At 63.8% G+C, this 223,623-nt stretch carries 224 protein-coding genes, 3 tRNA genes and 3 pseudogenes (2 of these 230 only partly in view); 107 read left to right on the top strand and 123 right to left on the bottom strand.

Annotated elements, in window-relative coordinates:
- Window positions 1-515, bottom strand: partial view of a hydroxypyruvate isomerase gene (gene hyi / locus EJ068_RS31020; protein ID WP_127252508.1) — the 5' portion only. The gene continues 283 nt to the left of window position 1, outside the view; the window shows 515 of its 798 coding nt (coding positions 1-515); its start codon is at window positions 513-515; its stop codon lies off the left edge, out of view.
- Window positions 516-541: 26 nt separating this feature from the next.
- Window positions 542-2,323, bottom strand: coding sequence for a glyoxylate carboligase (gcl, locus tag EJ068_RS31015; RefSeq protein WP_127252507.1), 1,782 nt, complete (start codon window positions 2,321-2,323; stop codon window positions 542-544).
- Between the two features lie 202 nt (window positions 2,324-2,525).
- Here gcl and bhcR point away from each other — a divergent pair, with 202 nt between their 5' ends.
- Complete coding sequence (gene bhcR, locus EJ068_RS31010) at window positions 2,526-3,347, top strand: HTH-type transcriptional regulator BhcR (protein ID WP_127386159.1); 822 nt, start codon at window positions 2,526-2,528, stop codon at window positions 3,345-3,347.
- Here the strand turns inward: bhcR and EJ068_RS31005 are convergent.
- Window positions 3,344-3,703 carry a hypothetical protein gene (locus EJ068_RS31005; RefSeq protein ID WP_127252505.1) on the bottom strand — a complete coding sequence of 120 codons (360 nt, stop codon included), beginning with the start codon at window positions 3,701-3,703 and terminating at the stop codon, window positions 3,344-3,346. The two genes, bhcR and EJ068_RS31005, sit on opposite strands and share 4 nt — an antisense overlap.
- Window positions 3,704-3,860: 157 nt before the next feature.
- Here EJ068_RS31005 and EJ068_RS31000 point away from each other — a divergent pair, with 157 nt between their 5' ends.
- Window positions 3,861-4,280 carry a hypothetical protein gene (locus tag EJ068_RS31000; protein ID WP_127252504.1) on the top strand — a complete coding sequence of 140 codons (420 nt, stop codon included), beginning with the start codon at window positions 3,861-3,863 and terminating at the stop codon, window positions 4,278-4,280.
- A gap of 114 nt (window positions 4,281-4,394) precedes the next feature.
- Here EJ068_RS31000 and EJ068_RS30995 read toward each other — a convergent pair whose 3' ends face one another.
- Window positions 4,395-4,712 carry a BA14K family protein gene (locus EJ068_RS30995; RefSeq protein ID WP_126082823.1) on the bottom strand — a complete coding sequence of 106 codons (318 nt, stop codon included), beginning with the start codon at window positions 4,710-4,712 and terminating at the stop codon, window positions 4,395-4,397.
- A gap of 186 nt (window positions 4,713-4,898) precedes the next feature.
- Window positions 4,899-5,066 (bottom strand): hypothetical protein, encoded by a 168-nt coding sequence (locus EJ068_RS30990; protein ID WP_095767587.1) that lies wholly within the window; start codon window positions 5,064-5,066, stop codon window positions 4,899-4,901.
- Window positions 5,067-5,215: 149 nt separating this feature from the next.
- Between EJ068_RS30990 and EJ068_RS30985 the strand changes: the two genes are divergently transcribed.
- Window positions 5,216-5,291: transfer RNA gene (locus EJ068_RS30985), tRNA-Thr, on the top strand.
- Window positions 5,292-5,333: 42 nt separating this feature from the next.
- Here the strand turns inward: EJ068_RS30985 and EJ068_RS30980 are convergent.
- The gene (locus tag EJ068_RS30980; protein WP_127252503.1) at window positions 5,334-5,534 is read right to left on the bottom strand and encodes a hypothetical protein; all 201 of its coding nucleotides are present in this window, start codon (window positions 5,532-5,534) and stop codon (window positions 5,334-5,336) included.
- Between the two features lie 120 nt (window positions 5,535-5,654).
- Between EJ068_RS30980 and EJ068_RS30975 the strand changes: the two genes are divergently transcribed.
- The gene (locus tag EJ068_RS30975; protein WP_127386160.1) at window positions 5,655-7,571 is read left to right on the top strand and encodes a BTAD domain-containing putative transcriptional regulator; all 1,917 of its coding nucleotides are present in this window, start codon (window positions 5,655-5,657) and stop codon (window positions 7,569-7,571) included.
- A 135-nt stretch (window positions 7,572-7,706) separates the two neighbouring features.
- On the opposite strand, the gene EJ068_RS30970 is transcribed toward EJ068_RS30975, so the two are convergent.
- A complete protein-coding gene (locus tag EJ068_RS30970; protein WP_127252500.1) occupies window positions 7,707-8,324 on the bottom strand; it encodes a TetR/AcrR family transcriptional regulator in 618 nt (205 codons plus the stop codon).
- A gap of 91 nt (window positions 8,325-8,415) precedes the next feature.
- On the opposite strand from EJ068_RS30970, the gene EJ068_RS30965 reads away from it, so the two are divergent.
- From EJ068_RS30965 to EJ068_RS30930, 7 genes are all read left to right on the top strand, one after another.
- Window positions 8,416-9,498 carry a spermidine/putrescine ABC transporter substrate-binding protein gene (locus tag EJ068_RS30965; RefSeq protein WP_127252499.1) on the top strand — a complete coding sequence of 361 codons (1,083 nt, stop codon included), beginning with the start codon at window positions 8,416-8,418 and terminating at the stop codon, window positions 9,496-9,498.
- 8 nt (window positions 9,499-9,506) lie between these two features.
- Window positions 9,507-10,352, top strand: a complete 846-nt coding sequence (locus tag EJ068_RS30960) for an ABC transporter permease (protein ID WP_127252498.1) — start codon at window positions 9,507-9,509, stop codon at window positions 10,350-10,352.
- 2 nt (window positions 10,353-10,354) lie between these two features.
- A complete protein-coding gene (locus EJ068_RS30955; protein ID WP_128298236.1) occupies window positions 10,355-11,137 on the top strand; it encodes an ABC transporter permease in 783 nt (260 codons plus the stop codon).
- Window positions 11,134-12,198, top strand: a complete 1,065-nt coding sequence (locus EJ068_RS30950; protein WP_127250806.1) for an ABC transporter ATP-binding protein — start codon at window positions 11,134-11,136, stop codon at window positions 12,196-12,198. The genes EJ068_RS30955 and EJ068_RS30950 overlap by 4 nt, the downstream gene beginning before the upstream one ends.
- 3 nt (window positions 12,199-12,201) lie before the next feature.
- Window positions 12,202-12,960, top strand: a complete 759-nt coding sequence (locus EJ068_RS30945; RefSeq protein ID WP_127250807.1) for an MBL fold metallo-hydrolase — start codon at window positions 12,202-12,204, stop codon at window positions 12,958-12,960.
- A gap of 424 nt (window positions 12,961-13,384) precedes the next feature.
- Window positions 13,385-14,158: an NAD kinase gene (locus EJ068_RS30935; RefSeq protein WP_128314834.1), complete on the top strand. Its 774-nt coding sequence runs from the start codon at window positions 13,385-13,387 to the stop codon at window positions 14,156-14,158.
- Window positions 14,159-14,348: 190 nt separating this feature from the next.
- Window positions 14,349-15,887, top strand: a complete 1,539-nt coding sequence (locus EJ068_RS30930; protein WP_189341986.1) for a DEAD/DEAH box helicase — start codon at window positions 14,349-14,351, stop codon at window positions 15,885-15,887.
- A 79-nt stretch (window positions 15,888-15,966) separates the two neighbouring features.
- Here the strand turns inward: EJ068_RS30930 and EJ068_RS30925 are convergent, their stop codons facing one another.
- The 9 genes from EJ068_RS30925 to EJ068_RS32895 all read right to left on the bottom strand — a co-directional run bounded on the left by EJ068_RS30925 (window position 15,967) and on the right by EJ068_RS32895 (window position 25,144).
- Complete coding sequence (locus tag EJ068_RS30925) at window positions 15,967-16,575, bottom strand: hypothetical protein (protein ID WP_127250810.1); 609 nt, start codon at window positions 16,573-16,575, stop codon at window positions 15,967-15,969.
- A gap of 249 nt (window positions 16,576-16,824) precedes the next feature.
- Window positions 16,825-17,475, bottom strand: coding sequence for an OmpA family protein (locus EJ068_RS30920; RefSeq protein WP_126082833.1), 651 nt, complete (start codon window positions 17,473-17,475; stop codon window positions 16,825-16,827).
- Window positions 17,476-17,611: 136 nt separating this feature from the next.
- A complete protein-coding gene (locus EJ068_RS30915; RefSeq protein ID WP_071036034.1) occupies window positions 17,612-17,980 on the bottom strand; it encodes a GFA family protein in 369 nt (122 codons plus the stop codon).
- 162 nt (window positions 17,981-18,142) lie between these two features.
- Window positions 18,143-18,520, bottom strand: a complete 378-nt coding sequence (locus EJ068_RS30910; RefSeq protein WP_127250829.1) for a hypothetical protein — start codon at window positions 18,518-18,520, stop codon at window positions 18,143-18,145.
- Window positions 18,521-18,816: 296 nt separating this feature from the next.
- The gene (locus EJ068_RS30905; RefSeq protein ID WP_127250811.1) at window positions 18,817-19,221 is read right to left on the bottom strand and encodes a GFA family protein; all 405 of its coding nucleotides are present in this window, start codon (window positions 19,219-19,221) and stop codon (window positions 18,817-18,819) included.
- A gap of 168 nt (window positions 19,222-19,389) precedes the next feature.
- A protein-coding gene (gene prfB / locus EJ068_RS30900) for a peptide chain release factor 2 (RefSeq protein ID WP_129554971.1) occupies window positions 19,390-20,521 on the bottom strand; the annotation gives its coding sequence in 2 pieces (ribosomal slippage) (window positions 19,390-20,454 and window positions 20,456-20,521; 1,131 coding nt in all).
- A 126-nt stretch (window positions 20,522-20,647) separates the two neighbouring features.
- Complete coding sequence (locus EJ068_RS30895) at window positions 20,648-23,104, bottom strand: penicillin-binding protein 1A (RefSeq protein WP_127250812.1); 2,457 nt, start codon at window positions 23,102-23,104, stop codon at window positions 20,648-20,650.
- A 229-nt stretch (window positions 23,105-23,333) separates the two neighbouring features.
- Window positions 23,334-24,590: an N-acetylmuramoyl-L-alanine amidase gene (locus tag EJ068_RS30890; RefSeq protein ID WP_129554970.1), complete on the bottom strand. Its 1,257-nt coding sequence runs from the start codon at window positions 24,588-24,590 to the stop codon at window positions 23,334-23,336.
- A 416-nt stretch (window positions 24,591-25,006) separates the two neighbouring features.
- Window positions 25,007-25,144, bottom strand: coding sequence for a hypothetical protein (locus tag EJ068_RS32895; RefSeq protein WP_189342244.1), 138 nt, complete (start codon window positions 25,142-25,144; stop codon window positions 25,007-25,009).
- A 92-nt stretch (window positions 25,145-25,236) separates the two neighbouring features.
- Between EJ068_RS32895 and EJ068_RS30885 the strand changes: the two genes are divergently transcribed.
- Window positions 25,237-28,197: a ribonuclease E/G gene (locus tag EJ068_RS30885; protein ID WP_127250814.1), complete on the top strand. Its 2,961-nt coding sequence runs from the start codon at window positions 25,237-25,239 to the stop codon at window positions 28,195-28,197.
- Between the two features lie 130 nt (window positions 28,198-28,327).
- Here EJ068_RS30885 and EJ068_RS30880 read toward each other — a convergent pair whose 3' ends face one another.
- Entirely contained in the window at window positions 28,328-29,257 is a 930-nt protein-coding gene (locus tag EJ068_RS30880; RefSeq protein WP_189342195.1) for a glutaminase, read from the bottom strand.
- A gap of 5 nt (window positions 29,258-29,262) precedes the next feature.
- Entirely contained in the window at window positions 29,263-30,411 is a 1,149-nt protein-coding gene (locus tag EJ068_RS30875) for an aminotransferase class I/II-fold pyridoxal phosphate-dependent enzyme (protein WP_127250816.1), read from the bottom strand.
- Window positions 30,412-30,596: 185 nt separating this feature from the next.
- Here EJ068_RS30875 and EJ068_RS30870 point away from each other — a divergent pair, with 185 nt between their 5' ends.
- The 6 genes from EJ068_RS30870 to aat all read left to right on the top strand — a co-directional run bounded on the left by EJ068_RS30870 (window position 30,597) and on the right by aat (window position 35,943).
- A complete protein-coding gene (locus EJ068_RS30870) occupies window positions 30,597-32,009 on the top strand; it encodes a M48 family metalloprotease (RefSeq protein WP_127250817.1) in 1,413 nt (470 codons plus the stop codon).
- A 58-nt stretch (window positions 32,010-32,067) separates the two neighbouring features.
- Window positions 32,068-32,895 (top strand): DsbA family protein, encoded by an 828-nt coding sequence (locus tag EJ068_RS30865; RefSeq protein ID WP_127250818.1) that lies wholly within the window; start codon window positions 32,068-32,070, stop codon window positions 32,893-32,895.
- Between the two features lie 132 nt (window positions 32,896-33,027).
- Window positions 33,028-33,462, top strand: a complete 435-nt coding sequence (gene aroQ / locus EJ068_RS30860; protein WP_042643880.1) for a type II 3-dehydroquinate dehydratase — start codon at window positions 33,028-33,030, stop codon at window positions 33,460-33,462.
- A gap of 26 nt (window positions 33,463-33,488) precedes the next feature.
- On the top strand, window positions 33,489-33,956 hold the full coding sequence (gene accB, locus EJ068_RS30855; RefSeq protein WP_126082841.1) for an acetyl-CoA carboxylase biotin carboxyl carrier protein: 468 nt from the start codon (window positions 33,489-33,491) through the stop codon (window positions 33,954-33,956).
- Window positions 33,957-33,969: 13 nt separating this feature from the next.
- Complete coding sequence (gene accC, locus EJ068_RS30850) at window positions 33,970-35,313, top strand: acetyl-CoA carboxylase biotin carboxylase subunit (RefSeq protein ID WP_126082842.1); 1,344 nt, start codon at window positions 33,970-33,972, stop codon at window positions 35,311-35,313.
- Window positions 35,314-35,325: 12 nt separating this feature from the next.
- The gene (gene aat / locus EJ068_RS30845; protein ID WP_127250819.1) at window positions 35,326-35,943 is read left to right on the top strand and encodes a leucyl/phenylalanyl-tRNA--protein transferase; all 618 of its coding nucleotides are present in this window, start codon (window positions 35,326-35,328) and stop codon (window positions 35,941-35,943) included.
- Window positions 35,944-35,945: 2 nt separating this feature from the next.
- On the opposite strand, the gene EJ068_RS30840 is transcribed toward aat, so the two are convergent.
- The 3 genes from EJ068_RS30840 to EJ068_RS30830 all read right to left on the bottom strand — a co-directional run bounded on the left by EJ068_RS30840 (window position 35,946) and on the right by EJ068_RS30830 (window position 37,552).
- Entirely contained in the window at window positions 35,946-36,329 is a 384-nt protein-coding gene (locus EJ068_RS30840) for a hypothetical protein (protein WP_127250820.1), read from the bottom strand.
- Window positions 36,330-36,388: 59 nt separating this feature from the next.
- Entirely contained in the window at window positions 36,389-37,018 is a 630-nt protein-coding gene (locus EJ068_RS30835; RefSeq protein WP_245463294.1) for a DUF2155 domain-containing protein, read from the bottom strand.
- Window positions 37,019-37,153: 135 nt separating this feature from the next.
- On the bottom strand, window positions 37,154-37,552 hold the full coding sequence (locus tag EJ068_RS30830; protein ID WP_042643890.1) for an NADH:ubiquinone oxidoreductase subunit NDUFA12: 399 nt from the start codon (window positions 37,550-37,552) through the stop codon (window positions 37,154-37,156).
- A gap of 212 nt (window positions 37,553-37,764) precedes the next feature.
- Here EJ068_RS30830 and panB point away from each other — a divergent pair, with 212 nt between their 5' ends.
- Both panB and panC read left to right on the top strand, forming a co-directional pair.
- Window positions 37,765-38,604, top strand: a complete 840-nt coding sequence (gene panB, locus EJ068_RS30825; protein ID WP_127250821.1) for a 3-methyl-2-oxobutanoate hydroxymethyltransferase — start codon at window positions 37,765-37,767, stop codon at window positions 38,602-38,604.
- On the top strand, window positions 38,601-39,452 hold the full coding sequence (gene panC, locus EJ068_RS30820; protein ID WP_127250822.1) for a pantoate--beta-alanine ligase: 852 nt from the start codon (window positions 38,601-38,603) through the stop codon (window positions 39,450-39,452). Before panB ends, panC begins: the two co-directional genes overlap by 4 nt.
- Before the next feature lie 103 nt (window positions 39,453-39,555).
- On the opposite strand, the gene EJ068_RS30815 is transcribed toward panC, so the two are convergent.
- Complete coding sequence (locus tag EJ068_RS30815) at window positions 39,556-40,044, bottom strand: GNAT family N-acetyltransferase (protein WP_127250823.1); 489 nt, start codon at window positions 40,042-40,044, stop codon at window positions 39,556-39,558.
- 4 nt (window positions 40,045-40,048) lie between these two features.
- Window positions 40,049-41,548, bottom strand: a complete 1,500-nt coding sequence (gene gatB, locus EJ068_RS30810) for an Asp-tRNA(Asn)/Glu-tRNA(Gln) amidotransferase subunit GatB (protein WP_127250824.1) — start codon at window positions 41,546-41,548, stop codon at window positions 40,049-40,051.
- A 372-nt stretch (window positions 41,549-41,920) separates the two neighbouring features.
- Between gatB and EJ068_RS30800 the strand changes: the two are divergent.
- Window positions 41,921-42,189 (top strand): annotated as a pseudogene (locus EJ068_RS30800) (YjhX family toxin).
- A gap of 43 nt (window positions 42,190-42,232) precedes the next feature.
- Here the strand turns inward: EJ068_RS30800 and EJ068_RS30795 are convergent.
- Both EJ068_RS30795 and EJ068_RS30790 read right to left on the bottom strand, forming a co-directional pair.
- Window positions 42,233-42,664, bottom strand: a complete 432-nt coding sequence (locus EJ068_RS30795; RefSeq protein WP_127250825.1) for a CBS domain-containing protein — start codon at window positions 42,662-42,664, stop codon at window positions 42,233-42,235.
- A 126-nt stretch (window positions 42,665-42,790) separates the two neighbouring features.
- Window positions 42,791-43,534 carry a rhomboid family intramembrane serine protease gene (locus EJ068_RS30790; protein ID WP_127386006.1) on the bottom strand — a complete coding sequence of 248 codons (744 nt, stop codon included), beginning with the start codon at window positions 43,532-43,534 and terminating at the stop codon, window positions 42,791-42,793.
- A gap of 427 nt (window positions 43,535-43,961) precedes the next feature.
- Here EJ068_RS30790 and EJ068_RS30785 point away from each other — a divergent pair, with 427 nt between their 5' ends.
- From EJ068_RS30785 to EJ068_RS30765, 4 genes are all read left to right on the top strand, one after another.
- Complete coding sequence (locus EJ068_RS30785) at window positions 43,962-44,600, top strand: PAS domain-containing protein (protein WP_127250827.1); 639 nt, start codon at window positions 43,962-43,964, stop codon at window positions 44,598-44,600.
- A gap of 174 nt (window positions 44,601-44,774) precedes the next feature.
- Window positions 44,775-45,392: a PilZ domain-containing protein gene (locus EJ068_RS30780; protein WP_126061083.1), complete on the top strand. Its 618-nt coding sequence runs from the start codon at window positions 44,775-44,777 to the stop codon at window positions 45,390-45,392.
- A gap of 240 nt (window positions 45,393-45,632) precedes the next feature.
- Entirely contained in the window at window positions 45,633-46,238 is a 606-nt protein-coding gene (locus EJ068_RS30775) for a transglutaminase-like cysteine peptidase (protein WP_127250828.1), read from the top strand.
- Window positions 46,239-47,079: 841 nt separating this feature from the next.
- Window positions 47,080-47,631 carry an ankyrin repeat domain-containing protein gene (locus tag EJ068_RS30765; RefSeq protein WP_128315792.1) on the top strand — a complete coding sequence of 184 codons (552 nt, stop codon included), beginning with the start codon at window positions 47,080-47,082 and terminating at the stop codon, window positions 47,629-47,631.
- A gap of 20 nt (window positions 47,632-47,651) precedes the next feature.
- On the opposite strand, the gene EJ068_RS30760 is transcribed toward EJ068_RS30765, so the two are convergent.
- On the bottom strand, window positions 47,652-48,179 hold the full coding sequence (locus EJ068_RS30760) for a gamma carbonic anhydrase family protein (RefSeq protein WP_127250760.1): 528 nt from the start codon (window positions 48,177-48,179) through the stop codon (window positions 47,652-47,654).
- A 19-nt stretch (window positions 48,180-48,198) separates the two neighbouring features.
- Complete coding sequence (locus EJ068_RS30755) at window positions 48,199-48,543, bottom strand: hypothetical protein (RefSeq protein ID WP_128298467.1); 345 nt, start codon at window positions 48,541-48,543, stop codon at window positions 48,199-48,201.
- Between the two features lie 116 nt (window positions 48,544-48,659).
- Here EJ068_RS30755 and EJ068_RS30750 point away from each other — a divergent pair, with 116 nt between their 5' ends.
- The 3 genes from EJ068_RS30750 to EJ068_RS30740 all read left to right on the top strand — a co-directional run bounded on the left by EJ068_RS30750 (window position 48,660) and on the right by EJ068_RS30740 (window position 51,470).
- Entirely contained in the window at window positions 48,660-49,388 is a 729-nt protein-coding gene (locus EJ068_RS30750) for a hypothetical protein (RefSeq protein WP_127250761.1), read from the top strand.
- A gap of 80 nt (window positions 49,389-49,468) precedes the next feature.
- A complete protein-coding gene (locus tag EJ068_RS30745) occupies window positions 49,469-50,707 on the top strand; it encodes a cytochrome P450 (RefSeq protein WP_127250762.1) in 1,239 nt (412 codons plus the stop codon).
- A gap of 55 nt (window positions 50,708-50,762) precedes the next feature.
- The gene (locus EJ068_RS30740) at window positions 50,763-51,470 is read left to right on the top strand and encodes a transporter substrate-binding domain-containing protein (RefSeq protein WP_127250763.1); all 708 of its coding nucleotides are present in this window, start codon (window positions 50,763-50,765) and stop codon (window positions 51,468-51,470) included.
- A gap of 14 nt (window positions 51,471-51,484) precedes the next feature.
- On the opposite strand, the gene EJ068_RS30735 is transcribed toward EJ068_RS30740, so the two are convergent.
- From EJ068_RS30735 to EJ068_RS30715, 5 genes are all read right to left on the bottom strand, one after another.
- Window positions 51,485-51,829 carry a cupin domain-containing protein gene (locus tag EJ068_RS30735; RefSeq protein ID WP_127250764.1) on the bottom strand — a complete coding sequence of 115 codons (345 nt, stop codon included), beginning with the start codon at window positions 51,827-51,829 and terminating at the stop codon, window positions 51,485-51,487.
- Window position 51,830: 1 nt separating this feature from the next.
- Window positions 51,831-53,111, bottom strand: coding sequence for an O-acetylhomoserine aminocarboxypropyltransferase (locus tag EJ068_RS30730; protein WP_129554969.1), 1,281 nt, complete (start codon window positions 53,109-53,111; stop codon window positions 51,831-51,833).
- 160 nt (window positions 53,112-53,271) lie between these two features.
- Window positions 53,272-53,793, bottom strand: a complete 522-nt coding sequence (locus tag EJ068_RS30725; protein WP_127250766.1) for a CoA-binding protein — start codon at window positions 53,791-53,793, stop codon at window positions 53,272-53,274.
- Window positions 53,790-54,572, bottom strand: a complete 783-nt coding sequence (locus tag EJ068_RS30720) for an AAA family ATPase (RefSeq protein WP_127250767.1) — start codon at window positions 54,570-54,572, stop codon at window positions 53,790-53,792. Before EJ068_RS30720 ends, EJ068_RS30725 begins: the two co-directional genes overlap by 4 nt.
- Window positions 54,573-54,616: 44 nt before the next feature.
- Window positions 54,617-55,438, bottom strand: coding sequence for an enoyl-CoA hydratase (locus EJ068_RS30715; protein ID WP_127250768.1), 822 nt, complete (start codon window positions 55,436-55,438; stop codon window positions 54,617-54,619).
- A gap of 152 nt (window positions 55,439-55,590) precedes the next feature.
- On the opposite strand from EJ068_RS30715, the gene EJ068_RS30710 reads away from it, so the two are divergent.
- From EJ068_RS30710 to rpsI, 5 genes are all read left to right on the top strand, one after another.
- Window positions 55,591-56,046: a PaaI family thioesterase gene (locus EJ068_RS30710; RefSeq protein WP_127250769.1), complete on the top strand. Its 456-nt coding sequence runs from the start codon at window positions 55,591-55,593 to the stop codon at window positions 56,044-56,046.
- 44 nt (window positions 56,047-56,090) lie between these two features.
- Entirely contained in the window at window positions 56,091-56,276 is a 186-nt protein-coding gene (locus EJ068_RS30705) for a type II toxin-antitoxin system HicA family toxin (protein ID WP_126083820.1), read from the top strand.
- Between the two features lie 28 nt (window positions 56,277-56,304).
- Complete coding sequence (locus EJ068_RS30700) at window positions 56,305-56,703, top strand: type II toxin-antitoxin system HicB family antitoxin (protein WP_126082863.1); 399 nt, start codon at window positions 56,305-56,307, stop codon at window positions 56,701-56,703.
- Between the two features lie 269 nt (window positions 56,704-56,972).
- Complete coding sequence (gene rplM, locus EJ068_RS30695; protein WP_040983169.1) at window positions 56,973-57,437, top strand: 50S ribosomal protein L13; 465 nt, start codon at window positions 56,973-56,975, stop codon at window positions 57,435-57,437.
- Window positions 57,437-57,907 carry a 30S ribosomal protein S9 gene (rpsI, locus tag EJ068_RS30690; protein WP_040999876.1) on the top strand — a complete coding sequence of 157 codons (471 nt, stop codon included), beginning with the start codon at window positions 57,437-57,439 and terminating at the stop codon, window positions 57,905-57,907. Before rplM ends, rpsI begins: the two co-directional genes overlap by 1 nt.
- Before the next feature lie 57 nt (window positions 57,908-57,964).
- On the opposite strand, the gene EJ068_RS30685 is transcribed toward rpsI, so the two are convergent.
- The gene (locus EJ068_RS30685) at window positions 57,965-58,870 is read right to left on the bottom strand and encodes a LysR family transcriptional regulator (protein ID WP_127250770.1); all 906 of its coding nucleotides are present in this window, start codon (window positions 58,868-58,870) and stop codon (window positions 57,965-57,967) included.
- Between the two features lie 95 nt (window positions 58,871-58,965).
- On the opposite strand from EJ068_RS30685, the gene EJ068_RS30680 reads away from it, so the two are divergent.
- Window positions 58,966-59,838, top strand: coding sequence for an aldo/keto reductase family oxidoreductase (locus EJ068_RS30680; RefSeq protein WP_127250771.1), 873 nt, complete (start codon window positions 58,966-58,968; stop codon window positions 59,836-59,838).
- 206 nt (window positions 59,839-60,044) lie between these two features.
- Here EJ068_RS30680 and EJ068_RS30675 read toward each other — a convergent pair whose 3' ends face one another.
- Together EJ068_RS30675 and EJ068_RS30670 are read right to left on the bottom strand one after the other, a co-directional pair.
- Window positions 60,045-61,103 carry a glycerophosphodiester phosphodiesterase family protein gene (locus EJ068_RS30675; RefSeq protein ID WP_128314819.1) on the bottom strand — a complete coding sequence of 353 codons (1,059 nt, stop codon included), beginning with the start codon at window positions 61,101-61,103 and terminating at the stop codon, window positions 60,045-60,047.
- A gap of 94 nt (window positions 61,104-61,197) precedes the next feature.
- Window positions 61,198-62,412 (bottom strand): acyltransferase, encoded by a 1,215-nt coding sequence (locus tag EJ068_RS30670; protein ID WP_127250772.1) that lies wholly within the window; start codon window positions 62,410-62,412, stop codon window positions 61,198-61,200.
- 125 nt (window positions 62,413-62,537) lie between these two features.
- Between EJ068_RS30670 and speB the strand changes: the two genes are divergently transcribed.
- The 3 genes and pseudogenes from speB (at window position 62,538) to EJ068_RS30655 (ending at window position 65,339) form a co-directional block, all read left to right on the top strand.
- Entirely contained in the window at window positions 62,538-63,539 is a 1,002-nt protein-coding gene (gene speB / locus EJ068_RS30665) for an agmatinase (RefSeq protein WP_127250773.1), read from the top strand.
- Between the two features lie 29 nt (window positions 63,540-63,568).
- Entirely contained in the window at window positions 63,569-64,501 is a 933-nt protein-coding gene (gene argC / locus EJ068_RS30660) for an N-acetyl-gamma-glutamyl-phosphate reductase (protein WP_127250774.1), read from the top strand.
- A gap of 6 nt (window positions 64,502-64,507) precedes the next feature.
- Window positions 64,508-65,339, top strand: a pseudogene (locus EJ068_RS30655) (aminoglycoside phosphotransferase family protein).
- 10 nt (window positions 65,340-65,349) lie between these two features.
- Here the strand turns inward: EJ068_RS30655 and EJ068_RS30650 are convergent.
- Window positions 65,350-66,441 carry a COX15/CtaA family protein gene (locus tag EJ068_RS30650; protein WP_127250775.1) on the bottom strand — a complete coding sequence of 364 codons (1,092 nt, stop codon included), beginning with the start codon at window positions 66,439-66,441 and terminating at the stop codon, window positions 65,350-65,352.
- A 151-nt stretch (window positions 66,442-66,592) separates the two neighbouring features.
- Between EJ068_RS30650 and EJ068_RS30645 the strand changes: the two genes are divergently transcribed.
- The gene (locus EJ068_RS30645) at window positions 66,593-66,808 is read left to right on the top strand and encodes a DUF2842 domain-containing protein (protein ID WP_042643947.1); all 216 of its coding nucleotides are present in this window, start codon (window positions 66,593-66,595) and stop codon (window positions 66,806-66,808) included.
- A gap of 30 nt (window positions 66,809-66,838) precedes the next feature.
- Here EJ068_RS30645 and EJ068_RS30640 read toward each other — a convergent pair whose 3' ends face one another.
- Entirely contained in the window at window positions 66,839-67,897 is a 1,059-nt protein-coding gene (locus EJ068_RS30640; protein ID WP_127250776.1) for a polysaccharide deacetylase family protein, read from the bottom strand.
- Window positions 67,898-67,988: 91 nt separating this feature from the next.
- Between EJ068_RS30640 and EJ068_RS30635 the strand changes: the two genes are divergently transcribed.
- Window positions 67,989-69,218, top strand: a complete 1,230-nt coding sequence (locus EJ068_RS30635; protein ID WP_128315614.1) for a GNAT family N-acetyltransferase — start codon at window positions 67,989-67,991, stop codon at window positions 69,216-69,218.
- 19 nt (window positions 69,219-69,237) lie between these two features.
- Here the strand turns inward: EJ068_RS30635 and EJ068_RS30630 are convergent, their stop codons facing one another.
- The gene (locus EJ068_RS30630) at window positions 69,238-69,672 is read right to left on the bottom strand and encodes a peptidylprolyl isomerase (RefSeq protein WP_127250778.1); all 435 of its coding nucleotides are present in this window, start codon (window positions 69,670-69,672) and stop codon (window positions 69,238-69,240) included.
- A 181-nt stretch (window positions 69,673-69,853) separates the two neighbouring features.
- The gene (locus EJ068_RS30625) at window positions 69,854-72,103 is read right to left on the bottom strand and encodes an exopolysaccharide transport family protein (protein ID WP_127250779.1); all 2,250 of its coding nucleotides are present in this window, start codon (window positions 72,101-72,103) and stop codon (window positions 69,854-69,856) included.
- A gap of 263 nt (window positions 72,104-72,366) precedes the next feature.
- Here EJ068_RS30625 and EJ068_RS30620 point away from each other — a divergent pair, with 263 nt between their 5' ends.
- The 4 genes from EJ068_RS30620 (at window position 72,367) to EJ068_RS30605 (ending at window position 77,000) form a co-directional block, all read left to right on the top strand.
- The gene (locus tag EJ068_RS30620; RefSeq protein ID WP_127250780.1) at window positions 72,367-72,930 is read left to right on the top strand and encodes a polysaccharide biosynthesis/export family protein; all 564 of its coding nucleotides are present in this window, start codon (window positions 72,367-72,369) and stop codon (window positions 72,928-72,930) included.
- A 10-nt stretch (window positions 72,931-72,940) separates the two neighbouring features.
- Window positions 72,941-74,071, top strand: coding sequence for a glycosyltransferase (locus tag EJ068_RS30615; protein WP_127250781.1), 1,131 nt, complete (start codon window positions 72,941-72,943; stop codon window positions 74,069-74,071).
- Window positions 74,072-74,169: 98 nt separating this feature from the next.
- Complete coding sequence (locus EJ068_RS30610; RefSeq protein WP_127250782.1) at window positions 74,170-75,705, top strand: undecaprenyl-phosphate glucose phosphotransferase; 1,536 nt, start codon at window positions 74,170-74,172, stop codon at window positions 75,703-75,705.
- Entirely contained in the window at window positions 75,702-77,000 is a 1,299-nt protein-coding gene (locus EJ068_RS30605; RefSeq protein ID WP_127250783.1) for an O-antigen ligase family protein, read from the top strand. The genes EJ068_RS30610 and EJ068_RS30605 overlap by 4 nt, the downstream gene beginning before the upstream one ends.
- A gap of 30 nt (window positions 77,001-77,030) precedes the next feature.
- On the opposite strand, the gene EJ068_RS30600 is transcribed toward EJ068_RS30605, so the two are convergent.
- The 4 genes from EJ068_RS30600 to EJ068_RS30585 form a co-directional block, all read right to left on the bottom strand.
- A tRNA-Pro gene (locus tag EJ068_RS30600) sits at window positions 77,031-77,107 on the bottom strand.
- 180 nt (window positions 77,108-77,287) lie between these two features.
- Window positions 77,288-77,539, bottom strand: a complete 252-nt coding sequence (locus EJ068_RS30595) for a toxin-antitoxin system HicB family antitoxin (RefSeq protein WP_127250784.1) — start codon at window positions 77,537-77,539, stop codon at window positions 77,288-77,290.
- Entirely contained in the window at window positions 77,536-77,964 is a 429-nt protein-coding gene (locus EJ068_RS30590) for a putative toxin-antitoxin system toxin component, PIN family (protein WP_127250785.1), read from the bottom strand. Before EJ068_RS30590 ends, EJ068_RS30595 begins: the two co-directional genes overlap by 4 nt.
- A 65-nt stretch (window positions 77,965-78,029) precedes the next feature.
- The gene (locus EJ068_RS30585; protein ID WP_126082911.1) at window positions 78,030-79,049 is read right to left on the bottom strand and encodes a sugar-binding transcriptional regulator; all 1,020 of its coding nucleotides are present in this window, start codon (window positions 79,047-79,049) and stop codon (window positions 78,030-78,032) included.
- A 142-nt stretch (window positions 79,050-79,191) separates the two neighbouring features.
- Between EJ068_RS30585 and EJ068_RS30580 the strand changes: the two genes are divergently transcribed.
- Entirely contained in the window at window positions 79,192-79,962 is a 771-nt protein-coding gene (locus EJ068_RS30580) for a hypothetical protein (RefSeq protein WP_129554968.1), read from the top strand.
- A 17-nt stretch (window positions 79,963-79,979) separates the two neighbouring features.
- Here EJ068_RS30580 and ptsP read toward each other — a convergent pair whose 3' ends face one another.
- Genes ptsP through EJ068_RS30555 form a run of 5 tightly spaced genes read right to left on the bottom strand, consistent with a single transcriptional unit; the run spans window position 79,980 to window position 84,701 of the window.
- The gene (gene ptsP / locus EJ068_RS30575) at window positions 79,980-81,965 is read right to left on the bottom strand and encodes a phosphoenolpyruvate--protein phosphotransferase (RefSeq protein ID WP_127386234.1); all 1,986 of its coding nucleotides are present in this window, start codon (window positions 81,963-81,965) and stop codon (window positions 79,980-79,982) included.
- A gap of 48 nt (window positions 81,966-82,013) precedes the next feature.
- Window positions 82,014-82,394 (bottom strand): PTS glucitol/sorbitol transporter subunit IIA, encoded by a 381-nt coding sequence (locus EJ068_RS30570; RefSeq protein ID WP_126061115.1) that lies wholly within the window; start codon window positions 82,392-82,394, stop codon window positions 82,014-82,016.
- Between the two features lie 29 nt (window positions 82,395-82,423).
- Window positions 82,424-83,428: a PTS glucitol/sorbitol transporter subunit IIB gene (locus tag EJ068_RS30565; protein ID WP_127386233.1), complete on the bottom strand. Its 1,005-nt coding sequence runs from the start codon at window positions 83,426-83,428 to the stop codon at window positions 82,424-82,426.
- Between the two features lie 15 nt (window positions 83,429-83,443).
- Window positions 83,444-84,211: a PTS glucitol/sorbitol transporter subunit IIC gene (locus EJ068_RS30560; RefSeq protein ID WP_041008501.1), complete on the bottom strand. Its 768-nt coding sequence runs from the start codon at window positions 84,209-84,211 to the stop codon at window positions 83,444-83,446.
- 52 nt (window positions 84,212-84,263) lie between these two features.
- The gene (locus EJ068_RS30555) at window positions 84,264-84,701 is read right to left on the bottom strand and encodes a transcriptional regulator GutM (protein ID WP_127253697.1); all 438 of its coding nucleotides are present in this window, start codon (window positions 84,699-84,701) and stop codon (window positions 84,264-84,266) included.
- A 188-nt stretch (window positions 84,702-84,889) separates the two neighbouring features.
- On the opposite strand from EJ068_RS30555, the gene EJ068_RS30550 reads away from it, so the two are divergent.
- Complete coding sequence (locus tag EJ068_RS30550) at window positions 84,890-85,531, top strand: hypothetical protein (RefSeq protein WP_127253696.1); 642 nt, start codon at window positions 84,890-84,892, stop codon at window positions 85,529-85,531.
- Window positions 85,532-85,619: 88 nt separating this feature from the next.
- The gene (locus EJ068_RS30545; RefSeq protein ID WP_127253695.1) at window positions 85,620-86,294 is read left to right on the top strand and encodes an HAD family phosphatase; all 675 of its coding nucleotides are present in this window, start codon (window positions 85,620-85,622) and stop codon (window positions 86,292-86,294) included.
- 1 nt (window position 86,295) lies between these two features.
- Here EJ068_RS30545 and EJ068_RS30540 read toward each other — a convergent pair whose 3' ends face one another.
- The 7 genes from EJ068_RS30540 to EJ068_RS30510 all read right to left on the bottom strand — a co-directional run bounded on the left by EJ068_RS30540 (window position 86,296) and on the right by EJ068_RS30510 (window position 93,464).
- Window positions 86,296-87,474 (bottom strand): DUF930 domain-containing protein, encoded by a 1,179-nt coding sequence (locus EJ068_RS30540; RefSeq protein ID WP_127253694.1) that lies wholly within the window; start codon window positions 87,472-87,474, stop codon window positions 86,296-86,298.
- Window positions 87,475-87,610: 136 nt separating this feature from the next.
- Window positions 87,611-88,984: a pyruvate dehydrogenase complex dihydrolipoamide acetyltransferase gene (locus EJ068_RS30535; RefSeq protein ID WP_129554967.1), complete on the bottom strand. Its 1,374-nt coding sequence runs from the start codon at window positions 88,982-88,984 to the stop codon at window positions 87,611-87,613.
- 3 nt (window positions 88,985-88,987) lie between these two features.
- Window positions 88,988-89,986, bottom strand: coding sequence for an alpha-ketoacid dehydrogenase subunit beta (locus tag EJ068_RS30530; RefSeq protein WP_127251778.1), 999 nt, complete (start codon window positions 89,984-89,986; stop codon window positions 88,988-88,990).
- A complete protein-coding gene (locus EJ068_RS30525) occupies window positions 89,986-91,014 on the bottom strand; it encodes a thiamine pyrophosphate-dependent dehydrogenase E1 component subunit alpha (RefSeq protein WP_127251777.1) in 1,029 nt (342 codons plus the stop codon). Before EJ068_RS30525 ends, EJ068_RS30530 begins: the two co-directional genes overlap by 1 nt.
- Before the next feature lie 2 nt (window positions 91,015-91,016).
- A complete protein-coding gene (locus EJ068_RS30520; RefSeq protein WP_127251776.1) occupies window positions 91,017-92,345 on the bottom strand; it encodes an NAD(P)H-dependent oxidoreductase in 1,329 nt (442 codons plus the stop codon).
- A gap of 241 nt (window positions 92,346-92,586) precedes the next feature.
- A complete protein-coding gene (locus EJ068_RS30515; RefSeq protein WP_127251775.1) occupies window positions 92,587-93,045 on the bottom strand; it encodes a YbaK/EbsC family protein in 459 nt (152 codons plus the stop codon).
- Window positions 93,046-93,197: 152 nt separating this feature from the next.
- Window positions 93,198-93,464, bottom strand: a complete 267-nt coding sequence (locus EJ068_RS30510; protein WP_042640159.1) for a helix-turn-helix transcriptional regulator — start codon at window positions 93,462-93,464, stop codon at window positions 93,198-93,200.
- A 293-nt stretch (window positions 93,465-93,757) separates the two neighbouring features.
- Between EJ068_RS30510 and EJ068_RS30505 the strand changes: the two genes are divergently transcribed.
- Both EJ068_RS30505 and EJ068_RS30500 read left to right on the top strand, forming a co-directional pair.
- Window positions 93,758-94,363 (top strand): hypothetical protein, encoded by a 606-nt coding sequence (locus EJ068_RS30505; RefSeq protein WP_189342234.1) that lies wholly within the window; start codon window positions 93,758-93,760, stop codon window positions 94,361-94,363.
- 338 nt (window positions 94,364-94,701) lie between these two features.
- Window positions 94,702-94,962, top strand: a complete 261-nt coding sequence (locus EJ068_RS30500) for a hypothetical protein (RefSeq protein WP_127251774.1) — start codon at window positions 94,702-94,704, stop codon at window positions 94,960-94,962.
- A gap of 76 nt (window positions 94,963-95,038) precedes the next feature.
- On the opposite strand, the gene EJ068_RS30495 is transcribed toward EJ068_RS30500, so the two are convergent.
- The 7 genes from EJ068_RS30495 to EJ068_RS30465 all read right to left on the bottom strand — a co-directional run bounded on the left by EJ068_RS30495 (window position 95,039) and on the right by EJ068_RS30465 (window position 99,820).
- Window positions 95,039-95,341, bottom strand: a complete 303-nt coding sequence (locus EJ068_RS30495) for a DUF883 family protein (RefSeq protein WP_127251773.1) — start codon at window positions 95,339-95,341, stop codon at window positions 95,039-95,041.
- Between the two features lie 92 nt (window positions 95,342-95,433).
- Window positions 95,434-95,973, bottom strand: coding sequence for a MerR family transcriptional regulator (locus tag EJ068_RS30490; protein ID WP_042640150.1), 540 nt, complete (start codon window positions 95,971-95,973; stop codon window positions 95,434-95,436).
- A 133-nt stretch (window positions 95,974-96,106) separates the two neighbouring features.
- The gene (locus EJ068_RS30485; RefSeq protein WP_023815657.1) at window positions 96,107-96,430 is read right to left on the bottom strand and encodes an integration host factor subunit alpha; all 324 of its coding nucleotides are present in this window, start codon (window positions 96,428-96,430) and stop codon (window positions 96,107-96,109) included.
- A gap of 105 nt (window positions 96,431-96,535) precedes the next feature.
- Window positions 96,536-97,507 (bottom strand): beta-ketoacyl-ACP synthase III, encoded by a 972-nt coding sequence (locus EJ068_RS30480; protein ID WP_127251772.1) that lies wholly within the window; start codon window positions 97,505-97,507, stop codon window positions 96,536-96,538.
- 9 nt (window positions 97,508-97,516) lie between these two features.
- Window positions 97,517-98,587: a phosphate acyltransferase PlsX gene (gene plsX / locus EJ068_RS30475; protein ID WP_042640146.1), complete on the bottom strand. Its 1,071-nt coding sequence runs from the start codon at window positions 98,585-98,587 to the stop codon at window positions 97,517-97,519.
- Between the two features lie 130 nt (window positions 98,588-98,717).
- Window positions 98,718-99,266 carry a DUF177 domain-containing protein gene (locus EJ068_RS30470; RefSeq protein WP_126082926.1) on the bottom strand — a complete coding sequence of 183 codons (549 nt, stop codon included), beginning with the start codon at window positions 99,264-99,266 and terminating at the stop codon, window positions 98,718-98,720.
- 11 nt (window positions 99,267-99,277) lie between these two features.
- The gene (locus EJ068_RS30465; protein ID WP_127251771.1) at window positions 99,278-99,820 is read right to left on the bottom strand and encodes a ubiquinol-cytochrome C chaperone family protein; all 543 of its coding nucleotides are present in this window, start codon (window positions 99,818-99,820) and stop codon (window positions 99,278-99,280) included.
- Between the two features lie 117 nt (window positions 99,821-99,937).
- On the opposite strand from EJ068_RS30465, the gene EJ068_RS30460 reads away from it, so the two are divergent.
- From EJ068_RS30460 to EJ068_RS30450, 3 genes are all read left to right on the top strand, one after another.
- Window positions 99,938-100,459, top strand: a complete 522-nt coding sequence (locus tag EJ068_RS30460) for an outer membrane protein assembly factor BamE (protein ID WP_126082928.1) — start codon at window positions 99,938-99,940, stop codon at window positions 100,457-100,459.
- Window positions 100,460-100,587: 128 nt separating this feature from the next.
- Window positions 100,588-101,133 (top strand): dTDP-4-dehydrorhamnose 3,5-epimerase family protein, encoded by a 546-nt coding sequence (locus EJ068_RS30455; RefSeq protein ID WP_245463293.1) that lies wholly within the window; start codon window positions 100,588-100,590, stop codon window positions 101,131-101,133.
- 1 nt (window position 101,134) lies between these two features.
- Window positions 101,135-102,124, top strand: coding sequence for a glycosyltransferase family 2 protein (locus tag EJ068_RS30450; protein WP_127251770.1), 990 nt, complete (start codon window positions 101,135-101,137; stop codon window positions 102,122-102,124).
- Window positions 102,125-102,215: 91 nt separating this feature from the next.
- On the opposite strand, the gene EJ068_RS30445 is transcribed toward EJ068_RS30450, so the two are convergent.
- Window positions 102,216-104,357: a sodium-translocating pyrophosphatase gene (locus EJ068_RS30445; RefSeq protein ID WP_127251769.1), complete on the bottom strand. Its 2,142-nt coding sequence runs from the start codon at window positions 104,355-104,357 to the stop codon at window positions 102,216-102,218.
- A gap of 329 nt (window positions 104,358-104,686) precedes the next feature.
- Between EJ068_RS30445 and EJ068_RS30440 the strand changes: the two genes are divergently transcribed.
- Window positions 104,687-104,890: a type II toxin-antitoxin system HicB family antitoxin gene (locus EJ068_RS30440; RefSeq protein ID WP_127251768.1), complete on the top strand. Its 204-nt coding sequence runs from the start codon at window positions 104,687-104,689 to the stop codon at window positions 104,888-104,890.
- 209 nt (window positions 104,891-105,099) lie between these two features.
- On the opposite strand, the gene EJ068_RS30430 is transcribed toward EJ068_RS30440, so the two are convergent.
- From EJ068_RS30430 to EJ068_RS30415, 4 genes are read right to left on the bottom strand one after another with little or no spacing between them, the layout of a single operon-like run.
- A complete protein-coding gene (locus EJ068_RS30430; RefSeq protein WP_127251767.1) occupies window positions 105,100-105,849 on the bottom strand; it encodes an ABC transporter permease in 750 nt (249 codons plus the stop codon).
- A complete protein-coding gene (locus EJ068_RS30425; RefSeq protein WP_127251766.1) occupies window positions 105,846-106,784 on the bottom strand; it encodes an ABC transporter ATP-binding protein in 939 nt (312 codons plus the stop codon). The genes EJ068_RS30430 and EJ068_RS30425 overlap by 4 nt, the downstream gene beginning before the upstream one ends.
- A complete protein-coding gene (locus EJ068_RS30420; RefSeq protein WP_128315557.1) occupies window positions 106,781-107,947 on the bottom strand; it encodes an ABC transporter permease in 1,167 nt (388 codons plus the stop codon). Before EJ068_RS30420 ends, EJ068_RS30425 begins: the two co-directional genes overlap by 4 nt.
- A gap of 50 nt (window positions 107,948-107,997) precedes the next feature.
- On the bottom strand, window positions 107,998-108,876 hold the full coding sequence (locus EJ068_RS30415; RefSeq protein WP_348639318.1) for an ABC transporter substrate-binding protein: 879 nt from the start codon (window positions 108,874-108,876) through the stop codon (window positions 107,998-108,000).
- Window positions 108,877-109,149: 273 nt separating this feature from the next.
- On the opposite strand from EJ068_RS30415, the gene EJ068_RS30410 reads away from it, so the two are divergent.
- On the top strand, window positions 109,150-109,722 hold the full coding sequence (locus EJ068_RS30410; protein WP_126082936.1) for an NADPH-dependent FMN reductase: 573 nt from the start codon (window positions 109,150-109,152) through the stop codon (window positions 109,720-109,722).
- 46 nt (window positions 109,723-109,768) lie between these two features.
- Here the strand turns inward: EJ068_RS30410 and EJ068_RS30405 are convergent, their stop codons facing one another.
- The 8 genes from EJ068_RS30405 to glyA form a co-directional block, all read right to left on the bottom strand.
- Entirely contained in the window at window positions 109,769-110,989 is a 1,221-nt protein-coding gene (locus EJ068_RS30405) for an MFS transporter (protein ID WP_126082937.1), read from the bottom strand.
- Complete coding sequence (gene nusB, locus EJ068_RS30400; RefSeq protein ID WP_040999924.1) at window positions 110,986-111,480, bottom strand: transcription antitermination factor NusB; 495 nt, start codon at window positions 111,478-111,480, stop codon at window positions 110,986-110,988. The genes EJ068_RS30405 and nusB overlap by 4 nt, the downstream gene beginning before the upstream one ends.
- Window positions 111,477-111,971 carry a 6,7-dimethyl-8-ribityllumazine synthase gene (gene ribH, locus EJ068_RS30395; protein ID WP_127386258.1) on the bottom strand — a complete coding sequence of 165 codons (495 nt, stop codon included), beginning with the start codon at window positions 111,969-111,971 and terminating at the stop codon, window positions 111,477-111,479. The genes nusB and ribH overlap by 4 nt, the downstream gene beginning before the upstream one ends.
- Before the next feature lie 246 nt (window positions 111,972-112,217).
- Window positions 112,218-112,835, bottom strand: coding sequence for a riboflavin synthase (locus EJ068_RS30390; protein WP_127252406.1), 618 nt, complete (start codon window positions 112,833-112,835; stop codon window positions 112,218-112,220).
- Window positions 112,836-112,896: 61 nt separating this feature from the next.
- Window positions 112,897-114,024 (bottom strand): bifunctional diaminohydroxyphosphoribosylaminopyrimidine deaminase/5-amino-6-(5-phosphoribosylamino)uracil reductase RibD, encoded by a 1,128-nt coding sequence (gene ribD / locus EJ068_RS30385; protein WP_189342305.1) that lies wholly within the window; start codon window positions 114,022-114,024, stop codon window positions 112,897-112,899.
- A 2-nt stretch (window positions 114,025-114,026) separates the two neighbouring features.
- On the bottom strand, window positions 114,027-114,506 hold the full coding sequence (nrdR, locus tag EJ068_RS30380; RefSeq protein WP_126082941.1) for a transcriptional regulator NrdR: 480 nt from the start codon (window positions 114,504-114,506) through the stop codon (window positions 114,027-114,029).
- Window positions 114,507-114,618: 112 nt separating this feature from the next.
- On the bottom strand, window positions 114,619-115,212 hold the full coding sequence (locus EJ068_RS30375) for a hypothetical protein (protein ID WP_245463292.1): 594 nt from the start codon (window positions 115,210-115,212) through the stop codon (window positions 114,619-114,621).
- Between the two features lie 107 nt (window positions 115,213-115,319).
- Window positions 115,320-116,633 carry a serine hydroxymethyltransferase gene (gene glyA, locus EJ068_RS30370; RefSeq protein ID WP_128315260.1) on the bottom strand — a complete coding sequence of 438 codons (1,314 nt, stop codon included), beginning with the start codon at window positions 116,631-116,633 and terminating at the stop codon, window positions 115,320-115,322.
- Window positions 116,634-117,397: 764 nt separating this feature from the next.
- Here glyA and EJ068_RS33575 point away from each other — a divergent pair.
- Together EJ068_RS33575 and EJ068_RS33570 are read left to right on the top strand one after the other, a co-directional pair.
- Window positions 117,398-117,886, top strand: a complete 489-nt coding sequence (locus EJ068_RS33575) for a hypothetical protein (protein ID WP_245463291.1) — start codon at window positions 117,398-117,400, stop codon at window positions 117,884-117,886.
- 11 nt (window positions 117,887-117,897) lie between these two features.
- Window positions 117,898-118,122, top strand: a complete 225-nt coding sequence (locus tag EJ068_RS33570; protein ID WP_281059007.1) for a helix-turn-helix transcriptional regulator — start codon at window positions 117,898-117,900, stop codon at window positions 118,120-118,122.
- Window positions 118,123-118,593: 471 nt separating this feature from the next.
- Here EJ068_RS33570 and EJ068_RS30360 read toward each other — a convergent pair whose 3' ends face one another.
- From EJ068_RS30360 to EJ068_RS30345, 4 genes are all read right to left on the bottom strand, one after another.
- Window positions 118,594-119,847, bottom strand: coding sequence for a L,D-transpeptidase family protein (locus tag EJ068_RS30360; RefSeq protein WP_129554965.1), 1,254 nt, complete (start codon window positions 119,845-119,847; stop codon window positions 118,594-118,596).
- Between the two features lie 475 nt (window positions 119,848-120,322).
- Window positions 120,323-120,838 carry a MarR family winged helix-turn-helix transcriptional regulator gene (locus EJ068_RS30355; protein ID WP_040983294.1) on the bottom strand — a complete coding sequence of 172 codons (516 nt, stop codon included), beginning with the start codon at window positions 120,836-120,838 and terminating at the stop codon, window positions 120,323-120,325.
- Between the two features lie 239 nt (window positions 120,839-121,077).
- Window positions 121,078-121,500: a DUF6163 family protein gene (locus EJ068_RS30350; RefSeq protein ID WP_127252413.1), complete on the bottom strand. Its 423-nt coding sequence runs from the start codon at window positions 121,498-121,500 to the stop codon at window positions 121,078-121,080.
- Window positions 121,497-122,540 (bottom strand): enoyl-CoA hydratase/isomerase family protein, encoded by a 1,044-nt coding sequence (locus EJ068_RS30345; RefSeq protein ID WP_127386259.1) that lies wholly within the window; start codon window positions 122,538-122,540, stop codon window positions 121,497-121,499. The genes EJ068_RS30350 and EJ068_RS30345 overlap by 4 nt, the downstream gene beginning before the upstream one ends.
- Before the next feature lie 173 nt (window positions 122,541-122,713).
- Between EJ068_RS30345 and EJ068_RS30340 the strand changes: the two genes are divergently transcribed.
- Window positions 122,714-123,526 carry a DUF2066 domain-containing protein gene (locus EJ068_RS30340; RefSeq protein WP_127252415.1) on the top strand — a complete coding sequence of 271 codons (813 nt, stop codon included), beginning with the start codon at window positions 122,714-122,716 and terminating at the stop codon, window positions 123,524-123,526.
- Window positions 123,527-123,749: 223 nt separating this feature from the next.
- Complete coding sequence (gene hemB, locus EJ068_RS30335; protein ID WP_127252417.1) at window positions 123,750-124,781, top strand: porphobilinogen synthase; 1,032 nt, start codon at window positions 123,750-123,752, stop codon at window positions 124,779-124,781.
- Between the two features lie 39 nt (window positions 124,782-124,820).
- Here the strand turns inward: hemB and EJ068_RS30330 are convergent, their stop codons facing one another.
- On the bottom strand, window positions 124,821-125,519 hold the full coding sequence (locus tag EJ068_RS30330; RefSeq protein WP_127252419.1) for a glutathione S-transferase: 699 nt from the start codon (window positions 125,517-125,519) through the stop codon (window positions 124,821-124,823).
- 108 nt (window positions 125,520-125,627) lie between these two features.
- Here EJ068_RS30330 and phaZ point away from each other — a divergent pair, with 108 nt between their 5' ends.
- Both phaZ and EJ068_RS30320 read left to right on the top strand, forming a co-directional pair.
- Entirely contained in the window at window positions 125,628-126,836 is a 1,209-nt protein-coding gene (phaZ, locus tag EJ068_RS30325) for a polyhydroxyalkanoate depolymerase (protein ID WP_127252421.1), read from the top strand.
- 169 nt (window positions 126,837-127,005) lie between these two features.
- A complete protein-coding gene (locus tag EJ068_RS30320; RefSeq protein ID WP_129554964.1) occupies window positions 127,006-127,641 on the top strand; it encodes a dihydrofolate reductase family protein in 636 nt (211 codons plus the stop codon).
- A gap of 66 nt (window positions 127,642-127,707) precedes the next feature.
- On the opposite strand, the gene EJ068_RS30315 is transcribed toward EJ068_RS30320, so the two are convergent.
- Window positions 127,708-128,823, bottom strand: a complete 1,116-nt coding sequence (locus EJ068_RS30315; protein WP_245463290.1) for an integrase core domain-containing protein — start codon at window positions 128,821-128,823, stop codon at window positions 127,708-127,710.
- Window positions 128,824-129,182: 359 nt separating this feature from the next.
- A complete protein-coding gene (gene ppk2 / locus EJ068_RS30310; RefSeq protein WP_210212051.1) occupies window positions 129,183-130,130 on the bottom strand; it encodes a polyphosphate kinase 2 in 948 nt (315 codons plus the stop codon).
- A gap of 238 nt (window positions 130,131-130,368) precedes the next feature.
- Here ppk2 and EJ068_RS30305 point away from each other — a divergent pair, with 238 nt between their 5' ends.
- On the top strand, window positions 130,369-131,412 hold the full coding sequence (locus EJ068_RS30305) for an aldo/keto reductase (RefSeq protein ID WP_127253727.1): 1,044 nt from the start codon (window positions 130,369-130,371) through the stop codon (window positions 131,410-131,412).
- A gap of 5 nt (window positions 131,413-131,417) precedes the next feature.
- Here EJ068_RS30305 and EJ068_RS30300 read toward each other — a convergent pair whose 3' ends face one another.
- Window positions 131,418-132,389: a glycosyl transferase family 90 gene (locus EJ068_RS30300; RefSeq protein ID WP_127253728.1), complete on the bottom strand. Its 972-nt coding sequence runs from the start codon at window positions 132,387-132,389 to the stop codon at window positions 131,418-131,420.
- A 115-nt stretch (window positions 132,390-132,504) separates the two neighbouring features.
- Window positions 132,505-133,170, bottom strand: coding sequence for a GntR family transcriptional regulator (locus tag EJ068_RS30295; protein ID WP_127253730.1), 666 nt, complete (start codon window positions 133,168-133,170; stop codon window positions 132,505-132,507).
- A 115-nt stretch (window positions 133,171-133,285) separates the two neighbouring features.
- On the opposite strand from EJ068_RS30295, the gene EJ068_RS30290 reads away from it, so the two are divergent.
- A complete protein-coding gene (locus EJ068_RS30290; RefSeq protein ID WP_128315818.1) occupies window positions 133,286-134,533 on the top strand; it encodes an MFS transporter in 1,248 nt (415 codons plus the stop codon).
- Window positions 134,534-134,568: 35 nt separating this feature from the next.
- On the top strand, window positions 134,569-134,943 hold the full coding sequence (locus tag EJ068_RS30285; protein WP_127253480.1) for a DUF423 domain-containing protein: 375 nt from the start codon (window positions 134,569-134,571) through the stop codon (window positions 134,941-134,943).
- Between the two features lie 15 nt (window positions 134,944-134,958).
- Here EJ068_RS30285 and EJ068_RS32890 read toward each other — a convergent pair whose 3' ends face one another.
- Together EJ068_RS32890 and EJ068_RS32885 are read right to left on the bottom strand one after the other, a co-directional pair.
- On the bottom strand, window positions 134,959-135,096 hold the full coding sequence (locus EJ068_RS32890) for a hypothetical protein (RefSeq protein ID WP_189342146.1): 138 nt from the start codon (window positions 135,094-135,096) through the stop codon (window positions 134,959-134,961).
- 58 nt (window positions 135,097-135,154) lie between these two features.
- Window positions 135,155-135,298: a hypothetical protein gene (locus EJ068_RS32885; RefSeq protein WP_189342147.1), complete on the bottom strand. Its 144-nt coding sequence runs from the start codon at window positions 135,296-135,298 to the stop codon at window positions 135,155-135,157.
- A gap of 177 nt (window positions 135,299-135,475) precedes the next feature.
- Between EJ068_RS32885 and EJ068_RS30280 the strand changes: the two genes are divergently transcribed.
- Window positions 135,476-136,555 (top strand): LacI family DNA-binding transcriptional regulator, encoded by a 1,080-nt coding sequence (locus EJ068_RS30280; protein WP_127253479.1) that lies wholly within the window; start codon window positions 135,476-135,478, stop codon window positions 136,553-136,555.
- A gap of 63 nt (window positions 136,556-136,618) precedes the next feature.
- On the opposite strand, the gene opgC is transcribed toward EJ068_RS30280, so the two are convergent.
- Complete coding sequence (gene opgC, locus EJ068_RS30275; RefSeq protein ID WP_129554963.1) at window positions 136,619-137,815, bottom strand: OpgC domain-containing protein; 1,197 nt, start codon at window positions 137,813-137,815, stop codon at window positions 136,619-136,621.
- A gap of 204 nt (window positions 137,816-138,019) precedes the next feature.
- On the opposite strand from opgC, the gene EJ068_RS30270 reads away from it, so the two are divergent.
- Window positions 138,020-138,679 carry an alpha/beta hydrolase gene (locus EJ068_RS30270; protein ID WP_245463289.1) on the top strand — a complete coding sequence of 220 codons (660 nt, stop codon included), beginning with the start codon at window positions 138,020-138,022 and terminating at the stop codon, window positions 138,677-138,679.
- A gap of 66 nt (window positions 138,680-138,745) precedes the next feature.
- Here the strand turns inward: EJ068_RS30270 and sthA are convergent, their stop codons facing one another.
- On the bottom strand, window positions 138,746-140,134 hold the full coding sequence (gene sthA, locus EJ068_RS30265; protein WP_127253476.1) for a Si-specific NAD(P)(+) transhydrogenase: 1,389 nt from the start codon (window positions 140,132-140,134) through the stop codon (window positions 138,746-138,748).
- 192 nt (window positions 140,135-140,326) lie between these two features.
- Between sthA and EJ068_RS30260 the strand changes: the two genes are divergently transcribed.
- The 4 genes from EJ068_RS30260 (at window position 140,327) to EJ068_RS30245 (ending at window position 143,381) form a co-directional block, all read left to right on the top strand.
- On the top strand, window positions 140,327-140,929 hold the full coding sequence (locus EJ068_RS30260) for a hypothetical protein (protein ID WP_245463288.1): 603 nt from the start codon (window positions 140,327-140,329) through the stop codon (window positions 140,927-140,929).
- Window positions 140,930-140,976: 47 nt separating this feature from the next.
- Window positions 140,977-141,447 carry an RDD family protein gene (locus EJ068_RS30255; RefSeq protein ID WP_127253475.1) on the top strand — a complete coding sequence of 157 codons (471 nt, stop codon included), beginning with the start codon at window positions 140,977-140,979 and terminating at the stop codon, window positions 141,445-141,447.
- A 148-nt stretch (window positions 141,448-141,595) separates the two neighbouring features.
- Window positions 141,596-142,360, top strand: coding sequence for an arginyltransferase (locus tag EJ068_RS30250; protein ID WP_042640082.1), 765 nt, complete (start codon window positions 141,596-141,598; stop codon window positions 142,358-142,360).
- A gap of 124 nt (window positions 142,361-142,484) precedes the next feature.
- The gene (locus EJ068_RS30245) at window positions 142,485-143,381 is read left to right on the top strand and encodes a DMT family transporter (protein ID WP_127252979.1); all 897 of its coding nucleotides are present in this window, start codon (window positions 142,485-142,487) and stop codon (window positions 143,379-143,381) included.
- On the opposite strand, the gene EJ068_RS30240 is transcribed toward EJ068_RS30245, so the two are convergent.
- Together EJ068_RS30240 and parC are read right to left on the bottom strand one after the other, a co-directional pair.
- The gene (locus EJ068_RS30240; RefSeq protein WP_127252978.1) at window positions 143,369-144,568 is read right to left on the bottom strand and encodes an AI-2E family transporter; all 1,200 of its coding nucleotides are present in this window, start codon (window positions 144,566-144,568) and stop codon (window positions 143,369-143,371) included. The genes EJ068_RS30245 and EJ068_RS30240 overlap by 13 nt on opposite strands.
- 296 nt (window positions 144,569-144,864) lie before the next feature.
- Window positions 144,865-147,120 carry a DNA topoisomerase IV subunit A gene (parC, locus tag EJ068_RS30235; RefSeq protein WP_127252977.1) on the bottom strand — a complete coding sequence of 752 codons (2,256 nt, stop codon included), beginning with the start codon at window positions 147,118-147,120 and terminating at the stop codon, window positions 144,865-144,867.
- A gap of 417 nt (window positions 147,121-147,537) precedes the next feature.
- Here parC and EJ068_RS30230 point away from each other — a divergent pair, with 417 nt between their 5' ends.
- A complete protein-coding gene (locus EJ068_RS30230; RefSeq protein ID WP_127252976.1) occupies window positions 147,538-148,728 on the top strand; it encodes a hypothetical protein in 1,191 nt (396 codons plus the stop codon).
- Window positions 148,729-148,823: 95 nt separating this feature from the next.
- Here the strand turns inward: EJ068_RS30230 and aspS are convergent, their stop codons facing one another.
- Both aspS and EJ068_RS30220 read right to left on the bottom strand, forming a co-directional pair.
- Window positions 148,824-150,620, bottom strand: coding sequence for an aspartate--tRNA ligase (gene aspS, locus EJ068_RS30225; protein WP_126082967.1), 1,797 nt, complete (start codon window positions 150,618-150,620; stop codon window positions 148,824-148,826).
- A 105-nt stretch (window positions 150,621-150,725) separates the two neighbouring features.
- A complete protein-coding gene (locus tag EJ068_RS30220; protein WP_126061166.1) occupies window positions 150,726-151,484 on the bottom strand; it encodes a DeoR/GlpR family DNA-binding transcription regulator in 759 nt (252 codons plus the stop codon).
- Window positions 151,485-151,602: 118 nt separating this feature from the next.
- Between EJ068_RS30220 and EJ068_RS30215 the strand changes: the two genes are divergently transcribed.
- Both EJ068_RS30215 and rnd read left to right on the top strand, forming a co-directional pair.
- Window positions 151,603-152,829, top strand: a complete 1,227-nt coding sequence (locus EJ068_RS30215; RefSeq protein WP_128298505.1) for an MFS transporter — start codon at window positions 151,603-151,605, stop codon at window positions 152,827-152,829.
- 181 nt (window positions 152,830-153,010) lie between these two features.
- Entirely contained in the window at window positions 153,011-154,162 is a 1,152-nt protein-coding gene (gene rnd, locus EJ068_RS30210; protein ID WP_127253579.1) for a ribonuclease D, read from the top strand.
- Window position 154,163: 1 nt separating this feature from the next.
- Here the strand turns inward: rnd and EJ068_RS30205 are convergent, their stop codons facing one another.
- The 4 genes from EJ068_RS30205 to EJ068_RS30185 form a co-directional block, all read right to left on the bottom strand.
- The gene (locus tag EJ068_RS30205; RefSeq protein WP_126082970.1) at window positions 154,164-154,583 is read right to left on the bottom strand and encodes an MAPEG family protein; all 420 of its coding nucleotides are present in this window, start codon (window positions 154,581-154,583) and stop codon (window positions 154,164-154,166) included.
- 67 nt (window positions 154,584-154,650) lie between these two features.
- A complete protein-coding gene (locus EJ068_RS30200) occupies window positions 154,651-155,322 on the bottom strand; it encodes a hypothetical protein (protein ID WP_245463287.1) in 672 nt (223 codons plus the stop codon).
- On the bottom strand, window positions 155,246-156,748 hold the full coding sequence (gene guaB, locus EJ068_RS30195) for an IMP dehydrogenase (RefSeq protein WP_126082971.1): 1,503 nt from the start codon (window positions 156,746-156,748) through the stop codon (window positions 155,246-155,248). Before guaB ends, EJ068_RS30200 begins: the two co-directional genes overlap by 77 nt.
- Before the next feature lie 440 nt (window positions 156,749-157,188).
- Window positions 157,189-157,461, bottom strand: a complete 273-nt coding sequence (locus EJ068_RS30185) for a hypothetical protein (protein ID WP_126082972.1) — start codon at window positions 157,459-157,461, stop codon at window positions 157,189-157,191.
- 280 nt (window positions 157,462-157,741) lie between these two features.
- On the opposite strand from EJ068_RS30185, the gene EJ068_RS30180 reads away from it, so the two are divergent.
- Both EJ068_RS30180 and EJ068_RS30175 read left to right on the top strand, forming a co-directional pair.
- Window positions 157,742-159,163 carry an MFS transporter gene (locus tag EJ068_RS30180; RefSeq protein WP_127253578.1) on the top strand — a complete coding sequence of 474 codons (1,422 nt, stop codon included), beginning with the start codon at window positions 157,742-157,744 and terminating at the stop codon, window positions 159,161-159,163.
- A gap of 247 nt (window positions 159,164-159,410) precedes the next feature.
- Window positions 159,411-160,337 (top strand): IS110 family transposase, encoded by a 927-nt coding sequence (locus EJ068_RS30175; RefSeq protein WP_129554534.1) that lies wholly within the window; start codon window positions 159,411-159,413, stop codon window positions 160,335-160,337.
- A gap of 160 nt (window positions 160,338-160,497) precedes the next feature.
- On the opposite strand, the gene EJ068_RS30170 is transcribed toward EJ068_RS30175, so the two are convergent.
- Together EJ068_RS30170 and EJ068_RS30165 are read right to left on the bottom strand one after the other, a co-directional pair.
- Window positions 160,498-161,211, bottom strand: a complete 714-nt coding sequence (locus tag EJ068_RS30170) for an RlmE family RNA methyltransferase (protein WP_126082974.1) — start codon at window positions 161,209-161,211, stop codon at window positions 160,498-160,500.
- The gene (locus EJ068_RS30165) at window positions 161,208-162,605 is read right to left on the bottom strand and encodes a Ppx/GppA phosphatase family protein (RefSeq protein ID WP_129554962.1); all 1,398 of its coding nucleotides are present in this window, start codon (window positions 162,603-162,605) and stop codon (window positions 161,208-161,210) included. The genes EJ068_RS30170 and EJ068_RS30165 overlap by 4 nt, the downstream gene beginning before the upstream one ends.
- 250 nt (window positions 162,606-162,855) lie before the next feature.
- Between EJ068_RS30165 and EJ068_RS30160 the strand changes: the two genes are divergently transcribed.
- The 5 genes from EJ068_RS30160 to EJ068_RS30140 all read left to right on the top strand — a co-directional run bounded on the left by EJ068_RS30160 (window position 162,856) and on the right by EJ068_RS30140 (window position 165,235).
- On the top strand, window positions 162,856-163,788 hold the full coding sequence (locus EJ068_RS30160; protein ID WP_127253219.1) for a YbhN family protein: 933 nt from the start codon (window positions 162,856-162,858) through the stop codon (window positions 163,786-163,788).
- 145 nt (window positions 163,789-163,933) lie between these two features.
- Window positions 163,934-164,007 (top strand) — tRNA-Gln (locus EJ068_RS30155).
- A 207-nt stretch (window positions 164,008-164,214) separates the two neighbouring features.
- Window positions 164,215-164,448: a hypothetical protein gene (locus EJ068_RS30150; RefSeq protein ID WP_126061207.1), complete on the top strand. Its 234-nt coding sequence runs from the start codon at window positions 164,215-164,217 to the stop codon at window positions 164,446-164,448.
- A 30-nt stretch (window positions 164,449-164,478) separates the two neighbouring features.
- Window positions 164,479-164,874, top strand: coding sequence for a hypothetical protein (locus tag EJ068_RS30145; RefSeq protein ID WP_127253217.1), 396 nt, complete (start codon window positions 164,479-164,481; stop codon window positions 164,872-164,874).
- 181 nt (window positions 164,875-165,055) lie between these two features.
- Window positions 165,056-165,235 carry a hypothetical protein gene (locus tag EJ068_RS30140; protein ID WP_126083057.1) on the top strand — a complete coding sequence of 60 codons (180 nt, stop codon included), beginning with the start codon at window positions 165,056-165,058 and terminating at the stop codon, window positions 165,233-165,235.
- 121 nt (window positions 165,236-165,356) lie between these two features.
- On the opposite strand, the gene EJ068_RS30135 is transcribed toward EJ068_RS30140, so the two are convergent.
- From EJ068_RS30135 to EJ068_RS30125, 3 genes are all read right to left on the bottom strand, one after another.
- Entirely contained in the window at window positions 165,357-166,790 is a 1,434-nt protein-coding gene (locus EJ068_RS30135; protein ID WP_127253216.1) for an aldehyde dehydrogenase family protein, read from the bottom strand.
- A gap of 159 nt (window positions 166,791-166,949) precedes the next feature.
- Entirely contained in the window at window positions 166,950-167,327 is a 378-nt protein-coding gene (locus tag EJ068_RS30130) for an ACT domain-containing protein (RefSeq protein ID WP_127253214.1), read from the bottom strand.
- 20 nt (window positions 167,328-167,347) lie between these two features.
- Window positions 167,348-167,815 (bottom strand): GNAT family N-acetyltransferase, encoded by a 468-nt coding sequence (locus tag EJ068_RS30125; RefSeq protein ID WP_127253212.1) that lies wholly within the window; start codon window positions 167,813-167,815, stop codon window positions 167,348-167,350.
- A gap of 15 nt (window positions 167,816-167,830) precedes the next feature.
- Between EJ068_RS30125 and EJ068_RS30120 the strand changes: the two genes are divergently transcribed.
- Window positions 167,831-168,100 (top strand): hypothetical protein, encoded by a 270-nt coding sequence (locus EJ068_RS30120; RefSeq protein ID WP_127253210.1) that lies wholly within the window; start codon window positions 167,831-167,833, stop codon window positions 168,098-168,100.
- A gap of 86 nt (window positions 168,101-168,186) precedes the next feature.
- Entirely contained in the window at window positions 168,187-169,200 is a 1,014-nt protein-coding gene (locus EJ068_RS30115; RefSeq protein ID WP_245463502.1) for a YeiH family protein, read from the top strand.
- A gap of 1 nt (window position 169,201) precedes the next feature.
- Here the strand turns inward: EJ068_RS30115 and EJ068_RS30110 are convergent, their stop codons facing one another.
- A complete protein-coding gene (locus EJ068_RS30110; protein ID WP_127253222.1) occupies window positions 169,202-169,891 on the bottom strand; it encodes a TetR family transcriptional regulator in 690 nt (229 codons plus the stop codon).
- An 84-nt stretch (window positions 169,892-169,975) separates the two neighbouring features.
- On the opposite strand from EJ068_RS30110, the gene EJ068_RS30105 reads away from it, so the two are divergent.
- On the top strand, window positions 169,976-171,106 hold the full coding sequence (locus EJ068_RS30105) for an NAD(P)/FAD-dependent oxidoreductase (protein WP_129554961.1): 1,131 nt from the start codon (window positions 169,976-169,978) through the stop codon (window positions 171,104-171,106).
- Between the two features lie 45 nt (window positions 171,107-171,151).
- Here the strand turns inward: EJ068_RS30105 and EJ068_RS30100 are convergent, their stop codons facing one another.
- From EJ068_RS30100 to EJ068_RS30090, 3 genes are read right to left on the bottom strand one after another with little or no spacing between them, the layout of a single operon-like run.
- A complete protein-coding gene (locus EJ068_RS30100) occupies window positions 171,152-171,649 on the bottom strand; it encodes a GAF domain-containing protein (protein ID WP_126083061.1) in 498 nt (165 codons plus the stop codon).
- Between the two features lie 52 nt (window positions 171,650-171,701).
- Window positions 171,702-172,241, bottom strand: coding sequence for a GNAT family N-acetyltransferase (locus EJ068_RS30095; RefSeq protein WP_126083062.1), 540 nt, complete (start codon window positions 172,239-172,241; stop codon window positions 171,702-171,704).
- Window positions 172,238-172,546 (bottom strand): DUF1778 domain-containing protein, encoded by a 309-nt coding sequence (locus EJ068_RS30090; protein WP_126083063.1) that lies wholly within the window; start codon window positions 172,544-172,546, stop codon window positions 172,238-172,240. The genes EJ068_RS30095 and EJ068_RS30090 overlap by 4 nt, the downstream gene beginning before the upstream one ends.
- Before the next feature lie 183 nt (window positions 172,547-172,729).
- On the opposite strand from EJ068_RS30090, the gene EJ068_RS30085 reads away from it, so the two are divergent.
- The 7 genes and pseudogenes from EJ068_RS30085 (at window position 172,730) to EJ068_RS30055 (ending at window position 181,230) form a co-directional block, all read left to right on the top strand.
- Window positions 172,730-173,158: an NUDIX domain-containing protein gene (locus EJ068_RS30085; protein WP_126083064.1), complete on the top strand. Its 429-nt coding sequence runs from the start codon at window positions 172,730-172,732 to the stop codon at window positions 173,156-173,158.
- Window positions 173,155-174,133 (top strand): annotated as a pseudogene (locus tag EJ068_RS30080) (GlxA family transcriptional regulator). Before EJ068_RS30085 ends, EJ068_RS30080 begins: the two are co-directional and overlap by 4 nt.
- A gap of 296 nt (window positions 174,134-174,429) precedes the next feature.
- Complete coding sequence (locus EJ068_RS30075; RefSeq protein ID WP_127249957.1) at window positions 174,430-175,728, top strand: Xaa-Pro peptidase family protein; 1,299 nt, start codon at window positions 174,430-174,432, stop codon at window positions 175,726-175,728.
- A gap of 25 nt (window positions 175,729-175,753) precedes the next feature.
- Window positions 175,754-176,431: an isochorismatase family protein gene (locus tag EJ068_RS30070; RefSeq protein WP_127249958.1), complete on the top strand. Its 678-nt coding sequence runs from the start codon at window positions 175,754-175,756 to the stop codon at window positions 176,429-176,431.
- Between the two features lie 5 nt (window positions 176,432-176,436).
- Complete coding sequence (locus tag EJ068_RS30065) at window positions 176,437-177,405, top strand: alpha/beta hydrolase (protein WP_127249959.1); 969 nt, start codon at window positions 176,437-176,439, stop codon at window positions 177,403-177,405.
- A 361-nt stretch (window positions 177,406-177,766) separates the two neighbouring features.
- Complete coding sequence (locus EJ068_RS30060; protein WP_129554960.1) at window positions 177,767-179,407, top strand: ABC transporter substrate-binding protein; 1,641 nt, start codon at window positions 177,767-177,769, stop codon at window positions 179,405-179,407.
- Window positions 179,408-179,544: 137 nt separating this feature from the next.
- Complete coding sequence (locus EJ068_RS30055; protein ID WP_129554959.1) at window positions 179,545-181,230, top strand: hypothetical protein; 1,686 nt, start codon at window positions 179,545-179,547, stop codon at window positions 181,228-181,230.
- A 30-nt stretch (window positions 181,231-181,260) separates the two neighbouring features.
- Here the strand turns inward: EJ068_RS30055 and EJ068_RS30050 are convergent, their stop codons facing one another.
- Window positions 181,261-182,127, bottom strand: coding sequence for a hypothetical protein (locus EJ068_RS30050; RefSeq protein WP_245463286.1), 867 nt, complete (start codon window positions 182,125-182,127; stop codon window positions 181,261-181,263).
- A gap of 25 nt (window positions 182,128-182,152) precedes the next feature.
- On the opposite strand from EJ068_RS30050, the gene EJ068_RS30045 reads away from it, so the two are divergent.
- Genes EJ068_RS30045 through EJ068_RS30020 form a run of 6 tightly spaced genes read left to right on the top strand, consistent with a single transcriptional unit; the run spans window position 182,153 to window position 188,151 of the window.
- Window positions 182,153-182,818, top strand: a complete 666-nt coding sequence (locus EJ068_RS30045) for a DUF4129 domain-containing protein (RefSeq protein ID WP_245463285.1) — start codon at window positions 182,153-182,155, stop codon at window positions 182,816-182,818.
- Window positions 182,815-184,029 carry a DUF4350 domain-containing protein gene (locus tag EJ068_RS30040; protein ID WP_127249962.1) on the top strand — a complete coding sequence of 405 codons (1,215 nt, stop codon included), beginning with the start codon at window positions 182,815-182,817 and terminating at the stop codon, window positions 184,027-184,029. The genes EJ068_RS30045 and EJ068_RS30040 overlap by 4 nt, the downstream gene beginning before the upstream one ends.
- Complete coding sequence (locus EJ068_RS30035; RefSeq protein ID WP_127249963.1) at window positions 184,016-184,972, top strand: MoxR family ATPase; 957 nt, start codon at window positions 184,016-184,018, stop codon at window positions 184,970-184,972. The genes EJ068_RS30040 and EJ068_RS30035 overlap by 14 nt, the downstream gene beginning before the upstream one ends.
- Complete coding sequence (locus tag EJ068_RS30030) at window positions 184,969-186,273, top strand: DUF58 domain-containing protein (RefSeq protein ID WP_127249964.1); 1,305 nt, start codon at window positions 184,969-184,971, stop codon at window positions 186,271-186,273. Before EJ068_RS30035 ends, EJ068_RS30030 begins: the two co-directional genes overlap by 4 nt.
- Window positions 186,270-187,286: a stage II sporulation protein M gene (locus tag EJ068_RS30025; protein ID WP_127249965.1), complete on the top strand. Its 1,017-nt coding sequence runs from the start codon at window positions 186,270-186,272 to the stop codon at window positions 187,284-187,286. The genes EJ068_RS30030 and EJ068_RS30025 overlap by 4 nt, the downstream gene beginning before the upstream one ends.
- Window positions 187,273-188,151, top strand: coding sequence for an RDD family protein (locus EJ068_RS30020; protein WP_128315299.1), 879 nt, complete (start codon window positions 187,273-187,275; stop codon window positions 188,149-188,151). Before EJ068_RS30025 ends, EJ068_RS30020 begins: the two co-directional genes overlap by 14 nt.
- 15 nt (window positions 188,152-188,166) lie before the next feature.
- Here EJ068_RS30020 and EJ068_RS30015 read toward each other — a convergent pair whose 3' ends face one another.
- Window positions 188,167-188,853, bottom strand: coding sequence for a D-lyxose/D-mannose family sugar isomerase (locus EJ068_RS30015; protein WP_127249967.1), 687 nt, complete (start codon window positions 188,851-188,853; stop codon window positions 188,167-188,169).
- A gap of 210 nt (window positions 188,854-189,063) precedes the next feature.
- Between EJ068_RS30015 and EJ068_RS30010 the strand changes: the two genes are divergently transcribed.
- Entirely contained in the window at window positions 189,064-190,122 is a 1,059-nt protein-coding gene (locus EJ068_RS30010) for a D-TA family PLP-dependent enzyme (protein ID WP_127249968.1), read from the top strand.
- A gap of 113 nt (window positions 190,123-190,235) precedes the next feature.
- On the opposite strand, the gene EJ068_RS30005 is transcribed toward EJ068_RS30010, so the two are convergent.
- The 8 genes from EJ068_RS30005 to hutI all read right to left on the bottom strand — a co-directional run bounded on the left by EJ068_RS30005 (window position 190,236) and on the right by hutI (window position 208,149).
- Entirely contained in the window at window positions 190,236-191,030 is a 795-nt protein-coding gene (locus EJ068_RS30005; RefSeq protein ID WP_127249969.1) for a heme ABC transporter permease, read from the bottom strand.
- A gap of 219 nt (window positions 191,031-191,249) precedes the next feature.
- Window positions 191,250-193,019 (bottom strand): glucan ABC transporter ATP-binding protein/ permease, encoded by a 1,770-nt coding sequence (locus EJ068_RS30000; RefSeq protein ID WP_126061235.1) that lies wholly within the window; start codon window positions 193,017-193,019, stop codon window positions 191,250-191,252.
- A gap of 373 nt (window positions 193,020-193,392) precedes the next feature.
- Window positions 193,393-201,972, bottom strand: a complete 8,580-nt coding sequence (locus EJ068_RS29995; RefSeq protein WP_129554958.1) for a glucoamylase family protein — start codon at window positions 201,970-201,972, stop codon at window positions 193,393-193,395.
- Window positions 201,973-202,242: 270 nt separating this feature from the next.
- A complete protein-coding gene (locus EJ068_RS29990) occupies window positions 202,243-202,830 on the bottom strand; it encodes a HutD family protein (RefSeq protein ID WP_127249971.1) in 588 nt (195 codons plus the stop codon).
- A gap of 4 nt (window positions 202,831-202,834) precedes the next feature.
- Entirely contained in the window at window positions 202,835-204,505 is a 1,671-nt protein-coding gene (hutU, locus tag EJ068_RS29985; RefSeq protein ID WP_127249994.1) for a urocanate hydratase, read from the bottom strand.
- A gap of 28 nt (window positions 204,506-204,533) precedes the next feature.
- Window positions 204,534-205,352 carry an N-formylglutamate deformylase gene (gene hutG, locus EJ068_RS29980; RefSeq protein WP_127249972.1) on the bottom strand — a complete coding sequence of 273 codons (819 nt, stop codon included), beginning with the start codon at window positions 205,350-205,352 and terminating at the stop codon, window positions 204,534-204,536.
- A 35-nt stretch (window positions 205,353-205,387) separates the two neighbouring features.
- Window positions 205,388-206,923 (bottom strand): histidine ammonia-lyase, encoded by a 1,536-nt coding sequence (hutH, locus tag EJ068_RS29975; protein ID WP_127249973.1) that lies wholly within the window; start codon window positions 206,921-206,923, stop codon window positions 205,388-205,390.
- Window positions 206,920-208,149 carry an imidazolonepropionase gene (gene hutI, locus EJ068_RS29970; RefSeq protein ID WP_189342281.1) on the bottom strand — a complete coding sequence of 410 codons (1,230 nt, stop codon included), beginning with the start codon at window positions 208,147-208,149 and terminating at the stop codon, window positions 206,920-206,922. Before hutI ends, hutH begins: the two co-directional genes overlap by 4 nt.
- A 97-nt stretch (window positions 208,150-208,246) precedes the next feature.
- On the opposite strand from hutI, the gene EJ068_RS29965 reads away from it, so the two are divergent.
- On the top strand, window positions 208,247-209,602 hold the full coding sequence (locus tag EJ068_RS29965; protein ID WP_127249975.1) for a formimidoylglutamate deiminase: 1,356 nt from the start codon (window positions 208,247-208,249) through the stop codon (window positions 209,600-209,602).
- Window positions 209,603-209,615: 13 nt separating this feature from the next.
- Window positions 209,616-210,362: a histidine utilization repressor gene (gene hutC / locus EJ068_RS29960; RefSeq protein ID WP_127249976.1), complete on the top strand. Its 747-nt coding sequence runs from the start codon at window positions 209,616-209,618 to the stop codon at window positions 210,360-210,362.
- Between the two features lie 168 nt (window positions 210,363-210,530).
- Here the strand turns inward: hutC and EJ068_RS29955 are convergent, their stop codons facing one another.
- Window positions 210,531-210,875 (bottom strand): RidA family protein, encoded by a 345-nt coding sequence (locus EJ068_RS29955; protein ID WP_127249977.1) that lies wholly within the window; start codon window positions 210,873-210,875, stop codon window positions 210,531-210,533.
- Window positions 210,876-211,094: 219 nt separating this feature from the next.
- On the opposite strand from EJ068_RS29955, the gene aztA reads away from it, so the two are divergent.
- The 6 genes from aztA (at window position 211,095) to EJ068_RS29925 (ending at window position 215,177) form a co-directional block, all read left to right on the top strand.
- Window positions 211,095-211,913 carry a zinc ABC transporter ATP-binding protein AztA gene (aztA, locus tag EJ068_RS29950; protein ID WP_127249978.1) on the top strand — a complete coding sequence of 273 codons (819 nt, stop codon included), beginning with the start codon at window positions 211,095-211,097 and terminating at the stop codon, window positions 211,911-211,913.
- Window positions 211,913-212,788 (top strand): zinc ABC transporter permease AztB, encoded by an 876-nt coding sequence (gene aztB / locus EJ068_RS29945; RefSeq protein WP_127249979.1) that lies wholly within the window; start codon window positions 211,913-211,915, stop codon window positions 212,786-212,788. Before aztA ends, aztB begins: the two co-directional genes overlap by 1 nt.
- A 29-nt stretch (window positions 212,789-212,817) precedes the next feature.
- On the top strand, window positions 212,818-213,759 hold the full coding sequence (aztC, locus tag EJ068_RS29940) for a zinc ABC transporter substrate-binding protein AztC (protein ID WP_127386280.1): 942 nt from the start codon (window positions 212,818-212,820) through the stop codon (window positions 213,757-213,759).
- Between the two features lie 123 nt (window positions 213,760-213,882).
- Entirely contained in the window at window positions 213,883-214,305 is a 423-nt protein-coding gene (locus tag EJ068_RS29935; RefSeq protein WP_127386279.1) for a YeeE/YedE thiosulfate transporter family protein, read from the top strand.
- 3 nt (window positions 214,306-214,308) lie between these two features.
- The gene (locus tag EJ068_RS29930) at window positions 214,309-214,746 is read left to right on the top strand and encodes a DUF6691 family protein (RefSeq protein WP_127249982.1); all 438 of its coding nucleotides are present in this window, start codon (window positions 214,309-214,311) and stop codon (window positions 214,744-214,746) included.
- 92 nt (window positions 214,747-214,838) lie between these two features.
- Window positions 214,839-215,177: a TIGR01244 family sulfur transferase gene (locus tag EJ068_RS29925; RefSeq protein ID WP_127249983.1), complete on the top strand. Its 339-nt coding sequence runs from the start codon at window positions 214,839-214,841 to the stop codon at window positions 215,175-215,177.
- Here EJ068_RS29925 and EJ068_RS29920 read toward each other — a convergent pair.
- Window positions 215,174-215,641 (bottom strand): Lrp/AsnC family transcriptional regulator, encoded by a 468-nt coding sequence (locus tag EJ068_RS29920; RefSeq protein WP_042646286.1) that lies wholly within the window; start codon window positions 215,639-215,641, stop codon window positions 215,174-215,176. The two genes, EJ068_RS29925 and EJ068_RS29920, sit on opposite strands and share 4 nt — an antisense overlap.
- Window positions 215,642-215,779: 138 nt before the next feature.
- On the opposite strand from EJ068_RS29920, the gene hppD reads away from it, so the two are divergent.
- The 3 genes from hppD to EJ068_RS29905 all read left to right on the top strand — a co-directional run bounded on the left by hppD (window position 215,780) and on the right by EJ068_RS29905 (window position 217,564).
- On the top strand, window positions 215,780-216,895 hold the full coding sequence (hppD, locus tag EJ068_RS29915) for a 4-hydroxyphenylpyruvate dioxygenase (protein ID WP_127249984.1): 1,116 nt from the start codon (window positions 215,780-215,782) through the stop codon (window positions 216,893-216,895).
- A gap of 70 nt (window positions 216,896-216,965) precedes the next feature.
- Window positions 216,966-217,190: a type II toxin-antitoxin system prevent-host-death family antitoxin gene (locus EJ068_RS29910; RefSeq protein WP_126061250.1), complete on the top strand. Its 225-nt coding sequence runs from the start codon at window positions 216,966-216,968 to the stop codon at window positions 217,188-217,190.
- A complete protein-coding gene (locus EJ068_RS29905; protein ID WP_127249985.1) occupies window positions 217,187-217,564 on the top strand; it encodes a type II toxin-antitoxin system VapC family toxin in 378 nt (125 codons plus the stop codon). Before EJ068_RS29910 ends, EJ068_RS29905 begins: the two co-directional genes overlap by 4 nt.
- Here EJ068_RS29905 and EJ068_RS29900 read toward each other — a convergent pair.
- Genes EJ068_RS29900 through hmgA form a run of 4 tightly spaced genes read right to left on the bottom strand, consistent with a single transcriptional unit; the run spans window position 217,561 to window position 221,327 of the window.
- A complete protein-coding gene (locus EJ068_RS29900; protein WP_127249986.1) occupies window positions 217,561-218,103 on the bottom strand; it encodes a DinB family protein in 543 nt (180 codons plus the stop codon). The two genes, EJ068_RS29905 and EJ068_RS29900, sit on opposite strands and share 4 nt — an antisense overlap.
- A 2-nt stretch (window positions 218,104-218,105) precedes the next feature.
- Window positions 218,106-219,119 (bottom strand): fumarylacetoacetate hydrolase family protein, encoded by a 1,014-nt coding sequence (locus EJ068_RS29895; protein WP_127249987.1) that lies wholly within the window; start codon window positions 219,117-219,119, stop codon window positions 218,106-218,108.
- Window positions 219,116-220,003 (bottom strand): MBL fold metallo-hydrolase, encoded by an 888-nt coding sequence (locus EJ068_RS29890; RefSeq protein ID WP_127249988.1) that lies wholly within the window; start codon window positions 220,001-220,003, stop codon window positions 219,116-219,118. The genes EJ068_RS29895 and EJ068_RS29890 overlap by 4 nt, the downstream gene beginning before the upstream one ends.
- A 10-nt stretch (window positions 220,004-220,013) precedes the next feature.
- Window positions 220,014-221,327 (bottom strand): homogentisate 1,2-dioxygenase, encoded by a 1,314-nt coding sequence (hmgA, locus tag EJ068_RS29885; RefSeq protein WP_127249989.1) that lies wholly within the window; start codon window positions 221,325-221,327, stop codon window positions 220,014-220,016.
- 131 nt (window positions 221,328-221,458) lie between these two features.
- Here hmgA and EJ068_RS29880 point away from each other — a divergent pair, with 131 nt between their 5' ends.
- A complete protein-coding gene (locus EJ068_RS29880) occupies window positions 221,459-221,905 on the top strand; it encodes a MarR family transcriptional regulator (RefSeq protein ID WP_127249990.1) in 447 nt (148 codons plus the stop codon).
- Between the two features lie 202 nt (window positions 221,906-222,107).
- Here the strand turns inward: EJ068_RS29880 and tdh are convergent, their stop codons facing one another.
- Entirely contained in the window at window positions 222,108-223,142 is a 1,035-nt protein-coding gene (gene tdh, locus EJ068_RS29875; RefSeq protein ID WP_127386445.1) for an L-threonine 3-dehydrogenase, read from the bottom strand.
- Between the two features lie 52 nt (window positions 223,143-223,194).
- Window positions 223,195-223,623 carry the end of a glycine C-acetyltransferase gene (locus EJ068_RS29870; protein WP_127386444.1) on the bottom strand. Its footprint extends 759 nt past the window's final position, so the window shows 429 of its 1,188 coding nt (coding positions 760-1,188); its start codon lies beyond the right edge, outside the window; the stop codon is at window positions 223,195-223,197.

Raw genomic sequence — 223,623 nt, 5'->3', positions numbered from 1 at the left:
TTCTTCGAGCCGATGCGGTCGATCAGCGCCAAGGCCTGGTCGGAGTAATTCAGGAAGAAGCCCGGAATGTCGCGGGTGTTGATCGGCTCGATCAGCAGCCTGATGCCGGCTTGTTCCAGCTTCTCGGCCGCGAAGGCCAGGTTGTCGGCAAAGACGTTTTCCAGCACAGCGCGATCGACGCCCTGGGGCGCGATGCCGGCGAGGCAGTTGACTTGCTCGCAGCCCAGCGCATGCGCATAGGTAATCGCCTTGGCGACGCCCTGGCGGAATTCCGGCACCCGGTCCGGCAGCACGGCAATGCCGCGCTCGCCCTTGCCCCAGTCGCCGGCCGGCAGGTTGAAAAGAACCTGGCTCAGGCCGTTCTTCTTCAGGCGCGCCGCGACGACGTCCGGCGCGTGATCATAGGGGCCGATATATTCGACGCCCTTGAAGCCCGCGCGGGCGGCGGCATCAAAGCGATCGAGGAATTCATGCTCGCCGAAGAGCATGGACAGGTTGGCTGAAAAACGCGGCATTCTTTTCTCCTTCGTTCCGCCTGAACTCAATCCAACATGACGATGGCCGTCGGCGCATCCTCATGGCTCTCGGCAAGTTCCTCAAATTCCGTGATCTTGTCGATTTCGGTGCCCATCGAAATGTTGGTGACGCGCTCGAGGATGAATTCCAGCACCACCGGGACCTGATGCTCCTTCATCAGCCGCTGCGCTTCCTTGAAGGCGCCGGCGAATTCCTCGGGCGTCTTCACGCGGACCGCCTTACAGCCCATGGCTTCGGCGACGGCGACATGGTCGACGCCGTAGCCCGCCTCCGGATCGCCTGCGCGGTTGACGTTCTCGAACGCCAAGCTCACCTCGTAATCCATCGAAAAACCGCGCTGCGCCTGGCGGATGAGGCCGAGATAGGCGTTGTTCACGACGACATGGATGTAAGGCAGCTTGTGCTGGGCGCCGACCGCCAGTTCCTCGATCATGAACTGGAAGTCGTAGTCGCCCGAGAGCGCGACGATGGCGCGATCCGGATCGGCGGCGCGCACGCCGAGGGCTGCCGGCAGCGTCCAGCCGAGCGGTCCGGCCTGGCCGCAATTGATCCAGTTGCGCGGCTTGTAGACATGCAGGAACTGCGCGCCGGCGATCTGCGACAGGCCGATGGTGGTGACATAGGTCGTGTCGCGGCCAAAGGCCTTGTTCATCTCCTCATAGACGCGCTGCGGCTTCAGCGGCACCTGCTCGAAATGCGTCTTGCGCTTCATCGTCTTCTTGCGCTGCTGGCATTCCTTGGCCCAGCCCGACCAGTCGCGCAGCCTGCCTGCCGTGCGCCATTCGGTGGCGACGTCGAGCAAGATCTTCAGCGCGGCGCCCGCATCCGAGACGAGGCCGAGATCCGGCGCGAAGACGCGGCCGATCTGCGTCGGCTCGATGTCGACATGGATGAACTTTTTGCCCTTGGTGTAGACGTCGACCGAGCCGGTGTGGCGGTTGGCCCAGCGGTTGCCGATACCGAAGACGAAGTCTGACGCCAGCATCGTCGCATTGCCATAGCGATGCGAGGTCTGCAGGCCGCACATGCCGGCCATCAACCGATGGTCGTCGGGAATCGCGCCCCAGCCCATCAGCGTCGGGATGACCGGCACGCCGGTGACTTCGGCGAACTCGATCAGAAGATCGGAAGCGTCGGCGTTGATGATGCCGCCGCCAGCGACGATCAGCGGCTTTTCCGCTTCGTTGAGCATCAAAAGCGCCTTCTCGGCCTGGGCGCGCGTCATGGCCGGCTTGAAGGGCGCGAGCGGCTCATAGGCGTCGATGTCGAACTCGATCTCGGCAAGCTGGACGTCGAGCGGCAGGTCGACCAGCACCGGTCCCGGACGCGAGGAGCGCATCAGGTGAAACGCCTTCTGCAGCGCCATCGGCACCAGATAAGGTTCCATGACGGTGACCGCCCATTTGGCGACGGGCGCGGCGATCGAAGCGATGTCGACAGCCTGGAAGTCCTCCTTGTTCAGCCGGGCGCGCGGCGCCTGGCCGGTGATGCAGAGGATCGGGATGGAGTCCGCGGACGCCGAATAGAGGCCGGTGATCATGTCGGTGCCGGCCGGACCGGACGTGCCGATGCAGAGGCCGATATTGCCGGGCTTGGCGCGCGTATAGCCTTCGGCCATATGCGAGGCGCCCTCGACATGGCGGGCAAGCACATGGCGGATGGTGCCGCGCGCCTTCAGCGCCGAATAGAGCGGGTTGATCGCCGCGCCCGGCACGCCGAAGGCATTGGTGATGCCTTCCTTTTCGAGAACGAGAACCGCCGCGTCGACAGCGCGCATCCTGGCCATTGCAAGCCTCCATTTCGTTGGTTGGCTTGATAGTGACAGCGCGCATTCGATTTTTCAATTTTTTCAGAATATTTTTCCAATTTTAGCAAACGGCGCTTACCCGTTGAATTTACGTCATTTTCGGTTTTCCAGAAATTCACCCTGCCAAAACCTGAAAAACTTTTTCATTGCACCTCGCGCGAATTCAGCGAGAATGCCGCCTATGGAAACGACGGAAAAACGCCAGCGCGGCCGGCCGCGCGCCTTCAATGGTCCATCCGAAGCGGCGTCGGTGCAGTCGCTCGACCGGGCGCTGCGCATCCTCGCGATCGTCGCCGAGGCCAGCGGCCTGTCGCTCAGCGAAATTGCCGCGCAAAGCGGCATTGCCGCCTCCACAGCCTATAGAATGCTGACGACACTGGAAAACCACGGCATGGTCGAGTTCGATACGACCGACCAGCTCTGGTCGGTCGGCGTCGAGACCTATCGCATGGGCGCCGCCTTCCTGCGCCGCCGCAAGCTGGTCGACCGCGCCCGTATCGTCATGCAGGAGCTGATGGAGAAGACCGGCGAGACCGCCAATCTGGGGGTCGCCGAGGACGATTGCGTCGTCTTCGTCAGCCAGGTCGAGACGCATCAGGCGATCCGCGCCTTCTTCCGGCCGGGCACGCGCAGCCCCTTCCATGCTTCCGGCATAGGCAAGGCGGTGCTGGCGCATCTGGAGCCGGAGCGGGTCGCGGCGATCCTGCGCAAAGCGGGCCTGCAGCGCTACACCGACAAGACGCTGTCCGACATCTCGGCGTTGGCCCATGATCTCGCGACCATCAAGCATCGCGGATGGTCGGTGGACGATGAGGAGCGCCATCCCGGCATGCGCTGCGTGGCCGCGGCCATCTTCAACGAATATGGCGAGCCGATCGGCGGCGTTTCGGTGTCCGGCCCGACGGTGCGGGTCACGCCCGAGCGGCTGGCCGAAATCGGCCCGCTGGTGCACGACGCCGCGGTCGAGGTGACGAAGATGATCGGGGGCGTGAAAGCGTATTAGGATGCGCCGGGCAACGCGCTCTTGGCCGATATCTCTAGGAAATCGAGCAGAATGGCCAGTCCGACGCCGCAGGCCGCCAGGATGAGCCCCGCGAGGAATATCCGACTGGCGCGGTCATGAACGCTTCGCTGCAGGGATTTGATATCGAGCAGGATGGCGAGCGCTCGGATCTGCAGCGCAATGCCGACCAGGATCGGCAGGACGGCGACCAGGTGGTAGGTCTGCCATGGGATCGGGTTGGCCGCCCAATGCGTGATGAAGCCTAGCGAAAACGCAAGCAGGATGCCGACGATGGTGATGGTGCCGTTGCGGAAAACCGGCTCGACCCGTTCTTCCTTGGGATCCTGCTGGTCCATGCCACCCTCCCCTCGTTTGGTGCCGAAGCCAGACTAAACGCTTGCAAAATCGCTGTACATCGCTGGTTGCCTGGCAGGATCCGACCGGGCATAGGCAGGCCGGACCACCGGCTTGACCATCTTGCCGGGGCGTCGGGATGCGTGCGAAAGGGCACGGATGCGGAAAACAGTCGTCCTTCTATCCGCCGCTTCGCTTTGCGGATGCGTGGCGGCGGCACCGGCGCCGGTCGAACCCATCGGCAATCCCAGCGGCAACCCGCTGGTCGATCCTGTTCCGATCTCGCTGGCGATGGAGGAGATCGTCACCGCCGGCGTCCGCCAGCACCTGAAGAACCCGCTCGCCGCCAAGTTCGGAACGATGCTCGCCGGAGAACGCAGTTTGAACGGCCGCCACGAAATCGTGGTGTGCGGCTATGTCGACGACAAGGGTTCTTCGGGCGGCAACGAGCCTTTCATCGGCAAGATCTATCCCGATGCCGGAAACAGTTTCGAACTCGTCGCGATAAATGACGCCTCAGTCAGCGGCGCCTGCAAGGCGGCCGGACTGGCGATGCCGGAGCTGAAGCCCAATTCCTAAGTCGGCGAGGCCGGAAAGCTGTTCGCTTCAAATCCAGCCAATCAGGCGAATGTCTAACGCTCGAACGCAAGAAAAGGGGCTGCGCGCAGCCCCTCTTTCCTCGCCCGCCTTTTCTTACAGATGGCAATAGTGCGGGTAACCGTCGTAGCCGATATAGGTGTTCGTATCCGGGTCATAGCTGCCGTAGCGGGCCATGCAGCGGCGAACATGCCAGGAACCTTCGTAGCCGCCTTCCTCGACATAGACGGTGCGGGGCTGCTGCTGGGCGAGCAGGCTGCCGAGCACGAAGCCGCCGACGCCGGCGGCGATGCCGATGCCGAGCTCGCGGCGGTGATGATGGCCGTGGGCGGCCGAAGGCTGGACGGTGCCGACGAGCGAGCCGGCGGCGACGGTGGTGGCGATGAGGCCGGAAACGATGGTGCGCTTGAACATGACGATCTCCTGTTTCATTGGAGAGGCGACCATCCGCCTCTTGATCGTCTGTCGTCGCGGCCTCGAGAAAGGTTCGAAATTTTTCCGAGATTTTTTGAGCGACTATGAAAGTCGAGTGAGTAGTGAGTAGTCGGGGCGCCGAGCGTGCCACCCTACCCACTACTGACTGTTCCCTACTCACTCCCTTCACCCCATCCCCGTGACATGCCTCAGCCAGAAGGCCAGCACGATGAAGCCGACGAAGGTGGCGACGCCGGTCCAGTCGATATTGGCCTTCTTCAGATCGCTGACGACCTTCACCAGGAGAAGCCAGGTCACGACTATGAGCGGCAGGATGATGACGAATCTGATCATGCGGCACCCGTTCGATGCGATTACCTGGACAGGATGTAGGAAGCCGCGCGCCACTTTTCAGCATGCCGGCCAAGCGGCACCGTCCATCAGCAACCCAAAACGGAGTTTTGTCTTTACTGGCGCACGAAATATGCTACCGGAGCGCCCATGCCCTTGTAGCTCAGCTGGTAGAGCAGCGGTTTTGTAAACCGAAGGTCGCGGGTTCGATCCCTGCCGGGGGCACCAGCCAGATATATTGCGCGTGTTTCTTTTGTCGTCTGTCAAGGATCAAAGCTCGCCAACGTCCTCGCCGAAGCGACAGGTGTTTGAGCTGAAACCAATCGCAACGCTGTAGGCCGCCCAGATAGCGGTGGCGTAAGCCATTGGCAGCTTGCAGAAATATCGACGGAAATCGGTTCCCGGCAGTCTCGCGCAATCGGCTATGCGAATCTCGTTTGCCTTTTTCAAAGCCTCCGGTGCTACGGACATTGGAGTTTCCCCTCAGATGTTGTTTAGTCATCGAAGGGCAACGTGGAACGAAGGGCGTGAGGTGGCTGTGAAAAGCCGCGTGAAAATCGCGCAAGAAATCGAAATTCAGAGCAAATCGCGATGAGCTTGGCGCGGCTCGATCTGCTGGGCGGGTTTCGCCTGACGTCTCGGGAGGGAACGAGGCTAGAGGTGCCCGCCAGGAAGAACCGAGCGCTTCTGGGCGTACTCGCCTTGGCGCCGAACCATGAGGCGACCCGCCAGAAGCTCGCCGGGCTCTTGTGGGGGGATCGAGGCGAGGAGCAGGCCAGAAATAGCCTGCGGCAGGCCCTGGCTTCCATGCGCAAGGATTTTGCCGATCAGGAAGCCGATACTCTAATTCTCATCGGAGATCGTGTCGCGCTCAGTCCAAGACGCATATCGGTCGACGTGACGGAGTTCATCGCCGCCTCCGCAAGCCGCGATGCCGCTGGGCTCCGGCAAGCGGCGGATCTCTATGCCGGGCCTTTCCTTGACGGCCTGAGTTCGACGGACGGCGTCTTCGAAGACTGGCTGCGCGACGTCCGCGCCGACTTGTTGGCCCGAGCCATTCGTGTGCTCGAGTCCCTGGCAGCATCGGTGAGCGGTAGCGAGCGTGTCGCGGTGGCTGAGCGGCTGGTGGCCCTCGAACCCCTACGCGAACAGTCACACATTGCCTTGGTTCAGGCCCATGTCTCCATGGGCCAGACGGCTCTTGCCATCAAGCAGTACGAGGCATGCAAGCTGCTGCTAAAGCGCGAGTTGAACGTGGATCCCGGCGACCAACTTCAGCAATTGCGCCGTGTGCTGGACGAGACGTCGGTCACGCGATCTGGCAAGGGTCCATCTAGCCACAGCCCGGTGATAGCGGTTCTTCCCTTCGAGAACATGAGCGGCGATTCCGATCAGGACTATTTCAGCGACGGAATTACAGAGGATATCATTACCGACCTGGGCAGATTTGGTGAACTTCACGTCATTGCCCGCAATTCATCCTTCACCTTCAAGGGCAGAGTTGCCGACACCTCCACCGTCGCGAAGCAGTTGTCTGCCGACTACCTTGTTCAAGGAAGCGTCCGCCGTGCCGGCAACCGGGTGCGGATTTCGTCCCAACTCATAGATATACGGTCCGGCAATCAAATATGGGCAGATCGATTTGATCGAGAACTCGTCGACATTTTCGATCTTCAGGACGAGATCGCCAGAAGCGTGGCCACGATCGTTGCGGGAACGATCCGGATTTCAAGCGTAGAGAAAATACGGCGTGTTCCTATTACTCAACTTGATGCCTATGAACTTTACCTGCAGGCCCGCGTTCGCTTCGTTCGCTATGACACTATCCTGGAAGCGGAGCCTTACCTCGTCAGGGCGATCGAACTGGACCCGAACGTCGCGTCGATCCATGCCATGATGGCGATCGTACTTTCGACAAGATGGCTGCTCGAGGCGAATCCGCACAATCGAGAACTACTCGAGACGGCTTTGGCTCATGGTCGCCGAGCCCTCAAACTCGGACCGCAACAGGCGTGGTCCCATAAGGCGATGGCTCACCCGCTCATGTTCCTGGGGCAACTCGATGAGGCTCTTGCCCACCTGGACCAGGGCGTGAGCCTCAATCCCAATGACATCTGGGTTCGAGCAATCCGCGGTTTGTGCCGCAGCTATATCGGTCAGCACGCGGAAGGGTTGTCCGATATTGACGCATGTGTCGCGCGTGATCCGCTGACTTACGATTGGTTCTGGGACGTGCGGGGGCAGATTCTTTTGGCTCTCGGACGGCATTCGGAGGCAATAAAGTCCTACCGCAATCTCAACTCCTACTCATTTTGGTCATACGCGTTTCTTGCAGTTTGCCATTTGCGGGAGGGCGACGTCGCTCTCGCTGCCGACGCAGTCAGGCAATGCCTGGCCGCCAAACCCGGCCTAACCGTCAGCGCCGTTCTAATAGACCCATATCGGGACCCAAAAATCCTTGAGGGCCTTCGGAACGACCTTCTTGCTCTCGGCATACCCGATGGATGAAAGTCGCAATGCTCGACCGGTTCTCCGCCCGCAAACCGCCATGCCTCAATCGACGAAAGCTCAGAATGTGAAAGGAATGGCTCCCTGCGCGGAGGGGCACGTCAGTGAGGAATAGCGTTGCTGTTTGTGACGCGCTCACACCCCGGATATCGCCGCCACCAGCACCCGGTTCTGCCTTCGTATCGCCGCCCTCAGCTCCGGTATCCTCGCCTCGTCGCGTTTCACGAACTCGATGAACATCATGTTCATGTTGTTGAAGATCAGCTCGCCCACCGCCGAGCCGTCGATGTCGGCGCGCACAAGGCCGATCTGCTGCAGGCGGGCGATCAGCGCGCTGATCTGCCGGGTCAGTTCCCGGTCGAGCGCGGTGTAGGTCTGGCCGAAGAGGCTGTCGGGCAGTTGCGTCGAAATCGCCATCGCCTGGCGCCACATTTCCTTGCTGAGGTAATTCAGCGAGTGCTCGATATAGATGCCGATCAGCGTGTCGAGCGCGTCGCCGACATTGGCGGGCGGGCTGGCGACCACGCCTCGCCCGGCATTCAGCACCTCGTTGACCTCCATGGAAACGATGGCGCCTAGGATGTCCCCCTTGTTCTGGTAGTAATTGTAGATCGTGCCGATCGAGACCTCGGCTTGCGCGGCGATCGCCTCGATCTTGGCGCCTTCGTAGCCGGCCTCGCGAAACAGCGCGGTGGCCGCATCGATGATGCGGCGGTGCCTGTCCGCCTTCTGCCGTTCGCGCAATCCGCTCATATCGGCCTCTTTGCCAAAATCATAATTGACTCAATTTTAGAATCGGTTCAACTTTTCTTCCAACAAGCCAGCAAGGCAGGGAGAACACTCGATGACCGTCAACGCCCGCAATCCGCTTTCCACCCTCAAGTCCCATCTCGCAGCCGCTTGCGCGGTCGCCGCGCTGCTTCTTGCAGCCGGTGGCGCTGAGGCCGCCGATCTCAATGCGCTGATCTGGTGCGACCACTCCGATCCGGCGCTGCTCGAGCCATTCGAGAAGGCCAACGACGTCAAGGTCAACGTCAAGGAATTCGAGGGCACCGGCGCGGGGCTGGCCATCGTCGACCAGTCGCAGCCCGGCGACTGGGACGTGATGGTGATCGATTCCATCGACGTGCCGCGCGGTGTCGAGAAAGGCCTGTTCGAGCCGCTGCCCGAGGACAAATTGCCCTTCGCCGACCTCTTCCCGGAAGTGAAGATGGACAAGTCGACCATCGTCGACGGCAAGCGCTACGGCATCACCGAAAAGTTCGGCTACAACACGATCGGCTTCAACAAGACCAAGGTCGACCCGGCCGACATGCAGTCGCTGGCCTCGCTCACCAGCGACAAATACAAGGGCAAGCTCGCGATCTACGATTACTACCTGCCGGTGATCGGCATGGCGGCTCTGGCGATCGGCAAGAAGACCGCCGACCTCACCGAGGCCGACCTGCCGGCACTCAAGGCCGAGCTCCTCAAGATGAAGGCCAACGCCAAGCTGGTCGGCGAGGTCACCGCCAGCCAGACCGCATTGGCCACCGGCGAGGTGGACGTTCTTGTCGGCGGCGGCGAATGGGTCACGGCGGGCCTTGCCAAGGAAAATCCGGCGCTCGACTTCTCGATCCCGAAAGAAGGCGCGGTGCTGTGGTCGCAGTCGCTCGCCATGTTCAAGGATTCCAAGAACAAGGACATGGCGCTGAAATTCATCCAGTACATCATGAGCCCTGAGGGCCAGGCGCGGCTTGCCACCTCGTCCTGCTACTGGGGCATGCCGGCGAACACCAAGGCGGCGCTGACCGACGAGCAGAAGAAGATCCTGCGCTTCGACGAGCAGCCCGGCTTCCTCGCCCGCGCCCAGGCCTATCCGGCGCCGAACGCCGACCTCGACAAGAAGATGCAGGACATGTGGACCGAAATGCTGCAGGCGCAGTAAATCGGCCGATGAGCGTTTCTGGAAGCAACTCGCGTGCCCTGCCTTGGGCGCTGGTCACGCCGGCGCTGGCGTGGACGCTGCTGTTCTTCGTGCTGCCCCTCATCGCCATGGGGTTTTCCAGCCTCACGGCGCATGAAGGCGGCGGTTTCACCTTGGCCAATTACAGCCAGTTCTTCACCGATCCGTCCTATTGGCGGGCGATGGTGAACTCGCTGGAGGTCACGGCTATCGTCACCGTGATCTCGATCCTGCTCGCCTATCCCTTCGCCTGGATCCTCGCGGAAATGGTCCCGGAGCGCTGGCAGCGGCTGGCGCTTATGCTGGCCGTGCTGCCGTTCTGGACCTCCTATGTCGTGCGCTCCTATTCCTGGCTGCTGGTGCTGGCGCAGAACGGCGTCATCAACCGGGCGCTGACCGGCGTCGGCCTCATCGCCGAGCCGCTGCAGCTCGCCAACACGCGTTTCGCCACCGTCACCGGCTTCGTGCATTTCTTCGTCATGCTGTTGACGCTGACGATCTTCGCCAATCTGAAGCAGCTCAGCCCGAGCTACCGCAAGGCTGCCGCCGATCTCGGCGCCGGGCCGGTGCGGACTTTCCTGCATGTCGTGCTGCCGCTGACCCTGCCCGGCATCATGGTCGGCGCCTTCCTTACCTTCGTGCTCTGCATCGGCGACTACATCACGCCGCAGATTCTTGGCGGCAACAACGAGCTGGTCATGCCGCAGCTGGTTATGATGCAGATCGGCCGGCGCGGCGATTTCTCGCTGGCCTCCGCGCTGTCGATCATCCTGATGGCTGTCGTCACCATCGCCTATCTCGCCTGCGCGCGCTGGCTGAAGATCGAGCGGGCCTGACGATGCGCGCCGCCGTCCGCTTCGCCGCCTGGCTCTACGCCGTCGCCGTCTATGGCTTCATCTTCCTGCCGGTGGTGGTGCTGGTGCTGTTCTCGCTGCAGGCAACCTCCTTCCCTATACCGCCTTTCACCGGCCCGTCGCTGCGCTGGTACCAGGCGGTGCTTTCAGACGCGAGGCTCACCTCAGCGCTGGTCAATTCACTGCTGGTGGCGGTGCTGTCCTCGCTCGCATCGGTCACGCTCGGATTTCTGTCCGCCTGGGGTTTCGCGCGCTTCGTCCTGCCGGGCTCGGCCTTGCTGCGCGGGCTGATCACGCTGCCGCTCACCGTCAGCTATCTGATCATCGGCATGGGGCTGCTGGTGCTGTTCAACTGGGCCGGCGTGCCGAAATCGCTGCTTGCGGCAGGCATCGGCCATGTCGTGATCAACCTGCCGCTCTGCTTCGCCATCATCTACAGCCAGATGGGCGACCACCAGATCAACATCGAGCGCGCCGCGCGCGACCTCGGCGCCGCCGAGTGGAAGGTGCTGCTCATGATCACGGTGCCGGTGATGGCGCCGGCGATCTTCGCCGGCTTCTTCCTGTCGATGACATTTTCCTGGGACGAGTTCGTCATCTCCTTCCTGCTCACCCGCTTCGAGACGACGCTGCCGGTGGAGATCTGGAATCTCCTGCGCTCCGGCCTCAACCCCAAGACCAATGCCGTCGGCTCACTGGTCTTTGCCGTCTCTATTGTCCTAGTTGTGTTTTTCGAACTGACGCTGCTGCGGAGAAAGCCGGCATGAGCGCGCCCCTCGTCGACATCCGCAACGTCTCGCATCGCTTCGGCCAGTTCCCGGTGCTGAAGAATGTTTCGCTGGCGATCGACCCCGGCAGCTACACGATCCTGCTTGGGCCGTCGGGTTCCGGCAAGACGACGCTGCTTTCGATCCTTGGCGGCTTCGTCACGCCCAGCGAAGGCAAGGTGTTCATCCGGGGCGCGGACTGCACCGCCGTGCCGCCGGCCAAGCGCCCGACGACCACCGTGTTCCAGGATTATGCGCTGTTTCCGCATATGAGCGTCGGCGGCAATGTCGGTTTCGGCTTGCGCATGCAGGGCGTCGACGGCGCGACCCGGGCGGCGAAGGCGCGCGATGCGCTTGCCCTCGTCGGGCTGGCGGCCGCCTTCGACAAGAAGCCGCATCAGCTCTCCGGCGGCCAGCGCCAGCGCGTGGCGCTGGCCCGTGCGCTCGTCATCGAACCGGCGGTGCTTTTGCTCGACGAGCCGCTCGGCGCGCTCGATCTCAAGCTGCGGCGGCAGATGCAGGACGAGCTGAAAGCGATCCAGAAGCGTGTCGGCACCGCCTTCGTCCATGTCACGCATGACCAGGAAGAAGCGATGGCGCTGGCCGATCATTGCGTGGTGATGAATGACGGCCGCATCGAGGACGAAGGCCCGCCCGAGCGCGTTTATGCGCGGCCCAAGACGCGCTTCTCGGCGACCTTCATGGGCGAAAGCACCATTCTTGCCGGCACCGTGACCGAAGCGGAGAACGGGATCGTCACCGTCTCGACGGCGGTCGGGCCGGTCTCGCTGCCCGGCGCATCGACTGCCGGCGCCACGGTCGCGCTCGCCATCCGGCCCGAGCACCTGGTTCTCGGCGAAGCGAAAGGCAATGTCGCGCTCGGCGACGCCAAGGTCGGCGATGTCGTCTTCCAGGGCAGTTTCAAGCGCGTGCTGGCTGCCTCGATGCTCGATGCCGCACTGCAGTTCATCGCCAAGGCTTCCGCTTCCGCCACCGTTCAGGCGGGCGACACGATAGCGATTTCGTGCAACGCTCAAGACATCATCCTGCTGGCGGACTGATCCATGAGCACGCTTCCGGTCATCGAGGCTCCGGACTGGTACGAAACCATCCGCATGGGCGACGACATCACGCTCATCCATGAGCCATGGATCAAGCCGTTCTTCCGCTGCAACATCTGGCATGTGCGCGGGCGCGACCGCGACCTGTTGTTCGACACCGGCCTTGGCCATTTCAGCCTGAGAAGCCACGTGCCGCTTGTCAGCGAGCGCAAGCTCACCTGCGTGGCCAGCCACACGCATTTCGACCATATCGGCTGCCACCACGAGTTCCCGGACCGCTGCGTGCATTCGGCCGAGGCGGCAATCCTCGCCGATCCGCGCAACGAATGGACGGTCGCCGATCGCTACGCCAATGAGGAGATGTTCGACGGCGCACCGGAAGGCTGGGATACGGCGCGCTATCGCATCCTGCCCGCGCCGGCCGGCCGGTTGCTTGAACACGGCGACATCGTCGATCTCGGCGACCGCGCCTTCGAGGTCATACACACGCCGGGTCACTCACCGGGCGGCATCGCGCTCTACGAGAAGAAGACCGGCATCCTCTTGTCCGGCGACATCGTCTATGACGGGCCGCTGATTGACGACGTCTACCACTCAGTCATTGATGATTATGTCGGGACGCTGCTGGCCATACGCGACCTGGACGTGTCGGTCGTGCATGGCGGCCATTTCCCAAGCTTCGGCAAGGTGCGCTACCGCCAGCTCATCGACGAATATGTCGCGGGCAAACGCAAGGCGGGCTGCCACCTGCAGGGCGGTTGAGCGAGCGGAAAAGCGAAGCCTACAGCGCCCGTTGCGGACAAGGGGTCCCGGTGGCATCGCCGCAACGGGAAGCTGTCGGCTGCGGCCGCTGGCTCGTCTCTTCCGAATGACGCACGAGTTCGGCGAACATAAGCGCGAAACTTCCCATCATCAGGAAGACTATGATCAGACGCGTTACCGGCAATAGACAGGTCTCTCGACTGGCCAGCCCCCGCCAACCCATCCACTGTCGGCTAACATGATCGATCCGCCTTTACGAGTGTTTAAGCCTCCTCTTAACCATTGCGGCCATCACATTCATCTCGCGCCTGTCACGAAGCGCGACTGGTGACCCGCCAGCCGGCACGCCGCCCTTCACAGATATGGGCGGCGCATGCTACGCCGTCGCCGGCGCGGCCCCGCAGACGGTCGCCCTCCGGGAGCCATGAGCAAAGCCGCCAGCCGTTTCGCCTTCGTCTCTTCCGACACCGACGACGCCCTCGCCGCGAGGGAAAGCCTGTCGGCGCGCTATGGGCAGGTGCCTGTCGCTGAGGCGGAGATCATCATCGCGCTCGGCGGCGACGGTTTTCTACTGCAGACGCTGCGCGAGACGATGAGCACGGGCAAGAAGGTCTACGGCATGAACCGGGGCACCATCGGCTTCCTGATGAATGAATATCGCGCCGGCGGTCTCGAGGAGCGCATCGCCAACGCCGTTGCCGAGACGATCCGGCCGTTGGAAATGGTCGCCGTGACGCATGACGGCGAATCCATTTCGGCGCCGGCCATCAACGAGGTGGCGCTGTGGCGCCAGTCCTACCAAACCGCGAAGATCCGCATCACTGTCGACGGCCAGGTGCGGTTGGAGGAGTTGAACTGCGACGGCGTCATGATCGCCACCCCCGCCGGCTCGACGGCCTACAATCTGTCGGCGCACGGGCCGATTTTGCCGCTCGATGCGCCGCTCCTGGCATTGACGCCGGTCAGCCCTTTCCGGCCGCGCCGCTGGCGCGGGGCGCTGCTGTCCAACAAGGCGACCGTGCGCTTCGACATTCTCGAAGCCGAAAAGCGTCCTGTGAATGCCGCCGCGGACCACACCGAGGTTAAGGCCGTGGCTTCCGTCACCGTGCGGGAATCGCCGACCGCGACGGCAACTTTGCTGTTCGATCCGAACCATTCCTGGAACGAACGCATCCTTGCCGAGCAGTTCCGCTACTGAGCCGGCGCAACGATACCTGTTCGATTAAGCATCGCGATTAAGGTTACGTCTTCACAATCACCGGGATTTCCGGCTGTTTGTGTTGACAAATCGCGGACTTGCGCCTAACTGCAACCGCGATCTTGCAGGCGCGCGGCGCCTGCCGCAACACGCGTTGCGATTTCCCGAACCAGCCAAAGACAACAAACACTTGTCCTCAGACACCCAGACCGTTCAAGAAGCGTTGACATTTTCAGACCTTGGCCTTTCGCCCAAGGTCCTCTCCGCAGTCTCAGATGCCGGCTACACCAAGCCGACTCCGATCCAGGCCGGCGCCATCCCGCATGCGCTGCTCGGCAAGGATGTGTTGGGCATTGCCCAGACCGGCACCGGCAAGACCGCTTCCTTCGTGCTGCCGATGCTGACGCGATTGGAAAAGGGTCGCGCCCGCGCGCGCATGCCACGCACGCTGATCCTCGAACCCACGCGTGAGCTCGCCGCGCAGGTCGAGGAAAACTTCATCAAATACGGCAAGAACCACAAGCTCAACATCGCGCTTCTGATCGGCGGCGTCTCCTTCGACGAGCAGGACAAGAAGCTCGAGCGCGGCGCCGACGTGCTGATCGCGACACCGGGCCGCCTGCTCGACCATCGCGAGCGCGGCAAGCTCCTGCTCAACGGCGTCGAGATCCTCGTCATCGACGAGGCCGACCGCATGCTCGACATGGGCTTCATTCCCGACATCGAGCGCATCTGCGAGATGATCCCGTTCACGCGCCAAACGCTGTTCTTCTCGGCGACGATGCCGCCGGAAATCACCAAGCTCACCGAGAAGTTCCTGCACGCGCCGGTGCGCGTCGAGGTCTCCAAGGCCGCCTCCACCGCGACCAGCATCACGCAGCGGCTGGTGAAGTCCGGCAACAAGCCTTGGGAGAAGCGCGAGACGCTGCGCAATCTGATCAAGGCCGAAGACGCCGACCTGAAGAACGCCATCATCTTCTGCAACCGCAAGGTCGAAGTGTCGGAGCTGTTCCGGTCGCTTTTGAAGCATGATTTCGATGCCGGCGCGCTGCATGGCGACATGGACCAGCGCGCCCGCATGCAGATGCTCAACAATTTCCGCGACGGCAAGCTGCGCTATCTCGTTGCCTCGGACGTCGCCGCGCGCGGCCTCGACATTCCCGATGTCAGCCATGTCTTCAACTACGACGTGCCGATCCATGCCGAGGACTATGTCCACAGGATCGGCCGCACCGGCCGCGCCGGGCGCGCCGGCAAGTCCTTCACCATCGCCACCCGCTCCGACACCAAATATGTCGACGCGATCGAGAGGCTGATCGGCACCAAGATCGAATGGCATGACGGTGACCTGTCGACCGTGACCGAAAGCGAAGGCGAGGAGCAGCCGCGCCGCGGCCGCGGTGCCCCGCGTCGCGCCGGCCGCAAGGACGACGACCGCAAGGATCGCGGCGATCGCAAGAAGGACCGCCACGCCAAGCGCGACGAGGCTCCCGAAGCCGTGCGCGAAGAGCAGCCGGTCGCCGAAGTTGCCGATATCGCCGAACGCCGCGCCCGCAAGGACGCGATCCGTTCCGAGAACGAGCGCAAGGGTTCGGGCAACCGTCACGAGCACCGCGGCGACGCCCGCCCACAGCGCGACCGCCCCGGCCGCCATCGCGAGGAAGACGACGCGACCGTCGGTTTCGGCGACGACGTGCCGGCCTTCATGCGGATTGTCGCGAAAGTCTGAAGCTCCACCTGTAGAAGCAGACATGAAAACGGCCCGGTTTGGGCCGTTTCCTTTTTTGCGCTGGCTGGCACGCCCTGCCCTACATCGGTCCAGGCATCATCTTGGTCGGTTTTTCCAGCATCGGGAACTCGGCCTTGGTGCATTTCACGTTCGGGTTCGTCGGGGTGAACATGCCGTTCGGGTTGTCCCTGAACAGCCAGGCATGCAGGTCGTAGTGGACGAACTCCCGCGGGATGAGCGGGTAGTGCCCTTCCATCGGTCCCATGAACTTCTGGCCGAACAGTGTCGGAACCTCCTTCACGTCCGGCGTCAATGGGACCAGCCATTCCACGGCGACCAACTTCAAACCCTTCTTCGTCGGCTCGTAGATCAGGACGTTGGGCTTCATCGGGTCGAGCGGCTTGCCGATGCTCGGGACATTGACGAAATGGACGCCCATGGCGCCCTTAGGATAGTACATCGCGCCGTCAATCTTCTCGCCGCCATAGTAGACGCAGCCTTCGGTCGACAGATAGAGGTCGCGGATGGCGGCGGTGTAATCTTCATATTTGGCCAGCGATTTCTTCAGGGCTTCGATATCGGCCTTGCTGGCATCCTCTGCCCGGGCTGTGGCGGCTCCGAGCCATGCGCCCAAAAGGCCAGTCAAAACGAGGACGCCGCAGCGCCCGAGGCGAGCTGTTCTTGTCATGCATTCCTCCCAGATTCCCTTGATCTGGCCGTGCAAGACCGGGGCGGCAGATGTGATTGCGCGGCCGGTTAACCGCCCCATCCCCTCTGGAACAGCGGAATGGTAGTCCTTTCCCTGGATTTGAAAAGTATCAATTAGAACAAGCTAATGTCCTACGACCTTTGACCCATCCTTGGACATCCCAACAAAAAACGGCCCCTTACGGGACCGTTTTGCTTCGATGGCGCTGCGCAGTTGGGCGCGGCTCTTTCAGGTGAGCGGCGACAGCTGGATTTCGACGCGCCGGTTCTGCTCGCGGCCGGCGGCCGTGGCATTGGACGCGATCGGGCGCGTCTTGCCGAAGCCGGTGACGGCGAAGCGGCGCTGATCGACGCCCTGGCCGGCGAGATAATTGGCGACGGCGAGCGCGCGGCGCTGCGACAGGTCGAAATTATGTTCGTCGCCGCCGGTCGAATCGGTGTGGCCGAACACGTCCACCGTGGTCTGGCGGAACTTCTTCAGCACCAGCGCGACCGAATTCAGCACCGGATAGAAGCCCGGCTTCACCGCGTCCTGGTCGACGTTGAAGGTGATGTCGGACGGCATGTTGAGGATGATCTGGTCGCCGCTGCGGGTGACGCTGACGCCGGTGCCCTGCAACTGACGGCGAAGCTCGGCCTCGTTCTGGTCCATGGTCGCGCCGATCGCGCCGCCGGCGAGCGCCCCGATGCCGGCGCCGATCAACGCATTGCGGCGGTCATTGCCGCCCGCAAGCAGACCAAGGCTGGCGCCTGCCAGCGCGCCAAGGCCGGCGCCGGCCGCCGTGTTGGAAATCTTCTGGTCGCCGGTATACGGATCGGTGGTGGTGCAGGCGCTCACCAGCACAGCCGTCGCCACGACGACGAGCACGGTTTTCTTCATGAGATTGGTCCCTCTCCAATTCGCGGCCCTTGCAGCCGAGCCAAATCAGCCCTTCCGCAGCCTTGTAGCATGAAATGCGGCGAAAAACGGAACGGGAATGCGGCCGCAAAACCCGCTAGCCGTTCCCGCTTCGCCTCTACCACAGATTCTTGCCGTCGATGACCACCACCTCGACCTTGTCCAGGTCGAAATCGTCGAACAGGCGCGAATTGACGCTGATCTTCGGGTTGTCGAAATCCGGCTTCCCGGTCGACCAGTCAGGCGTCTCGGTGAAGGTGCCGCAACCGCAAATGGCGCAGAAACCATGCTTCACGGTCTTCGAGCCCCAGCGATAGAAGGAGACGTTCTCAGGCGGGCTCGTGAGCTTGAATTGCGACGGGACATAGTAGGCCCACAGCGACCCGCGCTTCGAGCAGAACGAGCATGTGCATTGCGTCACCGTCTGCGGCGCCTCGGCAACCTCGAAGGTTGTCGCCTTGCAGTGGCAGCTGCCTTTGATGGTCATGAACTCACCTCTCCATTGTCCGCCGCCCGCATTGCACGCAATTCCGAACGGAAAACCGCTTCGCACTTTTCCTGGAATTGCTTCGTGGCAAGGCAACATAAAGAAGCCGTCCTGACAACCGTCTGGCAGCAGCTTCAGCAGAGATGCTGGCGTGCTCGAAGGCTAGTAAGAGGGCGGCGGGACGAACAGGCAGATGGTCTTGCCGGCGTCGAGCCCAGCCTGATGCGCGCACCAGTGATATTCGCCGTCGGGCGAATTCTTGATCCGCTTGTCGCTGTAGGCCACCACCTCGCCCGTGCCTTTTATGACATAGCCTTCGGGCCGCTCGCTGATCGATGACTGCGGCACTTCCTTGCAATCGAAGTTGGCGCAGCAGGCAAAGGGATATTTCCAGCCTTGTGGCACGGCCCCCGTAGGCTGGGCGTCGTGCGCGATGGCCGGCGGCGTCAGCACCGAGACAGCTCCAACAGCGAAGAGGGAGAACAACAGTCGGCCAGCCGGTCGAGCGGCTTGGGCCGATCTTGATGTGGCAGCAGACATCGAAACGTTCCTTTCGAGCATCAAGCGTTTCAGCTTGCCCGTTCCCGGAACGTGTCTTCCCAGTGGCCGGATCGTCGGTCGCAGTTTATGCCGCGTCCGGCCATAAATGCTTCTATCCCACAGCTCGGATGCTGAGCTGATTCCACAGCCAGCGCAAGAAGTGGGCGCGCCATGGCGACGCGCCGGTTTCAAGCTTCGGCGACGGAAAGGATGCGCAGACCTGGGTGGCAACTCCAGACAACGGCCTGCGCCCAGGGTGCCTAAGAACGAAGTTCCTCCAAAGGAAGTTCCGACCTTCAGCCGTCGGCGTGTTCACGATATTGCGGCAGATCGTCTGTAATCGTGAACCACGGCGCCTTTGAACCGACGAAGATATGTGGGCTCGGGCGAATGCCTGGATCGTCCATCAGCGTCCCCATGGCGACATGGACATAGGCGCCTTCGCGGACCAATGAATAGACGAGCGAGCCGCAGCGGCCGCAATGCGCGTCATGGCCGCTCTCGTCGCCGAAAATCAGCAGCCTGTCGTCGCCCGCGGTGAGACGGAACTTGCCGCGCTCGATGCCGGCGAAGGGCTTGAACGCCGCCCCCGTCGTGCGCCGGCAGTTGGAGCAGTGACAGTTCGCGGCATAGACGAATTCGTCCGCCACTTCATAGTGGACGGTGCCGCAGAAGCATTTTCCGGTAAGTTTGCGCGTCACCGGCTTTTCTTCCTTTGCGCAACGGCAGCATATGCCCAGATTCAGGTTAGGCTGAGCCGAGAATAGCGGTTTTCAAGAATCGGAGCGGAGCGTACTTAAGGTACGTGAGCACCGGAAGCGCAGGAAATCGCCGTTCGCAGGCCGGCCTCACCTGAATATGGGCATATCCTAATCCAGGTCCGCCACCGCTTCGCCTGCACCACCCTCGATGCGATGCGAGAGCGAAGCTTCCATGAACTCGTCGAGGTCGCCGTCGAGCACGCTCGACGGCGAGGTGCTTTCGACGCCGGTGCGCAGATCCTTCACGAGCTGATAGGGCTGCAGCACGTAAGAGCGGATCTGGTGGCCCCAGCCGATGTCGCTCTTCGACGCCTCCGTGGCGTTGGCGACCGCCTCGCGCTTCTTCAGCTCTTCCTCGTAGAGGCGCGAGCGCAGCATTTCCCAGGCCTTGGCGCGGTTCTTGTGCTGCGAGCGCTCGGCCTGGCAGGCGACCGCTATGCCGGTCGCGAGATGGGTGATGCGGACCGCCGAGTCGGTGGTGTTGACGTGCTGGCCGCCCGAGCCCGAGGAACGATAGGTGTCGATGCGCACGTCGGATTCGGAAACATTGATCTCGATCGAGTCGTCGATGACCGGATAAACCCAGACGCTGGCGAAGGAGGTGTGGCGCCGCGCATTGCTGTCGTACGGCGAGATGCGCACCAGGCGGTGGACGCCGGATTCCGTTTTCAGCCAGCCATAGGCGTTGTGGCCCTTGATCAGCACGGTGGCGGACTTGATGCCCGCCTCCTCGCCGTCATGGACTTCCAGCACCTCGACCTTGAAGCGGCGGCGCTCGGCCCAGCGCGTGTACATGCGCAGAAGCATCGAGGCCCAGTCCTGGCTTTCGGTGCCGCCCGCGCCGGCATGGATTTCGAGATAGGTGTCGTTGGCGTCGGCTTCGCCGGAGAGCAGCGTCTCGACCTGCCGAGCCTTCGCCTCGCCCTGCATCGAGCGCAGCGCAGCCTCCGCTTCCGCGATGATGCCGTCGTCGCCCTCTTCCTCGCCGAGCTTGATCAGGCCGATATTGTCTTCCAGCGCCTGGGTCAGCCCCTTGACGGCGGCGATACCGTCCTCGAGCTCCTGGCGCTCCCGCATCAGCTTCTGCGCTTCGATCGGATCATTCCAGAGGCTGGAATCCTCGGCGCGCGAATTCAGGTACTCAAGCCGCTTTACAGCCTGATCCCAGTCAAAGATGCCTCCTCAGCAGGGTTATCGCCTGCCTGATTTCGTCGACAATGTTGAGCGTTTCCGCGCGCATGGCTCTTCGTTCGGTCCTGTCTTTTCGGTCTTTTCGGAATAGGCGCGATACATAGGCACGGCATCGCCGCCTGTAAAGCGAAATGGGCCGACGGTTTCGCGCCGGCCCATTCCGGATTGCAGGAGATCAGTAGAGCCCGCCGCCGCCGTCCTGGATGGCCTGGTTGGCCTGCGGCGACAGCGCGCCGCCCGAGCCGTTGGAGCCATCCGCGCCCATGCCGATCACCCAGTAGCTGTCGGCCGGACCGGTGCCGGGCTTGAACGCCTCGACGATGGTGTTGGGATCGCCTTCGGCGGCGCGCATGCCGGTCTTGCGGTTGATGGCAATGAGCTTCATGCCGTCCGGAACCTGGAAGTCGGTGTTCGGCTTGCCGTCCAGCGCCACACGCATGAAATCCTTGAAGATCGGCGCGGCGAGACCGCCGCCCGTGGCGCCCTTGCCGAGGCCGCGCGGCGTGTCGTAGCCCATGTAGAGACCGACGACGAGGTTCGGCGTGAAGCCGATGAACCAGGCGTCCTTCTCGTCATTGGTGGTGCCGGTCTTGCCGGCGATGTGGCGGCCGAGCTCGCCGATGGTGGCGCCGGTGCCGCGCTGGACCACGCCTTCCATCATCGAGGTGATCTGGTAGGCCGTCATCGGGTCGAGCACCTGCTCGGAATTGTCGACCAGCTCCGGCTCGGGTTGGTTCTTCCATTCGGCGGCGTTGCAGCCTTCGCAGCCGCGCTCATCCTGCTTGAACACCGTCTTGCCGTAGCGGTCCTGGATGCGGTCGATCAGCGAGGGTTTGATCGATTTGCCGCCGTTGGCCATGATCGAATAGGCCGAGACCATGCGCATGACGGTCGTCTCGCCGGAGCCCAGCGCCATCGGCAGATAGGGCGCCAGATGATCGTAGACACCGAAGCGCTCGGCATATTCCACGACCAGCTTCATGCCCATGTCGTTGGCGAGCCGCACCGTCATCAGGTTGCGCGACTTCTCGATGCCGGAGCGCAACGTGGCCGGGCCAGCGACCGTGCCGTCATAGTTCTTCGGGGTCCAGGTGGTGTTGCCGCTCTGGATGGTGATCGGGCCGTCCATGATCACCGAGGCCGGCGTATAGCCATTGTCGAGCGCGGCCGAATAGACAATCGGCTTGAACGAGGAGCCGGGCTGGCGCATCGCCTGGGTCGCGCGGTTGAACTCGGACTGCGCGTAGGAGAATCCGCCGACCATGGCGAGCACGCGGCCGGTATGCGGATCCATGGCGACGAGACCGCCCTCAACCTCGGGCACCTGGCGCAGCATATAGGTGTTGTCGGAACCTTCGTTCTTCTGCACGAAGACGACGTCGCCGGGCTCCAGCACTTCCGCCGGAGACTTCGCCCTGACGGACTTGCCGTTGACGAAATGGCGCATGGCAAAGCCCATGTCGTCCTTGCTGACGGTGCCCTGGACGCGGTCCTTGACCAGTTCGCCGGAGACCTGGCGCGTCGGCTGGATGCCGATGGTCAGGCCGTCCGCCGAACTATCGAGCACAACGGCAAGCTTCCATTCCGGCACGTCCTCTAGGCCCTTCGCGTTACCGAGCGGCACGCCCCAGTCGCCGGAAATGTCGATATGCGTGACCGGACCGCGGTAACCGCGCAGCATGTCGTATTTGAGCAGGCCGTTCTGCAGCGACTTGCGGGCGATAAGCTGGATGTTCGGATCGAGCGTGGTGCGCACCGACAGGCCGCCCTCATAGAGCGCGTTCTCGCCGTAGCGGGCGATGATCTGGCGGCGGACTTCCTCGGTGAAATACTCGCCGGCAAACAGATAGGAGCCATTGCGGCGCGGCGTCACGCCAAGCGGCTCGGCCTTGGCCTTGGCGCCCTCCTCGCGGGTGACGTAGCCATTCTCGACCATCTGGTCGATGACCCAGTTGCGGCGCTCGATCGCGCGGTCAGCATGCTTGAAGGGGTGATAATTGTTCGGGCCCTTGGGCAGCGAGGCGAGATAGGCGGCTTCCGCGACCGTCAGCTCGTTGACCGACTTGTCGAAATAGGTGAGCGCGGCACCCGCGACGCCATAAGCGCCGAAGCCGAAGAAGATTTCGTTGAGGTAGAGTTCGAGGATGCGGTCCTTGGAATAGGCCTGCTCGATGCGGAAGGCCAGGATCATCTCCTTGATCTTGCGCTCGTAGGTCTGGTCCGAGGTGAGCAGGAAGTTCTTCGCCACCTGCTGGGTGATGGTCGAAGCGCCGACCTGGCGCCGGCCCGAGCCGAGATTCTGCAGGTTGACGATGATGGCGCGGCCGAGGCCGGTTACGTCAATGCCGGGGTGGTTGTAGAAGTTCTTGTCCTCGGCCGACATGAAAGCGGCCTTGACGCGGTCCGGGATGGCCTGGATCGGCAGATAGAGGCGCCGCTCGCGCGCATATTCCGCCATCAGCGAGCCGTCGGAGGCATGAATGCGCGTCGTCACCGGCGGTTCGTATTTGGCCAGAACCTCGTAGTCGGGCAGGTCCTTCGCGACATGGCTGATATAGATGGCAAGGCCGGCCGCCACCAGCAACGCCAGCGTCGTGCCGATGCCAAAGAAATAGCCGATGAGACGAATCATGCCCGCTCCAGTCCGAGGTTCGGGAATTTCCTAAACGAAGCCGGCAGTCGCGCAAGCTTCCCGGGGCGGTCCCAATCCGCAATCAAAAGACCCATGTCGCGACCATGTGGACAAAATACGGCAGCGCGAGATTTGAGGACTCGGTCGCCGAATAATAACGCCGGGTGTTGTCGTCATGCAACGCCGCTTATGGTTGCAGACCCCAAGCGGTTGTGGGGGCGTGGGCGGATCAACCGCCCGTCGCCGTTCCGGCCTTGGCAGCGGCAAACAGGGCGACCGCGTTGGTTATGCTTTGCGCGGCCTTGGCGCGCCAGTCGGCGCTGAGCAATTGCGCCTCGTCCTTGCTGTTGGAGAGGTAGCCAAGCTCGACCAGAACGGACGGCACGTCCGGAGCCTTGAGCACCTTGAAGCCGGCCGAGCGTTGCGGATTGTTGATGAGGCCGACGCTGGTCGACAATTGGCCGACCAGCGTGTGGGCGAAGCTCATCGAGAAGCCATGCGTTTCCCGGCGGATCAGGTCGATGAGGATGTCGGTGACTTCCTTGTTGTCGTCCTCGATCTTCATTCCCGCAAACTGGTCGGACAGGTTCTCGCGATCGGCGAGCGCCTGGGCTTCCGGGTCGGAGGCCTTGTCCGAAAGTGTGTAGACCGTGGCGCCGCGAAGACCTTTGACCGCGATCGTATCGGCATGGATCGAGATCAGGAGATCGGCCTCGTGCTGGCGCGCGATGCGCACGCGCTCGTCAAGCGCCAGGTAGACGTCGTCATCGCGGGTCATGAAGACATCGTATTTGCCGACCGCGGCCAGCTTGTCGCGCAATTCCTTAGCAAAAGCGAGTGTGACGTCCTTCTCGACCGTGCCGGCTGAGCTTTCGGCGCCGCCATCGACGCCGCCATGGCCAGGATCGATCACCACGGTGAAGCGATGACCGGGCGCCGAGACCGGCCCGGTGCCGACCCTCTCGCCTTTCTCGGTGGAGACCGTCGAACCGGTGGTCAGCGACTGGTTGGCCAGCGCCTCGTCGAACTCCCGTTCGGAGGCGGCCGATATGTCGATGGCGATGCGATAGCCGATGCCGTCGTCATTCTTGAGCACGTCGAGCTTGTCGACGGCGAAAGGACCCTTGCCGGTGAGGATCAGTCGCGAGCCATGCCCCTGATCGCCATAACGGACGGCCCGCACAAGGCCACGCGGCTTCACATCCTTGGTCTCAAGGGCGAATCGCGTGCGCGGGAGGTCGACGACCAGGCGATTGGGGCCGCGCAACAAGAACCATTTGACGCCCGGCTCGCTGTCGAAATTCACGACGATGCGCATCTTGGTGGCGTCGCCGGCCATCTTGTAGCCGGTCGCGCCAAGCAGGCCGTCGGCGCGCGCGGCGGCCGCGAAACAAAGCAGCAGCGCCAGCAGCAAAGCGGCCCAGGCCACGCGCGTGGCATGCGCCGCGGCCCCGCCCCTCTTGTCCGCGCTGCCCGCCAATCCCATCTCTTGTCCGTCGCTCCCGGTTTGACGCATTGCGCCCGGTCTTCTCGCCGAGGCCCGTCAGGCCGCCAATTCGATTAACGATTGGTATTCAGAGAAGGTTAACCAAGCCTTTCATGAGGTGGGACAAATGGCATCTTCCCCAACGGAAGCGCTTTTTGCCGGCATCCGAAATCGGGGTTGCCTTCCATCCCGCCAAATCATAAAAGCGACATTGGATCACTGCAATCCTGGAACCGCTCGCCTCAGCAGTTTCCTGCCAAAGGTCGGATGCAAAGGCGGCTCCTTTATCCTTCCAGGCTCATGTGGTCGCGACGATTTTCGCAGGCGTGCTCCCGTGGCGGGGGAATCGCTTGCGTGAGGAAAACGGCCGGGTTCGCCCCGCGCCGGCTCTTCGTGAGCAAACAAGCTGGTCCGGCTCAGCCCGGGCTTTGGTTCAAAAGGTTCTGCTGGGTGCCGATGGCTTCAAGCGCAATCATGGAAAGGTCCGCATCAAACCGCGCCATACTGGCTGCGGGCGGCACCGCCATCGCGCTCAAGCGGCGGCTAGCGGACATTCAATTATCCGGCATGCACACAGATACAGGCGCACAGCGGCGGGAATTGCCACGCCAGCTGCGGCCGTCGGCTGCCGGCAGGAAACAAGATAATGCCCAACAAGATGCTGATAGACGCCTCCCACCCGGAGGAAACACGCGTTGTCGTCGTTCGCGGTAACCGCATCGAAGAATTCGACTTTGAATCCCAGGACAAGAAGCAGCTCAAAGGAAACATCTACCTCGCCCGCGTAACCCGCGTCGAACCTTCCCTCCAGGCAGCCTTTGTCGAGTATGGCGGCAACCGTCACGGTTTTCTCGCCTTCAGTGAAATCCATCCCGACTATTATCAGATCCCGGTCGCCGACCGTCAGGCTCTGCTGCGCGCCGAAGCGCAGGAGGCCGAGGACGAAGACGACGAGGAAGCGGAGAACGGCGAAGAGCAGGCGCGCGATCGCGGCGGCCGGCGCAACCGCAGGCGCGGCGGCAAGAACCGTGACCGCGGCGAGCACAGACACGCTTCCTCGGAAAACGAGGAAAGCCCGGCTGAGCCCGCAGCCCTCGAAGAGCCCGCGGCAGAGGCTGCCGGGAGCGAGGAAGCCGGCGGCGTGACCGCCGATGCCTGGCCAGAAGACGCATCGGACGTATCGGATGCCTCCATCGTCGCCGAAGCCGTCGAAGTCGAAACCGACCAGGAAACGGCTGAAGAGTCCGCCGCCGAGACCGGCGGCGGCGACGCAGCGGACAACGAGGACGGCAAGCCGTCCGAAGGTGGCCCCACCTCGATCGCAGCGAGCGTCGAAGCCGATGTGATTTCCGAGGCGGTGCCGCAGGCGGATCAGCCCGAGCAGACCGCCGAAGCCGCCAGCGACAATGATCGCGGCATGCTGGAGGACGTCTCGGCCTCGCATTCGGACGAGCACGAGGTCGAATCGGTCGGCGCCGAGGACGCGCTCGAGGAAATCCGCAGCCGCCGCAAGCCGGTCCGCCGCCAGTACAAAATTCAGGAAGTCATCAAGCGCCGCCAGATCCTTCTGGTGCAGGTGGTCAAGGAAGAACGCGGCAACAAGGGCGCCGCGCTCACCACCTATCTTTCGCTTGCCGGCCGCTATTCGGTGCTGATGCCGAACACAGCGCGCGGCGGCGGCATCTCGCGCAAGATCACCAACGCCCAGGACCGCAAGCGGCTGAAGGAGGTCGTGACCGACCTCGACGTGCCGCAGGGCATGGGTGTCATCCTGCGCACCGCCGGCGAAAGCCGCACCAAGGCCGAGATCAAGCGCGACTACGAGTATCTGATGCGGCTGTGGGAGAACGTCCGCAGCCTCACGCTGCAATCCACGGCCCCTGCCCTCGTCTATGAGGAAGGCAGCCTGATCAAGCGCTCGGTGCGAGACCTCTACAACAAGGATATCGACGAGATCCTCGTTTCCGGCGAGGACGGTTATCGCGAGGCCAAGGACTTCATGCGCATGCTGATGCCGAGCCACGCCAAGGTGGTTCAGCCCTATCGCGACACGACGCCGATCTTCGTGCGCAACGGCATCGAGGCGCAGCTCGACCGCATGCTGCAGCCACAGGTGACGCTGAAAAGCGGCGGCTACATCATCATCAACCAGACCGAGGCGCTGGTCTCGATCGACGTCAACTCCGGCCGCTCCACCAAGGAGCATTCGATCGAGGAGACCGCGCTCCACACCAATCTAGAGGCGGCCGAGGAAGTCGCGCGGCAGCTCAGACTGCGCGACCTTGCCGGCCTCATCGTCATCGACTTCATCGACATGGAGGAGAACCGCAACAACCGCGCTGTCGAGAAGCGGCTGAAGGATCACCTCAAGAACGACCGCGCCCGCATCCAGGTCGGCCGCATCTCGCATTTCGGCCTGATGGAAATGTCGCGTCAGCGCATCCGCGCCAGCGTGCTGGAATCGACCATGAAGCCCTGCCCGCATTGCGGCGGCACCGGCCATGTGCGTTCCGATTCCTCCGTGGCGCTGATGGTGGTGCGGGCGATCGAGGAATTCCTGCTCAAGGATTCGCGCAGCCACATCATCGTGCGCACGCCGGCCGCGACGGCGCTTTACGTGCTGAACCACAAGCGCGCCAACCTTGTGGAGCTCGAAGCCCGTTTCGGCCTGACGATCACGATCGAGGCTGACGAGACTCTCGGCACCCAGCATTACGCGATCTTCCGCGGCGCCATAGCCGAGAAGCCGGAAGGTTTTGTCGAGGTGCGCAGCCTGCCGGCCTATGTCGAGCCGGACGAGCCCGAGGACGAGATCGTCATCGAGGAGGAAGAAGAGGCCGCGGTGCAGGCCGAACAGCCGCGCCAGCCGCAGCAGCAGGGCCAGCACCAGCAGCGGTCCGAGGACGGCGAAGGCCGCGACCGCAAGCGTCGCAAGCGCCGGCGGCGGCGTGGCGGCAGGGACCGCGACCGCGAGCACAATGGGGATGTCGCGGCGGCGCCGGCGGAAGCTGGCGAAACCAGCGACGATGCCGCGGATGCGCCGGAAGAAGCAGCCCAGGAGGCGACCGCTGGCGGCGAAGCCGAGGCAACCGCTACCGATGATGCTTCCGGCAAGAAGCGCCGGCGCGGCAAGCGCGGCGGCAAGCGCAACCGCCGCGACGACGAGGCTTCAGAGGCCGCCGCCGGCGACGGCGAGGACGAAGCAGCGGAAGATGAGGACGCCGCAGGCGAGCCGGCGGTGGCAGCCGCGCCTGAGCAGCCTGCTGCCCCCGCGGCCGCCAATGACGACGCCGAGGCGATCGAAAAGCCGAAGAAGCCCCGCCGTTCGCGCGCCAAGAAGGCCGCCGAGGAAGCCGTGGCAGAGACGGTGTCCGAATCTGTGGCGGAAGCCCAGGTCGCGCCCGTGGCGGTCGAGCCGGAGCCGGCACCTGCCGCTCCCGCGGCGGCCGAGGCCGAGCCCGCCGCCAATGCTCACCCGACGCGGCGCAAGCCGCAGTCGATCGATGCGCCGGTTGTTCCCGTCGTCTCCTCGAACGTCTCCGAAGAGGCCAAGACCGAGGACAAGCCGAAGCGCGCCGGCTGGTGGCAGCGCAAAGGTTTCTTCTAAGCTTTTCAAATTGTTGGACTGATTTCTTTTCAAAAATCCCGCGCCGCCTGGCGCGGGATTTTTTTGTTTGCCGAAGCGCAAGGCAAATCGAGATTCAGGTCAGGCCGGCCTCACCTGAATATCGACTTGCCTATGGCGCGAAGATCGACCAGTTCATCATCCGTGCGAGCTTCTCCAGGGCGATGGAGCCGAGCTTGGAGTTGCCGTTCTCGTTGAGGCCGGGCGACCAAACAGCCAGCGAAGCCACGCCGGGCACGATGCCCAAAATGCCGCCGCCGACACCGCTTTTGCCGGGGATGCCGACGTGGAAGGCAAAATCGCCGGAGCCGTCATAGTGGCCGCAGGTCAGCATCAGCGCGCCGATACGGCGTGCCCGCTCGGCCGACACGACCGAATGCCCGGTCGCCGGATTCCTTCCGCTATTGGCGAGGAACCGGCCCGCCATGGCAAGCTGCCGGCAACTCATGGCGATGGCGCAGTGATGGAAATATACGCCCAGTGCCAGCTCCGGCTCATGATGAAGATTGCCGAAGGATTTCATGTAGTTGGCCAAGGCGAAGTTGCGGTAGCCGGTGGCCCGCTCGGACGCCGCCACTTCGCGGTCGATGATGATCGTCTCGTCATCGGCGAGGAACTGGATGAAGCGCAGGATCTCGCCGATCGCCTCGCGCGGCTGATGCCCGGCGAGCAGCACGTCGGAGACGACTATGGCGCCGGCATTGATGAACGGATTGCGCGGGATGCCGTTCTCATGTTCGAGCTGGACGATCGAGTTGAACGGATTGCCGGACGGCTCGCGGCCGACGCGCTGCCAGAGCGCATCGCCGACCTTTCCCAGCGCCAGCGTGAGGGTGAAGACCTTCGAGACGCTTTGGATGGAAAAGGGCTGATCGGCATCGCCGGCAAGGATGACGCGGCCATCATTGGTCACGGCGGCGATGCCGAATTTCTTCGGATCGACCTTGCCGAGCTGCGGGATATAGGTCGCTACCTTGCCGCGATCGGTGCGTTCAGCCATTTCGGCGGCGACTTCCGCCAATGCTTGCTCGAGTTCCGGCATGGCTTCTATTTCAGCCAGTGTTCGATGCGCGCCAGCGCCTCGACCATGTCTTCATGGCTGCCGGCATAGGAAAAGCGCATGGTGCGATGCCCCTGCTGCGGATCGAAATCGCGGCCTGGCGTCGCCGCGACATGCGCCTGGGCCAGCATTTTTCGCGCAAAGGCCATGCTGTCGTTGGTGTGGCGGGTGACATCGCAGAAGGCATAGAAGGCGCCGTCCATGGGTGCTGCCAGCGCAAATCCGAGCTCGGGCAGACGCTTCATCAGAAGGTCGCGATTCAGGGCATAGCGCGCCTTCACCTTTTCGAGCTCCAACGTGGCCTTGAAGGCCTCGATCGCGGCAATCTGCGACAATTCCGGCGGCGAGATATAGAGGCTCTGGGCGATGCGCTCGACCGGCCGCACCAATTCCTCGGGCAGCACCATCCAGCCGATGCGCCAGCCGGTCATGCAATAGTATTTCGAGAAGGAATTGATCACGGTCACCCCGGCGCCATGCGCCAGCGCGGTCACATCGGGCGCCGCATAAGCCAGCCGGTGGTAGATTTCATCGGAGATGACGCCGATGCCGAGTTCCTCCGCCGTCTTCACCAGGGCCGCAAGTTCGTCCGCCGGGATCACCGCACCCGTCGGATTGGCGGGGCTGGCAAACAGCACACCCTTCAGCGGCTTATCGCGATGCGCGCTCTTCAGATGCTCGGCATGCAGATAGGCGTCCGCGCCGAGCTCGATCTCGACGATCTCGATGCCGAGCGCGGCCATGATGTTGCGATAGGCCGGATAGCCGGGCGCGGCGATGGCCACGCGGTCGCCCGGATCGAACATGGCCAGGAAAGCGAGGTTGAAGGCGGCCGACGACCCCGTGGTGACGGCAATGCGCGACGGCGCGACGTCGATCCCGTAATGCTCGCCATAGTGCTCGGCGATCGCCTTGCGCAGATCGGCCAAGCCCAAGGCATCGGTGTAGCCGATGCGGCCGTGCCTGAGGGCCGCGGCCGCCGCTTCGCGTACGCCTGCCGGCGCGGAATCCGACGGCTGGCCGACGGCCATCGACACCACAGGCACGCCGGTGGCCTTCAGCCGGTTGGCTTCGGCCAGGATGTCCATGGCGTGGAAGGGCTCGACTTCCCCCCGGCGCGAAAGCGAAACGACCATTTGACCTCTTCCAACTGCCCTATTTCGGCGAATTCCGGACGCAAGCAGCGCAGACTTGTCCTTGAACTGCCCTAGTTAAAGGAACAGCGCCGCACAAATGCCCGATTGATGTGGGGATCACAAGCGCGCAGGAAGTTGCCGGCGCCGACTTTTCATCTTTCGCCCGCTCGTCTACCAGTGGACCTATGTTGAGCCGACCCCGACCATCGATTGGCAGATCGACCTCTCTCAGCCGAACCGCGCGCGGCTTCGCGACGCTTATGCTTGCCGCCGCCGTTGCCGTGTCGAGCTCGGTCAGCGCCTTCGCGCAAGGCGTGCCGGTGGTGCGCGACGCCGAGATCGAGGCGCTGGTGCGCGACTATGCCCGCCCGATCTTCAAGGCCGCGGGGCTTGCCAATGACGGCATCGACATTGTTCTGGTCAATGATCCGAGTTTCAACGCTTTCGTCACCGGGCGGCGCCTGTTCGTCAACACCGGCGCGCTGGTGACCGCCGAAACGCCGAACGAGATCATCGGCGTCATCGCGCACGAGGCCGGCCATATTGCCGGCGGTCATCAGCAGAAATTGCGCGACCAGCTCGACCGCGCCAAGACAATGGCCATCATCGCCACGCTGCTCGGCGCCGGTGCCATGGTGGCCGGCGCGACCACCAACAGCAAGGGCCTGGCGGGCGCCGGCATGGGTGTTGCCGCCGGCGGCGGCGAGATGGCGCAGCGCTCGATCCTTGCCTATCAGCGCACCGAAGAGATCACCGCCGACCGTTCGGCGATCACCTATCTCAACGCCACCGGCCAGTCCGGCATGGGCATGCTGAAGACCTTCGGCCGCTTCCAGAGCGCGCTGTCGCTCGCCGGCACCCAGGTGGATCCCTACCGGATCAGCCATCCGATGCCGCAGGAGCGCATCGCCAACCTTGAAGTGCTGGTCAAGCAGAGCCCCTTCGTCAATGTTGTCGACCCCCCGGCGCTGCAGCAGCGGCACGACATGATGCGCATCAAGATCGCCGCCTATATGCAGGGCCAGGCGGCTGTCGCGCGGCTGATGCGCAAGAATCCGACCAGCCTCGCCTCGCGCTATGGCGACGCGCAGCAGACCTATCTTTACGGCAATCCAGGCGCCGCGCTGACCAAGACGGCGGCGCTGATCAAGGAACAGCCGAAGAACCCCTATTTCCAGGAGCTGCGCGGCGATATCCTGATGAAGGCCAACAAGCCGAAGGACGCGGCGGACGCCTATGCCAAGGCGGTGAGCCTCGATCCCGCGCATTCCGGACTGCTGCTGGTCTCGCTCGGCCAGGCGCTGATGGCGGTGGGCACGCCTGATTCGCTGAAAAAGGCCGTGGTCCAGCTCAACAACGGCGTCGGGCGGGACAAGGAGAATGCCGAAGCCTATCGCTTCCTGGCGCAGGCCTATGGAGAACAGGGCGACATTCCGGCCGCCGATCTTGCCACCGCAGAGGGCCATTACTATGCGGGCGACTACAAGAATGCGAAGATCTTCGCCATGCGCGCTCAACAGAAATTGAAGCGCGGCGAACCCCGCTGGGTGCGCGCTCAGGATATTATAAACTACACACCGTCTAACAAACTCAAATGAACCTCCCGGACGTCGGCGACGACGAAGGCGGACCGGAACAGGAAAAAGGACGACGATAATGAACAAGGCAATCCTGCTTGGCAGTGCCGGCGGCCTGGCGGTGGCGCTCGGCATGCTGGCCTTCGGTTTCGTGGCGGGAAATCCGCAGGCCGCGAAGGCCGACACCGTGCAGGTCGCCCAGGTCACGTCCTCCGCCGACACCCAGGCGGCCGCCGATACCAAGATCGATCGCAAGGAGGTCGAGGGCATCATCCGCGACTACCTCTTGAAGAACCCGGAAGTGCTGCTCGAGGTGCAGGACGCGCTCGAGGCCAAGCAGAAGGAAGAGCAGCGGCTTGCGGCACTCGGCGTCATCAAGAATTCCAAGGACGAGATCTTCAACTCGACGTTCGACGGCGTCGTCGGCAACCCCAAGGGCAAGGTCACGATCGTCGAGTTCTACGACTACAATTGCGGTTTTTGCAAACGCGCCATCGAGGACATGCAGGCTTTGACCAAGTCCGATCCGGACCTGCGCTTCGTCCTCAAGGAGTTCCCGATCCTGAGCCCCGATTCGCAGAAGGCCAGCGTCGTCTCCATGGCGTTCCACCTGATGCATCCGGAGAAATACGGCGAATTCCACACCGCGCTGCTCGGCGGCCAGGGCCGCGCCACCGAAGCGACCGCTATCAAGGTGGCGCTTTCGCTCGGCGCCGATGAGGCGACGCTGCGCGAGAAGATGAAGGATCCGCGCATCGCCGAGACGCTTTCGCGCACCTATGACCTTGCGACGAAACTGTCGATCACTGGCACGCCGTCCTATGTGGTCGGCAACGAGGTGATCTTCGGAGCGCTCGGCCAGCAGGTTCTGGCGGAAAAGATCGAAGAGGCCAAGAGCGCACTGTAGGCGCTTGCGGATACAAAAGCCGGCCGCTGTGGACAGCGTAAGAACGCACTTGCGCTCTTTTCGCGGGCGGCTATGCCCATTATAGAGGCCCAGTGCGCCGGCTTGGGGTCGGCGTGAAACAAGGTCGGCATATTGAAAACGATTTTCGTCCTCAACGGTCCCAATCTCAATGCGCTCGGCAAACGCGAGCCGGGAATTTATGGCGGCAAGACGCTTGCGGCCATCGAAGAGGATTGCAAGGCGGCGGGCGCCGCGCTCGGGCTCGGGATCGATTTTCGCCAGTCCAATCATGAGGGCGATCTGGTCGACTGGATCCAGGAAGCCGGCGAGAAGGCTGCAGGAATCGTCATCAATCCCGGCGCCTACAGCCACACCTCGATCGCCATCCACGACGCCATCCGCTCTGTTGCGCCGCTGCCCGTCGCGGAGGTCCATCTTTCCAACATCCACGCGCGGGAGCCCTTCCGCCACGTCTCCATGGTCGCGCCGGTCGCTGTCGGCATGATCTGCGGGTTCGGGCCGCTCGGCTACACGCTCGCGCTGCAGGCACTGGCGGCACGCCTGTGACCGGCCCCCAAACAGAAGGCTCGAAAATGTCGATAAAAAAGAACGGTGTTGACCAGCAACTGATCCGCGACCTGGCGGGCATCCTGAACGACACCAATCTGACGGAGATCGAGGTCGAGCTCGGCGACCTCAAGGTGCGCGTGTCGCGCCAGTCGCAGGCTGTCCATGCGGTTGCCGCGCCCCTGCCCGCGATTGCCGCTCCCGTCGCCGCCGCGGCTCAGCCGGCAGCGGCCGTCGCCGCGGCGCCTGCCGATCCGTCCAAGAATGCCGTGCCTTCGCCGATGGTCGGCACCGCCTATCTGGCGCCCTCGCCCGACGCCAAGCCGTTCGTCGAGATCGGCCAGAAGGTGAAGGAAGGCCAGACGCTTCTCATCATCGAGGCGATGAAGACGATGAACCAGATTCCTTCGCCGCGCGCCGGCACGGTGACGGCGATCCTCATCGAGGACGCCCAGCCGGTCGAGTACGGAATGCCGCTGGTGGTCCTCGAGTAGGAACAGCCAAGAGATGTTCCAGAAGATCCTCATCGCCAACCGCGGCGAAATCGCGCTCCGGGTGCTGCGCGCCTGCAAGGAGCTCGGCATCCAGACGGTGGTGGTCCACTCGACCGCGGATTCCGACGCCATGCATGTGCGGCTCGCCGACGAGAGCGTCTGCATCGGCCCGCCGCCGTCGCGCGAAAGCTACCTCAACATCCACCAGATCGTCGCCGCCTGCGAGATCACCGGCGCCGACGCCGTGCATCCGGGCTACGGCTTTCTGTCCGAAAACGCCAAATTCGCCGATATCCTCGCCGCCCACAACATCACCTTCATCGGCCCCTCCGGCGACCATATCCGCATCATGGGTGACAAGATCGAGGCCAAGCGCACGGCAAAGCGTCTCGGCATTCCCGTGGTGCCCGGCTCCGACGGCGCGATCAGCGACGAGAAGGAAGCCAAGCGCGTTGCGGCCGAGATCGGCTATCCGGTGATCATCAAGGCCTCCGCCGGCGGCGGCGGCCGCGGCATGAAGGTGGCGCACACCGAAGCGGACCTCGAAGTCGCGTTGCAGACGGCAAAGTCGGAAGCCGGCGCGGCCTTTGGCGACGACGCAGTGTATATCGAGAAATATCTGGAAAAGCCGCGCCATATCGAGGTGCAGGTGTTCGGCGACGGCGCCGGCCGCGGCGTGCATTTCGGCGAACGCGACTGCTCGCTGCAGCGGCGCCACCAGAAGGTGTGGGAGGAGGCCAATTCGCCCGCGCTCAACGCCGAGGAACGTTCGCGCATCGGCGGCATCTGCGCCAAAGCCATCGCCGATCTCGGCTATTCAGGCGCAGGCACGATTGAGTTCCTCTATGAGAATGGCGAGTTCTATTTCATCGAGATGAACACGCGACTGCAGGTCGAGCATCCGGTGACCGAAGCGATCACCGGCATCGACCTCGTGCATGAGCAGATCCGCGTCGCTTCCGGCGGCGGGCTGTCGGTCAGGCAGGAGGACATCAAGTTCACCGGCCACGCCATCGAGTGCCGCATCAACGCCGAGGACCCGCGGACCTTCACGCCTTCGCCCGGCACGATCACGCATTTCCATACGCCGGGCGGCCTCGGCGTCCGCGTCGATTCCGGTGTCTATTCCGGCTACAAGATCCCGCCTTATTACGACAGCCTGATCGGCAAGCTGATCGTGCATGGCCGCAACCGCGTCGAATGCATGATGCGGCTGCGCCGCGCGCTTGATGAATTCGTCGTCGACGGCATCAAGACGACACTGCCGCTGTTTCGCGACCTTGTCGGCAATCCCGACATCGCCAATGGCGATTACGATATCCACTGGCTGGAAAAATACCTGGCCAAGGGTGAATAGCACGGGGATGCGATGACCCGCCCCTACGCGCCAGGCTATCGCATCCCGACCGACCTGCTGCTCAGGGCTTACGCATCGGGCGTATTCCCGATGGCCGAGAGCGCCGACGACCCGGAAGTGTTCTGGGTGCGGCCGGAGACGCGCGGCATCATTCCGCTGGACGGGTTCCACACGCCGCGCAGCCTCAAGAAAACGATCCGCAAGCACCCGTTCGAGATCCGCTACGATTTCGATTTCGAGGCGACGATCGACGGCTGCGCCGAGAAGCGCGAGGAGCGCCGCTCGACCTGGATCAATGCGCCGATCCGCGAAGCCTATGTCGAGCTCCATCGCCTCGGCCACTGCCATTCGGTCGAAGCCTGGCGCGAGGACCGTCTGGTCGGCGGCCTTTACGGCGTTTCGCTCGGGCGCGTGTTCTTCGGCGAGAGCATGTTCGCCAGGGAGACCGATGCCTCTAAGACCTGCCTCTATTATCTGGTCGAGCGGCTGAAGGCGCGCGGCTTCGCGCTGCTCGACACGCAGTTCACCACCGAGCATTTGAAGCGCTTCGGCGCCATCGACGTGCCGCGCGGCCAGTATGAGAAGCTGCTGGCCGAGGCGCTGAAGGGCGAGGCCGTCTTCTATCCCTGAGGTCAGTCCCGCGCCGTATCCATCGGCGTCTGCGCGTGAAACATCATCTTCCAGCCGTCGGCGCGGTGAACATAGCCGGTGCTGACCAGCGCGGCATAGGATTCGCCGTTCTCACGCGTCGCGCGCGCTTCGTAAGTCAGCATGATGATATCGCTGCCCGGCTCGACCATGCCCTTCAGCTTGATGTCGAGGTCGCGCCAACGGTTGGGTTTGCTGGCTGTCGCCGCCAGGTCGGAGTTGGTCATCGCCTTGGCCATTTGCGGAAACGCCACCAGGCATTCCACATCGGCATTGGCTTCATAATAGGCGGAATCGCCGGTCCAGAAGCCCTTCTCGATGTCGAGAAGCTCTTGCTTGTTGGCCATGATCGGCTTCGTGGCGGTCATCGCGGAATCCTCCTCGCCTTGCCGAGTTGGAACGGCTGAAAGGCGGGCAGGTTCCGGGATCAGTTGGTGCTGGAGGGATCGTCGTCGGTCGGCTCGGGGGCAGCGCCAGCCGGCTCGGTCGCCGGCTCCGCCGCTGCCTTGGGCTTGGCGGCCTGGGTCTTCGGCTTGCCCGTCTCGGCCTTTGCTGCGGTCGGTGGCGGCACGTCCGACTTCTGCTTGCAGCCCTTGAGCCAGACGTCATAGACGGCGTGCTCGACGGCGTTGAGGCCAGGGCTTTCGGCAAACATCCAGCCGGTGAAGATGCGACGGATCTTGCGATCGAGCGTGATCTCGTCGACCTCGACGAAGGAATCGGTCTTCGGCTGCTCCGTGTCCGGCCGCGAATAGCAGACGCGGGGCGTGACCTGCAAAGCGCCGAACTGCACGGTCTCGTCGACATAGACGTCGAAGGTGATGATGCGGCCGGTGATCTTGTCTATGCCGGCGAATTCGGCCACTGGGTTGGTGATACGCTCGGAGGCAGCCGGCGCAGGGGCCGGCGCCTGCGCGGCGGCGAAAGCGGCTGTCGAGGCAAGCAGAAGGGACGTCCCAGCGATCAGCGCCTTAGAGATTTGGGCTGGAATCCTGAGCCGCAATTCCGAACGGAAAACCGCTGCGCACTTTTCCTGGAATTGCTCTGGATCGCTCATGCAAAACACCGGTGGTTGTGCCCGGGTGATTCTTCAATGCCCAAGGCTAATCATGGCTGCGCAGTCAGCAAGCAGCTAAACGCCAATTGTGGCGATAAAGGATCGAAGCGACGCCTTGAATTGCGATCCGGGTGATTACGATCCCGGCGTCCAGGCATCGTAGTCGCCGGTCACTTGCGGACGATGCTGGTTAGTCAAGATCGAACCTTGCGGCCGATAGGCGCCGGGCGTTCCCGTGAGGTTCGCCCGATGCGGCTTCTGCCACTCGCGCGCCTTGTAGCTCTCGCCCGAAGGGGGCGTGTCGACGCGGTGATGGATCCATCCATGCCAGCCGGGCGGGATCTTCGAGGCTTCCGAATAGTCGCGGTAGATCACCCAACGGCGGGTGCGGCCTTCCGAATCGACACCGCCTTCATAATAGACGTTGCCTGCTTCGTCCTCGCCGACCTTCTTGCCGAAGCGCCAGGTGTGGAAGCGGGTGCCAAGCGTCTGGCTGTTCCACCAGGTGAAAAACTGCAGCAGGAAAGTTTTCATCCAGATCCTCGCGGCGGCAGCGGCTGCGCCTCTCCCCTGCTTATGGCGTCACGCCACCGCGAAGGCAAGGGTTTTGCCGCTCCCGGAATGTAATGCTTCGTGCGCTAAATCGATGCAGCCGCTCCGCTGGCGGCAGGGCGGCTTGCAAAGCCTTGCCTGTCTTTCTAAAGCTCGACCCGCCCCGGTTCGGGGCGCCTTCAGGGAGGTGACGATTGACCCGGAAACCGTCCGCCGACAGCCGGATCAACGCCGAAGATATTCGCCGCCGCAAGGGCGGCGTGCCGATCGTGTGCCTCACCGCCTATACCTACCCTGTCGCCCGCCTGCTCGATCCGCATGTCGACCTGCTGCTGGTCGGCGACAGCGTCGCCATGGTTCTGCATGGCCACGCCACCACGCTTGGCGCCTCGCTGGAGATGATGATCGCCCACGGCCAGGCCGTGATGCGCGGCTCGGCCAAGGCCTGCGTCGTGGTCGACATGCCCGCCGGCAGCTATGAGACCTCGCCGGCGCAGGCCGCGACGTCCGCGAGGCGCATTGTCGAGGAAACGGGCTGCCAGGCCGTGAAGCTCGAAGGCGGCGTCGACATGGCCGCCCAGATCGCGGCCATCGTCGCCGAAGGCATACCGGTGATGGGTCATATCGGGCTGCAGCCACAGTCGGTGGAAAGGGACGGCGGCTACAGGATCAAGGGCCGGACGGAGGAGAACATCGCAGCGCTCTTCCGCGACGCCGAGGCGGTGGAGAAGGCCGGCGCTTTCTCGGTCGTCATAGAGGGGACGATGGAGGCCGTGGCCGCGAAGTTGACCCGTCATATTTCCATACCGACCATCGGTATCGGCGCCAGCGCCGACTGCGACGGCCAGATCCTGGTGATCGACGACATGGTCGGCATGACCGTCGACCGCGTGCCCAAATTCGTGAAGGAATACGCGGATTTGCGCAGCGTGATCGCCGATGCGGCGGCGCGCTACGCCGCCGAGGTGCGCAGCCGCGCCTTTCCCGGCCCAGACCACGTCTTCACGACAGCATCCGGCAAGGACGAGACATGAGCACTCCAATCGTCGTCGACAGCGTCGCCGCCCTTCGCGCCCAGGTGCGCGAGTGGCGCCAGGCCGGCCTCAGGGTCGCCATGGTACCGACCATGGGCGCGTTGCATGACGGCCATATCTCGCTGGTCAGGATCGCGCTCGAATGCGCCGACCGCTGCGTCGTCTCGATCTTCGTCAACCCGACGCAGTTCGCGCCGACGGAGGACCTCGACAAATATCCGCGCCAGCTGGCGCGCGATCTCGACCGGTTGCGGGAGGCAGGCGCGCATCTCGCCTTCACGCCGAGCGTAAGCGAAATGTACCCCGCCGGCTTCGCCACCAAGATCTCGGTGGGCGGCCCCTCGTCGGGTCTCGAAACAGACTTCAGGCCGAGCTTCTTCGACGGCGTCGCGATCGTGGTGGCCAAGCTCTTCCTGCAGGCGGCGCCCGACTGCGCCGTGTTCGGCGAAAAGGACTACCAGCAGCTTTGCGTCGTCAGGCAGCTCTGCCGCGATCTCGACCTGCCGGTCGAGATCATCGGCGCGCCGACGGTGCGCGACGCGCACGGCCTCGCCATGTCGTCGCGCAATGCCTATCTGGGCGAAGCCGAGCTCGACATCGCGCGCCAGCTCAACGCGATCCTGCGCCGCACGGCAGCGGCGCTTTCGACCGGTGCGGATGAAGCCGGCGCCACCGAAGATGCTGCAAAGGCGCTTGTCTCCGCAGGCTTCCGGAAGATCGACTATGTCGCCGCCCGCGCGAGCGTCACGCTCGAACCCTGGCGACGGGACCGCGACGGCCGCCTGCTCGCGGCAGCATGGCTCGGCACGACGAGGCTGATCGACAATGTGGAGATTCCCTCCGCGTGACCGCTCGCGGTCCGATCGGCTGCCGATCGGCGGGCTGTCGCCGCCGTTGACGCCTATTCTTCCGACGGCATATGCAGATACATCGACTGGAGGCGTCGCCGATCTAGCCGAGCCGCTTTTCCATGACGAGCGCGGGCAATCCCGAACTGCCGCCGCAATCGGCGGTCCTGCCCGCCTGGCGGAACCCGTTCGCCTGGTAGAAGGCGATCGCCACGGCATTTGCTTCCTCGACTTCGAGGCGCAGCGTATCCATCTCCGGAAAACTGGCCTCGACTTCGTCGAGCAGCGACTGGCCGATCCCCTGCCGCTGGCAGGCCGGATGCACGTAGAGCTGGTTCAGAAGGACGATCTTCGGGTCGGTGGTTGCGGCGGCGAACGCCATGCCGCCGAGCCGCTTGCCGTCGTCAGCAACCAGGAACTCGGAATTCGGACGCGTCAGCCGCGTCTTGAGCGAGGTGATCGAATGCCAGTCGTCGGTGATCGCCGTAACCCGCTCGGCGCCATAGATGGCATCATAGGTCGCATGCCAGGTCTCGACCAGCAGCGCGCGGACCGCAACAAGATCGCGCTCGCTGGCGGTGCGGACGAACATCGCTCTATTCGATGCCCAGCTTGGCCTTGACGAGGTCGTTGACCGCCTGCGGGTTGGCCTTGCCGCCGGTCGCCTTCATGACCTGGCCAACGAACCAGCCGGCCATGGTCGGCTTGGCGCGCGCCTGCTCGGCCTTGTCCGGATTGGCGGCGATCACCTCGTCGACGGCCTTCTCGATGGCGCCGGTGTCGGTGACCTGCTTCATGCCGCGGCTCTCGACCAGCTGGCGCGGATCGCCACCCTCGTTCCAGACGATCTCGAACAGGTCCTTGGCGATCTTGCCTGAAATGGTGCCTTCCTTGATCAGGTCGAGCACGGCGCCCAGCTGCTCAGGCGAAACCGGAGCATTTTCAATGTCTTTGTCGGCCTTGTTCAGCTGCCCAAGGAGATCGTTGATGACCCAGTTGGCGGCGAGCTTGCCGTCGCGCCCGGCGGCAACCTTCTCGAAATAGTCGGCGATCGGCTTTTCCGAAACCAGCACCGAGGCGTCATAGGCGGACAGTCCAAGCACATCGACCAGCCGAGCCTTTTTGTCGTCGGGCAGTTCCGGCAGGTCCTTGGCGAGCGCATCGACATAGGCCTGGTCGAACTCCAACGGCAAAAGGTCGGGATCTGGGAAATAGCGATAGTCGTGCGCTTCTTCCTTGGAGCGCATCGAGCGCGTCTCGCCCTTGTTCGGATCGAACAGGCGCGTCTCCTGGTCGATCTTGCCGCCGTCCTCGAGAATGGCGATCTGCCGGCGCGCCTCATATTCGATGGCCTGGCCGATGAAGCGGATCGAATTCATGTTCTTGATCTCGCAACGCGTGCCGAACGCGCCGCCCGGACGGCGCACCGAGACGTTGACGTCGGCGCGCAGCGAGCCCTCGTCCATGTTGCCGTCGCATGTGCCGAGATAGCGCATGATCGAGCGCAGCTTGGTGACATAGGCCTTGGCCTCGTCGGCCGAGCGGATGTCAGGCTTGGAGACGATTTCCATCAGCGCGACGCCGGAGCGGTTGAGGTCGACATAGGACATGGTCGGGTGCTGGTCGTGCATCGACTTGCCGGCATCCTGTTCCAGGTGCAGGCGCTCGATGCCGACCTCGATATCCTCGAACTCGCCCTGGCGGTCGGGGCCGACGGAGACGATCACCTTGCCCTCGCCGACGATCGGCTGCTTGAACTGCGAGATCTGATAGCCCTGCGGCAGGTCCGGATAGAAATAGTTCTTCCGGTCGAAGACCGACTTGTGGTTGATCGCGGCCTTGAGGCCGAGCCCGGTACGGATCGCCTGCTTGACGCATTCCTCGTTGATGACCGGCAGCATGCCCGGCATCGCCGCGTCGACCAGGCTGACATTGGCGTTGGGCGCGGCGCCGAACGATGTCGAGGCGCCCGAGAAGAGTTTTGCTTCCGAGATCACTTGCGCATGCACTTCGAGCCCGATGATGACTTCCCAGTCGCCGGTGGCGCCGGGGATAAGCCGTTTTGCGTCGGGGGTGCGGGTGTCGATGATGCTCATGGAGGCCTGCGTATCTTAGAATTCGCGATATGCAAAACGCATATTTCGGTGCGCAACTTCGCTAGTGCAAACCGCCCTGCGAGACAAGCGTAAAGCCCACACGCTGGCCTTTTCCGCTACGTTCGCCTATGGGACACTCCTCCCAATGGAGAGTGGATGTCCACTTACGCTCAGTCCCGGTGAAGCCCTGACCTCGTAGCGAGGCAGGGCAGAAAAACCTGAAACCCCGTGCCGCGATGTCTCGCGGCGGCGGCTTTTGTTGTTTTTCCCGGGACTTTATCCAATGGACATTTCGCGCAGCGCATGACCCCGAAAATCGGAACCGATTTTCGGAAAGGATCATGCGCCAACCAAGAGTGCCACAGCGTCCTTTTGCGCGTCCGAGACGCGCGGCGCTGTGGGGAACAGCGCATACTGCATCTGCTCGCGCAGGGCGGGCGTATCGAAATCGAAAAAACGAGAGTAAAAAGATCGCCTCCGTCCAGTGCCTGACCCGCGACGGCTGGCGCTATCCTGGCTTCGACCTGGAGCTCTTTCGAAAATTGAGGCGCAAGAAAGCGGTTTCTTCGACGGAAGCCGGCCCCTACCGCATCACCCGGCGCGGGCTGCAGCTCGTCCGCGCCGAGCTCGACAACCGCTAATGCCCAATGCCGCCGGCCGAAAACCGGCGGCATCTTTCGCACTCTAGGCGGTGGCGATGTAGGCCCTGATCTCCTCGGCTTCGCGCTCGACGTCCTCGATGCGGCGCTTGACCACGTCGCCGATGGAGACGATGCCGTCGAGCAGGCCGTTTTTCTCCACCGGCAGATGGCGGAAGCGGCCCCTCGTCATGATCTCCATGACCTCGTTGACCGTGTGGTTTTCGTTGCAGATCTTCACCTTCGGTGTCATCGCCGAGCGCACGGCGATGTCGAGCGCGGCGGCGCCCTCCCTGGCCAGGACCTTGACGATGTCGCGCTCCGAGAGGATGCCGACAATCTTGCGGTCGCCATTGGTGATGACGAGCGCGCCGATCCTGTGCTCGGCCAGCATGCGAATGGCCTCGCTGAGTTTCTCATTGGGCCCGAGCGTGAACACGTCATGGCCCTTGCTTTCGAGAATTGCCTTAACCGTCATGGCGTCCTCCACTGCCTTTGACGCCGGCTCCCCGCCCCGACCGGCTTTTCAGCCCCTGCGCCCCTAGGAAGACACCGGGTGCTTAGCAAACATGGTGCGCCGTGATTGGTTGCTTTTCAAGTGCGCCTAAGAAGTAGGCGGCAGCCGGCGGCGGTCGAAGAAACGCAATCCGAAGAAGCCGGCGATGAAGCCGCCAATATGGGCTTCCCAGGCGATCTGGCCATCGACGCCCGGCGCGAAGCCGAGCAGGCCGGTGGCTAGATTGATCACCATCCAGACGCCAAGAAACGTCATGACGCCGCGCAAGCGCAACACGGCCGCAATCGGCAGCGGCTCGCCGGCGAAGGCCGCCCTGCCGGATGACCGGTCGATGCGGAAGCCATAGCGCGCGGCCGCGCCCATCATGCCGGAAATCGCCCCCGACGCGCCGACGAGCGGCACCTCGCTGTAGGGATGCAGCGCCCAGAACAGAACAACCGAAGCCAGCCCGGTCACCGCGTAGAATATGGCGAAACGCAGCGCGCCGAGACGATTGGCGAGCGGCGAGCCGAAGGCCGCCAGCCAGATCATGTTGATGGCGATGTGGGCAATGCCACCGTGCATGAACGCATAGGTGAATGGACGCGTGAACAAGAACCAGTCGAAGCCATACTTGCCGGTGTAGAGCACCGGAATGAAGGCTCCGTCGTAGAGCAGTACCATGTTCTGCGCATCGTCCAGGACATATTGCTGCAACAGAAAGACAGCCGCGCAAATGCCGATCGCGGCCAACACCACTGGCGGCAGGTTGAACACCGGTTCGCGGCGCCTTGGCTCTGGAGCCTCGTCCGGCGGCGGTTCGTTCTCAGTGGGGCTTACAGGCTCGCTCATGCACCCTTGCGGTCCGGGAGTCAGGGATTTCGACGAGCATGTAGATCACGCTTTTTCGAATCACAAATGGCTATTCGCCACAGGACGCGTGCGGAAGAAGGCGCGAATCAGAACGGGAACGAATCAAAAAGAAGGCCGTCCAGGTGTCCCCCTGAACGGCCGGTCGAGTCCCCTGCTCCCCGTAAACTCGTGACTGAAGTGCTGCCGATCGCTGCTGAAACGACCGTTTTGGAGTGGCTTTTGTGTGCCACGGGCCTCGGCAGCGCGCAATGTAAACCATTCGTTAACCTTAACGACCCCGAGACGTGAACAAACGTTAACGATACTGGCACGCATCCTGCTCCGCACTGCATGAAGCTCATCGGAGGGCGCCCTGTCTGTTCGCCGATGGGACATCAAAAGACAGATTGTGCGGAGCGGAATGGAAATGAAAGAAAAAGGATCGATCGCGCTGTTCCAATATTGGAACCAGTTGCGTGATGGCCGCCTCGCCCCCAAGCGATCGGAAGTGGAGCCGGCCGACATCAAGGCGCTTCTGGCCGACACCTTCATCCTCGAGCGCGACACGCGCGGCGAAGCGGTGTTCCGGCTAGCCGGCACGAGGCTCTGCGCCTATTACGGACGCGAGCTCAAGGGCTTCTCTTTTCCTTCGCTGTGGCGCGAGAAGGACCAGCGTCTGGTGTCGAGGCTGATGCAGGGCGTCTTCGATCAGAAATCGGTGCTGTTCATGACTTACGAGGGATTCAGCCGCAACGGCCGCTCCAACAAATTCGAGCTCCTGGCGCTGCCGTTGGACGGGGGGCACGAGAATCCGCGCTGCCTCGGCATTATCAGCACCGCCGAAAAGCCGTTCTGGCTTGGCGCCGACCCGCTCGCCGACGCGCTCATCGAAACGATCCGGGTGATAGATCCCGACAAAGAACCGATGTTCCTGAAGAACCGGCCGGCGATCGAGGTTCCCTCACTCGTTCCGTCCGAATTCGATCCCCCGGAAACCATTTCGGCGCTCGGCCGTGTGCGCCGCATCCGCCACCTCGTCGTCCTCGACGGCGGACGTCACGAATGAGCCCGGCCGCGCGGGATTTTCCCCTCGCGCGCGGTTAATTTTTCCGCGTCGCGCGCGTCTCCTGGCCCTGGCTTTCGCGGCCGACTTTTCCCGTTTGTTAACCTGCTTCGCTGTAGTTTTTCGGGCGAAATTCCACGCATCGTCGCGCGGAATGCCAATGGGGTGTAGGCAGTCATGAGGTCAGCGGCGGTAGAATTTGCACCGTCACGAGCTGAGCGGCGCAATTTTCAGCGTGTCCGGGTAAAGATTTACGGCCGCTTCATGCTGGAAGACCGCACCGAGCATCCATGCCAGGTGATCGATATGTCACCAGGCAATGTCGCGCTGCGCACCGACCGCATCGGCATGCCGGGCGAGAAGGTCATCGCCTATATCGACCATATCGGCCGCGTCGAGGGCATCGTGACGCGCACGTCGCCGGACGGTTTCGCCATGACCGTCATCGCCTCCGATCGCAAGAAGGATAAGCTTGCCGCGCAGCTCACCTGGCTTGCCAACAAGCACGAGCTGGACCTGCCCGAGGATCGTCGCCACGAGCGCGTGGCACCGCGCAATCCGATGAGCGTCCTGCAACTCACCGACGGGCGCCAGTACCAGTGCCGCATCATCGACCTGTCGCTCTCGGGCGCCGCGATCGAGATCGACGTCAAGCCGGCGATCGGCATCCAGGTCATGCTTGGAACCATGCGCGGCCAGGTGGTGCGCCATTTCGAGGACGGCGTCGCCATCGAGTTCGCGGTCATCCAGCGGCCGGAAACGCTCGACCAGGAATTCAACGCGCCGCGGTCCTGACGCAAGCCACCGCAAAGCCAAACGAACCGGCCCTCGGCGGCCGGTTTTTTGTGGCCCGGTTTTCACCCGAAATAGGCCACCCGGCACCTACCAAATCTTCACAAATCTGAACAATCCAGGCCCACGATAGTTTAAATTTTATGCTTATTCTACTGGCGTTTTACTCAATGTCTACTTCGGGTTTTTGCGTCAAATAAATCCCAACGTGGCACAGTCTCCTCAAACGGGGAGACTACAAGAATGAAAATGACGAGGGGCAAGCTGTTGCTCTTGGCAATGGCGATGCAGCTTTCCGCCTGGGGCACGGCAAGCGCGGGACCGGTTTTCATGCATACGGGTGGCCGCACCACCCAGCCGGTCGGTCACTATGATTTCTGTCAGCGCATTCCGGTCGAATGCAACGAGCGGACGCCGAAGGGACCGCCGGTCGAACTGACGCGCAAGCTGTGGGCGACGATCATCGACATCAACAATTCGGTCAACGCCCGGGTCAAGCCGCGCACCGACATGGAAATCTACGGTGTCGAGGAATACTGGGCCTATCCCGACAATGGCGTTGGCGATTGCGAGGACTACGCGCTGGAGAAGCGCCGCGAGTTGATGGCCGCGGGTGTCCCGGCCGGCAATCTGTTGATGACGGTGGTGCGCCAGCCCAATGGCGACGGCCATGCCGTGCTCACCGTGCGCACCGGCCTCGGCGAGTTCATCCTCGACAATCTCGAGCCGAAAGTGCTCGCCTGGAACGATACGGTCTACACCTATCTCAAGCGCCAATCGACGGAGAATTCCGGCGTTTGGGTGACGATCAACGACGGCCGCGAGGATGCGGTCGCCAGCGTCCGCTAAGGCGCCGAAGCGATCGGGCACGTCGCGGTGACGCGGCGGCGTGCCCAGGAAGAAAGCCCGGTCGAGTCCCCACCCTCCCCGTCCCCAACGACCGGGTTTTAGGAGCCGGCCCCTGTCCCCGGGGCCGGCTCCGCTGTTTCTTGCAAGCCGCGCAAATTTGAATTATTAGAAAAATTGCGGAGACGAGCTTAAGCCGCCTGCGACAACGGATGGGGATGTCGATCAAATGATCTGCATCTACTGTTGATACTGCGGAGTGGCACTCATGTGAGTGCTGTCTCGTGCGAGGGATATCCTTCCGAAAGAGGGGCAAGAGCTCAAGCCTTGCTGCACATCCGCTTCACGTTGATGAAGCAAAGGATGTGCGAAATGTATAACAAGTTAGCAAAAGTCAGGAACTTGCGAGCCGAGCAGCAAGATTGGCTATGCTTCTACTGTCGATTTACTATGTGGGAACGCGATGTAGATGCTTTCTCGAAGCGCTATGGTATCGGAAAGAGATTGGCCAACCGCTTTCAGTGCACCGCGGAACACCTGACGCCCGTACAAAATGGCGGCTCGAATAATTTGGAAAACATTGTTGCGGCGTGCAAATTCTGCAATCAAACACGGCACAAAATGCGCAAGGGCCCTCGGCGGAGAAGTACCGGCAGCATGTCCGAAAGCGGGTAAGGGCTGGGAAATGGCATCCGCGTGAGTTGTACCAGATGGCGACATCAGAAAACACCGTCGCAGTGACATCGCAGCGAACGTGCATGCGTCCCACATTAACCTGCGCCTTTTCACAGGTAGGGGATCGAGGCACTGTCAGCCGTCAAATTCCGTATTTTGGATCAGCAGGATGCTGGAAATCCCCGAAGATCGCGGCGAGCGGCGCAAACTGTTCCAGGCCATAGACCAGGCTTTCAAGGCCGGAGATTTCGCCACCCTGGCGGCAGCTCTCGGCGGCTCTGCGCGCTGGTTCGACGAGCGGATGCCGTTCGAGCTCGGCCTTGGCCATCCGCTGGAATATGCGATCTACTGGAGCCCGGCCGCCTTCATCACCGCCTTGCTCGATGCCGGCTCGAACCCGAACTATGACAATCCTGCCGGGTTCCCTTCGATCATAGCGGCGTTGTCGACGGAACGGCCGGACCGGCTGGACGTCATCCATATCCTGCTCGAGCTTGGCGCCGACCCGAACATGCGCGGCGTGAACGACTGGACGCCCCTGCACTATGCGGTGTCCCGGCGTGACGCCGAAGCGATCCGTCTCCTGCTGCTGGCGGGCGCCGACCCGTCGCTAAGAACCCGCATCGACGACTACGAGACACCATTGGAAGGCGCCGAAGAGGCCGGCTTCGAGGCCGGCGCCTTGCTGCTGCGTGAAGCGATGAACAGCCGCCACGGATGACGCGCGGCGCGCGGCCGCCGTTATACCACCGTCAGCCTGGCCTTGAAGCGTTTGGCATTGGCCACGTAGTGGGCGGCCGAGACGCGCAGGCGCTCGATCGCCGCTTCATCCAGCGTCCTGATCACCTTGGCCGGCGAGCCGACGATTAGCGAATTGTCGGGAAAAACCTTGTTTTCCGTCACCAGCGCGCCGGCGCCGACGAGCGAGTTGTTGCCGATCCTGGCGCCGTTCAGCACGATGGCGCCCATGCCGATCAGGCTGTTGTCGCCGATCGTGCAGCCATGCAGCAGGGCTCTATGACCGATCGTGCAGCCTTCGCCGATGGTCACTGGAAAGCCCGGATCGGTGTGCATGATCGTGTGTTCCTGCACATTGGTGTCTGCGCCGATCGTGATGCGCTCGCCATCGCCGCGGATGGCGACGCCGAACCAGAAGCCGACATTGCGGCCGATCCGGATATTGCCGATAAGCGTGGCATCGGGCGCGATCCAGTTCGTATCGGCGTCCTCGAACTCGGGCGCCTTCCCATCGATCGCATAGACCGGCATTTTTCGTCTCCGATTCGTCTCAACCAGCGAATTCGAAAGACCCTAAATTGGCGGTCGCCCAGGATGCAATGGCGATGAGCACGACGCCAAGCGCCAGAGCCCAGGCGATGGCCGTGCAGCCGCAGGACAACAGCGCCATCGTGCCGATGCGGCCCTCGCGCCGGGCGGCCAAGGCTTCGTTGGTAAGCATGAACGGTCCGGCGCAGGCCGTTGCCGCGAGCGAGCGCAGGATATGGACCGGCGAAACATAGGGCTCGGCGAAGGCCAGGCGTCGTCCGGAGAAAAGCTCCATGGCCGATCCGGCCAATCCGCAAGCCGTGATACCAACCGCAAACGCGTAAAGAACAAGCACAACGGGCTCCATGTTTACCAACCGTTTACCATGAAAACGCACAGTCGTGCCAACGCGCTGCAAGAGCCATGCCGCGCAGGCTGTGCCGCCGAAGGACAGGTGGGCGGATCGGGAAAGAGCGATGAGAGATGAAAGACGCAACGGCTGCCGAGAGCCCGGACTTCGAGGTCGTCAATTCGACCCTGATGAAGCGGGTCTTCTATATTTTCGCGGCTCTGGCGCTGCTTTCGGTGGCGATCAGCGTCGGCGGCAAATGGCTCGGACGGTCGATCGCCATGGCGGGCTATTCGGATGACACCACGGTGCGCCAGATCGTCATGGGCAACAATCTGATCAGCGTGCCGGCAAACTTCATCCGCTTCGACCAGGCCAGGCGCGACGGCATCGCCTCGCGGCTCGATCTCTATCTGCGCTATCCCGAGATGGACGGCTACAGCGCGGCCGCGCGCGACGACTTCAACCACACCACGACCAGGAAGATCATATTCCTGTCGTTCGAACCGCGCATGATGTCGCGCGACATGAGCGGCCGTTTCGCGCCGATCTACAGCGCCCTGGTCGAAAAGCCCGGCACGCCGGGGCCGGGCGGCACGACGGTTTACGCTTTCAGCGAAAAATCAGGCTATCTCAGCGAGGTGCTGGCCGTCGCCGAGCGCCCCGGCAAGGATCCGTTCGTCGCCCGCTGCCTCAGCGGGCCGAGCGCGGAGGAATCGCTGGCGCCTTGCGAGCGCGACGTCCAGGTCGGCGACGATCTCAGCCTCACCTACCGCTTTCCGCGCGAGCTGCTGGCGAACTGGCCGGCGCTGGACGCGGCGATTGCCGCCAAGGTGGCGAGCATCCTGAAAACGGGACACTGACGGCTGGTTCAACGCTTCTCCCTCTCGGGCGCCAAGACATTGTCTGGCATCGCGCTGACAAGGCGCGCTAAAGATCGACCATGATGCCAGCCTATCTCGACTTTGACACATCGAATCGCCGCCTGCGTCTCGACCCGCACGAACCGGCCTTCGTGCAGCACCCATACGAGGCCTATGCCTTCCTGCATAGCACTGCCAACGCGTTCTTCTGGGAAGACTACGGCTTCTGGTGTTTCGGCGGCTTCGACGACGTCAACCGCTTGCTGCGCGACCGCCGTTTCGGCCGCCAGAACCCGGCGGGGATTCCCGACAGCCGCGGCGTTGGCGAAGACCGCTCGCACCTCGTGGCCTTTGATGCGATCGAGGCCAACTCCATGCTGGAACTCGAGCCGCCGGTGCACACGCGGCTCAGAACGCTGGTAAACCGCGCCTTCGTCTCGCGCCAGGTCGAACGGCTCAGGCCACGAATCGAGGCCTTGGCCAACGAGTTGGTCGACCGCTTCGAGCCAGACGGCGTCGACCTTTTGCCGGCCTACGCCTCGCCTTTGCCGATCACCATCATCGCCGAGATGCTCGGCGTGCCGGTCGAGATGGGGCCGCAACTGCTCGACTGGTCGCACCAGATGGTGGCCATGTACATGCACGGCCGCACACGCGAAACCGAGGACACAGCCAACCGCGCCGCACGCGATTTTGCCGCGTTCCTGCGCGGCTACGTCGCCGAGCGGCGCAAGAAGCCGGGCGACGATCTGCTTTCCCTCCTGATCGAGGCCCAGGACAACGGCCAGAGGCTGTCGGAAGACGAGCTGGTGTCCTCGGCCATCCTGCTTCTTAACGCCGGTCATGAGGCGACGGTGCACCAGACCGGCAATGCGGTGCGCTCGATCCTGGCGCAAGGTGGCGATCCGCGCCGCTTCTTCGCGACACCCGAGGCGAATGCCGCGACAGTTGAGGAATGCCTGCGCTACGACGCGCCGCTGCACATGTTCCTGCGCTATGCCTATGAGGAGATCGAAGTGTCACCAGGCATCGTGGTCAAGCCCGGCGAGATGGTCGCGCTTCTGCTCGGCATGGCCAATCACGATCCCCAGGCTTTTGCCGAGCCCGACACCTTCAATCCGGCCCGCGCGGACCAGAAGAATGTCTCCTTCGGCGCCGGCATCCATTTCTGCATCGGCGCGCCGCTGGCGCGGCTTGAGTTGCAGGTCTCGCTGAAGACGCTGTTCGACCGGCTGCCGGAACTACGCCTGGCGGAGACGCCGCGCTTCCGCGACACTTATCATTTCCACGGGCTGGAGCGGGTTGCCGTGACTTTTTGATAGGCGAACCGACCCTGCCTAGAGCAGCCAAAATTGTCGTTCGGGAACCTAGAACATGAAATTCGCCTACCTGCAGGAACCACCCTTCTGCTTCGCCGACGCATCGGGCTCGGTCGTCGGCTGCGACGTGGAACTCGCCAAGCGGATATGCCAGATGCTCGGGCTGGGCGAGTTTTCGCCCGTCGAAGCCGAGTTCGCTGAACTGCTTCCCGGGCTGGTGGACAACCGATGGGACATGACGACGGGCCTGTTCATCTCGGACGAGCGCAAAAGGCTCGTTGAGTTTACGCGCCCGATCTGGTCGCTGCCTGACGGACTGATGGTGGCGAAGAACAATCCGTTGGGGCTGGAGGGCTACCGCTCGCTTGCCCTGCACCCTTCAGCGGTACTTGCAGTGATATCGGACCAGGTTCAGCATCAAACCGCGTTGCAGAATGGCGTTCCGCCCAATCGGGTCAGGATATTTGCGACGCAGGCTCAGGCGGCGGAGGCCGTGGCGAAGGGTATGGCGCAGGCATATGCCAGCGTCGCCATGGCGCATCGCGGCTACATTGCCCAGCGCCCCGACGAGCGGCTCGATGTCGTCGAGGTTCCCGCATCGGAGAAGCGGCCGGCCGCCGGCGCGTTCGCATTGGCCAAGGGCAATGCCGCGTTGCGCGAGCGGATCGATCGGTGCCTGAGCGATCTGCTCGGAAGTCCGTGGCACCGGAACATGATGAGCGAATGTGGTTTTTCCGACGACGATGTCGACCGACTGTTGTGAGCCGGCCGAAACCGTCAAAGCTTGATCACATATTCCTTGCGCGTCGTCTCGAGCACTTCCCAGGTGCCCTTGAAGCCTGGCCTCAGCACGAAACTGTCACCGGCTCGCACGGTGCGCGGCTCGCCGCCGTCCTCGGCGATCACCGAGACGCCGGACAGTATGTGGCAGAATTCCCATTCGTCGTAAGAGATGCGCCATTTGCCTGGCGTCGCTTCCCAGATCCCGGCATAGAGGCCGCCGTCGCGCTCCTCGACATTCCAGGTGCGGAATTTCGGATCGCCCGAGATCACTCGGTCCGAGGCCGGCGCACCGGCCTCCGGCTCGACGGCTTCGATATCGACCGCAAGAAAGGCAGACATATCAGACCTTGCTCAGCGCCTGCTCGAGATCGGCGACGATGTCGTTGACGTCCTCGATGCCGATCGACAGCCGCACCGTATCCGGCCCGGCGCCGGCCTTGACCTTCTGCTCATCGGAGAGCTGGCGATGCGTCGTCGAGGCCGGATGGATGACCAGCGACTTGGTGTCGCCGACATTGGCGAGGTGCGAGAACAATTCCAGCGCCTCGACGAATTTGACGCCGGCCTCGTAACCGCCCTTGAGGCCGAATGTGAAGACCGCGCCCGCGCCCTGCGGCGAATATTTCTTCTGCAGCGCGTTGTTCTTGTCGCTCGGCAGTCCGGGATAGTTCACCCAGGCGACCTTCGGATGGTTGGAGAGCCAGCCGGCGACGCTCGCGGCGTTGTCGCAGTGGCGCTGCATCCTGAGCGGCAGCGTCTCCAGGCCGGTCAGGATCAGGAAAGCGTTGAAGGGCGAGATCGCCGGGCCGAGGTCGCGCAGGCCAAGAACGCGCGCGGCGATGGCGAAGGCGAAATTGCCAAAAGTCTCGTGCAGGACGAGCCCGCCATATTCGGGGCGCGGCTCCGACAGCATCGGGTATTTGCCCGACTTCGACCAGTCGAACGTGCCGCCGTCGACGATGACGCCGCCGATCGAATTGCCGTGGCCGCCGATGAATTTTGTCAGCGAATGGACGACGATGTCGGCACCGTGTTCGATCGGCCGCACCAGATAGGGCGAAGCCAGCGTGCTGTCGACGATCAATGGCAGGCCATGCTTGCGGGCGATGTCGCCGATCTTCTCGATGTCGACGAAAACGCCGCCAGGATTGGCGAGGCTTTCGATGAAGATCGCCTTGGTTCTGTCGTCGATCTGGTTCTCGAAGGTCGAGAGGTCGTTGACGTCGGCCCAGCGCACTTCCCAGCCATAATTCTTGAAGGCGTGGCCGAACTGGTTGATCGAACCGCCATAGAGCTTGTTGGCGGCGATGAAATTGTCGCCCGGCTGCATCAGGTTGTGAAAGACGATTACCTGCGCGGCATGGCCGGAGGCGACGGCAAGTGCGGCGGTGCCGCCTTCCAGCGCGGCGACGCGCTCCTCGAGCACCGCCTGCGTCGGGTTCATGATGCGGGTGTAGATATTGCCGAAGGCCTTCAGCCCAAACAGCGAAGCGGCATGGTCGGCATCGTCGAAGACAAAGGAGGTGGTTTGATAGATCGGCGTGGCCCTGGCGCCGGTCGCCGGATCGGGCTTGGCGCCGGCATGAACGGCCAAGGTGTTGAAACCGGGCGTACGGGTCATCTAAATCTTCCTCTCCTGATCTTCGAAAAAACGCCGGGCATTCTTGGCGAAGCCCGGGTTGGAATGCAAAGAAGAAAATACCTTTCAGGGCGCGATCTGCGACCAACGCCCGAGAAAATCCGTTTCTTCCCGGAATAATTTTGCGCGCGCCGCTAGGCGCCTACTTCTGGCGCACGCCGAAGCTCTGAAACCCCTGGCGCATCAAGGGTTTCTTCGACGACAGAACGCCGGAGTTGACGCCGGTCCAGCCGATCTCGCCGGACAGCTTGCCGTATTCGATCTTCGGGCAGCGGTTCATCACCACCTTGATGCCGGCCGCCTCGGCGCGGGCGGCGGCCTCCTCATGACGCACGCCAAGCTGCATCCAGACGACCTTGGGCAACGGGTCGAGCTTCAGCACCTGGTCGATGATGCCGGGCACTGCCGAGGAAGCGCGAAAAATGTCGATCATGTCGACCGGCTGTGGCAGGTCGGCCAGGCTGGCATAGACAGTGCGGCCCAGGATCTCCTTGCCGGCATGGCCGGGGTTGATCGGGAACACCGAAAAGCCTTTAGCCAATAGATATTTCAACACGAAGTAGCTCGGCCGCACGTCGTTGGGCGACGCGCCGATCATGGCGATCGTCTTCACCGAGTTCAAAATGCCGGCGATGTAGGCGTTGTCGTAAGTGTCGTGATTCATGGTTCGTCCTCATACAGCGCTTCGGCGAGAAAGGCAGCCGGGTCGCTGCAGAAGTCGCGCATCATGCGAAAATGGTCGGTGTCCTGAAAATCGATCGGGTCGAGGCCGAAGCGGCTGATGCGGAAGAGCCGCGCATTCGGACAGGCCATCAGCAGCGGCGAGTGCGTCGCCATGATCACCTGCGCCGTGCCGGATTGCTCCATGCGTTGAAGCAATTTGAGCAACTCGATCTGGCGCGTCGGCGACAGCGCGCTTTCGGGCTCGTCGAGGATGTAGATGCCTTGCCGGCGGCAGCGCTCCTCGAAGAAGCGGATGAAGCCTTCGCCATGCGACCAGGACAGAAAGTCGGGTGGCGGTGGCCTGAACGGATCTTCGAGCGCTACCTTATCGAGATAGCGCGCGACCGAGTAGAACGATTCAGCGCGGAAGAACCAGCCGGCCGTGACCTTCGGCAGCCAATGGCCGCGCAGCGTGTCCGCAAGCGCCGCGCCGCTTTTGTCGATGGCGATGGAATGATCTACCGGACGATACCCCTTGCCGCCGCCCGCCTCGTCATAGCCTGCCAATGCTCCGATCGCTTCCAGCAGCGTCGATTTGCCGGTGCCGTTCTCTCCGACGATGATGGTGATGGCCGAGGCGAATTCGAACTCGAATTCGCGGTCGCGAAAAATCGGCAGGTTCCAGGGATATTGGTCCCAGTCGGCAACCCGCGACGGCTCAAGCAGGATGCGCTTGAGATAGGGTGCCTTCAGCCGCGTCAGTTGCTTGCGGGCAGCCACGTCGAACCTTCAGCGATGGGATGGTGCGGCTCCATGCAAACCGGCTACTCGTCGGACCATTGCGGCTTGCGCTTGCCGATGAAGGCGCCGATGCCTTCCTCGGCGTCGCGCGCCAGCATGTTTTCGACCATCACGCGGCCGGTATAGGCATAGGCGTCGGCCAGCCCCATTTCGGCCTGGGCGTAGAAGGCTTCCTTGCCGGTCTTGACCACCAAAGATGACTTGGAAGCAATGGTTTGGGCGTATTTGTCGACAACCTGGTTGAGATATTCACGCGGCACGATGCGATTGATCAGGCCGAATTCCTTGGCGGTCGCCGCGTCGATCGTCTCGCCGGTGAGCAGCATTTCCATCGCCTGCTTGCGCGAGACATTGTGCGACAGCGCCACCATGGGCGTCGAGCAGAACAGCCCGATATTGACGCCCGGCGTGCAGAAGGTGGCCTCGTGCGAGGCGATGGCGAGGTCGCAGCTCGCGACCAGTTGCAGACCGGCGGCGGTGGCGAGACCGTCGACCTCGGCGATGACCGGCTTCGGGTGGCGAACGATGGTCTGCATCAACTTCGCGCAGGCAGCGAAGGTTCTTTCGAAGAAGGCTTTGCCGCGGTCCGGCTCGGCGCGGTGCGCCGTCATTTCCTTGAGGTCATGACCTGCGCAGAACACTTTTCCCGACGCAGCCAGGATGATGACGCGCACGGATTTGTCGGCCTTCACGCGATCGAGTTCGGCCTGCAGCGCTGCCATCGTCGCCAGCGAGAGCGCATTGGCCGGCGGGCTGGCGAGCGTGAGGCGCAGGATGCCCTTGTCCTGGCTGACAAGAATGGGGCCGTCGGCGACGGCGGGCTTGATGGCAACAACTTCAGCCATGTCCAACCTTTCGGGTCAGCGCTCGCGGCGCATGGAGCAACAGAACTAGCACGCTGCTGGTTGCAGAACAGCCGCGAGGCGTGTTTTCTCCGTCGCACCGTTTGGTCCAGGCATATCGCCCGGAGCTTGTCACCACATATAGGACGTTGCCCATGCCCGCCCAAAGCGATCTGAAGCCAATGCTCGATGCGGCCGAAGTCAATGCGCTGATGGCAAGCGTCTATCCGCAGCTCAACGACAGCTTCACCTCCTATGAGGCGATCGACGTATTTCCCGGCGGCTGCACGGTTCGGCTCAACGCCGACGAACGGCATCTGCGTCCCGGCGGCACGGTGTCCGGTCCGTCGCTGTTCACGCTGGCCGACATCGGCGGCTATGTCTGCGTGCTCAGCCACGCCGGACAGGACGCGCTGTCGGTGACCATCAATCTCGACATCAACTTCATGCGCAAGGCCGAAGCCGGTCCAATCGACGGCCATTGCCGGATCCTGAAGCTCGGCAAGAGCCTGATGGTGTTCGACATCGACATCGTGGCGGGCCCGGATGGGCACACTGTGGCCCATGCCACGGGGACCTATTCGATCCCTCGTAAGTCTTCTCAAACTTGATACCGCAGTGAGATGTGTATATATATGCGCATAGGTGACATTTGATCGAGCGTGACAGCCGCCGCATCATAAAGCGGCTGAGAGACGACGGCTTCGAATTGGTCTCAGTTCGGGGCTCGCATCACAAATTCCGAAAAGGCGCCATCGTGCTTGTCGTTCCGCACCCGGAAAAAGATCTGCCAGTCGGCACTGCTCGCGCGATCGCCAAACAGGCAGGCTGGATTCGCTAGACCTGAAGTATACAATCAGGAGACTGTAATGAAGAACTACTTCGCGCTGGTTGAGAAGGATGCCGACAGCGCATTCGGTATTCGCTTCCCCGACATTCCGGGCTGTTTTTCAGCGGCCGATGTACCCGAGGATATCGTGCCGAATGCAATCGAGGCCCTGCAACTTTGGGCCGAGGATATGTCCGTGCCTGAACCATCCAGCCATGAGGCGATTGTATCGCTTGCCGATATCCGTACCGCGCTATCTGAAGGAGCTTATCTGGTCTCCGTGCCGCTGATCGACAATGACAGTGCCGTGGTCAGGGCGAACGTGACATTCGAACGCGGTGTCCTGCGCGCAATCGATGCCGCCGCGCGCGAGCGCGGCATCACTAGGTCCGCGTTTCTCTCAAGCGCCGCCCGCAGGGAAATTGAGGCAAAGCACTAGCGCGAGGGCGACTGGCATCGATCACCTTTGTGGTAAAATAATACCGTTCGGCCAAGCCATTGTTTTTTCTTTATTTTATTCGCTAAACGCATTTTCCGCTGCCTTGACGCATAAGGCCCCCTCGCCTATAAGCCCTCGCGAAGCAGCGGCCCGCAACGGCCGCCGTTTTGTTATTGGCGGGTGGCTTCGGTTTTCCCGTCAATCCAAGCAACAAGAAACGCCTTCTCTTGTCCCTCGTGGACGGGAAAGGTCAAACTGAGAGCAAAACCATGGCTACCTTTTCGCAGAAGCCTGCGGATGTGGTGAAGAAGTGGGTGCTGATCGACGCCGAAGGTCTCGTCGTCGGTCGTCTGGCCACTGTCATCGCCAACCATCTGCGCGGCAAGCACAAGCCCACCTTCACCCCGCATGTCGATGATGGCGACAACGTCATCGTCATCAATGCCGACAAGGTGGTGTTCACTGGCAAGAAATACACCGACAAGGTTTATTACTGGCACACCGGCCATCCCGGCGGCATCAAGGAGCGCACCGCGCGCCAGCTGCTCGAGGGCCGTTTCCCCGAGCGCGTCGTCGAGAAGGCCGTCGAGCGCATGATCCCGCGCGGCCCGCTTGGCCGCCGCCAGATGAAGAATCTCCGCGTCTATGCCGGCGCCGAGCATCCGCACACCGCCCAGCAGCCCGTCACGCTCGACGTGGCCAAGCTGAACTCCAAGAACAAGAGGGCTTCGTAATGGCTGAGCTTTCCTCGCTCGCAGAACTCGGCACCGTCGCCGCGCAGCCGGCCGCGCCCGTGCATGTCCAGAAGCTCGACAAGTCGGGCCGCGCCTATGCCACCGGCAAGCGCAAGAACGCCATCGCGCGCGTCTGGGTGAAGCCGGGCTCCGGCAAGATCACTGTCAACGACAAGGAATTCGCGACCTATTTCGCGCGTCCGGTGCTGCAGATGATCCTCAACCAGCCGATCGTGGCGGCCAACCGCGCCGGCCAGTACGACATCGTCGCCACCGTCATCGGCGGCGGCCTCTCCGGCCAGGCCGGTGCGGTCCGTCACGGCATCTCCAAGGCGCTGACCTACTATGAGCCGGGCCTGCGCTCGGTGCTCAAGAAGGGCGGCTTCCTGACCCGCGACAGCCGCGTGGTCGAGCGCAAGAAGTACGGCAAGGCCAAGGCCCGTCGCAGCTTCCAGTTCTCGAAGCGCTAAGCGCCGGGAATCCAAGCTTTCGAAAAGGCCGCCTCCGGGCGGCCTTTTTGTTTTCCGCTACCAGTGCCCGGCCGGCGTCTTGATGTAGTCGATGAAGGCACGCAGCGGCGCCGGCACCAAGCGGCGCCCGGGATAGTAGAGAAACGGCCCCGAAAAGTTTTGCCACCACGGCTCCAGCACGGGCTCCAGCACGCCGCTCTCGAAATGCGGGCGTACCCAGTCTTCGAAGAGCCAGAGAATGCCGACGCCGGCGATCGCCGCGTCGATGGCAAGATCGACGCCTCCGCCGATGCTGACGAGCAATGGTCCCGTGGTATCGACCCGCACCACCTCACCATCCCGCTCGAACTCCCAGGGCGTCATGACCCCGCTCGGGAAGCGGCCGCGTATGCAGGCATGGCCAAGCAGGTCACGCGGATGCTGCGGCCGGCCGTGCCGGTCAAGATAGGCCGGCGCTGCGGAGGTGGTGAAGCGCTGCGTGCGCGGTCCGATCGGCACGGCGATCATGTCCTGCTCCAGCCGCTCGTCATAGCGGATGCCGGCATCGCAGCCGGCCACCAGCAGATCGATGAAATTCTCCTCGGCGATCACCTCCAGGCGAATGGCAGGATAGGCCGCCAGAAATCCCGGAACGATTCTTGGCAGCACCAGCCGCGAGGCGCTTATCGGCACGTTGAGCCGCAGGGTTCCGGCAGGCCGGTCACGAAAGCCGTTCACCACATCGAGCGCGGCTTCCACTTCGCCCAATGCGGGGCCGAGCCGCGCCAGCAGGCCGGCGCCGGCCTCGGTCAAAGCGACACTGCGCGTTGTACGGTTGAAGAGCCTGACACCGAGCTGGGTTTCCAGACGGCGGATGGCTTCACTGAGCGCGGAGGCGCTGCCCGCCGTGGCGCGGGCGCCTTCGCGAAAGCCGCCGGCGCGCGCCACAGCCATGAATGCCTGGAGATCGTTGAGGTCAGCCACTGTTCTGCAATCCGTACAAGTTGTTTCGATTATACCCGGTTATCTGGACAACGGCCATGCCCTATCTCCCTCGTCGACAGCGAAGGAGAACCACGATGTCCAGCGTAAACAAATCCGGCACCTATAAACTCGGCGACCGTTCGGTCCGCCGCCTCGGCTACGGCGCCATGCAGCTCGCAGGCAAAGGCGTGTTCGGTCCGCCGAAAGACCATGACGCGGCCATCGCCGTGCTGCGCGAAGCGGTAGAGCAAGGCGTGAACCATATCGACACCAGCGATTATTACGGGCCCTATGTCACCAACAGGCTGATCCGCGAGGCGCTTGCGCCCTACCCCGACGACCTCACCATCGTCACCAAGATCGGCGCCCGCCGTGGCGAAGACGCCTCCTGGCTGCCGGCCTTCACAGCCGACGAGCTCGAGCAGGCCGTGCACGACAATCTCCGCAATCTCGGTCTTGAGGTGATGGACGTCGTCAATCTGCGCATCATGTTCGGGGTGCATGGTCCGGCCGAAGGTTCCATCGAGGCGCAGGTCACCAAGCTTGCCGAGCTGCAGCGCAAAGGCCTGGTGCGCCATATCGGCTTGAGCAACGTCACCCGCGCGCAGATCGCGGAAGGCCGCAAGATCTGCGACATCGTCTGCGTGCAGAACCAGTACAATCTGGCGCACCGCGACGATGACGCGCTGATCGATGAGCTGGCTCGCGACTGCATCGCCTATGTGCCGTTCTTCCCGCTCGGTGGGTTCAGCCCGTTGCAATCGTCGACGCTGTCCGACGTGGCCGACCGGCTCGGCGCGACGCCGATGCAGGTGGCGCTGGCGTGGCTGCTGCAGCGTTCGCCCAATATCCTTTTGATACCGGGCACCTCTTCGGTCGCGCATCTGCGGGAGAATCTGGCAGCCGCGGAGTTGGAGCTGTCGGCTGATGTGTTGAACGAGCTGGATGGCGTGGCGAAAGCTGCGTAGGTCGGCGCAGCACCCCGCCCGCGCCTGCGGCGCGACCTCCCCATCGAGGGGAGGTAGGGCGCCGCGCTTTATGCTTGAACGCCAGTTTAGCATTCAGGATTACCGCACCGCAGGCATGCAGCGACGGCAGTTTGGCACGACGTTCTACCTCCCCTCGATGGGGAGGTCGGCGCGAAGCGCCGGGCGGGGTGAAGCGCCGACGCCAGCTAATTAATGCTCGCCGTATGCGCCGGCTCGGCCTGCCTGATGTCCGTCGTATAAGGCACCCGATAGCCATTCGCCGCCAGCCACTCGATCGCCGCTTTCGGCTCGTCGGTCTGGATGATCGTTGCGCCGCGGTCGACCCAGAAACCCCAGGCCTCGCGTGGCAGGCCGGCGGCGACGGCGAGTTCGTCGCCACGGCCGCCGGCAAGGAAGCCGCCCGGCTTGTGCACGATGGCGTAGGTGTCGGCCCAAAGGTGCCAATCGCCGCCGGCCGCTTCCGCCCGCATATGGTTGCTGAACAGCGGCCCGCCAGAGGCGGTCAGCGTCTCGGCGCCGTTGCGCCAGTTGATCAACTCGATGGCGCGCGGCGCGAACACCTTGTCGACCTCATCGGCGAAGGCGGCATCATGCACGGCGTCGTCGGCGAGGATCGGCATGAACTGGAAGCCGCCGCCTGCGCTTGTAAGCGCGGCACTGGCGGCATCGATGCGCTGCCGGTTCCAGAGGTTCTCCTTGACGATCACCTGGTCGGCCATGCCGAGGTCGCGCGCCTCCGCGACCATGCCCGGCAGGTCGGTCACCTCCAGCTTGTTGTCGAGGTTGATCAGGATCCTGTCCCTGGTCGTCAGCAGCATCTCGCGCAGCGTCGACACCGTCTCGTTGGTGACGGCGCCCGTGCCCTCGATGACCAGCCGGCAGTTCTTCAGCTCGGCCAGCGTGTAGTTCACGACCTCCCCCTTGCAGGTGGTGGTGCGGTCGAGCCAGCTGTCATGCATGATGACGAACTCGCCGTCCTTCGCGCGCCGGACATCGACCTCGACGATCTCGGCGCCGATCGCGATCGACCCTTCGACCGCGGCCAACGAGTTCTCGGCATAAAGCGTCTTGCCGGCCTGCATGCTGCCGGCGCGGTGCGCGGCGATCATCACATGATCGCGCCATTGGTTGGCGTGCTCGAAGCGATCGAGGATTTGGGTGGCGCGCGTCTCGCCGGCTAGACTTTGGTTAGGAATTGCACCAAGCGCGGCGGACAGAAAAAGCCTCAGCCAGAGTGTTCGCATCGGGGAATCGCTCCGTTCCGGTCGCGACCCGGTTAGGCGATGCCCATGACAGGGCGGTGAACGAAGCCGGCTAGCTGTTTCGTATCGAAGTCCGTCAAATACGCTTGGAAAGGCGCCGGAACCAGGCGAGCGCCGGCATTTCGACGAAGCGCCAGGTGAACCACGACGCGACGACGACGGCGATCAACATCGCGATCAAAGCCGCAAAACCGATCAAGGGCGAGCCGGCGCCGAAGCCGGTCGCATGCTCACCTCGCAGCATCAGGTCGCCAACGATGCCGAGCCCGAGCTTGCGCTCGAGAAGGCCGCCGGCATTGATCATGCGCGCCTGGACGAAGATGTGGACCATATAGATCGAATAGGAGAGCGAACCGAGCAGCAGCATCGGCCGGCTGCGCAAAGCCACGCTGACCCACCCACCCTCATGCGCAAAAAGGTAAAGCGCCAGCGCGAAGACGACGGGCGCCGCGATGCCGATGTCGTTGGTGCCGGCGATGGAGACGAACAGCGCGATCCCCGCGATCATCACCAGCTCCGCAATCGTCCAGGCGATGCGCCCTGCCCCGCCGCTAAGCGCCTGTCGCGCCTCTGCAATGGAATCGTGTTGAAACCAGGCGAGCAGCGCGCCGAGCGAGAAGCCGTAAAGGCAACGGATGAAGCCGAAGTCGAAGGACACGTCCATATGACGCGTCGAGACCGCCACCAGGAAAAGCGGCGCCGTCACCGCGGCGGCGACGAACCATATCCAGGCGCGCTGTCCAGCAGTGAAGAAGACGGCGGCAAACAGCAGATAGGTGAAGAACTCGGCCGAAATGCTCCAGCTCGGCGCGTTCCAGCTCAGATGATCCTCGACGCCCATGCCTTGCAAAAGGAAGAGGTTGGCGATCAAGCTTTTCAGGTCGAAACCGGCGGTGAAGGGCGCCGGACCCGTTCCGTGCAGCGCCGGCAGGACGAGCCGCAGCGCCTCGAAGCCAGCGAAAGCGGCAAGCATCATAAGATGCAGCGGATAGATGCGGCCGAAGCGCACGAGCGCGAAACGGGCAAGATCGTCCGGCTCGTTCAGGCGGCTGCCATAGGCGCTGGCGATGACGAAGCCGGAGAGCACGAAGAAGAAATCGACGAACAGATAGGAGCCGCCGACAAACGCGCCTTGCGAAATCATCGAGGTCGTCGGGAAGTGGAACAGCGCCACCAGCAGCGCGCAGATGCCGCGCCAGGAATCCAGCACCAGAAAGCGCTCGCCGGCCGCCGTGCCGACACGGGTCGCCGCTGGTGCGGGCGCAAGGTTGAGCAGAGCCGTCTCAGCCATAATGATACAGATCCTGTGTTGCCGTGGCACTCGCCGAGCGCCGCGCCGTTTCCGCAAGCTGTGACTGGCATGTTGCGTGCCGGTTCTGTAGTTGTGGCTGCCCCGATGCAAACCGAGGACCCGTAATGGCGAACCTAGAGATCGACCACGCGTTCACCGCCCGCTCCAAGACGGGCGCGTCGTTCGAGCCGACCTATGCCGGCGCGCTGTCGTTCATGCGGCGCAAATATACGAAGGACGTGAAGGGCGCGGACGCCGTCGTATGGGGCATTCCTTTCGATGCCGCTGTCACCAACCGGCCGGGCGCCCGCTTTGGGCCGCAAGCGATCCGCCGCGCCTCGGCGATCCTCGACAACGATCCGCAATACCCGTTCTCGCGCGATCTCTTCGAGCATCTTTCGGTGGTCGACTACGGCGATTGCCTGCTGGACAGCGGCAATCACCAGAAAACGCCGGGCACGATCGAGCGCGAGGCGGCCAAGATCCTGAAATCAGGCGCGTTCCTTTTGACGCTCGGCGGCGACCATTTCGTCACCTGGCCGCTGCTCAAGGCGCATGCCGCGATCCACGGGCCGCTGGCGATGGTGCAGTTCGACGCGCATCAGGACACCTGGCCGGATGACGGCAAGCGCATTGACCACGGCTCCTTCGTCGCCCGCGCGGTGAATGAAGGCATCATCGACCCCGACCGCTCGATCCAGGTCGGCATCCGCACCCATGCGCCGGATACGTTCGGCATAAAAATCCTCTACGGTCATGAGGTCGAGGAAATGCGCGCCTCCGATATCGCCTATGCGATCGTCGACCGCACCGGCGGCAAGAAGACCTATCTCACTTTCGACATCGATTGCCTCGATCCGGCCTTCGCGCCCGGCACTGGGACGCCGGTGGCAGGTGGCCCGTCATCGGCCAAGATGCTGTCGACGCTGCGCCAACTCGGCCAGGTCGATGTCGTCGGCGCCGACATAGTCGAGGTTGCGCCGGCCTATGATCATGCCGATATAACGGCGATCGCCGGATCGATCATCGCCATGCACTATCTCGGCCTGTTGGCGGAACGAAAGGCACGGGCGGAAGAGTTGAACAACGGCAATCATGCCGCGCTAAATCATGCTCACGGCATATGATATTGGAATCGCAGGGAATTTGGTAAGCAATGAAACCGAAAATTTTCATTGACGGCGAACACGGAACGACGGGCCTGCAGATCAGGGCGCTGCTCGCCGACCGCGGCGACCTGGAGATCATCTCCATCCCGACCGAGCGCCGCAAGGAGACCGCCGCCCGCGCCGAATTCCTCAACGCGGCCGATGTCGCGATCCTTTGCCTGCCGGATGCGGCGGCGAAGGAAAGCGTGTCGCTGATCACCAACGACACGACCAAGGTGATCGACGCCTCGACGGCGCATCGCGTGGCCGATGGCTGGGAATACGGCTTTGCCGAAATGGACAAGGACCAGGCGAAGAAGATCGCCAGCGCAAAGCGTATCGCCAATCCGGGCTGCTGGCCGCAAGGGCCGATCGCGACGCTGCGGCCGCTGGTCTCCGCCGGCCTGTTGCCGGCCGATTTCCCGGTCACCGTCAACGGCATCTCCGGTTATTCCGGCGGCGGCCGGCCGATGATCGAGGACTATATCGGCAAGGGCGAGGACGCGCCCGAGTTCCTGCCCTACGGGCTGACGCTGCAGCACAAGCATGTGCCGGAACTGCGCACCTATGCGAAGCTGTCGCACGACCCGATAATGCAGCCGGCGGTGGGCAATTTCGCGCAGGGCATGATCACGATGGTGCCGCTGCAGCTCGGCGGTCTCGACCGCGTGCCGACCGGCGCCGAACTCCACGCGGCGATCGCCGACCATTATGCGTCGATCGACGGCGGCGTGGTCGAGGTCGCGCCCTACACTCATATGGAGCGGATCCCGGAGATCGATCCGGAGATCTATAACGGCACCAACCGGATGAAGGTCTATGTGTTCGCCAATGACGAGCGGGCGCAGGCGCTGCTGATGGCCGTCTACGACAATCTCGGCAAGGGCGCTTCGGGCGCCGCGGTGCAGAATCTCGATCTGATGCTCGGCATCAAGCATTGAGCGGCAGTGCAGGCGTTTCCCGAGCGCTGGAAAGTCAGCGCTCCGAACTCATTGCCGAGACGTTTTCCAGCCGGATCTGGAAGGTCGCACAGGACGACGGCTCGGTTGCCGTCGTCAAGGACCTGAAACCCTTCGACGACGTCGCGGACGAGCTGCGCGGCGAGCATTACCTGCTTGGCGGCGCGGCGAAGGCGCGGTGCGGCTGCTCGGCCGTGACGGCAATGGCATGCTGCTCGAATATGCCGGCGACAGGCTGCTCTCGCAGCATCTCGCCGAGCATGGCGACGACGCGGCCACCGCGATCGCGACCGATGTGATGGCAAGATTGCTGTCGCCGTCCAAGCACACGCCTCCGCCCCACCTACAGCCGTTGCGGGAGCGGTATGTCGCGCTATTTCGGGTGGCCAGGGCCGACCGGGCTGCCGGACGAGCCAGCCTCTATGTCCACGCCGCAGACATCGCCGAGCGGTTGCTTGCCGATCCGTACGAGATCAGGCCGCTGCATGGCGACCTGCATCACGACAACATCCTCTTCGGCCCGCGCGGCTGGCTTGCGATCGACCCCAAGGGGGTCATCGGCGACCCCGGCTTCGATGCGGCCAACATGTTCTACAATCCGCTCGACCGCGATGATCTCTGCCTCGATCCGCGCCGGATCGCGCATATGGCCGACATGTTCGGCAAAACGCTCGGGCAGTCGCCGCACGCCATCCTCGACCATGCGATCGCCTATGGCTGCCTGTCGGCCGCGTGGCATCGCGAGGACAAGAACGCGGTTGACGAGAACCGGGAATTGACCATCGCCGAGGCTGTTCGGAGGGTTCGGCTACAATTTTGATCGCCGGCCGTCAGCTTCTGACGTTTATCTCGGTCGGCAGCGGATAGGCGCCCTTGGTGCCGCGCCAATGCGCGGTGGCAAAGCCGAGCAGGACCAGCGCGATCGCCTGATGCGCCAATGCCATGTGCAGCGGCACCTGCATCAGCAGTGTGCCGATACCGATCGAGGCCTGGACGACCACCAGCGCGAAGAGAAGCGTGGCGCGACGGGTATGGGTGGTGCCGGGCTGGCGCCGCCACGTGGCGATCATATGCCAGAGCGCCACGAGAAAGACCATATAGGCGCCCAGCCGGTGGACGAACTGCACCGTCTTCGGATTTTCAAAGAAATTCACCCAGGCAGGCTTCAGGAGAAGCAGATCGGACGGGATCAAATTTCCGTCCATCAGCGGCCAGGTGTTGTAGGAAAGACCGGCGTGAAGGCCGGCGACCAATCCGCCGAGATAGATCTGGATCAGTGTCAGGAACACGATGAAGCCGGCGAGTCGCTGCGTCGAGCGGTCGGCGGCAGGCTCCGAATGCGGCGCGAGACCTCGCGCGACCGCCATGGTGGCGGTGAAGATCAGCGCGGCAAGCGTCAGGTGCGTAGCCAGCCGGTACTGGCTGACCGAAACGCGGTCGACAAGGCCGGAAGCCACCATCCACCAGCCGATGGCGCCTTGCAGCCCGCCGAGCGCCAGGATGCCGATGAGCTTTAATCCAAGGCCTCGTTCGATGCGTCGCGTCGCCCAGAAGAACAGCAGCGGCAGGGCAAAGACCACGCCGACGCTGCGCGCCAGGATGCGGTGCGCCCACTCCCACCAGAAGATCGACTTGAAGTCTTGAAGGCTCATGCCCTTGTTGATCTCGGTATATTGCGGGATCTGCTGGTAGCGCTGGAACTCTTCCTGCCATTCGGCGTCGTTGAGCGGCGGGATGACGCCATGGATCGGCTGCCACTCGGTGATCGACAGTCCCGAGCCGGTGAGACGCGTGGAACCACCGACCAGCACCAGCGCGAACAGCACGAGCACCACGACGTAGAGCCAGCCGCGCACCAAAGCGCGGTTACGCAGGTCTCGGTCGCGTGCGGCATAGGGGGCCGTGGCGGTGATGGCAGCCATGGACGTTTTCCGGCAATTGAAACGCTGGAGTGGTGGACCAAGGCTCGCGCCGTGGCAAGGCTGGACAGCGCGGCACGCCGTCGCGCCGGGCCGCGGTGGTTGCGCGCGCACGCCATTCAGCCTAAGCGAGACGGGTCAACGAGACCGCGACATGCCCATTCGCCTGAAAAAGCTGATCGGAACCATCCTGCTTGTGGCGCTGGTCATCATCTATGCGCTGATCGCCTCCGCGGTCGCGGTCACCAGGCTCGCCGAATACGGGCCCACGGCGCATCTCCTGTTCTTCCTGCTCAGCGGGTTTCTCTGGGTTCTGCCGGCCATGGCCATCATCAAATGGCTGATCATCGAGCCGCGGCCCAAGGGCTGATCCTCGCTGACGCCGGCGGCGCCGGCTAGTCTAGATGGTCACCACCATCTTGCCGGCATTGGCGAGCGGCGTCGTGATGCCGGACAGCATCGTTTGGATATGCGCCACGCTCTGGTAGCGGCCGTTGACGGAGATGCGCGGCAGCGCGTGCAGGAAGCCGGCATGCTCGGCCCTTAGCACGCCGTGCCGCGTGGTCACCGCCGAGACGTAGCCCGCGTCGCGGGCGAAGCCCACTTCGCGGCAGCCGACAGCGCTGGCATAGCCGTAAGGGTAAGCGAAATGACGCGGCTCCTCGCCGAGCCTTTCCGCTAGGATGCGGCGGACGTCGCCGATCTCATGGCGCGCATCGGTTTCGGACAGCCGCTTCAAGTTTCGATGATTGACCGTGTGCGCGCCAATGGTCACCAGCGGGTGGGCGGCCATGGCTCGGAGCTCATCCCAATTCATCAAGGGGCATGGGCGGCCTGTGCCGAATTCATAGCCGTTCGATCGGGCAAGCTCGCGCAATGCCGCACCCTGCTCCTCCTCGGGCACTTTCACGGTCAGCCAGGCGTTCAGCCGCGCGACGGCCAGGATCTTCCTGCCCCGTGTCGAGCAATCGATCACCCTCTGCTTGCCCGCCATCGTCAGCGTCAGGCGCGAGCTGGTGTCGACGATATCCTCGATGACGTCCCACCAGAGATCGACGGCGCCGTCGATCAGGCCGGGGGCGACGTAGATGGTGATTGGCGCGCCGTGCTTTTCCAACACCGGAAGCGCCTCGGTCATGTTGTCGCGATAGGCGTCGTCGGCGGTGATGGTGGCGAACTGACCGCCTTTCCCACCCATCTTGATGCGCTCGATCGCTTCATCGAGCGAAACAAAGGCATAACCCCTTCCCTTCATGTCGGCGATGAGCCTGTCGAGGAAGGCGGGAGCGATGTTCAGATGGCGGTTGACGCTGTTCGGCTTCTCCGGCGTCGCGGTGACGCGGTGCAGCATCAGGATGGCGCCGATGCCGCCGACAAACGGCCGCGCCAGGGGCGCCAGACCGGAGTAGCGGGCAAGGTTCAACGCCAGTTTCCGGATTGCCTCGCCCCCGTCGATCATTCCTTCACCTTTTGCGCCTAGGCTCATCCAAGCACGACATTCGCCTATGCGAACCCCCAAGTCGGAACGAATACTTCTTAAGGATTGAGGGATGGTTGACGCCGCCGCGTCATTTGACGGCAACCGGGTCGCGGCCAACGAGATTTCCGCACGCTCCATGCGAGCCGATCAGGGTCGATGGACCGTTGCCGCAAGCGACGGCGCCGGCCTTGCCGATTACATCGAATTCTGCGCCTCGGCGGTGTTTGCGCCGGCGCAAAGCGCATCCTGGGTGAACAACTGGGCAGCCGCGACAGGCACCGACATGGTTGTCGCGACGCTTGTCTGCGACGGCCGCCCGGCGCTTTCGCTAGCGCTGGAAGTCGTGCGACGCGGCCCGTTCAAAATTGCCCGTTTCGCGGGCGGGCGTCACGCCAACGGCAATTTCGCCGCCGCCGATCCACGTTTCCTATCCACCATCGACGGCCCGGCGATCCGCTCGATGTTTAAGGCGATCGCGAGGGTGCGCCCGGACATCGACCTGATCTCGCTGGAAAGGCTGCTGCCCAACCTCGATGGCGTCGCCAACCCGCTCGCAACGCTGCCCGGCTTCCCCAGTCCGAACCTTGCGCTCGCTGTCGATCTCGACGGCGGGTTCGACGCGCTGCTGTCGCGCGCGAGCGGCAAGCGCAAGCGCAAGAAGCACCGCTCGCAGACGCGTAAGTTTGAGGCAGTCGGAACCTTCCGCCGCATCGAGGCCGGCAGCCGCGAGGAGGTGGACAGGCTGCTCGACGCCTTCCTCGAGATGAAGGAAGCGCGTTTCGCCAAGATGGGCATCGCCAATGTCTTCGGCGACAAGCAAGTGCGCGACTTCTTCCGGGCGCTGTTTACCGATGCGCTGGCTGAGGAAAAGCCCCCTTTCCTGCTGCACGGCCTGGAGGTGACGGGAAAGCTGCGCGCGGTGACCGGCTCCAGCCGGTCCGGCAAGCGGCTGATCTGCGAGTTCGGCGCCATTGCCGAGGATGATCTCGCCTTCACCAGCCCCGGCGACTTCCTGTTCTTCGACAACGTCCAGGAAGCCTGCGAGCAGGGTTTCGATGTCTACGACTTCTCCGTCGGCGACGAGCCTTACAAGCGGCTCTGGTGCGATATCGAGGTTCAGCATTTCGAGGTGCTCGCGCCGCTGACGCTGAAGGGCCGCGCGCTGGCGACGGGGCTGCGGCAAGGCGCGCGGGCGAAGGCCTTCATCAAGAACAATCCGACGATCTGGAGGCTGACCAAGATGCTGCGCCGCAAGGCTGCCGGACAGGCAGCGCCTGCCGCAGCCGAGGACGACAGCTAGGCCAGGTGAGAGTCGCTAGCTACGCCGCCTGAACGATCTCGACCAGTTCAACGTCGAATACCAGGTCCTTTCCGGCCAACGGATGATTGCCGTCGAGCTTGACGCTGGCATCGTCGACGCCGATGACCGTCACTCGCATGGGGCGTCCCTCGCGGGTGCGAGCCTGCAATCGGGTGCCAACATCGATGTTGATGTTTGCCGGGACGGCGGCGCGGTCGATGGTTACGACCGCCTCGGGGCGATGGGGACCATAAGCGGCGTCAGCGGGAACTGTGACGGTGCTTTTCGTGCCGACCTCCATGCCCTCGACATGGGTTTCGAGACCAGGAATTACCTGTCCTTCACCGAGTGTAAACTGCAGCGGTTCATTGCCGGAAGAATCGAATTGGGTGCCGTCCACCAGACGCCCAGTGTAGTTGATGCGTACGGTGTCGCCGTTCTTGGCCTGTGTCATAGCAGCCATCCTTTGGGAGTTTTGGGGGCACGCCTAGGAATCTCGGTCCCGCTCTCGATCATCCACGCATCAGAATGCGCAGCGCGAAACATCGAAACTAGGAGCCTTGCCGCCAATGTAAAGTGCGGGAGCCGCCGAGAAATGAAGCGGCAACGCGGGACAGCCTTGTCGGCCTCCGGCCTTATGCAGCCGACCGGCGCCCGGGCAATGGATCTCCCGGCTCATGACCGACCGGCGTGACCAGCGTGACGTCGGGATAGCCGTTCTCGATCAGCTTCACCGCAGCCTGGGTCACCTGGTCGTCGGCTTCCAGCATCGACAGGAAGACTTCGGTGCCATCGCCGACCAGGCGGCTGATGCCTTGCGCATCGGCCGGGCCGCATTCGACAACGACGAGATCGTAGGCCGTGGTCAGCGACTGCATGATGATGGGCAGCCGGTCGGCGGCGCGCATGGCGCGGACCGGGTCGGCGGTGCCGACCGGAATGACATGCGCATCCGAATAGAGATCGGGATGGATGACGTCGCTGAACTGCGCCTCGGAGGCTAGAAGATTGGTGATGCCGGGGAAGAGGCTCGAGTCCAGCATCGGCCGCGATGCCGCGCCCGACGCGGTGAGATCGAGCAGCAGCACACGCAGGCCGGCATCCGATACTTCGCGCGCCACCAGCACGGCGGACGCGGCCGCCTCATCGCCTTCGGGCGACACGAAGATCGCGCGCGCCGCGCCCGAAGCGATCAGCTTCTCCGCCGCCTTGTCGACATCGATCTCGCCGAGCCGGGATTGGCGCGGCTCGAGCGCCGATTTGCCGGGTTGAGAAGGCCCGTCAACGGAGTCAGCGGGTCCGGCAGCGGGGGCATGAACCTCCACCGGCTCGCTCTCGGCCCGCCTCGGGAGTTCCGCTTCGGCGATCGAATGCCCGGGCGCCGCTTCCTCGTAAGGAGCGAAAGCACGACGCTGGTCATCGATCGCCGGTTCCGTGCGCGCGACAGGCATCGCCACCTGCTCTATGCTCTCAAACCGAGCACCGGGGGCAGGACGCATGGCGCGGCCGGAGAACAACTCGCCAAGCAGTGTGCCGATCGCCATCAGCAGCAGAGAAGCGGCGGCGGCGGCCCCGGTAATCGGTCCGATCTTCGGGAAATAAGGCTGCGACGGCACCTGCGCCTGCGCGATCAGGCTCGCCGCGACGGGGGAGTATTTGCGGTCCTTGCGCGAGGCCGCCGCATTGTAACTTGCCATATAGGATTCAAGCTGTTGGCGCTGAACGTTCGCGTCGCGCTGCAAGGCATCCAACTGCACCTGCTGTTCGCCGGCGCGTGCCGAGGCGGCTTTCAGCGTGTTCACGTCCGCGACCAGCTGATCCTCGCGGGCCTTGGCCGTTTGAACCTGCGCCGACAGGCCGCGAATGATCTTTTGCGCCTCGTTGCGAATCTGGCCGTCGAGGTCGGCAAGCTGCGACTTCAGCGCCCGGATGCGCGGATGATTGTCCAGCAGGGTCGTGGAAAGGTCGGCAATGTTGGCCCGGAGTTCGACCTGCCGCTCGCGCAGGCGCTGAATCAGCTCGGAGGACAGCACTTCCGGCACGCTGTCCAGCGAACCGCCATTCTGCAGCGCCCGGCGCACGCTCTCGGCACTCGCCTCGGCGGCGGCGCGGCTGGCGCGCACGCGCGACAACTCGCTGGACAGCTCGGCGAGCTGCTGAGTCGGCAGCACCGCATTGTTGCCGCCCATAAGAAGGTCTGACTGGGCGCGGAAGGCCGCGACCTTGGCCTCGGCGTCTCTCACCCGATTTTGCAGGTCGGCGATTTCCGGCGCCAGGAAGTCGGTGGCGGCGGCGTTCGATTCGAGCTTGGCGTCACTCTTCGAGGCGATATAGGCAATGGCAATGCCGTTGGCGACATCGGCGGCAAGCTGGGGATCTTTCGACGCGAACTCGATCGCGATCGCGCGTGTCTTTTCGACAGCGTAGACATTGAGCTTGTCGTGCATGGCATTCAGCACGCGCTCTTCCGGCGGGATATCGAAGGGATCACTTTTCAAGCCGACGAGAACGAGGATGCGCCCGAGCGCCGACATCTTCAGTGTTTCATCGAACTCCGGTAGCTTGTCCAGATTGAGCTTGGTCGCGACCTGCTTGAGGATATCGGGCGAGGAAATGATCTGGACCTGAGTCGCCACGCCCTGTTCGTCGAGAATCGGCTTGTCGTCATCGTTGGTGCCCGGCGGCCGGGTGTATTCCGATTCGCGCGAGCCGATCTCCAGCTTGGCTGTCGCCTTGTAATAAGGCGTCGCGAGCCAGGCCAAAGCAAAGGCGAGCCCGGTGACCACAAGCGTGACAAGAACAATGCGCAGCCAGTTCCTCGCTAGGCTGGCGAACAGCTGTCTCAGGTCGACATCGACATCTGCGGCCGCGGACTGAACGGACATGCATCCTGCTCCGAACTTTGAGTCGAGGATGGACCGTAAACAACTATGGTAACTCACCCGTTAAGATCGAAACGAACACTTATTAGACAATCCTCAAAGAACATCCGGCGAAAGCAATAGAACAATTGGGCTTTTTACCGATCAGCACGCTGCCCGATCGCACTCCTTTACCGCCCATTAACCCTAACAGGATGATAACGGTCGCACTTTCCTGGGGTTGTGCCGCGGCTTGCGGCAAGAGCGATGAAGGTTCCTGGCCGGTCATGAAAAGCACTGCTTCCCTCTTTCGCGCTTTGCTTGCCCTGTCGCTGCTGACCGGCTGCTCGAGCTATCGCCCGACGCCGGCCGCCTTCCATGAAGTGCTCGACCAGCCATACCGGCTCGGCGCGGGCGACCGGGTCCGTGTCACGGTGTTCGAGCAGGACGGGTTGACCAACACCTACAGCGTCGACCAGTCCGGCTACCTCTCCTTCCCGCTGGTCGGTGCCGTGCCGGCGCGCGGCCACACCGCGCAGCAGCTGGAAAAGGAGATCGCCGACAAATTGCGCCAGGGCTATCTGCGCGATCCCGACGTTTCGGTAGAGATCGACCGTTACCGGCCGATCTTCGTGATGGGCGAAGTGGGCGCTGCCGGCCAGTATTCCTATGTGCCGGGGCTCACCGTGCAAAAGGCGGTCGCCATTGCTGGCGGCTTCACCTCGCGCGCCAATCAGGAGAGCGTCGACATCACCCGCGACATCAACGGCAAGGTGATGACCGGACGGGTGCTTACATCCGATCCGCTGCTGCCCGGCGACACCGTCTACGTCCGCGAACGCCTGTTCTGAAAAATCCGGCGTGGCGGTGAATCTCAGGATAGTCCACTGCTTCCGCTCACCTGTCGGGGGAATCTTCCGGCATGTGCGCGACCTGACCGAGGCGCAGGTCGCCGCCGGCCATGCGGTGGGCATCGTCTGCGACTCGACGACCGGCGGCGACTTCGAGGAGCGGCTGTTCGAGGCGATGAAGGACAGCCTCGCGCTCGGCATCCATCGCACGCCGATGCAGCGTCATGTCGGGCCGGGCGACCTCGCCTCGGCCTGGCGCACCTATCGAATCATCCAGGAATTGCGGCCGGACGTACTGCATGGGCATGGCGCCAAGGGTGGCGCCTATGCCCGGCTGTTCGGCTCACTGTTGCGGGTTTCAAGGTCTCGCGTGGCCCGCCTTTATTCGCCGCATGGCGGCTCTCTCCACTATGACGAAACGACGGCGACGGGAAAGCTGTTCTTCGGCCTGGAGCGCTTCATGGCGCGCTTCACCGATTGCCTGCTGTTCGTTTCCGACTATGAGCGGAAAACGTATCGGCGCAAGGTCGGCGAGCCGCCCATACCCAACCGGCTCGTCTATAACGGCCTGCGCGCCGCGGAATTCGAATCGGTGACGACGGCGATCAATGCCGCCGATTTCCTGTACATCGGCATGATGCGCGACCTGAAAGGTCCGGATATCTTCATCGATGCGCTGGCTTTGGCCGGCAGCGAGCTTGAACGCCCCTTGAGCGCCGTGATGGTTGGCGATGGCGACGACCTGCCGCGCTACCACGCTCAGGTCGAGCGGCTCGGCCTCGAGAACCGGGTTCGCTTCCTGCCTCCGATGCCGGCGAGGGAAGCTTTCGCCCTGGCTGAGCTGGTAGTGGTTCCGTCGCGCGCGGAGGCGATGCCCTATATCGTGCTCGAGGCCTTGGCCGCCGGCATGCCGATGATCGCGACCGCGGTCGGCGGCATTCCGGAAATCTTCGGCGATGGCTCCCCTGCCTTGATCCGGCCGGATCCCGTCGAGCTTGCCAGCAAAATCGGCATGGCGGTCAAAGACATGGATGCGTACCGCAAGGCGATGCCACAGGCCGACGAGCTGAAGGCGCATTTCGGCTCTGACGTGATGGCAGCCGAGATCGAGAAGGCCTATTTCGCGGCGCTGAGCAAGTAGGTCCGCAACCGCACAACAGCTTCAAAACCACGGGTTGTTTCAAGCCTTTCTTAGCTCTCTTTTGCTAAGCAATTGCGCGAAGCTCGCGGACAGTTCCCATGAATGAGATCGACCCCGCACGCCGCTTTTCGATGGATGCGGTGCGCAACTACGACGCTCCCGCCGAAAGCGAAAAGCCCGGCGGCATCAACGATGTGGCGCGCCAGGTCGCGTCGCAATACCGGCGCGATACCATGTCGCCGATCATGGTCAGCGGCGTGCTGCGCATGGTCGAGTTCGCTCTGCTGTTCCTGTCGGGGCTCGGCGTCTATTTCTACTATGTCGGCTTCTTCAATTATCTGGCCTGGCAATACCCGCTGGCGATCGCGGCGACATCGTTCCTGGCCGTGGTGCTGCTCGACGTCACCGACTGCTACCAGATCGCGGCGCTGATGCGCCCCCTCGCCAATTTCAGCCGGGTGCTGCTTGTCTGGGCCGGCAGCTTCGCGCTGATGGCGCTGACCGCCTTTGCCATCAAGGCCTCGGAAGACTATTCGCGCCTGCTGTTCGGCACCTGGTTCGTGGTCGGCTTTGTGCTGATCTTCGGCCTGAGGCTGGTGATGTCCAGCCTCATCCGGCGCTGGGCGCGCGATGGCCGCATGGAACGCCGCGCCCTCATCGTCGGTGGCGGCAAGGCCGCCGAACAGCTGATCCGCTCGGTCGAGAAGCAGCCCTACAACGACATCCGCATCTGCGGCATCTTCGACGACCGCAACGACAAGCGTTCGCCGCCGATCGTCGCCGGCTATCCGAAGCTCGGCACGATCTCCGAGCTCATTGAATTCGCCCGCATCGCGCGCATCGACATGCTGATCGTGTCGCTGCCGCTGACAGCCGAATCGCGCGTCTTGCAGTTGCTCAAGAAACTCTGGGTGCTGCCGGTCGATATCCGGCTCTCGGCGCATTCCAACGCGCTGCAGTTCAGGCCCCGCGCCTACTCCTACATCGGCTCCGTGCCGATGCTCGACATCTTCGACAAGCCGATCAACGACTGGGACTCGGTCGCCAAGCGCGCCTTCGATATCGTCTTCTCGCTTGTCGGCATCATCCTCTTCTCGCCGGTGATGCTCGCCACGGCGATCGCCATCAAGCTCGACAGCAAGGGGCCGGTGCTGTTCAAGCAGAAGCGGCATGGCTTCAACAACGAGATCATCGAAGTCTACAAGTTTCGCTCGATGTTCACCGACAGGTCCGACCCGACCGCCAAGCAGACGGTGACCAAGAACGATCCGCGCGTCACCCGTGTCGGACGCTTCATACGCAAGACCTCGATCGATGAACTGCCGCAGTTCTTCAACTCGCTCTTCGGCTCGCTGTCGCTGGTCGGGCCGCGCCCGCATGCCATCGCCGCCCAGTCGCACAACCTGCTCTACAACGAGGTGGTGGACGGCTATTTCGCCCGCCACAAGGTGAAGCCCGGCGTCACCGGCTGGGCGCAGATCAATGGCTGGCGCGGCGAGATGGACACCAACGAAAAGATCCGCATGCGCACGGAATACGACCTCTATTACATCGAGAACTGGTCGATGCTGTTCGATCTGCGCATCCTGTTCCTGACGCCGATCCGCCTGCTCAACACGGAAAACGCCTATTGAGCGCCGTCGCCCATGAGTTGCAGCCGTGGGCATTGCCGGCGTCGGCGGTCAATGCGAAGCTGATCTCGCTGATCGCGTCGGCCGCGATCGCCATCGGTATCCTGCTCTCCGGCTTCGTCATCAGCGAGCCCGCGCCCTACGAAATCTACATGGCCGGGCTGATCGCGGTCTGGGCGCTGTTCGGCCTTCGAATCTCGCGCGCGATCGTTCCCTTGCTGGTGCTTCTGGTGGCGATGAACATCGGCGGCATGATCGCCATGACGCAGATGACGGATCTCGCCAACACGCCGCTCTATCTCGCCGTCTCGCTGTTCCTGGCCTTCAGCGCGGTGTTCTTCGCCTCGGTGACCTCGGTCCAGCCTAGCCTCTACCGGCTGATCTTCATCGCCTATGTCATATCGGCGGTGGCGACGTCGCTGCTCGGCATCGCGGGCTATTTCCATGCCTTTCCCGGCGCGGAGATGTTCACCAAATACGACCGCGCCGCCGGCGCGTTCCAGGACCCGAACGTGTTCGGGCCGTTCCTGGTGCTGCCCGGCACCTACTTGCTCTATCTGCTGCTCACCGGCCCGGTGTCGCGCATGCCGCTGCTTGCGATGCCGCTGCTCATCATCACCGCCGGCATCTTCTTCTCCTTCTCGCGCGGCGCCTGGGGCATGTTCGCGGTGTCGGCGGTGCTGCTCACGGCATGCCTGTTCCTGCAGAGCGCCAGCGGCAAGTTCCGGCTGCGGGTCGTGGTGATGACGATCGCGGCCGTGGCGCTGCTGGTCATCGCCTTCCTCATCATTCTGCAACTGCCCGGCGTGTCGGACATGTTCACCCAGCGCGCGCAGCTCGAGCAGAGCTACGATTCGGCAAGGCTCGGCCGCTTCGCCCGCTACGCGATCGGCTTCCAGCTGGCTATCGAGCATCCGTTCGGCATCGGCCCGCTGGTCTTCGGCACGATCTATGGCGAGGACACGCACGACATCTGGCTGAAGGCGCTGATGGATTATGGCTGGCTGGGTTTTGTGTCGTTCCTGACGCTGACCTTATGGACGATCGGCGCCGGCTTCCGCATCCTTCTGCGCGACCGGCCGTGGCAGCCCTATCTGCTCTGCGCCTATGTCGCCTATCTCGGCAATATCGGGCTCGGCACCTTGATCGACATCGACCACTGGCGCCATCTTTATCTGCTGCTCGGCCTAGTCTGGGGCGCGATCGCGCTGGAGTACCGGCACCAGCGGAAATTGCGGCTGGGAGCTCCGCCAAGCAGCCGAACGAACCGACACGAAGCGGTCGCTCCCGGTCGATGAAAGCCTTGGGGCCAAGTCTCAGGTTAAAAATGGTCGGAGTGGCCGGATTCGAACCGACGACCCCTTGACCCCCAGTCAAGTGCGCTACCGGGCTGCGCTACACTCCGGACCGCGCAAAGCCCTATAGTCTCAAAGGTTCAGAAGCAAGAGGCCAATAGGACAAAATCACGCCGGGCCTTCCATCTGTTTTCCATGTTATTCTATTTTTTCGAGCGATTACGGCAGCGAAGCACAGCAGCGTATAACGCGAGGCAAGCCGTGCTCACTCCAAGCCAGCCGAAATTCGGCTACTTTGCCAATTCGTCACCTTTGACAGGCGGCTTACCCTTGCCGGCGTGCTTGAGAATATCGAGCGCTGCGGGAATGTCGGCGCGCGCCGCGCGCTCCTGGAAATAGCTTTCGACCCTGAGCGCCGATAGCTTCTCGGCCACAGCCACGTTGATGAACTGGTTAAGCGCCACACCCTCGTCTTCCGCTACCTTACGTGCTTCGTCCAGGAGCGAGGGCTGAAGCCGCAGCGCAAAATTGCTTTTCCTCATTTATGTTTCTCCATTCGTTTCCAAGCCTGACCGGGCACCAGGACATCTATTCCAAAGCGGACCGCTGCTTCGCTAAAGTCGCGGGTGTTGAAGATCACGATAGCGTCAGCTTGTCCGTTGACCGCAGCCTCGAGCACCATATCGTCGTCCTGATCGCGAGCCACTGGTCGCCATAAAAAGGCAAGCCTCACCGGCTCGGCAACAGCCGCCACTGCGTCCAGCAGGACATTAACATCGTCGATCGGCAAGCCGGATGCCTTCAAATGCTCCGGCCGCGTCATCACCGCCTGGTACTCTATAACAAGTGGTACGGAGGCAAGCAGCGTGAACCGCCTTTCAAGCGCCGCCACCAACAAGCGACGAGACGCGCCGGCATCGCTGCGGACGGCCGCCACCATAACCGCTGTGTCGAGAACCAGCCTCATGCGACTATATCGAGTTGCAGAAGTGATATTGCAAGCAATATTGCATCAATTGAAATTTGCGGCAACTACCTCGACGCGCCATGCGCGGCCAGCATGCGGCGCGCGCTTTCCTCGTCGGTGATGAGCACGGTCGGCGCGACCAGGTTCATGGCACCGAGCAGCGCCTCGGTCTTCTCTTCGCCGCCGGAGGTCAGGATTCGGATCGGAGCCTTGCGCAGCCGATCGACATCCACCGACATCACATGGCTGTTGACGGGATGGTCGACCAGGTCGCCCTTGCGGTCGTAGAAATGGAACAGAAGGTCGCCGACGGCGCCACGCGCAAGCAGGGCCTCCCGGTCCGCTTCCTTGAGAAAGCCGCCGCGCGAGAAGGTGGTGGCCGACGCGATGCCGCCGACGCTGAGCAGCACAGCATCGAGCGCATCGGCCATCTCGAAGATTTCCTGCAGGCCGCAGCGCTCGACCAGCGCGATCTTGGTCTCGACGCTGTCGACGACGGCCGGCGTCGGCATCAAATAGCCGTCGCCCTGAAAAATCTGCGCGAAGCGCCAGGCGAACTCGGCCGGGTTGACCCGGCGCGCGACGCCGACGCCGCCGAGCAGCGAGATCACGCTGAAGTCGGTCAGCGACTTGGCGCTGATGAAAGGCAAGGTGTGGAACAGTGTGACGCCCCAGCCGACGCCGACCCGCATGCCGGATTTCATCGCGTCGGACAGGAACATGCCGGTCTTGGCGGCGATCGCCGGGATCGGATCGGCGTTGGGGTCGGAGAGCGGCGCCACCAGCGCCTGCCGCAGGCCGAAGGTCTTTTCCAGCGCGCGCTCCAGGCGCACGATCTCCAGGAGCTCGCTTTCGATGGTGATCTTGACCTCGTTGCGCGCCCTCGCTTCCGCCAGCATGCGCACGATGGTGACCCGGCCGACGCCGAGCACGTCGGCGATCTCGTTCTGTGTCATCTGCTCGACGAAATACATCCAGGCGGCGCGGATCCTGAGCCGGTCGGTCCGGTTTTCATTGACGACCTGGTCGGCCGCCTCCGCTGTCGCCTTGCCGTTTTCAGCTTCGCCCTGCCGTCGCCTGCCCAAGTTCCCCTCCGCGATGCCGTCGCCGATTCTGCGTGCTGGTTAAATATCGTCTATTGATCTACCAATCGACACGAACAATCTAGAGAGGGGCGACTGGCGCCCCCGAGCCGTTAGCGACTTCAGCATTTCGAGGCAATTGGCGATGCTGCGACAAATCTCCGAGGACGTCCGCGCCAACCTGAAGGACCGGCTTCGGGAACTGCGCGACGCCATTCGCCGGAGCCGCCACGACAGCGCCGGCGAGATGTCTCATGATATAGTCGGCAATTTGCCTCCCTTTCCGGGCCGCAGCCTGCTCGGCCACGCCGCGACCGCTGTCGACGACGCGCTGACGATCGCCGAATCCTTCGTTCCCCATTCCCGGCCGCTCAAGGTCGACGGAACGACCGTGAAAAGCCTGCGCTCCTATTTCCCGGACGGCGATGAAGACCGGCAGATCGGCGGCGAACGTCAATTCAGGCGCGACATGTATTATCTGACCCGCGCGGTTCTGGCCGGTTACGGCGTCGACAATCCCCGCGTGCACGAGGCGAGTTTTTCCGCCGTGCACGCCGCGATGCGCAAGCGCCATGCCGATCTTCTGGCCGGGGCGACGGCGGATGCGGCGTCCACCGACCAGGTCGCTGCGGCGTGCGCGGCTCTGCTGGTCGAATGCCTCAACCACCGTCCGGTTCAGCCTGGCGAGGCGGCAACGGCCGACCGGTCGCTCGACATAAGATGCCTTGCGCCCGTGGTGCTTGCCTGCGGACTGGCGACCAAGGCGGACGGCGGCACGCCGGAGCCCGACATTCTCGAGATCGCGGTGCTGGCGGCCGAAGTGCGGGAGGATCGCATCCGGCAGGCTTGCGCCCAGGCCAATGCCGTCCAGGAACTGACACCGGTTCTCGCCACTCTGCTCGCGCATCTGACGTAACCGCCGCGAGGAATCCGCTATCGTTCGGGCGCCATCGCCGCGATGGTCTTCTTGGCGCGCTGGATCGAGGCCGGGCTCATGCTGAGCTCGGTCAGGCCCATCCCGATGAAGGCCGGGATCAGGTCCGGACGGCCGGCGGCCTCGCCGCACATGCCCACCATGATGCCGGCGGCGACACCCGCCTTGGCCGTCAGCTCGATCGCCGACATCACCGCCGGATTGGTGACGTCGTTAAGCTTGGCGACCGTCGGGTTGAGGCGGTCGGCGGCCATGATGTACTGGGTGAGGTCGTTGGTGCCGATCGAGAAGAACGCCACTTCCTTCGCCAGCGCCGACGCGATCAGCACGGCGGCTGGCGTCTCGATCATCACGCCGAGGTCGAAGCTTGCATGCGGCACGCCTTCGGCCTTCAACTCGGTCGCGCATTCATCGACCAGCGCGCGGGTCCGCGTCACCTCGGCGATTTCCGAGACCATCGGCAGCATCACCTTGATGTTGCCGTGAACCGCGGCCCTGAGCAGTGCCCGCAACTGCCTCTTGAAGATGTCGGGACGATCCAGGCACATGCGGATGCCGCGCCAGCCGAGGAAGGGATTCTCCTCGTCGGGGAATTCGATGCCGGCGATCGGCTTGTCGCCGCCGATGTCGAGCGTGCGCACGATGACCGAATGCGGCGCGAACGCCTTGGCCAGGGCGCTGTAGGTCTCGGCCTGCATGTCTTCCGAAGGCAGATGCATGTGGCGCATGAAGAGCAGCTCGGTGCGGAACAGGCCGACGCCCATGGCGCCGGCTTCCTGCGCCGCCTCGATCTCTTCCAGCGAGCCGATATTGGCCGCGACCTCGATCACCGTGCCATCCGCGCGGGTCGGCGTCACGCTCTTGAACACTTTCAGCCCGGCGCGCTCCTGCGCCGCGGCTTCAACGCGCTTGTTGAAATCGGAGCGCGTCGCCTCATCCGGATCGACGATCACATGCCCGGCATTGCCGTCGATGGCGACCTCCTTGGCCGCACGCAACTCGTTGATCTTGTCTCCCAGACCCAGCACGGCCGGAATGCCGTGCGAGCGGGCGATGATGGCGATGTGCGAGGTGGCGCCGCCATGGCCGCAGACCACGCCACCGATGCGCTTCAGCGGCGCGCGCGCCAGATCCCAGGCGCCGATGTCGTCGGCAATCAGGATCGCGCCTTGAGGGATGGTCTCCAAGCTGACCTCGTCCTGGCCGAGCAGCACCAGGCAGATCTGCCGGCCGACGGCATGGACGTCGTCGGCCCGGGCATTGAGATAATGGTCGTCGACCGCGCTGAAATCGGCGGCGATGGTGGCCGCGGCCGCGATGACCGCGGAGACCGCATCGTCACCGCCCTTGATCAGTCTTTCGACCTCGCCGGTCAGGCTGTCGTCGGCGGCGATGTCGCGCAAAGCCGCGACGATGCCGCGGTCGCCGGCGGCGAGATTGTTCTCGGCAAGCGTGCGGTCCATGCGCGCCTGGACGCTGGCGACGGCGCCGCGGAAGCGCTCGAGCTCGCTTTCGATCTCGCCGGCCTGCAGGTGCCTGCCCGGCCCCTCGATCTCCGGCGGGAAATGGGCGAAGGCCGGCCCGATCGCCACGCCCTCACTGGCGGCTACGCCCTGCAGTTTCGGCGTTCCATCCGCCGATGCTGCAGCCGGTGCTACGGGCTCCGACGCAGGTGCGACGGCTGCGGTTTCAGAGCCGCCCTCACCCGCTTCGCTCTCGTCGTCGAGACCGGCGCGCGGATTCTCCAGATAGCCGATCAGCGCCTCGATCGCCTCGATGGCGTCGGCGCCGTTGGCGCGCACGGTGACTTCCTGGTTTTCCTTGACCGCCAGCAGCATCAGCTTGACCGAGCTCTTGGCGCTGACCGCCTTGCCGTCCTTGACCAGCTCGACATCGGATTCGAAACCCTTGGCGAGTTTTACGAACCGCGTGGCGGGACGGGCGTGCAAACCTTCGTGCACTCTGACGATGGTCGAGCGTTCCATGGCAATTCTCTAGGTTTGGGCGCTTATCGACAGACAGCGCGGATATTATCAGGCGGCGATGGTGATGACAGCGCCCGGTGTAAGGGCGGCCACGAGCGCTCCGGTATCGACCTCGGACGCGCAAACCTCACCCGGCCTTTCGGCCTCGGATGCTCCGTTGAAAGAGATCACGACATGACCCATCTCGCGGACCTTGCTCCAGGCCGTGGAGCCGACCGCCGTTATCGTCGCCGAGACCGGCCCGAGTGTGATGGAGGCGCCTGTTGCTGGCGCATCGTCGCTCGGGCCTTCCTCCGTCTTGTGCAGCACGGAGACCTCGGCCAGTTCGGGAGGCGAGCCATCCGCGAACAGGATGAGCACGCCGCCCTCGGCGAGGTCCGCCACTTCGGGTCCTATTGCCGTGACCCGTGTCTTGAGAAGAACCGACATATGACGAACCTCGTTTTACTACTGCTATTTTAGAACACGATCAGGGACACGACCCAGGCGATCAGCACGGAGACAGGGCCCATGATCTGGCGGCTGATGAGCACCGCCGGCACGCCGATTTCGATCGTCTTCGGCTTGGCCTCACCGAGCGCCAGACCGACGGGAACGAAGTCGCAGCCCACCTGGGTGTTGTAGGCAAACAGCGCCGGCAGCGCCATTGCGGGCGAGATGGTGCCGTTGGCGATCTGCGGGCCGATGATGGCGACGCCGATGACCTGGGCGATGACCGCGCCCGGTCCCAGGATGGGCGACAGGAACGGCAGGCCGCAGATGGCCGAGATGACCAGCAGGCCGACGATGTTGTTGGCCAGCGGACCCATCGGCTGCGCCAGCACATCGCCGATGCCGGTATAGAGGATCAGGCCGATCAGCATGGTCACGAAGGCCATGAAGGGCAGCACGTTGCGGACGACCTGATCGATGGTGCGGCGGCCGGAGTTGAAGAAGATGCCGACCACGCGGCCCATGACGCGGCCGATCGAGCTGATCAGGCCGATAAGCCCGCCTTCGCTCGGCAGCGGCTCGGCCGCCCTGGCAGTGGTGTTGTTGCTTGAACTCATCGATGCTGCTCCCCCCGCAGTGGTGACCGCTTCGGATCCGTCCGCCACTGCGACATTGGCCGGCTTCACGCCCGAAACGTAGATGTCTTCCGTGATGAACTGGGCGAGCGGACCCGCCTGGCCGACCGGCGTCAGATTGACGGTCGGGATACGCTTGCGCGGGTAGACGCCGCAGCGCGCGGTGCCGCCGCAGTCGACGACGACGACCGCCATCTCGCTTTCGATCGGCGGCGACTTGAAGCCGTCGACAGCCTGGGCGCCGGTCATGTCGGCAATGAGCTGCGCCACCGGATGGATGCCGCCACCGGTTACCGACACGACCTTGTTGCGCTGCTCGGTCGGCTCGATGACCAGGGGGCCGCCCCAACCGGTCGACCCCTTCGATATCTTTACTGCCTTGTATGTCTTGGCCATGGTGTCCTCCCGCCCTTAGAGCTCGACGCCCTGGCGGCGTGCCATGATGGCCGTGATGCGCTCGGTCAGGATGCCCTTCAGCAGGATGACGACGAGGCCGACGATCGCGTACCAGATGGCCACCTTGACGTGATAGCCGTTGGCGATGACGCCGCGCTTCTCGAGGTCGAGCAGCGCCACCAGCATGCCGCCCCAGACGAAATATTCACCGGGGTTGATATGCGGGAAGAGGCCGAGCGGCGGATGCACATAGGACACTGCCGCGTCATAGAAGGCAGGCTTGTGCTTTTCTTCCAGGAAGGAACCGAAGGTATAGGCCATCGGGTTGGTAAGGAAGAACACCGAGAGCACAGGCAGCACCGTGTAGCGGGTGAGCGCGATGCGGCCGGCGCCACGTGCCAGGCCGTGGACGCGCTCCTCGCCGACCAGTTCGGTGACGGCGTAGAAGGCCGTCATCAGCACGACCAGGGTCGGGATGATGCCGGTGACGAAGCCGGCGAACACTTCGCCGCCCTTCTGGAAGATGCCGATGAAGTATTTGCCGATCGCGGTGAGCCAGCCGAGCTGCTCTTCCTGCTGCACATTCTTCAGCTGTTCCTTGAGCTGATCGGCGGTGACCGGCGCGTTGTCGGTCGTCGCCTGCGCCAGGACCACAAGATGATCGGTGGCATGCTCGACGCCGAGCTTGCCGTGCCAGGCAGCATCCGAGACCATGGTGCCTGCGACATGCAGGTTGTGCACCGCGAGGTCTGCATGCTGTGCCAATAGTGTAATTACAGACATTTCTCCTCCTTATGACCCCTGCCGGTCATTCCCAGCCGGCTGCCGGCGTCGTTTAAGCCCTTGCTATGTTCAAGCCGGCCAGGCCCGGCTTCTTCCCCGGCTCCGACCGTGCGCGATCGATCTGCTCGATCGCCCGTTTCACGGCCTCGGCCACACCGGGTTCCCCCTCCCCCATGATCGCAGGGTTGGACCGGAGTCGATCGAGGGGGATGCCCTCGAATTTTTCATGTCGCTTGAACTTGGTCAGCACCGAACGGCCGCTCATGACCATCATGCGGCGCACGATGAGATCCGGCGTTACGACGATGAGCGCGATGGTGCCCTTTGCGAGGCGTCCGCGGAAATTGCCCGCGCCGACGAAACCGTCCTTGTACTGGCTGGTGACGCCTTTGAAGACATCCGAATAATGCCGCATCTGCAGCCAGACGCCCAACGATTGCAGCGCCCAGACAACAAACAGCAGAAGCAGTGCCCACTGCCAGATTGCCATTTCGGTCTCCTCCCGAGTCTCTTCCTCCGGCACATATTGAACGGAGGCGAGACGACCCGAAAGTGAGAACATTTGTTTCCTCGAATGTCAACATGTATTATATTAGCAGCCATAACGCTCCACAGCCGACCGGCCGATTTCGGCGTCGGCGGCGCTGTGGTAGCCTGTCGTCAAACGGGATGTGAGACATGGACCTGCCCTTCAGGCACGAACTGGCGCTTATGCCGGACCTTCGCCACCGGCTGCGGCAGCTGCGCTGGTTCCGCGCCACCTTCCGCAGCAGTGCGAAGGTGGTGTCGGAAACGTTCGGCGTGCGCTTCGAGATCGACGAGGCCAAGCTGACGCACGCCTTCCTCGACTGGATCGAGGTCATGGAAGCGCAGAAGCAATTCGCGGCGGTCGACCGCGCGGACTTCATCGTCTTCGCCGCCGGACTGGTGCTGCGTGAGCTGATCCGGCAGGCGCCGGCGCGGGAGGTCTCAGGTCTGAAGGAAATGATCGAGACCGAGGCAAATGCTGGCACGGCGGAAATCGTGCGCTTCTGGCCGGAAGGTTTCCTATATACCAACTACTGCGTGTCGGCGATCCTCGCCGTCCACGAGCAGGAATTCGGCAACGCGCCCAGCATCGATAAATGCGCCGACGATCTGCGCACCTGGTGGTCCTACCGCGAGAACGCAACGGAAATGCCCGCCTATGCCGTGGCGTTCCTCGACCGCTTCCTCGGCGCCGAGCCCAACTGGATCACACCCGACCGCGCCCAGTCACGCCAGGCCATGCAGCGCGCGCTCGGATCTTCGCCGGTCAGCGAAGCGTTGCGCCAGCTTTGAGCCGCTGGAGACGTAATCACCCGCTATTGAACATCTGACTTTTTATCGATAGCGATGTGCGCATTGGCACAGAGGCCGGGAGAAGCGCGTGGCGCAAACCAGACTGATGATTTTCGATTGCGACGGCGTTCTCGTTGACAGCGAACCGTTGGCCGCCAAGGCTTACGAGCGCGTCTATGAGAAGCACGGCATGCCGGGCGTGCATGGCGGCATCATCGCGCAATGCATCGGCATGAAGCAGGCCGACATCATCGTGAAGATCAAGGAACTGACCGGCCACCAGTTCCCCCCGGCGGCCGATGGCGACATCTGGGCCGAGACCAAGCTGCTCTTCTCCGAGGAGTTGAAGCCGACGCCGGGGATCGCGCCGTTCCTCAACACGCTTGCCGGAAACCGTTGCGTCGCCTCGTCGTCCTCGGTCGAGCGCATCAACCACAGCTTGTCGGTGACGGGATTGTCGCGCTTCTTCGGCGAGGCGATCTTTTCCTCCTCGATGGTGAAGAACGGTAAGCCGGCGCCGGACATCTTCCTCTGCGCCGCCGAGAAGATGGGTGCGAAGCCGACCGACTGTATCGTGGTCGAGGATTCGCCCTTCGGCGTTCAGGGCGCGGTGGCTGCCGGCATGATCGCGATCGGCTATACCGGCGGCGGTCACACCTATCCCGAGCACGGCGCGCGGCTGAAAGCCGCCGGCGCCGATTTTGTCTGCGCCGACTGGCACGAGGTTGCCCGGCAGTTGGCGGAGCTTGGTGTCCCGGCCTAATCTAGCGGAGACTGGGGAAGCGACGCCGGGTCCAGTCCCCCGGCGGGACCAATCCCCCTACACGGAAGTTGAAGGACAGGACCCGCGTGGCGTCGACGTCGACCTCGCAGCGGAAGCTCAGATCGTACCATTGGGTTGTCGTGCTGAAGGCGGCCTGCGGAGGGTTGAGAACATTGCCCTGCTTCAGGGGGATGGTCGGCAGCCATTTCGGCGCGTAGTCGGCGCTTTGCAGTTCCTGGTTCAGGACGTTGGCGCAAAGATTGGCTATGCGCTGATCGCGCGGCACGTTCTCCATCGAGCTCGTAGCCTGCATATTGCCGGTCGCACCCGGCGAGTAAAGTTTCCTGACGCCCGGCAGGCCGGAATAGATCGGCGCTCCCGCAGCCGCGCTGTCGGCGGAGTTCGACCTTGCCGGGTTCCCGCTTGGCGCTCTCAAGGCTCTTGCGGATTTGAACTTCATCGCCCTGGAAGGCTTAGGCTTTGCCTTTTCGGCCGAGGATGGAGGCGCGGGCTTGTCGCCTGACTCGGCCGTCAATGGCTTTAACGGCACGGCCGCTTGCTGCTCGGTGGTTTGCGGCGGCGTCTCTTGTTTGTCGGGCTGCTGCTTGTCGGCATCCTCAGTGGCTTGTTTCTCCTCGCTTTGCGCGGGTTTTTCGTCCGACGCTGCGGTTGCCGGCTTCTCTTGAGCCTTGTTGGAATCCGGCTGCTGCTGCTCGGGCGTTGCAGGCGAAGCGGGCTGGCCGGGCGCGGGCTTCGGCGCGACCGGCGGCTTCGCAGGCTGATCCTGGGCCGGCGACGGGGCGTTGGCCGGAGCGCTGCCCCCGTTCAGAGATTTCTCCGGGCCGGTATCCTTCTCGCCATACTGGAAAACGCGCTTCAGAACCGGGATGTCCTGCGGCTTCGGCGGCTGCGGAGGCGGTGGCTTCGGAGCCGGCTGCTCGGGCGGCTTTTCGACCTTCTGTTCAGGTTTCGGCTCCGGCGGCTTCGGAGCGGGCTTCGGCTTTGGCTGTTCCGGCGGCGGCACGATCGCGACGTTGACCGGCTGTTCCTGCTGGTCCGGCTGTTGCTCGGGCCTCGGCAGGCCAAAGAACAGGAACGCTGCAATCAGGACATGCAGGAACAGCGATGCGGCCAGGGCCCATCGCCAATTCCGAAACCATTCCCGCATCTTGCCGTTCATTGCGCCCGATGTGGAACGAAATGGCGGCGGCTTCAAGCACCGGCCGGGATTCCTGCGAGCTGCCGGCCTGACAAGTCGGTGATCGCAGGGCCTGTAGCGTAAGAGCAAGCCGGATCAAGGACCTGCAGGAATTGGCTTACACCAGCATGCTCATCGGGTTTTCGATCATGCGCTTGAAGGCGCCGAGCAGTTCCGCGCCGAGCGCGCCGTCGACCGCGCGGTGGTCGGTCGAAAGCGTCACTGACATCACCGTGGCAATCTTGATCTCGCCCTTCTTCACCACCGCCCGCTCCTCGCCCGCGCCGACGGCCAGGATCGTCGCATGCGGCGGGTTGATGACGGCGGCAAAGTCCTTGATGCCGAACATGCCGAGATTGGATACCGCCGTCGTGCCGCCCTGATATTCTTCGGGCTTCAGCTTGCGGCTCCTGGCGCGGCTCGCCAGATCCTTCATCTCGTTGGAGATGACCGACAGCGTCTTTTCATCCGCATGCCGGATGATCGGCGTGATCAGGCCGCCGGGAATCGACACGGCGACGCCGACATCGGCGTGCTTGTGCTTGACCATGGCGTTCTCGGTCCAGGAGGCGTTCGCATCCGGCACCGCCATCAGCGCCATGGCCATCGCCTTGATCACCATATCGTTGACGGAGAGCTTGTAGGCCGGAACCTCGCCCTTGTCGGTCTTCCTCATCGGGGCGGCGGCATTGAGCTGCGTGCGCAACGCAAGCAGCGCATCGAGCTCGCAATCCAGCGTCAGATAGAAATGCGGGATGGTGGACTTCGCCTCAACCAGGCGGCGCGCGATGGTCTTGCGCATGTTGTCATGCGGCACGAGCTCGTAGGAGCCTTCGGCGAACAGCTTCAGCACCTGGTCGTCCGACATCGGCTTGGGCGCGGGCGCCGGGGCGAACGGGACTTCGGCCGGAATCTCGGCGGCCGGCTTAGCGAGGGTGGCCGTGCCTTTCGCTGCGACCGCGGCCTCGACGTCGGCGCGCACGACACGGCCGCGCGGGCCGCTGCCTGCTATGGCCGAGAGGTCCAGATTTGCCTCACGGGCCAAGCGTCGAGCCAAAGGCGTGGCTCGGGCGGGCCCCTGCGATTGGCTGATCTCCCCCCTTGTGGGGGAGACGGCCGGCAGGCCTGAGGGGGGCCCGACGGAATGAGAGGTTGGCGGGACAACGCCCGCACCTGTCGGCTGCGCCGACATCTCGCCCACGAGGGGGGAGATTGGCGCCTTGTTCTGCGGCGTCTCAGCCGAATACACTTCATCGTCGGCATAGATCCAGGCGACGGGCTCACCGACGGGAATGTCGACGCGCTCCTTGCCAGTGACGTTGCGAAGCGTGCCGCTGGCCGGCGCGTCGATCTCCATCGCCGCCTTGTCGGTCTCGATCTCGAAGAGCACGTCACCCTTCTTGACGCGAGCGCCCTCCTCGGCGAACCAGCGCGAGATCTGGCCGGTCGCCATGTCCATGTCGACCTTGGGAAGAATGACTTCTGTCGGCATCGCTCAGCGGACCCCTTTCACGAGGTCGCGCGCTGCGGCGATGATGTCGGGAACCTGCGGCACGGTGGCCTTTTCCAGGTCCGGATTGTAAGGGATCGGCGTCTCGGCGCCGCCCAGGCGCACGATCGGCGCATCGAGATAATCGAAGGCCTCGCTTTCGGCGACGAGCGCGCTCACTTCCGCGCCGATGCCGAGCGTCTTCACCGCTTCGTAGACGCAAAGCAGGCGCGAGGTTTTCTTCACGCTGTCGATGATGGTCTGCCGGTCGATCGGGCGGATGGTGCGCAGATCGACGACTTCGATGTCGATGCCCTCGCCTTCCAGCGCCGCGGCGGCGTCGAGCGCCTTCTGCACCATGATCGATGTGGCGACGATGGTGAGGTCGCGGCCCTCGCGGCGGATTTCGGCCTTGCCGATCGGAACGGTATAGTGGCCTTCCGGCACATGGCCCTTCATCTTGTAGAGCAGCTTGTGCTCGAAGATCATCACCGGATCCGGATCGGCAACGGCGGCCAGCAGCATGCCCTTGGCATCGTGCGGCGTCGCCGGCTGGATCACCTTCAGGCCAGGCACATGGCCGAGCCAGGCTTCCAGGCTCTGGCTGTGTTGGGCGGCTGCACCCGTGCCGGAGCCGGCAGGGAAACGCATCACAACCGGCACCGAGACCTCGCCGCCCAGCATGAAGCGCATCTTGGCCGCCTGGTTGACGATCTGCTCCATGCCGAGCGTGGCGAAATCCGAGAACTGGAATTCGAAGATCGGCCGCATGCCGGTGACGGCCGCGCCCACTGCCACGCCAGCGCCGCCCAGTTCGGAGATCGGCGTGTCGATCACCCGGTCGGTGCCGTACCGTTCGACGAGGTCGCCGGTCACCTGGAAGGCGCCGCCATAAACGCCGATATCCTCCCCCATCAGGAAGACGCGCTCGTCCATGTCCATGGCGATGGCCATGGCTTCCTGGATCGCCTGGGCGTAGCTCAGTTCACGCACCACGGCGTCCATCACGCATGCTCCGTGTAAACATAGTCCTCAAGGGTGGCGATCTCCGGCGCCGGGCTCGCCTTGGCGAATTCGATGCCGTCGGCAATCTCCTTGGCGACCGCGTCGCGGATCGCCTCAATGCCCTGGTCGTCGATGAAGCCGAAATCGCGCAGCTCCGTCTCGAACAGCGTGATCGGATCGCGGTTCGCCATCCAGTCCTCGATCTCTTCCTTGGTGCGGTAGCGGTTGCGGTCGCTCTTGGAATGGCCGCGATGACGGTAGGTCTTGGACTCGATCAGCGTCGGCCCCTCGCCGGCGCGCGCCCGCTCGACCGCTTTGAAGGACGCCTCGGCGACCTCGGAGAAGATGTTGCCGTTGACGATGACGCCCGGCATCGAATAGGCGGACGCCCGCTCGGCGATGTTCTTCACCGCGGTCGAGCGCGCCGTCGACGTCGACATGCCGTAGCCATTGTTCTCGCACACGAAGATCACCGGCAGCTTCCAGATCGCCGCCATGTTCAACGCCTCGTGGAAGGCGCCTTCATTGTTAGCGCCGTCGCCGAAGAAGGAGACCACGACCTTGCCGGTCTTCATCCTCTTGGATGAAAGTGCTGCGCCCACGGCAATCGGAATGCCGCCGGCAACGATCCCATTGGCGCCGAGATTGCCCTTGGCGACATCGGCGATGTGCATGGAGCCGCCCCTGCCCTTGCAATAGCCGGTGGTCTTGCCGAAGAACTCGGCGAACATGCGGCTGACCTCCGCGCCCTTGGCGATGCAATGGCCGTGGCCGCGATGCGTCGAGGTGATCTGGTCATCCTCGGCGAGCGGCATGCAGATGCCCATGGCGCTCGCTTCCTGCCCGATCGACAGGTGCATGGTGCCGTGGATGAGGCCGCGCATGTAGCACTCTTCCGCGCCCTCTTCGAAGCGGCGGATGAGGTACATCTTGTGAAGCACCTGTCTCAGTTGCTCTGGACGGTACTGGCGATAGACGAAAGGCAGGTTGGCCCGGCTATCCACGACGGCTTTGCTGGCTCCGGCCATGATCACGCCTCCACGGTTCCGTAGACGAGCTTGTCCTGGCGGGCGCGCAGCTCGGCGATCTTCGAGCCCGGCGCGGGCGCGGCATTGGCATAGGTGATGAGCTCGCCCTTCTTGATGGGCGCCGTCACGGAGCCGCCCTGCAGCAGGCCGCAGGGGATCGCGCGCGCCGCATGGGCTTCCGGCGCCGTCATGATCCAGGCGCGGTAGCAATATTCGCCGATGGCATCGAGCTTGTCGCCGGGCTTCAGGTCCTTCTTGGCGACCGCGCAGACCTCGGCCACGGGCTTTGCCAGCGGCACCATGTCGGCCTTGCCGTAGAGCACGACGCGGGCGCAGGTCAGCGGCACTTCCAGCGAGGTCAGGTGATAGGGGCGATGGAAGGTGAAATACGGGCCCTTGCCCATCTTCAGGTCTTCCATGCGCTCCGAGATGCGCGGATGCGACATGTCGGCCACGACGAAGACGCCCGGCGCGACGCCCTTGCCGATCGAATAGTCGACGACGCCGACCTTCGACAGCACGCCGCCGTCCTTCTCAGGCACCAGCACCTTCGACAATTCGCCGAGCGTGGCCGCCGGGCCGTGCATCCCGGGCTTGTCGGGAACCAGCCCAGTCGCGTTGGCGATCGCCGCCATCTCGACCATTGTCTTCGAACCGTCGACGAATTCGACCAGCATGCGCACATTCATGTGCCGGCGCTTCGCCTCCTCCTCATAGTCCGGAGGCGTGGCGTCGATGTTGAGCGGGTTGTTCTTGCCCTTGCCCGCGGCAACGATCGGGTGGCCCATGGCGGAGACGAACTCGATCAGTTCCATGCACGAAGACGGCTCGTCGCCGGCGCCCAGCGAATAGGTGACGCCAAGCCGGTCGGCCTCGCTCTTGAGATAGGTGCCGATGGTGACGTCCGCCTCGACATTCATCATCACCAGGTGCTTGCCATGCTCCATGGCGCGCAGGCCAATCTCGGCGCCGACGGCCGGAACGCCGGTCGCGTCGATGACGACGTCGATGAGGTCATTGCCGATGACAAGGCTGGAATCGTTGGTGACGGCGATCTTGCCCGCCTCCATGGCAGCGGTCATGGCCGACGCGTTCGACACTTCCCGCGCGTGTCCGGTTTCCTGGAAAGCGATATCGACGGCCTTGCTGGCCGCCGGCAGGTTGAGTTCGGAAATGGCGCCGATCTCGATGCCGGACATATGGGCGACGCGGGTGACGATGTCGGTTCCCATTTCGCCTGAGCCGATGAGGCCGATGCGGATGGGCTTGCCGGACTTGCCACGTTCCTCGAGATCCCGGGCAAGGCCCGTCAACGAAATATTGGAAGCCATGCCGCTTATTCCTCCCATATTGCATGCTGTCTGATGCTTGACGGGTATTGAACATATGTATTTCTGTCAAGACTAATGTCCAAATCTTTGGCCGTTAGTCGACGCTTTCGGATTGATCGAGGCGCAGCCGCGAAAGGCATGGACCATGAGCGCCGCCATCAACCCAATGCGAGCGTGCGCCTGCGGCCGAATGCCGGCGAAGGCGCTCGCGGACCGCAAGGAGATATCTAGGCGGTAATTGTTACTGGCAAACGTCGACCCATATGGCGCCGACCAGATCGGCCATGCGCTGCGGCGTGATGCGCACAGCGGCGTTGGTGGCGCCGGCAGCGGGGACGACCTCGTCGAGGGCCTTGAGCGACAGATCGCAATAAACGGGAAGCGGCGCCGGCAGGCCAAACGGACAGACGCCGCCCGGCGGATGGCTGGTGACGGCCAGCACCTCCTCGCCGCCCAACATGCGCGGCTTGCCGCCCATCCTGTACTTGAACTTGCGGTTGTCGAGCCTGGCGACGCCGCTGGTGACGACCAGCATGGTCTCGTCGCCGACGCGCAGGCAGATCGTCTTGGCGATCTGCGCGGGCATCACGCCGTGGGCTTCCGCCGCCAGCGCCACGGTGGCCGAACTGGCCTCGGTGACGATGACTTCGATGTCGGGCGCATGCCGCGCAAAGAAAGCGCGAACCGATTCCAAGCTCATGGTGGGCCCCTCGTCAGGTCTGTCGGATAGCAGCGGTCGGCGAATCGCACGGCTAAACCATTGTTGGCAAGAGCCAGCGCTTTCCGCCTTCAGGCATTAAAAAGCCCGCCGGGCGAAACCTCAGCGGGCTCGAATGGACGCTTTTCGCGCCTCTACTGATGCGTGGGCCGATTCTCGGCGGCCGGCACTTTGATCAATTCCTCTTCCGGCATCTGCAGCGCGGAAGCGATGCGCCGGAGCTTGGCGGGATCGGCGTCCTTGCCGTCCTCGATGTCGACGATCTCGCCCACGGCCAGGCCGCAGGTCAAAGACAGTTCCTCGATCGTATATCCCCTCGTTTCGCGAGCGGCCTTCAGCGGATTGAGGCCGGACGCGGCAATGATGTCGTTGGAAACGGCGTTCCGTGCGGTGTTGGGCATGGCAACTCCTTTGGATGAAACAGGTCGGATGAAATGTGGCGTTGCCTGAGACTGGCGGGAGAATGCTCGTTAACAAATGATTTGCCAAGAGCTTAGGCCGTCACGCCATCGTGAAGCGGCATTCCGGCCGGTATCGCAGGCGTCCCACATGTAAGATCGCGCGGCGCCCAATCAAGTTCTTTTGAAGCGCCGCGACCGGTTTCGCCGGCATTTTCGACGCCTCGATTCGTTAGCTGGCCGTCACCGGCAGCCAAAACCCGGGCGACGGGCGTTTCACGGAAGGACCGAATGCCATGGATTTGAAATCATTCGCAATTGTGCTCGGCACAGTCTCAAGTGTCATCTGCGGGGAAGCGTGGGCGACGGATGCCGCACGTGTTCGAGGCACTGTCGTCGGTATAACCGGATCGACGCTGACGGTGAAGGACCGCGACGGCAAGACCGATGCGATCACGCTTGCCGACGGCTGGAAGATTTCGGGTGTCGCCAAGGCATCGGCGGCCGACATCAAGCAGGGCGACTTTCTCGGCATCGCCTCGCTTTCCAAGGCCGATGGCGCCAGCGGGGCGCTGGAAGTCGTCATCTTTCCCGCGGCGCTGACGGGCACGGGAGAAGGCGACCGCGACTGGGATCTGCAGCCCAACAGCCGCATGACAAACGGCACCGTGGCCGACGTCACCGAAATCCAGGGCCGCACGGTCACGCTTACCTATGACAACGGCCAGAAAAAACAGATCGCGATCCCCCAGACGACGCCGATCGTGACATTCGCCGCTGCCACGCCTTCGGATCTGACGCCGGGCGCCGCGGTCTTCGTCAACGCCAAGCGAGGTGGCGATGGCAAGCTCACCGCGAATCGAGTCGTGGTCGGGAATCACGGCATCGCGCCGCCCATGTGAAGCCGCGCAGGCCCCCAAGCGACCTGGTAACCTTTCCAAACCCGAACAAGTCGGTGACCGTAACTTGCAATCCGACAGCGCCGCAGGGAACGCCATCCGTTTCGCTTCGGGCATCGGGACAATCGCTCATATGCTGTCGTTAGGACGGATTTGCCAAATGGCAACACGCAGGTGAGAGTTCTACTCGCGACTTCCTCTCTGCCCCGCATTTTTTGCATCGCATATGAACCTTTCCGTTGGAGACAGCACTAACCGGTTATGGGCGCCGCGAAGGTGCTCCTCAACCCAACGGGACGCCAGAATGCCGATCCCAACAACCAATGGAAGGAAATGCTCAAATGACCAACTTCAAGCGTATCACCCTCGCCGCGGCTCTCGTCGTCTCGGCTTTCGGCTCGGTCTCGGCTCCGGCTTTCGCGGGCACACATCCGACCGGCGACGGCGGCGCCGTCTGTAAGGGTTCGGGCTCCTGCCTGGTGCTGCAGCTCGATTGTAAGGGCACCTACACCGACGCCACCGACAAGAACGGCACCGTCTACGGCAAGTGCAGCCAGGTCATGAAGGTCGACCCGAAGACGCGGCTCAAGCTGGCGAACTGATCGCCTGCAGCCGACGGCATGGAAATGGCGGCCGTCGAGGACGGCCGCCGTTTCTGTTTCAGATTCGGTCGATTGATCAGCGGCGGCTGATAAGAAGGCCGGCAAGCAGTCCGACCACGACAAGTCCGACGGCGGCGGTCGTCGCCGGATGGTCGCGCGCCGTCCGCTCGATCACCCTGCCCCTGCGCCTTATTGCCGGCAGCGCCTCGTGAAGGCGGTCGGCAAGTTGCGAGTAATAGTCGGACGCCGCCTCGCGGCCATCCTCATAATAGGCGTCACCGCGCCTGGCCAAAACCTTCTTGAGGTCGTTCAATTGCCGCGAAAGCGCCGCGACCTGCTTGTCGATGTCGAGGTCGGAGAGGGTCGAAAACGATGCCATGCTGATTGTCCTTCTCTTCGAGAAGGCCTAACGCATGGACGACGGGCCAGTTCCGGCGGCCCGACCGCGCGGCATCACGTGGAATGATGCCTTCAACGAACCTGGTCGAGCAGGCGTTTGCATTCCAGCAAGTCGAACAGCGCCTCCTGCAGCAAGGCGCGATTGTCACGCGACAACTTTGAGGCGTCCGGTTGCACCGGACCTTCGTCGTCACTCTTGCCGAGACCGAAGAAACGCCGGCTGGGCTTCACCTTCGGCTGGCCGACGAGCGCATCCTCATCGCCGCGCGGCTGCGCGGCCGCCGTCAGCGGCACCTGCTCGGCTTGACGGCGCTGGGCGATCGCCTCCACCGCGGCCATGTCGCCATTGCCGATGGCGACCAGAAAATGGTTGCCGTTCTCGCGCAACAGCTTCTGCACGCCTTTGATCGTATAGCCTTGATCGTAGAGCATGTGCCGGATGCCCTTGATCAGCTCGACGTCCTGCGGCCGATAATAGCGACGGCCGCCGCCGCGCTTCATGGGCTTGATCTGGGTGAAGCGCGTCTCCCAGAAACGCAGCACGTGCTGCGGCAGGTCGAGATCTTCCGCGACTTCGCTGATGGTTCGGAAAGCATCGGGGCTCTTGTCCATGGGCCAATCCTCCACACTGGACCACGATCCGGCGCATGATGCCGAATCGCCCCTTATTTCAGCGATTTATGAAGCGATATTCAAGCCCAGCGTCAAAACCGCGGGCGGTTTTTCAACCGCATTCGCCAGCAAACTACTTGCCGCCTTTGCCCTTGCTGTTCTGGTGCGAGCGCAGAATCCGGCTCTTGAGCACGTTCGACGATTTGAACGTCATCACCCGGCGCGGCAGGATCGGCACTTCCTCACCGGTCTTGGGATTGCGGCCGATGCGCTCGTTCTTGGAGCGGACGTGGAAGGTGGCAAAAGACGAAAGCTTGACCGTCTCGCCCCGAACGATGGCTTCGCAGATTTCGTCCAGCACGGCTTCGACGAGTTCCGCCGATTCAGTCCGCGACAGGCCAACCTTCCGATAAACGGCTTCAGCAAGGTCGGCACGCGTCAGTGTCTTTCCCCCCATGCGACCGTCCCATCTGCTCGCAGAAAATGTAAATCGATACAGCCAAAGGCAGAGCCTAAGTAATTGATCCGGCAAGGTCAAGGACCGAACCGGCGCGTTCGGCACTTACCAGCGGAGCAACACCGCGCCCCAGGTGAAGCCTCCACCCATCGCCTCGAGAAGCACCAGATCGCCCTTCTTGATGCGGCCGTCGGCGACGGCCACCGCGAGAGCCAGCGGCACCGAGGCAGCCGAGGTGTTACCGTGTAAATCGACGGTGACCACAACTTTCTCCTCGGCTATCCCGAGCTTCCTGGCGGAAGCGTCAATAATCCGTTTATTGGCCTGATGCGGCACGAACCAGTCGAGGTCCTGCGCCGTTATGCCGGCCTCGCCGAAGGTCGCCTCGATGACATCGGTGATCATGCCGACGGCATGCTTGAACACCTCACGGCCTTCCATCCTGAGATGACCGACGGTTCCCGTCGTCGAAGGCCCGCCATCGACGAAGAGCTTGTCCTTATGCGCGCCATCGGAGCGCAGGCTCGCCGCCAGCACGCCGCGGTCGGTGATCGCGCCGGCGCCGTCTTGGGCTTCGAGAACGAGCGCCCCGGCGCCATCGCCAAACAGCACGCAGGTCGAGCGGTCGTTCCAGTCGAGGATACGCGAGAACGTCTCCGAGCCGATCACCAGGACACGCTTGGCCAGGCCGCCACGGATATAAAGGTCGGCGGTGGCGACGGCATAGACGAAGCCAGAGCAGACGGCCTGCATATCGAAGGCAAAGCCGTGATGCATGCCGAGCCTGTTCTGGATCTCGACGGCGGTCGCCGGGAACGTGTTGTTGGGCGTCGACGTCGCCAGGATGATGAGGTCGATATCGGCGGGCGTCATGCCCGCGCTGTCCAGCGCGGCGCGCGCCGCCGCCTCGCCCAGAGAGGCCGTCGTCTCGTCATCGGCCGCGACATGGCGCTGGCGGATGCCGGTACGCTGGACGATCCACTCGTCGGAGGTCTCGACCATGCCTTCGAAGTCGGCATTCTTCATAATGCGGCGGGGCAGCGCGGCACCATTGCCGCGCACGACTGATCTGATCAAGGTCCGTTCCTATTCCTCGGCGTCGGCGGAGACGCCGGATTTCCTGTTTGCCTGGGCATTCGGATTGCGCGCATGGAACAGATCGAGGTCGGCCTCGATCCGGTCAAGCAGATTATTGCGCACCATGTCGTAGCCGAGCTCGATCGCCGCAGCGAAGCCATCCGAATCGGCGCCACCATGGCTCTTCACCACGATGCCGTTCAAGCCCAGGAAGACGCCGCCATTGGAGCGGCCGACATCCATCTTCTCACGCAGCCGGTCAAAGGCGCCCTTGGCGAAGACATAGCCGATCTTGGCCATGAGCGTGCGGCTCATGGCGGCGCGAAGATAACCGGCGATCTGCCTTGCCGTGCCCTCGGCGGTCTTAAGCGCGATATTGCCGGCAAAGCCCTCGGTGACCACCACGTCGACCGTGCCCTTGCCGATGTCGTCGCCTTCGACGAAGCCGCGGTAATTCATCGAGGCCATGTTGGCCTCGCGCAGCATGCGGCCAGCCTCCTTGACCTCTTCCTGGCCCTTGATCTCCTCGACGCCGACATTGAGCAGGCCGACGCTCGGCCGCTCGATGCCGAACACCGAGCGCGCCATGCCGGTGCCCAGAATGGCGAAATCGATCAGCTGATGCGCGTCGGCACCGATGGTGGCGCCGACATCGAGCACGACGCTTTCGCCGCGCGTCGTCGGCCAGAGCGCCGCGATCGCGGGGCGATCGATGGTGGCCATGGTGCGCAGGCAGAATTTCGACATCGCCATCAGCGCGCCGGTGTTGCCGGCCGAGATGCAGGCCTGCGCGGCGCCGCTCTTCACCGCCTCCACGGCCTTCCACATCGACGACTTCCAGCGGCCGTGGCGCAGAGCCTGGCTCGGCTTGTCGTCCATGCGCACGGCGATCTCGCAATGGACGAACTCGCTCACTTCGGCGAGTTTCGGGAACTTGGCGAGCTCGGGACGCACCACGTCCTCGCGGCCATAGATGACGAAGCGGATGTCAGGGCGGCGGATGACGACCGTCATCAGCGCCGGGATGACCACGCTTGGTCCGTGATCGCCGCCCATGGCATCGATGGAAATCCTGATCACTCGGTGTTTTTCTCACGGTTTGCCTGGCTAGCGGCGGACGCCTGCCAAGGTAAGGGGGCTCGCGAAGGTTCGGCGAAAATAGCGGTTTTGCGCCTGCGCACAACCAACTTTTCCAAAATCCGGACCACTCTCAGGATTTTCCGAGCAACGAACGCAGCTTTTTCTGGAATTCGCTTTCCTCGGCCTGATCGTCGCCGGCGACGTCGAGCGAGGCTCCCGGCTTGCGCGGATAGGGGTCGATCGCCAGGCCGAAGAACTGTTCGGCCAGCGCACCGACGTCGATCGTGTCGCCGGAGAATGTTTCCGGACTGTCCGGTCCATCGGCGTCGAGAATAATCTCGCCGCCGCCCTCGAAGCCCTCGCGTCCAAGCTTCGACTGCTCGGGCAGGAACAGCGCCTCGACCGGCTCGTCTATATGTGCGCTTACCGGCTCCAGGGTGACGATGCAGGCCTGCGTGATGTCGGCCTCGACACGACCGGTAACCTTGACGCCGTTGCGCTTCCACGAAGCAACAAGCAATTCGGCACGGTAGCTTTCGACCGAAAGCAGCTCATATTCGGCTGCAAGTGCTTCGCGCTGGCGCTGATCGGCCTCGACCAGGATCGGCAGGCCCTTTTGCGGCAGCCGCGCGACATTGGCGACAAAGGATACCGGGCTGCGCAATTCAGCGTCTTTCATGCTGGCCTCCTTCAAGCGGCCCCGGCGGCCGGGAATGCGACCGTGCCGGCGGCGATCGATTCGGTCGGCTGCGCGGCGAGCTTCTGGCTGGCATCGCAGACATAATCCGCCAGCAGCGACGCCTGCGGCCAGGGGCCCGCGTCCGGCCTGACATTGCGCGCAAGCGCCGCCGCAAGCGCCGACCGGTCGTTTTCTCGGAGGGCATCATCATAGGCGGTCGTGCGGCCGTAAAACATCCTTGCCAGCTTCTTCATGCGCTTGGGCACGCCGACATCGCTGATTCCAAGTTCGCGCAGCGAATGATCGACATCGAGGAAGAACTCGTCGATCAGCACTTGCGCGACCTCGGCCGCCACGCCTTGCTCGCCATGCAGACGGTGCTGGACGAGATAGATATGCAGCGACAGCATCTCGAAGCGGCCGAGCGGCGTATCGGGCACATTCCAGTCCGAATAAAACACCGTTTGCCGCGCCGCCGCCACGATTTGTGCGTAGAGCGCGTCGGTGATAGCGCGGTTGGCATTGCGTTCGCGGCCAAAAAGGCGCTGGAACATTGAGGGCGGTCTCCCGGGGACCTGTTGTTTGATTTGGCCTTGTTGCATCGGCATGCAAGCTGGTTTACCGGTTTTGCGGCCCAGCGCAAGTTGCGGGGATGTGATGGAGAATTGTTGTTGGGTGCGCTGAAATTCAAGTCGTTTCTTGCGCCCGCCCCGGTGGGCGTGGCTTCACTGCTGATGGTCGTATCAGCGCTTTCCGCCTGCAATTCATCTAAGATGTTCGGCGATCTCCATCCAAGCGAGACGCTGACGAAAGGCTACGTCATCGACCAGCAGGCCATCGATTCAGTACCGGTCGGATCGAGCCGTGAACAGGTGCTGCTGGCGCTGGGCACGCCGTCGACGACGGCGACCTTCGACAACGAGGCCTTCTACTATATCTCGCAGACGCGCAAGCGCTACGTCGCCTTCGACAACCCGCACATCATCGACCAGCATGTGCTGGCGGTCTATTTCGGCGCTGACGGCCGCGTGACCCAGATCGCCAATTACGGCCTCAAGGATGGCAAGATCTTCGACTTCATCTCCAGGACGACACCGACCGGCGGCAAGGACCAGAACTTCCTCACCCAGGTCATCAACGGCGCCAGCAAGCTGGCGCCCGGCATCCCCGGCGGCGGCAGCGGCACGCCTTAAGTCTATCGACGAACCGCGGAACAATCAAAACCCGCCACCTCGCCGGCGGGTTTTGTGTATGTGCGGCCCGACGCCCTTGCTTATGTTCCGGCGTCCCCCTATCAATTCGCCGGGATTGGGGACCGGTCATGAGCAACAGCGATCGTACTGTGCCGCAAGACTGGATGGCGACAGGCACGCCAGACCGGCAGACCGTGACACCCGACTGGCTCGTCGTGGATGCGCCTACAATCCAGGGCGTCGCGCTCAAGGAAATCCGGCCTGTCGCGACTTCGACCGGCTACCTCACTGAAGTCTTTCGCGAGGAATGGGATCTGGACGGGCTTGCAATCGGACAGGTGTTTCAACGCACGCTTTATCCCGGCGCGGTGACGGGGTGGCATGCCCATGGCGTCACAACCGACCGGCTTTTTTGCTCGGTGGGCAGCGTTCGCATCTCACTGTTCGACGGTCGCAAGGCCTCGCCGACATTCGGCGCGGTCTGGCACAAGATCGTCGGCGCGGTCAGGCCTGCCATCGTCGTCATTCCGCCGGGCGTCTGGCACGGAGTCGTCGCGCTCGGACCGGACATTGCTTTGGTGCTCAATCTGGTCGACAAGGCCTACGCCTATGACGCGCCCGATCACTGGCGGCTACCGCCCGATACTGAACAGATCCCCTACAAGCTGGCATAGCGTGGAACAGGCCGGCCAGCGCCCGCCGACAGGGCGGATCGAACCGCTTGTCTCAGTCATCATCGCGACGCACAACCGCCCCGCGGTACTGCGCCAGACGCTGAAGAGCCTCATGGGCCAGACCCTGCAGGACTGGGAAGCCATCGTCGTCGGCGACGCGTGCCGGCCGGACACCGCGACAACGGTCGCCGCTTTCGGCGACGGCCGCATATCCTATATCGATCTTCCGGTGAATTTCGGCGAACAGTCGGGGCCCAACAATATCGGCTTTGCCAGAGCACGCGGCCGTTTTGTTGCCATCTTGAATCATGACGACCTCTGGTTTCCCGACCATCTGGCATCCATGAGCGGCTGGATCGACGCCACCGCTGCCGATGTAGTGATCGCCCGCGGCGCGGTCATCGAGTCGGCCGCGAGCAAGGGTTCCAGGCATATGATCCTCGGGATGGGGCGGGACGGCTTCTATGACCCAGTCACCACGGTCGGATTTGGCTCCGCGCAAATGATCCGGCGCACGTCGCTGCGAAGACTTGGACCATGGCGCCCGGCCAGCCAGTGCGTTTGCGAGAGTTCCCAGGACTGGCTGTTCCGTGCCTGGCGCAAGGGTGCGGTGATCGCGACAATGCCGCATCTGACCGTGCTCATGCTGCATTCGGGCAAGCGCGAAGGCAGCTATGCGCGTGATACGGCGCAGGAGCAGGAAGAACTGATGGACGCGATGAGCTCGCCGGACGCTTTGCGCGCCAGGATTCTTGGCAACGCCGAGGAACCTGCTCCCCTTAAGCGTTCCCGTTACCTTAAACGCAGGCTCCTGGCGATGCTTGGCATACATCCGCGGGCGCGTTCCTTCCGTCGCCAGCTTCGCCGAGGCGCCTTCATTGCCATGCTGCGCCAGACACGCGGCTTGCCGCCAATGCCCGAGCGAGAGCCGGACATCGATGCGTTGCTGGCCCGCTATCGCCATGCCAGCGAAAGGCCGGAAGCCAACTGAGCGCCCGCCGGAAGGCGGCACGTATGGTGTTATGCGAAAAAACAAAGCCCGCGGGATCTCCTGCGGGCTTATCTTGGAATAACCGCCGCGATCAGCCGTGCGCGAGCACGGCGAGAAGAAGCAGCGCGACGATGTTGGTGATCTTGATCGCCGGATTTACGGCCGGGCCGGCGGTGTCCTTGTAGGGGTCGCCGACGGTGTCGCCGGTGACCGAGGCCTTGTGCGCCTCGGAACCCTTCAGGTGTTTGACGCCGTCCTTGTCGGTGAAGCCGTCCTCGAACGACTTCTTGGCGTTGTCCCAGGCGCCGCCGCCGGAGGTCATCGAGATGGCGACGAAGAGGCCGTTGACGATCACGCCGAGCAGCGAGGCGCCGAGCGCGGCGAAGGCCGAGGCCTTCGAGCCCGAGATCAGCAGCACGCCGAAATAGACGACGAGCGGCGCCAGCACCGGCAGCAGCGACGGGATGATCATTTCCCGGATCGCCGCCCTGGTCAGGATGTCGACGGCGCGCGCATAGTTCGGCTTCGAGGTGCCGGCCATGATGCCCTTGTCCTCGCGGAACTGCTTGCGCACTTCCTCGACGATCGAGCCGGCGGCGCGACCGACGGCGGTCATGGCGATGCCGCCGAACAGATAGGGGATCAGGCCGCCGAAGATCAGGCCGGCGACGACATAGGGGTTGGAGAGGTCGAAGGAGACGTCGCCCATGCCCTGGAAGTAGGGGTACTTGTCGCCATTGGCGGCAAAGAACCGGAGGTCGTTCGAGTAGGCCGCGAACAACACCAGCGCGCCGAGACCAGCGGAACCGATGGCATAGCCCTTGGTCACCGCCTTGGTGGTATTGCCGACAGCGTCGAGCGCGTCGGTGGAGTGGCGCACTTCCTTGGGCAGGCCGGCCATTTCGGCAATGCCGCCGGCATTGTCTGTGACCGGGCCGAAGGCGTCGAGCGCCACGATCATGCCGGCAAGGCCAAGCATGGTGGTGACGGCGATCGCCGTGCCGAACAGGCCACCTAGTTGGTAGGTCGCGATGATGCCGCCGACGATGACGATGGCCGGCAGCGCGGTCGATTCCAGCGAGACCGCGAGGCCCTGGATGACATTAGTGCCGTGACCGGTCACCGACGCCTGGGCGATCGAATTCACCGGACGCTTGTTGGTGCCGGTGTAGTATTCGGTGATCACCACGATCAAACCGGTCACCAGCAGACCGATGAGGCCGCAGATGAACAGGTTCTTGCCGGTGATGCCGATGCCGGCAACGGTGCCGACCTCGCCCCAGCCGACCGTGGCGGAGGTCGCGGCGGCAAGACCGACGATCGACAGCAGGCCGGTGACGATCAGGCCCTTGTAGAGCGCGCCCATGATCGAGCCGTTGGAGCCGAGCTTGACGAAGAAGGTGCCGACGATCGAGGTCAGGATGCAGGCGCCGCAGATGGCGAGCGGATAGAGCATGGCCGCGCCCAGCGCCGCCGTGCCGCCGAAGAAGATGGCGGCCAGAACCATGGTGGCGACGGCGGTCACCGCATAGGTCTCGAAAAGGTCCGCGGCCATGCCCGCGCAGTCGCCGACATTGTCGCCGACATTGTCGGCGATGGTGGCAGGGTTGCGCGGATCGTCTTCGGGAATGCCGGCCTCGACCTTGCCGACGAGGTCGCCGCCGACATCCGCACCCTTGGTAAAGATGCCGCCGCCGAGACGGGCGAAGATCGAGATCAGCGATGCGCCAAAGCCGAGCGAAACCAGCGAGTCAATGACGACGCGGTCGTTCGGTTGCAGGCCCATCGGGCCGGTGAGGATGGCGTAGTAGATCGAGACGCCGAGCAGCGCCAGGCCCGCGACCAGCAGGCCGGTGATGGCGCCGGATTTGAAGGCGATGTCGAGGCCGGCGGCGAGGCTGTTCGAGGCCGCCTGCGCGGTTCGAACATTGGCGCGCACCGAGACATGCATGCCGATGAAGCCGGCGGTGCCCGAAAGCACGGCGCCGATCAGGAAGCCGATAGCGGAGGTGATCGAGAGCAGCCACCAGGCAAGCAGGAGCACGACGATGCCGACCACGGCGATGGTGGTGTACTGGCGCGCCAGATAGGCCTGGGCGCCTTCGCGGATGGCGGCGGAGATTTCCTGCATGCGCTGATTGCCCTGATCGGACGCAAGGACCGAACGTGTCGCCCAGATGGCGTACAGAACTGACAGCAAGCCGCAGGCGATGACGGCGGTAATAATGGTCATTGCCGGATTTTCCTCGATTGTTGGCCCAAAAGAACCCCTCCCTGGGCCGTTGGAACGGAGACGGATGCCGCGCTTGGAATCCACCTCTTGGTTGGGGTATGCGAAACAAGGCTTGGAACGTCAAGATATTGTTCGGTTTTTGCCCGGCTTTCGCCCAAAAGAAGAAGGCGGGAATCGTTGTGCCAGCGCGAGCCTGGAATTAGATCGATTGAAATGACGTTGGGTCCGGCTGCTCAGGATCGGTCCGTGGCGAGGTTGGCGGCTGACGGATCGGCGCTTTGCAAATGCTCAATGCCAAGCATATCTTCCGGGTGGACAGGAGTTGATCAATGAAGTTCAAAGCTATCGTGCACGAAGCGGAAGAAGGTGGATTCTGGGCCGAGGTTCCCGCCATTCCGGGATGCGCAACCGAAGGAAAAACCCTGGACGAACTCATGGCAAATCTGCGTGAGGCAATTGAAGGCTGCCTTTCGGTAGATCTGCCGTCTTCGGTCACTTCAGTTCCCGGCAAGGTGGTGGAAATCGCAGTTTGAAATCCATTTCGGGCAAGGATCTGGCCAGGGGCATTGAGCGGCGAGGCTGACGACTTCTGCGAATAGCAGGCAGCCATCATATTTATGGAAAAGAGGGAAGCATTATGCGTCTCTCTATCCCAATACATGGCAACAAGCCCCTCAAGACGGGTCTCGTGCGCCATCTTCTGAAGATGGCGAAAATCAGCGAAACAGATGTCTGAACATCTCTACTCCGCCCCCTGCCCCATGCGCCGCGCGGCGTAGCGCTCTATGGCAGACAGACCGTCATAGATCAGCACGGCAAGCGCGGCGACGATGAGACCGCCCTGCAGCACGAAGGCAAGGTTGTTCGAGATCAGGCCGGCGATGATCACCTCGCCCAGCGTCTTGGCGGCAACCGTTGAGCCGATCGTCGCGGTGGCGAGGCTGATGACGACCGACAGCCGGATGCCGCCCAGAATAACAGGGGCGCTGAGCGGCAACTCGACCTTCATCAGCCTTTGCCAGCCGGTCATGCCGGCCCCGCGCGCCGCTTCCATCACATTGCCCGGCAGCGTGGTCAGCGCGGTCAGCGCATTCTCGAAGATCGGCAGCAGCCCATAGAGGAAGAGCGCGATCAGCGTCGGCTTCTCGCCGAAGCCGACGGCGGGTACCGCAAGCGCCAGCACGGCAACCGGCGGAAAGGTCTGGCCGATATTGACCAGGCTGCGCGACAAGGGCAGGAACTCTGCGCCTGCCGGTCTGGTGACCAGGATGGCTAAAGCCACCGCGACAATCGTTGCCGCGACCGTCGCGACAAGGACGGTCCGCAGGTGCTGCAGGGTCAGCGTCAGCAGGCTGCCCTGGTTGTAGATCGCCGGCGCGCCATTCTCGGTCAGGGGTTTCAACAGCGGCTCGAACCAGCCCGGGCTGATGATGAAGACCACCAGCAGCGCCAGGACAGCCAGCCTCAGCAGCGCGGGCAGCCAGGCTTTCATTGCGGCCTCGCCGCGCGTTTCACCAGGCCCTCGACGGTGACGCGGCCAATGAGCCTGCCGTCCGCGCCTTTTACCGGCAGCGCGGGCCGCCCCGACCACAGAAGCTCGGCAAGCGCGTCGCGCTGCGTGGCCTCACCGGGGATCGCCTCGCCTTCCGCGCCGCCCGGCTCCACCGCATCGCGCACAGGCCCGAGCGACAGCAGCCGGAACGGCCTTTCGCTGGCGCCGACCAATGTCTCGACGAAGCCGCTCGCCGGCCTGGCCAGAATCTCCGCCGGTTTGGCATATTGCACCAGCTTGCCGGCATCCATGACGGCGATCTTGTCGCCCAGATGCACCGCCTCTTCCATGTCGTGGGTGACGAGGATGATGGTGGTGCCGAAACGCTTCTGGATCGCCAGCAGATCCTCCTGCGCCTTGGTGCGGATGATCGGGTCCAACGCGCCGAAGGGCTCGTCCATCAAAAGCACGTTTGGCTCGGCGGCCAGAGCGCGGGCCACGCCGACACGCTGCTGCTGGCCGCCGGAAAGCTCGTGCGGGTAACGCGGGCCGTAGGCCTGTGGATCGAGCTGGTAAAGCGTCATCAGCTCGTCGACACGCGCCTTGATCCGATCCCTGTCCCAGCCGAGCAGCAGCGGCACAGTGGCGATGTTCTGCGCCACCGTGCGATGCGGAAACAGTCCATGGCCCTGAATGGCGTAGCCGATGCTGCGGCGCAGCTGATAGCCGGGCACCGAGCGGTTGTCGGCGCCGTCGAGCTTGATGACGCCGGAGGTCGGCTCGACCAGCCGGTTGATCATCCTGAGCAGCGTCGTCTTGCCGGATCCCGACGTGCCGACAATGGTGGCGATGGTGCGCGGCTCAATGACCATCGAAACATTGTCGACCACCGTCGTCTCGTCATAGCGCTTGGTGATGCCCTCGATCTCGATCATGCCGTTTCAACTACCCTGCGCTTGGTGGCGGTCATCTCGATGACCGCGTCGAGGATGATGGCCGCCGCAAAGGCCAATGCCACGGTGGGCAGCGCGCCGAGCAGCACCAGATCCATCGCGGTCTGGCCGACGCCCTGGAAAACGAACACGCCGAAGCCGCCGCCGCCAATCAGCGCGGCAATGGTGGCAAGGCCGATATTCTGCACCAGCACGATGCGGATGCCGGTCAGGATCACCGGAAAGGCGAGCGGGAACTCGACATCGAAAAGGCGCTGGCGATCGGTCATGCCCATGCCGCGCGCGGCGTCGTTGGCCGCGCGGGGCACACCAGCCAGCCCGACCACCGTGTTGGCCACCACCGGCAACAGCGAATAGAGGAAGAGCGCGACGAAGGCGGGCGCGGTGCCGATGCCCCTGATGCCGATCGCGGCGGCCCCCGGCACGTGGACGGCGACCCAGCCGAGCGGCGCGATCAGCAGGCCAAACAGCGCTATGGAGGGAATGGTCTGGATGATGTTGAGCACGTTCAGCACCCCCGCCCGCAGCTTCTCGACGCGATGGCAAAGGATGCCGAGCGGTATGCCGACGATCACCGCGCCAGCCAGCGAGCCAAGCGCCAGGCTAACGTGCTTGGAAGCCTCGGCCCAGAAACTGTCGGCGCGGCTGGCATATTCCTTGAGGATGGAGAGGGTGTCCCAGCTTCCCGAGACGAGCAGCACGGCAATGGCGAGCGCGGCAAGGACGAGCACGCCGACGCGCGACCAGGGCGACAGGTTCAGCCTGGTCAGCACATCGGCCAACAGCAGGGTGAAGGCAAAGATCAGCAGCCAGAAACCGGAGGCGGGCGCGACGCGGGCAAAGGTGTTTCCGGCAGGCGTCAGGAAACCGCCGGCGGTGCCGATCAGGACCGATAGCGCGACCAGCGCGACGACGCTGACCGCCAGCCTGAGGATCAGCGGCGTCTTAAGCAAGGCGACGATGGCGGCGACGATCACCATAGCCAGCAGCACCATGCCAAGCACGGGCGGCAGCGCTTCGAGGATCGAACGCGCCTGGCCTGGCACAATGCGGTTGGCGCGGAACGTCGCAAAGGGGGCCGCCAACGCAGCGTAGGCGACGATCGCGGCAATGACGACGCCGAGCTTGTCGAAGCGGATGGTCACGATCGCCCCCCAATCGGCGGCGCGCCGCAGCACGGCGCGCCGAGCTCACCTCACTTCAAGAGCCCGTTCTTCTTCAGAAAATCCTCCGCCACGCCCTTGGCAGGCTCGCCACCCAGTTGGACGCGGCCATTGAGCTCCTGCAGGGTGACGAGATCGAGCTTGGCGAAGACCGGCTTCAGCAGCGCCTCGATTTCGGGATGCTGCTTAAGGACCTCTTCGCGGATGATCGGTGCCGGCTGGTAGACCGGCTGCACACCCTTGTCGTCCTCGAGCACGACGAGGCCGGAGGGCTGGATGCCGCCGTCGGTGCCATAGACCATGGCGGCGTTGGCGCCGTTGGTCTGGTTGGCGGCGGCAGCGATGGTTGCCGCGGTGTCTCCGCCGGAGAGGGTGATCAACTGGTCCGGCTTCAGCATGAACCCGTAGGTCGTCTGGAAGGCGGGGAGCGCCGCCGCCGAATTCACGAACTCGGCGGAAGCCGCGAGCACCACCTTGCCGCCGCCGGCGACATACTTGCCGAAGTCCGACAAGGTGGCGAGCTTGTTCTCGTCAGCCACTTCCTTGCGCAGCGCGATCGCCCAGGTGTTGTTGGCCGGCGACGGCGACAGCCACACGATCTTGTTGGCATCGTAGTCGAGCTTCTTGGCGGTCTCGTAGCCCTTGGCGGCGTCCTTCCAGACCGGATCGTCGGCCTTCTGGAAGAAGAAGGCGGCATTACCCGTATATTCTGGATAGATGTCGATCTCGCCAGCGGTGATCGCCTTACGCACCACGGGCGTCGCGCCGAGCTGGATGCGGTCGGTGGTCTTGATGTTGTTGGCGTTGAGCACGAGCTGGATGATGTTGCTCAGCACGCCGCCTTCGGTGTCGATCTTGGAAGACACCACCACCTGGGCATTCGCCGATGCCGTCGCAATACCAAGCGCCATCGCCGCGAAAGCGAGCTTTCTAGCTGAAAACATTGTGAAAATCCCTTGCTATAAGCCGATCAGTCGGTGGTCGCATATGAGCACAGCTTCAACGGCCGGTCGGGGCATACGGTTTCATAACTAGGGGAATACACGCAATAATTTTGTTCGGCCAGACGAAGGCCACGGCCGCACCCCGCCATGGCTATGCCGACCTAAGGTCGGCTGGCGGCCTGCCCTGTTCTGGGGGATATTAGGGAAAGGCGGGTCGGCGGCCAAAACAGGGAGTGGGTCATGGCCAAGCATAAAGTCGGCTACCTCATCGGCAGCCTTGCCAAGGGCTCCATCAACCGCAAGCTTGCGAAGGCCCTCGTGAAACTGGCGCCGCCCGAACTTGAGATGACGGAAATCCCCTTCAAGGACCTGCCGCTCTACAGCTACGACTATGATGCCGACTTTCCGCCGGTCGCCCTGGAGTTCAAGAAGGCCATCGCGTCCGTCCAGGCAGTGCTTTTCGTCACGCCGGAATATAACCGCTCGATCCCCGGCGGCCTGAAGAACGCAATCGACTGGGCGAGCAGGCCCTACGGCAAGAACTCTTTCGCCCGCAAACCGACTGCCGTCATCGGAACCTCGCCAGGCGCGATCGCGACAGCCGTCGCCCAGCAGAGCCTGCGCAGCGTGCTCAGCTTCTGCAACGCACCCCAGATGAACTCTCCCGAAGCCTATATCCAGTTTACCCCGGGATTGATCACCGACGACGGCGAGGTGACTGTGGCGTCAACCGAAACATTCCTGCGCAATTACATGGACGAGTTCCACATGTTCATAGCGCGGGTGCTGCAGGTGCTCCCGCCTGATGCATGACGCCGGCCGTTTCGGACTTGTCGCCGGAACGGCCTCGGCACCTTCCTCAGCGTTCGCGGGAGCCTACCATCCTCAACGTGCCGAGCGCGACAAAGCAAAGCGCGACGACCGGGAAGACGACCCAGTTGAGCATCGTCCAGCCCCATGCGTTGTAGATCGCGCCTGACATGAGCGAGGAGAAGGCGACGGAGCCGAACAGGACGAAGTCGTGGAAACCCTGCACCTTGCTTTTCTCGGAGGGGCGGTAGCTGGCCGCGACCATGGCCGTTGCGCCGATGAAGCCGAAGTTCCAGCCAAGCCCGAGCAGGATCAGCGCGGTCCAGAATTGCCACAGATGCAGTCCGGAAAGCGCCACCGTGGCGCAGCCGATCAGGAGCACGAGGCCAGTGGCCAGGATGCGTTCGGCGCCGAAGCGATGGATCAGCGAGCCGGTGAAGAAGCTCGGCCCGAACATGGCCATGACGTGCCAGGAAATGCCCAGCGTCGCATCGTCTTCCGACAGGCCGCAGCCGACCATGGCGAGCGGCGCGCCGGTCATGACGAAGCTCATCAGCGCGTAGCTGCCGACGGTGCAGAAAAGTGCTGCGACGAAACGCGGCTGGGTGACGATTTCAGCCAGCGGCCGGCCATCGCTTGCAGCGGTTTCGGTGACGGTGTTGGTCGTTGAAGACACACGCAGGAACGACAGGATAAGCGCGCCAACCGCCGCAAGCGGCAGGATCGAAGCGAAAGATCCCGCGAACATAACTGGGGCCAGCAGTTCGCGGGTGTAAATGACGATCTGCGGTCCAAGGATGGCGGTGACGATGCCGCCCGCTAGCACAAAGGAGATGGCGCGCGCCTTGAATTGCGGCGGCGCGTTGTCGGCGGCCGCGAAGCGAAACTGCTGCACGAAGGCGCCGCCGACGCCGATCACGCAAAGGCCGAAGGCAAACAGCCAAAAGCTCGCCTGGAAGAGCGCGAGGGTCGCGATCAGGGCGCCGAGCGCGGTGACCACGGTGCCGGTCATGAAGCCGCCGCGATAGCCGAGGCTGCGGATGATGGCGGCGGCCGGCAAGGCTCCGAGCGCCACGCCGAGATTGAAGCCGGTGATCGGCGCCGTCGCGAGAGACTTGTCGGGACCGAGCAGGTATTGCCCGGCCAGCGCGCCGAGCGATATGGCGATCGGAGCGGCCGAACCGACGATCGCCTGCGCGGCGGCAAGCAGGACGGCTGTGCGGCGCCCTTCCCTGCCGGTCGCGGCGACCGCGGCCGTTGCGGTCGTCACGAAGCGTCCTTGCCGCGCCCCTCACCGCGAACCCGGCGCGAGACGCGATCGAGAACGGCATTCACCAGCTTGGGTTCGTCTTCCTCGTAAAAAGCTTTTGCGATGTCGACATATTCGGACACGATCACGGCCACCGGCACGTCTTCGCGCTTCATCAATTCGTAGACGCCGGCGCGCAGGATAGCGCGCAGCGTCGAATCCAGCCGCGACAGCGGCCAATCCTCGGTCAGCGCCTGGCGGATGACGGGGTCGATGGTCTTCTGGTTCTCGACGACGCCGGTCAGGATGGCGCGGAACCATTGCGCGTCCGCCTCGCGGTAGAGCGCGCCATCGACTTCCTTGCCGAGGCGGAAGGCCTCATATTCGGCCGTGATCTCGAAGACGCCGCTGCCGGCCACATCCATCTGATAAAGCGCCTGAACGGCAGCAAGACGGGCGGCGCCGCGCTTGTTGGCGTGGCGCACCGCTCCGGTCGAGGCAGGCTCGGTCACGATTGGGCTCCGAATTTTTCTTTGAGCGCGATCATGGTCAGCGCCGCGCGGGCGGCGAAGCCACCCTTGTCGCCCTCGGTCTTCTTCGCGCGCGTCCATGCCTGCGCGTCGTCCTCTGTGGTCAGGATACCGTTGCCGATCGCGATCGCCTCCTGCACCGCAAGGTCCATCAGCGCGCGGCTCGATTCATTGGCGACGATGTCGAAATGATAGGTGTCACCGCGGATGATGGTGCCGAGCGCGACAAAGCCGTCATAAGGCGTGCCGCCTTCGGCGGCGCCATCGAGCGCGAAGGTGATGACGGCCGGTATCTCCAGCGAACCGGGAACCGTCACCACGTCATAGGTGGCGCCGGCCTCATCGAGCGCGCCGGTCGCGCCTTCGAGCAAAGCGTCGGCGAGATCGTCATGAAAACGCGCTTCGACAATGAGCAGATGCGCCTTCGCCTTCGGGCGAATGAACGCTTTGCCGTGTTGGGATGTGCCTGCCATAAAAGTCTCCGGGGGGTTGCCGGTGACTTAGGCCGAAGCGGGGTTGATCGCAAGCGGAAGATGCTGGGCGCGACGTTCTGTGGCCTAGTCAGGCTGGCGCGTTTACGGTCTCCACGCACCTTACGAGGTTCTTGACCCAAGCCTCTACCTCCCTGTGATCGATCACTCGGCCGGCATCGACATCCGCCAACGCGTCAAGAGTCATCTGTCGGTGGTCAGCCCTCTCTTCGTCTCCGGCGGGATCCATCAAAGCCCCTCTTTCGGCGCCTCCGCCAAGCGCGCGGCGTAGCGGGCCATCGTGTCGATCTCGATGTTGACGCGGTCGCCGGCCTGGCGCTCACCCCAGATGGTAACGGTCAGCGAGTGATGGATAAGAAGAACGTCGAAGCGGGTGCCCTCGACCTTGTTGACGGTGAGCGATGTGCCGTCGAGTGCGACCGAACCCTTCGGCGCGATGAACTTCGCCAGATGGCGCGGCGCCTCCAGCGTGAAGCGCACGGCGTCGCCCTCCTCCTTGCGCTCGACGATCTCGGCGGTGCCGTCGACATGGCCGGAGATGATGTGGCCGCCGAGCTCGTCGCCGATCTTCAGCGCCCGTTCGAGATTGATCCGGGTGCCTGATTTCCAGCTCGACGCGGTGGTCAGCCTCAACGCTTCCTCCCAGGCCTCGACCTCGAACCAGCGCGCGTTCGAGCCATGTTCGGGGAGCGCCGTGACGGTAAGGCAGACGCCGCCGCAGGAAATCGAGGCGCCGATGGCGATGGTCTCCGGATCGTAGGCGGTGTCGATGCGCAGGCCGACGCCTTCGGCGAGCGGCTTCACAGCGGCTACCGTGCCAACGTCAGTCACAATTCCCGTAAACATCAAAGAGTTTCTTTCGTTTTGACCATGATCTGATCCAAAAACCGGTTCCCACTTTTTGGGATCATGGTCTTACCCACTCGGCGTAGCTGTCCTCGCCGAAGCGCATGTCGCGCAGTTTGCGAAATCCAGCCGGGATATGATCGGCGTCGATCGGCGATGCAATACCGTCTTCGCCAATGGCGTCCGGCCCCTGGAACAGCACGATACGGTCGACAAGGTCTTCCTCGAGGAAGGCCTTGGCCACCTTGGCGCCGCCTTCGACCAAAACGCTTGCCATGCCGAGCGCGGCAAGGTCTTCCAGCAATTCCGGCAAAGCGACGACGCCGTCATGGGTTTCGGTGCCGATGAAGCGCACGCCGGCGCGTTCGAGCGCGGCCCGCCTGTGCGGGTCGGCTTCCAGACATGCGGCGACATAGAGCGGGACGCGGTCGACGCCGGACACCAGCTTGGATGTCTCCGGCAACCGGATCTGCCGATCGAGGATGATGCGCGCGGGCGAGCGGTTCTCCAGTCCCGGCAGGCGCACGGTCAGCGCCGGGTCGTCCTCGAGCGCGGTGCCGATGCCGATCAGGATGGCGTCGGACTCGGCGCGCATCAGATAGACGTCGCGCCGCGCGATCTCGCCGGTGATCGCGACCTGGCCGGCGCCCTTGCGGCCGATCTTGCCGTCGCTCGAAAGCGCAAGCTTCAGAGTTACTTCCGGACGCTTCTTGAGAGAACGAGTGAGATAGCCGGCCATCTGCTCGGCGGCCTCGGCTGCCAGCACCTTCTCCACCACCTCGACACCGGCGGCGCGCAGGATGGCGTAGCCTTTGCCGGAGACGCGCGGATCGGGATCGCTGGCAGCGCCAACGACACGCGCGATGCCGGCATTGACCAGCGCGTTGGCGCAAGGCGGCGTGCGGCCGTGATGGGCGCAAGGCTCCAATGTCACATAAGCGGTGGCGCCTCGGGCCAGTTCACCGGCCTCGGCGAGCGCTTCTGTCTCGGCATGCGGGCGGCCGCCCACGGCGGTCACGCCGGTGCCGACGATCATCGGACCGGCGCCGTCGTCGCGCACGATGATGGTGCCGACGGAAGGATTGGTCGAGGTGCGGCCGGCATTGCGGCGCGACAGCCTGATGGCCGCGGCCATGAAACGGCGATCAAGGGCCGCCTGCGCGGCCTCGTCCAGTCGCGGTCCTGCCATGATCAGCCGGCGTCCTCTTCGGTCTTTTCCTCGTCGCCCTTCAACTCGCCCAGCAGCTCGTGAAAATCCCTGGCCTCGCGGAAATTGCGATAGACCGAGGCGAAGCGCACATAGGCGACGTCATCCAGCGACTTCAGCGCCTCCATGACCAGGCGGCCGACCTCGCCTGAAGCGATCTCGGTCTCGCCCGAGCTTTCGAGCTGGCGCACGATGCCGGTGACCGCGCGGTCGATGCGCTCGGGGTCGACATTGCGCTTGCGCACGGCGATCTCGACGGAGCGCAGCAGCTTGTCGCGGTCGAAAGGCACCTTGCGGCCGGACTTCTTGACGACGACGAGGTCGCGCAGCTGGACGCGCTCGAAGGTGGTGAAGCGGCCGCCGCAATCCGGGCACACCCGCCGCCTGCGGATCGCCGCGCCATCCTCGGCGGGACGCGAATCCTTCACCTGCGTATCTTCGGACTGGCAATAGGGGCAGCGCATGGAGAGCCTTGGGTTCGCGATTCTGTGGGCGACAGGCTTAGAGCCTTTTATGCCTCAGAGATAGCGATGCATAAGCAAGATTGCCAGCGGCTTACCCCGCCGGCCGACAGTGTCAGGGCGCGACATCCTTGGTCGAAAACCCGCAGGAGGTGCCGAGATTGCGATAGGCCTTGGTGAAGCCGTCCATCGGGATGCTGGTGACCTGCTGCTTGCCGAAGGTCACGTCGAGCGACGTCACCTTGCGCATGGCGCGCAGCAAAGCAAGGCTGGTCTTGGCCTGGTTGTCGACCATCCAGCTCGGACGGCCGCCCGCGGCCGCGTTGGAGCTTACGGTCGCGGCGACCTTCACGCCGGGGTCGCCGAAAGTCGCGGCGATCTTGTCGCCCGTCGGCAGGGTCTTGTTGTCGATGATGAACATGATGGCCGGATAGGCATCCGGCGGCAGCGCGTCGCCGGTCGAGATCGACAGGGTCAGGGAGCCGGCGTTGCCGTCGCCATCGACGAAAGCCGTCGAGGCGGCGCAGGTTTTGTGTGCGTCCTGTCCGGTATCGAGCGTATCGATGATGGTGGTCCACCTGCCGAAGGTTTTGGTGGCCGGCATGTCGGAGGCGGACTGCGTCTGCTCCTGAGCAATTGCGCCGGTCAGGGCGAAGGCGGTCAGCGAGCCTGACAAGGCCAAGGCGACAAGGTGGAAAGTGCGCATCATCAAGTCTCCGGTAAGCGCGCCGCCCGATCAGGGAGCGGCGCGAAGCGCGAGGATAAAAGATGACGCGCGGCGCCCGGTCAACCGAGGGCTAACAGCCGGCGGAAGGATCAACCGAGGTAGGGGTAGAGCGGGAAGCGGTCGGTCAGCGCCGTGACCTTGGCCTTCACCGCGGCCTCGACCGCTGCATTGCCTTCGTCGGAATTCGCCACCTTCAGCCCGTCCAGCACCTCGGCGATCAGCTTGCCGATCTCTCGGAATTCGGCCTGGCCGAAGCCGCGCGTTGTGCCGGCCGGCGTGCCGAGGCGCACGCCCGAGGTGACGAACGGCTTTTCCGGATCGAACGGGATCCCGTTCTTGTTGCAGGTGATGTTGGCGCGGCCGAGGGCCGCCTCGGCGCGCTTGCCGGTGGCGTTCTTCGGACGAAGATCGACCAGCATCAAATGGTTGTCGGTACCGCCCGATACGATGTCGAGGCCGGTCTCCTGCAGGCTGGACGCAAGCGCCTTGGCGTTGGCGACGACGCTCTCCGCATAAGCCTTGAAGCTCGGCTTCAGCGCTTCGCCGAGCGCCACCGCCTTGGCGGCGATGACATGCATCAGCGGACCGCCCTGCAAGCCCGGGAAAACCGCCGAGTTCATCTTCTTGGCGATTTCCTCGTCGTTGCACAGGATCATGCCGCCGCGCGGACCGCGCAGCGATTTGTGGGTCGTCGTGGTCACGACATGGGCATAAGGCAGCGGCGACGGGTGCACGCCGCCGGCGACGAGGCCGGCGATATGGGCCATGTCGACCATCAGATAAGCGCCGATCGAATCGGCGATCTCGCGGAAACGCTTCCAGTCCCAGATACGCGAATAGGCGGTGCCACCGGCCAGGATCAGCTTCGGCTTGGTCTCATGCGCGGTCTTCTCGATCGCGTCCATGTCGAGGAGGTGATCGTCCTTGCGCACGCCATAGGAGACGACCTTGAACCACTTGCCGCTCATATTGACCGGCGAGCCGTGCGTGAGGTGGCCGCCCGAATTCAGATCGAGCCCCATGAAGGTGTCGCCGGGCTGCAGCAGCGCCAGGAACACCGCCTGATTCATCTGGCTGCCCGAATTCGGCTGAACATTGGCAAAGTTGCAGCCGAACAGCTTTTTCGCGCGCTCGATGGCGAGTTCCTCGGCCACGTCGACGAACTGGCAGCCGCCATAGTAGCGCTTGCCCGGATAGCCCTCGGCATATTTGTTGGTCATGATCGAGCCCTGCGCTTCGAGCACGGCGCGCGACACGATGTTTTCCGACGCGATCAGCTCGATCTCATGGCGCTGGCGGCCAAGCTCGTTGCGGATGGCGCCGAAGATTTCCGGATCGGCGTCGGCAAGCGTGGTCTCGAAGAAGGATTCGAATTTGCTGGAGGCTGCCGCTGCATTTGACATGGCTTGCTTTCCCTTGGGGCCGGAGGTCTGCGAGGTCGCCGCGCATTAACACAGTTGTTTTCGGGCCGCCACGTTTGCGGCGCGAAATTTGCTGGCCGGTTTGCGCCAAGACAAAGCCGCCTGGTTCTAATCCCGCGGTTCCCGGCCCTTGAAGATCGCTTCGGAGAAGGTGATCTCGGTCAACAGCTTGCGCGCCGTGTGGTCGTTGATGTCACCGCGGCGCAGCATCGCCTGCAGTTCGGCGCGCTCGGCCTCGATGCCGGCAAGCCTGAGTTCGATCTCGATGCGGCCGGATTCGGGGGCCTCGGCGCGCAGCGTTCGAAGCGGCCACAGAAGATTTTAGCAAGCCGAAGATGCGCCCGACGGCCAACGCCCACTCTTTCGCCGCAGCCGCGGCGCTTGGTCGAGAGCGTCCCCGACGTCGGGGCGCATCCGGCGGCTCGCGATATCCGGAGCGCCAGCCAAATTCGAAAAAACCGGCCGGCACCCGGCGTCAGCGCAAGGCTGCTAGGGGGCGCCGGGTGGCCGGCCGCCGCGCCAAGGCCCTGGAATCGGCGTGGCAAATGCAGAAGAGGGCACCGGATCCGCACCCTTCCCGCCGGAAGCGCGCGGGTGGCTGGCGCCGCGTCTTTCCTGATACGCGAGGGGCCAACTCCATCAACCTCTCGAAATCGCCGGGTTGACAGACGAAGCGCCCCTGCCCTTGCGGCATGGCACGGCCCGTGCAACCCCGTCTCCCGGGTGGGTTGATACTGGGGCGTGCGATGCTGTCACGATTGATGACGCATGTGGAGGCGGCGTATGCGGCGCCTACGGCCGAAGACGCCAGCGTGGCCTTCTTCGCGGCAATGGAAGATTTCGGCGCCTCCTATCTGCAGACGAGGCTTTACCGCAGGCCGGCGGCAATCCTGACATCGGCCAGCCATTGGGCAGCCGGCGGCTTCATCACCAGGCTGGCACGGAGCGGCTGGCCCGGCAGTCCGGCCTTCGACTATGTCTGCTTCGAATGCAACCCGCTGCTGGGCGTGATCCGCGAGAGCCGCACAAGCTACCGCTTCAGCGATTTCGCGCCGCACGACGATGCGCAATACGGCGCCTATTGGGAGGCGCTGAGCGAGGCGAATTTCGACGACGCCCTCTGCGCCACTTCTTACGGCGCGGGTGGCGTGATCGCCTCGCTGCATCTCGGCTTTCGCCGGCGGGAGTTTGCGCCGGACGAGCGTTCGCCATCCACATGGCAGGCCTTGCCTTGACGGAAAGGCTGATGAGCCTGACCTCGCCGCCCCCGACCACGGCGGTCAGGCTAACGACGCGCGAGCGCGACAGCCTGGCTTTGGTCGCCGAGGGCAAGACCGACTGGGAGATCTCGGTGATCCTCGGCATCGCGGAGGCGACCGTGCGCTTCCATGTCGACAATGCCAGGTGCAAGCTCGGCGCCGTCAACCGCGCGCAAGCGGTGGCGCGGCTGGTGAACCAGCGACTGATATAGCAGTTCGGCAGAGAGGCCAGCAGGTCGGGCGAATATTTACGCTAAGAAGCCGAGTTTAAATGCGGCGAAGGAGCCACCAAGTAGCACTACGACCAGCACGTAGTTTACCCTGGTCAGCAACGACACGGCTCTCGCTTGTTTGGGTTTTGCCGTCAGTGAAATCGCTATCAACGCAAGCACAGTCCCTAACGCCTAGATCGCCACAGTCATTGGCCCGTACCGCATAAGCAATGCAGCGAAATTTCGGAACTCCGCAGCGTCGTCAAACAGTGCAAATCGAGCAACCAAAACGACGGCCAACGCGACTGCAATTGCTTTGATATGCCAACGCATACGTTATCGCCCTCTTGTTATTTCTAGCCTATATCGGGTTGCATCCTTCTTGGAGGTTAACGGCGCCGGCTGCAGAACCCTCATGCCGCAACAAAAAAGCCGCCCCAATGGGCGGCTTGTGCAAACAAGATCAGACGCTTACTGAGCCGAGCTGATCTGCAGCTCCTGGGCGCCATCGAGGGCGTAGATGTCGTCGCGGAACTGCACGACGCCCGGAGCTGTCGACCATGCCGACAGATAGAGGAAGTGCACCGGCACCGGGTTGACCACGTTGATCGGCCTGTTCTCGCCGGTCTTGATCGCCGCCTCGAAATGCTGGCGGTCCCAGCCGGGCGTGTCGCGCAGGATCCAGGTGACGAGGTCGCGCACGTTCTGGACGCGCACGCAGCCCGACGAGTCGAAGCGCATTAGCTTGCCGAACAGGCTCTGCTGCGGCGTGTCGTGCATATAGACGCCGTCCGGGCTCGGGAAGTTGATCTTGACCGAGGCCATCGCATTGTTGTTGCCCGGATCCTGGCGGAAGCGGTATTTCGCGGCATCGTCGGTCGACCAGTCGATGGTCATCGGATCGACCTCGCTGCCGTCCGGCGCGAACAGGCGGATGTGGCTGTCCTTGAGGTAGTTGGGATCCTTCCGCATCAGCGGAATGATATCCTTGCGCACGATCGAGACCGGCGCGTTCCAGTACGGATTGACGATGATCTCGTTGATCTTGGAGTTCACGATCGGCGTCTGGCGATCGATCTTGCCGACGATCGCGGTATGGCGAAGCACGACGCGGTCGTTCTCGACCGCCTCGACCTGGGCCGCCGGAATGTCGACCAGCACATAGCGGCTGCCGAGCGTGCCGGCCTTTTCCTTCAGTCGCTGCAGGTTGGTCTGCAACTGGCCGAGGCGGATCTGCGCCGAGACGTTCATTGCCGTATAGGTGTATTTGCCCATGGCGCCGTCGGCCGGCAGGCCATGGCGGAGTTGGAAGCGCTTGACCGCGGAATCGACATAGGAATCGAAGGCCGTCGAGATGCCGGCGCTCTGCGGCAGGTCGCCCGAGACCATCAAGCGCTTGCGCAGCGGCACGACATCCGGGTCGTCGACGCCGAGCTGCAGCTTCTTGGTCGCCGGAACCTGTTCCCAGCCGCCTTGGGCGACGATGTTCTGGTACTGCGCCACCGCCTGCTCCGTGAAGGCCACCGTCTGCTGGCTGAAGATCGGCAGCGTCGAGGCGACCTTGTTGGTGTCGTTGCCGCGGGCGTCGAACTGGTCGTCCCAATTGCCGCGCGTCGAGGATTTCAGGATATCCCCGATCACGTCCTGGGCGCTGGCCTGGCCGGCGACCACGGCCGCGGCGAGCGCGGAGGCTCCGGTAAGAAAGAAACGGCGGCTGGTTCTCATGGCAGACATTCTTGTTTGATCGCTCTCGCTCAATCGCTTGCCGGGCGGCTTTGTCCGCACTCTAGGGTTGGCAAACTTAACAATTCGCCAACCATGACCCCGCTTCGCCGGCCGCCAGAAACGCGCTGCCGCCACGCAGGTTCCAAGGAGCGCAGGGCATAGGCCCGCAGCTTGACCCGTCATCCGCATTCCACCGCGATTATGGCGGCAACGTGACCTTGGCCCGCGATTTGCATGAGGGGGCGAGGTGAAAGAAATGGGGGCGATGCTTTTTTGCATCGCAGCGACACGAGCGCGCCCTTGTAAAGTCTGCGCCCCTCCCCGTCAGGCACAGAGCTTCAACGCGCGCAGCGATGGTCAAATTACCGTGGATGCCGCCTTTGCAAAAAGAAAGGACCGGCGCGTTCGGCACCGGCCCCATGTTCTTTCCCCTAGGCCGCGCTTCTTCGGCGCGGCTTCGATGTTCTTCGAACGCCTACATCCGGTAAGCGATCGTATCGTTCCAGAAGCGGTCGAGCCGCTGCAGGGCGCGGTTCATCTGCTTGAACTCGTCGGTGTTGATGCCGCCGACCGCTTCGATCGAGCCGACATGGCGCTCGTAGAGGCCCGCGACGACGTCGGCCACCTCGTTGCCCTTCGGCGTCAGCGAGACGCGGACCGAGCGGCGGTCGATGCGTGAGCGCTGGTGGTTGATGAAGCCGAGGTCGACCAGCTTCTTCAGATTGTAGGAGACGTTCGAGCCGAGATAGTAACCGCGCGAACGCAGCTCGCCGGCGGTCAGCTCCGAATTGCCGATGTTGAAGAGCAGCAGCGCCTGGATGGCGTTGATGTCGGAACGGCCGTTGCGGTCGAACTCGTCCTTGATCACGTCAAGCAGACGGCGGTGCAGACGCTCCACCAGCTGCAGCGATTCCATGTACAGCGAACGGATAGCCTCGCGGCGATCGTCAGATACGTTTGCGGTCTTCGCCGCCGGACGCGAATTGATCATTGTCTTTGCCTCTCGTTTGTCGCCTTGGTGATTTTTTGTTTTTCACCTTGATCCCGACACTATCGAATACTCATAAAATTCGACTTAAACGCCAGGGCTAACAAGAGCTTACCGGTAAGAGGTTTCGGAAGACGCTTAACGATCGGTCACCCGAGCAAGAACAATTAACCTAAAGATTTAGCCAACGGTTCCGGGTAGAAAACGCGCCGCGAAATCGGCCCGGAAAACCAGCCCTCGGCTTATTGGCGGAGCTGGCGCTTCTGCAGCCAGATGGTGACCCGGAAGACGATGTAGAGCAAGGCTACGCATGCGTGCGAGATCACGATCAGCAGGCGGTGGCCAAAGAGATCGGGGAAGCCGGCATACATCACCGTCTCGGTCACCGCGCAGATGAACCAGATCACCGGCCCCCAGGACGCCAGCATCCAAAGCCCCGCCGCGGCGAAGGGGAAAAAGACGGCAAGCGTCGTCGCCGCCACCTGCCAATGCACCGGCATCAGGTCGAAGCGCCACAATTCGCCGGGATAGATGCCGATCAGGCGGATCCAGTAGAGGATGCCGAACAGAAGGCAATAGCCGGCGATCACACGCTGGAACCAGGCGAAGATGACCTCGGTGGTCGAGGGCTGCAGCACGACACGCCTGGAGGTGACCTCGCTCACAGGGCGAGTTCCTTGTCTCCGAGCGGCGCGAAATAGGCGTCGATGTCGGCGGCACTGACCTCGTCCAGGCTCGCTGGCCGCCACTGGGGCGTCGACCCCTTGTTGATGATGGCGGCGCGGATGCCTTCATAGAAATCGTGGCCGGCAAGCATGCGGTTGAGGATGCGGAATTCCATCTTCATGCATTCGTCCATCGACAGCGTCGATCCCGCGCTGATCTGGCGCCAGGCGACGTTGAGGCTGGTCGGCGAGCGGGTCTTAAGCGTCGCCAGCGTCTTTGCGGCAAAAGCATCGTCAGCCCCTGCCCGCTCCAGACTGTCGATGATGCCGGCGAGCGAGCTCTGCGAGAAATGGCGCGCGATCGCTTCCAGGTCCTGCCGCTCGGTCTCGCGTTTGGCGGGCACGAAGAAATCGCGCAGCTCGGCATTGGCGTCGCCGCTCGTGGCCAGCTCGTCGAGCAGGCCCGCCTGGTCCCCGGCCTTGATGGTGTGGGTGGCGAGCCCCGACCATAGCGCGTCGCCATAGCGGATGCGGTTTCCGGTCAGCCCCAGATACATGCCGAACGCGCCGCCGAGATCCGGCAGCAGATGGCTGCCGCCGACATCGGGGAAGAAGCCGATGCCGACCTCGGGCATGGCGAACTGCGCGTTTTCGGTCAGCACGCGATGCGAGCCGTGAAAGGAGATGCCGACGCCGCCGCCCATGACGATGCCGTCGATCAGCGCCACATAGGGTTTCTTGAAGCGCGCAATGCGGGCGTTCAGACGATACTCATCGGCGAAGAAGTCGACGGGCGGCCTGCCGGCGCGGCCGGCCTCATAGATGTGCAGGATATCGCCACCGGCGGAAAACGCCCTGCCCTCGGCCTTGACGACGACGACGCCGATGCCCGGATCCTGTTCCCAGGCGTCGAGCGCCTTGCCGAGCGTCTTGACCATGTTGTGCGTGACGGCGTTGAGCGCCTTCGGCCGGGTCAATGTGACCACGCCCGCTCTGCCCAACCGCTCGAAGCGGATCTCGTCGCCGCCGCCAAAATCGATCACCAGGAATCTCTCTCTCCGCCCGCGGGGGAGAAGTGCTAAAGGGGGCGTCGGGACACGTCAATGGTAGCGGTTCGGGGCGGCGGTCCTTGGGCTGGCGGGCGGCCGCGCCAGATGTTAGGTAACCGGCAAAGAACTATGCCCGCGCCCTGACAGGTTTCGAGCAGATCGACATGCCTGGAATTTCTCGCTTCGTGGTTGGATTGGCCGGTCTCCTGTGCCTGGGTGTTCCGGCCCGCGCCGCGACGCCCGCCGAGCTTTACCAGGCGCAAACGATCGTCACTGGAACCGGAGACGTGAACCGGCAGATCGGCTTCAAGGATTGCCTCGACAAGGTGCTGGTCAAGGTCTCGGGCGATCAGCGGCTGACGCAGAAGACGCAGATGCTGGCGCTGCGCGAGAAGGCGGCCGATTTCGTCCAGTCCTTCCGCTACCACGACCGGCTCGAAGGCATTCCGATCCATGACGAGCAAGGCACGCATGACCGGCCGCACGATCTGACCTGCCTCTACAAGCCTGCTGTGGTCGACAAGCTGCTTGCGCAGCTCGGCAGCAGGCCCTGGCCCGGCGAGCGGCCGACCATCGCCGTCTTCATGATCGCCGAGCAGGGCGCGCGGCATTTCGTGTTGACGCAAGACGAGCAGCGCGGCAACGCGATGCGCGAATCCTTCGCCAATGCCGCCGGTCCGCTGCTGATGCGCGTCACCTTTCCAAGGGCCGGGCAGCTTGGCGGACTCGATGAGAAGGCGCTTTCCGAAGCCGATATGGCAAGGCTCGACAAGTTCGCGAAAAAAGCGGGAGCGGCCCGGGCGCTCGCCGGCAGCATCGTGTGGAGCGACAAGGAGCTTGGCTGGATCGCCGACTGGCGGCTGGCCGATCGTGGCAAGATCTATCGCTGGCAGGCGCGCGGCGTCAGCTTCGACGAGGCCTTCCGGGTCGCGATCAGGGGCGCGGCGCAGATCCTGTCGGGGCACGGGCAGCCGTAAGTGCATTTCCTCGCCCCGCGCGAGCGGGGAGAGGTGGCTCGGCGAAGCCGAGACGGAGAGGGGAGCGCCCTACGAACGAGGGCCCCCTCTCCGTCCGCTTCGCGGACACCTCTCCCCCGCTTTTAGCGGGGGCGAGGAATTAGGCCCAGCCTGGCACAATCGTGTCGCATTGGTCAGCTGCCAAGACGCGTGGTAAAAGCCGGCGCAAAAGAGAGTTTCGGCCATGAACAAATTCACCCCCGCAAAGCCTGCCGGCGCGCGCAGCGTCGATGAGATCACCGGCAGCCGGCGGCTCAGGCGCATGCGCAAGGCCGACTGGTCGCGCCGGCTGGTGCAGGAGAACCAGCTTTCGGTCAACGACCTGATCTGGCCGATCTTCGTCGTTGACGGCAAGAACATACGCGAGCCGATCGCCGCCATGCCGGACGTCTATCGCCTCTCCATCGATCTCGCAGTGAGGGAAGCCGAGCGCGCCGCCAAGCTCGGCATTCCGGCGATCGCCACCTTCCCCAATGTCGAGCTTGCGCTGCGCGACCAGACCGGCTCGCACATCCTCGACCCGGACAATGTCATCAACCGCGCCACGCGCGCCATCAAGGACGCGGTGCCGGAAATCGGCATCATCACCGATGCCGCGCTCGACCCGTTCACCAGCCATGGCCATGACGGCATCCTGCGCGACGGCATCATCGTCAATGACGAGACGGTGGAGCAGGTCGCGGCCGCGGCCGTCATCCAGGCCGCCGCCGGCGCCGACATCATCGCGCCTTCCGACATGATGGACGGCCGCATCGGCGCCATCCGCGACGCGCTCGATGCCAACGGGTTCCAGGACGTGGCGATCATGTCCTATGCGACGAAGTTCGCCTCCGCCTTCTACGGCCCCTATCGCGAGGCGGTCGGCACCGCCGGCCTGCTCAAGGGCGACAAGAAGACCTATTACATCGACCACGCCAATTCCGACGAGGCGGTGCGCGAGGCCGAGCAGGACCTCGCCGAAGGCGCCGACATGCTGATGGTGAAGCCGGGTCTCCCCTATCTCGACATCATCCGTCGGCTGAAGGACGAGTTCCAGATGCCGACTTTCGCCTATCAGGTGTCGGGCGAATATTCGATGATCAAGGCAGCGGCCGCCAATGGCTGGATCGACGGCGAGAAGGCGATGCTGGAATCGCTGCTTTCGCTGAAGCGGGCGGGCTGCGACGGCGTGCTGACCTATTTCGCGCCGACCGTGGCGGAGATGCTGAAGGGGTAAGCCGCCAAACCGGCAAGCAGCGGCGCCATTGATCAGCCTTCAGAATTCCACGTCGAGCTCGACGATCTCATCTGGCTCGGCGAGCGCGCCTTCGGTCCATTCCCGCATCAGCGGCCAGGCAAAGACCGTCTCGCAGTAGGCGGCGAGTGGCGCTTCGAAGTCAACCGCATAGGTGCGGAAGCGGGTGCAGACCGGAGCATACATGGCATCGGCCATGGTGGGCCATGCCCCGAACAGCCACGGTCCACCATAGGTCGTCAGACATTCCGACCAGATCGCCTTGATCCGCTCCACGTCGGGCCGCGCGCCGGAAAAGATCTTGAAGCTCTTGTGCCTCGCCTTGAGGTTCATCGGCAGTACCGAGCGCAGGTTGTGGAAGCCCGAATGCATTTCGCCCGACACCGCGCGGCAATGGGCGCGCGCCACGCGCTCGGCTGGCAGCAGGCCGGCGCCCGGCACCGTCTCCGCAAGGTATTCGGCGATGGCCAGCGTATCCCATACGGTGACGCCGTCATGCGTCAGCCGCGGCACCAACACCGATGGCGACAGGAGCAGCAACTCCTGCCGCTGCTCCGGATCATCGATGTCGACGCGCTCCTCCTCAAACTCCAAACCGGCCATGCGGCACAGCAGCCAGCCGCGCAGGGACCATGACGAGTAGTTCTTCGACGAGATCGTCAGCGTCGCCTTCGTCGCGCTTTCCGGCCTCGCCGCAACCGCCTTCGCCGCCTTGGCCATGTCGTGGAACCTCCAAGCCTTTCGCCGGCAACAATCCTCTCGCAATGCAAAATAAATTGCACTAGCTTTTTTGCACTGCACGATGGGCTGTCAGCGGAACGAGGCGCAATGCTTTACCAGGCCTACCAGCTCCAGGACGACCTCATAGCTCCGGCGCGCATGCTTGCCGAACTGACGAGTTCCGCGACGGGCGGGATGGCGCTCGGCGACGCCGCCAAACGGCGCATCGCGGCCGGGCTGGAGATGATCGCCCGTTTCAGGCTCACCCATACGCGGCCCGATTTCGGCATCGAGACTGTCAGGGTCGGCCACCGCGAGGTGCCGGTCGCCGTCGAAACGGCGCTCACCCTGCCCTTCGGCAAACTGCTGCGCTTTGCCAAGGACATCGACGCCCGCCAGCCGAAGGTCATGGTGGTCGCGCCCCTGTCCGGACATTTCTCGACGCTGCTGCGCGGCACGGTGGAGACGCTGCTGGCCGGCCACGAGGTCTATGTCACCGACTGGGCCAATGCCCGCGACGTGCCGCTTTCGGCCGGCAACTTCGGCGTGGACGACTATGTCGACTACCTCATCCGTTTCCTGGAGGCGATCGGCCCGGGGGCGCATATCCTGGCGGTCTGCCAGCCCTGCGTCCAGGCGCTCGCCGCCGTCGCCATCATGTCCGAGGACAGGCATCCGGCGACGCCGCGCTCGATGACGCTGATGGCGGGGCCGATCGACCCGCGCGAAAGCCCGACCGAGGTCAACGAATTCGCCGTCAGCAAGTCGCTGGCCTGGTTCCAGAACTACGTCATCTCGCATGTGCCCTTCCGCCACCCGGGCGGCGGGCGGCGGGTGTATCCGGGCTTCCTGCAGCTAACCGCCTTCATGGCCATGAACAGCGACCGCCACGTCACGGCGCATCGCAAGCTCCATGAGCATCTGGCGGCCGGCGAGACCGCCGAAGCCGAGAAGATCAAGACTTTCTACGACGAGTATTTCGCGGTGCTCGACCTCACCGAGGAATTCTATCTCGAGACCATCGACCGGGTGTTCCAGAAGGCGGAGCTTGCCACGGGCGCGTTCACCTTCCGCGGCAGCAAGGTCGATCCCGGCGCGATCCGCAACACGGCGCTGCTCACCGTCGAGGGCGGACGCGACGACATATGCGCGCTGGGCCAGACCTCGGCGGCGCATGATCTGTGCCGCTCGCTGCGCCCACATTTGAAGCGGCATCACCTGCAGGCCAATGTCGGCCATTACGGCGTCTTCAACGGCAAACGTTGGGAACGCGAAATCTATCCCGTAGTGCGCAACCTCATCCTGGCGATGGAATAGCGGGACGCGCGGACGAACAAACCGGCGCCGTGGGCGCCCAGTTCCTCGTCAAATCCATAACCTGGATCGTGCCGCCGAGCGCGATACTGCTACCCATCTGCTTGCAATTCGCAATCAGTCAAGCTATCAGTTAACCGATTGCAAATTACAACTGGATCAGGAGGCAATGATGTCCAGGCTGCGTGTTAACGCTTTCACCTTGTCGCTCGACGGTTACGGCGCCGGTCCCGATCAGAGCCTCGACAACCCGCTCGGCGTAGGCGGCGAAGGTCTACACAAGTGGATGATCAAGACCCGCTCGTTCTACCAGATGATCGGCAAGGAAGGCGGAACGACCGATACGGATGACGATTTTGCGGTGCGCAGCTTCGAGAATGTCGGCGCCTGGATCCTCGGCCGCAACATGTTCGCCCCGAGCCGTGGTCCATGGCCGGACGACAACTGGAAAGGCTGGTGGGGTCCCAACCCGCCCTACCACGTGCCGACCTTTGTTTTGACGCATCACAAGCGCGCGCCGATCGAGATGGAAGGCGGGACGACGTTCTATTTCGTCACCGACGGCATCCACTCAGCGCTCGAACAGGCGAAGGCGGCCGCCGGCGGCAAGGATGTGCGCGTCGGCGGCGGCGTCCGGCAGTATCTGCAGGAGAAGCTCATCGACGAGATGCATCTGGCAGTCTCGCCGCTCCTGCTCGGCTCGGGCGAGCATCTGTTCGCCGGGCTCGACATGCTGAAGCTGGGATACCGCTGCACTGGGCAGGTTGCGACCGCCGATGCAACGCATGTGATGATCGGGCGGGCGTGATTACAGTGTCCAGCGGATAGATGGGTAACACTTTGAACCGGATACATAGGTAACAGTTTTCTCTCCCTATGATGCGGTCGCCGCAGCGCCAAGCGGTCGGCTTGGCGCGGCGCTGCGGCGAACCAGTTTCATGTGCTTCTCATCGATGAAGCCGAGCGGATGGGTGTGGAAGCGCATCGTCCACTCGCCATCCTCGGTCTCTTCAATGGCAATCGGTTCGCCGGCCAACGTGGCCGAGACATAGATCTCGGTGCCCCGCCATTTGACGGCGCCGTTCTGGCGCACGCCGCGCACCGCTGCCTCGGTCGGATAATCGGGCTCAGGGGCTGTCTTCGGCATCGGCCGGGTCGAGGGGCGGTAATGCTGTGCCGGGGTGTCCATGCCCAGCGCCTCGTGCGGACGCTCCTCATTGTAGCTGCGCCGGAAGTCCTCGAAGGCCCTGGCTTGAGCCGCTTTGTCAGCCTTCGGTGCATCGGCCATCGGCAGCATGGTCAGATGGAAACGCTCATGGCGCCCGTTCTGCTGCGGCTTGCCTGGCTGGATGCGCTCCAGGGCGATGCCGAGCTTAATGAAGCGCACTGCCAGCGGCGTCAGCCCTGTGACGCCGGCCGACGCAAAGGGTGGGCCATTGTCGCTTCGAATGCGATCCGGCAGACCGTTTTCCTCAAACAATCGCTCAAACACCGGCCACGCCTCCTCGTCGGCCGTCGAGCCCGTCGCCTCGAGCCCCAGCAGGTAGCGGCTCAATGCATCCATCACCGTCAATGGCTCGCAGCGCCAGCCGTCACGGGTCCGGAACCAGCCCTTGTGGTCTACCGTCCACACCGCATTCGGCGCCGCAGGCTCCGGCCATGGCCCATTGCCCACAGCCCGCCAGCGCCGGCGCCGGCGTCCCACAAGACCATGCCGCTTCAGGATCTCGCCAGCTGTCGAGACTGCCGGCCAGCCACAACTGGGCTCCGCCCGCTTCAGCCGCGCCATGATCTTCTTCAGCCCCCACAGCGGATGCGCTTCCTTCTCCGCCACGATCCGCTCCACCAGCTCGGCTGCCGTTGCCCGGCCGTGATCGAGCGGCGCCCGCGGCCGGTCGTGCAGGCCTTCCGGGCCGGTCTCCCGGTAACGCCCAAGCCATTTGTAGCCGGTCTTGCGTGAGATCTCGAAGGCCGCGCAAAGCTGCGTCATCGTCTCCTCGCCAGCTTTTCAACAACAAAACGAAGCCGCTCATCCATGATGCCAGTCTCTCGCCAAACCATCGCCGGTCCTCCCGGCTGGCAAGAAAACTGTCACCCATCTAATCGGTCCATTCTGTTACCTATCTATCCGGTTCGGACAACAGCCCTTTCTCCCCGTCACTATACGGGGAGAAATGCCCGGCAGGGCAATGAGGGGCAACGCTGCCGGCCCGAGATTGGCGATAGCCTATCCATGGTCTTTGGGCCTACGCTGCGAATTGAAGGTCAATCACCGAAGCCGGCGCTGCCCCTCATCCGCCCTTCGGGCACCTTCTCCCCGTGGAACGGGGAGAAGGAAAAAAGGGCGCCTCAATACTTCTCCGGCACGTAAAGCTCGCGCGGAAGCACCTGGCGCTCGTAGGAGGGGTTGAAGACGCGCTCCGGCAGCGTGATCTCTTCATGCGGCACATCTTCATACGGCACCTGCTGCAACAGATGATCGATGCAGTTCAGCCGCGCGCGTTTCTTGTCGTTGCCCTCGACGATGAACCAGGGCGCCTCCTTGATGTTGGTGCGGGCGAAGGTCTCTTCCTTGGCCTTGGTGTACTGCTCCCAGCGCACGCGCGACTGCAGGTCCATGGGCGACAGCTTCCACTGCTTCATCGGGTCGTGGATGCGCATCAGAAAGCGCATCTGCTGTTCCTCGTCGGTGATCGAGAACCAGTATTTCACCAGCGTGATGCCGGAGCGGACCAGCATGCGCTCGAATTCCGGCACGTCGCGGAAAAACTCCTCGACCTGATCCGCATTGGCAAATCCCATCACCCGCTCGACGCCGGAGCGGTTGTACCAGGAGCGGTCGAACAGCACGATCTCGCCGCCCGCGGGGAGATGCGGCACGTAGCGCTGGAAATACCATTGCGACTTTTCGCGTTCGGTCGGCGCCGGCAATGCCACCACGCGGGCGATGCGGGGATTGAGCCGCTGCGTGATGCGCTTGATGACGCCACCCTTGCCGGCGGAGTCGCGGCCCTCGAAGACCACCACCAGCTTCTTCTTGTGGTAGGCGACCCAGGATTGCAGCTTGATCAGTTCGGACTGGAGCCTCAACAGCTCGCGGAAATAAGTCATCCGATCGATGGAAGGCGGATGCGACTTCTTGTAGATCTTGGCGATCTCGAGCGAGAGCGCCGGTTCGGAAATCTCCAGCTCGTAGTCTTCGTCGAGCGTGTCCTCGAGCTCGGCTTCCAGCCAGTCCTTGGCCCCGGAATTCGATTTCACTTCATTCACCGCGCAGCTCCGTCGCCTGTCAGCCATCATCGCTTCGGAATGCGCCGCGGCTCCGCCCCGACACGCCACTCCGTAAGCCGACTGAGATACAGAGGCGCAATGACGGTTTTATTGCAAGGCGACCACAGCCGGGCATGATAGACGATATGTGATCGGCCCGTATCGATAGCGGGGCGACAAGCGGCTGGAATTGTCCTACAAATCCCTCGCCTCTTTCCCGCGCCCGCCACGGCGCCTCTGCAAAACAAAATCGCGAGGACCCGACATGGAATACCGCACCCTTGGCCGTTCCGGCCTGAAGGTTTCGACATTGACCCTCGGCACCATGACCTTCGGCGGCACGGGCCCGTTCGCCGCCGTCGGCAACTCCGATCTTTCGGAAGCCAGGCGCATCATCGACACCTGCATCGATGCCGGCATCAACCTCATCGACACCGCCAACGTCTATTCCAACGGGCTGTCGGAGGAGATCATCGGCGAGGCGCTTGGCGGCAAGCGCAAGAACGACGTGCTGATCGCGTCCAAGGCGCGCATGCGCATCGGCGCCGGTCCGAATGACGAGGGCTTGTCGCGCCACCATCTGATCCGCGAATGCGAAAAGAGCCTGAAGCGGCTCAGGACCGATGTCATCGACGTCTATTTCGTTCACCAGTGGGATGGGCTGACCCCGGTCGAGGAGACGATCGCGGCGCTCGACACTTTGGTCAACCAGGGCAAGATCCGTTACATCGGCTGCTCCAACTGGTCGGGCTGGCAGGTGATGAAGGCTCTTGCCGTCAGCGACAGCCGACATCAGGCCCGGTTCGTCACCCAGCAGATCCATTACACGCTGGAAGCGCGCGAAGCCGAGTATGAATTGCTGCCGATCTCGGTCGACCAGGGCCTCGGCGTGCTGGTCTGGAGTCCGCTGGCGGGCGGCCTGCTCTCCGGCAAATATCATCGCGACAGCCCGACCGCGCGCCAGCTCGGCGGCTGGAAGGAACCGCCGATCCGCGACGTGGACCGGCTGTGGCGCATCGTCGACGTGCTCTCCGACATCGGCAAGGCGCGCGGCATCTCAGGGGCGCAGGTCGCGCTGGCCTGGCTGCTCGGCCGTCCGGCCGTAAGCTCGCTGGTGATCGGCGCACGCAACGAGACGCAGCTCAAGGACAACCTCGCCGCGGCCAGCCTGTCGCTCTCCGAGGAAGAACGCCAGCGACTTGACTCGGTCAGCCGCCCGCCGGTGCTTTATCCCTACTGGCACCAGCAGTTCACCGCCAGGGACCGGTTCGGGCCGGCCGACAAGGTGCTCGACCGCTCGCATGCCTAAAACAGTCAGTCGGCGATAAAGCGCCAGACTTCCGGATCGGGCTTTATCTGCCCACTCAACACGAAATATTTATAGAGGACGAGCAGCGAGATCGCCTGCTCGTCCTGTTCATTGCCGAATTGGCGGCAATAGGCGTTGGCGGCGGCAGTTATCCGCGCCGCCTCGGCAGGATGCTTTTCTAAATAGGCCACCTTGTCGACAAGGTCGGAGAAATCAGGCTCGAGCGGCACGTAATGGATATTGGGCTCCACCTTGGCTTCCGCAAACCAGGTTTCGTAGGTCGGCTCCGGCATCAGGCAGAGCGAATTGGAGCTCATGATCCATTTCAGGTTCGTCGCGACGTCATTGCCTTCGAGCGAGACAATGTAGCGATACTGCCGCTGCTGCTCGATGTTCAGGAACGGCTTGCGGTATCCATCCGGCGCGTCGGGCTTGTGGGAACCCGCATCGCAAAACGGTAGGTCGGCGGCCTTTTCCACGAAGCGGGTGCGAAGCGGATTGTTGAGATGACCGCGCCAGACCACCATCGGGCGCTTGTCGGCGAAGGACAGCTTGTCGGGTGGCATGTAGAAGTGGCGGAACTTGTTCAGCTTCATCAGCACGCCATTGGCGTTGTCGTCGCCGATGGGCCGGTCCTTGACGATCCTCGGCACCTCCGGAATGCCGACGACATCGCCATATTCGAAATCGATCAGCAGGCCGGGATCGAAATAGCGGGCGAATTCCTTGAGATCGTAATAATACATGCTGGAAGCGGTCGGCAGCTTGCCGACGGCCACCGCGTCTGGACTGGGCGCGAACGGCTGTTCCAGCTTGTTATAATAGTTCAGACGCGCTCGAACGGTCTTGCCTGAAAGCCTGGCCTGATCGAGCCGGCTGGCCAGGCGGTCGCGGAACAGGGACTGCGGTGCGCGGTCACGCGCGAAATTACGCGCATAGTAGAACAGCTTTGCGGCGGTTCGAGCGAGTGTGGCCATGCGTCCGCGAGTTCAGCAAGATGGTCAATGGTAGTCAGCCTTCATCCCCCTCGTCTCCTACAGCATTCTCCCGGCCATGTTGCAAGCCTGCTAATGCGAATGGCCACATGAGACTTTACGCTGCGACGACCGCGAACCCTCTTGCGCGCAGACCGCGCCGATCGTCATGCAGCGAGGTGACCAGCCGATCGCGGCTGCCGGCGATGTGAGCGGAAAGCAGCTGAGCCGCTTGCTCGGCGTCGCCTATCCTGACGGCGGCGAGAATGGCGTGGTGTTCGGCCCAGGCGCGGCCGAGCGCCTTTTCATCTCGCACTTCCAGCCAGCGCGCTCGCGACAGCCTCGTCATCGCATCGCGCACCGCCCTCAACAGGAACTCGTTGCCGGAAAGCCTTGCCAGCTCGATGTGGAAATCCAGGCCGACGCGATGCCACTCCTCGCGCGGCGTTTCCGCATCGCAGGAATCGAGCATCGCGGCGATCAACTCGATGCCGCCACGGTCTTCGAGCGCCGCCGTCAGGCGAACCGCCGCGATCTCGACCGCCTCGCGGTAGACGGCGATCTGTCCGAGTTCCGCGAGGTTGATCGGCGCCACCGTCCAGCCGCGGCCGTCGCGGCCGATCAGCCCTTCCGTTTCCAGGCGCAGCAGCGCCGCCCGCACCGGCGTGCGCGAAGCGCCGAACCGGCTCTCGATCCAGCGCTCGGTCAAACGTTCGCCCGGGCCGATCTCCAGCCCGAGGATCATCTCGCGAAGCTGCCTTTCGACATTCTGCATCTGCGACATTGTCGGTCCGATCTTCAAAGCCGCATTGACAGCGACAAATGCCAGGTCCATGACGAATACCGGTTTGGTATCCCAAGTTGGGATCCATAACAATCCCAGCAGTGGCAAGTGTGACATGACGCCCAGCGAAACCGGACAGAGCGGCTTCAACATCCATTGGCGACGCAATCTCGCCGTCTGCTTCGCCGGCTCGTTCAGCACGCTCATCGCCATGACGCTGCTGCTTCCGTTCCTGCCGCTCTACGTCGAGCAGCTTGGCGCCGAAGGGCACGCGGCGATTGTGCAGTGGTCGGGCATCGCTTATGGCGCGACCTTCTTCGCGGCCGCGCTGGTGGCGCCCTTGTGGGGCCGGCTGGGCGACCGCTACGGCCGCAAGCTGATGCTGGTGCGCGCTTCGTTCGGCATGGCGATCTGCATGTCGCTGACCGGCATGGTTGAGAGCGTGTGGCAACTGGTGCTGCTGCGGCTGCTGATCGGCTTTGCCGGCGGCTATTCCTCGGGCTCGACGATCCTGGTGGCGATGCAGACGCCGAAGGAGCGCTCGGGCTGGGCGCTGGGCGTGCTGGCGGCGGGCATCACCGCCGGCTCGCTGGTCGGACCGCTGCTGGGTGGCCTGCTGCCGCCGCTGATCGGCATCCGCGCGACTTTCCTGCTCTCCGGCGGCGTCATCTTCCTGGCGTTTCTGGCGACGACTTTCCTGATCAAGGAGAATCCGCCGCCGCCCAAGCCCGCCTCGGCGGCGAGCCCGAAAAGCGACTGGTCGCAGATCCCCGACAAACGGCCGATCGTCGCCATGCTGGCAACGGGCATGCTGCTCGCCTTCGCCACCATGTCGATCGAGCCGATCATCACCGTCTATGTACAGCAGCTCGTCGATGACCAGAGCAAAGTGACCATGGTCGCCGGCGTCGTCATGTCGGCGGCCGCGCTCGGCACCATCCTGTCCTCGTCCTGGCTGGGCAAGCTCGCCGACCGCGTCGGCCACTGGAACGTCGTGGTCGGCGCCCTTGCCGTCTCGGCCTTGCTGCTTATCCCGCAAGCCTTCGTCACCAATGGCTGGCAATTGATCGGCCTGCGCTTCCTGATGGGCCTGGCGCTGGGCGGATTGTTGCCCTGCATCACCAGCGTCATCCGGCACAATATCCCCGACGGGATCGGTGGCAACGTGCTTGGCCTGGCAATCTCGGCGCAATATGTCGGCCAAGTCGCGGGGCCGCTGTCCGGCGGCTTCGTCGGCGGGCATTTCGGCATGCGCTCGGTGTTTCTGGGCACAGCGGTGCTGATGGCGCTGGGCGCTGCCTACAACTGGATTGTCCAATCGAGGCGGGCGCGGCATATGCTGATCGAGGCCGGCGAGTCTTGATCGGCCTTCCGCCCAACCGCCATGGAGCATCCAGGATGAGCCTCACCGGGCAAGCATCAGACAGCGGAAGCCGCGTCCTCGTGCTGGCAGCCGGCCTCGTTGGGGCGGCGGGCGTAGCGTTGTCGGCCGCCGCCGCGCATCGCGGCGGCGCCTTTACCGGCACTGCCGCCAATTTCCTCCTGATGCATGCGCCGGCTTTTCTTGCCATCGGCCTTGCCGGCGGCAACCGTTGCCTCAGGATCGCCAGCCTCGTCCTGCTCTTGGGCCTGCTGCTGTTCTGCGGCGATCTGCTTGCCCGCGACTTTCTCGGATCGCGGCTGTTCCCGATGTCGGCGCCGATCGGCGGCACGCTGCTGATCGCCGGCTGGGTGGCGATCGCCGCCTCGGCCCTGTGGCGCCCTCGGCATTAGGCTATTTTTCAGCGCCTATTTTCGGCCGGCTCGCCGCTTGCGCTCGCGCGCAGGCAGTTCGTCACGGCGGGTCCGCTGAGGCTGCTCGGTCCCGGGCGTGATGCCCCAATAGTTGCGGTAGATGTCCTGAAACAGATGACCAATCGGATGCATGATTGCTTCTCCTTGGGTTTGAATCGATCCAATATACGGGTGCGGAAAAAACTGCGGGTCAGCCTCGCTTGGGGTCCACGAGGAAGCGCGGCTTGCGGCGCCATGGGCTCGACCTGCCTCGCCGCTTCTCGCTGACAGCGGCCGAAGCGATGCCCCAGTCGTTGCGGTAGATGTCCTCGAACAAATAGCTCACCGGATGCATGGCACCCCTCCTGTCGAAATTCGCTCCGCCATGGAGCACGGAACTTGGATCGATTCAAATCATAGACCTCTTTTGCCCACCGTCAACAGAATTTTGAATCGATCCAATAAAAATGTTAGATGACCGGCAGCAATTCAGCGGTCATGTTCGTGACGTGACCGGATTCGGAGGAACGACATGGCATCACTCCTCGAAGGCCAGGCAAGACCGATCAGGCTTGCCGACATCGCCAAGGCCGCCGGCGTCTCGCATGGCACGGCCTCCAATGTCTTCAGCCGGCCCGAGATCGTGCGCGCCGAAGTGCGCGAACGGGTCAAGGCGGTGGCGGAGCAGATGGGTTACGCCGGTCCCGACCCGAAAGGCCGGCTGCTGCGCGCCGGCAAAGTCAACGCCATCGGGGTCGCCACCACGGAGCCCCTCTCCTACTTCTTCGACGATCCTTTCGCCCGCGTCATGATGGCTGGCATTTCAGAAGCCTGCGACGCCACCGGCGCGGGCATCGCGCTGGTGTCGGCCGCCAACCAAGAGAAGCTTGCCTGGAACATCCAGAGCGCACTTGTCGACGGCTTCATCCTGTTCTGCATCGAAGGCGGCTCGCGCCTTGTCGACCTGACGCGCGAGCGTAGGCTGCCCTTCGTGGCGCTGGAGCTCGGCTTCCAGGACGAGACCGTCTCGGCCATCGGCGTCGACAATGTCGCGGGCGCAAGGCTCGCGGCGCGCCATCTGGCCGAGCTCGGCCATCGCCGCTTCGCGGTGCTGTCGCTGGCCTTCGCAGACAACCGCACCGGCTTCGCCACGCCGGACATCGTGCGCGGCGCGCTCTACACCGGAACACGCGACCGACTTGCCGGCTATTTCGAGGAGCTTGCCCGCTTCGGCATCGATACGACGAAAATCCCGGTCTACGAGACCGAGAATGAGGAAAAGAGCACCAGAGCCGGCCTCGAGGCGATCTTCGCCGATGGTGAGGCGCCGACCGCCATACTGGCGATGTCGGACCGCATGGCGCTGATCGCCATCGACTGGCTGAAAGCGCGGGGCCTGGACGTCCCCGGCGACGTCTCCATCGTCGGTTTCGACGGCGTGCCGGACGGCGCGCTGTGCACACCCGCGCTGACCACGGTCGCCCAGCCGATCACCGAGATCGGCCGCCGCGCCGCGCGCATGATCCTCGATCATGACGGTACGGTGCGGCGCGAGACGATGGGTGTCGAACTGATCGTCAGAGCCTCAACCGGCCCGGCCCGCACAGGCTAAGCGCTCTTGCGGCGTCGCGCAATTCCGAGCGGAAAACCGCTCCGCACTTCTCCTGAAATTGCTTCAGTATCCTCCCGCCCTTGCCGGCACCGGCTGCGCGCCGAACGGCCTGTTTGGAGCCTCCCCGCGCGCTTCCTTGGCGCGGGACGGCCCAAGACCGGCAAGCCATTCAAGGTAGAGCGCAAGCGCGAACTGCATGGCGATGCCGGCCGCGATCAGCAGCGTATCGTAAGCCGGGCCGCCCGGGTTGATCAGCTTCAGCACCTGCGCCGACATCGCAAGCAGCGTGCCGGCGATGAACACCGGCAGCGAGCGCTTGCCCAGAATGGCCAGCGGATTGTCGGGCCTGACGCGGAAGAGGTTGGAGACAGCCGGCAACGCGACGATCAGGTAGCTGACCGACAGAATGTGCAACAGCCGCGGCAGCGACAGGAAGGTCTTGTCGAAGCCGCCGATCACCACCGGCAGATTGAACCAGGTGATCTGGCCCCAGAGCGGGCTGTGCACCCAGATCGCCGCGCCGGCCACGTAGATGCCCGCGGCGCCAAGCAGCCACGGATTGATCGGGATTCGCCCGCCCCGCTTCACATGCAGCATGGCGGCAAGGCCGATGTTGAAGACGAACTGCCAGGACAGCGGGTTGAGGAACCAGAGGCCAGGCTCCGGGTAGTTTGGCGGCGCGATCTGCCAGATGCCGGCGACGAGCCAGAGCAGGCCTGACACGATCAGCGCCGTCACCGGCCTATGGCTGACGAACAGCACGAAAGCCGGCGCCGCCAGAAGCAGCGCCGCATAGACCGGCAGGATGTTGTTGTAGCCGAGCTGGTGGCCGAGCGTGACGATGCCGAGCAGCACCTGCGGCGTGTTCTTCATCAAGGGCTCGATGTTTATCATGGTCAGCATTTCCGGCCGGTGCGCGAACAGCGCGGCGGCGCAAAACAGCGCGATCACCACCATCGTGATGACGATGTGAGCGATGTAGAGCACGCCGGCGCGCCGCCACATCTTCAGGGTCGCGAGCAAACGGCCGCCCGGCTTGAACTTCGTGCCGTAGGCCAGCGCCACCGAGATGCCGGAGATCAGCACGAAGGCTTCGGCCGCATCGGAAAAACCGAAATTCTTGTAGGTCCAATTCTCGAAGACCGTGCCCGGAACGTGGTCGACGAAGATGGTGAGCAGCGCGAGCGCGCGCAGCACGTCGATACGTGTGTCGCGCTCTCCGATACGCTTGTCGCGTTCGTTGGAAACAGGGGTGGTCATCGACAAAAGGCCTCAAAGCTGGTTGTTCATAGCCAGCAATGCGACCCCCGGGGCGCACCGCTTCGATTCCTCCCGCGGGAGGTATATCGGCGCTGAAACGGACTGAAATGCGCCTGGTTCAATCAACTTTCGCGGAGCGCGAAAATATTCCGTTTTGAAGCCGGCAAATCAACGAATCTCTCATGGAATCAAATGGATGTGAGCGTGTCCGAATATAGCGATGAAAACAGTATCCTGCACAGTGATCTTGGCTTCCGCTACCGCGTGGTGACGCCGGCAAAGTCGACCGGCAAATGCCTGTTTGTGCTGCACGGATCGGGTGTGGACGAAACGACGCTCATCCCGCTTGCACGGAAGATCGCGCCCGACGCGACGCTGGTTGCCGCGCGTGGGCGCATCCCCCAGGACAATGGCTTCCGCTGGTTCGAGCGAATCACGCCGACAAGTTTCGAACAGACCAGCATCCGCAAGGAGACCGCCGCCTACGCCGAATTCGCCGTAGAGGTATCCGAGCGCCATGGCCTCGACCCGCGGCGCGCGGCCTTCCTTGGCTATTCGAACGGCGCCAACGTCGTCTCCAGCCTGATGCTGCTCCATCCTGGCCTGGTCCGGGAGGCGGCGCTACTACGAGCGATGCCGGTGCTCGACACTTCGCCGATGACCGATCTCGGCGGAACACGTGTCTTGATCATCGCCGGCGCCGCCGACCAGACCTACGGCCCATTCGCCCCGGCGCTGGTGACGCTGTTCAGCGAACGCCGCGCCGAGGTCGACGCGCGCATCGTTGCTTCGGGCCATGAATTCGGCGACGCCGACGCCGCGATCGCGCGGCAGTGGCTGGCAGGTCCCATGCCGACGGCCTGACCGCGCCGCCAGCCGGGCGATGCTGCCTTTAGACGGCAGGCGCGGCCCGCGGCGGCTCGAGGAATTCTACCCTCGTCCCATCCGGTTCCAGGCATCCAGGCCTGCGATCTTGTAGGCTTCCGCCAGCGTCGGATAGTTGAAGGTGTTGTTGACGAAGAAGTCGACCGTGCCACCGAGATTGATCACCGCCTGGCCGATATGAATGAGCTCGGTGGCGCCCTCGCCGACGATGTGGGCGCCGAGCAGGCGGCGCGTCTCGACAGAGAACAACAGCTTCAGGAAACCGCTTGAGACGCCCATGATATGGCCGCGCGATGTCTCGCGAAAACGCGCCAGGCCAACCTCGTAAGCATCGCCGCTCTCGCGCACCTGCTCTTCCGACAGGCCGACCGTCGAGATCTCCGGCACGGCGTAGATGCCATAAGGAAAGCTCTCCGGCGGGGGCGGCAGGTTGACGCCGAAGGCGTGGCATGCCGCCACCCGGCCCTGCTCCATCGAGGTCGAGGCAAGGCTCGGGAAGCCGATGACGTCGCCGGCCGCGTAGATGTTCGGCACGCTGGTCTGGAAGGTCTGCGGATCGACCTTGACCCGGCCTCGGGCGTCGGCCTCGATGCCGACCGCGTCGAGGCCGAGGCTGGCGATGTTGCCGGTGCGGCCGGCGGCGTAGAGCACCATCTCGGAGCGGATGGTGCGGCCGTCGGCGAGCGTTACCTCGGCATAGTCAGGTTTGGAGGCGATCTCCTTGACCGGACTGCCGAGCCGGATGGTCATGCCGCGGTCGCGCATCTGGTGAATGAAATCGTCGACGATCTCGCGGTCGATGAAATCCAGGATGGAGTTGCGCGGCTCGACCAAGGTCACCGGCACGTCGAGCGCCGAAAAGATGGTGGCATATTCGACGCCGATGACGCCGGCGCCGATCACCGTCAGCGTGCGCGGCAGGTGGTGGAGTTCCAGCATCTCGTCGCTGTCGAAGATCCGCTTCCGGTCGAAGGGCACGTCGGCCGGCCGGTGCGGCCGGGTGCCGACGGCAATCAGCGCGTTGGCAAAGCCAATCTCGCTGTAATCGCCATTGTCGGCGGTCAGGCTGGCCTTGTTCGGCGCGAGGAATTTAACCGCGGCGCGCGCGCTCCTCACGGTGTTGCGCATGAACTGGTGCTGCAACACCTCGACCTCGTGGTCGAGGGTCTTGTGCAGCCGTTCGACCAGGTCGCCGATCGAAATGTCCTGCTTCACCCGGTAGCCGCGCCCATAGAAGCCGCGCTCACGCCAGCCCGAGAGATTGAGCACGGTCTCGCGCAACGTCTTGGACGGGATGGTGCCGGTATGCACCGAGACGCCGCCCAGACGCCTGCCCCGGTCGACCACCAGGACGGACTTGCCCAGCTTGGCCGATTGCACGGCGGCGCGGCGTCCCGAAGGGCCGCTGCCGATGACCAGCATGTCGTAATCCATGAACCCCTTCCCCGCATCTTTGTGCGCCGCAACAAGCTAATCCGGCGGCGGCGTCATATTCAACTGCCTATCGCGTCTGCCTACCGCGGAAAATCTGTAAGAAGCGGCCGTATGAACCGTGAACTTGACCCGACGGCAACGCTTGCGTGCAATGGTGATAAACGAGGGAACCACGGGGGTGGCTGAGTTTTCATGTCCAAAAGCGATACCTTGCCTGGCACAGCGACTGGATTCCTGTCTGACCTACAGGCCCACCCCTTCTTCGTGGATCGGCGTGAAGGCCTGTTTCGTTTCATCGCGCTGCTCGTCGCCGCGATCTTCGTCTATCGCGGCATGAACAACGTCATCGTCGATCCGGGCCGCCTCCACGTCCTGCTGCTGACGATCTCCGAGACGCTTACCTTCATCTGGCTGCTTCTGGCGCGGCGGCCGATTGTCCGCGACTGGAGTCCTTTCACGGTATTCATTTCGCTGACAGCGGGTTTCGGCTCGGGCTTCGTCTCGCTTCAGGAGGGCGCCGCAATCATTCCGTTGTCTATCGCGGCGCCACTGCAGTTGCTGGCTTTGTGGCTGGTGATCTGGGGCAAGATGTCGCTCGGCCGCTCCTTCGCCATCCTGCCCGCCAATCGCGGCGTCGTCACCGGCGGGGGCCTACCGCTACGTGCGGCAGCTGACGGAAGAATATCGCCACTATCTCGGGCGGGTTCGCTACAGGCTCTGTCCCGGCATTTTCTGAGATCACGCCGCCCGCCCGCTGGCACGTTCCTTGAATTCCGGGCCACTCTCACCATTTGAGAATGCGGCAGGCATCCTTATGCGGATGCGGCGATCGAGGAACGGACATGAACGCACGCGTTTTGGATGGTGAGATCATTACGACCAGGTTCGATGACACCCGCGCCTATCGCGGGGTGAGGACAAGGCGGATCTTTGCCTTCCTGCTCGACTATTTCTTCGTCGCGCTGCTGACCATTCCCTTTGCCATACTGGTGGCCATTCTCGGGCTTTTGACCTTCGGCCTCGGCTGGGCGCTGTTTTCGGTGCTGGTGCCGATGGTCGCCATCCTCTACATCTGGAATACCTTGGGCAGCCGCGACCAAGCGACGACCGGCATGAAGATCATGGGCATCCGCCTGGAGAAGCTCGACGGCAGCCGTATCGACGGCATGACGGCGGTGGTGCATTCCGTTCTGTTCTGGGCAGGCAACGTCATCGTGACGCCGCTGGTGCTGCTGGTCACGCTGTTTTCCGACCGCAAGCGCACGCTGCACGACCTTTTGCTCGGCACCGTGGTCACCCGCACCGACATCTGACGGTGTCCAGGGTCGCGTCCATCGAACCGCCGCGCCGCCTGTGCCCAAATATGAACAGGCTTGGGCCGCCGCGCCCGCACAATCCTGTTGAATTTTTCGCCGGCCGGGCCAAAGGTAGGGCGATTCGCAGGAGCGTTTCCAAGATTAGATGACGCAGCATCCGACACAGTCGCCGCAGTTCTTCCTGACCGCGCCGTCGCCGTGTCCCTACCTGGAGGGACAGTTCGAGCGCAAGGTGTTCACGCACCTTGTCGGCGACAAGGCGCCGGAGATGAACGACCTGCTGACGCAAGGCGGCTTCCGGCGCTCGCAGAACATCGCCTACCGTCCGGCTTGCGAGTCCTGTCGCGCCTGCGTGTCGGTGCGCATCCTGGCGCAGGAATTCGATCCCAGCCGCAACATGCGCCGCGTCATCCAGCACAATGCCGATCTCGTCGGCGCCATGCATGACGCGCAGCCCTCGACCGAGCAATACTCTCTCTTCCGCAGCTATCTCGACGCCCGCCATCGCCGTGGCGGCATGTCGGACATGACCGTGCTCGACTATGCGATGATGGTGGAGGACACGCATGTCGACACCAAGATCATCGAATACCGGCGTCGTGGTCCTGATACCTTCATAACCGGCAAAGGCCAGGGCGAACTGATCGCCGTGGCGCTCACCGACAAGATGGCCGACGGCCTGTCGATGGTCTATTCCTACTTCAATCCCGACCTCGAGGACCGTTCGCTCGGCACCTTCATGATCCTCGACCACATCGCCCGTGCCAAGGCGATGGGCTTGCCCCACGTCTATCTCGGCTACTGGGTCAACGGCTCGCGCAAGATGAACTATAAGATGCGATTCATGCCGCAGGAGCATCTCGGCCCGAAGGGCTGGGAACGCTACGACCACGAAGCGGTCAGTCGCTGAGCCGCCCAACGCTTCACCCTTAAACTGTTTCAAGGAGGAGGACGCTGGTCTTTCGGCCGGCAGGCTGGAACGACCGCGTCACGGCCGCTTTGCGTCCCCTCAAGTTGCTTGCGAGATTGCCCGCATGCCCACCCATACCGACCACCAAAAAGGTCTGCTGATCACCGCCATCGGTGGCCTCACGCTGACCGTCGACATACCGCTGATCCGGCTTGCCGACGGCGCACCCTGGACGATCATGCTGCTGCGAACCGGCACCACCTTGCTGGCGGGGCTGGTGATGTGGGCGATCTGGAGGTCGCTGGACAGGAACGCGCCGAAGCTCATCCCGGGCTGGTCGGGACTTGCCGTTGCTGTCTGCTACGGTTTGACCGGCATAAGCTTCGTCACGGCCGTCTATCATACTTCGACCGCCGACCTTGTCTTCATCCTGGCCTTCAACACCGTTTTCGCGGCGCTGCTGTCGTGGCTCTTCCTCAAGGAAAGACCGCAGATTGCGACCGTAATCGCCATGTTGGCGATGATCCTCGGCGTGCTGATCATTGTCGGCGGCTCGGTCGGAACCGGGCATCTGTTCGGCGATTTCATGGCGCTTTGCTCGGCCTTCTTCGTTGCGCTCGCCATCACCATCTCGCGCGCCAGCGGCAAGGACATGGGCTTCACCGGGCTGGTCGGCGTCATCCTGCCGCTGGCGCTCGCCGCCTTCATGGTTTCGGGCGAAGGATTCCACGTGAACGCACCGTGGTGGATCATCTTCAACGGCGCCGTGATCATGCCGATCTCGTTCTTCTGCCTGGCCAATGGGCCGAAATACATTTCGGGGCCGGAGGTGGCGATGTTCTATCTTCTGGAGACCGTGCTGGCGCCGATCTGGGTCTGGCTGATCTTCGCCGAGGCTCCCACGCGCAACAGCCTGATCGGCGGCACGATCCTGATCGTGACGCTGGTGGCGCATTCGCTGTGGCAATTGCATGAGGGCCGCAAGAGGCGGGCGGCGCTTGCCGTGGTTCACCCGGCCTGAATCTTCCTTGGCTCGGCCGCCGCCTCGATCTGGGACGGCGCGCCGGTGTGATCGGCGACCGGGGGAGTCTCGTCCATCAATTCCACCTCGCGCAGCCATTCGCGCCAGATGGCGACGAGCAGGGCCATCAGCACCGGGCCGATGAACAGGCCGAGGAAGCCCATCGTCTTGACGCCGCCGATCAGGCCGAAAAAGGTCGGCAGGAAAGGCAGCTTGATCGGCCCGCCCACCAGCTTGGGCCGCAGCGTCTTGTCGACGATGAAGAGCTCGACCGCGCCCCATGTGAACAGCGCAAGGCCGGCGAACAGCTTGCCGCTGGCCGCGAGGTAGATCGAGACCAGGGTGAAGGAGAGTGGCGCGCCGCCGGGGATCAGCGCCATGATGCCGGTGAGCGCGCCAAGTGTCACCGGCGACGGCACGCCGGCGAGCCAATAGGCGATGCCAAGCACAAGGCCCTCGCCGATGGCGATGATGGTCATGCCCGTCACGGTCGAGGAGATGGTCGCCGGCACGACGCGCGAGATGCGCTCCCAGCGCGTCGGCAGGATGCGCTCGCCCAAGCGATCGACCTGGGCCGCGAAAGACTCGCCGTCGCGATAGGCGAAGAACAGCGCGATCATCATGAACAGAAGCGTCAGCAGCAGGCTGAACGCACTGCCGCCAGCAGCCAAAGCTCCGCGATAGATGTTTCCGATATTGGAGCCGCTGACCGCCTGGATCACTTCACCGATGCCACCGGGATGGCCAAGATAGGATGTCCACTGCCCGTTCAGCCACTCGCCGATGACCGGCATGGTGGCAATCCAGCCCGGCGTCACCGCGCCATGCCGGTTGGTCTCGATCGCCCAGGTGACCCACTCGCGCAGCTCGTTGATGGCGTAGGTGCCGGCCAGCGCGATCGGCACCACCAGGAAGGTTAGGATGAAGAGGATCGCAAGCGTCGCGCCTATGGTGCGGTTGCCGCCGACGGCGACGAGCAGCCGGCGGTAGAGCGGCCAGCTGGCGAAGGCGATGACGAGCGCGGCCAGAACCGGGAACAGGAAGCCGTGGAAGAAATAGACGCCGGCGGCGGCGATCAGCACCAGAAGCCACCGTGCCGCCGACAGCGGCGGGATGACGGCCGCCCTGAGCGGCGTCGACAGGCCGAACAGTCGCTGCCCCGGCTTCTGGATCTCAGCCCGCTTCAATCCGGCGTTTCTCCCTACCCGATGGTTTCGATGGATGTCTATGCACCATCATAGTGCAGCAATCGTGACGATAGTCCAAATGATTGGGGCGACCTTCCCTTCTCCCCTTGTGAGAGAAGGTGGATCGGCGCGATAGCGCCGAGACGGATGAGGGGTGTTCCAGCGGAGTAAGACGCCAAAACATCCAAGGAATTTCACCGCTTACGTCGGAAAGGTCGCGATCCTTCCAACACCCCTCATCCGGCCGAGCTTCGCTCGTCCACCTTCTCCCACAAGGGGGAGAAGGAAAGGTCGCGCTAGCCGAATTTCCCCGTCCTCGGGAAGCCCTTCGGCACCATACGGCCGGCGGCGGCGCGGGCGCCGATCCACTCGGCGAGTTCCTCGCGCGACTTGGTGAAGGTGCGGTCGGCCGAATCCTGCCAGGAGAGCCCGGTCTCCAGCGTGAAGGTCTTCAGGTCCAGCACGCCGCCGTCCTTGTACTTCTGCAGGCGCACGCCCTTGCCGCGGGCCATTTCCGGGATTTCGGTGAGCGGGAAGACCAGCATCTTGCGGTTCTCGCCGACAATGGCGAGGTGGTCGCCCGCCACCGGAATGCAGCGCTTGGCCTCATCCGGCGCCTTGACGTTCATGACCTGCTTGCCCTTGCGGGTGTTGGCGACGACCTCTTCCTCCGAAACGATGAAGCCGTTGGCGTCATAGGATACCAGCAGCAGCTTGCGCTTCGGATCATGGACAAAAGCGGTGACGATGTCCTGGTCGTTCTCCATGTCCACGATGATGCGGATCGGCTCGCCATGGCCGCGCCCGCCCGGCAGCCGGTCGGCGCCGATGGTGTAGAACTTGCCGCCAGTGGTGAAGACCAGGATCTTGTCCGTGGTCTGGGCATGGAAGGCCAGCTTCAGGCTATCGCCTTCCTTGAAGGCGAGCTGCGAGTAATCTGTCAGGTGGCCCTTCATGGCGCGCAGCCAGCCCTTTTCCGAGACGACGACCGTGACCGGCTCGCGTTCAATCATGGCATGCGCGATGTCGGTGAGATCGTGCTCCGGCGCGTCGGCGAACTGGGTGCGGCGCTTGCCGAGCTCGGTCTCGGGGCCGAACTTGTCGCGAAGCTGCGTGACTTCCCACTTGATCGTCGCCCATTGCTTGGCGTCGGACGCGAGCAGCGCCTCGATCTGCTTCTTCTCCGCGGTGAGCCCGTCGAACTCCTTGCGGATCTCGATCTCTTCCAGCTTGCGCAAGGCGCGCAGGCGCATGTTGAGGATGGCTTCGGCCTGGTTGTCGGTGAGCGACCAGCGGGCCATCATCACCTGCTTGGGCTCATCCTCCTCGCGGATGATCCTGATCACCTCGTCGATGTTCAGATAGGCGATCAGGTAACCGGCAAGGATTTCCAGCCGCTTCTCGATCTCGCCCAGCCGGTATTTCGAGCGGCGGACCAGAACGTCGCGACGGTGGTCCAGCCACTCCTTCAGCACGCCTTTCAGCGAGAGCACGTTCGGCACCTTGCCGCGCGACAGTACGTTCATGTTGAGCGGGAAGCGGCTTTCGAGCTCGGTGAGCTTGAACAGCGATTCCATCAGCAGGCCGGGATCCACGGTGCGGCTCTTCGGCACCAGCACGATGCGGATGTCCTCGGCGCTCTCGTCGCGGATGTCTTCGAGCAGCGGCAGCTTGCGCGCCATCAAGAGCTCGGCGATCTTCTCAATCAGCCTGGCCTTCTGCACGCCGTAAGGGATTTCGGTGACGACGATGCTCCAGGTGCCCCTGCCCTGATCCTCCTGCCCCCATTTCGAGCGCACGCGAAAACCGCCGCGGCCCGTCTCATAGGCTTCGAGGATCGAGGCGCGGCTGTCGACGATGATGCCGCCGGTTGGGAAATCCGGCCCCTGGACGAAATCCATCAGCTTCGCCACCGGCGCTTCCGGATGTTCGATCAGATGGAGAGCGGCGTCGCAGAGTTCGGCGGCGTTGTGCGGCGGGATCGAGGTCGCCATGCCGACGGCAATGCCCGAGGAGCCGTTGGCGAGCAGGTTCGGGAAGGCGCCCGGCAGAACGGACGGCTCCTCGTCCTCTTCATTGTAGGTCGGGCGGAAATCGACGGCGTCTTCATTGATGCCGGCAAGCAGCTCGCTCGCCACCTCCGTCATGCGCGCTTCGGTGTAGCGCATGGCGGCGGCGTTATCGCCGTCGATGTTGCCGAAATTGCCCTGCCCGTCGACCAGCGGGTAGCGCATCGAGAAATCCTGCGCCAGGCGCACCAGCGCGTCGTAGATCGATTGGTCGCCATGCGGATGGAACTTGCCCATCACGTCGCCGACGATGCGGGCGCATTTGGCGAAACCCTGATCGGGGTTGAGCCTGAGCAGCCGCATGGCATGCATGATGCGGCGATGGACCGGTTTCAGTCCGTCGCGCACATCCGGCAGTGCCCGGTGCATGATGGTCGACAGCGCGTAAGCGAGATAGCGCCGCTCAAGCGCTTCCTTCAGATCGACCGGTTCGATTTTGTCGCCGCCGCCATTGTCATCGGGCGGCAAAAGCCTCTTTCCCATGGTTTTGGACTAGCCGAGCGGGTGATTCGCGGCAAGCGTCGCGTGAACATCGGCGCTTTGGTCGCGGCTACGAACACACAACCGGCGATGTGAAGGGCTTCACGGAAGCGCCCGGGAGGCGGCTGCAATTTGCCACCGATCTGCAACAGGCCGCGACGGCACCATGAGGCCGGCCAACATCAACTCGTTACACGCGGCCTCTATCTGGCATGCAACGCGCTGGCGGAGGAAAGCCGCGATCTTCATGACAAATTCACCGCATCGCGCAATGACTGCCGGCCGGCGTTTGCTTTTCGTCGCCATTTTCGACACATCTGCCGGAAAATGCCTTCTTCCCGTCCCGTTCGTCACGGAATGGTGATGGAGCAGGTGTCAGAACAATTTTCATCATAGCCAAATCAGGACAGGGAACTCGCCATGACAATCCAACGCTCGACGCTCAAGAAACTGGCTTTTTCGACCTTTCTGCTGACGCTGCCTCTCAATGCGGCCTTCGCCGCCGATCCGGCGGTGGCCGAGCGTATCAAGGCAGCCCTTGCCGCCCAGGGCGTCGAGATTTCCTGGACCGGTGTCTCGGGCGACGATTCGAACGCCGTGCTGCAGGGTGTTTCCATCAAGCCGGCGGCCGAGAAGGAAGCGCTGCCGATCGGCGACGTAAAGCTGGAAGGGGTCACCGAGGCCAATGGCGGCTATGCGATCGCCACTGTCTCGACCTCGCCCTTCGAACACAGCAAGGACGGCGTGACGCTCGACCTCAGCCCGGTGATCATCCACGACATGAAGATCCCGGCCGAAGGCAGCACCGATCCGCTCGGCTCGCTGATGATGTACAAATCGGCGGAGCTCTCCAACATGACGGTCAAGGTCGGCGACAAGACGGCCTTCGCGATGGACGGGCTTGCGGTCCAGATCACCCCGCCGGCCGACGGCAAGGCGATGGACTTCACCGCCAACACCGAAAAATTCACCGCCGACCTGTCGCTGATCGACGACCCCAAGTCGAAGGAAGCGATCGAGGCGCTCGGCTACCAGAACATCTCGGGCAACATTGCCATGGCCGGCACATGGCAGCCGAGCGACGGCAAGATGGAGCTGTCGAAATATGACATCTCGGTCGAGAATGCCGGCACGCTCGGCATGACCTTCAACCTCGGCGGCTACACGGTCGATTTCATCAAGTCGATGCAGGCGATGCAGAAGCAGCTCGCCTCGCAGCCGGAAGGCGCGGACAATTCCGCGCAAGGCATGGCCATGCTCGGACTGATGCAGCAGCTTTCCTTCAACGGCGCCTCGGTGCGTTTCGAGGACGATTCGCTCACCGGCAAGGTGCTCGACTATGTCGGCAAGCAGCAGGGCATGTCGGCCAAGGATGTCGCCAACCAGGCCAAGGCGATCGTGCCGTTCGGCATGGCGCAGCTCAACAATCCCGAGCTGACGGCGGAAGTCTCGTCGGCGGTCAACACCTTCCTCGACGATCCGAAGAGCCTGGAAATCTCGGCCGAGCCTCCGTCGTCGGTACCGTTCGCGCTGATCATGGCCGGCGCCATGTCCAACCCGCTCGACCTGCCCAAGACGCTCGGCGTCAAGGTCAAGGCGAACCAGGACTGATCGAACACGTCAGCTCCAAACGAAAGCCCGGCAGTGATGCCGGGCTTTTTTGTCGGCCGATTTCTTAAGAGGAAAGAAAGGCTTGGCTGGGAGTCCTAGCCTTCCTTCTTCGTAACCGAGACGCGCAGCGACAGCTCGCGCAGCTGTTGCGGGGTCGCTTCGGACGGCGCGTTCATCAAGAGGTCATAGGCCTGCTGGTTCATCGGGAACATGGTGATCTCGCGCAGGTTCTTGGCCCCCACGAGCAGCATGACGATGCGGTCGACGCCGGCCGCCATGCCGCCATGCGGCGGCGCGCCATACTGGAAGGCGCGATAGAGGCCGCCGAAGCGCTCTTCCACAGTCGCGCGATCCAGACCGACCATCTCGAAAGCCTTGACCATGGTTTCCGGCAGATGGTTGCGGATGCCGCCCGACGCGATCTCGAAGCCGTTGCAGACCATGTCGTACTGGAACGCCTTGATGCCGAGCGGCTCCTGGCCGTTCAGCGCGTCAATGCCGCCCTGCGGCATGGAGAACGGGTTGTGGGCGAAATCGATCTTCTTCTCATCCTCGTTCCATTCGAAGAACGGGAAGTCGACGATCCAGCACAGCTCGAAGCGCTCGCGGTCGACGAGGTTCAGCTCCTCGCCGGCGCGGGTGCGCGCAGCGCCCGCGAAGGTGACGAACTTCTTCGGATCGCCCGCGACGAAGAAGGCGGCATCGCCATCGGCAAGGCCGAGTTGCTGGCGGATCGCCTCGGTGCGCTCCTCGCCGATGTTCTTGGCAATCGGACCGGCGCCTTCGAGTTTTTCGCCTTCCTTGCGCCAGAAGATATAGCCGAGACCTGGCTGGCCCTCGCCCTGCGCCCAGGAATTCATGCGATCGCAGAAGGCACGGCTGCCGCCGGTCTTGGCCGGAATGGCCCAGACCTCGGCCTTCGCATCGTTGGCCAGGATGTTGGCAAAGACCTTGAAGCCGGAATCGCGGAAATGATCCGAGACCGCCTGCATCTCGATCGGGTTGCGCAGGTCCGGCTTGTCGGATCCATAGGTGCGCATCGCCTCGTCATATGGAATACGGCGGAATTTCTGGGTTACCGGCTTGCCGTTGGCGAAGGTTTCGAAGACGCCGCGAAGCACCGGCTCCATGGTGGAGAGCACGTCGTCCTGCTCGACGAAGCTCATCTCGAGGTCGAGCTGGTAGAATTCGCCGGGCAGCCGGTCGGCTCGCGGGTCCTCGTCGCGGAAACAGGGCGCGATCTGGAAATAGCGGTCGAAGCCGGACACCATGATCAGCTGCTTGTACTGCTGCGGCGCCTGCGGCAGCGCATAGAAGGTGCCGGGATGGATGCGCGACGGCACCAGGAAGTCGCGCGCGCCTTCCGGCGAGGACGCGGTCAGGATCGGCGTCGAGAATTCGGTAAAGCCGACCTCGCCCATGCGCTTGCGCATCTCGGCGATGATTTTTGTCCGCGCCACGATATTGCGGTGCAGCGTCTCGCGGCGCAGGTCGAGGAAGCGGTATTTCAGGCGGATATCCTCGGGATATTCGGGCTCGCCGAACACCGGCAGCGGCAGTTCCTTGGCGGCCGACAGCACCTCGATCTCGCGCGCGAAAATCTCGATCTCGCCGGTCGGCAGATTGGCGTTCACCGTCTCCGGCAGCCGCGCCTTGACCTCGCCGTCGACGCGGATCACCCATTCGCCGCGCACGGTCTCGGCGACTTTGAAAGCCGGCGAATCCGGATCGGCGACGATCTGGGTCAGGCCGTAGTGGTCGCGCAAATCGATGAAGAGCAGCCCGCCATGGTCGCGCACGCGATGCACCCAGCCCGACAGGCGGACGGAATTGCCGACGTCGCTCTTTCTCAACTGGGCACAGGTGTGGCTGCGGTAACGATGCGTGGTCATGGGCAAAGTCCGGAAGTTGCGGGCACCAGCCCTCGAAAATTGGCGCGAAAAGCGCATGAGAGGCCGGCTTTGTCAAGGCAAGCGCTCACACAGGCGCGCTTCCGCTCAGGCAAAGTGGATTTGCGCGCCCTGGCTTTGGAAATCGGCGAGCGTGGCGGCAGGCGCGGTCTTTTCCACCACGAGATGGCGGATCGCATCGGCGCCGGCGACACGATACGGCGCAGCAGTCGCAAGCTTGTCGTTGGTGACGGCAATGACAATGCCGGCGCTGTTTTTCGCCATGGCGCGTTTCACCTCAGCTTCGGCCGAATCGAAGGCGGTGACGCCGCGCGCGGCATCCAGACCGCAGGAGCCCAGAAAGAACAGATCGGCGCCAAGCTGGGCCACGGCGGCCAGCGTATCGGCGCCCACGCAGGTGCCGAGATCGGGAACATAGCGGCCACCGAGCACGATCAGTTCGACCAGAGGACGATCGACCAGCGCCGAGGCGACCCCCAGCGAATTGGTGGCAATGGTCAGTTCCATATCGCGCGGGATTGCCCTGGCGATGGCTTCATTGGTCGTGCCGCCATCGATGAACAGGGACTGCCCCGCCACGAGCAGCCCCACTGCCGCTTTCGCCAGGCGCGTCTTCTCCTCGACCGCATGTCCGCTGCGCTGGCTGAGCGTGGCGGCGGCGAAGGGCGCCGAGGCGACCGCGCCGCCATAGACCCGGCGCAACTGCCCGGCCTTGGCGAGCTCCCTGAGATCGCGGCGCACGGTGTCTTCCGAGACGCCAAAACGGCTGGCGAGTTCGCCGGCCAGCACCTTTCCGTCCGCCGCAAGCTGGTCGCGAATGAGTTGGTGGCGTTCTTCGGTGAGCATGCACGATCCTATTTATTTGTGCACGTTATTGCATGTTTTGCCTGTTCATGCAAGAACACGGTCGTGAGCGGGTCGAGGAGTTCGCCCGCCGTATCTCCTTGTTCGTTGGATGCCCGCGATGACCCTTGGCCTGAAACTCGCTCCGCAGCACCGCGTCTATGCGGGCTTTGCGATCTATTCCTTTGCCATGGGCAACATCTTCCCGCGCCTGCCCGACATCAAGCGAGCCATGCGGATCGAGGATGGCACGCTCGGGCTCGCCCTGATCGGCACGCCGATCGGCACACTGGTCGCGCTGACGCTGGCGACGCCTATCCTGGAGCGTGTAGGCTTTCGCCGCGCGCTGCTTTGGCTGGTGCCGTTGCTTGGCCTGGCCTATGCGATAGCGATGCACGCGCCTGGCCCGGCGTCTCTGTTCCTGATGCTGGTTCCGGTCGGGCTGATGATCGGCAGCATCGAGATCATCTTGAATGTCGAGGCCGACAGGACCGAGTTCCTGCTCCAACGCCGCATCATGAACCGGGCGCATTCCTTCTGGAGCATCGGCTTCTTCGGCGCCGGCCTGTTCGGCGGCGCGCTGGCGCATCTCGGCCTTTCGCCGCAACTGCATCTGGCGCTGGTAGTGCCGATGGTGGCGGTTGCGATGGCGCTGTTCCTCGGCGGCTTTGAGCCGGCGCCGGCGCGGTTCGCCGCGACCAGCGACGAAGCGCCGATATTCGCGCGCCCCACGCTGCCGATCCTCATCCTCGTCGCGGTGACGCTGTCGGCGATGCTGATGGAAGGCGCCAGCATGGACTGGTCGGCGATCTATATGCGCACGGTGTTCGAATCCGGCCCGCTGACCGCCGGCTTCACCGTGGCGCTGTTCGCCTTCTCGCAGGCGACGACGCGCTTCTTCGCCGACAGCTTCGTGGACCGCCACTCGCCGAGCGGCGTGGCGCGCGTGCTGATGGCGACGATGATGGCCGGCGTCTTCACCGTCTTTTTCTCGCCCCTGCCCTTCATTTCGATGTTGGGCTTTGCGCTTCTGGGCATCGGCAGCAGCGCCATCTTCCCGCTGGCGATCTCGGCGGCGGCTCAGCGCACCGATCGCCCCGCGGCGATCAATGTGGCGGCGCTGTCGCAGATCTCCTTCGTCGCCTTCCTGCTTGGGCCGCCGCTGCTCGGCTTCGTGTCGGACCATTGGGGCATCCGCTCGGCATATGGCATCGGCATACCGTTCATCCTGCTCAGCCTGGCGGCAGCGGGCGCGCTCGGCCGGCGGCCATCGCCGAGCGCGGTTCCGGACGGCGCGATGTCCGGTCCGACAAGAGAGCGGGTGCCGGCGCGGGCCTATGAGGCATGAAGGGCTCTTGGCGGAGCGGAGCGTGACGGCCTGAGGGTATGGCGGCTTGGCGCGCAGGCGCGCCGTGCGATTTCGCATGGGAGAACCTGGCGATCCAGCCACCGCTTACGTTGCGGCGGCTTGACGAAAGCGCGCGCGGCTGAAATTGAAAGGGGCCTAATATTGTGCCAGAAGCGATTTGATGCGCGTCATCACCACACAAGAAGAACTCGAGAGCGTTGTCGCGGCGTTCGAAAAGTCGGAATTCGTTACCGTCGATACCGAATTCATCCGCGAGACGACCTTCTGGCCGATCCTTTGCCTCATCCAGATCGCCGCACCTGGGATCGAGGCGCTTATCGATCCGTTGGCCCCCGACATCGACCTGAAGCCGTTTTTCCGGCTGATGGCCAATGAAGCGGTGCTGAAGGTTTTTCACGCGGCGCGCCAGGACATCGAAATCATCGTCCATCTCGGCAATCTCGTGCCGCATCCGGTGTTCGACACCCAGGTGGCGGCGATGGTCTGCGGCTTCGGCGACAGCGTCTCTTACGACCAGCTCGTGCAGAAGGTCACGGGGGCGCGCTTGGACAAATCCTCGCGCTTCACCGACTGGCGGCACCGGCCGCTCTCCGACAAGCAGCTCGAATACGCGCTTGCCGACGTCACCCATCTGATCAAGGTCTACCAGCATCTCAGCGCCGAGCTGAAGCGCGAGGATCGCGCGCATTGGTTGAACGAAGAGATGGATATCCTCACCTCGCGCGAGACCTACGATCCGCATCCCGAGGATGCCTGGAAACGGCTGAAGATGCGGCTGCGCAAGCCGCAGGAGCTGGCGATCGTGCAGGCGGTGGCCGCCTGGCGCGAGCGCGAGGCGCGCGAGCGCGATGTGCCCCGCGGCCGCGTGCTCAAAGACGACGCGATCTACGAGATCGCGCAACAGGCGCCGCGCGACGCGGCGGCGCTCGGCAAGCTGCGCACCACCCCGAAAGGCTGGGAACGCTCCGCGACGGCAACCGCGCTGCTGGGCGCAGTCAACGCCGCCCTCGCGCTGCCCAAGGATGCGATGCCGAAACTGCCAAAGAGCGTGCAACCGCCGGAAGGATCGAACGCGGCGGCGGAGCTGCTCAAGGTGCTGCTCAGGATCGTCGCCGAAAAGGAAGGCGTCGCCACCAAGGTGCTGGCCTCCAGCGACGATATCGATCGCATCGCGGCCGAGGGCGACGAAGCCGACGTGCCGGCGCTGCAGGGCTGGCGGCGCGCCGTTTTCGGCGATCAGGCGCTGAGGCTGGTGCGCGGCGAAATCGGCATCAAGTTCGACAAGCGCAGGATTGCGGTGTTCGATCTTTAAATCAAACCACCCCGAGCAGGTGGAGCGCGAACCAGACCCAGGCCAGGAGAAGTATGCCGGCGCCGAGGAAGAAGACTCCGGTGCGGTGCGGCACATGGTTTCCGTCGAGATGCACCCAGGCGTGCACATAGCGCGTGAGGATGAACAGCCACATCAGCGCCAGCGTCAGATAGTTCACGCCGTTGGTGACGAACAGCGCCAGGCAGAGCACGTGGAAGAGAACCGGCAGCTCGAACTGGTTGATCAGATTGTTGGCGACGGTGACGCTCGAAGCGGGTTCGGTCGAGCGGAGCTTGTACTGGCTGACCCTGGCTTCGCCTGATTTCACAGCCCCGTAGCGCCGTTTGAGCATCACCAGATAGACGATATAGACCAGTAGCACGTGCGCCAGCATCGGCCAGAAGATGGCGGTCTGGCGCATCAGCCCCTCCCTTTTCCTTAACGCAATTGCGGACGGAAAACCGTTTTACACTCTTCCTGGAACTGCCTTAGCGCCGCCGCTGTCCGGCCAGCGCGAAGACGGCGATAACGAAGACCGGAATGGCCAGCAGCGCGAATTTGGTGACGGTCAGCAACGAGGCGAACGCCAGCGAATCGGGATTGGCCGATTGGAAATCGGACAAGAGCCGCGCCACGGCAAAATTCTGGGCGTAGTCGGCGACCGCGTAGGGAAGCACCAGCACCAGCGAGAACAGTGCCTGCAACTGCGCCGACATGGCGCGGAACGTGCTGAGCCGCCGCCCGTAAACAAGGATGAGGCTCACCAGCGTCAGCGACAGCAGCGCCGGGAACAGGACATCGAAGGTCAAATAGTGCCAGACGATGATGATCTCGCCGCCGCGGCGGCCGAGCGCCGTGAGCCAGGCCATGCCTTCGTCGGGGGTGAAGCCGGCAACGCGGATGTCAAGCGAGGCCAGGCCGCCGCTCAAGCGCTGGAAATAGAGGAACTCCAGCGCCGTCATGGCCAGGAAAAGCGCAATCGAAGCGATGGAGAGCGCCGCCGCGTGCCGCGACAGCCGCAGCACCGCCACGCTCAAATCACACCACAGTCCGCCCTGACGATCGGACTGATCGGCCTCCCGATCAAATTCCGCCCGGGTAATTGGGGCTTTCGCGGGTGATCGTGACGTCATGGGCGTGGCTTTCACGAAGTCCGGCATTGGATATGCGCACAAAGGTGGCGCGCTCGCGGAAATCTGCAAGGTCACGTCCACCCACATAACCCATAGCGGCTTTCAGGCCGCCCGCAAGCTGGTGCAGCACGCCAGCAACAGGTCCTTTGTAGGGAACCTGCCCTTCAATGCCTTCCGGAACCAGTTTCAGCGTATCGCGGACCTCCGCCTGGAAGTAGCGATCGGCCGAGCCGCGCGCCATGGCGCCGACCGAGCCCATGCCGCGGTAAGCCTTGAAGGAGCGGCCCTGGTGCAGATAGACCTCGCCCGGGCTCTCGTCCGTGCCGGCGAGCAGCGAACCGATCATGGCCGCGCTCGCGCCTGCCGCGAGCGCCTTGGCGAGATCGCCCGAATATTTGATGCCGCCATCGGCAATGACGCTGACGCCGGCCTTGCTGGCCGTCTCGACCGCCGACATGATCGCCGACAATTGCGGGACGCCGACACCGGCAACGATTCGCGTGGTGCAGATCGAGCCCGGGCCGATGCCAACCTTGACCGCATCGGCGCCGGCGTCGATCAGCGCCTGCGTGCCATCGGCGGTTGCGACGTTGCCGGCCAGGATGCGCACGGAGTTGGAGAGCTTCTTGGCCCGCGCCACCGCATCCAGCACGCGCTGCGAATGACCGTGCGCTGTGTCGATGACAAGCAGGTCGACGCCGGCGTCGATCAGGCGCTCGGCGCGCTCGAAGCCGTCATCGCCGACGCTGGTGGCGGCGGCGGCGCGCAGCCTCCCTTGTGCGTCCTTTGTGGCATGCGGATTGAGCTGCGACTTCTCGATGTCCTTGACGGTGATCAGGCCGACGCAATTGCCGTTCCTGTCGACCACCACCAGCTTCTCGATGCGGTGCTTGTGTAGCAGCCGCTTGGCCTCGTCCTGGTCGACATTCTCCTTGACCGTGATCAGGTTCTCACGGGTCATCAGCTCGTAAACCTTCTGCGCCGGATCGGAGGCGAAACGCACGTCGCGGTTGGTGAGGATGCCGACCAGGCGGCCGACCGTGTGGCCGCCGGTGCCGCCATTCTCCACCACGGGAATGCCGGAAATGCTGTTGGAGCGCATCAGCGCCAGCGCGTCGGCAAGCGTGGCGTCCGGACCGATAGTGACCGGGTTCACCACCATGCCGGATTCGAATTTCTTGACCTGCCGGACCTGCTCGGCCTGCTCGGCCGGGGTCAGGTTGCGGTGGATGACGCCGATGCCGCCGGCCTGCGCCATGGCGATCGCCAGCCGCGCCTCCGTGACGGTGTCCATGGCCGCCGACAGGATCGGCACGTTGAGATCGATATCGCCGGCGATGCGGGTGCGGATGTCGGTTTCGCCCGGCATGACCTCGGAGTGGCCGGGCTGCAAGAGCACGTCGTCGAAGGTCAGCGCCAGGGCGCCGGTGGACGTTTCGATGATTTTTCCCATGGCCAGTCCTTTTGAATGCGGAAAAGGCGCTGGGCCGATTGGCCAGCGCCGACTCTCATCTTCCCTTTCAGGATTGGCGCTGGCTGGTAACACGTCCTGGGGCGGAAGGAAAGCCGGTCGTTGCGCGGCGCTTCAAGTAGCTGTTATACGGCCCACCGGCTTTCACCACTCGTCCCGGTAGACATCCTCGCGGGTAAGGCTTGCGGCGTTGACAATAGGCTGCTGCTGAAGCCGGGACAGCAGCGCGGCACGACAGTGGCGCTCGGGGGTTGCCGACGGAATGATCCGGGCTACCGCACGCCTCGGCTCATCACAACACAGCTTCGTCCGCTCAGGACGCCGCGCAGGATCTTGGAGATCTGCGTTTGACGTCCGTTGACGAAACAACCTCATCCATTTCGACGCCTTCTTCGCTGAATGCGTCTGGATGTCGCCACTGATTAGCGTTCCGCCACGGCGTTGAAAATGCCGATGCCCACTGTCACGCATAGGACCGCGGCCCCAAGCCCTCCCGCGATGATGCACCACCAGGCGAGCCCATTCCCCCGAAGCATGGGATTCAGCTTTAACATCCGTCGTGCCAGAAGCCCTTGGTAAAGCGCATAAGAAGACCCAAAACCGGCGAGCCAGACAATAGAAAACACAACGCCCCGCGTTAGCATCTTGTTGAGCCTGGCTTGTTCGGCCGTCAAATTTGCGTTTTCGGTGTCCATTTCCGCCCCCTGCTTTGCAAACCGCTTATTGTATTTGGCTCTTGCCTTTGAAGGTTGTCGAGCCGAGATTTGTCGAGCAGCCTGCACATCGAAGACGTTGGAAACGTTGATAGGCTCGACTGACCTCAAAACTATGACATGAGGCCACCAGCCGTGCGTTCGCGCAAAAGTGACAGCAATTTAATGCGACATGCGGGCGAAGGCGTGATACCCGCCCGTCGTAGCCGGTTCGCCCCCAAGCCGGGCCTAGAATCGCAAAGACAAATCAGGGCGTTTCCCCTTGAACCGTACCATCCCGCTCATCCTGGCGGTCGCTCTTTTCATGGAGAACATGGATTCGACCGTGATCGCGACGTCGCTGCCAGCGATCGCCGTCGACATCCACACCAGCCCGATCGCGCTGAAGCTGGCGCTGACGGCCTATCTGGTGTCGCTGGCGATCTTCATTCCGATCAGTGGCTGGATGGCGGACCGGTTCGGGGCAAAGACCGTGTTCCGAGCCGCGATCGGCGTGTTCATCGCTGGCTCGGTCGCTTGCGCCTTTTCCAATTCGCTGCCGGCTTTCGTGGTGTCGCGCTTCCTGCAAGGCATAGGCGGCGCGATGATGACGCCGGTCGGCCGCCTCGTGCTGGTGCGCGCCACGCCGAAAAGCGAGCTGGTCGCGGCAATGTCCTGGCTGACCGTGCCGGCGCTGGTCGGACCGCTGGTCGGCCCGCCGATCGGCGGCTTCATCACCACCTATCTGACCTGGCACTGGATTTTTCTGATCAACGTGCCGATCGGGCTGCTGGGCATCTGGCTCGCCACGCGCTATCTGCCGGAAACCGCGCCGGCCGAGACGCCGCCGCTCGACTTCCCTGGATTTGTGCTCAGCGGTCTCGCAGCGTCCGGGGTCGTTTTCGGCCTTTCCGTCGTCAGCCTGCCGGCGCTGCCGCCGATGGCCGGCTTCATCACGGTGGCGGTCGGGTTGATCTCCGGCGTGCTCTATCTCATCCACGCCCGCCGCGCGAAGAACCCGCTGCTGGCATTGGAGTTGTTCCGCAACCAGGTCTTCCGGTCCTCCGTGCTCGGCGGCTCGCTGTTTCGCATCGGCATCGGCGCGGTGCCGTTCCTTCTGCCGCTGATGTTCCAGATCGGTTTCGGGTTGACGCCCTTCCAGTCGGGCATGATCACCTTCGTTTCGGCGATCGGCGCCATCGGCATGAAGTTCGTCACCGCGCTGCTTTTCCGCATTGCCGGCTTCCGGCGGGTGCTGATCTGGGGCTCGCTGGTCGCGGCCGCCTCGATCGCCATCTACGGCCTGTTCACGCCGCAGACGCCCTATGTGCTGATGCTGGCGATCCTTCTGGTTGGCGGCTTCATCCGCTCGATGTTCTTCACCGGCGTCAACGCGCTCTCCTATGCCGAGATCACGGCCGCCGACACCAGCAAGGCGACGCCGATCACCGCGGTCTTCCAGCAATTGTCGATCGCGCTCGGCGTGGCGCTGGCAGGCGGCATCCTCGAAGTCTCGACCTCGATCCATGGCGGGGCGCTGACGCTCGGCGATTTCCACATCGCCTTCTTCATCGTGGCGGCAGTGTCCGCCGCGGCATCGATCACCTTCATGCGGCTGGCGCCGGAAGCCGGCAGTGCCGTCTCGGGCCATGGCCGGCTGGCCACGCCGAAGACCCTGGAAACGGTGAGCACGGCGGGGAAGTAGAGGTGGCGCGCCCTGCCCTAACTTCGTCATTCTAGGGCGGAGCGACGCGAAGCGGCGCGCAGACCCGAGGATCCTGTGTGTTGGTTCTGGTGTATGGTTGAGGTGGGAAGGAGACCGAGTGGATCGTGGTCGTCCTTTCGGACAGGCCGTGGCATGGCCCGGTCCCTTCCCACCGGTGAACCATCAACCTGAACAGTTGCACGGGGCTGTTCGAAGCAGACCCCGCACCACAGGAAGAGGCGTGGACATGATAGCCCAGAACTATGTCGGCTGCGACATCTCCAAGCAGTGGCTCGACTTTTTTGATGAGACAAGCGGCCGTCTTCGGCGCATCGACAACCAGGCCGATGCGATCGCCGCCTATGTGGCAGGCCTTGATCCCAGTCGGGACTTCGTCGTCATGGAGGCGACAGGTGTCCATGACCGGCTGCTGCGCCATGCGCTGGCCAAGGCCGGCGTGCCGTTCTCGCGGCACAACCCGGCGCACACCCACCACTATTCGAAGTCGACGCGCCGGCGCGCCAAGACCGATCCTCTCGATGCCAGGATGCTGAGCGACTATGGCCGTCGCTATAACCCTGAGGCCGAGCCGGCGCCGAGCGAAGAAGTCGAGCGGCTTCAATCGCTTGCCGGCCACCGCGATCATTTGGTCGAGATGCGGGCAGCGCTGAAGAAGCACCTCGCCGAGGCTTTCGAGGAGGCCGTCATTGCCGATCTGGAAGAGACGATCGCCTTCCTCGACACGCGTATCAAGGCGTTCGAGAGCCAGATTGCCGAAGTCATTCGTCAAAACCAGGACACCGCTCGCGACCATGCGCTGATGGTCTCCGTGCCCGGTGTCTCCAATGTCGGCGCGCTCTCTTTGCTGGCGCTCCTGCCCGAGCTCGGCCAGCGCTCACCCAAGGCGATCGCCGCGCTCGCCGGCCTTGCCCCGTTCGACAACAAGAGCGGCAAGCTCAGCCGCAGGAGCCAGATCCAGGGCGGGCGATCACGCGTGCGCCGCGCCCTCTATATGGCTGCCCTCACCGCCATCAGAACCTGTGAGCGCTTCAAGACCTTCTATACCGCACTTGCTGCCCGCTCAGGGTCCAAGAAACTCGCCATCATCGCCGTCGCAAGGAAGCTCCTGGTCGTCCTCAACGCCATCATGCGCGACAAAACCGCATTCGCGTGAACACAGTTGCCATGCCGTGATGTTTCAGCGCCGCTGCGGTGCAGGACTTGGAGCAGCTCTGGCGAATGTCGGCCACGAATTCTGGACCGCTGTGTTTCTTGGCCGAGGTAACGGCATGGATTCTAGGGTCTGCGCGCGTCGCTTCGCTTCTTGCTTCGCCCTAGAATGACGAAGTTCCGGGACCTTTGAACTCCTTCGCCAGCAGATAAAGCTCCACCGACTCATCCCTTGAAGCCGGCGGCTTCACATGATGGACGGAGCGGAAGTTCTGCTTCAGCAGCGACAGGAGCTCGTTCTCGGCGCCGCCCTGAAATGTCTTGGCGAGGAAATGCCCGCCGGGCTTGAGCACGTGCAGCGCGAAATCGGCCGCGACTTCGCACAGATGCATGGTGCGCAGATGATCCGTGCGGCGGTGGCCGGTGGTGGGTGCTGCCATATCGGACAGTACCACGTCCGGCTGGCCGCCGAGCGCCTCGGCGAGCTTCTGCGGCGCGTCCGGATCGAGGAAGTCCATCTGCAGGATGACGGCGCCCGGAACCGCATCCATTTCGAGATAGTCGATGCCGACGACATGGGGATTCTCGGCGCTCGACTTCGTCCGCGCGGCTGCCACCTGGCACCAGCCGCCGGGCGCCGCGCCCAGGTCGATGACCTTCATGCCGGGCTTCAGCAAATGGTGTTTGTCGTCGATCTCGATCAGCTTGTAGGCCGCGCGGGAGCGGTAGCCGTCGGCCTTGGAGCGTTGCACATAAGGATCGTTCATGTGGCGCTCGAGCCAGCGGCGCGACGATTCCTTCAGGCCGCTCTTCTTCTTGATGCGGGTCTTGAGCACGCGCAGGCTGGCTGAGCCCGGCTTTTCCGGTTTCTTTGTCATCGGCGCCCATCATTCCGCCAGACGCCGTCATCGGCCATCAATTCGCTCAGGATCCCCTCGCGCAGGCCGCGGTCGGCGACACGCAGCCGCTCGGACGGCCACACGCCGCGGATCGCTTCCAGGATGGCGCAGCCGGCGAGAACGAGATCGGCGCGGTCGGTGCCGATGCAGGGGTTGGCGCAACGCTGCTGGAAATCCCAGCCGATCAGCCGCTCGATCATGCGGTCAACGCTGTCGCGGTCCATCCACAGCCCGTCGACGCGGCGGCGGTCGTAGCGCTCGAGATCGAGATGCACGCCGGCCAGCGTCGTCACCGTGCCGGACGTGCCAAGCAGATGGAAGTTGGGGCTGGCCAGCACATGCGCGAGCCGGTCGCGGCCGTCAAAAGCCTTCAGCCGCGCGGCCACGTCGTCGACCATGGCGGCAAAGGTCTCTCGCGTCACCGTACGGCCGCCGAAGCGCTCGGCGAGCGAGACGACGCCGACAGGCAGCGACGTCCAGGACACGATGTGATTGGCCAGACGTGGCGAGCGCCGCCCGGTCAGGTCGATCAGCGCGATTTCGGACGAGCCGCCGCCGATGTCGAACAGCACCACGCCTTGCGTGTCGCGCTCGACCAGCGAGCCGCAGCCGGAAACGGCAAGGCGGGCCTCGGTCTGACGGTCGATGATCTCCAGCTTCAGCCCGGCCTCGCGCTCGACGCGATCCAGGAACTCGACGCCGTTGGCGGCCGAGCGGCAGGCCTCGGTGGCGATCAGCCTGGCTTTCCTGATCTTGCGGTTGCGCAGCTTCTCGCCGCAGACCTTCAGCGCCTCGAGAGCGCGGTCCATTGCGGCCTCGCCGAGCCGGCCGCTGGCCGTCAGCCCCTCGCCCAGCCTGACGATGCGCGAGAAGGCGTCGATGACGCGGAATTGGCCGTGACGGCCGGGCACCGCGACCAGCAACCGGCAATTGTTGGTGCCGAGGTCGAGCGCGGCGAAGACAGGCAATTCCTGCTGGGGCGGACGTGGCGCAGACTGGAGCGGCGGCCTTCGCTCGGCCTGCAAGGGCGGACTCTGAGGCTGGCTTGCCGTCGTGCTGGCAGGCGCGGCATTGGGCACGGCGCCGTTCTCGTCACGCGCGAACACCTTGCGGCCGCGCTTGCGCTTGCGGCGCTTGCGCGTCTTGCCTTTCGGCTGATCGCCATGCTGGTCGGCCTGACCGGCGCCAGTCTGTCTCTGGCCTGCATGTTTGGGGCCGGCATGTTTGGAGCCGGCATGTCTGGGGTCGGCATGTCTTTGGTGCGCACCCGCGTGGCGGCTGAATCGCGCCGGTTGCGGGCCTCCCGACTGCGCCGGCGATGCCCCGGACATGCCCACTGCCGACGCGCCCGCGCCGGTATCGTGGTCTTCCACTTCAGTTCCTTCCGGCGCCGCGCGAACCGGGAACGGACGCAGCAGGCACCTCGATTTGTTTCAAGTTGGCAACAGAGTAGCAGTGCCGTTCGCAATCACCAAGAGCGCGGGGCTCGAATTTTGGCAGGGTCACGTCGGGGCAATGTCTTGCCGGTTGAATAGCCGGCTTCAATCAGGCATGTCTCAAATGCGGGTTCGAAGAGGTTGGGCACCATCACAACAATGAGCTGCAACGCATGATGACGACGCCATGAATTGGAGGCGCTATTTCTGGCCGGTCATAGGCATCGCGGCCGTTGCGTTCTCGCTGTGGCTGCTCATTCACGAATTGCGCGGCGTATCGCTCGACGATGTCTGGGCCGGTATCGCCGCCATCCCGCCGCGCGGCTGGGTGCTGGCGGCGCTAAGCTCCGTCGTCGCCTATGCCTCGCTCGCCGGCTACGACCACATAGCGCTCTTGCATATCGGCAAGAAAGTATCGTGGCTGTTCGTCACGCTGTGCTCCTTCACCACCTACGCGGTGTCGCACAATATCGGTGGCTCAGTGTTTTCCGGCGCGGTGATCCGCTATCGCGCCTATGCCACAAGGGGGCTGATCGGCCAGGAGATCGGCGTGCTGGTGGCGATCTGCTGGTTCACCTTCATCCTCTCCAGCGTCTTCCTCGGCGGCCTCGTTCTGCTGTTCGAGCCGCAGATCATCGATCGCTTCACCGGCGCGCCGCACCATGGCGCCGCCTTCGCCGCCGGGCTCGCCATGCTCATCCTCGTCGGCGCCTATGCCTTCGGCAGTTGGCTCCGGCTGAGACCTTTGAAGATCGGCTCCTTCCAGCTGCACTACCCCGCGCTGCCGATCGTGGCGCGACAGTTGCTGGTCGGGCCTGTCGAGCTGCTGGCATCCACCGCGATCATCTATTTCGCCCTGCCGGAGACCGGCAATCCCGGCTATTTCGTCGTGCTCGGCGTGTTCATGGTGTCGTTCTCGATCGGGCTCCTGTCGCATGCGCCGGGCGCGCTCGGCGTGTTCGAGGTCGTCTTCCTCACCGGGCTGTCGGACATGGATCCGGTCGGCGTGCTTGCAGCACTTCTGGTGTTCCGCCTGTTCTATCTCATCATTCCGCTGCTGATCGGCCTTTGCATGGTGCTCTATTTCGAGCATTCGCAGTACAGCAAAGGCGGCAGTTGAGCCCTTTGCCCGCTTCCGCGGGGAGCATCCGCAAAAAGGCTGCGGTTGATCTCAGTTGCGGGCTTGACTATTTTCCGATGCCGGCTACAAGGCAGCGCTCGCGGCACATGAGCCGCTCGGCTAGCGCGACACCAGACGCGCCTGCTGGGGAATAGGTTAACGGTAGACCCACGGACTCTGACTCCGTTAGTCCTGGTTCGAATCCAGGTTCCCCAGCCAAAGTTTTCTCCGCGCATTCCCAAACTTGAACCGTGAGTTCATCGCAACGGGTATCGATGTCGGCTGAACTCCGGTTGGTTTTCCCGTTATATTAGCAGTCAACTATATATTAATAGCTACGGCGCAGCCTGCTCGAATCGGGAATGTCCCCGATCGACGATCCGGCACTCAGTGTGCCGAGACGCTCGACCGATGCGGAGCAAACGCATGAGTGTCGAAACAGCATTGGCGCAGCTGTTGCGCATGATCCACCGCCGTGCCCTGAATTTGGCGACGATGCCGGACGATGAGAGAGATCCCTACTACGACAGCATCCGACGATCATGTTGCGGAGCCGCCGAGCATATCGGGCAATCTCCCGACAATGCAGCCATCACGGCAAACAGTATGGTTGAATTTACCCGGGCGATGGTCGGTATCATCGAGGCGGGCCGCGGGTAAACCGCAGACGTCGATACGCTCGTGACGAGCTTGGAAGGCGCCGAGAAGCGTGGTTACGGCGTATTGCCCGAAGCTCGCAAGGTGATGATTGCCACCCGGGCACTTCGACGATCAAAGCTTCCTGGCGACGGTTATCTCAGATCGTCCCAGATGTTCGGCGACAGATGCCTGGTTATCGGCATCACAGGGAAACCAACATCCATACGCGCGCCGGGCGGCAGCCCGTTCAGCATCCCCGCCGTCCTGTGGCCGTCCTGGGCGTATTTCAAGGCCATACCCATGCGATTCAACGTCTTCAATATCGACATAGACCTATCCCTGTTTCGCCAAGGCTATGGCGGAGACAATCCCCGTCGCCTTCATGATGGCGGTCTAAATGATCGATCAATGTTTCCGTCGCATTGCACGGAAACGCCCGGCGCGTAACATTTGCATGCAAACGAGTTTATCGTTGCCTGCAGAGTGCCGGCCGGCTTGGGCCGCTGCAGGGATGGACAGTTTCCATTTCGAAACGAAATACGCGCTCAAGCGCCATTAAACCGAAACGCAATCGCAGGAAAACCGTCATCGACCGGCTCGTCCGGAGTTTAAACAAAGGAAAATCGAGATGACCAAGATCCTTCGCAATGCAGTTTTCGCAGTTGTTGCTGTTACCGGCCTGGCAACTTCGGCCTATGCCCAGCAGACGACCATCAATTCGTGCAGCAATCATGACGATTACTATGGCATGTGCCTTGGCGCCGCCAACAACGGCGGCCACCACGACAGCCGCGGCGACCGCCGCTAATCGGCAAGTCGCGCTCGAAAAAGGCCTCGCGGGCATCTCGCCGGCGAGGCCTTTTGCGTTTCGAGGTGGGTAGCGGCTGCCGGTCGCCCTGGACACTCTTCCGGTTGTGAACCCGGGCTCCCTACTCCGCCGCCTCATACCCCGCGATGCCCTTGATCTCGAGGAAATCCTCCAGGCCGTATTCGGCATATTCGCGGCCGTTGCCGGACTGCTTGTAGCCGCCAAAGGGCAGGCCGGCGTCCCAGGTCGGGTAGTTGATGTAGACGTTGCCGGAGCGCATGCGGGCAGCCACGTCGCGCGCCTTCTCGATGTCCTTGGCCTGGATGTAGGAGGCCAGGCCATAGACCGTATCGTTGGCCTGCTCGACCGCCTGCTCGACCGTGTCGTACGGCATGATCGACAGCACTGGGCCGAAGATCTCCTCCCTGGCGATGCGCATGTCATGAGTGACGTTGGCGAAGACGGTCGGGCGGACGTAGTAGCCGCGATTGAGCTCGGCCGGGCGGCCGGGGCCGCCGGCGACCAGCGTGGCGCCCTCGTCGATGCCGCTCTGGATCAGGTCCTGGATCTTGTCGAACTGGATCTGGCTGACCACCGGGCCGAGCTTCGAGGTGGGCGCGTCGGCCGGGCCGACGGTGAATTTCTCCGCCGCCTTCTTGGCGTAACCGGCCGCCTCATCGTGACGGTCGCGCGGCACGAACATGCGGGTCGGCGCGTTGCAGGACTGGCCGCTGTTGCCAAAGCAGCCGGCGACGCCCTTGGTGACGGCTCGCTCCAGATCGACATCCGGGAACAGGATGTTGGCCGACTTGCCGCCCAGTTCCTGGTGCACGCGCTTGACCGTGTCGGCCGCCGCCTTGGCGACGAGGATGCCGGCGCGGGTCGAACCGGTGAAGGACATCATGTCGACATCCGGGTGGCTAGCCAACGCCTGGCCGACGTTCGGGCCATCGCCGTTGACGAGATTGAACACACCCTTTGGCACGCCGGCCTCATCGATGATCTCGGCGAAAATGATGGCGTCGAGCGGCGCGATCTCCGACGGCTTCAGCACCATGGTGCAGCCGGCGGCAAGCGCGGGGCCCACCTTGCAGGTGATCTGGTTCAGCGGCCAGTTCCACGGCGTGATCAGGCCGACGACGCCGATCGGCTCTTTCACGATAAGCGACGAGCCTTTGACGTGGCGGAACTGGAAGGTCTTCAGCACCTCGGCCATCTTTTCCAGATGCGCCTGGCCGACGCCGACCTGGCTGTCCAGCGCCGTCTGGCGCGGCGCGCCCATCTCGCGTGAAACGGCGAACGCGAGGTCCTTGCTGCGCTTCTTGTAGATTTCGATGACGCGGTTGAGGATGTCGAGCCGCTCCTCGACCGAGGTGAAGCCGAAGCTGGCGAAGGCGCGCTTGGCGGCGGCCACCGCCTTGTCGACATCGGCCTTGGAGCCCAGCGATATCTGCGCGAAAGCGTCCTCGTTCGAGGGATCGATGACATCGAGCGTGTTCGGCACGACCGGATCGACCCAGGCGCCGTCGATATAGAATTGCAGATTGTGGGACATGGTTTTCCTCCTCGGCAAGCCGTGGGTGCTCGATTGCAGTGGGTCGTCGTATACAGCCAGAGATAACGATGCGGCAAGCGCCCTGTCAAACGCAAGCGCGGGCGATTGAGCCAGCCGTCCGTCGAGCCTGATGTGCCGGCTGACGCCCACCGGGACCGATTACAGTAGCGTATGTCCAGCGTCACCCAGCAGCCGCGCCGCCGCGGCTTGATCGGCGGCCTTCACCAGCAGATGGTCGCCATCGAAGGTGGACACCACGAAGATGCCGAGGCCGTTCTCCGACAGCGGCCGAATGACAGACAGCACGATGCCAGTTTCGCCGAAGGCAAAGGGACCTTTGAAGGCGACCCAGTCGCGATCCTGCCTTGCGAGATCCGGAACGCGCTCCTGCGGGCAGGTTATCGAAAGCTCATCCTCGGTTCTGGTGATGCTGACGAAACCCGGCCCGTCCGCCCAATCGGGAATGCCATGTCCAGCTTCCAGCCTCGAAATCGCGTATAGGCCTGGCAGTTGCTTCAGCCTGATCCTGGCAGCCATGGCCCCGCTCCGATTGTCGGTCATCCCGCGATCCTCTTGCTCATATAAACGGTCGAGCCGTTCATGAACGGCTCTTCCCGGTCGACCGAATAGCCCTGCCTCTTATAGAGCGACACATTCGCCTCGAACGCGCCGTTGGTCAGCAGGCGAAGCTGATGGCGCCCGGCCTTGCGCGCCTTGCCCTCTGCCCGCTCCAGTAGCAGCCGGCCGATCCCTTTGCCCTGCGCCTCCGGCGCGACGCAGAGATTCTCGATCCAGAGATGATCGTCGGCGAGGACGGATTCAAGCATCCCGACAATGCGATCCTGCGCAACGGCGAGGTCGAATGGATGCTCGGCGACAGCCTTGTCGTAATCGGCGCGCATCGGCAGCGGCTCGCGGCCGATTACCGGCACCCATTTGGCATAGGCGGCGCGCACGATATCGCGGATGGCGGCGGCATCCGCCGCTTCGGCCGTCCGAAATCGGATGGGAAAATCGATGGTCATTGCGAGGCTCCAGATATGAAAACCCCGCCGGCTGAAGTCGCGGGCGGGGCAGGAAACGAACGAACCTTATCTATCGTATCGGGCTTATCGTCGCGCAATCGGCCTGCCGCTCCGCACTCGGCGAAAGCGGCGTCGCTTGGTATTGGCGGGCGCGCGGGAGAACATCGCGGCAAGCTGGAGGAGGAACCGGCAAGCGTCAAGGCTCGGCCGGTGCCGGCCAACCCGCTCGCCAATCGTTCGCAAAAATCGATCGTTATAACTCGAATAATTCGTTTGAAAGATTAGTCCGGGAATGGCATTCCGGCACCGAGCGCGCCTGGAGAATTCGATTGTCTTTCCTGCCCACCACCGCGAACGATCTTCCAGATTACCTGAACCCGACAGCCGCCGGGCGTAGGCACCCTGCCCTGGCCGCGATCTCGGCCGGCATCATGCCGGGACTAGTGTTGGTGGCGATGATCACCAGCGTCGCCTATTCGGCGCGCGGCTTCTCCGGCCTGTTCAGCCCGATGATCCTCGCTGTCGTCGTCGGCATGATCTTTTCCAACATGCTCGGCGTGCCCGCACACGCCAAGGCCGGCATTGCGTTTTCACAAAAGCGCCTGTTGCGCTTCGCCATCGTGCTGCTCGGCTTCCAGCTCACGCTCGGCCAGGTGGCGGGCATCGGCCTCGGCGGCGTCGGCATCGTCGCGGCCACGCTCGGCGCCACCTTCCTGTTCACCGTCACGCTTGGACGGCTGATCGGCGTCGACCGGAAGCTCGCGCAACTCATCGCCGCCGGCACCTCGATCTGCGGCGCCTCGGCGATCGTCGCCACCAACATCGTCACCGACGCGCGCGATGAGGACGTCACCTATGCGGTCGCCGCCATCACGCTGTTCGGCACCATCGCCATGCTCGGCTTCCCGCTGCTGGCGCCGGTCTTCGGCCTCGACCAGCACGCTTTCGGCCTGTGGGCGGGCGCCTCGATCCACGAGGTGGCGCAGGTGATCGGCGCCGGCTTCCAGAACGGCACTCTCGCCGGCGAGACCGCGACCGTCGCCAAGCTCACTCGCGTCGCCATGCTGGCGCCGATGGTGATCGCGCTCGGCCTGATGGCGCGCCGCGGCAGCTCCGACGCTTCCGGCGCCAAGCCGCCGATGCCCTGGTTCGTCGCGGCCTTCGTCGCGGTGGTGGCGCTGAACAGCCTGGTCGCGATCCCGGCGCAGATCCATTCGGCGACTGCCTTGGCCACGCAGATCATGCTGACCATGGGCCTCGCCGCCATGGGCCTGCAGGCCGATATTTCGGAGCTGCGTTCGCGCGGCCTGCGGCCGCTGATGCTGGCCTTCTCGGCCTTCCTCTTCATTGCGGGCTTCAGCCTGGTGCTGGTGAGGTTCGTCTGACCTACTGGGAAACCCGGCGGAGCGTTCCGATACCGGCCAGGATGAGGTCCACGCCGGCGAGGAATTGCTCGCGGTCGTCGTGCTCGTGAAACCGCGCGGCAGTGCGAAGCAGGAACGGATAGCCGGCGGGGTCCGACCTCGTCCATCGCTCGACGACGGTCGACAGGAATGCTTCCCGATCGGTGCCAGGCGGCAAAGGACGGGCGTTGGCGGCGTTCTGCGCGTTTTGGCCAGCGGCGCCAAGGATGTAGTGGACCAGCGCGGACGCCGCGTCGAACAGCGCTCGGTCCAGAACACCGAGCGCGTCGAGATGACTGCCGATGCTTTCGAATATCCGCCCCACTGCCGGCTGCCACGGCGCCCGCGAAAGCTGGGCGCCCGCCCAGGGATGCGCGTCGATCGCATCGAACAGCCCCAGCGCAACTGCCCGAATCGCCTCCCGTGGTTCCGCTTCTTGAACCGCCTCGCTCATGACACGGTCGATGACCTCCTCGGTCGCCGCGGCGAGCAGTTCGTCCTTGTCCTTGACGTGCCAGTAGATCGCCCCGCTTCCCGTCGCCAGGCGTGCCGCGAGCGCACGGAAAGTCAGCCCGCTCTCGCCGCCTGAATCCAGGATCTCGATCGCGGCCCCGATGATCCGCTCCTTCGAAAGCGCATCGGTGCGCCGCTCAACCCGTCCACTCCTTGCCATGCCGCAGCTTGACATGAATGGAACGACGTTCCAAATGCTATTTATGGAACATCGTTCCAATCTCTCGTCGAAAAGGATCAGACGATGACTGAGGTAACAATCGTGGGCGCGGGTCTTGGCGGCCTCACCCTGGCGCGCGTGCTTCATATCCACGGCATAGCTGTAACGGTCTATGAAGCGGAGGCTTCGGCATCGGCGCGCACGCAAGGCGGGCAGATCGACATCCACGAGCATAATGGACAGATCGCGCTCGAAGCCGCTGGCCTCACCGAAGCCTTCCACGCCATCATCCACCAAGGCGGCGCGGCTAGCCGCGTGCTCGACCGGCACGGCACGGTGCTGCTTGAGGAAGCGGACGATGGCGGCCGACCCGAAGTGCTGCGCGGCGATCTGCGGCGCATTCTGATAGACTCGCTGCCCGCCGACAGCATCCGCTGGGGAAAGAAGCTTGCCGGCGTCGCCGCTCTGGGTGGCGGCCGGCACGAACTGACCTTCACCGACGGATCGGCTGTCGAAACCGGGCTTCTCGTGGGGGCTGACGGCGCATGGTCGAAGGTGCGGCCGCTACTGTCGGACGCAACGCCACGTTATGTCGGCGCAACGTTCATCGAGACGTATCTATATGATGTTGACGATCGACACCCCGCCGCCGCCGAAGTGGTCGGCTTGGGCACAATGTTTGCGGCTGCCCCGGGAAATGCGATCGCCGCGCATCGAGAAGCGGGAGGCGTCCTCCACACCTATGTTCAATTGAGCCGGCCCGCGGGATGGTTCGCACGCATCGACTTCACCGATGCCGACGCCGCCAGAACCCGGATCGCCGCCGAGTTTGAAGGCTGGGCGCCAGCGCTCACCACGCTGATCACCGACGGCGAAACCGCGCCGGTTCCGCGCATGATCTACACGCTGCCCGATGAACACCGCTGGGGTCGCGTCGCAGGCGTGACACTGCTCGGCGATGCCGCGCACCTCATGCCACCGTCCGGCGAGGGCGCCAACCTGGCAATGTTCGACGGCGCCGAGCTCGGCAAGGCGATTGCCGCGAACCCGTACGACATCGAGAAGGCACTTGCCGACTATGAGAATCCGATGTTTGCCCGCGCCGCCGCCGAAGCCCCGGACGCGCGCCAGGTGCTGGAGCTTTGCCTCGGCGAACGCGCGCCGTTCTCACTGGTGGACTTCTTCAACGACGTCGCGCAGGAAAAGCACGCGTGATCCTGACGGCCCTTCGAACGCTCCAATCGCAGCGAGCCTGTGCCCTCAGTCCTCGAACTCGCACGCCGCTACATAGATAGCGGCCAGTTTCTCGATACCGGCCTGGTCCTCCTTGTCGAAGCGACCCGGCAGCGGGCTGTCGAGGTCGAGCACGCCGAACGCGCCATCGGCGTCGCGCAACAGCACCACCAGCTCGGAGCGCGAATCGGCATCGCAGGCGATGTGGCCGGGGAATTCGTTGACGTCCTTGACCAGCATCGACATGTCGAGCTCAATGGCCTTGCCGCAGACGCCCTTGCCGACGGCAATGCGCACGCAGGCCGGCTTGCCCTGGAAAGGCCCGAGCACCAGCTCGTCATCGGAGGCGAGGAAATAGAAGCCGGCCCAGTTGAGGTCGGGCACCATCTGGTAGATCAGCGCCGCCGTGTTGGCGGCATTGGCGACGGAATCGCCCTCGCCTTCCAGCAACGCTTTCAATTGCGCGGCCAACTCCTTATAGAAGGCCGGCTTGTCCTTGGCGTCGATGGCGGTTGCCGCGAACATCGTATTGTCTCTCCGTTGCAAGCCGAGTGCTCGGCCTACAGATTGCTGTGCATCAAGATAAGTCCTGAACGGTTTTGACCGGCAGGAACAACCGCAATTCGTTGGACGGCAATGCGGTGAAACCATGATCGAGATAGAGCTTCTTTCTGCGCGCCACCTTGGCTGGGTCGCCGCAATCCAGCACGTCCAGCATGACAACGGCAATTCCGATCTGCTCAGCAACCCTCGCTATGCGCACCAGTGCGTCGAGCAGAAGGTCGCCGCCATATCCATTGCCTGCGAATCGCAGGTCAACACCCATCATGGACAGATAGGCCGCAGGGATGCTCCCATGTCCCGGCCGGGTTCTCGCGTATTTGTGCGGCAGCTCGCTATAATCCACCGAGTGCGAATTGATGGCGTAAAAGCCGATCAGGTCTCCGGCCGGACTGACCATCACGAAGACCCGAAGATTGTCGGCTTTGGATAGCTTGTTGGCGGTCCTTTTGAAGAAATTGTCGACCTGATCTACGCCACAGGAAAAAGCCGTTCGATCGTGCTTTTCAGGATCGAACGGCTCTATGACGTTGGCGACTTCGGGCTGCCGCGTCACTTGGAAATGACGGTTTTGACATAGCGCGCAAACGACGCCCGCAGCCGATCCGTCGGCTGCGGCGGATTTTCGAGGGCCGCAAAGAAGGCAGCATGGTCGACAGGCCGCAGAGCGGTGCGCTCATGAGCCTCAATCGTTTCCATGGCGGCCTTGTATGCGGCATTCATTGTGAAAACCGAGTCGTCGACACCGGCAAGAGCTGCGGCTTGCTGAATGGCTTTCTTGATGCGCGGCTTTGTGCGGAAGTTCATCCGCTCGCTGCTGCGCTCCTCGATCTCTCGAATTTCATCATGGAAAGTTTCCATGTCCTTGCTCCTTCGCGCGCCTTATGTACGTCGCATCGGCGTACAGGTCAAGAAAATTGCATAAGAGCAAGCTGCGGCGGTTGCCGCAAACTTCCTGGTCGTTTCTCCGTTGCAAGGGCGCGCACGTGCCCGATACAGTCCGGCCTCTCTGCCACCAAAACCGCCGCCGGGAAACAGCCTGTCGTGACCTCCAGCCATTCCGGAACAGTGACGACCAGGACAATCCGCATCGCCGCCGCGGTGATCCGCGACGAAGGCGGCAGGCTGCTGCTGGTGCGCAAGCGCGGCACAAAAGCCTTCATGCAGGCCGGCGGCAAGATCGAGCCGGGTGAGTTGCCGGCCGCAGCCCTGGCGCGCGAATTGCGCGAGGAACTGGGCATCGTCGTCGATCCGGGCGCTGCCTCGCATCTCGGTTTGTTTTCGGCGCCTGCCGCGAACGAGCCAGATGCCCGTGTCGAGGCCGAGCTGTTCGAGCTTTCCATCACAGACGAGCCGATCCCCGCGGCGGAGATCGACGAAATGATCTGGCTTAACCCGGCTCTGGCGAGCGGCATGGAACTGGCGCCGCTGACCGCCGATATCGTCCTGCCGCGCTACGGCCGCCAACCATGAATTCACGCAACGTGGAAAAACAGGCGGTGGGCGGAGCGCCTCTCACCTTCGCGGTGCTGGTCTTTCCCGGCTTTCCGATGATGGCGTTTTCGTCCGTTATCGAGCCGCTGCGCGCCGCCAACATTCTTGCCAAGCGCGACTGCTACCGCTGGGTCATCGTCGGCGCCGATCCGGGCACCGTCGAAGCCTCCAATGGCGTCGTCATCCAGCCCCGGCTTTTGCGCGGCGGACGCGCCGAAGGTCGACCGCATCGTGGTGTGCTCCGGTGGCGATGCCGACCATGTCGTGGCCGATGAAGCGATGAGCTGGATCCGCAAGAGCCTGCGCAGCGGCGCTCATATCGGCGCTGTCGCGGACGCCGCCTTCTTCCTCGCCCGCGCCGGGCTGCTCGACGGCCATGCCTGCACCTTGCACTGGACCAGCCAGCCCGCCTTCACCGAAGCGTTTCCGGATATCGAGCTTCGGCGCGAGCTCTTCGTCATCGACCGCAAGCGTTTCACCTCGGCCGGCGGCGTCGGCAGCCTCGACATGATGCTGGAGATCATCACGCGCGACTGTGGCGCCGAGCTCGCGGCGGGTGTCGCTGAATGGTTCGTGCACAGTCCACTGCGCTCCAGCGTCGACCGCAAGCTGATGCCGCTCAGGCTGCGCACCGGGGTGCAGAACGAGCTGGTTCTATCGGCCATCGCCATCATGGAAGACGCGGTGGAGGAGCGGCTCGGCATGGCGGAACTTGCGGAGCGGCTCGGTGTGTCGCCCGACAAGCTCGAGCGCAATTTCCGCGCCGAGCTGGATATCTCTCCTAACGGCTATTACCGGCGGCTCAGGCTGAAGCGGGCGGCCGACCTTTTGGCGCATTCGACACTGATGGTGCGCGATGTGGCGCTGGCCTGCGGCTTTGCTTCGATGTCGAGTTTTGCGAGGGCCTTTCGCGAGGAGCATGGGCACGCGCCGAAGGCGATGCGGAGGCATTAGGGTGCAGTGCGCGCTGGCGCGATGAGACGCTGGCGGGACAGCGCCACCTCTGGCCTGCCGGCCATCTCCCCACTTGGGAGGAGATTGGCAGCCTCGGCGCCGCGCCCTTGTTGCAACTTCGGCAATTGGCGAAGCCCTGCGCGACATCTGATCTCTCCGCTCGTGGGGGAGATGTCCGGCAGGACAGAGGGGGCGCGAAGGATCGCTACACTGCGGCATCCGGCACAACAATCGCGGAATGCCGCACAAGCTCAAAACCCTGGCCGGCTATGGTCTCCGCAACAGGAGACCTTCTGATGAGCATCGTCGTATTCGATCCCGACAGCACCGAGGATGTGGACTTCAAGGAGCGCATGCGCCACCCCGCAGCGGCCGATCCTGCCGGCGGCATGTGGCTGTCCGATACCGAACCGTCCTTCATCGATGCGGACGCACTGCGTAAGGGACGCCTTACCAAGCTGCGCGCATGGATGCGCAAGGCGGGTTATGGCGGCGTCGTGCTGTTCGATCCTTACAACCAGCGCTACGCCACCGGCTCGCGCAACATGTTCGGCTATTTCCTGCGCAATTCGACCCGCTACTTCTTCATTCCGACCGAAGGGCCGATTGTGCTCTTCGAATATCCGCAGAGCTACCATGTCTCGATGGTGCTCGACACGATCGACGAGGCGCGGCCCTCGAAACTGGTCTGGTCATCGGTCTCCGGCCGCGACGACGAAACCGCCGGCCCCTTCGCCGACGAGATAACCGAGCTTCTGAAAAAGCATGGCGGCGGCTCGATAAAGCTGGGGCTCGACCGCTGCAGCCACCTGCAGGCGCTGGCGCTGGAAAAGCGCGGCTGCGAGGTGAAGGACTGCCAGGGCGAGATCCTCGCGGTGCGCGCGGTGAAGACGCCAGAGGAAGTGAAGTGCCTGCAAGCATCGATGGCCGGCGCCGAAGCCGCGGTTGCTGCGGTGCGCGAGGCGATCAAGCCCGGCGTTTCCGAAAACGAGCTCTTCGCCATCATGTATCACGAGGTGATCCGTCAGGGCGGCGAGTTCATCGAGACTCGGCTGCTGACCTCCGGGCAGCGCACCAATCCGTGGTTCAACGAAGCGAGCGGCCGCAAGATCAGGCCGGGCGAACTGGTCGCGCTCGATACCGACACGATCGGCTGCTACGGCTACTACTCCGACTTCTCGCGTACCTTTCGCTGCGGCCCGGGCAAGCCGACGCCCTACCAGAAGTCGCTCTACCGCATGGCGCACGACCAGGTGCAGCACAATATCGGCATCGTGAAGCCCGGCATGGCTTTTCGCGAGATTGCCGAGAAGGCGTGGAAAATCCCCGACCGTTTCGTCGACCAGCGCTACACATCGGTCATGCACGGCGTCGGCATGCATGGCGAGACGCCTTTCATCGCCCACTCGATGGACTACGAGACCTATGGCCGCGACGGCATCATCGTGCCGGGCATGGTGGTGAGCGTGGAAAGTTATATCGGCGAGAAAGGCGGCCGCGAGGGCGTCAAGCTCGAGGACGAGATTCTCATCACCGAGACCGGGACCGAGCTGCTCTCGCGGTTTCCTTATGAAGACGAATTTCTTGACAAGTAGCGCCCACATACCGACAGCACATTGCATGAAAACGCCCATTTCCATCCGGCGCGGCACGGTGGCCGCGGTGTTCATCGATCTCCAGGAGGAGCATCGCAAGGACGAGCGCTATCTGGTCGAGGGGTTTGCCGACATCCTCGCCAATGTGCAGCGCCTGCAGGAGGCGGCGCGGCGCAATTTCGTGCCGCTTTACCACTGGGCCTATATCGTCGACCTCGCGGCGGCGCGGCCGTTCCACCCTGTGGACCAAAGCGGCAAGTCGGCCTTTTCCGACAAGGACGATCCGCTGACCGCGATCTGCCATGAAGTGGCCCCGCGGAACGGCGAGGCCATGCTGGTCAAGCAGGAGGCAAGCGCCTTCGGCAGGAACGATTTCGGCGACAAGCTCAAGGCGGCGGGCATCGAATGGCTGGTGATTGCCGGCGTCTGGACCGAGGCCTGCATCGACGCCACGGTGAAGGATGCGGTAGCGCGCGGCTTTCGCGTGCTTTTGGCCAAGGATGCCTGCGGCAGCGCCAGTGCCGCCATGCACCAGACCGGCATCCTCAGCCTCGCCAACCGGCTCTATGGCGGCGCCGTCACCAACACGCTCGACGCCTGCCGGCTGATGGCCGGCGACACGGTGAATGTGTGGCAGGTCGAGGGTTCGGTGCCGCTGCGCTTCACCTTTGAGAACGCGGCGCAGCTCTACGCCGAGCTTTGACGGCTGTGGGAGGCGACCCAACCGATCCGACAGGGCGCGGTAAATATGCCGACCGGATCGATCCGGAGCTTTGGGAATACATCGACAAGGTCAACAGTTGGTACCCGCCGGAGATCGTTGCGGCACCGATCGCCGAGCAGCGCGCGGTCTATGACCGGATGTGCGTGGCGTTTCACCAGGGCCGTCCCGAGGGTGTGACCACCAGTGACGGCATGGTCGCTACCGCGGCGCATGCGATCCCGGTCCGCCGCTATCGGATGGAGGGTAAGCCGGCGGCGATTGTCGTCTATTATCACGGCGGCGGGTTCGTGCTCGGCGACCTCGACAGCCATGACGACATCTGCGCGGAAGTCTGCGTCGGCACGGGATTCGAGGTGGTATCGGCCGACTACCGGCTGGCGCCGGAGCATCTGCATCCGGCTTCCTCCAACGACGCGCTGGCCGTGTTCGAATGGGTCGCCGCGACCAGCGCGCTGCCGATCGTGCTTTGCGGCGAGAGCGCCGGCGGCAATCTCGCCGCTGCGGTGGCGCAGGCGGCGCGGCGGCATGTGCGGCGCGCCGTCGGCCAAGTGCTGATCTATCCTGGCCTTGGCGGCGACGAGACCGGGCGCTCCTATGTCGAGCACGCCGAGGCGCCGCTGCTGACGCTCGCCGACATCGAGTTCTACCGGCGCCTCCGGTCCGCGCCCGGGCAGTCACCCGACGACCCAACGTTCTCGCCGCTCACGGATCGTGACTTTTCCAGACTCCCGCCGACAGTGATCGTCACTGCCGAGTGCGACCCGCTGTCGTCGGACGGAGAAGCCTATCGCGACCGGAGTGTTGCCGCTGGCGGACAAGCGTGGTGGCGCGAGGAGAAGCGGCTGGTACATAGTTTTTTTCGGGCACGCGCGACTGTGCCGCGCGCGGCGGAGGCGTTTGGGCGGATTGTTGCGGATATCGGCGCGCTCGGACGGGGCGAGTGGCCGTATTGAACGGCGCTCCCCCTCACCAGCCTCCGCTTCGCTCGGCTGACCTCTCCCCAAGGGGAGAGGAGCCTGTCAGCGCCGGCGCGAACCTCTTCTCCCCTCGGGGAGAAGGTGGCCGCGAAGCGGCCGGATGAGGGGGCGACGCCGTCTGAGTCAACTTAGCCTGCGGAACAGCGCACAAGAACTGCGGAAAACCAAACATTTGGCCGCGGAAAGCGGACCTATCATTCCCTCGCAGGCAACGGCGCCCCGGCGGTCGCATCCGCCCCCGCGCCTGGCGATCCCGGGGCGACCGTTGGCTCGTGCACGTCATTGCAAATCAGAACCGCCACGCGGGCAACGTGCGCCAACAACAGAGGGAACGACGATGAAATTCATGCTGACCGACAGGAAACTGCACCCGCGCGCGGAGCCCACCGCCGATGACTTCAAGAAAGGCGCGATCAGCCGGCGCGAATATCTGGCCTTGATGGCCGGTTTCGGCGTCAGCGCCGCCGGCGCGATGGCGCTGGGCGGGATCGCCCCCTCGCCTGCCCGCGCCGCCGAGCCGAAAAAGGGCGGCGTGCTGCGCGTCGCGATGAACGTCAAGGGGTTCAAGGATCCGCGCACCTTCGACGGCGTCGAGATGTCGAATGTCGCGCGCCAGTGCAACGAATATCTGGTGCGCTGGAACACCGACTTTTCCTTCGAGCCCTGGCTCTTGGAAAGCTGGGAGACCAGCGATGATGCCAAGACGATCACTCTTCACGTGCGAAAGGGCATCACCTGGTCGAATGGCGACACATTCAACGCCGACGATGTGATCCACAATCTCAACCGCTGGTGCGATGCGTCGGTCGCCGGCAATTCGGTCGCCGCGCGCATGGGCGCGCTGGTCAATGCCGACACCAAGAAGCCGGTCGATGGCGGCATCCAGAAGGTCGACGACTACACCGTCAAGCTCAACCTGCCCAAGCCCGACATCTCGCTGATCGCCGGCATGGCCGACTATCCTGCGCTGATCATGCACCGCTCCTACGAGGGCGAGGCCGACCCGAAGAAGGCGCTGGCGATCACCACCGGCCCCTGCGAGCTGGTGAGCTGGGATGCCGAGACCGGCGCGGAAGTAAAGCGCAAGGACAAACCCTGGTGGAAGGGCGAGTTCCATCTCGACGGCATCAAATGGGTCGATTACGGCTCCGACCCCAACGCCATGCTGTCGGCCTTCGAATCCGGCGAGATCGACACCGACCACGAAACCGCATCGGACGCCGTCTCGCACACCGACAAGATGGGCCTGCAGAATTCCGAGATCGCCACCGGCTCGACCATCGTCGCGCGCTTCAATGTCTCCAACGCGCCCTATGACGACGTCAAGCTGCGCCGCGCCGCCCAGCTTGCCGTGGACAATGCGGCCGTGCTGAAGCTCGGCCTCGACGGGCGCGGCAAGCCCGCCGACAACCACCATGTCGGCCCCATGCATCCGGAATTCGCCGATATCGGCCCGGCCAAACGCGACGTCGACCAGGCGAAGAAGCTGATGTCGGAATCGGGCAAGGCCGACCACGAATATGAGCTGATCTCGGTCGACATCGAATGGCAAAAGAGCACCGCGGATGCGATCGCGGCGCAAATCCGCGAGGCGGGCTTCAAGATCAAGCGCACAGTGCTGCCGGCCGCGACCTTCTGGAACGACTGGAGCAAGTTCCCCTATTCCTGCACTGAATGGCTCGGCCGCCCGCTCGGCGTCCAGGTGCTGGCCTTGGCCTATAAATCGGGTGCGGCCTGGAACGAAAGCGCCTATGCGAACAAGGAGTTCGACGAGCTTCTCGACAAGGCGCTTGCGACGCCGGACGCCACGGCACGCAAGGAGATCATGGCCAAGATCGAGGCCAATCTGCGCGACTCAGGCATCATCATCCAGCCCTACTGGCGCTCAGTCTACCGCACCTATCGCAAGGGCGTGCAGGGCTGCGAACAGCACCAGGCGCTCGAGCAGCATTTCGAAAAGGTGTGGCTGGAGAGCTGAACCTCCGGGGCCGAAACAGCCGGCATGGCTCGGTTGGGTCGCGCCGGTCGTTTGTCATTTGCCAATCAGCCGCCTTTCGGCACAGATTGCGCGCTCGGTCGGCTTTCGCCGGCGCGAAATACGAGAAGCAGCAAGGCATGGATCACTTCGACCTCGGCACCTGTCGCCGCCCCATTTCCACCTCCTCGGACGAGACGCAGCGCTGGTTCGATATCGGGCTGAACTGGTGCTACGGCTTCAACCACGAGGAAGGCATCAAATGCTTCGAGAAGGCGCTGGAGCGCGATCCCGGCTGCGCCTTCGCGCATTGGGGCATCGCCTATGCCGCCGGGCCCTTCTACAATCTTACCTGGAAAGAGCATGGCAAGGCCGAGGCCGATCATGCCGCCAGGCGCTGTTTCGAGCATGTGCGGCTGGCGCAGGCCAATGCAGCGAGCGCGAGCCCGGTCGAGCGGCGGCTGATCGAAGCGCTCAGCGCCCGCTTCCAGCAGCCGCAGGGCGTGAGCGTCGCCGAATTCGAAAAGTGGGACGACGCCTATGCCGCCGCGATGCGTGAGGTTTATCGCGACTATCCCGACGACCATGACGTGATGGCGCTGACCGTCGAGGCTCTGATGATGCGCACGGTGCGGCGCCTGTGGAACCTCAAGACCGGCGCGCCGGCGCCGAATTCCGATGTTATCGAGGCGCTTGAGATTTGCGAGCGCTCGATCCGGCTGTCGGACCAGACAGGCGCGGCGCCGCACCCGGCGGCCCTGCATCTGCATATCCACCTGCTTGAAATGTCGACGCAGCCCGAACGCGGCATGCGCTCGGCGGAGCGGCTGGGCGCGATGTGCCCGGATGCCGGCCATATGAACCATATGCCGGGGCACATTTACGTGCTGTGCGGCGAATATGAGAAGTCCAAGATTGCCAGCGAGAAGGGGGTGCGCGCCAACGACCTCTACCTCGCCTATGCCCGCGAGCCGACCTATTACCTGCTTGGCTGCTGCCACGACCTGCATCTGATGATGTTCACCTGCATGTTGCTTGGCCAGTACCGCCCTGCCCTGTGGGCGGCCGACAAGGTGCGCAGCCTAGTGACGCGCGACGTCGTCAGCATCCCCGACCGGCCGAAGCTGACGCAGACGGTCGAAGGCTATCACGCGATGAAATCGCATGTTCAGGTGCGCTTCGGGCGCTGGCGCGAGATCATCGACGATCCGATGAATAGCGAGCCCGGCCTCTATGTGGTGACCACCGCGCTCCAGCACTACGCCAAGGGCGTGGCGCATGCGACGCTGCGCGACTTCGCCTCCGCCGAACATCATCGCGATTTGTTTAACCGGCAAATCGAAAACATTCCGCCGGAGCGCCGCTTCCTCAGCAACCCTACAAAAACCTCGCTCGCAGTGGGCGCGGCGCTGCTTGACGGCGAGCTCACCTATCATCAGGGCAGGCACGACGAGGCCTATGGTCATCTGCGGCGCGCGGTCGAGCTTGACGACAATCTGTCCTACACCGAGCCGTGGGCCTGGATGCATCCGCCGCGCCACGCGCTGGCGGCGCTGCTGCTGGATCAAGGCCACGCGACGGAGGCGGAACAGGTCTATCGCGACGATCTTGGCTTGAGCGGCGCCGTGCAGCGCTGCGCCCAGCACCCGGACAATGTCTGGGCGCTGCACGGACTGGTCGAATGCCTCAAGCGGCGCGGCGAGAAAGACGAGTTGCCGGGGCTGCAGGCGAAGCTGGCGACGGCGCTTGTGAAGGCGGACGTGCCGATCACGTCATCGTGCCTGTGCCGGACGAGCGTGCAGGCGGACTGTTGCTGTTGTCACTAGGCGGCTGTCGCTCCTCGACGGTGCCGGCCGCTACGAGAAAATCTCCGCCAGTTCGTCGATGCTTGCGCCTTCCTTCGCCTGACGCAGCTCGACGTAGCTCACCGCGGTGGCGATCGAGAGCACCATCGACACCACGGTCTGCACCAGCGCGGCGCCGATCTCGGCGATGAGGCCGCCGAACAGCACGAGAACGAGCAAAATTCCCCACTGGATGATCATCGCGATGATGATGAGAATGAGGAACAGGCCGAACAGCGACCAGCGGCTGCCCTTGGTCAGGGCGCGGCTGCGCGACATCGAGCCGAACACGCCCCGCCGTTCCTGGATCAGGACGGGCACCGACATCGACCAGCCAAGCCACAGAATGATGCCGGGCACGATCAGCAGCATCAGGCCAATGCCCGCGCCGAGAGCGACAAGAATGCCGATCGCCAGCGTCGGCAGCAGAAAGCGGATCGCAATCTGGATGCAGTCGCCGAAGGACGGCCGCTTGCCGTTGAGGTCCTCGATGGTCGCCCGCACCAGCGCCGATTGCAGCAGAAGCGTGCACACAAATGAAATCAGACCGGCGATGATGGTGATGTAGGAATTGCGAAATGCCGCGCTCGGATCAGGCATGGCACCAGGATCCCTTTGCAGAATCGCGTCGATCTGAGGCTGGGTCACCATCCGGATCACCAATGTCGGCAGGCCGGCGAACAGCGCCGCCAGCCCCACGCAAAGCCCGATGTTTCGGCCAATGACTGCGAAGGTATTGCTGAATACCCTGCCGATCTCGAACCTGCCGGGTTGTCCCAATGTCGCAGTGGTCATGATAATTTCCCCCGAGTCATCGCCGCCTCCAATCGGTGACTTCAAAGTAAATTTGCCAAGATTGCGGGGCTGCGTCCAGTGCACTTGCAATTGTCATGGCGTATTGCCAGTGTCGGCCCTGAACCGCGGGTTGCAGGGGAAAGGGCGGGTGACAGCCGCAGGGACGGAAGACGCGGAACGGCTGGCACAGTTGCACATGCAGCTGCTGGCGGACGATTCGATCCAGTTCGGGCTGCCGACCTATGTGCGGCCCGAGCCGCCGCAGTGGCTGAAGCCGCTGCTGGATGGCCTGGCCAAGCTCGGCCCCTACATGATCTATCTGTTCTGGGGCGCGGTGATCCTCGGCGTCGCGATTATCGCTTTTCTGCTCGTCCTTGAAGCCAAAGGCGTCGCCTGGCGCCTGTCCTGGCGGCGCAAGCGCCAGGAGACCGAGGAGAAGGAGGAATGGCGTCCGGACGCTGAAGTCGCCCAGGTCCTGCTCTCCGAGGCCGATGCGCTCGCCGCCCGCGGCGAGTTTGACGAGGCGGTGCATCTTCTGCTGCGCCGCAGCGTCGCCGACATCGCGACCCACATACCGGACTTCCTGCGACCGTCGCTCACCGCGCGCGACATCGCGGCCGCCAGCTCGATCCCCAGCCGGCCCCGCGCCGCCTTCAGCGAGATCGCCCGCATCGTCGAAGCCGCGCTGTTTGCCCGGCGGCCCGTCGGCGCCGAAGGGTGGCAGCAGGCGCGCGGCGCCTATGAGCGCTTCGCCTTCCGGGACGCCTGGGCATGAGCGTGGCAACGACGGAAGCAGCGCAGGAGCCGTTCAGCCGCAAGACGTTGTTCTGGGGCATTTTCGCCAGTCTTCTGGCCGCTGCAGGCTTCTTCCTCCTGTCCACCTATGCGCCCGATTTCCGCCAGCCTGAAGGCGGCGCCACGCCGTTTTCGAAAGGCGGCACCGGTTATGCCGGGCTTGTCGAATGGCTGAAGCTCACCACTAGACAGGCGCCGCCGATGGAGCGCGGCGAGAAGGACCTGGAGTCGCCGCTGGCTTCCACCTTCCTGCTCGTCGTCACCATCGCGCCGGGCAGCGACCCGGCCGCGCTCGATCACCTCATCAAGCTGCGCTCAGGCAAGGACACGCTGTTCGTGTTGCCGAAATGGCAGACCATGCCATTGCTGGGCCGTGACGGTTGGGAAACGAAAATCGAACGGCTGCCGAACTCGGTCGTCAACGACTGGCTCGGCCGCATCGCCAAGGCGAAGCTCGGCGAAGGCAAGCCGAAGGTCGACACGATCGATGTCCAAGGCCGCAAGATCGCCGTGCCGGACGAACTGCAATGGGTGGCGGACGATCACCCGCTGATCGCGGCCGGTGACGGCAAAGCCATCCTCACCGAACTCGACAACGAACCCTTCTACATCCTCACCGATCCCGATTTCATCAACAATGCCGGGCTGAAGGGCGAGCAGACGGCGGCCGCAGCGCTCGACATGATCGCCATGCTGGAGCCCGCCAAGGGCGCGGTCATGTTCGACCTGACGCTGCACGGCATCGGCCAGAAATACGATCTCGCCAAGCTCCTGGTCGAACCGCCCTTCCTGGCTTTGACGCTTTCGGTGCTGGTGGCGGCGGCCCTTGCCTTCCTGCACGGGCTCGGCCGCTTCGGGCCGCCAAGGGCGGAAAGCCGCGCCATCGCCTTCGGCAAGCGGGCGCTGGTCGACACCACGGCGACGCTGCTCAGGCGCGCCGGGCGGTTGCAGGGCCTCGGCGACCGCTATGCAACGCTGGTGCGGCAGCGCGCCGGCGCGCTGCTTGGCGCGCCGCACGGGCTGCAGGGCGAGGCGCTCGACCGCTGGCTCGATTCCCGCGACAAAAGCGAGGCGCACGGCTTCACCCGGCGCTTCCAGGCCGCGAACGAATCCAACAATTTGGCAGCAATGCATGAAGCAGCCGAACAGCTGCATGACTGGACGGCAAGGAGGCTCGGTGAACGTCGATGAAGTGAAGGCCTTGGCGAACGCGATCAGGGAAGAAGTGGCGAAAGCGATCACCGGCCAGCACGACACGGTCGACCTGATGCTGACGGCGCTGTTTGCCGGCGGGCATATCCTGCTCGAAGGCCCGCCGGGCACCGCCAAGACCATGACGGCGCGCTGCTTCGCGCAGGCGCTGGGCGTCGCCTATGGCCGCATCCAGTTCACGCCCGACCTGATGCCCGGCGACATCGTCGGCGCCAACATCTACAATTTCCAGACCGGGCAGTTCACGCTGACGCGCGGTCCGATCTTCTGCGATCTGCTGCTCGCCGACGAAATCAACCGCACGCCGCCGAAGACGCAGGCCGCCCTGCTCGAGGCCATGCAGGAACACGCCGTCACCTTCGACGGCACGACGCATTCGCTCGGGCAGAATTTCATGGTGGTGGCAACGCAGAACCCGATCGAGCATCAGGGCGTCTATCCGCTGCCCGAGGCTCAGCTCGACCGCTTCCTGTTCAAGCATCGGGTGAGCTATCCGGACCTTGCGGAAGAGCGCGCCATCATCGTCAACCACGGCGGCGGCTCGGCCTCGCACGATATCGGGCAATACGGCATCAGGGCGCAGACCGACCGCAGGACGCTGGAAGCGGCGCTTGCCACCGTCGGCGACGTCACGCTGGTCGGCGATGTCGTCGGCTATATCGCGGCGCTGGTGCGCGGCACGCGCGAAAGCCCTGACCTGGAGGTGGGCGCCAGCCCTCGCGCGGGCGCCATGCTGGCGAGAGCCGCGCGCGCCAGGGCGGCGCTCGACGGCCGCAACTATGTCATCCCCGACGACGTCAAGGCTCTGGCCGTGCCGGCGCTGCGCCACCGCGTCGTGCTGTCGCCGGCCGCTCAGATCGACGGGCGGCTTGTCGAGCAGATCGTCTCCGACCTCGTCGACCATACGGAAGCGCCGCGTTGATCTATCCGAGCGGGCGAGCGGTCTGGGCAGCGGCGGCGGGGGCGATCCCCGCCTTCCTGATCGCGCTCGCGCTGCCTTCTATGTGGTATCTCGGCCTGCTGTGGATCTGCGTCCTGCTTGCCTTCCTGGCGGTGGACGCGGCCGCGGGCAGAGGCCGCGCCTCGCTTGATGCCACGCTGACGGCGCCGCCGCAGGTCGGCATCGGCGGGCGCTTCACATTGCACATCGCGGCCGGTGTCGGGGCAAAGTTGCGGCGCCTGCAGGCGCGCATCGGGCATGACCAGCGGGTTCAGCCGGTCGCCGGCACAGGCGGCGCGCTGCCGGCCAATGGCGGCACGCTCGACCTCGAATTCGAGGCCATCCGCCGCGGCATCGCCAGCTTCGACCGGCTCTGGCTGCGCTGGCAGGGCCCGTTCGGGCTGGTGTGGAACCAGGTCATATTGCCGGTCGACCGCAAGGTCGCGGTACTGCCTAATGTCACCAGCGCGCGCGACGAGGCAATCACGCTCTTGCAGCGTTCGGCCCTTGCCGACGGCCATACCCAGAAGCGCGCTGGACAGGGCCGCGAATTCGAGGCGCTGAAAGACTACCAGCCCGGCATGGGCCGGCGCATGATCGACTGGAAGCGCAGCGCCCGCCACGGCAGGCTTCTGGCGCGCGAGTTCCGGATCGAGGAGAACAACAACATCGTTCTGGCCATCGACAGCGGCCGGCTGATGTGCGAGCCGGTCGACGGCGTGCCGAAGGTCGACCGGGCGGTGACGGCGGCCCTCCTGTCGGCCTTCATCGCGCTCAAAGGCGGCGATCTCGTCAGCCTGTTCTCCTTCGACGCCAAGCCGCGCGTTTCGAGCGGCGCGGTGCGGGGCTCGCCGAGCTTCACCATGATCCAGAAGCGCGCCGCCGAGATCGACTATTCGACCGAGGAAACCAATTTCACCCTGGCGCTGACCACGCTATCGGCGAAGCTCGACCGGCGCTCGCTGGTCATCGTCTTCACCGATTTCGTCGACCCGATCAGCGCCGAATTGATGCTGCGCACCGTCGGCCGGCTGACCGAGCGGCATCTGGTGCTGTTCATGCTGATGAAGGATATCGAACTCGAAACGCTGGCCGACATGGCGCCGGCGGCGCCTGAGGATGTCGCCCGCGCTGTCACCGCCGGCGACCTCTTGCGGCAGCGGCAAGTGGTGATCGGCAGGCTCAGGCTGCTCGGCGCGCATGTCATCGAGGCCGACCATCAGCGGCTCGGCCCGGCGCTGGTCGAGCGCTATATCCAGCTCAAGGAGGAGAACCTTCTATGACGCTGTCGGCCGGCACCGATGCAGTGCGCCAGTCGCTGGCAAGCTTCCGCCAGGAGCGCGAGGCCGACTGGAAAGCCTTCGAGGCGCTGCTGGCGCGCGTCGAGAAGCGCGCGCCACGCGCGCTGTCGGAAGACGAGCTGCTCTCGCTGCCCCTGCTTTACCGCTCGGCGCTGTCCTCGCTTTCGGTGGCGCGCGCGACCTCGCTCGACAGCGCCCTGATCGCCTATCTCGAGGCGCTCTGCCTGCGCGGCTATTTCTACCTCTACGGCGCGCGGCGCTCCTTGAGGACGCGCGTCGGCGATTTTTTCCTGCACGACTGGCCGGCGGCGATCCGCGACCTGTGGCGCGAAGTGTGGGCGTCGGTCGCCCTCACGGTGATCGGCGCGATCGCCGGCTATTGGCTGGTCGCCTCCGACAAGCGCTGGTACGACGCCATCATCGCGCCGAGCCTGGCGGGCGGGCGCAACCCGGATTCGTCGGCCGAGGTCTTGCGCAGCTTGCTTTACGGCGGCGGCGACCATTTCCTGTCCGGCTTTGCCGCCTATCTCTTCACGCACAACACGCAGGTGTCGATCCTGGCCTTCGCGCTTGGCTTCGCCTTTGCCGTGCCGAGCGTGCTGATCATCCTGATGAATGGCTGCATGCTCGGCGCCATTTTCCAGATCTATGCCGCCAAGGGCCTGGGCTTCGAGCTCGGCGGCTGGCTTTCGATCCATGGCACGACGGAACTGTTCGCCATCGCCATCGCGGGCGCGGCCGGGATGCGCATCGGCACCAGCATCGCCTTTCCCGGCGAGCTCACCCGTATGGCCGCCGCGGCGCGAGCCGGACGCGTGGCGGCGACCGCCATGATCGGCGTCACGGTGATGCTGCTTTTCGCTGGATTGCTGGAAGGCATCGGCCGGCAGACGATCACCAGCGACGTTATCCGCTATTCGATCGGCGGCGGCATGCTCGCCTTATGGATCTGTTATTTCTACCTGTTCCGGATGGTGCGGCATGGCGACCGCTAGGACAGCAAAGATCAAGAATCCAGCGGCGTTGATCCGCCCGCTTGTCACGCCGGAGGGCGTCGACCTGCGCGTGAAACTGGCGGATGCCGGCACCCGGGCATCCGGTTTCCTGCTCGACGTGGTGATCATCGTCGTGGCGGCGGTCGTGGTCAGCCTCGTCGCGCTGTTTGGCCTTGGCGGGCTTGGCGTGCAGGATGCCGAGCCGCTGTTCATCGTCTGGATCATCTTCATCTTCTTCCTGCGCAACGTCTATTTCATCGCCTTCGAAACGGGACGGCGGGCAGCCACCCCGGGCAAGCGCATGGTCGGCGTGAGAGTCGCGTCGCGCAGCGGCGCCGGCCTCACGCTGGACCAGGTCATCGCGCGCAACCTGATGCGCGAGATCGAGGTGTTCCTGCCGCTGTCGATCCTCGCCGCGCGCGCCAGCGCCGATGTCGCCGACACGCTGTCGACCATTTTCGGTCTGGTCTGGGCGCTGCTGTTCTCGCTGTTCCCGCTGTTCAACCGCGACCGGCTGAGGATCGGCGACCTGCTCGCCGGCACCTGGGTGGTCGAGGCGCCGAAAGTGGCGCTGGTTGAGGACCTGTCGCTGCGCAAGGACCCGGTTGCCGCCCGCTTCCAGTTCAGCCCCGCGCAACTCGACGCCTATGGCATCGCCGAGCTGCAGAAGCTGGAAGAAGTGCTGCGCCGCGACGATCATTCGGCGCTCAAGGCGGTGGCGGAGACCATAGCCCGCAAGATCGGCGCCAGGTTCGAGCCGATCGATTCAAAGGCTTTCCTCACCGCCTATTACGGCGAGCTGCGCGCGCATCTGGAACGCAAGCTGCTGCTTGGGAACCGCAAGGCGGATAAGTATGCGCGGTAGCGAAGCCTCCCTCGCCTACCCCACCCACTTCTCGTAATCCGACACCAGAAGGTGCAGCGGCGCGACGTCCTCGTCGATGTTGGAGAAGCGGCCGATCGGGTCGCGGAAAACGTTGTCGGTGAGGTCATCATTGACGGTCGAGACCTCGCCGATCAGCACGTCCTTGCCCTCGGCCCAGAAGGCGTGCCAGACGCCGGGCAAAAGTGTGACGCTCTGGCCGGGATCGAGCTTCAGGAGCCCGCCGGCCGGCAATCTGGTGATGGTGCCGTCGACCGGCACTGACACTTCGGCCTTCGGGTCGATGCCGCCGTCGCGGTCGTGCATGAAGAGCTCCAGCACCAGCTTGCCGCCGCCGCGGTTGATGATGTCTTCGGCCTTGATGTTGTGGCGGTGCATCGGCGAGAGCTGGTCCTTGCGCGAGATCATAATCTTCTCCGCATAGAGCATGCCCATGCCGAGCTTCATGTCCTCGTAGCGGCCGTTGCGCACGGTGAACAGGAACAGGCCAAGCTCGTCGAACTTCTCCTGGCCGTAGTCGGTGATGTCCCAGCCGAGGCGTGAGGTTAAGATGGCGGAAGAGTCGGCCTTGTGCGCCTTCATCTCTTCCGGCGACCAATAGGCGAAGGGCGGCATGATATAGCCGAAGGAGCGGATGAAGGCGTCGGCTTCGCGGATGATGTCGTTGATCTTGGAGCGCTTCATGGTGGTTGTCCTCCGGCCGATGCCTTGCTGAAATCTGCCCATCCGAATAGCCCAATGCCGGTCGGCTGTCGACGCAAACCCGCTGTTCTGGCCCCGTGACATCCAGCCGGATCGGGACCATAAACCCAGCCGGACTTTTCGATTTTGCGCATGTCTTTATCCCGAAACCGGATCCCGCTCTCGGGAGACATGCTTTGAATGGTGACTTTCATGCCAAGCATAGACGACCTCGACACGCCGGCGATCCTGATCGATGCGGCCCGCGCCGAAGCCAACATCAAAAAGGCGCAGGCGCATGCCGACGCCCATGGATTGAAGCTGCGGCCGCACATCAAGACGCACAAGCTACCCTACTGGGCGAAGAAGCAGGTGGCGGCCGGCGCCGTCGGCATCACCTGCCAGAAGATCGGCGAGGCCGAAGTGATGGCCGATGCGGGGCTCGAGGATATTTTCCTGCCCTACAACATCCTTGGCCGCGCCAAGCTGGAGCGGCTGAAGGCGCTGCATGGGCGCGTCACGCTCTCGGTGACGGCGGACAGCCATGAGACGCTGGAGGGGCTGGCCGCCACCTTCACCGATACCGGCCATCCGCTGCAGGTGCTGGTCGAGTGCGACACCGGCATGGGCCGCTGTGGCGTGCAGACCCCGGCCGATGCGGTGGCGCTGGCGAAGGTGATCGACCAGGCCAAGGGCCTCGCCTTCGGCGGGCTGATGACCTATCCGGCGGCCGGCGGCGCGGCGCAAGCCGAGGCCTGGCTGAAAAGCGCGCACGACGCGCTTGCCGCGGCGGGGCTCGAATGCGTGCGCGTCTCCAGCGGCGGCACGCCGGATATGTGGCGCTCCGGCGAGAACAGCATCGTCACCGAATACCGGCCCGGCACCTACATCTACCTCGACCGCTACCAGGTCGCCAAAGGCGTCGGCACGCTGGACGACTGCGCGCTGACGGTGCTTGCCACCGTCGTCAGCCACCCGACGCCGACCCGCACCATCCTTGACAGCGGCAGCAAGGCGCTGTCTTCCGATACGCTCGGCCTGCCGGATTTCGGCGAGCTGCTCGGCATGCCGGGCGCCCGCGTAACGGGTTTGAGCGAAGAGCACGGCACCGTCACGCTTGCCCATGGCGCCGCCTTGGGCATCGGTGAGCGGGTGCGCGTCGTGCCCGATCATTGCTGCGTGGTGACGAATTTGTTCGACCAGGTGCATCTGATCGACGGCGACAAGGTACTGGAAACGCTGCCGGTGGCGGCGCGAGGGAAGATGGGCTGAGCGCTTTTCCTTCTCCCTTGTGGGAGAAGGTGTCGCCGAAGGCGACGGATGAGGGGTGCTCCAGGTAATGCCAGCGTCTCACTCCGCTGGAACACCCCTCATCCGTCTCGGCGCTAACGCGCCGATCCACCTTCTCCCACAAGGGGAGAAGGGGCACTCTCCGCCTGCCTTGCCGCCACTCTCCGCATCGCCGTCACCCGCCGCCTGAAGATCTCCGTGCGCATCGCCATCAGATGCAGGGCGAAGAACAGCACGGTGAAACCCAGCGCCATCACGGCGAGTGGCCATAGCATCGATGGGTCGATGGTCGGGCCCCCGAGGCGGAAGACGGAGGCCGGCTGGTGCAGCGTGTTCCACCAGTCGACCGAAAATTTGATGATGGGGATGTTGATGAAGCCGACCAGCGTGATGATGGCGGCCGCCCAGGCGGCGCGGCCGGCGTCATCCAGCGCGCGGGTCAGCGCGATGATGCCGAGATACATCAGGAAAAGCACGAAGACCGAGGTCAGCCGCGCGTCCCACACCCACCAGGTGCCCCACATCGGCTTGCCCCAGATGGAGCCGGTGATCAGCGCCAGCGCGGTGAAGGTGGCGCCGATCGGGGCCGCCGATTTCAGCGCGACATCGGCCAGCGGATGGCGCCAGACCAGCGTGCCCAGCGCCGAGATCGCCATGATCGTGTAGCACATCATGGCGAGCCAGGCAAAAGGCACGTGGATATACATGATGCGTACCGTGATGCCCTGCTGGAAATCCTCCGGCGCGGTGAAGCTCATATAGAGGCCCACGCCAAGCAGGATCACCGCGACCGCCGCCAGCCACGGAATGATCTTGTCGGCCAGCCCGACAAAGCGCGTCGGGTTGGCGAGATCGATCCAGCCGGAAAAGCGTGAAGTGGCGTCGCTCATGGCGACCTAAATAGACCCGCAGTGGCTTTGGGGCAATTGGGAGAGTGTCGCAGGATCGACCTCCCTTCCCCCTTGTGGGAGAAGGTGGATCGGCGCGCAGCGCCGAGACGGATGAGGGGTGTTCCAGCGGAGTGAGACACTGGCTTTCCCTGGAGCACCCCTCATCCGTCGCCTTCGGCGACATCTTCCCCCACAAGGGGGGAAGGGGGAGCTCTAGGATTACGCCGCTTCCGTCACCGGACGGCTGAGACGGCGGACCTCTTCGTCGTTGAGCAGGCCGCCGGCGCGCAGCAGGGCGGCGAAGCGGCCATTGCGCAGCGACAGCTCGGTGAAGCCGCCCATCTCGACCACCTTGCCCTTGTCCATGAAGACGACGAGGTCGGCGTCGCGGACCGTGGTCAGGCGGTGGGCGATGATGAACGTCGTGCGGTTGCGGCGCAGCTCGTCGATCGCTTCCTTGACGCGATCCTCGGTCTCGACGTCGAGAGCGCTGGTCGCCTCGTCGAGCACCAGGATCGGCGCATCCTTCAGCACGGCGCGGGCGATGGCGATACGCTGGCGCTCGCCGCCCGAAAGCTGGCCGCCGCGCTCGCCGACGACGGTGTCGTAGCCACTGCTCTTGGCCAGGATGAAGTCCTGGGCGGCGGCCGCATTGGCCGCGGCGTGCACTTCGTCATTGCTCGCATCGGCGCGGCCGACGCGGATATTGTCCTCGATTGAGCGGTTGAGCAGGCCGGCGTCCTGGAAGACAGTGGCGATCGAGTGGCGCAGCGACTTCCGGGTCACGGTCCTGGTGTCGATGCCGTCGATCAGGATACGACCGCTGGACGGCGTGAAGACCCGCTGCAACAGATTGATCAGCGTCGTCTTGCCGGCGCCGGTCGGGCCGACAATGGCGACCGTCTGGCCAGCCTGGACCTCGAACGAGACGTCCTCGATGCCATGGCCCGAATTGGCGAACTCGAAGCTGACGTCCTCGAAGCGCACATGGCCGGTGACGTTGGTGAGTTCGCGCAGGCCATCCGGCTCAATGGTCTCGGCAGCCGAGTCCTCAAGGCGGTAGAAATCCTCGAGCTTGGCGCGGGCCTCGGAAATCTGGGTGGTGAAAGCCGACATCTGGTCAAGACGGGCGATCAGCATCCCGGCAAAGCCGGTGAAGGCGACGACATCGCCGACGCGGAGCTGGCCGCGGGTGACGAGATAGGCGCCGATCGACAGCACGATCATCATCGAGATGGTCGACGACAGGCGGTTCAGCGCATTGGCGATCGCCCACCAGTCGAGCACAGGGTTCTGCGCGTCGAGCAGGTCCTTGACGTAACGCTTCAGCGTCGCGGTCTCGTGGCCGATGCGGTTGTAGCTCTGCAGCACGGCGACATTGCTGACGCTGTCGGAGACATGGGCAAAGACGGTGTGGTAGTGGCGCTCGACCGCAGTCTGCCCCGCCTTGGTGCGGCGCATGACGATACGGCCGATGCCGACATAGAGAATGCCGAGGCCGAGCAGCACGACGGACATGCGGATATCCATGGCAAGCGCGGTCGGCACCAACAGCACCAGCGCGATGGCCGTCGACAAATGCACGCGCATGAATTCGAGCCACAGGCTGAACAGGGTCTCGACGGCGCGCAGCAGCGTGTGCAGCGAGTTGGACGTGCCGCGCTGGTGATGCCAGGCAAGCGGCATGGTGATCACGCGCTCGAAGGACTGGCACAGCACTTCCGAGCGGCGGGCATGGGCGAACCGGTCGGCGCCGCGGGCCACTAGCACGAAGGCAATGACGTTGAAAGCACCAAGCGCGGCCCACACGGCGAGCGTCGAAAACACAGGGCCTTTCTCGGAGATGGCTCCGATCACCCTACCCAGCAGGATCGGCTCAAGGATCGCGATCGCCGCGAGCGCGACGTTGGCGCCGCAAATCAGCGCGACGCGCTTCTTGTCGGCCGCCAGATAACCCAGCGCTCTAAAGTAGATCTGCAGAAGTGACACTTCAGCTACTCCGCCAAACTCTTGTTTGTGCTCAATGCCCGAATTGTGCACCGCACCATTTTGTGACACGTAACGGTAAATGTGTCGCGAAACAATGCGTCGTCTATCCCTTCCGTTCCCATTTAGCGAACAAAAGATGACGACGGTACGAAATCTGACGTGATCACCTAACGGTTTGAGATAAAAGGTGAAATGTCAGCCTTGCGGCAAAATAGTGGCACTTCCTCCCCGCTGCCACATTTTTAATCACAGCCTGCTTGCTAGCCTGCCCTAAAGGAAGGCGCGCGATCGCGCGGGGTGCGGCGCCAAGTAAAAAGCGGCGATCGGCCGCGCACCCCGTAGGATGCGCGGCCGACAAGCCAAGCCTTTGATTTTACGCAGGTATCCTGACGACCACCTCAGCCTTGTCGCCGGCTTTCGGCTCGAAAGAGGCCGATTTTTTCTTCGAACCGTCGACTTCTAGCGAGATCGACTTGGTCTTTTTGTCGCGGATGACACGAAGCTTGATTTCACCGCCGAACATCTTGAGCGTCGCGGCGTAGCCGTCCCAGTGTGCGGGCAGCTTCGGCCTAAACGTGATCTCCTTGCCGCGCCGTTCGATGCCGAGGATGCCTTCCACCGCTGCGCGGTAAAGCCACCCGGCCGAGCCCGTGTACCAGGTCCAGCCGCCGCGGCCGCCCTTGCCTTCGCCGGAATAGATGTCGGCGGCCACGACATAAGGCTCGACGCGGTAATGCTCGGCCGCCGCCTCGTCCGAGGCGTGGTTGACCGGGTTCAGCATCGAGAAGCAGCGATAGGCTTCGTCGGTGCGGCCCATTTCGGCCAGCGCGATCACGAACCAGGTGGCGGCATGGGTGTACTGGCCGCCATTCTCACGCACGCCCGGCGGGTAGCTCTTGATGTAGCCGGGGTCGTGCTCGCTCTTCGAGAAGGGCGGCGTGAACAGCTTGACGATCTTGAGTTCGTCATCGACGAGCATCTCAATCGCCTGCTCCATGGCCGTCGTCGAGCGGGCCGGATCGCCCTCGCCCGACAGCACGCTCCAGGACTGTGCGATGGAGTCTATCTTGCACTCGTCCGAATTGTGCGAGCCGAGCGGCGTGCCGTCGTCGAAACTGCCGCGCCGGTACCATTGGCCGTCCCAGGCGGTGCTTTCCAGGGCCCGCTTCAGCACGTCCGCGTGCTTCAACCAGGTCTGCGCCCGCTTGGTGTCGCCCTGCCCCTTGGCGACAGGGGCAAAGTCGGTGAGCGTCTTCAGGAGGAACCAGCCCAACCATACGCTCTCGCCCTTGCCGCCCTCGCCGACACGGTTCATGCCGTCGTTCCAGTCGCCGCCGAGGATGAGCGGCAGGCCGGCGGGGCTGCTGCGCTTGATCGCAAGATCGAGCGCCCGCGCGCAATGATCATAGAGCGAAGCGGTGTTCTTGGTGATCTCGGGCGTGAAGAAGGCGTCATGCTCGCCTTCGCCGAGCTGCTGCCCGTCGATGAAGGGCAACTGCTCCTTGAGGATCGCGGCGTCGCCTGTCACCTCGATGTAGCGCGCCGTCGCATGCGCCAGCCAGACGACGTCGTCCGAGATCATGGTGCGCACGCCGGCATCGGTGCGCGGCAGCCACCAGTGCTGCACGTCGCCTTCCGGGAACTGCCGGCGCGCCGCATTGAGGATCTGGTCGCGCGCCAGCTTCGGATCGTGCGCCAGAAGGGCGAGCGTGTCCTGCAACTGGTCGCGGAAGCCGAAAGCGCCGCTGGCCTGGTAGAAGGCCGAGCGCGCGCGGATGCGGCAAGTCAGGCTCTGGTAGGGCAGCCAGTGGTTGACCATGGCGTTCATCGCCTCATCCGGCGTCTCGACCTGGATGGTGTCGAGGAAGCCGCGCCAGGCCTTTTCATTGTCGGCCAGGCGCTGGTCGAAATCCTTGCCGCGATGGGTCTGCACCAGCGCGCTTGCCTCAGCGGCCGTGGCCGCGTCGCCAAGCAGCCAGGACAGCGTGACGTCGCCGCCGGCGGGGATGTCGATGTCGCTGGCGACGACCGCGCAAGGGTCGTCGCCCGCCTCGATGCGACCGGAGAGCGCGAGCCCGCCCAGCACGGCCTGGGGATATTCGGTCGTGCCGTGCCTGCCGATGAATTCGGAGCGGTCGGCGGTCACCGAATGGATCGGATGGCTTGCTCCCAGGAAGGCGACGCGCTCGCCGAAGTCGAGGCCGTAGGGGTTCTGCGCCAGCATGGCCCCTGTTGCCGTGTCCCGCGCGGGCACGATGGTCGCCGCCGTGCGCGAGCGATGGCCGCCCAGTACCCATTCGGCATAGGCATAGACGCGCAGTCGCGCCGGCACGGATCCGGAATTCTGGATGCGCAACCGGCTGATCTTCACCGGATCGACGGGATCCACTACCTGCGTCAGGTCCATCGACAACGGGCCGCGCTTGGAGCGGAAGGTCGTGAAGCCCTGGCCGTGCCAGGTCTCGTAGGTCATCGACGGATCGCGGACCGTCGCCGCCATCGGCGAGAAAGCCTTGCCGCTGGCGTGGTCGAAGACATAGAAGCCCTCGCCCGGCCGGTTCGACACCGGATCGTTCGACCACGGCGTCAGCTGGTAGTCGCGGCTGTTGCGGCTCCAGGTGAAGCCGGCGCCTTCGGCCGAGACGTGGAAGCCGAAGGAGGCATTGGAGATGACGTTGATCCAGGGCTGAGGCGTCGAGCGCCTTCCGGTCAGCCGCGTGACATAGTGGCGGCCGTCGCCGTCGAATCCGCCATAGCCGTTCCAGAGGCTGAGGCCTCGGCCGTCGGCGGCGATGTCGGCTCCAGCCTGGCTTGCCGGCACCGGCAAAGGCAGCGGCGGGCTGGGTTCGCGCGGCGAGCCGCCCTCGGCCTGCAGCAAGGCATCGCGAGCCTGCAGCGCCGCGGTCTCGGCGCGTTCGAGCTGATCGAAGATCGTGCCGTTGCGGGTGTGAAGAACCACCCGCGCGACCGACAGCAAGGTCTTGTAGGTCGGCTCGTCCATCAGGTCGCGGCGCACCGCGAAAATGTGCTGGCGCGGCCCAAGCTCGCGGCCGCGCAGGCGGCTGTTCTCGCACAGCGTCTCCACCGCGCGCTGCAGGTCCTGCACATAGGACGAGGCCTGCTCATTGACGACGACGAAGTCGATCATCATGCCGCGCGCCCGCATATACTCCTGGAAGCGCAGCGCCTGGGCGACGATCTCGAGGTCGGCGACGTCGCCGATGCGGACGAGGAAGATTGGGAAATCGCCGGAGATGCTGGTCGGCCACAGGCTCGACTGGCGGCCGAGGCCCGAGGCGATGGATTCCGCCGGCAGGCGCAGGAACGGATCGGGATAGATCAGGTAGCGGGCGAGCTTCTGCACATTGGCGGCGTCGGTGAGGCTGAGGCCCAGATGGCGCGTCTGCACCTGGCTGCGCGTCCAGGCAAGCATCGCCTGGCGTGCGAAGCTCTCCTGATGGTCGAGCCGGGCGATCGCCTCGTCGAGCTCGGCGCGATTGGCGCCTACGGCGGTCCAGAAGGTCAGCGAGATCTTCTTGTTGGCCGGCACGCGGACCTGGCGGCGCAGCGCCGCCACCGGGTCCAGCGTGAAGCCCTGGCTGCCGGTAAGCCGGACGCCGGGGTCGAAGGCGACGGCATCGGCGATGGTGCGGCCGCGGCCGATGAAGGCGCGCCGGTCGGTTTCGGCCTCGGCATCGCGCGACGGGCCCGACGGGTCGGTGACGAAATGCACCATGGTGAGGTCGGGATCGTTCTTATCGCGCTTGCGCCTGGTGGCGAAGATTGCGCCGTTGTTCGGCGCGATCTCAGTCTCGACGAACATCTTGGAGAAGGCCGGATGCGCGTTGTCCGAGGCCTCGTTGCCCAGCACCAGCTCGGCGAAGGAGGTCACCTCGATATGCCGGTCGGTGGCACCGTCATTGAAGAGGGTGATGCGGCGGCCTTCGCCATTGCCCTCGGAAATGACGATGCACTCGACCTCGGAACGCAGCGAGCCGACGGACTTGGTGAAGCTCGCCTTGTCGTCGCCGAACAGCGTCTGGACGCGTTCGCCCTGGGCGCGCTTCGGCTCGGCGGTGGCGGACCACCAGTCGCCCGTCGTGGTGTCGCGCAGGAAGATATAGGAGCCAAGGCGATCCTCGCTCGGATCCGGCTGCCAACGGGTGACGGCAAGCTCGCCGAAGCGGCTGTAGCCGGAGCCGGTCGCGGTGACCATGACCGAATAGCGGCCGTTGGACATGACGTTGGTCGCCCGCAGCGCCTTGATGGGATCGAGGATGACGCGGCTGTCCGGGCTCTCCGTCTCGGTCTCGTCCTTGGATCGCTCGTCGGCTTCCGTCCTGACGGTCGCGGTCGGAATGTCGCGCGGCGCCTTCTCCTGCAGGAGAAGCTCGGCCGACTCGATCACCGGATCGCTGTGGAAACGCTCGCGCAGCCGGCCCTCGAAAATGGCGTCGGCGACAGCGGCAATCGACATGCCGGAATGGTGCGCCATATAGTTCTGCACCACGGCGTGGTCGGTGCCTTCAGGCACGCGCTGCGGCGTGAAATCGACCGCGTCGTAGAAACCGTGGCGGCCAAGCGCGCCGATCGAGCGCAACCGCTGCAGGTTCTGCACCGCCTCGCGCGGGCTGAACTGCGCCGCGAGAATCGTCGCATAGGGCGCGATCACGGTGTTCTGGCCAAGGCCGCGCTTCAGGCCGAGGCCGGGCACGCCGAAATTGGTGTACTGATAGGTGAGCTCGCGGTCGCGGGCGTTATAGGCCGCTTCCGAAATGCCCCAGGGCACGTTCTTGGAACGCGCATATTGGATCTGGCGCTTGATGATGAGCTTGCTGGTCTGGTTGAGGATCGAGCCCTGCGGCTCCTTCATCACCAGAGGCGGCATCAGATACTCGAACATCGAGCCCGACCAGGACATCAGCGCGCCCTGGAAGCCGATCTCGACGATCGGGCGTCCGAGACGGAACCAATGCTCGGTCGGCAGGTCGCCCTTGGCGATGGCGAACAGGCTCGTCAACCGCGCCTCGGAGGCGAGAAGGTCGTAGCAGCTTTCGTCGAGCTGGCGGTCCTCGACGCGGTAGCCGATCGAGAGCAGCTTGCGCTCCTGGCGCATCAGGAAGGAGAAATCCATCTCGAAGGCGTAGCGGCGGCAGCGCTCGCGCAGAGCGAGCAACTTGGCGCGCAGAGCGGCGACGGCGCTCTCGTCATTGTGCGAATCGTGCACATGCGCCTCGCAGGTCGCTTCCAGCCTGGCCGCCCAGTCGGCGATGACATCGCTCTTGGGCGAGGCCGCCTCGGTGTGGATCGCGGTGGCGAGCTTGCGGATCTCGCCGGCGAGCACGGCAAGGTTGATGGTGCGGATGGAGGCCATCTCCGGCTGCGCCTTGATGGTCGCAACCGCGCGGCGCATGCCATCGAGACGGTCGGCCAGGCGCTGGCGCAGCGGCCGCAGCTGCCGGCGGTCGTCCGGCAGCTCTTCCAGGCTTTCGTCGAGGATGGTGACGGTGTCGATGATGCCTTCGAAATCGCCCTGCAGATGCACGGACGGCGCTTCGGCCCATTCGGCGCAGGAGGCGGCAACCGCGACCAGATGTCCGGCGAGATTGCCGCTGTCGACCGCCGAGATGTAAAGCGGATAGAGCGGCTTCAGCGTCGTCGTGTCATACCAGTTGTAGAGATGGCCGCGGTCGCGCGGCATGTTCTCGATGGTCGTCATCGTGGCGTCGATGCGGGTGATGGCATCCGACAGGCTGATCCAGCCGAAATCGCGCGCCGACACCACTGAGAGCAGATAGACGCCGATATTGGTCGGCGAGGTGCGCGGCGCCACCACCGGCGCCGGGCTTTCCTGGAAATTGTCCGGCGGCAAATGATGCTGCTCGGTCGTCACGAAGGTCTCGAAATAGTGCCAGGTGCGGCGCGCGAAGGTGCGCAGCACCTGGATGTCGGCGCTCGAGATGCGCAGCCTGTCCTCGGTCTCGGCCGAGCGGCTGATCCAGCAGGCGACGGCCGGCGAAGCGATCCAGAAGATGGCGAAGAAGAAGGCGACGAAGGCGCCTGTGGAATCGGCCAGCACCGGAATAGCCAGGCCGACGACTCCGATGATCACCGCGCCATACATCATGCCGTAATAGGCGCCGAGATCGTTGCCGCCCTTGGCGGCCTGCGAGGCGGTGCGCCATTCGAGCAGGTTCTGCCGGCTGACGAAGAGGCGGTAGATGGTGCGAATGATGGCGTCGCCCATCATCCAGGCGAGATGCGCCATCAAGAGCACCTTCAGCGCCACCAGCGCCGTGCCGAAGACGGTGTCGCGCGCAAGCGCCGAGAAATGGCCGCGCGGCGTCTGGTCGCCGCTCTTGGGCAGGATCCCGTTCACGATGTCGAAGGTAGGCGCCATGAACAGGCTGAGGATCATAAGCGCCTGCCACTGCGCCGCCTGGGTGAAGGGCAGCAGCGTCCAGCCGGCGACGCAGGCCATGACCCAGAAGATCGGGGTGACCGAGCGGCGCAGATTGTCGACCATCTTCCAGCGCGACAGCGCCGGCACGCCGGAGCGCGGGTCGAAAATGTAGCCGAGCAGCTGCCAGTCGCCGCGCGCCCAGCGGTGATGGCGCGAGGCGTCGACGGAGTAGCGGGTGGGATAGTCCTCGACCAGCTCGACGTCGGTGACCAAAGCGGCGCGCGAGAGCGCGCCTTCGAGCAGGTCGTGGCTGAGGATGGTGTTTTCGTCGATGCGGTTCTTCAGCGCCGCCTCGAAGGCGTCGACATGATAGAGGCCCTTGCCGGTGAAGGAACCGTCGCCGAAGACGTCCTGGTAGACGTCGGAGACGGCGAAGACATAGGGGTCGAGGCCGCGATTGGCCGAGAAGACGCGCTGGAAGAAGGAGGCATCGTCGCCGCTGGTCAGCGAGGCGGTGATGCGCGGCTGCAGGATCGTGTAGCCCGCGGTGACGACGCGCTTGACTGGGTCGAAATGCGGGCGGTTCAGCGGATGGGCGAGCTTGCCGACCAAGCTCGAAACCGCATCGCGCGTGGTGCGCGTGTCGGCGTCGAGCGTCATCACATAGACGACCTTTTCCGGCAGCGGCACGTCGAGCGGCAGGAAGGTGGTGTCGCTGTCGCCACGCAGGAGAAGGTTCAGCTCATGCAGCTTGCCGCGCTTGCGCTCCCAGCCCATCCAGCAGCCCTGCGCCTGGTTGTAGAGCCGGCGGCGATGCAAGAGGTAGAAGCGCGGCGAGCCTTCCGACGGATAGCGGGCGTTGAGCCTGGCGATCTCGTCGCGGGCATATTGCAGGATCTCGATGTCGGCGGCGTCGATCTCGGTCTTGGAATCCGGCCAGTCGGACAACAGGGCGAAATGGATCTCTTCGGCCGTGTTGGCGAGGTGGTGCACCTCGATGTTGCGGATGTTTTCCTCGACGTCGTCGCGCGAGCCGATCAGCGAGGGCACCACGACCAGCGTGCGCGCCTCGGCCGGGATGCCGTGCTTGTTGTAGTCGTAGCCGACAAGCCGGGTGGGTTTGAGGAACAGCGCCACGACGGTGTTGAAGAAGGCCAGCGCGCCTTCGCTTGCCGGCACTGCGAACAGCGCCAGCATCAGCGTGATCGATTCCACCGACAGGCCGAGATTGGCGAGCGCCCTGCCCGACAGCACCAACAGCAGCGCCGTCAGAAGGAAAACCGGGCTGACGATGCCCATCCAGCCGGCGCTGGCAAAGGCACGCTTGAAGGTCACATAGAAAGGCGGCCGGTAGCCGATCGCCTTTTCCAGCTCCTGACGGCGCGGCCCGACCAGGAAGAACCCGACATCGGTGTGCACGTCCGGATCCGCTGTCTCCGGCACGCCGGATGCATTGGTGACGCCGGGCGTGTGGCCGGCAAGCTCGATCGCCTTTTCGGCCACCCGATATTCGGACAGCTCGGAGCGCCGCGCCAGTTGCTCGATCGCGGTGCGGTACTGGTCGCGCGAGAAGAAATCGAGGTCGGCGAAATCGGTCTTCTCACGCAACAGCGTGTCGATGCGGCTGACGCCTTCGAACCAGACCGTCCAGTCGACGTCGTTGATGAGGCGCAGGCCGCGGATGATGTTGCCGGTGGTGACATTGCCGCTGGAAAGCGTCTGATGCTCGGAGATGATGATCTCCTCGGCGTCGGAGCCGGTCTTTTCCAGCTCTCCCTCCAGCCATTCCAGCGCCCGGCCGGCGTTCTGCGACCCGTCGCGCAGGCGGTAGAGCAACTGGGTGGCAAACGTGGTGTCCTGCGCATGCGCGCTGTAGTTGGACAGGATCCTGGTGCGGTCGGCATTGTCGTCGGTCGCGAGAACCCGGTCGGCAACCTCGTTGGCGATGTGTCGCATCTGCCTGGTGCGGTCGACGCGCACGGCGATGCGACGCAGGTTCTCGATCAGCACGAAGCGCAGTAGCGAGGGCAGCGCCCAGAGCTCGCCGATCTTCATCGGCTCGACCGACTGGAAGCCCTCGACAATGGCCTTGAACATGTTGGCCGAGACCGAGCTGTCGGAATGCTCGACATAGCTCCAGGCAACGACGAAAGCGCGCGGCAGCACCGTCCCGTCGCCGAGCGTGAGCGTCGGCAGCTGCCGATAGAAGCGGCGCGGCAGGTCACGCTTCACCTGGAAGATGGTCTCCTCGACCAAATAGTTGTTGTCGAGCAGCCATTGCGCGGCCGGCGTGATGGTCTCGCCCTTGGCCTGGGCGGCATTGGTCGAACGGTAGACTTCGAGGATCTTCTTGGCGCTGTCGCGGATGCGGGCCTGGAACTCGAACGGGGCGAGGCCGAACAGGTCCTTGACCTCGCCCTTGGCTAAAGCGACGCCCAAGGCGCGCAGCCGGTCCTCAGGGAGGAAATTGGAGCGTATCGGCGCTTCCGTCACCAACGGGAAGCCGGCGCTTGTCTGTTCGATCTTGTTGGGATTGGTCTGAATGTTCATTGAAAATTCCGTAAGCGGGGGCGCAATGCGGCGTCACCGCCACGGCAATGGCCCTAAAACCGGTTCAATTGCAATTGGTTGCATGACTGATCGGCCGAAAGTTTGTTCTGCGCACCACAATAGGGGCGTGCCCTTTCGACAGCTCGTGGGCTAACGCCCCTCGCTCTTCGCCCCCGGTTGGATCAGGGCAAGGAATCAGGCTTTTTCGTGATACATGCAAGGGGCCGGGCGATAATTCGCCCGCGCCGCGATCATGTTTGGCAACAGCCGTTAATGGTTGGCGGCAAGGCGATCGAGCGCGATCATGAAAAGCAGCCCCTGCCCCTGAGGCTGGAGCCGCAATTCCGGGCTGTGGCGATCGAGGATCAGCGTATCGAGCGGTCCGAGGCTCGGCGCATCCTCTGTGAGAAGCCTGAAGCCTGCGTTGGCCGCCAGAACCAGCGTCTTGTCGGCGCGCGGCGAGATGCGAATCTCGCCGGAGAGCGGCATGCGCTCGACGCCATGGGCCATGCGGCCACGGCGGGTCATGACGTTGAGATCGGTGATCGGGCCACTGATCAGCGCGGCGCTGGTCGGCACATCGCCCGCAAAGGCGAGCGGCGCCGAGTCAGCGGTAAGCAGCGCCGGCGCCCGGCCGGCAATGTCGAGGACAATCCCCTCGCCTTCCAGCACCGACAGCGTGCGGTCGATGCCGGCGAAGCTGGAGAACGGCCCGCTGGTTTCGACGCGGGCCATGGAGACGCGCCAGTCGAAATCGTCGAGCCCGGCGCCGTCGGGCGAAACCGCGATCTCGGTGGTCGTGCCGCCGCCATTCTTCCACGGCATGACCCGGTAATCGGCGGCACGAAGGATACGCATCGGCTCAGCCCAATATGCCCGGCAGGTTGAGCTGGTGCTCCTTGGCGCACTCAATGGCGATGTCGTAGCCGGCATCGGCATGGCGCATGACGCCAGTCGCCGGGTCGTTCCACAAAACGCGCTCCAGGCGCTTGGCGGCTTCCGCCGTACCGTCGGCCACGATCACCATGCCGGCATGCTGCGAGAAGCCCATGCCGACGCCGCCGCCATGATGCAGCGAGACCCAGGTGGCGCCGGACGCGGTGTTGAGCAGCGCATTGAGCAGCGGCCAGTCGGAAATGGCGTCGGAGCCGTCTTTCATCGCTTCGGTCTCGCGATTCGGCGACGCGACCGAACCGGAATCGAGATGATCACGGCCGATGACGACGGGAGCCTTCAGCTCGCCCTTGGCGACCATCTCGTTGAAGGCGAGACCGAGCCGGTGACGGTCGCCGAGGCCGACCCAGCAGATGCGCGCCGGCAGGCCCTGGCACGAGATGCGCTCGCGCGCCATGTCCAGCCAGTTGTGCAGATGCGAGTTGCCGGGGGTCAGCTCGCGCACCTTGGCGTCGGTCTTGTAGATATCCTCCGGATCGCCGGACAGCGCGGCCCAACGGAACGGACCGATGCCACGGCAGAACAGCGGCCGGATATAGGCCGGCACGAAGCCCGGGAAGGCGAAGGCGTTCTCAAAACCTTCGTCCTTGGCGACCTGGCGGATGTTATTGCCGTAGTCGAGCGTCGGCACGCCGGCGTTCCAGAACGCCACCATCGCCTCGACATGCTCGCGCATCGACGCGCGAGCAGCCTTTTCGACGGCTTTCGGATCAGAGGTACGCTTCTCGCGCCATTCGGCCATGGTCCAGCCCTTCGGCAGGTAGCCGTTGATCGGGTCATGCGCCGAGGTCTGGTCGGTGAGGATGTCGGGGCGGATGCCGCGCCTGAACATTTCGGGCACGATCTCGGCGGCGTTGCCGAGCAGGCCGACCGATTTTGCTTCGCCGGCCTTGGTCCAGCGGTCGATCATGTCCATCGCTTCGTCCAGCGTCTCGGCCTTCTCGTCGAGATAGCGGGTGCGCAGGCGGAAATCGATCGAGTCCGGGTTGCATTCGATGGCAAGGCAGGAAGCGCCGGCCATGACGGCGGCCAGAGGCTGGGCGCCGCCCATGCCGCCGAGGCCGCCGGTCAGGATCCACTTGCCCTTGAGGTCGCCGTTGTAATGCTGGCGGCCGGCCTCGACGAAGGTCTCGTAGGTGCCCTGCACGATGCCCTGCGTGCCGATATAGATCCAGGAGCCGGCCGTCATCTGGCCGTACATCATCAGGCCCTTCCTATCGAGCTCGTTGAACTTCTCCCAGTTCGCCCAGTGCGGCACGATGTTGGAGTTGGCGATGAGCACGCGCGGGGCATTGGAATGGGTCTTGAAGACGCCGACCGGCTTGCCGGACTGAACCAGCAGCGTCTCGTCCTCGCCCAGCATCTTCAGCGAAGCGACAATGCGGTCGAAATCGTTCCAGGTGCGCGCCGCCCGGCCGATGCCGCCATAGACGACCAGTTCGTTGGGGTTCTCGGCGACCTCCGGGTCGAGATTGTTCATCAGCATGCGCAGCGGCGCCTCAGTCGTCCAATAGCGGGCGTTGAGCTTGTCGCCGCGGGGCGCACGCACTTCGCGAATGTTGTGGCGCGGATCGTTCATCATTGTCCCTTTCGAGTAAGGCGGCGCGTCAGCGCCCAGCCCATTCAATGGCGGTTTCGAGAATGGTTTTCAGCGTGGCGCGGATCGGCGCGGCATAGCTTGGGTCGTAAGGCACCGGCCAGTTTTCCGGCGAACCCTTTTCGGCCGGCTCGCGCATATAGCCGCGGTTGGAGAGCTCCATCTGAAGCGCGTGGACGCCGTTCTCGGGCCGGCCGAAGCTTCTGGTGATCCAGCCGCCCTTGAAACGGCCGTTCACCACCCAGCTCTCGCCGGTCGCGGCAAGGATCTCGCTGACCTTTTGCTGCAGCGACGGATCGGTGCTCCTGCCGTCATTGGTGCCAAGGTTGAAGACCGGCAGCGTGCCTTCGAACAGGCGCGGCAGCACCGAGCGGATCGAATGGCAGTCATAGAGCACGATGTTCTCGTGCATGCCGCGCAGCCGGTCGATCTCGGCCTGCAGGGCGGCATGATACGGCACGAAATAGGTCTCGCGGCGCTGATCGATCTCGGACGGGGTCGGTTCGTCACCCATATTGTAGAGCGGATCGCCGTCGAACGTGTCCGTCGGGCAGAGCGTCGTCGTCGGCTGTCCGGGATAGAGCGAAACGCCGGAAGGATCACGGTTGACGTCGATGACCGTGCGCGAGATGGCGGTGTGCACGACGGTCGCGCCAAGGTCGGCGGCAAAATCATAGAGCTTGTCGATCCACCAGTCGCAGTCGCGCCGGCCGAGCCAGGTCGAGACCAGGCGAGAGTCCAGGCCTGCAAGATCGATGCCTGTGTGCGGGATCGAGACCAGCAGAGGCGCAGTGCCTTGGGTGACGGTAAGCCAGTTGGGCGAGGTCATGAGAGATCTCCCATCGCTGGAGTTGGAAAGCGTTCTCACGACGCAATCCCGGGCAGCTTCACAGCACCGGCCGCCTTCACCGCGGCGCCGCTGCGCACCATGGCGATCGCCTTTTCCATGTCGGGATGGAAATGCCGGTCATTGTCGAGATACGGCACCTCAGCGCGGACCAGCTTGCGCACCGCTTCGAGCGCCTCGCTCGAAGCCAGCGGCGCTTGGAAATCGCAGCCTTGCGCCGCGGCCAGCAATTCGATGCCGATGACGGCGGTCGCATTCTCGATCATGCCGAGCAGCCGGCGCGCGCCGTGCGCGGCCATCGAGACATGGTCTTCCTGGTTGGCCGAGGTTGGGATCGAATCGACGCTCGCCGGATAGGCCTTCTGCTTGTTTTCCGAAACAAGCGCTGCCGCCGTCACCTGCGGAATCATGAAACCGGAATTGAGCCCCGGCTTGGGCGTGAGGAAGGCCGGCATGCCCGACAGCGCCGGATCGACCAGCATGGCGATGCGCCGCTCCGACAGCGAGCCGATCTCGCAGACGGCCAGCGCGATCATGTCGGCGGCGAAGGCCACCGGCTCGGCATGGAAATTGCCGCCGGAGAGCGCGGTGTCGTCCTCGGCGAAGATCAGCGGATTGTCAGTGACGCCATTGGCCTCGGTCTCGAGCGTGTCGGCGGCCTTGCGCAGCACATCGAGCGCGGCGCCCATCACCTGCGGCTGACAGCGCAGGCAGTACGGATCCTGCACGCGCTCGTCGTCGACGCGATGCGATTCACGGATGGCACTGCCGGCCATGAGATTGCGCAAGGCATCCGCCGTCTCGATCTGGCCGCGATGCTTCCGCAAAAGATGGATGCGCGGATCGAAGGGAGCGTCGGAGCCCTTGGCTGCGTCCGTCGACAGCGCGCCGGCAACCAGCGCCGACTGGTAAAGCACCTCGGACTCGAACAGGCCGGCCAGCGCAAAAGCGGTCGAGAACTGCGTGCCGTTGAGCAGCGCCAGGCCTTCTTTGGCGCCGAGCGTCACCGGCTCCAGCCCATGCGAGACGAAGGCGACCTTGGCCGGGAAGCGGCCATGCGGGGTAAAACATTCGCCGACGCCGATCATGACGGCGGTCATGTGCGAAAGCGGCGCGAGGTCGCCGGAAGCGCCGACCGAGCCCTGCGCCGGCACGACCGGAATGACGTCGTTGGCGAGCATCCCTTGAAGCAGGTCGATGGTCTCGGCGCGCACGCCGGAGGCACCCTGGGCGAGGCTGGCGAGCTTCAGCGCCATCATCAGCCGCACCACGGCGACCGGCATCGGCTCGCCGACGCCGGCGGCATGCGAGAGCACGATGTTGCGCTGAAGCGTTTCGAGATCGCTCTCTGGAATACGAACGCTGGCCAGCTTGCCGAAGCCGGTGTTGATGCCATAGACCGGCTCGCCCTTGGCGAGGATGCGGGCGACCGCCTCGGCGCTGGCTCGGATCTTCGGCCGGCAGGCCGCATCCAGCTTCGGCACGGCGCCGCGATAGATGGCGCGCCAGTCGGCAAGCGTCGCGCTGCCGGGCGTCAGGGTCAGTTCGGTCATTGTCCTCTCCAGATGCGGGCATGGAGCGGGTTGAAGCCCATGCGATAGACGAGTTCGGCCGGGCGCTCGATGTCCCAGATGGCGAGGTCGGCCGATTTGCCGGCTTCCAGCGTGCCGGTCTTGTCGAGGAGCCCCAGCGCACGCGCGGCCTCACGGGTGACGCCGGCGAGGCATTCGTCGACGGTCATGCCGAAGAGCGTCGCGGCCATGTTCATGGTGAGCAGCAGCGAGGTGAGCGGCGAGGTGCCGGGATTGCTATCGGTGGCGACAGCCATCTTCACGCCGTGGCCGCGGAAGAGATCGACCGGCGGCTTCTTGGTTTCGCGGATGAAGTAGTAGGCGCCGGGCAGGATCGTCGCCACGGTGCCGGCCCTGGCCATCGCGGCGGCGCCCTGTTCGTCCGTGTATTCAAGATGGTCGGCCGACAGCGCGCCATAGCGCGCGGCAAGGGCCGCGCCATGCAGGTTGGAAAGCTGGTCGGCGTGCAGCTTCACCGGCAGGCCGAGGGCCTTGGCCTTGTCGAAGACACGGGCCATCTGCTCCGGCGAGAAGGCGATGCCTTCGCAAAAACCATCGACGGCGTCGGCGAGCTTTTCGGCGGCGACCTGCGGCAGTATGGTGTCGGCGACGAGATCGATGAACGCGTCCTTGTCGCCCTTGGCTTCCGGCGGCAGCGCATGGGCCGCGAGACAAGTGGTGCGGATCGTGACCGGGCGCTCGTCTGCCAGACGGCGGGCGGCGCGCAGCGACTTTTTCTCGTTGCCGGCATCGAGGCCGTAGCCGGACTTGACCTCGACGGTGGTGACGCCTTCGGCGAGCAGCGCGTCGAGACGCGGCAGCGTCTCAGTGACCAGCTCATCCTCGCTCGCCGCGCGCAGCGACTTGACCGAGGAGACGATGCCGCCGCCGGCGCGAGCCACTTCTTCATAGGTGGCGCCGGCCAGACGCATCTCGAACTCGTTGGCGCGGTTTCCCGCATAGACGAGGTGCGTGTGGCAATCGATCAGCCCGGGCGTGATCCAGCGTCCAGCGCAATCGATGGTCTCGGCGCCCTGCCCGGCCGCGACCGGCATGTCGGCCTCGGGGCCGGCGTAGACGATAAGCCCGTCGCGCGCGGCGACCGCACCTTTCTCGACGATACCGAGACCGGCCGCGCCATCGGCCATGGTCACCAGGCGCGCATTGCGCCAGACCCGATGGCCGCTCTTCCCGCTTGCTCCACCCATCATCTTTTCCGTTTGCTTGGATGGCGATTATGTATATACATATTGAAACGCAACGCAAGCGATAATGTCGCCTGGGCATTCAGATTCGGAGAGGAACGTGACGGCAATCTTTGCGGAACAGGCGCTGCTGCCCGGCGGTTGGCAGGGCAATGTCAGGATCGCTTTCGAGGGCGGCCGCATCTCCACGGTCGAGATCGGCGATGTCGCGCGAGCGGGCGACGAGCGCCATGCCATCGTCCTGCCTGGCATGCCCAACCTGCACAGCCACGCCTTCCAGCGCGGCATGGCGGGGCTGGCTGAGCTGCGCGGCCCTTCGGCCGACAGTTTCTGGAGCTGGCGCGAGGTCATGTATCGCTTCGCGCTGTCGATGACGCCGGACCAGGTCGAGGCGGTGGCGGCGCAGCTCTATGTCGAAATGCTGGAGGCCGGCTTTTCGCGCGTCGGCGAGTTCCACTACCTGCATCACGACCGCGACGGACAGCCCTACGCCAACGTCGCCGAGATGGCGGAGCGGATCGCGGCGGCAGCCGGAAAGAGCGGCATCGGTCTGACACTCCTACCGGTCTTCTATGCTCATTCCGCCTTCGGCGGCGCCGCTCCCAATGAAGGCCAGCGGCGATTCATCAATGATGTCGAACGTTTCGGACGTCTGCTTGAGAAAGCCCGCGAGGCTGTTCGTCCGCTTGAGCAGGCCGTTGTCGGCGTCGCGCCGCACAGTTTGCGGGCCGCAACTCCGGACGAGCTCAATTCAGTCGCGGCCATGTCACCGAACAATCCGATCCACATCCATGTCGCCGAGCAGGTGAAGGAGGTCGAGGACTGCGTCGCCTGGTCGGGCAAGCGTCCGGTCGAGTTCCTGCTCGCCAACGCTAAAGTGGACGAGCGCTGGTGTCTGATCCACGCCACGCATATGACCGAGGCCGAAACGATCGCCATGGCCCGGACCGGCGCGATCGCCGGGCTTTGCCCGATCACCGAGGCCAATCTCGGCGACGGCACTTTCGCGGCGCCGCTTTTCGTCGAGCATGGCGGCCGTTTCGGTGTCGGCTCCGATTCCAACGTGCTGATCGGGCTGCCGGACGAGCTGAGGCAGCTCGAATATTCGCAGCGCCTCGCCCATCGCGCCCGCAATGTGCTGGCGCGTCCCGGCGGTTCCAACGGGCGCGCCCTGTTCGATGCGGCGCTCGACGGCGGCAGCCAGGCGCTGGGCGCCGGCCCGTCGCAGATTGCCGCCGGCGGCGCTGCCGATCTCGTCTCGCTCGATGCCGGCCACCCTTGGCTGGCCGGCAAAACGGGCGATGCGATCCTCGACGCCTGGATCTTCGCCAATGGCAGCAAGGTCGATTGCGTCTGGGTGCATGGCAGAAAGCAGGTCAGCGGCGGCAGGCATGTCAAGCGCGACGCCGTTGCCAAGCGGTTCCGCGAAGTCATGACCGCATTGTCGCAAGGCTGAACAGGACCGTCCGATGAGCCTGGTCGAGACAGACGATGTCGATGGCGGCGAGATCCTATCGCTGCATCAGCGCATCCTCTCCGACATCCGTGAAAAGATCCTCTCGGGCGCGTGGGCGCCCGGGCATCGCATCCCCTTCGAGCACGAGCTGACGGCTCAATATAATTGCTCGCGCATGACGGTGAACAAGGCCCTGTCGCAGCTTGCCAAGGCCGGGCTGATCGAGCGCCGGCGCCGGTCCGGGAGTTTCGTGCGCCAGCCGCAGTCGCAAGCGGCGGTGCTGGAACTGCACGACATCAGGATCGAGGTCGAGGCGCTCGGCCTGCCCTATCGCTACGAGCGACTGGAACGCGTCAAGCGGCGCAGCAGCGCCGATGACCGCGCGTTGCTCGGGCTTGCCGCGCCAGGGCCGGTGCTGGCGCTGGAAGGCCTGCATTTTGCCGGCGAACGGCCGTTCGCGCTGGAGCAGCGGCTGATCAACCTTTCAGCCGTGGCCGAGGCCGGCGAGGAGGAATTCCTCGACATCGCGCCGGGCCCCTGGCTGATCGGCCGCGTGCCGTGGAGCGAGGCCGAACATCGCATCCGCGCCATGGCCGCCGACGAGAATATCGCCGATGCGCTCGACATCGACGCGAGCGCGCCCTGCCTGGTGGTCGAGCGCCGCACCTGGAGCGCTGAGCACCCGGTGACCCATGTACGCTTCATCTATCCGGCTGAGAGCCACACGCTGGTGGCGAGGTTTACCCCGTCGCAGGGATAGCGCCTGCGCTCCCTTCTCCCCTTGCGGGAGAAGGTGGATCGGCGCGCAGCGCCGAGACGGATGAGGGGGTGTTCCAGCGGAGCGAGACATTGGCTTTCCCTGGAGCACCCCTCATCCGGCCGCTTCGCGGCCACCTTCTCCCACAACAAGGGGAGAAGGAAGGCCGCACTACAGCGCCGCCGTCACAATGATCTCGACCAGATACTCCGGCGTGGCGAGCTTGGCTTCACCCGTCGCACGCGCCGGGGTGTGGCCCTGCGGCACCCACTTGTCCCATTCCGAATTCATCTCGGCGAAGGTGCCCATGTCGGCCAGCCAGACGATCGCCTGGACGATCTTGGTCTTGTCGGTGCCTGCCTTGGCCAGCAATTCGTCGATGGTCTTCAGGATGTCGCGCGTCTGCGAAGCGACGTTGCCGCCGGGCTGGCCAACCTGACCGGCCAGGTAGACGGTATTGCCGTGAATGACGATCTGGCTCATGCGCGGGCCGACATCGATGCGACGAATGCTCATTGAAGGTTCCTTCGTTTCTTGGACTCGGGCTTGTTTAGAGTCCGGACCGCCTTGGGGCAAGGCCGGTGGCCGCGAAACCAATTGAGCCAATTCTCGGTCTCCCCATCCGCGTACACGGCGAGTTGACCAGCCGTGTCACAATTCCGCCGGATCGCGATGTTGACTAATGTAATAACATCACATATCGACGAGCTACCCGATTTCGCGGACCGACGCCTGATGACCAATGCCTGCCTGACCTTCCGCGACCTGACGCTCGGCTATGGCAGCCATCCGGCGATCCATCATCTGAACGGCGTCGTCCGCAAAGGCTCGTTGACCGCGGTGGTCGGCGCCAATGGCTCGGGCAAGTCGACGCTGATGAAGGGCATCGTGGGCGTGCTGAAGCCGATGGAAGGCGCCGTGGTCCGCATGCCGGGCGTCCGCACCGCCTACCTGCCGCAGCAGTCGGAGCTCGACCGCTCCTTTCCGGCGCGCGTCGTCGATCTGATCTCGCTCGGCCTGTGGCCTAAGCGCGGGATGCTTGGCCGCTATACGAAAGAGGATCGCGAGTCGGTCAGCAAGGCATTGATGGCGGTCGGGCTCGGCGGCTTCGAGAGGCGGCCGATCGACACGCTGTCCGGCGGCCAGCTGCAGCGCACGCTGTTTGCCCGCGTGCTTTTGCAGGACGCCGACCTCATCCTGCTCGACGAGCCTTTTAATGCGGTCGACGCCAAGACCGTCGGCGATCTCATCCAATTGATAAAGCGCTGGCATGGCGAGGAGCGCACGATCATGGTCGTGGTGCATGACCTCGATCTGGTGCAGCAGAATTTCCCGGAAACGCTGCTGCTGGCTCGCCAGCCAGTGGCCTGGGGGGACACAAAGGAAACGCTGCGGCCGGAAAACCTGCTCAAGGCACGGCGCTTCCACGAGGCCTGGGAAGAGAATGCGCCCTGGTGCGAGCCGAGCGAGCATGATCACGCCCATGACCATGGGCACGACCATCAGGATCATGCGCATGATCACCGGCACGGCTCCGGACCGGGGGCGGCGTGATGGAATTTTTCTACGGCTTGTTCATCGCGCCCTTCGCCGATTTCGCCTTCATGCAGCGGGCGCTGTTCGGCTCGCTGATGCTGTCGCTCGGCGCCTGCCCGGTCGGCGTTTTCCTGATGCTCAGGCGCATGAGCCTGTCGGGCGACGCCATGGCGCATGCCATCCTGCCGGGTGCGGCCGCCGGCTTCCTGCTCTACGGGCTCGAGATCCTGCCGATGACGGTCGGAGGGCTGATCGCCGGCATCATCGTGGCGCTTGGCGCGGGAGCCGTGTCGCGCTTTACCATCCAGCGCGAGGACGCCTCGATGGCGGCCTTCTATCTGATCTCGCTTGCGGTCGGCGTGCTGATGGTGTCGATCCGCGGCTCCAGCGTCGACCTCATGCATGTGCTGTTCGGCACGGTGCTGGCGCTCAACAATGAGGCGCTGATCCTGATCGGCGGCATCGTGGCAGTGACGCTCGCCTGCCTCGCCATCTTCTGGCGCGCGCTGGTCGCCGAATGCCTCGATCCGCTGTTCCTGCGCTCGGTGAGCCGCATGGGCAGCCCAGTGCATTTCATCTTCCTAGGCCTTGTCGTGCTCAACCTCGTCGGCGGCTTCCAGGCCCTGGGCACGCTGCTCTCGGTCGGGCTGATGATGCTGCCGGCCGCTGCCGCCCGCTTCTGGACGGTGCGCGTGGAACCGATGTGCGCGCTCGCCGTGCTGATCGGCTTTGCCTCCTGCATCGCCGGGTTGCTTCTATCCTACCACGCTTCGCTGCCTTCCGGCCCGGCGATCATCCTTTCGGCTGGCGTCGTCTATTTCTGCTCGATCCTGTTCGGCACGCGTGGCGTATTGCGCGCCCGCATCGTGCATCACCGCCACCGCACCGCCTGACCAATCCCCAAGCAAGGAGACTGTCCCCAATGCTGAAATCCTTCCGTGCCGCGCTGACGTTGAGTGTTATAACATTAAGCGCCGTCGCGACCTCTTCCGCCTTCGCGGCGCCGCTCAAGGTCGTGGCGAGCTTCACCGTGATTGCCGATTTCGCCAAGAATGTCGGCGGCGACCGGGTCAACATCACCACCATCGTCGGGCCGGACGGCGACGCGCATGTCTATGAGCCGACCCCGGCCGACGCCGTGGCGATGGCAGGCGCCGACGTCGTGCTGGTCAACGGCCTGCATTTCGAAGGTTTCCTGCAGCGCCTTGTCGATGCGAGCGCCACCAAGGCCGCGATCGTGACGCTGACCAAGGGGGTCACGCCGATCGACTTCAAGCCGGAATTCGCCGACGCGGATGCCGCCGAAGGCGCCGGCACAGGCGGCGGCAAGACCGTCACCGATCCGCATGCGTTCCAGTCGATCGCCAATGCCAAGATCTATGTGAAGAACATCGCCGAGGCGTTCTGCGCGGCCGACAGCGAAGGCTGCGACAGCTACAAAGCCAACGCCGCCGCCTACACCACCAAACTCGATGCGCTGGAAGGCGAAGTGAAGGCGGCGATCCAGTCGATCCCGGAGGCGAAGCGCGTGGTCATCACCTCGCATGACGCCTTCGGCTATTTCGAGCATGAATACGGCCTGACCTTCCTGGCGCCGCAGGGCATCTCGACCGATTCCGAGCCTTCCGCGGCCGACGTCGCCAAGCTCGTCGAACAGGTGAAGCAGGACAAGGCTGCGGCGATCTTCGTGGAAAACATCACCAATCCGCGGCTGATCGAGCAGATTGCCGGCGAGACCGGCATCAAGGTCGGCGGCACGCTCTATTCGGACGCGCTGTCGGGGTCGGATGGCCCGGCCTCGACCTATATCGACATGATGCACAACAACATCACGCAGATCAAAGGCGCGATCCTCGGCAGTTGAGCCGGGCTAGTCGGCGAAACGGCAAACGCCGCCTTTCCAGCCGGACATTTCCGGCTGGATTCCCATGCGAAAATGTCTATCTGCTGAATGAGCATCTCCTGATCGAAGCGGATTGGCCTTTCCATGACCGACTTCACGCCTTTCCAGTCTCTGCTTGGCGGAGCCCTGATCGGGCTGTCTGCCGTGCTGCTGATGGCATTGCATGGCCGCATTGCGGGAATGACCGGGATACTGACCGGCGTTATCCCGCCAGTGTCCGCCGACTGGAAGTGGCGCGCTGCCTTTCTCGCCGGCGCGATCGGCGCGCCGTTGCTGATCCAGCTCGCCGGCAAGGACATCGAGTTCAATGTGCCGGTACCGACGCTGGCCCTTGTCGTCGGCGGCTTTCTCGTCGGTGTCGGCGTGCATTTCGGTGGCGGTTGTCCGAGCGGGCACGGCATTTGCGGCATCGCGCGACTGTCACCGCGCTCGTTCGTCGCCGTTGCGACCTTCATGGCCACCGCCATCGTCACCGTTTTTGTCACCCGTCATGTGATTGGAGGCTGAACCATGAGCAAGCTCGCCTCGGCCTTCCTGATCGGCGGACTTTTCGGTTTGGGCATCGCTGTGTCCGGCATGATCAATCCGGCGAAGGTGCTGAATTTCTTCGACATCGCCGGAACCTGGGACCCTAGCCTGATCTTCGTGATGGGCGGCGGCCTGGCCATTGCCTTTGCCGGTTACCGCTTCATTTTCGCCCGACGCAAGAGGCCGGTATTCGAAACGGCTTTCGCCTTGCCGGGCAGGAAGGACATCGACAGCCAACTCGTCGGGGGCGCCGCGTTGTTCGGCATCGGCTGGGGCATTGCGGGCTTTTGCCCAGGCGGCGCCATTCCGGCGCTCGGCCTTGGCCGCGCGGAGACGCTGATCTTCGTCCTCGCGATGGTGGCGGGCATCGCGGTGGGGCGCTTGGCCAGGACCCGGCTTGCCCGCCTGGCGACCACATAGGAAATCTCCACCGCAGTTAGTTGCCCGCCGGTCCGGGGAGTGGCAGAACTGCACCCAAGCCAACAGGCGCCTAGGATTGCGAGGACGATATCATGGAATACCGCCAGATCAGCGACGACTATTCGGTCTCCGGCCAGATCCAGCCGCAGGACATCGCCGCCATCAAGGACGCCGGCTTCAAGAGCGTGATCTGCAACCGGCCGGATGACGAGCAGCCTGGCCAGCCTACTGCCGACAGCGTCAAGGCCGCGGCCGAGGCGGCGGGGCTGGCGTTCCGCTACATTCCGGTCATCAGCGGCCAGATCACCATGGACAATGTCGAGGACCAGGCCGCCGCGCTCGACGAGCTCGAAGGGCCGGTCTTCGCCTATTGCCGCTCGGGCGCGCGCTGCACCAATCTTTACGGCCTGATCCAGCAGCAGCGGGGTTAAATCGGCAGCGCGCCGGTTTCCTTGAGCGTCTCCAGCACGATAGCCGTCTTCACGTGCTGCACGGATTCATGCGGCAGCAGAACGCCGTTGACGAACTCCGACAGTGATTTGAGATCGGGCGTCACCACCTTCAGGATGTAATCCATCTCGCCGGTCAGCGCGTGCGCCTCCTGCACTTCGGGCAGTCGCGCCACCAGTTCGCCGAAGCGGCGGGCATTGTCGCGGTTGTGGGTGGCCAAGGTCACCGAGATCACGTTGACCAGCGAAAAGCCGAGACGATCGCGGTCGAGCACGGCGCGGTAGCCCTTGATGTAGCCATCGTCCTCCAGCCGCTGGCGGCGGCGCGAGCATTGCGAGGGCGACAGGTTCACGCGCTCCGAAAGATCGTTGTTGGTGTATCGCGCGTCGTCCTGCAGAAGCGCCATTATCTTGCGGTCAAACTGATCAAGGCGCGCATCATCCATACGTATTCCTCCAATCATGCACAATTTGGGCACATGATGCGCATTATGGGCGACTGAATGCAAGCACCGTGCGGCGACTCCGCGCTATCCTGATGAAAGATGGCCAAGCCCGGCCAAAACAGCTTTCGGAGGACTGCCATGGGCCCCTTCCCGCACGACGCACCGCCCGCGAAAATCAGCAAGCAAAATCCCGCCGGCACCGACGGTTTCGAATTCGTCGAATTCGCGCATCCCGAGCCCGCCAATCTTGCCGAGCTGTTCACCCGCATGGGCTATACCGCGGTGGCCAAGCACCGGACCAAGGACATCACCGTCTGGCGTCAGGGCGACATCAACTATGTCGTCAATGCCGAGCCGGGCTCGCATGCGACGAAGTTCGTCGAAAAGCATGGCCCTTGCGCCGCCTCGATGGCCTGGCGCGTGGTCGATGCCAAACACGCCTTCGAGCACGCCGTGGCGAAGGGCGCCACGCCTTACGAAGGCACCGACAAGGCGCTCGACGTGCCGGCCATTGTCGGCATCGGCGGCTCGCTGCTCTACTTCATCGAAGCCTATGGCGAGAAGGGCTCGGCCTATGACGCGGAGTTCGAGTGGCTGGGCGAGCGCGACCCGAAGCCGGAAGGCGTCGGCTTCTATTATCTCGACCACCTCACCCACAACGTCTATCGCGGCAACATGGACAAATGGTGGGATTTCTATCGCGACCTGTTCGGCTTCAAGCAGATCCATTTCTTCGACATCGACGGCAAGATCACCGGCCTGGTCAGCCGCGCCATCACCTCGCCCTGCGGCAAGATCCGCATTCCGCTGAACGAATCCAAGGACGAGACCAGCCAGATCGCCGAATATCTGAAGAAGTACAATGGCGAAGGCATCCAGCATATCGCCGTCGGCACCGACGCCATCTACGAGGCAACCGACAAGCTTGCCGCCAATGGGCTGAAGTTCATGCCAGGCCCGCCCGACACCTATTACGAGATGTCGCATGAGCGCGTGCACGGCCATGACGAGCCGATCGAGCGCATGAAGAAGCACGGCATCCTGATCGACGGCGAAGGCGTGGTCGACGGCGGCATGACCAAGATCCTGCTGCAGATCTTCTCCAAGACCGTGATCGGCCCGATCTTCTTCGAGTTCATCCAGAGGAAGGGCGACGAAGGCTTTGGCGAAGGCAATTTCCGCGCCCTGTTCGAATCGATCGAGCAGGACCAGATCAAGCGCGGCGTGATCAAGCTGGACGGCAAGGCGGCGTAGGCGATCCGATTCGGATGTCTTGCGATGCGATCAAATATGACCTAAATTATGGTCATAAAGGGTCGCATCCATGAATGTCTCCATCGCCGAAGCCAAGGCCAAATTGTCGGAACTCGTAAGCCGCGCGGAAGCCGGCGAAGAGATCGTGCTTACGCGCCATGGCAGGGTTGCCGCGCGTATTGTACCTCCGGAGGTGGTCGAACCGCTTCCGCGTATCGGCGCCCTGAAGGGCAAGATCTGGATTGCGGACGACTTTGACGAACTCGGTCCCGAATGGGACGAGTACGTCAAATGACGACAGGTCCGTTTCTCGCCGACACGCATATTATCCTCTGGTCGATTTCGGACGATCGACGTCTCAGCGAACAGCACCGTGCCATCCTGAACTCCGAAGCGGTGGTGTTCGCGAGCGCGGCAAGCGTTTGGGAAATCGCCATCAAACGATCAATTGGAAAACTTCAGGCGGCAGATGACCTGCCAGCATTGCTTCCGAGGATGCGGTTTCAGCCCCTCGCCGTTACCTTGCCGCATGCGCACGCAGTCGGCGATCTACCTTCTCACCATGGCGATCCGTTCGATAGGTTGCTGATTGCACAGGCGCAGATAGAGAACCTGACGATCCTGACATCCGACTCGCATTTCGCTCGGTACAACGTTGCGCTAGCTTAACTTTCCAGCCCCAACCGCTCGACTTCGTCCCTCCTCAGCTTGATGTCGTAGTCGAGCAGAAACTCATCCAATTGCGGCGGCGCTAACGACGTGCCGGAGAGCATCGCGTGCACCTGGCCGCGGTGGTGGATGTCGTGCAGGAAGACATGCGCAAGAACGTCGCCGATGCGTTCGGGGATCTTGCCATCCTCGCGTCGGTCGGTGATGACGCGGCGGTCGAGATCGACTTCCGACAGGCCGTCGCAGAAAGCGATCAGCCTGTGGTCGAAGACGGCCTGCGCCTCGGCCAGGCCCGCCGCGCCGTCGAACGGAACGAAGTTGTCGTAGGCCGCCGCGCCGAGACCACCATCGGTCAGGAAGTCGAAATAGAGAAGGTCGACCGCAAGGATGTGGTTGAGGGTCTCCTTGATCGACGGAAAGAAGCTGACGCGTTCGGCCTCGAACTCGCCGGGCTGGAGCGCGAGCACGGCGCGGTAGAGCCGGTCATTCGACCACAGATTGTTGCGAGCCATGCGGCGCAGATGCTCGAGCAGGGTCACCTTCACCCCTCGTATTTCTCGACCTTCTGCTCGATGGCGCCGAAGATCGAGTGGCCGGCCTTGTCCTTCATCTCGATGCGCACCGTGTCGCCGAAACGCAGGAACGGCGTCTTTGGCTCGCCGCTCTCGATGGTCTCGATCATGCGCAGTTCGGCGATGCAGGAATAGCCGGCGCCGCCGGCCGAGACCGGTTTGCCCGGCCCGCCATTCAGCTTGTTGGAAACGGTGCCGGAGCCGATGATGGTGCCGGCGGCAAGCGGCCGGGTTTTCGCGGCATGCGCGATCAATGCCGGAAAGTCGAAGGTCATGTCGACGCCGGCATTGGCGCGGCCGAAGGGCTTGCCGTTGAGATCCGCGAGCAGCGGCAGGCTGACCTTGCCGCCATCCCAGGCATCGCCCAGTTCGTCGGGTGTGACAGCGACCGGTGAGAAGGCCGATGACGGTTTCGACTGGAAGAAGCCGAAGCCTTTGGCCAGTTCCGGCCCGGTGATGGCGCGCAGCGTCACGTCGTTGACCAGCATGACGAGGCGGATCGCCTCCCTCGCCTCTTCCAGGCTCGCGCCCATCGGCACGTCGTCGACGACGACCGCAACCTCGGCCTCCATGTCGATGCCGAAGGCTTCGTCGGCCATGCGGATCGGATCGCGCGGGGGAACAAAACTATCCGAGCCGCCCTGGTAGATCAGCGGATCGGTCCAGAAGCTTGCCGGCATCTCGGCGCCGCGCGCCTTCCGCACCAGCTCGACATGATTCACATAGGCCGAGCCGTCCGCCCATTGATACGCCCGCGGCAACGGCGAATGCGCGTTGTGTTCGTGGAAACGCTCCGACGGGACGGCGTTGGTCTCGAGCGATTCCGCCAACGTCGCGAGATGCGGGGCAATGCGGCGCCAGTCGTCGATCGCGGCCTGCAGCGTCGGCACCAGGAAGGAGGCATCGGTGAACCGCGTCAGATCGCGCGAGACCACGACAAGCTTCCCGTCGCGCGTCCCGTTCTTCAGTGTGGCAAGCTTCATGCGGTTTCCTCTCCTCGCGCGGCTTTGGCGCCGCTTAGTTGTACAACAAGGCCGTCGCGGGCGATCGTCAAGTCACCCGGCCAAGTTTTCCTGACAGCGGCGACCCAATCGGCTTCGCCGATGGCTGGATCGTCGGCCGGAATGAGATGGTTGAGCACCAGCCGCCGCACACCGGCATCGCTGGCGATGCGGCCGGCATCCTCGGCGAGGCTGTGGCTGGCGAAGAGGTGCTCGCGCAGCCGCGCGCCGTTGCCGGTCCGGGCGACCAGCCTTTCCACACCTTCTTCCAGCAAGGCCTCATGGACGAGAATGTCGGCCTCTTTGGCAAAGCCGGCCAGCGGCGGAAAGAAGGCCGTGTCGGCGGAAAAAACTACGCTTCTACCGCCATGCTCGAAACGCAGCGCAAAACAGTCGGTCACCGGCGGATGCTCGACGCGCAGCGCCGTCACTGTCAGTCCTTTCTCCTCCAGGATGGCGCCCTCGCCAAATTCCTTGACGGAGACCAGCTTGCGAATATCCGGCCGGCCCTCGTCGACGATGCGGGTCTCGATGTCGAACTCCATCGCCCGGCAGAAATGCCGCCAGTAGTCCTGTGTGCCAGGCGGGCCGAAAACAGTCACCGGCGTCGCTAGGCCTGCGGTCCAGGCGGTATGGATCAGCGGCCCGAGTTCCAAAATATGGTCCGAATGGAGGTGCGTGATGAAGATCAGGTCAAGCGCCTTAAGGCTGATGCCGGCATCGACCAGACCGCGCGTGACGCCGAGCCCGCAATCGACGACGATGTCACGCTCGCCGATCTGAAGGAGCGATGAGCTCGGCCATGGCCCGCCTGGACGCAACGCCGGGCCACCCTTGGAACCCAGAAGCACCAGCCTGTCGCTCATCGGGCGAGCCTCAAGACCAATCGCCCTCCGGGGTGCCGTTGAAACGCTTCTTCAGGTCGGCCCAGCAGTCGATGTAGTTCTCCTGCAAGGTTCCGAGTTCCGCGGCATAGCGAGTCAGCATCTGGGGAAATCGGGTCTCGAACATGAAGGCCATGGTGTTGTCGAGCTTGACCGGCTTCAACTCGGCGCGGGTGGCTTTCTCGAAGCCGGAAGCATCCGGCCCATGCGCCAGCATCTGATTGTGCAGGCTGATGCCGCCCGGCACAAAGCCCTCCTCCTTGGCGTCGTACTGTCCGTGGATCAGGCCCATGAACTCGCTCATGATGTTGCGGTGGTACCATGGTGGACGGAAGGTGTTTTCCGCCACCAGCCAGCGCGGCGGAAAGATGACGAAGTCGACATTGGCCGTGCCCTCCTCGCCGCTCGGCGCCGTCAGCACGGTGAAAATAGACGGATCGGGATGGTCGAACAGGATGGCTCCGACCGGCGAAAAGGTAGCCAGGTCATATTTGTAGGGCGCGTAGTTGCCGTGCCACGCGACGACGTCGAGCGGCGAATGGCCGAGTTCGGTGACGTGGAATGAGCCGCACCATTTGACGATCAGCCGGCACGGCGTCTCCTTCTCCTCGAACCAAGCGCAGGGCGTCTTGAAGTCGCGCGGATTGGCCAGGCAATTGGCGCCGATCGGGCCGCGGTCCGGCATGGTGAACTTGGCGCCGTAGTTCTCACAGACATAGCCGCGCGCCTCCTTGTCGGCGAGCTCGACCTTGAAGACCAGGCCGCGCGGCAGCACGGCGATCTCGCCGGGCCGGAGCTCGATGACGCCCATCTCGGTGAGGAAGCGCAGCGCGCCGACCTGCGGCACGACCAGCAACTCGCCGTCGGCATTGAAGAAATGGTCGTCGACCATCGAGCGGTTGGCGACATAGACATGCGCGGCCATGCCGGATTGCCCGACAGCATCGCCGGCCGTGGTGAAGGTGCGCATGCCGGAGATGAAGTTCGTCGGCTCGGAGGGCATGGGCGTCGGATTCCACCGGTATTGGCCGAGCGCCAACTCATGATCGCCGATGTTGGGGCCTGTCTTCCACAGCGGGTAGCGCGCGCCCTTGAAGCGGCCGGTGTGCTTCACGCTCGGGCGGATGCGGTAGAGCCACGAACGCTCATTGGTGCCGCGCGGCGCGGTAAAGGGCGAGCCGGACAGTTGCTCGGCATATAGGCCGTAGGCCGGCCTCTGCGGCGAGTTGCGCCCCTGCGGCAGCGAGCCGGGCAGCGTCTCGGTCTCGAAGTCATTGCCGAAGCCCGGCATGTAGGAAAAGCCCATCCGATCCTCCCTGATCCCGGTTCCCAAACCTCGCGAAGCGTAGCTTGCCGGCGATGTTGACCAAACTGGTTTCATTTGTAACCATCGAAAATGTAACTATCAACGTCGCGCTGCATCCTGGGGAGCGCTTCATGGAGCCTGAAATCCTCGAACTGGAAAGCTTTCTCCCGTACCGTCTCTATCGGCTTGCGGACACCGTCAGCCGCGAGTTCTCCCGCATCTACAAGGAGCGCCATGGCCTGACGCGGCCGGAATGGCGCACGCTCTCAGGCCTCGGCCAGCGCGGCATGATGACGGCGACGGAGCTCGGAGAGCAGTCGGCCATGCACAAGACCAAGGTATCGCGCGCCGTGGTCGAGCTGGAACGCCGGCGCTGGCTGACGCGCACGCCGGACGAGAAGGATCGGCGGGTCGAGCATCTTGCGCTGACCAAGGCGGGGCTTGCGGCCTATCGGGAAATGGTGCCGCTGGCGAAGGCGTTTGAGAGGGAGTTGCTGGCGAGGTTCAGCGCGGAGGAACGGGCGGCGATCGTGACGGGGATCGCGGCGCTGGAGGGGGCCTTGGAGGAAAAGGGCTGATAGATTGGCGCGAGGCCCCCCTCTCTGTCCTGCCGGACATCTCCCCCTCTTGGGGGGAGATTAGATGTCACGTCGGCTTCGCCAATCGCCAACGTTGCAGGATGAGTGGGACGCCGAAACCGCCAATCTCCCACCTTGAGGGGGAGATGTCCGGCAGGACAGAGAGGGGGGCGAAGGAACTCGACGTTTCCTTAGAAGCCCCTCACCAATCCATCACCACCTTGCCCGAGCTGCCGCTCCGCATCGCATCGAACCCTACCTGAAAATCGTCGATCCCAATGCGGTGCGTGATCAGCCCCGAAACATCCAGCGGCCCCTGCACGAGCGCGATCATCTTGTACCAGGTCTCGAACATCTCGCGGCCGTAGATACCTTTGAGATGCAGCATCTTGAAGATGACCTTGTTCCAGTCGATCTCGAAGCCGGTGGGCGCGATGCCCAAGATGGCGATCTTGCCGCCATTGTTCATCGTGTCGATCATTTCGCGGAAGGCAGGCGCGGCACCCGACATCTCCAGGCCGACATCGAACCCTTCGCTCATGCCGATCGAAGGCATGACATCGCGCAGCTTTTCCTTCGAGGCGTCGACCACATGCTGGACGCCAAGCTTGCGCGCCAGATCCAGCCGGACCGGGTTGATGTCGGTGATGACGACTTTTCGCGCGCCGACGCATTGCGCGACCAGCGCGCCCATGATGCCGATCGGGCCGGCGCCGGTGACCAGCACGTCCTCGCCGACCAGATCGAAGGACAGTGCAGTGTGAACCGCATTGCCCAGCGGATCGAAGATCGCCGCGATCTCGTCCGGAACATCGTCCGGGATCGGCACGACATTGTGCTGCGGGATGACCATATATTCGCCAAAAGCGCCGGGGCGGTGGACGCCAACGCCGAGCGTGTTGCGGCATAGATGCCCTCGCCCGGCGCGGCAGTTGCGGCAATGGCCGCAGACGATATGGCCTTCGCCCGAGACGCGCTGGCCGACCTTGTATTCGGTGACCGCGGCGCCGAAATCGGCGACAGTGCCGACGAATTCATGGCCCGTCACCATCGGCACCGGCACAGTCTTCTGCGCCCACTGGTCCCAATTGTAGATGTGGACGTCGGTGCCGCAGATCGCGGTTTTCTTGACCTTGATCAGCACGTCGTTAGGGCCGATCTCCGGCACCGGCACCTCTTCCATCCAGATGCCCGGCTCAGCCTTGGCCTTCACCAGCGCTTTCATCATGTTCGACATTCTGTTGTCCTTCGAATCTATTGATCCGGAATCGTTTTCTAGCGCCGGGCGTTCAGGAAATGACGCCCAGTTCCTTGCCGACCTCGCCAAACGCCTCGACCGCGCGGTCGATGTCGGCGCTGGAGTGCGCCGCCGACATCTGGGTGCGGATGCGCGCCTGGCCCTTCGGCACGACCGGGAAGGAGAAGCCGATGACATAGATGCCGCGCTTCAGCATGCGCGCGGCCATCTCCTGCGCCAAAGCCGCATCGCCCAGCATCACCGGGATGATCGGGTGATCGGCGCCGGCAAGGGTGAAGCCCAGCTTACCCATGCTGGAGCGGAACCGGTCCGCATTGGCATATAGGCGCTCACGCAGCGCGTCGCCATGGCGAATCAGGTCGAACACTTTGATCGAAGCGCCAGCGATGGCCGGCATCAGCGTGTTGGAAAAGAGATAGGGCCGCGAGCGCTGGCGCAGCCAGTCGACCACCTGCCTCTT

Source organism: Mesorhizobium sp. M2A.F.Ca.ET.043.02.1.1, from assembly GCF_003952405.1.
Classification (GTDB): Bacteria; Pseudomonadota; Alphaproteobacteria; order Rhizobiales; family Rhizobiaceae; genus Mesorhizobium.
Note: the sequence above shows the minus strand (reverse complement) of the source record. Positions and strands in the feature narration are given on the sequence as shown.

Bases quoted from the DNA above. Each gene is read 5' to 3' on its own strand.
- gcl (WP_127252507.1), bottom strand. From the start codon at position 2,323: ATGGCCAGGATGCGCGCTGTCGACGCGGCGGTTCTCGTTCTCGAAAAG.
- bhcR (WP_127386159.1), top strand. From the start codon at position 2,526: ATGGAAACGACGGAAAAACGCCAGCGCGGCCGGCCGCGCGCCTTCAAT.
- EJ068_RS31005 (WP_127252505.1), bottom strand. From the start codon at position 3,703: ATGGACCAGCAGGATCCCAAGGAAGAACGGGTCGAGCCGGTTTTCCGC.
- EJ068_RS31000 (WP_127252504.1), top strand. From the start codon at position 3,861: ATGCGGAAAACAGTCGTCCTTCTATCCGCCGCTTCGCTTTGCGGATGC.
- EJ068_RS30995 (WP_126082823.1), bottom strand. From the start codon at position 4,712: ATGTTCAAGCGCACCATCGTTTCCGGCCTCATCGCCACCACCGTCGCC.
- EJ068_RS30990 (WP_095767587.1), bottom strand. From the start codon at position 5,066: ATGATCAGATTCGTCATCATCCTGCCGCTCATAGTCGTGACCTGGCTT.
- EJ068_RS30980 (WP_127252503.1), bottom strand. From the start codon at position 5,534: ATGTCCGTAGCACCGGAGGCTTTGAAAAAGGCAAACGAGATTCGCATA.
- EJ068_RS30975 (WP_127386160.1), top strand. From the start codon at position 5,655: ATGAGCTTGGCGCGGCTCGATCTGCTGGGCGGGTTTCGCCTGACGTCT.
- EJ068_RS30970 (WP_127252500.1), bottom strand. From the start codon at position 8,324: ATGAGCGGATTGCGCGAACGGCAGAAGGCGGACAGGCACCGCCGCATC.
- EJ068_RS30965 (WP_127252499.1), top strand. From the start codon at position 8,416: ATGACCGTCAACGCCCGCAATCCGCTTTCCACCCTCAAGTCCCATCTC.
- EJ068_RS30960 (WP_127252498.1), top strand. From the start codon at position 9,507: ATGAGCGTTTCTGGAAGCAACTCGCGTGCCCTGCCTTGGGCGCTGGTC.
- EJ068_RS30955 (WP_128298236.1), top strand. From the start codon at position 10,355: ATGCGCGCCGCCGTCCGCTTCGCCGCCTGGCTCTACGCCGTCGCCGTC.
- EJ068_RS30950 (WP_127250806.1), top strand. From the start codon at position 11,134: ATGAGCGCGCCCCTCGTCGACATCCGCAACGTCTCGCATCGCTTCGGC.
- EJ068_RS30945 (WP_127250807.1), top strand. From the start codon at position 12,202: ATGAGCACGCTTCCGGTCATCGAGGCTCCGGACTGGTACGAAACCATC.
- EJ068_RS30935 (WP_128314834.1), top strand. From the start codon at position 13,385: ATGAGCAAAGCCGCCAGCCGTTTCGCCTTCGTCTCTTCCGACACCGAC.
- EJ068_RS30925 (WP_127250810.1), bottom strand. From the start codon at position 16,575: ATGACAAGAACAGCTCGCCTCGGGCGCTGCGGCGTCCTCGTTTTGACT.
- EJ068_RS30920 (WP_126082833.1), bottom strand. From the start codon at position 17,475: ATGAAGAAAACCGTGCTCGTCGTCGTGGCGACGGCTGTGCTGGTGAGC.
- EJ068_RS30915 (WP_071036034.1), bottom strand. From the start codon at position 17,980: ATGACCATCAAAGGCAGCTGCCACTGCAAGGCGACAACCTTCGAGGTT.
- EJ068_RS30910 (WP_127250829.1), bottom strand. From the start codon at position 18,520: ATGTCTGCTGCCACATCAAGATCGGCCCAAGCCGCTCGACCGGCTGGC.
- EJ068_RS30895 (WP_127250812.1), bottom strand. From the start codon at position 23,104: ATGATTCGTCTCATCGGCTATTTCTTTGGCATCGGCACGACGCTGGCG.
- EJ068_RS30890 (WP_129554970.1), bottom strand. From the start codon at position 24,590: ATGGGATTGGCGGGCAGCGCGGACAAGAGGGGCGGGGCCGCGGCGCAT.
- EJ068_RS32895 (WP_189342244.1), bottom strand. From the start codon at position 25,144: ATGTCCGCTAGCCGCCGCTTGAGCGCGATGGCGGTGCCGCCCGCAGCC.
- EJ068_RS30885 (WP_127250814.1), top strand. From the start codon at position 25,237: ATGCCCAACAAGATGCTGATAGACGCCTCCCACCCGGAGGAAACACGC.
- EJ068_RS30880 (WP_189342195.1), bottom strand. From the start codon at position 29,257: ATGCCGGAACTCGAGCAAGCATTGGCGGAAGTCGCCGCCGAAATGGCT.
- EJ068_RS30875 (WP_127250816.1), bottom strand. From the start codon at position 30,411: ATGGTCGTTTCGCTTTCGCGCCGGGGGGAAGTCGAGCCCTTCCACGCC.
- EJ068_RS30870 (WP_127250817.1), top strand. From the start codon at position 30,597: ATGTTGAGCCGACCCCGACCATCGATTGGCAGATCGACCTCTCTCAGC.
- EJ068_RS30865 (WP_127250818.1), top strand. From the start codon at position 32,068: ATGAACAAGGCAATCCTGCTTGGCAGTGCCGGCGGCCTGGCGGTGGCG.
- accB (WP_126082841.1), top strand. From the start codon at position 33,489: ATGTCGATAAAAAAGAACGGTGTTGACCAGCAACTGATCCGCGACCTG.
- accC (WP_126082842.1), top strand. From the start codon at position 33,970: ATGTTCCAGAAGATCCTCATCGCCAACCGCGGCGAAATCGCGCTCCGG.
- aat (WP_127250819.1), top strand. From the start codon at position 35,326: ATGACCCGCCCCTACGCGCCAGGCTATCGCATCCCGACCGACCTGCTG.
- EJ068_RS30840 (WP_127250820.1), bottom strand. From the start codon at position 36,329: ATGACCGCCACGAAGCCGATCATGGCCAACAAGCAAGAGCTTCTCGAC.
- EJ068_RS30835 (WP_245463294.1), bottom strand. From the start codon at position 37,018: ATGAGCGATCCAGAGCAATTCCAGGAAAAGTGCGCAGCGGTTTTCCGT.
- EJ068_RS30830 (WP_042643890.1), bottom strand. From the start codon at position 37,552: ATGAAAACTTTCCTGCTGCAGTTTTTCACCTGGTGGAACAGCCAGACG.
- panC (WP_127250822.1), top strand. From the start codon at position 38,601: ATGAGCACTCCAATCGTCGTCGACAGCGTCGCCGCCCTTCGCGCCCAG.
- EJ068_RS30815 (WP_127250823.1), bottom strand. From the start codon at position 40,044: ATGTTCGTCCGCACCGCCAGCGAGCGCGATCTTGTTGCGGTCCGCGCG.
- gatB (WP_127250824.1), bottom strand. From the start codon at position 41,548: ATGAGCATCATCGACACCCGCACCCCCGACGCAAAACGGCTTATCCCC.
- EJ068_RS30795 (WP_127250825.1), bottom strand. From the start codon at position 42,664: ATGACGGTTAAGGCAATTCTCGAAAGCAAGGGCCATGACGTGTTCACG.
- EJ068_RS30790 (WP_127386006.1), bottom strand. From the start codon at position 43,534: ATGAGCGAGCCTGTAAGCCCCACTGAGAACGAACCGCCGCCGGACGAG.
- EJ068_RS30785 (WP_127250827.1), top strand. From the start codon at position 43,962: ATGAAAGAAAAAGGATCGATCGCGCTGTTCCAATATTGGAACCAGTTG.
- EJ068_RS30780 (WP_126061083.1), top strand. From the start codon at position 44,775: ATGAGGTCAGCGGCGGTAGAATTTGCACCGTCACGAGCTGAGCGGCGC.
- EJ068_RS30775 (WP_127250828.1), top strand. From the start codon at position 45,633: ATGAAAATGACGAGGGGCAAGCTGTTGCTCTTGGCAATGGCGATGCAG.
- EJ068_RS30765 (WP_128315792.1), top strand. From the start codon at position 47,080: ATGCTGGAAATCCCCGAAGATCGCGGCGAGCGGCGCAAACTGTTCCAG.
- EJ068_RS30760 (WP_127250760.1), bottom strand. From the start codon at position 48,179: ATGCCGGTCTATGCGATCGATGGGAAGGCGCCCGAGTTCGAGGACGCC.
- EJ068_RS30755 (WP_128298467.1), bottom strand. From the start codon at position 48,543: ATGGAGCCCGTTGTGCTTGTTCTTTACGCGTTTGCGGTTGGTATCACG.
- EJ068_RS30750 (WP_127250761.1), top strand. From the start codon at position 48,660: ATGAAAGACGCAACGGCTGCCGAGAGCCCGGACTTCGAGGTCGTCAAT.
- EJ068_RS30745 (WP_127250762.1), top strand. From the start codon at position 49,469: ATGATGCCAGCCTATCTCGACTTTGACACATCGAATCGCCGCCTGCGT.
- EJ068_RS30740 (WP_127250763.1), top strand. From the start codon at position 50,763: ATGAAATTCGCCTACCTGCAGGAACCACCCTTCTGCTTCGCCGACGCA.
- EJ068_RS30735 (WP_127250764.1), bottom strand. From the start codon at position 51,829: ATGTCTGCCTTTCTTGCGGTCGATATCGAAGCCGTCGAGCCGGAGGCC.
- EJ068_RS30730 (WP_129554969.1), bottom strand. From the start codon at position 53,111: ATGACCCGTACGCCCGGTTTCAACACCTTGGCCGTTCATGCCGGCGCC.
- EJ068_RS30725 (WP_127250766.1), bottom strand. From the start codon at position 53,793: ATGAATCACGACACTTACGACAACGCCTACATCGCCGGCATTTTGAAC.
- EJ068_RS30715 (WP_127250768.1), bottom strand. From the start codon at position 55,438: ATGGCTGAAGTTGTTGCCATCAAGCCCGCCGTCGCCGACGGCCCCATT.
- EJ068_RS30710 (WP_127250769.1), top strand. From the start codon at position 55,591: ATGCCCGCCCAAAGCGATCTGAAGCCAATGCTCGATGCGGCCGAAGTC.
- EJ068_RS30700 (WP_126082863.1), top strand. From the start codon at position 56,305: ATGAAGAACTACTTCGCGCTGGTTGAGAAGGATGCCGACAGCGCATTC.
- rplM (WP_040983169.1), top strand. From the start codon at position 56,973: ATGGCTACCTTTTCGCAGAAGCCTGCGGATGTGGTGAAGAAGTGGGTG.
- rpsI (WP_040999876.1), top strand. From the start codon at position 57,437: ATGGCTGAGCTTTCCTCGCTCGCAGAACTCGGCACCGTCGCCGCGCAG.
- EJ068_RS30680 (WP_127250771.1), top strand. From the start codon at position 58,966: ATGTCCAGCGTAAACAAATCCGGCACCTATAAACTCGGCGACCGTTCG.
- EJ068_RS30675 (WP_128314819.1), bottom strand. From the start codon at position 61,103: ATGCGAACACTCTGGCTGAGGCTTTTTCTGTCCGCCGCGCTTGGTGCA.
- EJ068_RS30670 (WP_127250772.1), bottom strand. From the start codon at position 62,412: ATGGCTGAGACGGCTCTGCTCAACCTTGCGCCCGCACCAGCGGCGACC.
- speB (WP_127250773.1), top strand. From the start codon at position 62,538: ATGGCGAACCTAGAGATCGACCACGCGTTCACCGCCCGCTCCAAGACG.
- argC (WP_127250774.1), top strand. From the start codon at position 63,569: ATGAAACCGAAAATTTTCATTGACGGCGAACACGGAACGACGGGCCTG.
- EJ068_RS30650 (WP_127250775.1), bottom strand. From the start codon at position 66,441: ATGGCTGCCATCACCGCCACGGCCCCCTATGCCGCACGCGACCGAGAC.
- EJ068_RS30645 (WP_042643947.1), top strand. From the start codon at position 66,593: ATGCCCATTCGCCTGAAAAAGCTGATCGGAACCATCCTGCTTGTGGCG.
- EJ068_RS30640 (WP_127250776.1), bottom strand. From the start codon at position 67,897: ATGATCGACGGGGGCGAGGCAATCCGGAAACTGGCGTTGAACCTTGCC.
- EJ068_RS30635 (WP_128315614.1), top strand. From the start codon at position 67,989: ATGGTTGACGCCGCCGCGTCATTTGACGGCAACCGGGTCGCGGCCAAC.
- EJ068_RS30630 (WP_127250778.1), bottom strand. From the start codon at position 69,672: ATGACACAGGCCAAGAACGGCGACACCGTACGCATCAACTACACTGGG.
- EJ068_RS30625 (WP_127250779.1), bottom strand. From the start codon at position 72,103: ATGTCCGTTCAGTCCGCGGCCGCAGATGTCGATGTCGACCTGAGACAG.
- EJ068_RS30620 (WP_127250780.1), top strand. From the start codon at position 72,367: ATGAAAAGCACTGCTTCCCTCTTTCGCGCTTTGCTTGCCCTGTCGCTG.
- EJ068_RS30610 (WP_127250782.1), top strand. From the start codon at position 74,170: ATGAATGAGATCGACCCCGCACGCCGCTTTTCGATGGATGCGGTGCGC.
- EJ068_RS30595 (WP_127250784.1), bottom strand. From the start codon at position 77,539: ATGAGGAAAAGCAATTTTGCGCTGCGGCTTCAGCCCTCGCTCCTGGAC.
- EJ068_RS30590 (WP_127250785.1), bottom strand. From the start codon at position 77,964: ATGAGGCTGGTTCTCGACACAGCGGTTATGGTGGCGGCCGTCCGCAGC.
- EJ068_RS30580 (WP_129554968.1), top strand. From the start codon at position 79,192: ATGCTGCGACAAATCTCCGAGGACGTCCGCGCCAACCTGAAGGACCGG.
- ptsP (WP_127386234.1), bottom strand. From the start codon at position 81,965: ATGGAACGCTCGACCATCGTCAGAGTGCACGAAGGTTTGCACGCCCGT.
- EJ068_RS30570 (WP_126061115.1), bottom strand. From the start codon at position 82,394: ATGTCGGTTCTTCTCAAGACACGGGTCACGGCAATAGGACCCGAAGTG.
- EJ068_RS30565 (WP_127386233.1), bottom strand. From the start codon at position 83,428: ATGGCCAAGACATACAAGGCAGTAAAGATATCGAAGGGGTCGACCGGT.
- EJ068_RS30560 (WP_041008501.1), bottom strand. From the start codon at position 84,211: ATGTCTGTAATTACACTATTGGCACAGCATGCAGACCTCGCGGTGCAC.
- EJ068_RS30555 (WP_127253697.1), bottom strand. From the start codon at position 84,701: ATGGCAATCTGGCAGTGGGCACTGCTTCTGCTGTTTGTTGTCTGGGCG.
- EJ068_RS30550 (WP_127253696.1), top strand. From the start codon at position 84,890: ATGGACCTGCCCTTCAGGCACGAACTGGCGCTTATGCCGGACCTTCGC.
- EJ068_RS30540 (WP_127253694.1), bottom strand. From the start codon at position 87,474: ATGAACGGCAAGATGCGGGAATGGTTTCGGAATTGGCGATGGGCCCTG.
- EJ068_RS30535 (WP_129554967.1), bottom strand. From the start codon at position 88,984: ATGCCGACAGAAGTCATTCTTCCCAAGGTCGACATGGACATGGCGACC.
- EJ068_RS30530 (WP_127251778.1), bottom strand. From the start codon at position 89,986: ATGGACGCCGTGGTGCGTGAACTGAGCTACGCCCAGGCGATCCAGGAA.
- EJ068_RS30525 (WP_127251777.1), bottom strand. From the start codon at position 91,014: ATGGCCGGAGCCAGCAAAGCCGTCGTGGATAGCCGGGCCAACCTGCCT.
- EJ068_RS30520 (WP_127251776.1), bottom strand. From the start codon at position 92,345: ATGGCTTCCAATATTTCGTTGACGGGCCTTGCCCGGGATCTCGAGGAA.
- EJ068_RS30515 (WP_127251775.1), bottom strand. From the start codon at position 93,045: ATGAGCTTGGAATCGGTTCGCGCTTTCTTTGCGCGGCATGCGCCCGAC.
- EJ068_RS30510 (WP_042640159.1), bottom strand. From the start codon at position 93,464: ATGCCCAACACCGCACGGAACGCCGTTTCCAACGACATCATTGCCGCG.
- EJ068_RS30505 (WP_189342234.1), top strand. From the start codon at position 93,758: ATGGATTTGAAATCATTCGCAATTGTGCTCGGCACAGTCTCAAGTGTC.
- EJ068_RS30500 (WP_127251774.1), top strand. From the start codon at position 94,702: ATGACCAACTTCAAGCGTATCACCCTCGCCGCGGCTCTCGTCGTCTCG.
- EJ068_RS30495 (WP_127251773.1), bottom strand. From the start codon at position 95,341: ATGGCATCGTTTTCGACCCTCTCCGACCTCGACATCGACAAGCAGGTC.
- EJ068_RS30490 (WP_042640150.1), bottom strand. From the start codon at position 95,973: ATGGACAAGAGCCCCGATGCTTTCCGAACCATCAGCGAAGTCGCGGAA.
- EJ068_RS30485 (WP_023815657.1), bottom strand. From the start codon at position 96,430: ATGGGGGGAAAGACACTGACGCGTGCCGACCTTGCTGAAGCCGTTTAT.
- EJ068_RS30470 (WP_126082926.1), bottom strand. From the start codon at position 99,266: ATGAAAGACGCTGAATTGCGCAGCCCGGTATCCTTTGTCGCCAATGTC.
- EJ068_RS30465 (WP_127251771.1), bottom strand. From the start codon at position 99,820: ATGTTCCAGCGCCTTTTTGGCCGCGAACGCAATGCCAACCGCGCTATC.
- EJ068_RS30455 (WP_245463293.1), top strand. From the start codon at position 100,588: ATGAGCAACAGCGATCGTACTGTGCCGCAAGACTGGATGGCGACAGGC.
- EJ068_RS30445 (WP_127251769.1), bottom strand. From the start codon at position 104,357: ATGACCATTATTACCGCCGTCATCGCCTGCGGCTTGCTGTCAGTTCTG.
- EJ068_RS30440 (WP_127251768.1), top strand. From the start codon at position 104,687: ATGAAGTTCAAAGCTATCGTGCACGAAGCGGAAGAAGGTGGATTCTGG.
- EJ068_RS30430 (WP_127251767.1), bottom strand. From the start codon at position 105,849: ATGAAAGCCTGGCTGCCCGCGCTGCTGAGGCTGGCTGTCCTGGCGCTG.
- EJ068_RS30425 (WP_127251766.1), bottom strand. From the start codon at position 106,784: ATGATCGAGATCGAGGGCATCACCAAGCGCTATGACGAGACGACGGTG.
- EJ068_RS30415 (WP_348639318.1), bottom strand. From the start codon at position 108,876: ATGGCGCTTGGTATTGCGACGGCATCGGCGAATGCCCAGGTGGTGGTG.
- EJ068_RS30410 (WP_126082936.1), top strand. From the start codon at position 109,150: ATGGCCAAGCATAAAGTCGGCTACCTCATCGGCAGCCTTGCCAAGGGC.
- ribH (WP_127386258.1), bottom strand. From the start codon at position 111,971: ATGGCAGGCACATCCCAACACGGCAAAGCGTTCATTCGCCCGAAGGCG.
- EJ068_RS30390 (WP_127252406.1), bottom strand. From the start codon at position 112,835: ATGTTTACGGGAATTGTGACTGACGTTGGCACGGTAGCCGCTGTGAAG.
- ribD (WP_189342305.1), bottom strand. From the start codon at position 114,024: ATGGCAGGACCGCGACTGGACGAGGCCGCGCAGGCGGCCCTTGATCGC.
- nrdR (WP_126082941.1), bottom strand. From the start codon at position 114,506: ATGCGCTGCCCCTATTGCCAGTCCGAAGATACGCAGGTGAAGGATTCG.
- EJ068_RS30375 (WP_245463292.1), bottom strand. From the start codon at position 115,212: ATGATGCGCACTTTCCACCTTGTCGCCTTGGCCTTGTCAGGCTCGCTG.
- glyA (WP_128315260.1), bottom strand. From the start codon at position 116,633: ATGTCAAATGCAGCGGCAGCCTCCAGCAAATTCGAATCCTTCTTCGAG.
- EJ068_RS33575 (WP_245463291.1), top strand. From the start codon at position 117,398: ATGCTGTCACGATTGATGACGCATGTGGAGGCGGCGTATGCGGCGCCT.
- EJ068_RS33570 (WP_281059007.1), top strand. From the start codon at position 117,898: ATGAGCCTGACCTCGCCGCCCCCGACCACGGCGGTCAGGCTAACGACG.
- EJ068_RS30360 (WP_129554965.1), bottom strand. From the start codon at position 119,847: ATGAGAACCAGCCGCCGTTTCTTTCTTACCGGAGCCTCCGCGCTCGCC.
- EJ068_RS30355 (WP_040983294.1), bottom strand. From the start codon at position 120,838: ATGATCAATTCGCGTCCGGCGGCGAAGACCGCAAACGTATCTGACGAT.
- EJ068_RS30340 (WP_127252415.1), top strand. From the start codon at position 122,714: ATGCCTGGAATTTCTCGCTTCGTGGTTGGATTGGCCGGTCTCCTGTGC.
- hemB (WP_127252417.1), top strand. From the start codon at position 123,750: ATGAACAAATTCACCCCCGCAAAGCCTGCCGGCGCGCGCAGCGTCGAT.
- EJ068_RS30330 (WP_127252419.1), bottom strand. From the start codon at position 125,519: ATGGCCAAGGCGGCGAAGGCGGTTGCGGCGAGGCCGGAAAGCGCGACG.
- phaZ (WP_127252421.1), top strand. From the start codon at position 125,628: ATGCTTTACCAGGCCTACCAGCTCCAGGACGACCTCATAGCTCCGGCG.
- EJ068_RS30320 (WP_129554964.1), top strand. From the start codon at position 127,006: ATGTCCAGGCTGCGTGTTAACGCTTTCACCTTGTCGCTCGACGGTTAC.
- EJ068_RS30315 (WP_245463290.1), bottom strand. From the start codon at position 128,823: ATGACGCAGCTTTGCGCGGCCTTCGAGATCTCACGCAAGACCGGCTAC.
- ppk2 (WP_210212051.1), bottom strand. From the start codon at position 130,130: ATGGCTGACAGGCGACGGAGCTGCGCGGTGAATGAAGTGAAATCGAAT.
- EJ068_RS30305 (WP_127253727.1), top strand. From the start codon at position 130,369: ATGGAATACCGCACCCTTGGCCGTTCCGGCCTGAAGGTTTCGACATTG.
- EJ068_RS30300 (WP_127253728.1), bottom strand. From the start codon at position 132,389: ATGGCCACACTCGCTCGAACCGCCGCAAAGCTGTTCTACTATGCGCGT.
- EJ068_RS30295 (WP_127253730.1), bottom strand. From the start codon at position 133,170: ATGTCGCAGATGCAGAATGTCGAAAGGCAGCTTCGCGAGATGATCCTC.
- EJ068_RS30290 (WP_128315818.1), top strand. From the start codon at position 133,286: ATGACGCCCAGCGAAACCGGACAGAGCGGCTTCAACATCCATTGGCGA.
- EJ068_RS30285 (WP_127253480.1), top strand. From the start codon at position 134,569: ATGAGCCTCACCGGGCAAGCATCAGACAGCGGAAGCCGCGTCCTCGTG.
- EJ068_RS32890 (WP_189342146.1), bottom strand. From the start codon at position 135,096: ATGCATCCGATTGGTCATCTGTTTCAGGACATCTACCGCAACTATTGG.
- EJ068_RS32885 (WP_189342147.1), bottom strand. From the start codon at position 135,298: ATGCATCCGGTGAGCTATTTGTTCGAGGACATCTACCGCAACGACTGG.
- EJ068_RS30280 (WP_127253479.1), top strand. From the start codon at position 135,476: ATGGCATCACTCCTCGAAGGCCAGGCAAGACCGATCAGGCTTGCCGAC.
- opgC (WP_129554963.1), bottom strand. From the start codon at position 137,815: ATGACCACCCCTGTTTCCAACGAACGCGACAAGCGTATCGGAGAGCGC.
- sthA (WP_127253476.1), bottom strand. From the start codon at position 140,134: ATGGATTACGACATGCTGGTCATCGGCAGCGGCCCTTCGGGACGCCGC.
- EJ068_RS30260 (WP_245463288.1), top strand. From the start codon at position 140,327: ATGTCCAAAAGCGATACCTTGCCTGGCACAGCGACTGGATTCCTGTCT.
- EJ068_RS30255 (WP_127253475.1), top strand. From the start codon at position 140,977: ATGAACGCACGCGTTTTGGATGGTGAGATCATTACGACCAGGTTCGAT.
- EJ068_RS30250 (WP_042640082.1), top strand. From the start codon at position 141,596: ATGACGCAGCATCCGACACAGTCGCCGCAGTTCTTCCTGACCGCGCCG.
- EJ068_RS30245 (WP_127252979.1), top strand. From the start codon at position 142,485: ATGCCCACCCATACCGACCACCAAAAAGGTCTGCTGATCACCGCCATC.
- parC (WP_127252977.1), bottom strand. From the start codon at position 147,120: ATGGGAAAGAGGCTTTTGCCGCCCGATGACAATGGCGGCGGCGACAAA.
- EJ068_RS30230 (WP_127252976.1), top strand. From the start codon at position 147,538: ATGACAATCCAACGCTCGACGCTCAAGAAACTGGCTTTTTCGACCTTT.
- aspS (WP_126082967.1), bottom strand. From the start codon at position 150,620: ATGACCACGCATCGTTACCGCAGCCACACCTGTGCCCAGTTGAGAAAG.
- EJ068_RS30220 (WP_126061166.1), bottom strand. From the start codon at position 151,484: ATGCTCACCGAAGAACGCCACCAACTCATTCGCGACCAGCTTGCGGCG.
- EJ068_RS30215 (WP_128298505.1), top strand. From the start codon at position 151,603: ATGACCCTTGGCCTGAAACTCGCTCCGCAGCACCGCGTCTATGCGGGC.
- rnd (WP_127253579.1), top strand. From the start codon at position 153,011: ATGCGCGTCATCACCACACAAGAAGAACTCGAGAGCGTTGTCGCGGCG.
- EJ068_RS30205 (WP_126082970.1), bottom strand. From the start codon at position 154,583: ATGCGCCAGACCGCCATCTTCTGGCCGATGCTGGCGCACGTGCTACTG.
- EJ068_RS30200 (WP_245463287.1), bottom strand. From the start codon at position 155,322: ATGCCGGACTTCGTGAAAGCCACGCCCATGACGTCACGATCACCCGCG.
- guaB (WP_126082971.1), bottom strand. From the start codon at position 156,748: ATGGGAAAAATCATCGAAACGTCCACCGGCGCCCTGGCGCTGACCTTC.
- EJ068_RS30185 (WP_126082972.1), bottom strand. From the start codon at position 157,461: ATGGACACCGAAAACGCAAATTTGACGGCCGAACAAGCCAGGCTCAAC.
- EJ068_RS30175 (WP_129554534.1), top strand. From the start codon at position 159,411: ATGATAGCCCAGAACTATGTCGGCTGCGACATCTCCAAGCAGTGGCTC.
- EJ068_RS30170 (WP_126082974.1), bottom strand. From the start codon at position 161,211: ATGACAAAGAAACCGGAAAAGCCGGGCTCAGCCAGCCTGCGCGTGCTC.
- EJ068_RS30160 (WP_127253219.1), top strand. From the start codon at position 162,856: ATGAATTGGAGGCGCTATTTCTGGCCGGTCATAGGCATCGCGGCCGTT.
- EJ068_RS30150 (WP_126061207.1), top strand. From the start codon at position 164,215: ATGAGTGTCGAAACAGCATTGGCGCAGCTGTTGCGCATGATCCACCGC.
- EJ068_RS30140 (WP_126083057.1), top strand. From the start codon at position 165,056: ATGACCAAGATCCTTCGCAATGCAGTTTTCGCAGTTGTTGCTGTTACC.
- EJ068_RS30135 (WP_127253216.1), bottom strand. From the start codon at position 166,790: ATGTCCCACAATCTGCAATTCTATATCGACGGCGCCTGGGTCGATCCG.
- EJ068_RS30130 (WP_127253214.1), bottom strand. From the start codon at position 167,327: ATGGCTGCCAGGATCAGGCTGAAGCAACTGCCAGGCCTATACGCGATT.
- EJ068_RS30125 (WP_127253212.1), bottom strand. From the start codon at position 167,815: ATGACCATCGATTTTCCCATCCGATTTCGGACGGCCGAAGCGGCGGAT.
- EJ068_RS30120 (WP_127253210.1), top strand. From the start codon at position 167,831: ATGAAAACCCCGCCGGCTGAAGTCGCGGGCGGGGCAGGAAACGAACGA.
- EJ068_RS30110 (WP_127253222.1), bottom strand. From the start codon at position 169,891: ATGGCAAGGAGTGGACGGGTTGAGCGGCGCACCGATGCGCTTTCGAAG.
- EJ068_RS30105 (WP_129554961.1), top strand. From the start codon at position 169,976: ATGACTGAGGTAACAATCGTGGGCGCGGGTCTTGGCGGCCTCACCCTG.
- EJ068_RS30100 (WP_126083061.1), bottom strand. From the start codon at position 171,649: ATGTTCGCGGCAACCGCCATCGACGCCAAGGACAAGCCGGCCTTCTAT.
- EJ068_RS30090 (WP_126083063.1), bottom strand. From the start codon at position 172,546: ATGGAAACTTTCCATGATGAAATTCGAGAGATCGAGGAGCGCAGCAGC.
- EJ068_RS30075 (WP_127249957.1), top strand. From the start codon at position 174,430: ATGAGCATCGTCGTATTCGATCCCGACAGCACCGAGGATGTGGACTTC.
- EJ068_RS30070 (WP_127249958.1), top strand. From the start codon at position 175,754: ATGAAAACGCCCATTTCCATCCGGCGCGGCACGGTGGCCGCGGTGTTC.
- EJ068_RS30060 (WP_129554960.1), top strand. From the start codon at position 177,767: ATGAAATTCATGCTGACCGACAGGAAACTGCACCCGCGCGCGGAGCCC.
- EJ068_RS30055 (WP_129554959.1), top strand. From the start codon at position 179,545: ATGGATCACTTCGACCTCGGCACCTGTCGCCGCCCCATTTCCACCTCC.
- EJ068_RS30040 (WP_127249962.1), top strand. From the start codon at position 182,815: ATGAGCGTGGCAACGACGGAAGCAGCGCAGGAGCCGTTCAGCCGCAAG.
- EJ068_RS30025 (WP_127249965.1), top strand. From the start codon at position 186,270: ATGACGCTGTCGGCCGGCACCGATGCAGTGCGCCAGTCGCTGGCAAGC.
- EJ068_RS30020 (WP_128315299.1), top strand. From the start codon at position 187,273: ATGGCGACCGCTAGGACAGCAAAGATCAAGAATCCAGCGGCGTTGATC.
- EJ068_RS30015 (WP_127249967.1), bottom strand. From the start codon at position 188,853: ATGAAGCGCTCCAAGATCAACGACATCATCCGCGAAGCCGACGCCTTC.
- EJ068_RS30010 (WP_127249968.1), top strand. From the start codon at position 189,064: ATGCCAAGCATAGACGACCTCGACACGCCGGCGATCCTGATCGATGCG.
- EJ068_RS30005 (WP_127249969.1), bottom strand. From the start codon at position 191,030: ATGAGCGACGCCACTTCACGCTTTTCCGGCTGGATCGATCTCGCCAAC.
- EJ068_RS29995 (WP_129554958.1), bottom strand. From the start codon at position 201,972: ATGAACATTCAGACCAATCCCAACAAGATCGAACAGACAAGCGCCGGC.
- EJ068_RS29990 (WP_127249971.1), bottom strand. From the start codon at position 202,830: ATGCGTATCCTTCGTGCCGCCGATTACCGGGTCATGCCGTGGAAGAAT.
- hutU (WP_127249994.1), bottom strand. From the start codon at position 204,505: ATGAACGATCCGCGCCACAACATTCGCGAAGTGCGTGCGCCCCGCGGC.
- hutG (WP_127249972.1), bottom strand. From the start codon at position 205,352: ATGACCTCGCCCAACTGGCTTACCGTCACCCAAGGCACTGCGCCTCTG.
- hutH (WP_127249973.1), bottom strand. From the start codon at position 206,923: ATGACCGAACTGACCCTGACGCCCGGCAGCGCGACGCTTGCCGACTGG.
- hutI (WP_189342281.1), bottom strand. From the start codon at position 208,149: ATGGGTGGAGCAAGCGGGAAGAGCGGCCATCGGGTCTGGCGCAATGCG.
- hutC (WP_127249976.1), top strand. From the start codon at position 209,616: ATGAGCCTGGTCGAGACAGACGATGTCGATGGCGGCGAGATCCTATCG.
- EJ068_RS29955 (WP_127249977.1), bottom strand. From the start codon at position 210,875: ATGAGCATTCGTCGCATCGATGTCGGCCCGCGCATGAGCCAGATCGTC.
- aztA (WP_127249978.1), top strand. From the start codon at position 211,095: ATGACCAATGCCTGCCTGACCTTCCGCGACCTGACGCTCGGCTATGGC.
- aztB (WP_127249979.1), top strand. From the start codon at position 211,913: ATGGAATTTTTCTACGGCTTGTTCATCGCGCCCTTCGCCGATTTCGCC.
- aztC (WP_127386280.1), top strand. From the start codon at position 212,818: ATGCTGAAATCCTTCCGTGCCGCGCTGACGTTGAGTGTTATAACATTA.
- EJ068_RS29935 (WP_127386279.1), top strand. From the start codon at position 213,883: ATGACCGACTTCACGCCTTTCCAGTCTCTGCTTGGCGGAGCCCTGATC.
- EJ068_RS29930 (WP_127249982.1), top strand. From the start codon at position 214,309: ATGAGCAAGCTCGCCTCGGCCTTCCTGATCGGCGGACTTTTCGGTTTG.
- EJ068_RS29925 (WP_127249983.1), top strand. From the start codon at position 214,839: ATGGAATACCGCCAGATCAGCGACGACTATTCGGTCTCCGGCCAGATC.
- EJ068_RS29920 (WP_042646286.1), bottom strand. From the start codon at position 215,641: ATGGATGATGCGCGCCTTGATCAGTTTGACCGCAAGATAATGGCGCTT.
- hppD (WP_127249984.1), top strand. From the start codon at position 215,780: ATGGGCCCCTTCCCGCACGACGCACCGCCCGCGAAAATCAGCAAGCAA.
- EJ068_RS29910 (WP_126061250.1), top strand. From the start codon at position 216,966: ATGAATGTCTCCATCGCCGAAGCCAAGGCCAAATTGTCGGAACTCGTA.
- EJ068_RS29905 (WP_127249985.1), top strand. From the start codon at position 217,187: ATGACGACAGGTCCGTTTCTCGCCGACACGCATATTATCCTCTGGTCG.
- EJ068_RS29895 (WP_127249987.1), bottom strand. From the start codon at position 219,119: ATGAAGCTTGCCACACTGAAGAACGGGACGCGCGACGGGAAGCTTGTC.
- EJ068_RS29890 (WP_127249988.1), bottom strand. From the start codon at position 220,003: ATGAGCGACAGGCTGGTGCTTCTGGGTTCCAAGGGTGGCCCGGCGTTG.
- hmgA (WP_127249989.1), bottom strand. From the start codon at position 221,327: ATGGGCTTTTCCTACATGCCGGGCTTCGGCAATGACTTCGAGACCGAG.
- EJ068_RS29880 (WP_127249990.1), top strand. From the start codon at position 221,459: ATGGAGCCTGAAATCCTCGAACTGGAAAGCTTTCTCCCGTACCGTCTC.
- tdh (WP_127386445.1), bottom strand. From the start codon at position 223,142: ATGTCGAACATGATGAAAGCGCTGGTGAAGGCCAAGGCTGAGCCGGGC.